The sequence below is a fragment of the Planococcus rifietoensis genome, assembly GCF_001465795.2.
Lineage (GTDB): Bacteria > Bacillota > Bacilli > Bacillales_A > Planococcaceae > Planococcus > Planococcus rifietoensis.
Genome location: NZ_CP013659.2, coordinates 3004219 through 3195000 on the forward strand (window position 1 = coordinate 3004219; position 190782 = coordinate 3195000).

Below are 190782 nucleotides of genomic sequence, written 5' to 3' on the forward strand. Positions count from 1 at the left end.
GCCTTTTCGCTTTTGGAAACAAACGCTTCAAATTGTCGAGGTTAACGGTTGGAAAGGGAATCAAGTAAGGGCGCAGCCCCGACAGAAACTCTTCCGCAGCGTTAGTGTCTTTCACCGCCGTCAGCGGACGCAATACATTCTTCTGCTCTTCCGTTAACGCCGGGAACATGGCGAATACTTTTTCATGGCTTAAATGGCGCAGCACGCTCAACACTTCTGCATCATTCGCCGTCGCATGTGCCGTCACGAGGGCCAAGGCCTGCTCTTTAATGAAATTATATTGATGGTTGCGGATAAACGCTTCGGGCTGCCCTGAAACATTCGTCCGATCCGTCGATTCTTTGATGATAGCCATCGCTAGCCTCCTTGAAAGGTATGACTTTCCTGTGATTTTACCATATTTTGTCCGTAATCGCAGAAAAGGCACCCTGAAGTCAGGATGCCTTCCATTAAGCTATGAAAATTCCCGTGACAGCGCCGTAAAGCAGCGCTAAACCGATGACCAAGGCGGGATGCAGTTTCCATTTCTCGAGCATCAGGTAACTGGCCACCATCAAGATTGCGGTCTGGATGCCGCCAAGTGACGCTTCTGAGGTCAGGATGAAGTCGAGTGTCATAACGCCGATCAACACGGCAATGACCGGCTTGACGACTTTCGAGATGTTTTTCACTTCGCGTGAGTCTTTGTATTTAAAGAGAATCGCCATCAGCGCAATCATCAAAATCAATGAAGGGGCGACGGCGCCGAACAGGCCAACCACTGCCCCGAGCACGCCTCCTTCGGCATAGCCGACATAGCCCGCCATTTTAGTCGCGATCGGTCCAGGCAAAGAGTTGCCGAGCGCCAACACTTCACTGAATTCCTGAGTGTTCATCCAGCCATAGCGGTCGACCACTTCCTTTTCGACGAGCGGAATCGATGCTGGCCCGCCCCCGTAGCCAAGGATGCCGGGAATGAAAAATGCCAGGAATATCTGCCAGTAAATCATGTTCTTTTCACCGTCCTTTTAATGAATGGCACGAGGACCAACAAAATCAGGCCGGCGATGAGAAAGGCCGGATGAATGCCAAGCACTTCGAGCAAAATGACAGAGGCCACAATCAATAAAATGGCCTTGCTCCAGCCGAGCGCCTTCTCGGATTGCTGGATGAAATTCCAGGTCAGGACCCCGAGCATGACGGCAACAACCGGAACGACCGCATTCGACATATTCGCAACCCACGGCACGTCTTTATAATTTTGCAGGATGCCGAGCAGGAGAATCATCAAGACGACGGTCGGAATGATGGAAGCGGCAAGTGCGATCAAACAGCCGCGGAGCCCCGCCACACGGTAGCCGATATAGCCTGCGAGCTTGGTCGCGATCGGCCCTGGCATCGTGTTCGATAAGGCGATCGTGTCGCCATATTCTTCATCTGTCATCCAACCGTAGCGCTCCACGACATCACGCTGCATGATCGGGATGACCGCCGGGCCGCCGCCGAAGCCAAGCATGCCTGCCCGGAAGAAAGCCATGGTGAGATCAATCGATTTGACGCCTTGTTCTTTTACCAAACAGCAATCGCTCCGTCCGTACGGGATTCCGTGCCGCCTGCAAGCACGCCTGTTTCCGGATTGCGCCAGATGATCTGGCCGCGCCCGAAGCTTCCCGGATCTGCCATCACTTCCACTTGATGCCCTTTACGCTGCAATTCCTGCGCCAAATAGTTCGGGAACTCCGCTTCTACGGTGACTTTCTTTCCGCCCATCCATTGCCAGCGCGGCATATCGAGTGCCGCTTGCGGATTCAGGAGATAATCGAGCGTATTTACGACCACTTGGAAATGACCCTGTGGCTGCATATAGCCGCCCATGACACCGAACGGCCCAACCGCTTCTCCCGCTTTCGTCAAAAATCCGGGAATGATCGTATGGAAAGTGCGCTTGCCGGGTTTCAAGGCATTCGGGTGGCTGTCATCGAGCGAAAAATCCGCACCGCGGTTCTGCAAGCCGATGCCTGTTCCTGGAATGACAATGCCTGAACCGAAGCCCATATAATTGCTTTGGATATATGAAATCATATTGCCTTCTTCATCGGCCGCTGCGAGATAGACGGTACCGCCTTTTGGCAGCTCGTACGCGACCGGGTCGATTGCTTGTGCGCCGATTTGTTTCGCGCGACTTGCTGCATAATCGTCTGACAATAAATGTTCAGCCGTCACCGGCATGTCCGTTTGTTCAGTAATGAATGCCTGGCCGTCCGTGTATGCCAGTTTCATCGATTCAATTTGCTGATGCAGCGTATTGGCTTGTTGCCAAACCGGTGCGTCCAGCTGCTTGAAGATATTGAGCGCCATTTGCGCGACCATGCCTTGGCCATTCGGCGGAATTTCCCATACTTCATGCCCTTTATAGCTGGTCGAGATCGGCTTGACCCATTCCGCTTTATACGCCGTTAGGTCTGATTTTTTCAGAAACCCGCCGTGTTCAGTCATGAAGCTGTCGATTTTGTCTGCCAGCTCGCCTTCATAAAAGGCTTTCGCATCGGTATCGCCGATTTTGCGGAGCGTATCGGCGTGTCCTGGTGATTTCCACATTTCGCCGATTTCCGGCGCACGGCCGTCCGGTGCGAAAGTTTCGAACCACGCTTCAAATTCCTTCGTGGTGAAATTCTTTTTGAAGGTCTCATAGGCTTTTTTCCAGTACTTGCCGAGAATCGGCGTCAATGGATAGCCTTCTTCTGCGTAGCGGATCGCCGGCTCCAATGTTTCCGCAAGCGATAATTTGCCGAACCGCTTCGACAGCTCGGCCCAGGCAGAAGGGACGCCTGGCACCGTAATCGGCACCAACCCGTGCGTCGGCATCTTGTCGTGCCCTTTCGCTTTCACCGCATCAATCGTCAGTTCTTGAGGGGAAGGTCCGGAAGCATTCAGCCCGTGCAGTTCGCCTTTGACCCATACGAGCGCGAACGCATCGCCACCGATGCCATTGGAAGTCGGTTCAACGACGGTCAAGGTCGCAGCGGTCGCAATCGCGGCATCAATGGCGTTGCCGCCTTTTTTCAAGATCTCAAGCCCTGTCTGTGCGGCAAGTGGCTGCGATGTCGCGACCATGCCTTTTTTGCCGAAGACCGTATGGCGTTTGCCTGGGAAAGGGTGATTCGTGTAATCCATTATGATTCCTCCTATTATGTATTACTCAAGCAATGGTACATTCTTGAGCGAAATGAACTTTTCATATTATTCAAATTTTACGGGAGCTATTCAAATAAGTAAAATTAAATATATTTAATAGTATAATGAAAAAAACTCATCGAGGTGGAGATATGGATCACAAACTGGAAATTTTCGTCACGACCGCTGAACAAAAAAGCTTTACGCGCGCAGCTGAACTATTGCATATGACACCTTCCGCGATCTCCTTAAGCATCAAAGCCTTGGAGAATAAATTAGGGGTCCGGCTGTTCGAGCGCAGCAATAAATACGTCCAATTAACTGAAGCCGGGCAAGTGATGTACGCTCAATCCAAAGAAATTCTTTTAAAATATGACCAATTAAAACTGGCGTTAACGGAACTCGAGCCATCAACGGCCATGCCTTTGTCGATCGGCGCCGCTTATACATTCGGCGAATACTTTTTGCCCGGCATCATCTACGCCTTCAGCAAGCGCCACCCGAATATCACGCCGAACATCACCATTCACAACTCGAAAACCATTATCGAGCAAATCCATAAGCAGGAACTCGATATCGGTTTTATTGTCGAGGGGGAAGCGAGCGGCAGCGATGTCGACACGAAATTGTTCACCGAAGAGGAGATGGTCATCATCGCACGCCCCAACCATCCGATCATCCGCCATTCCCAGGTCGACCGGCGTTTGCTTGAAGCGGAAACCTGGATCATCCGCGAACCCGGCTCCGGCACGCGCGATGTGACCGACAAGCTGTTCGCACAACTCGGCATTGCGCCGAAAAAAGTGATGAGCTTCGGCAGCTCCCAAACCATCAAAGAATCGGTCGCGCTCGGCCTCGGCATTTCCTATCTATCGGAATCCACCGTCAAAAGCGAAACAAAAACAGGATCGATCGGCGCCATTACGCTGGCCGATTTTCCGAACAAGAGCCGTTTCCATTACATCACTCATCGCGCGAGCTTCCATACACAAGCCGCCCAGCTGTTCTTGGACTTTCTCGACTCTTACGTTCTCGACGAAAAAGTATCGGTGCATACGAAAAAGGGAGTGGCAGACAAATAACCCTTCCCCGTCCCATAGAAAAAATGGCAAGAGGCTGAATGCCTCTTGCCATTTTCTTACGCAATATGTGTTTTATCGGCTTGCCCTGATTTCATGACTTGTCCCGGGAGCGTTCTGCCAAGCAATTTCTCCATATTGAGTGCAGCTTCAAGCAATTTCGGCAGCTCGCCGTCAACCGGCACGCCCATGAATTCGAACATATGAACCACATCTTCCAAAGAGACATTGCCGCTCGCACCTGGAGCAAACGGACAGCCCCCGATGCCCCCTAAAGCTGCGTCGAAATGGCGCATCCCCGCCTGATACGCCGCGTAGATATTCGCCAGGCCCATCCCTCTCGTATTGTGGAGATGCAGCCCGAAATAGTGTTGCGGATAATGTTTCTTAATCGTGGAGATGAATTCCGTCATCTGCACAGGATTCGCCATGCCGGTCGTATCGGCAATCGTGAATCGGCTGAGGCCGGCTGCTGTCAAAGTTTCGATATTGCCAAGGATTTTGTCGACTTCATACAAACCTTCGAACGGGCAGCCAAATGCTGTTGCTAGACTTACCGTTATCTTCGAAGAATCCATTAACTTCTGGATGTCTTTGACCCCTTCAATAGACTCACCGACCGTCTTCCTAACATTTTTCTGGTTGTGCGTTTCGCTGATGGACAATACGTAATTCACTTCATCCACGCCTGCTTCTAGTGCCAGCTCGGCACCTTTCACATTAGGCACGAGTGCAATCACTTCCACGCTTTCCCGGTTGATTCCTTTGATCACTTCACGTGCATCGCGCATTTGCGGAACGGCTTTCGGCGAAACAAATGAAGTCGCTTCGATGCGCGGAATCCCCGCTGCGATAATCTCGTTAATGACGTTGATTTTATCTTCGGTAGCGATCCAGTCCTTTTCCATTTGAAATCCGTCCCTGCCTGTCACATCGGTCATGATTACCTTATCGTCCATCACTTGATCCCTTCTTCCACTTTTACTCTGGGCAAAGTGAACAAATTATCGACTTCGCAATAATTTCCTGCCAGCCTGCCCAGCGGTTTGAGCTTTTCAAGGTCTACTTTATAATTGCCAAGATAATATTCATCCTGGATATGGTATTGAACAACTGTTCCCAAAATCAGATGATCGCTGCCAAGTTCGATGATTCGATCCAGCTCCAATTCGAAAGAAATCGGCGCTTCGCCTACACGCGGTGCTTGCACATTGATGCTCTCAAGCGGCGTTAGCCCTGCAGCTTCAAACTCATCCACCTCCGCAGGCAAATTATCCGAGCTAATGTGCATCTCGTCGCCCAGTGGGGAATTCACGATATTGACAACGAATTGCTTGGTGCTTCGGATATTCGACAAAGTGTCTTTAGTGGTTCCTTCCCTTTCGCCGACACCAGGACCAACTGAAATACATAATGTAGGCGGGTTTCGCGAGGCAACCGTAAAAAAGCTGAAAGGTGCTAAATTGCGGTTGCCGTCTTCGTCTATAGTAGAGACCCAAGCAATCGGCCGGGGCACAATCGATCCTGTCATCAATTTATAAGCTTTTTTCGTGTCTATGCTGCGCAAATCAATATTCATCCTTTTACACTCCCTTGTTATGCTGGGTTTCTTTATTTGCTAATCGCTTCGCCCATAAAAGCAGGACAATGACGAAAAGCAAAACGAAAGATAGAAAGAACCAGCCATAATTGAAATCTCCTGAGAGATCGACTATATAGCCGAATAGCGGCGGGCCGATGATCACGCCCCATGAACCGACCATTAAAGTGAAGCCGCTGGCAATTCCGGCCTGCTTGAAAGGCACAAGTTCCGTAGCCGCATTCATCCAGATTCCATTGAATCCTGAAATACAAAAGCCGAAAACGGCGACAACTGAAGCAATTGCCCAAAATGAAATCCCTTCAGGAAGCTGTGTGACCATTAAAGCAATGCCGATAGACAGCGCCGCGATGTAAACTAGCACAATCAAGCGTTGTCCCTTAAAAATCGTATCGCTGATGATTCCCCAGGCCACTCTCCCGAAAGAGCCGCTGACTTCTGAAATGACTAGCAGCATGCCCGCCAGCAGCAGGCTAAGCCCGAGTTGTTCATAAGCGAACAAGACGATATAGGTATTCAATATCAACTGGCTTCCGCTCAAGCCCATAGCGGCAATGCTGAGAAGAACGAGCGGTTTATGGCGAAACATGGCCCCGATCGATTCCTTTAAATAAGACCAGCTGATTTTTCTTTCCGGCTCATGTGGCTCGGCTGAGGGCGGATCCCGATAAAAACGATAAGCAAGCACGCCTGTCGCCATCAACAAAGCGCATGCTGCCAGTAATGCCATCCGCCATCCCCAAGCTGCTGCCAATGGCAATAGCAAAAGGGCCGAAAGAGCCGACCCTAATGTCACGCCCATTTGCTTGATGCCCATTGCCGTTCCACGCTTTTGTTGGAACCAGTGCAGAATCCCTTTATTGGACGTCGGATGCATCGTGCCGTAGCCTACTCCACCGATAGCGACCATCAACAGCACGAAAAAGTAATTACTGCTGATGGCCATCAGCATAAAAGCGCCGCCGAGGCCGAAAGACAAATACAGCAATAAGCGTTTGGAACCGATGCGGTCGACGATAAATCCTGCGGGTATGGATGCAATGGATTGGCCGAGGAACAAGGCAGCCGGCAGCATGCCGATCTGAGCCTTCGTCAGTGCCAGATCTTGCCCGATCAATACTCCGAGCGGCGCCAGGCTCCGGCCGATGAATGCGACCATCACCTGGGCAACAAGCAGCCATCCGAGCATGTGCCAGCGATTGATCGATTTAAATGGTTTCACAAGTGTAGAGTTGTCCATTTGATCGCCACATTCTTGTTCAGCATAAAGCAAAAGCGTTTATGCCAAATCGATTTTTTTGAGTTCCGCTTCTTTTTCGACCGTCAGCGGTACAAGGTACGAACCGACAACAGCGATAAAGAAGTTAGCAGCGAGTCCAATGACGCCGCCGTGGATGCCAAACACTGTCTTGTAGCCAGTCCATGTCAATACGCCTGCAATGATCGCTCCGGCCAACATGCCCCAGAATACAGGCTGTGCCGCCATGCGCTTCCAGTAAAGTCCCAAGACAAATGCCGGGAATACTTGGACGAGCAATTCAAATTTCAGCACGAAAATCTCATAAAGCGTTGCGGGCGGATTCCAAGCGATCCACAATAGCAAGCCAACCGCCACGACGCCGGTCACTTTCCCGACCATCACTTTTTTCTTCTCAGGAGCTTTTGGGTTGATGAAGCGGCCATAGATGTCATTGGAAACGATGGACGAGAAACTCAATAACACAGAGTCAGCCGTGGAGACAATCGCAGCTACGATCGCCCCGAAGAAAATGATCATGACCCAGTAAAAGAATCCGTTGATGCCGGCAATTTCATTCGCCATCAATCCGACCAATTGTTCAGAACCGGTTGTATCCAAGTTCGGAATGAGCGCGATGCCCAAAATCCCGATGACAAACACCAAGCCTGTCGTAATCGGCGGCATCCATGCCATACGCGAGAACGAGCGTTTCAATGTGCGTTCGCTGTCTGCTGCGAAGATCCGCTGCACGGCGTGAGGATAAATCGCCGCCCCGAGCCCGACCAACAGCAGCATGCTGAACCAATTAATTGACGTCATCATATCCGGAACCCCAAGTTTCGCGGGTTCATTCGTGGCGATGTACTGCGTTGCAGAAGAGATATCGCCCCCCACAAGATAGACTGCCCCGACCAGGAAAATGACAATCCCGACCATCAAAACCAAGCCTTGCATAACGTCAGTGAAGGCAACCGCTTTCATTCCGCCCAACCATTCGTAGATCAACATGACCAGCACAAAGGCGATCACTGCCACTTGATACGGAATCGTTCCTCCCGTCAAACTTGATGCCGCATGGCCAATCGCCACCAACTGTTCAAGCAGGTAGTTTCCAAGGCCCCAAAGCATGAGTACGACAGCCAGGATCGTCACCGATTTCGATTTGAAGCGATGCGCAATCCAGTCAGCCGGTGTAATGAAATTCATTTTCTTCGATACGACATACATGCGGGGAGCAAAGAGCAAATAGACCCCGATAATGATGGTCATGAAGGAAATCGACTGCAGCCAGGAAAAACCGGTGCGGTAAGCGGTCGGAGCATAGCCGATAATGGTATTCCCGCTGTACTGAGTGGCATAAAGCGTGAAGAACAGCGCCACAATCCCTAAGTTTTTCCCTGCCAGATAATAATTGCTCAAGCTGTCATGGAGCGTTTTGTCTCCACGGCCTGAGAAATAGCCGATCAATAGCATGACGATTGCATAAGCTGACAGAATCAATACGCCATCTAGGCCTGCAAACACCAAATCACTCATTTACTCTCCCCCTCTTCTCCGCTTCTTCTTCATCTTCCACAATATCCCATTCTTTCAGCGTCACCCAGCTTAAAAATCCGCATAAAATCAGCGAAAACGCCAAAATGATCAAGGCCCAATAAGGAACACCGAAAATCAAGGGTTCATAGGAGCCAACCGGCAAATACCAAGGGACGTTTCCGATCACAATCAACAATAAAGCGATCCAAATCCATTTTTTTCGAATCGGCTCTTTAATTTGTTTTTTCTCCATATCCGAAGCTCCTTTTAAATGCTGTATTTTGAACCTTCACCCTTATTGCAGGCTATAGTAAAGCCGGTGTTGTTGCTCGAATGCATCGATTTGCTCCTCATGCCGGATCGTTGCGGAAATTTCGTCCATCCCTTCAAGCAACATATGCTTTCGGTAGTCATCTACTTCAAAATGCTTTGTCATGCCGTTGGAATCTCGAATTTCCTGCGACTCCAAATCCACCGTCAAGGCATATTCGGGTTGTGCCGCAACTTTGCTAAACAGTTCTTCTATCTGTTCTTTAGGCAATTGGATTGGCAAAATGCCATTCTTGAAGCAGTTATTATAGAAGATATCCGCGAAAGAAGAAGCCAAAATAACGCGGAATCCATAGTCTTCAATTGCCCAGGGCGCATGCTCGCGCGACGAGCCGCAGCCGAAATTATCCCGCGTCAGCAAAACTGTCGCGTTGCGGTAGGGTTCGCGATTTAGAATAAACTCTTCATTTTCCGTGCCATCTTCATTGAAACGCCAATCGAAAAAGAGAAATTGCCCGTAGCCGCTTTTTTCGATACGTTTCAAAAATTGCTTTGGGATGATGGCATCTGTATCAATATTGGCACGGTCCAGCGGCATCAATGTACCCGTATGAGTTTTCAGCGCTTTCATCCTGTCACCCCTTCCCCGGTTCTAAGCGGCCAGTCCCGGACATCGGTAAAGCGGCCGGTAATTGCCGCGGCCGCAGCCATAGCTGGGCTGACCAAATGGCTTCTTGACTGGCGTCCTTGCCGGCCTTCAAAATTCCGGTTAGAAGTGGAAGCCACCCGTTCTCCAGGCTTAGCGATGTCTGGATTCATGCCGAGGCACATGGAGCATCCCGCATCCCGCCATTCGAATCCAGCATCTTTAAAGATGCGATCCAAGTTCTCGGTTTCAGCTTGTGCTTTCACTGCTTGGGAACCTGGAACGACCAGTGCCCGAATGCCGCCTTTTATGTGGTAGCCATTTACGACAGCCGCCGCTTCCCGCAAATCTTCAATGCGGCCATTGGTGCACGAGCCGATAAAGACCGTGTCGATCTCAATGTCTTTCATCCTTACTCCCGGTTCCAGCCCCATATACGCCAAAGCGCTTTCCGCGATTTTTCGCTGCTCTAAAGAAAGCTCTTCCAGCGAAGGCACTTGGCCATTCACTGAAACGACCATGCCGGGGTTGGTTCCCCATGTCACTTGGGGTTCTACTTTGCCACAATCAAATTCCACCACTTTATCGAATACCGCGTCTTCATCGCTGTACAATTTTTTCCATTCTGCTTGTGCTTGCTCCCACCGCTTACCTTCCGGGACATAGTGCTTGTCTGACAAATACGCAAATGTCGTGTCATCCGGCGCGATCATGCCTGCTCTTGCGCCAATTTCGATCGACATATTGCAGACAGTCATCCGCTCTTCCATCGACAGCTTGCGGATGGCTTCGCCGCGATATTCGATTGTGTAACCGGTTTCAAAATCATGCCCGTATCGCCCGATCAACGCCAAGATTAAGTCTTTCGCCGAAGTACCGGTCGGCAATTGCCCTTGGAATTCAATCGCCATCGTTTTGGATTTGCTTTGCTTCAAAGTTTGCGTGGCCAGCACATGTTCAACTTCGCTCGTGCCGATGCCAAATGCCAATGTGCCGAATGCCCCGTGCGTCGCCGTATGGCTGTCTCCGCAGACAATCGTCTGTCCTGGCTGCGTCAATCCGAGTTCGGGTGCAATGATATGGACGATGCCTTGCTGTTTATGGAAAAGATCGAAAAGTTTGATGCCAAAGTCTTCGCAGTTTTTACGCAACGCCTCTACCTGCTTTTGCGCAATTTCATCTTCAAAGGGCTGGTCGCGGTTAAGGGTCGGTATGCTATGGTCCATAGTCGCCAAAGTCCTGTCTGGCCTGCGCACGTTCCTGCCCGCTTGCCTTAAGCCGTCGAATGCTTGCGGGGAAGTTACTTCGTGCACTAGATGCAGATCGATGTAGAGAATATCCGGCTGCTCTGGCTGTTGGGCCACTACATGCCGGTCCCAAATTTTTTCATATAATGTCTTTCCCAAAACCCATCACTCCTTAAATGATTTCGCGCTCCTCCAGCTCTTTCAGTTTTTCTTCGCCATATTCCAAGATTTTTCCGTAAATGAGTGCATTGTCTTTTCCTGCCCGCTCCGCTCCAACGTGCTTCACTTCACCTGGCGTCCTGCTCAATTTCGGGACGACTCCAGGCATTGGGAATTCGCCGAGTGTCGGATGTTCCCGCTTGATGATCATTTCGCGTGCTTGATAATGGGGGTCTTCGACAATGTCTTTGGCGGTATAGATCAATCCGGAGGGTACGCCTTTTTCCGCTAAAATTTCGAGCGCCACTTGCGTATCTTGCTGCTTCGTCCAGGCTTCGATGAGTTCATCCAGCTCCGTCATGTTCTCGCTTCTGGCGTGATGGGTGTTGTACTTCGGATTGTCGAACAGCTCCGGCTCGCCCATCGCTTCGCATAGACGCTTAAAGACTCCGTTGGCATTGGCGCCGATGACGATATACGTATCGTCTTTTGTTTTATAGATATTTGATGGCGCGACACCCGGCAAAATATTGCCCATCCGCTCGCGCACATAGCCCGCCAGCAAATAATCCGGAATGGTGCTTTCCATTACAGAAAAGACCGATTCATAAATGGCCGTATCGACCACCTGCCCTTTTCCGGAATGATGACGCTCATGAAGTGCCGTCAGTGTTCCGATGGTGGCAAATAGCGCGGCCAGCGTGTCTCCAATAGAAATTCCGATGCGCGAAGGTGCACGATCGGGAAAGCCCGTAACGTTTCGGATGCCGCCCATCGCTTCGCCAACACTGCCGAATCCAGCTCTTTCTTTATAAGGGCCGGTTTGGCCATATCCAGACGTTCTCGTCATGATGATGCCCGGATTGATTTCAGCTAATTGCTCGTAGGAAAGGTTCCATTTCTCCATGGTTCCAGGACGGAAATTCTCAATGATGATGTCGGCATTTTTAACCAACTCTTTAAAAATCTCCTGTCCTTCCGCCGTCCGCAGGTTCAAGGTCACTGATTTTTTATTGCGCGACTGGATCGGCCACCACAAGCCTTCTCCATCTTTTTGCTGCCCCCATTCGCGCAGCGGATCCGCTTTATCAGGCGCTTCGATTTTAATGATTTCTGCTCCAAAATCCCCGAGCATCCTTCCCGTAAATGGGCCGGCAAGCAAGGTGCCCAATTCCAGGACGCGAACTCCCTGCAGCGGCAGCCTGTCTTCTTGTTGTGGTTCGCCTTGGATATCGATCGTTTCTTGTAGGTTTGTCATATGTGGCACCCCCATTTGTTTTTTGCATTGTATCCAATCTGTCCGTTTTCCACATCTGCTCCAGTAAGCAAAACACTCCCTGATGAACGAAAGGCATTGATGCGGCGTGATTCTATTAACACGGATAAATTTTCGGATAATTAGCAATTGATAAAAAAATAACACATTGTATACAATATGGTCAATGCTCTTTAACAATTAAATTTTAATTCTTTAGCTGATTCCTTTAAATCCAACAAACATACCTCTACTAAAACTGATACGTTTGTCTCTAAAACCGCTTTTGTATACAATAAAATAAGAGGTGTTGAAAATGAACGCATACGAAATGATAAAAAATGAAATCATCATCGGCAAATTGCCTCCTGGCCAGCGTTTGACGGAAGAGGCATTGGCTGAACGCTTTCAAGTCAGCAGGACCCCGGTAAGAGAAGCGATTAAACAGCTTGAATCAGACGGCCTTATCACCCCATTCCAACGCCGGGGCTACACAGTCCGTGAATTCACCATCCAAGACATTCGCCAAATCTATAATGTGCGGGCACTGCTAGAAAGTTACGGCACGAGCGAAGCCGCCCTTTACCGGACAGATGAAGATTTAGAAAAAATCCACAATAAAAATTTAGCCTATGAAAAAGCGATCAATGAATTGGACCGCGAGGACATATACTCAATCCGCAGCTTGCAGCAAGCGAACCAAGCGTTTCACGAAGAGATTTACAAAGCTACCAAGAACGAGTACCTGATGTCGCTTATCTCCAAAGTAGTAGTGGTGCCACTCATTTTCCGCTCCTTCTATTGGTATAACGAAAACCAATTGATGCGCTCATTGGATGTTCATAACACCATTTGGAAGGCGATCGAAAATCAAGAACCGGAGCGTGCGAAAATTGCCATGCAAGAACATATTTACCAAGGGCGGGATGATGTATTGAAGCAATTGAGCAATCCTGAATTGGAAATATGGAAAGAGAACGTTCAATAACGGTTGCCGAGAAGGCAATAATAATCAAAAACCCAAAAAGAGACAGCCCTGGGCTGTCTCTTTTTGGGTTTAATTGAAATCCCGCTCCGTTTCAAATTCACGGCAGGTATCATACACTTTTTCGTCGCCGTCAAACGCGGCCAACTCACTCGTCACGTAAAACTTCTTTTCATCAGCCCACATTGTACTGGTGGATTCTAGACGGGTCTGCCATTCCCCTCGGCCAAGCGTCAAGGTCCAGTCGCAAACCACTTTTGCAGACAACGGATCTCCTTCCACAATCCGATAGACATTACGGTTAGTGCTGCCGTATTCCAAGCCGTTCGATGGCAATCGACGGCATCCTTCGTCCGAGAAGTCTTCCAGCAGCCACTCATTGGTGACGGTGTCATGCCGGATGGCACGGGTACGCCCAGCTTCGCGCAGCACTTCACGGTCCAGCACTGCTGCTGTTTCCGGTTGCTCAAAAGGAGAATGTTCTCTTGAAGGAATCTCCTTGTGGTAAACCGGAAGCGTTAGTTTTGTCTCTGCGTCTTTGATTAATAAGACATTTGCTTCTTCTGCCGAAGGCCAAGCGTGCGGCCAATAATTCGGTGAAATCGAAACTTGCAGACGATGGCCTTTCGGTACTTTATAGCCGATTGCATCCAGTTCGATGGTAGCTGTAAAAGCTTCTCCGGCCGGTACGTCTTCCGGAAATTCATGGCTGTTTCGATGCGTCAGGTTCAATTGCCCCCAGCTGATCAGCTTGGAAGTCCCAAATGGTGAAAGTTCGCTCAATCGCACCGCCAAGTTACCGCGTGTCTGATCGCTCTTCAGCTTCACTGTCATAACCGGAAACCCAAGTATCGGCAAGTCTTGTCCCAGCTCCGCGCTGGTGAAAGTATTGGACAAGCCATTTTCGATGCCTTGGTCCGATGGCATATCTCCTTGTTGTCCGAACGGGCAAAAGACGCCCGCATACAAACCATGATGCTGGTGGTTTTTCAGCCACTCTTGACCTTCAGCCGGTGCTTCAGCCAAATCGAGATCTCCCAAATAAAAGTTTCGATCTTCTGTGTTGGGGGTCGGCCACGCTTGCTCTTCCACCCATTCTCCCGGCCGCACATCATAATCCGTTTTCGGCGGCACTGCATCCTGCATCCACAAACGGACCGGCGCTTCTTCCATAATGCCCGTGTCTTCCTGTTTCAACCACTGGTCCCACCAGCGGAGACATTCCTGAAGAAATCCGATTTGCGGCCCTGGCACAGCGACTTCCGGGTATTCATGCGCCCACGGGCCGATTAATGCTTTTTTCGGGCCTTTCAAGTTTTTCATCATGCGAAAGATCGCGTTTGTATAGCCATCCGCCCATCCTCCGACTGCGTAGACCGGAATTTGGACATCCTCGTAATTTTCACAGATCGAGCCATGTTTCCAATACGCGTCACGCCGCTGGTGGCGCATCCATTCTTCCACGAAAGGCGGCGTCTTCTCCAGACGTTCCAGCCATTTTTCACGCCACCCTTCCCCGACATGTGCCGGGTCTGCCGGGCGCGCATTGTAAGCAAGCATCGTCGAAGCCCACCACAGCATATCCGAAGCGAGCACTGCGCCTCCCTTATAATGGACATCGTCTGCATAGCGGTCATCAGTCGAGCACAAGGTGATGATGGCCTTTAATGCCGGATGCTGGCGAGTGGCCACTTGAAGGCCGTTGAAACCTCCCCAGGATTTCCCGATCATCCCGACCGCGCCGTTTGACCAGTCTTGAGCAGAGATCCAATCCAATATTTCAAGTGCATCGTCCTGTTCCTGCTTGGCATACTCATCGTACATGATGCCTTCCGAATCACCGCAGCCGCGCATATCCACACGGATGCTTGCATAGCCATGGCCGGCAAAATACGGATGCCGCAATGAATCGCGCAAAGCGGTGAATTCGTTTTTCCGATACGGCAAGTATTCAAGCACCGCGGGCACCTTAAGCTTGGTTGCCGCTTTTGGCATCCAAATTTTCGCAGACAGCCTGACACCATCAGACATCGGAATCCACAAGTGATCCGTCACTTCCACTTCATGTGGAAATTCTTCTTTCACTTTGCGCGTGCTTTCCCTTACGTTAAAGACCATTATTTTTCCGCTCCTTTACCCATCTGTTCGGGATAATCTTCTTTCAGCCATTTCAACAATGAAGCCGTCAATAAGCCATACAGCAAGATGACCGGTACCGAGACGATGACCGAGGAGGTTTGAATGACGTTCAACCCGCCGATCAATAACAGCGAGATGGCAAGTGCCGCCAGCACCATTCCCCAAAGCATGCGATTCCAGCGTGCAGGCTCTTGCCCTGCCGACAGCTCTTTTGTCGTGATCGATGCAAGGATATAAGTCGCTGAATCCAATGAAGTCGCCAAGAAGATAAAGCCAAGAACAGCAAAGAATGGCAGTACCAAAAAGCTCAGCGGCAAGCTCTTCAAAATTTCAACGATTGCCGCCGGGTCGCCGCTTTCACTCATCACGCCTAAGACATCAAGTGCTCCGCTCAATTGCAAATTCAAGCTATAGCCGCCAAATATCCCGAAGTACAGCCAGCTGCCGACCGAGCCCCATAAGAGAATGTGCGTAATCAATTCACGGATGGTGCGGCCGCGTGAAATCCGGGCGACAAATAATCCGATAAACGGTGCTGTTGCCGCAAACCATGCCCAATAGAAGACCGTCCAGCTTTGTGGGAATCCACCTTGATTGATTGGGTCTGTCGAGAAGCTCATGAAAGCGAAGTTTTGCAGCATCAGCCCGAAACTATTCGTAAAGTTCGATAAGATGAACAGTGTCGGCCCTGCCAATAAGACAAATATCGCCAAGCCAAGCGCTAAATAAACATTCCAGTCACTGAGCTTGCGTATGCCTTTATAAAGCCCGACGTACGCACTGGCACTGTAAATGACGACCCAAACCGCGATGATGATAATGCTCAAAGTGAGCGATTGGGCGACGCCGAAAATTTCACCGATGACTGCGGACACCATCGGCACACCAAGGCCTAGTGAAGTTCCAAGCCCTCCAACCAAACTCCAAATCACGAGAATATCAATGATTTTGCCAAGCCAGCCATCTGCATGTTTACCTAAAATGCCACGGCACGCCGAACTGATTTTCAACGAATGATTCTTCTTGACGAAAAACGAGTAGGCGATGGTCACTGTCGGCAAAGCATATAACGACCAAGCCGAAATACCCCAATGGAACAATCCGTAAGTAACGGCCCATTCCGCTGCCTGGCTGCTGTTCGGCTCATAGCCAAACGGCGGTCCCATATAGTAATACATCGGTTCCATCATCGACCAGAACATAATGCTTGTGCCCATCCCCGCACAAAACAGCATGGCTCCCCAACTAAAGGTCGAGAACTCAGGAGGTTCCTCCCCCAAACGCACTTTTCCATATTTACTGAAGACTAGATACATGAGCAATACAAATAAGCCAAATGTCAGAAATTGAAACGCCCAGTCCAAATTGTAAGTGATGCCAGTCAACATGGTGTTCAGCACAGGTTCTGCCGTATCCCTGAAAAGAACCAACGCCAAAGTTGCGACAACAATGACTCCCAACGAAGACCAAAACACCACCGGATCGATTTTTACTTTATTCATCCAATTCCCCCTTGAATTATTAATCAAGATTAATTTATAATCATGATTACTTTTTTTACTATGTTTAGGTTAGCATGGTAGTATAAAAGAAATCAACAGTCGTTTAGGCAGATCGCATATGACAGAAATGGTGGAGTTGGATATGGAGAAACGAAATTTAAAAAAACGGAGAATGTGGACTTATTTTATCGACGCAACAGAGGAATTGATCCAAGCTGAAGGATTTCGCCACGTTACGATAAGGAAAGTCGCCGATAAAGCAGGTTATAACAGCGCTACTATCTATAATTACTTTGATGATTTATCCCATTTGCTGTTTTTTGCTTCCTTGAAGTTCATGCGTCCCTATATCGAAACGGTGACTGCAGAAATGGAAAAAGCAGACGATCCCATCGAGAAATACCTCGCTGCATGGGATTGCTTCAGCCGCTACTCATTTTCAATGCCAGAAATTTTCAACGCCGTTTTCCTGATGGACCTTGGGGATCATCCCGAGAACATGCTGGCGCATTATTACGAATTGTATCCAATGGACTTGGTGACGGTTCCTGATGAACTGCTGCCAGGGTTGAAGAAACGCAGCTTAACGGACCGCGGCCGTTATGCCATCCACTTTATCGTAGAATCCGGTTTGCTCGATGAGCAGCAAGCCGAGGAATTGAATGAACTGACTAACCTGGTGTGGCAAGGGATGTTTTCAAACTACTTGAATCACCGAAATGACTACAGCCCGGAAGAAGCACAAGAACGGGTCATGGCCTATATCCGCGATATCGTCCAGATGAAAGTGAATTGACGAAGCAACTTTTAAAACCGGAAATCCCTCACGTACCGAGGTGTTTCCGGTTTTCTTATATCCCCATAATTATATTGCCTGAAATAGCATTTATCTGGCTAAAAGAGAGAAAATAACAGTTGAGACAGAATATTTCAGAATAGTTGAAATTCCTTTTCTGCAAAGCCTTAAAGCCGCATGAACACTGGATTACAAGCACCTCTACTCTCTCCCAAACATAGAATCTCTCCTTCAAACCAATAATTTTCTCCCTTAGTGAAAAATGAGCATATACTCCCAATCTAAGTTGTTGTTTTTTGAAAACGCTTACTTTGAAACACCTGTTTCATTCCTTTTTCATTAAAAACAAGCGATTTTTAGCTCCTTTAGAGCGTGAATCTACACTCGCCATTAATAGCGATATCATTTTCTTATTAGATTAGTTTTTCTATTCTGAAAATTAGTTTGTCGAAATAGTGAAAAGCATGTATTCTCGAAAGAACAGTTGCACTCACAAAGGAGGAATTTCACAATGAAGACTAACAAAAACAGATGGCTGATTGCTTTATCCGCCATCGCGATCCAATTGTCGATCGGAGCGGCTTATGCTTACAGCGTCTATACGAAACCCATCAGCGAAACGATGGGCTGGTCTCCAACAGAAATCACTTACGCCTTCACGATCATGATGGCACTCGGCGGGATTTCCGCTGCGTTCTTCGGCGGCTTCGTCGAAAAGAACGGGCCCCGGAAATCCGCCATGGTGGCGGCCTTCTTGTTCGGCCTCGGACAAGCTGGCGCTGGATTCGCGACTCAAATCGATTCACTCGTACTGTTCCTGCTTACATACGGATTCATGAGCGGGATGGGGCTCGGTGTCGGGTATATTGCGCCGATTTCGACACTCGTTAAATGGTTTCCTGACCGCCGCGGCCTCGCGACTGGCATGGCCGTCATGGGCTTTGGCGCCGGTGCACTCATCACCGCACCGGTTGCAGCGAGCTTGATTGCTTCTGTCGGCGTAACGACTACTTTCTATATTCTTGGGATCAGCTATTTCATCTTGATTTCACTCGGCGCTTCCTATATCGCACCGCCGCCTGAAGGGTTCATGCCTAAAGGAATGGAAGCGGACCTTGCTTCCGGCAAAAAAGTCATGAAAAAAGACTTGGCACAACTGACAGCCAGGCAAGCCGTGAAAACACGCCGCTTCTGGATGCTGTGGACGATGATGCTTATCAACGTGAGCGCCGGGATCATGATTATTTCGGTCGCTTCTCCAATGGCTCAGGAACTGGTCGGTTTGACGGCAGCAGGTGCCGCGACACTTGTCGGCATCATGGGGATTTTCAACGGCGGCGGACGCCTCGGTTGGGCCGCGATTTCCGATTATATCGGGCGCCCGACTGTGTTCATGATGTTCTTCATCATTCAGATCGTCGCTTTCGTCATGCTTCCGGGCATCACGAACGTCATCATTTTCCAAGTATTCATCTTGCTCATCGTTTCCTGCTACGGCGGCGGCTTTTCGAACTTGCCGGCGTTTATCGGCGACATGTTCGGCACAAGACAGCTTGGCGCCATCCACGGTTATTTACTGACGACTTGGTCTCTCGGTGGCATCATCGGGCCGGCAATCGTTTCACAAGTCTATGCTGCAACTAACAGCTATGTACCCGTCTTCTATATCTTCATCGGATTGATCTCCGTTGCGCTCGTCTTGTCCATCTTGATCCGCATGGACATCCGCCGCGTGGAACGCAATTACGAAAACGACGACAAGGTCCAAGCGACCCAGCAAGCCGTTTCTTCTTAAAACGAATGAAAGCCCTGGAAAAGGAATTCCTTTTCCAGGGCTTTTTGTGTTTCCTACTATAATAACATCATCCAATTCAGTTCTATTGAAAGAACGGGTTGCCGCGCTGGCCAACCCATAAGTCGCTTTGTTCGATCTGTTTCGCCAATTGGAGCAAGCGATGCTCTTCTCCTTTTTGCGCCATCACTTGGACGCCGATCGGCAAGTTCGCCTCGGTCACATGAAGCGGCAAAGACATCGCCGGCTGGCCGGTCAAATTCGCCAGCTGCGTAAACGGCGTGTAGCTGAGGCTCGGCAAGAACATTGCATAGATCAGTTCTTGCTGATCGGTGGTATCACGCGCCATGTCGAGTGCTTGCAATAAGCGCGTACGCGATTCTTTAGAATGGCTTAATTCGCCGATTTCTGGGGCAGGGTGCGCTGTCGCGGGAGTAATGTAGAAATCAAAACGCGCGTGCAATTCTGCCATTTTCGCGGCAGCTGCGTCCCATGCGGCAAGGCTCGCGGAATAATCGGCGGCTGAAACCCGTTTGCCGGCAGTCGCCAAAAGCCAGGACTCAATTTCCATATCGTCTTCTGACAAGCGCCGGCCGAATGTTTTCTCGAGGTTTTTCTGAAGCAGCGCCATTTCTCCGCTGTTCATCAAATAATACTCGCGCATCAATTGGATGCCGTCGATATCAGGAGCTTGTTCTTCGACTCTATGCCCTTGCCCTTCAAGCCAGCGCACCGTCTTCAGCACGGCTTGTTTCGCATCTTCTGACACCAGCGTTCCGACAGGCGATTCCAGCGAGAACGCGATCGTCAGCGGCTCGCTAAACTCCCGGTTCAGCTGCTCCGTATATTTCCCAGTGAATAGCGGTGTTTGAAACGCGGCTTCCGGCTGGACGACCTGCAATGCATCGAGCAGCGCAGCGCTGTCCCGCACCGTCCGGCTTAGCGCAAAGTCGATCGATGCCCCTTGCCATTGCCGTCCGGCTCCCGGTCCGACTGGCGTTCTGCCGCGTGTCGGCTTGAGCCCAAACAAACCCGTGAATGATGCAGGGATGCGAATCGAGCCGCCACCGTCGCTGGCCCCTGCGACGGGCACAATGCCAGATGCGACAGCGGCCGCCGCCCCACCGCTCGACCCGCCTGGTGAATGATCCGTATTCCACGGATTGTGCGTCGGGCCGAACAGCTCCGGTTCTGAAATATTCTTCAAGCCGAATTCCGGCGTATTCGTGTGCCCAATCGGGATAAGCCCGGCCGCTTTCAAGCGCGCGACGAAATGAGAATCGCGTTCCGGGCGGAAGTCTGCCAGCAATTTCGATCCTGCACTCAAGCGCTGTCCTGCGAGTGCCTGCGAGATATTCTTCAAGGCAACCGGCACACCACCGAAGATGCCGTTTCCTCCATTCTCCGCATCCAGCAAGGCCTGCTCGTGGCGCTCAGCTGTGAAAGCATGGAGTTTCGGCTCCACTTCATCCAAGCGCTGAAAGCTCAGTTCCACCAATTCTCTTGGGTTAACTTCCCCTTTTTTCACCAATCCCGCAAGCGCTGTCGCGTCTAGCGATAAGTATGTTTTCATATCCATTCCGTATGCCCCCGTTTCCGTTAGATCAGTCCCGTTGTTTCTCATTCTCAAGTGTAGCATTTCCTGAGACTGGCAAATAGCCAAGGGGTCGATGAGACTTTGGGAAGCTTTCGAACTAAGCGCTTCCATTTGTTATCTAAAATATAACGAAAATGGACACATTTAAAACAAGTTTCCCCCTAAAACCGTTGACTTTAATACATGGCTGGCTATACTAGTAAATGAGAATCGTTTTCATTTGAATAAGATTCATCAACCAATTCAAAGGAGAGACACCCATGAAGAAATTGCTTTCATTCTTATTAGTGCTCGGCACGCTTCTCGTGCTTGCTGCATGCGGCAGCTCGAACAGCTCAGAAGAACAACCGGCGGAAACGTCCGGCGAAGAAACTGCCAGCAACGAAGTGAACCTATATACTGCCCGCCACTACGATGTGGACGATGAGCTCTACAAGAAATTTGAAGAAGAAACCGGCATTAAAGTCAACTTGATCAAAGGCGAAGCCGATGAGTTGCTTGAGCGCATCAAGCGCGAAGGAGACGCTACACAAGCCGATTTGTTTTTGACAGCTGATGCAGGCCGCCTGCACCGCGCGAAAGAAGACGGCATTTTGCAGTCGGTTTCAAGCGATGTGCTGGACGAGCAGATTCCTGCCAACTTCCAGGATGAAGACCAAATGTGGTATGGCCTGACAAAACGCGCACGCGTCATCCTGTATGACAAAGAAACAGTCGACCCGTCTGAACTCTCCACGTACGAAGCATTGACGGAAGACGAGTGGGCTGGACGCGTATTGATCCGCAGCTCTGAAAACATCTACAATCAATCGTTGCTCGCTTCTTTCATTGAATTGAACGGCGAAGAAGAAGCGAAAGAATGGGCAGCCGGCATGGTCGAGAACTTTGCACGCGACCCTGAAGGCGGCGACCGCGACCAAGCGAAAGCAATCGCAGCAGGCGTTGGCGATGTAGCCATCATGAACACGTATTACTTCGGCCAAATGCTGAATTCTGAAGACCCTGAAGAAGTCAAAGTGGCTGAAGGCCTCGATGTGTTCTTCCCGAACCAGGATACGACAGGCACGCACGTGAACGTCAGCGGCGCGGGTGTGGTAAAATCAGCTAAGAACCAAGAAAATGCAATCAAATTGCTGGAGTTTCTCTCCGCACCGGAAGCACAAGAAACATTTGCTTCCGTCAATTATGAATACCCAGTAAACGAAGCAGTGGAACCATCCGAATTGCTGCAATCATGGGGTGACTTCAAAGAGCAGGACATCTCGATGTCTGCACTCGGCGAAAACAATGCCCAAGCGATTCTATTGTTCAACGAAGTCGGCTGGAAATAACCTAAATGATTTCCCCTTGCCGCTGGTTTAGTGCGGCAAGGGATTTCTTGCGAGTTGGAAAGAGGTGCCTGGATTTTGCAACGCAGATTGGCCAATTTCAATATCTGGACTGTAGGGGCAGTCGTCATCATCCTGATGCTGTTCCTGCCGAACTTGACCATTGTCACCGGGTTTTTCACGCCCTCGAATGACAATTGGGAACATATGAAAGAGTTCGTATTGCGGCAGTTTGTCATCAATTCACTGATTCTGACGCTCGCGACAGCGTTCTTCACGATTCTCATCGGGCTGAGCCTCGCTTGGCTGATCGCGCAATACGATTTTCCATTCCGGCGCTTTTTGAAGTGGGCGTTGATCCTCCCTCTTTCCATCCCGCCGTTTATCGGTGCTTACACGTACCACGGCATCTTGAATTTCACCGGCGCCATCCAGACGACGCTGCGCGAGGGATTCGGAATGGAATTGGACCCGGCATATTTCGATATCATGAACTTGCCCGGTGCGATTTTCATTTACACGATGTTTTTGTACCCTTATGTTTACACGATTACGCAAGTTTACTTGTCCGAACAATCGGCGTCATTGATCGAAAGCACGCGTTTGCTCGGCAAAGGCCCTTGGCGCACGTTTTTCCAAGTGGTGCTGCCGATTTCACGGATTTCCATCATCGCCGGCGCAAGTCTCGTTGTATTGGAAGTTCTGAATGATTACGGCGTCGTGAAATATTACGGCATCCAAACCTTTACGACCGCCATCTTCCAAAGCTGGTTCGGCCTTGGGGATTTGGATACGTCGATCAAACTGGCCGCTTCACTCATGGGCTTTGTCATCATCATCCTGCTCATCGAGAAATTGCTTCGCGGCAGGCGGCAATACAGCTATTTCTCAACGAAAGTCCGCCCGCTCCAGCTCATTCCGCTGAGCGGATGGAAAGGCTTTGCGGCGGCAGGCTACGGCATGCTCATCTTGAGCCTTGGATTCTTCATCCCTGTCATTCAACTGGTTGACTGGACGGTGTTGACCTTCGGGACAATCCCGATGGAAGAGTTCATGCGCTATGTGCAAAACTCGGTGTTTGTCGCCGGGCTCAGCGCCACCTTAATCGTCATCCTTGCGCTCATCGTCGGGAATTTCGCCCGCATGGTCCAAGGCAAATACACGAAGCTCTTGCCAAAACTGACGGTTCTCGGCTATTCGATTCCTGGGGCGGTTATCGCGGTTGCCGTCGTCACGGCTTTTGTCGCACTCGACGGCTACCTCGCTCCCCTTTATCTGGCGATCGGCCTTGAGACGACGCTGGTGCTGAGCGTCAGCATTGTTCTGCTGCTTGCAGCTTACATCATTCGGTTCTTCGCCATCGGCTACAATTCGATCGAGACAGGCTACGATAAGATCGGCACGAACTTCCGGGATGCTTCAAGACTGCTCGGCGCTGGCCCGACGAAGACCTTTTTCAAAGTCGATGTACCGATGATGAAAGGCGCGATTATCAGTGGATTTATCCTGGTCTTCATCGATGTACTCAAGGAGATTCCCTTGACATTGATCCTCAGACCGTTTAATTTTGATACATTGTCAACAAAAGCTTTCCAGTACGCAAGTGATGAAAAAATCATGGAGGCTTCACAAGCTTCCCTTTTGATTGTCGGTATTAGCGCCTTGGCCATTGTGATTTTCTATAAGATACTCGAGAAGGAGATGGATTGATATGTTTGTCGCCATTGAAGATGTGAGTTTTTCCTATCCGAATACACAGGCCCCTGCACTTGATCGGTTCACGCTGGACATTAAAAAAGGTGAGGTCATTTCGATCCTCGGGCGCAGCGGCAGCGGAAAAAGCACGATTTTGCGCTTGCTCGCCGGGCTTGAGCGGCCGAAAAATGGACGCCTGGTCATCCAGGACGAAACCTTGTTCGACGACAAGACATTTTTGCAGCCGGAAAAGCGCGGCATCGGCATGGTCTTCCAGGACTACGCCTTGTTCCCGCATATGACGGTTGCCGCGAATATCATGTTCGGCTTGTCAGGCATGAAAAAAGCCGACAAGAAGAGACGCATGCATGAAATGCTTGAACTCGTCGAATTGGAAGAATACGAAAAGCGCTATCCGCATCAATTGAGCGGCGGCCAGCAGCAGCGTGTGGCAATTGCCCGCGCGATTGCGCCGAACCCTCATTTGATCCTGCTGGATGAACCGTTCAGTAATTTGGACGCCGAGCTGCAAGGGAAAATTCGCAAAGATCTTCGAGAGATTTTGAAAAAGGCGAACATCACCTCCATCTTCGTAACACACGATGAAAAAGACGCGCATATCCTCGCTGACCGCATCGTGAAATTGAAAGACGGAAAAATGGATTTCGTCGGGCGCCCGTGCGATATGCTCGATACGTTCCGCCAAGAAGCCATTGCCGAATCCGAAGAAGTATTGAAATCCCAGCCCGTCGTCAATGTGTAATATAGAAAAGCCGGCCTTTCCGTCATGGAAGGCCGGCTTTTTTCAACTCCTATTTTCACACAGGATAATTATCAAGTTCCACTTTCATCCATCCACGAACGCTATTGATGAACCAGATGGCGTCGAATGTGTCGAGCTCATCTTTTTTCAGCACTTTCGTTTCGATGCGCCCTTCTTCAAGGAGCTGTTTGCGGTAGGTGCCGCCGAGCAGGCCGCTTGAGACAGGCGGCGTGTAGAAACGGCCGTCTTTTTCTGCGACCAGGTTGCCGATGGTGAACTCGGTCAATTCCTCGCGGTCATTCCATAACAGTACAGAAAAAGCGTCAGGCGCATGCTGTTGATGCTGTTCATAGATGCTGCGGTTGGTGGTTTTGTGATAGAGAAAGGCATTCCGGCTGTCGACTGGCGATTTGGCGAGTGCGCAGCGGATCGGCTGCTCGAGCGGGGTTGCCGGCTGTGCGGCCAACTCCATCTTGCCGCTGCGCTCAAGCGTCAGGCGGACTTTGAAAAGGCCTGTCGCATGGTTTGAAGCAAGTGATTCCAATTGTTTCGCCACAGCCTCTTCGTCCAATGCAAAACGGAAGTATGCCGCGCTTTTTTTCAGCCGCGTGAGGTGAAGCGCGACAAGCGGATAATTGCCGTCTTCTAGCTTAAGCGATTCGAGCAAGGCGAATTCGGGGCGCTGGTCGGTCAGCACGCGGGCTTTCGTCAATAATTCCTCGTATTCGCCTTCGGATGTGGAATCCCAGGTGATGCCCCCGCCTACGCCATAGCGCGCAGCCGATTTGTCCTGATCGATAACAACGGTGCGGATCGGCACATTGAAGATGGCGTTTTTTTCAGGCGTGATATAGCCGATTGCGCCGCAATAAACTTCCCGCGGTGTCTGTTCAAGTTCGGCGATATAGCGCATCGTGCTGACTTTCGGCGCGCCGGTGATCGAACCGCACGGAAACAAAGCCTGGAACCAGTCGAATACGCTAAGCCCTTCCGGCAATTCAGCTTCCACCGTTGACGTGAGCTGATGGACGGTCGGGTATTTCTCCGCTTGGAACAGCTTCGGCACTTGAACCGTCCCTTGTTTGGCAAGGCGGCTCATATCGTTTCGCAGCAGGTCGACAATCATCAAGTTCTCGGCGCGTTCTTTTTCCGAATCGAGCAGCACATCCAAAATAGCCTCATCTTCCCAGCTCGTCCTGCCACGCGGAGCAGTGCCTTTCATCGGTTTCGTGCGGATGCGTGATCCGTCGATGCGAAAAAACAATTCCGGCGATGCCGACAAAATCTGATGGCGGCCGATGTCTAAGTACGCACTGTAATCCGCTTGCTGATTGCGCGCAAGCTGCCGGTAAAATGCTTTTGCGTCGCCTTTAAACCCCGCGGTGAGGCGTTCGGTGTAATTCACTTGATACGTGTCGCCTTCTTCGATGGCTTGGCGGATTTTCTGGATGCCGTTTTTGTACTCAGCCACGGAGCCTTCAAGGGTCCATGCCGACACTTCATAATTTCCATCGCCTGAAGGTTTTGGCGATTGTGCTTCGCTATAGATGCCGAACCAGACTAGCGGCATTTCAGCACCGTCGCGAACGGCCATTTCCGGATGAAAAGCAGGCGATGCTTCGTAGGATACATAACCCGCCGCGTAATAGCCTTGCGATGTGTAACGGTCGACTTGTTCAAAAACGGCCGCTACTTCCTTAAGCGACTTCGCTTCAAGCACCGCGTGCGGTTCGGAAAAAGCGACCGTCTCCGGCGTTCCGTCGTCTTTCGCAAAATCAAACTGCAGATAAGGGGCCATCATGTGCGCCTCCTTTCTTTTCACGATTCCATAATTGGGCGTTCTGATAGGCGGTCGCGAGCATCTGAAACCCATCCTTCGTCAAAATCGATTCAGGATGGAACTGGATGCCTTCAACCGGTAATTCTTTATGGCGTACGCCCATGATGCTGCCATCTTCTGCCGTTGCTGTCACTTCGAGAATGCCTGGAAGCGTATCGATTTCCGCCACGAGCGAATGATAACGCACAACCGGCGTCGGTGAAATCAACCCCGCAAAAACTCCTTGCCCGCTATGTGTCACTTCCGATACTTTGCCGTGGACAGGCTGGACGCCTTTACGGACTTTGCCTCCGTAGAACTCGACGATGCTCTGGTGGCCCAGGCACACGCCGAGTATCGGAATGTTCCCGCTAAGCTGTTCGAGCGCTTTGGTCCCGACGCCCGGCTGCAAAGGCTTGCCCGGCCCTGGCGACAGCACGATCAGTTCCGGCGATAAGGCTTCGAGATCTTGCAGCACGGCACGGTCATTCTGTAAGACTTCCACACGCGCACCGAGCCGCTCGAAGTAATGGACCAGATTATATGTAAATGAATCGTAATGATCGATGATGACAATCACGGGAAAAACTCCTCTTCAAATGAAATGTCGCGTAGTTTCATTATAAAGGGAGTGGGGCGATTAAGCATAGCTTATGCAATGGCATGCAATCAGAAGAATGTCCGAATTAAGTTTACTTCACGGAACACAGGTTATAAATAGCGCAATCTTCAATGCATAAAGCTAGTTTATCCACATTCGCCTCTCCAGATAATTAAATATGCCAGCATGCCCACCATAACATGCCAACTTTCTTTTTCCAAATAAAGGATGCACGCTAAAAACCCGGATCGCCTGGCGATCCGGGTTTTGTCTATTTAATCGATCTGACGCAATGCAGCAGCGAGCCGTGCGGCGAAATTCTCCGGCGGTTCCTCTGTTGTAAGTCGCAGACACACAATATTCGGGTTCGAGTCGATGCTTTGTTCAAATTCTGTCGGCAAGGCGATTGGGTATTGCTGCAATGCTTGCGTAAATAACGGCACTTCTTCAGGGAGCAGGTAGATGTCTGCTTCGTTCATGGCAGAGCCATCGGATTTCAGGTTTCGAAACGATATATCGTGTTCCAGTGTGCAATCAAAACTTTTATCATGCAATTCAATGGTTACGGTGCGGTTTTTCTTGATCAGGCATTCCATGTCCGTGGTATCGGTTTCTGCCTCAAGCAAGTTACCGACCTGTTGTGCCAGGTCCATGATAGTGTGTTCGATTTTCATATCGTTCCCCTTTCTTAAAGCAAATTACGCCGAAAAGAAAACGCCGAAAAAAACCCAAGCAAGGGCTTTTTTCGGCGTTGGTTCCAGCGCTATAGTCTGTTCCATTTTACCAAATGGGAGTTGCATATTTTTAAGCAGTGATAATTGATGCCTGATCGGAAATACTATGGGTTCCCGTTCGTGAATAGTATAAGATAAATCGTCTAAAAAGGGAAACTATAGGCCTACACCCACTTATACAAAATCAATCTTCTTCATCTTCCTCGTCATCTTCATTGTCTTCATTGTCTTCAGAGTCGCCTTGTTCTTCACCTGGCATGACGTCTGTTTCTTGTTCCATTTCCGGCTCTTCTTCCCCGCCGCCGCATGCAGCAAGCATTCCGGCAGACAGCATTGCCGCCGCGCCGACTTTCAGCCACTTCTGTTGTGCCATTGTCCTTCCTCCTCTGCTTCAGTTCCTTATTAGCTCTATACCCGCTTGACCGACGGAGAAACTAAAGGAAGCCTCAGGAGTTGGTTGCCGGTAGCAGGCCTTTGTGATGGCTATATTTCGTCAACACACTTTCCGCGAACGCATCACAGCGCAGACAGTCATCCGCAGACGGCATTTGTTCGACTTTGAGCGTTGCGGCTAAGACCGTTGTCGCATGCAGCATGTCCCGGAACAGATCTACCGCGCCGCAATACGTCGCAAAGCAGCGGTCGCCTGTGCCGAATACGCCTGTGATGGGCGTCTTATCCTGGTGTTCCATCGCTTCGTACAGCCCATGCAGCTGCTTCGGGATTTCGCCGTTCATCCACGTATACGTACCAACCAAAACTATATCGTAACAGCATAGTTCGGCGAGATTGAATTCCTTCACGCGAAAAACATCCGGTTGAGCCCCTTGACGAACTAGCGCATCCGCAACCATTTGAGTGAGGCTTTCCGTGTGCCCCGTCGCAGAAGCATAGACAATTGCAATGGTCGGTTTATAATTCGTCAAAGCCGTTCGACTCCGATACTTTCGTATAGGCACGTGATTTCTGTTCGAAGAAATCCGACTTCGTGCTGTTCATCATGTCATCGCCGAAGACGCGGATCCATGGCATCGGATTATCGCGTGTTTCGTAGAGGTTGCCGAGGCCGATTTGGCGCAGCCGCTTGTTTGCCAAGTATTCGACGTACTCGTTGAACTCATCAAGATCCAGGCCGTCGATCTCCCCTAGGATATGCTGTGCCCATTCTTTTTCGAGTTCGACGGCGTGCGCTACTTCATCGCGGATCCAGTCGTTCATCTCATCTGTCGCGAGTTCCGGGTTTTCTGCGATCAGGATGCGGATAAACTGGGAAACGAAATAGGCGTGCTGCATTTCGTCACGCTGGATATAGCTGATCATCGTGCTCGTTTTGAGCATTTTCTGCTGACGCGCGAGGTGGTAGAAAAACGCAAAGCCCGCATAGAAATAAATGCCTTCCAAGTTAATCGAATTGACCGCAAGCTTCAATAAGTTTTCTAGATTGGGCTCAGTACGGAACGCTTCGTACGCAGACAAGATTCGTGCGTTGCGCTTTCTGACGAGCGGGTCGTTCTTCGCTTCGTCAAAGCGCCGGTTCTGTTCATCAAGTGGCACGAGTGAGCTGAGTACGTAGGAATACGACTCGGTGTGGACCGCTTCCTGCTGGGCGATGACGGCAAAAATCGACTTGAAGCTCGAATCGCTGACATAGTCCATTACTTGAGTCATCGTCGGCGTCTGCAGGCTGTCAAGAGACGCGAGCTGCGTGTTGATGCGCAAAAAGACGTCTTTTTCGGTATCTGATAGTGAGTCCCAATTTTTAATATCATCCTGCATATTGATTTCCTGCGCTTTCCAAAAGTTCGCGAGCAGCGCTTGGTACAGTTCATACATATGCGGATGGGCGATGTCGTTCCAATTGAGCAAACCAGAGCTCGCCCCGCCGACAATGGCGGTCGAGCGGTTCGGTGCATCCGGGTCCATCAATGGTTGTTTCGTTAAGGTTTGCATACTCCTCATCCTTTCTTAGCTTTCACATGCCTCGCATGCTTCGATTTCTTCCTGGGACGTGCTGCGCACATAATAGCTCGTCTTCAACCCGCAATTCCATGCTTCGAGGTGCAATTCGAGCAACTCCTTGGCGCGGATCGTGTGCGGCACATATAAATTAAAACTGATCGACTGGTCGATATGGCGCTGTCTCGCGGCATTTTGGCGGATGCTCCATTTTTGGTCGAGCACGTGGCGTGCGCGGCGGTAATAGTCATATGTCCGGTGGTTCAAATCCGGTGCCGTTACATTAAAGCGGAAATTCTTTTTCTCTTCTGCGTATTCGACGGCATACAGCGGATCGATGCCGTCTGTCGAACCGCCAATTTTAGCGGTCGACGAGTTCGGCGCAACAGCCATCATCCAGCCATTGCGAACGCCAGATGCTGCAACTTTGCGGCGCAGCGCGTCCCAGCGTTCACTGTTGTAGCCGCGGCGCTCGAAAAAGCTGCCTGTATGCCATTCGGAATTCTGGAATTCACTGAAAGCCCCTTTTTCCTCTGCCAATCCCGCAGATGCGCGGATGGTGTGCCAAGCGATTTCTTCGTACAAACTGTCTGCATACTCGACCGCTTCTTCTGTTTCCCAATGGATGCTGCGAAGCGCCAGCAGATGATGCCAACCGAATGTTCCTAACCCAACGGCGCGATACTTGCCATTCGTCACTTCTGCCTGGCCGACCGAAATCGTGTTCAAGTCGATGACATTATCGAGCATGCGCAATTGAATCGGGATCAAGCGCGACAAGACGTCTGCCTGCACCGCTCTTGGCAAGTTGATGGACGATAAATTGCAGACGACGAAATCGCCCGGTTTTTTCACAGTGACCAAATTGCCTTCTTCATCTTTGTATTCTTTGATAATTTCAGTCGGCGACATGTTCTGTGCGATTTCACTGCACAGATTACTGCAGTAGATAGATGTTTTGCCGATGCCGCGCAAGTGCTTGTTCGGGTTTTGGCGGTTCACTTCGTCGCGGTAGAACATATACGGCGTTCCGGTCTCGAGTTGCGACACCATGATGCGCGCCATAACATCCATCGCACGGAACGATTTTCTGGCCAATAAAGGATGGTTGACTGCTTCCTCGTATTTTTCCGTAAAGTATTTACGGTCCGTTTCATCGTAGAAATCTTCCAGGCCAAGCGGATTGCCCTGGTCGTCTTTCCAGCCCATCACTTGCTTGACTTCGTGCGGGCAGAACGTATGCCATTCGCCGACACTGCGGCCATTTTCATCGGTTTCCTGCAATTTTTGCATAAACAAATCCGGAATCGAAACGCCGGTGAAAATATCGTGTGCTTTGCGGCGCTCATCGCCATTATTCGTTTTCAAATCCAGGAAGCCGTTCATGATGTCTTTATGGAACACATCCAAATAGACCGCCACTGCGCCTTGACGCTGGCCAAGTTGGTCGACGCTGACTGCGGTGTCGTTGAGCAGGCGGATCCACGGGATAACGCCGGATGAATTGCCTTTGAATTTGCGGATGTCCGAGCCGAGTGCGCGCACTTTTCCGTAATAGACGCCGAGGCCGCCGCCGTCTTTGCTGAGGCGCGCGACATCCCAGTTGTTCTGGTAAATGCCATCCAGCGAATCCGCTACGGTGTCGATAAAGCACGAAGACATTTGCCCGAAGCTTTTCCCGGCATTCGATAAAGTCGGCGTCGCCACCGTCATATACAAATTGCTCATCGCCCAATACGCTTCTTTGACGAGTTCCAAGCGGCGCACTTTCGGTTCTTTTTGCATCAAAGTCATCGCGATGATGAGAAAGCGCTCCTGCGGCAATTCCCACACACGGCCGTCATAGTCTTTTGCCAAATAACGGTCCGCCAGCAAGAATAAACCTATGTAATTGAACAATTCATCGCGCTCTGGCGCAATTTCTTTTCCTAGTAGGCGAATTTCGTTCTCAGAATAAGCTTCGAGTAAGTCTTTAGAATAAATACCAAGGCGGCTCAGCCCGTAAATCAATCCGTAGAAATCATCGTATTTATTCGCTGCGCTGTAGCCGCGCGTTTGTGCCGCTTGCTCATATAATTTCTCCAAATATAACCCTGCCGCCTCAAATGTCCAATGCGGTTCGTCCATCGATACCCGGTCCAATGCATCCTGAATTTTTCTATCACGTTCTACTGCTCCTAAAGTCATCTCAACACAGCTCCTTTGCGTATTCGTTTGCTATCATTCGGCGTTCTTTTCGTTCCTGTGCGTTTTCAAATAATCGTTTTTCATTTTCCGTTTCCGGCACTACGCTCGCGACCGGCGTCGGACGGCCTTCTGCGTCCACTGCGACCATCGTCAAGATCGAAGTGGTCGTCAAACTGCGCGTGCCGCTTTCGATGTGCTGGCATTCCGCTTTGACGTATACTTCCATCGAAGTACGTCCTGTCGAAATGACGACGCCTTCCAAGATCAAGATATCGCCGACTTTTGCCGAGGACAGGAAATTGACGTTGTCGATCGATGCGGTCACGACTGCGCGGCGGCTATGTTTCATTGCCGAGATGGCGGCGATTTCGTCGATATACGCGAGGACGGTGCCCCCGAAAATCGTGCCCATATGATTGGTATCCGGCGGCAAGACGAGCCGGGACTGTATGGTCCTGGATACGCCAGCCGGAAGTTGTTCTCTATGCATAACGAATTCCTCCTTATAAAAACACAAAAGCCCCCACTCTCCGGAGAGAATGGGGGCATAAACGCAAGTTAATGAAGTGGGCACACTTGGGCCACACAAACCAAACCTTTGTCATCCTTCCCAATTCCCGGAGAAGTGCAAAACGACAACAGAGGCAGGTCTCCTGGCTCGCGCGTCACTCTCCCCATGCCCTTCCCGTCCATTGGACAGTGAGATTTCATGGTTCGTCTGCGCTTACAGTTGCGGGAACAGCTCCGGGATTTCACCGGATTCCCTATTCAGCCCGTAGTGGGCACCTTTGTTGCGGTATCACTATATATGGTGTTGAATTTTTACATCATCACCAAATCTTGTAGTTTTACTATAGACCAGTTCGAATTTCGCCGCAAGGATTTTCTCGTACTTCCTGTAGAAAGTGAAAAAGGGTCTAGTCGCTGGCTTGTTTTTCGTATAAAACTTTCAATTTGTAGTTATTTTTTGATACAAGGTTTTCAAATTTTCTGTTTCAGTGAAGACAGCGAGAACTTGCTTGTGAAATCGTTCCTGTGCTCTAGTTATGCATTATCTTTGTAGTCGCCAGCCTGCTTTGGGTTGGCCTTTAGCAATAAGCCAAGAAGGGCGCTTGTCTTATTGCGTCGGCTCACCCTTGTCGCTGGCTGGCTAAAACATTTCATAGATTCGTGTGTGTTTAATTAGATCTGCTTCTCTAAGGAGTTGCCGGCTAGTGGGGGAATCGCTTCCCGGGAAAGGGTTCAGTGAAGACAGCGTGAGCTTTCTTGTAGAACAGTTTCGGTGATTAGCTTGTTCATGTTGTTGGTAGCCGCGGCCGGGCTTTGGGTTGGCCTCTCGCAATAAGCCAATGAATTGGCGAGAAGGAGTTGAGCCGATTCATTTGCGACGCATCTGCGTAGCAGATGTGGGAGCAAGGTGTTTGACCTGATGCTTGAATAAAACATTTATCTAAGGCTTCGGCTAACCCTTTTGCGCTCGACGGCTTAGAGATTTCATTGTTCTGTGTGCGTTTAATCGGATCTGCTTCTTGAGATAGTTGCCGGCTAGTGAGGGAATCGCTTCTTGAGATAAGCATCAGCAAGATAGGCAAGATTTTCTTATGCAATCGTTCCGAAGTTCGGTTTGTTCTTTCAATGAGTTTTCGATGCCTCGCTTTAGAGTAGCTGCCGCAAAACTCCGCCGCTTTCCTCCGTCATTTCTATTTCCCGGGAAATAAAAAGGCCGCGCAACTTACTGCGCGGCTCTTGTTATCCATCGACCCATTCAGATTCAGCTTCTGGCTGCTTTCCTTTTTGGTTCGTGGCTTCTTTATTGTCTTTGCTTGTATACGGCTTAAAACTTTTGGCTTTGTTTTTGCCTTTTTCCCAACGGTTCCAGCCTTTTTTGCCGGTTCCTTGGCCTACGCCGCTTTTTGATTTTGCTTTCGCTTTGCCCATTTCTTTCACTCCCGTTCACTCATCGTGACGTTCAGCTTACCACATCCCGCCGCTTTCGTGAACAGTTGGTGTTTAGGCCTCGAGCACTTTCTGGATATCTTTGTGCATCGAATCAGGCGTATCTTTCGGCGCGAACCTCGCCACGACTTTGCCGTTCGAGTCGACAAGGAATTTTGTGAAATTCCATTTGATGCCGCTCGACAGGAAGCCTTTCGTGTTCGATGTCAAATGATCGAACAGCGGGTGCGCTTCTTTTCCGTTTACTTTGATGATGTCGTGCATCGGGAACGTGACGCCGTAAGTCATGCGGCACGACGATTCGGCATCTGCCGCTTCCCCGACTTCCTGGCCGAACTGATCGGACGGAAAGCCAAGTACGACTAGGCCTTCATCTTTGTAGCGCTGGTAAATCTTTTCGAGGCCGTCAAACTGGCCGCGCAGGCCGCATTTGGTCGCCGTGTTGACGATGACCATCGGTTGGCCTTTGTAGCGTTCGAGCTTGTACTCTTCCCCGCTGGCATCGGTGACCTTAATATCGTAGATTCCCATCATTCATCACTCCTGTTTCCATGAATTTTCACAGATCCATCTCGCCGAAAAATGCATTTAAGGCTTTCAGGTTGTTCATCAGTTCGATGGCATTGACATCAAGATAATTGCAGCTGGTGATCTTGTCGTGAATGGCCTGCTCAATCGGCTTTTCATCCGCACGCGACTTTTCCGTTAAAGAAATCCGGAAAGCGCGGCGGTCTTCAGCCGATTGTTCTTTCACGATGCGGCCATTTTGAATCATCCGGTTGATGATCGGGTTGAGCGTGCCGGTGCCGAGCCCGAGTTGCCCGCCGATTTCTTTCATCGTCAAGCCGTCTTCTTCCCATAACACGAGCAAGACCAAGTACTGCGTAAAGGTCAGGCCGAACGGTTCTAAGGTCTTCGCATAAAGTTTCGAGAAATTGCTCGACGCTTTATACACTTCAAAGCATAGTTGCTGTTCCAGTTTGGTTGGTTTGTCCATGTCATCACCTGTTTTTCTGCTTATCGAACGACAATCTCCACGTCCACTGAATCTTTGATCGCTTTGGAATATGGGCAATACGCATGGGCTTTGTCGACATATTCCTGTTTCTTGCCATCTTCCAGGCCGTCGATATCCACTTCAAGGCGCACTGCAAGTTTCACGCCGCCGTCCGTTTTATCGCCCAGCAAGGAAACTGTCGCTGTGACTTCGCTGTTCGTTACTTTCACTTTATCACGTTCCAACACGAAGTCCAATGCACTGTTGAAGCAAGAACTATAACCTGCCGCAAACAATTGCTCAGGGTTCGTCGCTGTATTCGGCTGACCGCCAAGCGCGACTGGTTTAGCCACATCGAGATTGAAAATATTATCCGGTGAATAAACCGTGCCTTCACGTCCACCGCTGTTGATCATTGTCGTTTCAAAAATTGGTTTCATTTTTATATCCCTCCAAAAATTATATCTTACACGATCTATATTAGAATAAATCGTACACGATGTAAAATGAAATGCTTTGGTTTTTTTTCAAAAGAAAAATCCCGGATGCAAGATCCGGGATTTCCACTTCTTTATTCGCGATAGCTGAGCTTCAATAAATATAAGGAATCAAGCGCGCGCGGTGCTTCATCCATTCCTTGTATTCGGGTCCGAACTTTTCAACGAGCAAGGCTTCTTCGTGCTGCATGCGTTTATTGAGTGCAAACGCGAGCAACAAGCCGCCGGCAACCGCCGCGATTAGGCTCGTAAAGAACAGCGCCATGCCGATGCCAATCAAGAACAAGCCGGTATAAAGCGGGTGGCGCAGCTTGCGGTAAGGGCCGCTGCTGACGATCGTATCGCCTTCCCTAACCGTCACGTGGCGTGTGAATTGTGATTTCAAGTGAATGATCCCCCAAAATCGCAAAAAGACGCCGATGATAAGCAACACGAGCCCGATCGGCCTGAGCACCGAGGCAATTTCTGTTTCCGCAAGCTCCTGAAGCCAATAACCAACCACGATGGTGGCAATCAGCGACAATAGGATCCCGAAGAATGTCCTTTTTTCGACCGGGTCGCCTTGCCCGGTCTCGCGATTTTTAAAAACGATGAATTCGACCAGCCAAATAATGCTCACAGCGGTGAAAACCCAGTCCATCCACCCCATCACATCCACCTCTTTCTTCTCCTTAAAATACTATAGAAGATGCCGCTCAAATACAATTTCCAACTGGTTGCGAATAGAAAAAGCTGTCCCGGCACCTTACCGGAACAGCTCTTCTTTAGTCTTCGTCCGTCACCGACAACTCAACGAGCATCGCGGTGAAAACGATGAAAATGGCCATTAATGCGATTACCATCGTGAACATTGTCCTCAACTCCTACCATGTAATAAATCCTTTCGAGCCAGGTGGTGCATGTTGGATCATGTGGGTCAGTGGAATCGCGTATGCAATGATGATCAACGCGGCGGCAATGCCGATCCAAATCCACCAGTTTTCCAGCCATTTCGGTGTATTCGACATATCGCTTTCCGCCAGCGGGAATTCCACCATCTGTTCAGGCGTTTCCGCTTTTGGCGAAACGAACATCGTCATGATGACCATATACATCAAGATCATGGCAGACAGGAACAAAATCGTGCCGCCGATCGCCATCGTCACATGGTTCGAGATGATGCCGTCAAACCATTCCATCGCCGACGGGTGGTCGTTATAGCCACTGTAAGCTGTGCGGCGCGGAGCCCCCATCAAGCCTAATACGTGCTGTGCAGTCGACATGAGCAGCATACCGATCGACCAAGTAATGATCTGGACAAAGCCGAGGCGCTGCATGCGCTTCGTAAAACGGCGCCCCGTCAAATATGGGATGAGCCAGAAGGTCAATCCCATAAACGTCATCGCGACAGGCGTTCCGACGGTAATATGGAAATGCCCGACAATCCATAAGGTATTGTGGACGACTTCATTCAATTGAAAACTGGCATTGATGATCCCGCCAGCGCCCCCAGGAATGAAGAACGCCATGGCGATGAAAATCGAAGTGAAACGGACATCTCGCCACGGCAATTTCTTGAACCAGCCAAAGAGGCCGGTGCCGCCTTTTTTACGCCCTGAAATTTCAAAGGTCGCAAACATCGAGAACGCCGTCATGAGTGATGGCACGATGACCATAAAGGTCAAGACGACCTGCAGGAACTTCCAGAAGTTCGAGATACCCGGCTCCGTCAATTGATGATGGAACCCGACCGGAATCGAGAACAGAATAAACAAGACGAAGGCGAGACGTGCCAAGGAATCACTGAACACTTTCACGCCAAGCAGTTTCGGCACGATCGTGTACCAAGCGATGTACGCTGGAAGCAGCCAGAAATACACAAGCGGGTGGCCGAAATACCAGAACAGCGAACGGCTCAATTCCACATTGATCGTATCCGTCCAACCGAATGCCCACGGAATGTATTGGAACAACACAGTCGCAACAACGCCAAGACAGGCGATGATCCATAACACGATGGTCGTGACCGTCATGAACGCAAACAAGGGACTCAATTGCCCTTTATTGTTGCGGCGCCAAACCATGTAATGGCCGACCAAGGCAAAACTCGAGATCCACGTGCCGACAATGACCAAAGCCAGGCCGACATAATAAAATCCGTTCGCTTTCAGCGGGGCGTAAAATGTATAAAGCACTGAAGCTTCACCGGCCACAATCATGACTGTAGCCATGACCGTTCCGAGCAGCGTCACCCACAGGCCGATCCATGAAAACAAGCGGACTTTAGGGCCGAAGCTGCCAAGGCTTTTGCTCATGCCGGTGATAAAGAAGGCGAAAATGAAAAAGGTCGTATAAATAAGTGCAAGCAAGACGCCGTGCGCAGTAAGGATTTGGTAATAATCAAGCCAAGCCGGGAGCTGAAGTGCGTCGTTGCGAATAAATACCTGCAAGACGCCCATGAGCGTACCGATCAAAAATGCGGTATAAGCGACACCTAAGTGCCATAAGGCGATTTTACGTTCTGGTTGGGCAATCATGTCAGTACACCTCAATTTCCGTAGACATCATATGGTGCCCGGTGCCACAGTATTCGTTGCACAGAATCAAATACTTGCCCGGTTCTTCAAATGTGTAGGATTTGGTCGTAATCCGTCCAGGAACGACCATCATATTGACTTTCGTGTTGTCGATCGTAAAGCTGTGCACTACATCCGTGCTGGTGACTTTAAAAATGATTTCTTTGCCGGCCGGCACCCGCAAGTCCGGTGCGTTGTAGCCGAAAGCCAGTGCGACGATCGCTACTTGATATGTATCTTCGTCCAATTGCGTGACTCCCGGGTTATCGAATGGCGCGGTTTCGTTCACTTTCTCCGGGTCGATGGTGTCCATCCCTCCGGACGGCGTGTGATTTTGCGAAAATGCGCTGACGCCGACGACGCTCAAAAAGACGATGAGCGAGACGATGCCGAAACTGAGCCAAATCTTCTCGTATTTATGAAAATGCATGATGAATCTCTCCTTTTTTTATCTCGCTACGTACATCAAATACACGGCAACCCACATGGCAACGATGACGATGCCGACGAAGAATACACTGACGAGTGTCCCCTTCAAATTCACCTCATGATCCGATTGCTTCTTATCCATTGCTTCCACCTCTTCGCTCGTTTGCTGTTTCCTTTAGCATAGGACCTAAGTTTCGGTTTAGCTGTGACATAAATCACACCTGGGTGCTTTTATTTTCAGTTGTCCATATTTTTGCCAAAAAAAGAAAGCCTGCGGATGGGCAGGCTTTTGGGTAGTTGTTATTTGTTGGAATGAATGGCGGAGATAGCCGGAGTTAGCATGTGGCATTATTTCGCTGTTCTGTTGAAGCTTCATATTAGTAGTCGCCGCCGGGCTTTGGGTTGGCCTCTTGCCATAAGCCAGGAAGAGCGCCTGTCTTACGGCATCGGCTCACCCCTTTACGCTCGGCGGCTGAGAGATTTCAATGAAAAGGTGTGATTAGTTGGTTCTACTTCTGTAACTAGTTGCCGGCTAGTGGGGGAATCGCTTCCTGAGTCGAACGTATGTGAGGATAGCGAGGGTTTTTGAGTGAAATTGTCCCGAGCTTCTAACTATTTTCCACATCAGTAGTCGCCGCCGGGCTTTGGGTTGGCCTCTTGCCATAAGCCAGGAAGAGCACCTGTCTTACGGCATTGGCTCACCCTTTTACGCTCGGCAGCTTGGAGATTTCGTTGATTCGGGTGCGTTTAATCAGATCTGCTTTTGTACAAGTTGCCGGCTAGTGAGGGAATCGCTTCCTAAGATGTTGCGTCTGATAAACCGGCGCTTGAATAGGTTATGCTTGCTTGTTGGGTTGCTTAGCGAATGGAGAGATGTGACACTTCATTCTTCGGCCTGTTTGAAGCAAGTAAAAGAAAAGGATGCGTTTTCACACGCTAATTTAAATGAACTGAAGAAACGTTCTTACGCTCTAAAACTAGAGACGGAGTGGAAGGGGGCTGACGCCTGTGGGACCGCGCGGGCTGGCGAGACAAACGTGGCGCGCTCTTCGCGGCACGTTGGCTCAACACCCGCCCACGGCAAGCAGCCCCCTGCAACGCAGTCGAAAAGCGAAAGCTTTTCCCCTCACTTCTTTTCCTTTCCTGGATCTTGTGGTTCAATTGCATAATTCATTTCTTACCCATCTGTACACCACACTCTTAAGGATTAAAAGCTAATATTTTCTAAACACAAATAAAGCCTGCCGTTACGGCAGGCTTTACAATCAGTCGATTTTGCAGAGGTAAATTGGGCATTCTTCACAATTGATGTCGAATTTCAGTTTGGGAATATTGTATAGAACGATTTTGCCGTCCTTCATGCCGACGGTTCCTTGTTTACGCAAGTCGCTGAGCATCCGGTTGACCATTTCCCGGCTCATGCCGCAGAAATTCGCCAACTCCTGGTTCGTCAGCACGACATCGATCAATAAACCGCCTTCCGCTTCTACGCCGTAGCTATTGCCGAGGCGGATCAAAGTCGAATACAAAGCCCCCTTTTTGCCGTGGAGCATCAAATCACGGAAACGGGTTTGCGTTTTCTGTTGGTCGATGCCCATCCATTTCATGAATGCCATCGCAAGCGAAGGGTCTTTTTCAAGCGATTGTTCCAGTTCTTCGACGGGAATTTTTAAGCAGACGGTCTTGGTCATCGCACGGGCGTCCAGTAAATAAGTGGCCCCTTTTGCGAACACGGTAATCTCGCCGACCATTTGACCGGTGCCGCAAATCTTCAATGATAGCTCACGGCCATCCGGTGTTACTTTTCCGATCTGCACTTTTCCGGAACGGAGAATGTAAAGGCCTTTTACCGCCTCCCCTTCACGGAAAAGATAATCGCCTTTTTGATATTCTTTGACTTGGTGGCTGATCGTCAGTAGCTTCTCGAGCTCGGGTGTCAAATTGCCGATTCCTGATTCCAAAGGGTTCCCCCTCCTTTCTCGTGCTCTTGCTTTTTTCAAGCGTACCATATCCCCCATAAAATTTGGATGCGTTTTCACAATTCAGCCAAAGCTTATGGGAAATTTTCTGAAAAAAGAAGGAAGTCCCCGACAATGTATCGAAAGGTAGCAGTATAGAAGGAGGAATGAACAATGACTTTGAAATATTCTCGAATTATGGTGGCAGTGGATGGTTCGAAAGAAGCGGAATGGGCTTTCAAGAAAGCAGCAGCCGCAGCTTCGCGAAATCACGCTGACCTCTACCTCGTGCATGTCATCGATAATCGCTCATTCGGCTCCATTGAAGCATACGACCGCACGATTGCAGACCGCGCACTGCAAAGCGGGGAAGAATTGCTTGCCCGCTACAAGGAAGAAGCGACTTCGCACGGTGCTACAAATGTCCATACGATGATCGAATACGGTTCACCGAAAACAGTCATTCCAAAAAAACTGGCGAATGAACTGAAAGTGGACGTCATCGTTTGTGGCGCTACCGGGCTGAACGCCGCGGAACGCCTGATTATGGGGAGCGTTTCCGAGCGCATCGTCCGCACAGCTAAATGCGACGTGCTCGTGGTCCGCAGAAACCAAGAAGACATCGACGCAGACGAATAACAAGCTCCAACATAAGAAAAGCCTTTCCCGGTTAAAGCGGGAAAGGCTTTTCTTCGTCTTACTCCGTTTCGCGGGTTTGCTGGAATGCCAGCGTATCCCAGAACGAAATATCTTGTGTATCGATCGAACCATCTGCAATGGCGCGGACTGTCGATTCCAATGTCGTAATGGTTTGCTTGATCAAATAGCCATTGCTCTTCTGGCCAAGGACATACGGCTCGTATTCGTGGTCGGACATGCCGCGCATCTCGAACAGCAATGTCGAAATACCGTATTCGACTGCAATGCCGTTGCGGCTGATGGTTTCAGCGTCACCGCCGCGGTATTTCCCAAGATGGCCCCATCCTGTGGAGTCGACGGCATTAAACACGACAGCCCCTAGCTTTTTCGATCCTTCCACGACATCAGGGTCAGCGTTCGGTGTGGTCGGATAAAGGATTGAGCCCGACACCAATTCGCCGTCGCGTTCGCTATTGACCCCTTGATGGTGCAGGTCGATCATATAATCGATGTCATATTTGCTCATGACATTGTCATGCAAAGCTTTTGTTTCAGGCTGTATTTTATCGACATGGTCGCGGTTCAAATCCACCCCAACTGCGTTATAGCGCGTTAAATTGCGGTCGCCTGACGCTACGTAATCGTCCAATGAGAAATCGACATCTCCCATGGCGCCGTCTGCATTGAGCATTGGCACGACCAGGATATTGACGTTATCCGTAACGCCTTTCATTTTGCCGGTGCCGAGATGCTTGATGAATTCAAGCGCTCCTTCTGTCGTCAGTTGCTCATTGCCGTGCTGCTGCGTCAAGAAAAGAATGGTCGGATTTTCCGGATTGGTCATGTATTTTGCCACGTATAAATCGCGCCCTTTAACGCTCTGCCCAATGACTTCGAGTTCCATATTTGCTTGTTTGGCATCCTGTTTCTTCAGAAAGTCAGCCATTTCCGAGTAGGTGGTCAAAATGGACGTGTTGATTGTTTCATTGCCGCCATATCCAGGCCCGTTGCCGACTGCTTCCACTACAGTAGAATTCATCGGTACTGCACTCAAAGCAAGAGCCCCCGCCAATGACAATGTTAATACCCCTTTTTTTAATGATTTCATCGATCCATCACTCCTTTTTGTATGTTGCCATCCCACCCTTTCCGTTTTTCCTCCTTCTTCTCCTGCTCGAAATATGAAAACGATTCCTTCGTAATACGAAACAAGAACCTTCTGCTGACCACAGCCCTACCAGAAATAATAGAAAACATTAATTATTCTGCAAAAACATTACTTTCTCCTTATAAAAGATTACATTTTCTCTGCTTATATGTCGCTTATGACAACATAGACCTGCATTTGATAAGAAACTGTAATAATAAATAGGTTTATGCGGTGGTACAATGGGTCTGCCGGAATTTTTGACGGCTTTTTTTCATGGCTTTAGCCATGCTTTATTACTGCAGAAAAGAATTCTTAAATAGAGAAACGATAAATAAGTAAGGGAACACGAAAGGAGCACAACACATTGAACACATGGTCCAAATGGTTCGTAGCAGCATTATCCGCTGTTCTGGCACTATCCATCTTCTTGCCGACAGCAAGTGCTGATAAATTGTCCGACCTCGAAAAAGAAAAACAACAGGTCGAGCAAGAAAAGAACAACTTGAATTCCGAAATCCAGTCAAAGAACAATGCAATCGTTGAAAATCAGACGAAACTTGAAAAAATCATGAACAAAATTCAGGAATTGAACGGCGAGATCGAAGAAACGCAAGGCAAAATCGACGGCGTTCAAGCACAGATTGACCAAACGAAAGTCGAAATCGACGAGTTGAAAGAATCGATCGAAGAACTGGAACGCAAAATCGCAGAACGCGAAGAACTTTTGAAAGAACGGGCACGCGCTATTCAATTGAGCGGCGGTTCCGTTGACTATATCGACGTATTGCTTGGGGCTAACAGCTTTGTCGACTTTATCGACCGTGCTTCTGCCGTTAACACCTTGATCGAAGCAGACCGCGAAATCATGCGTGAACAGGCAGAGGATAAAAAACTTTTGGCTGAACAAAAAGCAGAAGTTGAAGAAAAGCTCGCAAAACAAGAAAGCCAAAAAGCAGAACTTGTGGACTTGAAAGATTCATTGGACGCACAAAAGAAAAAACAAGACGATTTGCAGGATGATTTGAAAGCAGAACAGAAACGCCTAGCAAAAGAAAAATCAAAACTTGAAGAAGATCATGCAAAAGCCATGAACATCAGTTCTTCACTCGAAAAGAAAATCGGCAAAGAACAAAAACGCCTAGCGGAAATCGCACGTAAAGCGGAAGAAGAACGCAAAGCGAAAGAAGCCGCAGCCCGCAAAGCCGCAGCTAAAAAAGCAGCACAATCCAGTGCTCCTGCAGCCACTGTGACACAAGCGGCAGCGCCTAAATCAAGCGCTGGATTCATCCGCCCTGCAGCAGGCCGCCACACTTCAGGGTTCGGCGGGCGTGATATCGGCGCAGGAGCTGAAACACACCTTGGCTATGACATCGCCAACAGCCCAGGAACACCAATCCATGCAGCAGCAAGCGGTTATGTCTCACATGCTGGTTCAATGGGCGGTTACGGCAACGTCATCATCATTACACATGTCATTAACGGACAAAGTTACGCCACGACATATGCACATTTGAATTCCATCAATGTTTCTGTCGGCCAAGCTGTCTCACAAGGACAGAATATCGGCGGCATGGGCAACACCGGCCGTTCAACTGGCCCGCACTTGCACTTTGAAATCCACATCGGCAACTGGAACGGCGCTCGTTCAAACGCAGTTGACCCAGCATCTTATATTGGCGGCTAACCACTATCCGCTATAAATAAAAGGCAGTATCCGAGAATCTCGGGTACTGCCTTTTTTGCATCTATCGAATTCTTCCAAGGAGTTAAATTTTCCCTTTTGTATGTTAGACTGAAGAGAATAAACAGATTTCTTTCTATATAATAGTTATTTTCAAAGATAATAATTCAATTCGTAGAAATATGAAGATTAGAAAGGAAGATTGGGATGAAGACAATTCTCGAACTAATTCGCGTGTTTGCCATCTTAGCGATCCTGGGAATCGGCGGCGGATTGATTTTGACAGGTTTTTATTCAGGCAGCCCTGACACCGAACCGTATCGATGGCTCGGCGACTTCGCGGTGCTGGTGCTGATTTTTGTACTGTACCGCAACAAGCTGCAATTTTCGGGCTGGTATCAAGGAACAAAGCGCGACAAATTGCGCCGGCCGATTACGATTTTATTGGTCGGCACTTCGGTGTTACTAATAATTTCACCGTATATTTTAGCGACCTTATCAGCTTAGTCCGAGGGTTAAAGCAATTTCTAATAACGAGGTGGAGCAATGGATTCGAATCAATCAAGAAAAGAAAAGATACACAATCCATACTTTTCGTTAAGCATCGGCGCTATAGGGATGTTGCTTTTGACTTTTGGCATCTTTCAATTGGTTATCGGCAATATGGGTACGAATCCTGCCGAGTTTTTTCTGCCATGCGCTGGGCTGATCATCCTAGTTCACTACATATACTATTTGGAGAAAAAAGCTGGCATCAGTGATAAGTTGATCTGGATCCGTGCGTTGGCGATTATGATGGTCCTGGCGTTGGGAGTATATCTGGCTTATTGAGCGGTCTATCCCGATAAATGAGGTGTGCTATTTTGGAGACGAGGACGCAAGAAACTTTTACTGAAGCAAAACCGATTGTACTGACTTTGTCGTTGGTCCTTGCAGCTATCGTAGTGCTGGTGATGAGTTGGCAACTCCCGGAAATAAAATTCTGGGTTTATTTCTTCGTTTATGGCTTAATCGACTTCGGATTTATACTGGCCATGATTTTAGGGATACGCACCAAAAATAAACTGGTTATAGTTTTCAGCATCATTGCAAATAGCATCTTCTTTGTAGCACTCTCCAGCTTTATCTTCCTGCTGTTGCTGGGACATGGCATATCCGAACTGTAAATTAGGAGGCCTTCCATGAAACAGAAATTGCTATCCATCTTTTCGTTCCTGTTATTTCTCGCGCTTCTCATCCCCTTCGCCTATTCAAGTAGCCGGTTAGGGATACTGTTATTCGAAGGGCTATTTGCGCTCGGTTTCTACTCGCCACTCGTGCTGGCCGTCATCGGATTCGCTGCAGCTTGGTTGGGGGTCCGGACTGTTTACCGAATGCTCCTCACCAGCGGACATGCTGTTCTTTTCGTGCTGTATGCTCTCTTGCTTTTTGTCGCGAAGTTCGGTTTTCAGGAACCATGATCCATTAACTACAAATAGAATTGGGGGCTTTTTATGATTTTTGTATTGGCTGGGTATATTGCTTTGCTGGTTTTTTCGGTGAAAGCCTTCGCTGGCAAACAAGCTCATCGGTGGATCCATTCCGGATACATTACGGCTTTCCTGCTGCCCTTTCTGGTGATGGCGGTGTTCCTTCGAATCATCGGCCCATTCGTCGGCTCCGGAATCGGGGCGAGCGCTGTCGGCATGGCCTTCGCACTTGTGACTTTGATTACCGGCCTTGGCTTTTTGTATATTGGCTACACTTCCAAAAGCACCCATTAAAAAAGATTGCCCTCATCCGCCATGAAAATGGCTTAGAAGGCAATCTTTTTTTATTTCGACCCGTATAGCTGCTCGAGTTCTTCTTCTTTCATCGTGAAGCGATGTTGTTCTTTCGGGAACGCGCCACTTTTCACTTCTTCGACGTACTGGGCAAGACCTTGTTGCATGGTCTCGCCTGCTTCTGCGTAGGACTGGACGAATTTCGGCAAATGGTGCGAACCGTATTTAACGGTATCGTGGTAGACCAGTACTTGCCCGTCGGTTTCACTGCCGGCGCCGATGCCAATGACTGGAATGTTGAGTTCTTTTGTGACTTGGGCAGCCAATTGATGGGGGATGCATTCGAGTACGAGCATGCAGGATCCTGCCGCTTCGCACGCTTTGGCGTCTTCGATCAATTGCTTGGCGGCGCTGGCGGTTTTGCCTTGCACTTTATAGCCGCCGAGCACAGCCGCTGATTGCGGCAATAAACCGAGGTGGGCGACAATTGGAATGCCGGCTCCGACAAGCTTTCGCATCACTTCAAGTACTTCTCCTGCGCCTTCGAGTTTCAAGGCTTGAGCGCTCGTTTGCTGAAAGATGCGCATAGCATTTTCTAGCGTACGGTCCCAACTACTGTGGAACGAGCCGAACGGCATATCGACGACGAGGAAGGTGTCTTGTGCCCCTCTTCGTGCTGCTTTTCCGTGATGGACCATGTCGTCGACAGTCACTTTGACGGTTGAATCGTAGCCGAGCACGACCATGCCGAGCGAATCGCCGACAAGCAGCACATCCATCCCTGCCGCTTCTGCGATTTTAGCGGACGGGTAATCGTAGGCCGTCAGCATCGCGATCTTGTTCCCCTGCTGTTTCATCTTCATCAATGAAGCTGTATTTTCCATTGTTCTCTCCTTCCGGGAAGGAAACCTTTGAAAAAGCCCGCCGCAACAGAGCGGACGGACAGAATTTGATTGCGTCGGTTTCTCCGTCCCTGTCGTTTTTCAGATCAAGGCAGATCTATTGAGTTGTTAAGCTTTTTTACAGGTGCAGTTCCTGATGGATACCACCCTGTTTTTACTATAGCAGATGCTCAAGCCGGCTGAAAGTCACTCATCCTTCAGCATCACTTGGAACATGGCGTAGTCGTTTTTGAACTCAACCGTTTTCACGAATCCAACCCTTTCATACAAACGGACCGCGCGTGCATTGAACTGGGCGACCGTGAGGCGCAGTGCTTGTTCGGGATGGCGCTTGTTGATTTCACGGAGCAAAAAATCCAGGAACGCAGCACCTCGCCCCGCTCCGGTTTTTTCTGGTTTCATACCAAGCCCGATATCGACGGGGCCTTCCGGATAAGCGTTCGATGCGTGACCGGCCGGCACTTGCGCACCCTTACCCGTACAATAAAAACCGAACAACTCTCCTTGCTCCCACACTAACCGGTAACTGCCGTTCATCAGCTCTTGCAAACTTTCATCCGACGCTTCCCCGTTATAGAAATCGTAAGGATACGGATAGCGCCAGCTGAGGATGTCACGTGCGCTTTCTTCTGTCATTGCCTGTTCTTTAAATTTCACCGTGCATCCCCGCTTTTGCCAGGACGAAGGTTTTCAGGTTTTTTCAACCAATGGCGCAAGCCTTTTCCGGCATACGGTTCGTCATTGAAACGCGGGATGACATGGAGATGGCTATGGCCAATCGATTGATTGGACGCTTCGCCGACATTCCAGCCGAGCGTATAGCCATCGGGCGCTATCTTCTCGAGGAAAGGTTTCACAAGCCCAAGCAGTTCCTGTGTCTCCTGCCATTCTTGGGGCGTCAGTTCGAACGGCGACGCGCGATGCTGTTTCGGGACAATGACACCCGATCCTTCGAGCACGCCTTGCGCTTTCTCGTGCTGTAAGAACCAGCAATTGGCGGTTTCAAAAACGATACGCTGCTCCAGGTCGTAAACCGGATGGCAAAACGGGCACTCGGGGCGCAATTGAATCACGGCGCCGCAATGGGAATGCGCTTTAAATTCGCATTTTGCGATGTTGGACAAGGCCGCTTCGAGCTCGTCAAAAACGACATAAGCTTCGTCACCGTCCCAGATGTTTTCGTATTCATTCCGGCAAGCTTGACGATCTTCCGTTGTCCGAAAAGCGATATCGCCGACCCATAATGTGCCTCCCGGCGCCAGCCTTTTCAGCAATTGCTTGAGGAAACTCCATTTATCTTCGTCTTCCAAGTGATGAAGCGCATATGTACTGACGATGCAATCAAAAAACAGCCCGTCAAAAGCAGCCGGCAAGCCGTCCGCCATGTCCCATTCCACCAGCTGCGCTTCCGGCATTTTCTTTCTGGCACGCTCAATCATTTCAGATGAAAAATCAATTCCGAAAATACGATGCCCTTTGTCGTATAAAGCAGACGCCAATGCACCGGTCCCAAAGCCGATATCCAAAATCGACGACTGTTGTTTCTCGTCAACTGCCTCGAAAATCTCTGTCAGCACATTGCTATAACCCGCAAACGGATACGTCCCTTGGTCCTCGCTTTCCCGCACCGTGTCGTCGTATTCCGCTGCCCATTCATTGAATCCTTGTTTTCCTAACATCCTGCCGCTTCCCTTCTCGTCATCGATTGTCTCGTTGCTGCATTTGCCATTCAGGCGCCAGCAGCGAAAAGATCAGTGCATCGTGCGACTCTCCACGTTGATACAAATAGCCCCGGAGCCGCCCTTCTTCCGTAAAGCCCATTTTCGTCAATAGCCGGTTCGACCCGGTATTGGCCGGATAAGTCGTGGCGCCTACCCGGTAAAGCTTAAGCTCATCGAACGCATAAGCCAGCACGGCCGAAAGTGCTTCTTCCATCAGCCCTTTGCGCCAATAATCCGGATGCAATTCATAGCCGACTTCTGTCTTTTTCGAGCGCAGCTGAAGCTGGTTGAAACCGATCGTTCCGATCAATTCTTCCTGGCCGCGCAAGCGAATACCCCAGCGCATGCCGCGCATAAATTCGAACACGACACGAAAAGCCCGAATCATCTCGAGCGCTTCTTCTTTCTCCAATAGCCGGTCCATGCCGTAATAATAAGTTACGTCTTCACGCTGCAAGAGCGCGAAAAAACGGTCGGCGTCCTGCTCCGTAATTTCCGTCAGCAATAACCGGTCCGTCTCAAGTGTGGGAAATTGCATGCCATCGCTCCTTTTGTACCCGGTAAACGAGCACGTATTGTCCGTTGCGCAAAACCGGTTCTCCGCATTCCATGCCAAGTGCTTTGGCTACTTTCTGCGAAGCTTGGTTATCCGGTTGAATGAGTGAAATGAGTGCGTGTTGGCCTTGCTCCACGAAACCGCGCGCACAAAGCAACCGTGCAGCTTCACGGGCGTAGCCAAAGCCCCAGAATTCCGGTGCAAGCCAGTAGCCAACTTCAAGTTCCGCTTGCCCATCTACCGATTGCGGCACCAGCCCGGCATGGCCGATCCGCTTGCCGTCTTCTTTCCGCACCAGCAAAAACAAGCCGTGCTCAGGATGCTCCCTGTACATGCGGTAAATCCAGTAGAGGAATTCAAAAGCTTGCTGGCGGCTCTTCAATTTGCCGTCCCCGATATGCTGCATGACTTTCGGCTGTTTCAACAGCGAATACAAGAATTCAAAGTCCTCATCGCGGTAACGGCGCAGCAGCAAACGCTCACTCTTCAATTCCATGTCCACTTGCTCCTTTCGCTGTTTCACGTGAAACATTTTTCAGACTTCTTCTGCTAGCGAAGCCTATTGCTGCCAAGCTTTTCGATGGTTTGATAATCTTTGGACTTGCGGAGTTCCAGATCGTTGCGTTTGGCAAATTGCGATAAATCCTCGAATAATCCGTCGCCAAATAAAGCAAAGCGCATATCAATGCCTTTTTCCACACGGACCACCGCCACTTTCGACGCCCAATTGCTGCGCTTGAACTCAATGCGGCGAATCTCCTCGGTGTAAACCGTTTTATAATAAAGCGGCAGGCCCCACAATTCGACACGGTAAATGATATTGCTGTCCCGGACTTTAACGAGCGCTTGGATGAACAAAGCCAGTACGATCAATGCCGAAACAAATAATTGAAAATACAGCGCAAACCCATTCGGAAGCGAACTCAGGAGCAGCGGCGGCAAATTGACAGCCAATAACATGATGACGAGCAGCCAGCGCTGCACTTTTCCTTGATGAACCATACCGCACTCCTCCTTCTATTAAGAATCCCTCAATCAAATTCATAAAAAAACACGCCACCGCTTCCGGATAAAAATCCGTATGCGCACATAAAAGAATTATCCGTTTAACAGGCGGCACTACACCATACTTCCCTCATTTAATTCACGAGATCAGCCAGCAAACGGATATCATCCAATATGAATTCGGAAAAATCCGGGAAGAACGCAAACATAGACGTAACGACAATGACTGTGCCGGTCGCGAATTGAAGCAAGCTATATTTATAATCATTCGGATTGTCAGAATGGATTCTTTCCATATAAACAGTGTACGCCCCTTGCACCCCGTTAATGGCAAGCAGCGCAGCTAAAGGAAGAAACGATCGGGTTTCTTGAAAGACGAAGAGTGCCCCAATGGAAATCGCCGCCCCGCTCCAGCGGAAATAAGCATCCACTTTTTCGTGTCGCTTATTGACGAAATTCGATGAACTGGAAAAGAACTTCTTGCGCTCGACCCTTAAAATCTTGCGCAAGATCCAGTTCACGCCCATGATTGCCAGAACCGTGACCGCAATAAAACCGATCAGCGGCCATACCCAGTCGTATTGCGCTTCGTAATAACCCATTCCGTCTGTTTCACCGACTCCACCCATTTTATCGCCCCACCCTTTTGCTTAATACAGACTTACATTATGCTACTAGTCTTATCGTATCATGAGCTTTTGGGAAATTATAGAATATTTTTTAAGTTTTCTGATAACCAGCGATTTGTTTCTCTTTTTTTCGCCTTTTGCGCTTCGTTCTCCTGCCGAGTTCGCTTCTTTGACAAAACAAAGGGCATAGGCTATCGTAATTAAGTCAAATCCGACTAAGTTTATATGGTTTTTAAAAATAAATGAAAAATAAAGGAGGCGCTTATGAAAGCTCTTTGGAAATCTTATGCAAATGTATCGCTTATCTTAAAAATCACTGTGGCGCTCATCCTCGGCGTTATCGTCGGCTTGATCTTCGGGCCAGACACAGCCGTCTTGGCACCGCTTGGGGATCTGCTCTTGCGGCTCTTGACCTTCCTGATTGTGCCACTCATCTTTTTCACCTTGATCGTCGGGATCAATCAATCGAAAATCGGCGACCTAGGCCGAATGGGCGGAAAAGTCTTTCTGTTCTATACATTAAGTTCGGCATTCGCCATCGTGGTCGGCTTAACGGTTGCAAGTATTTTCCAGCCAGGTTCGGGCATGCAGCTCGATGGCTCGGAAACCTTTGATGTTCCGGACAACCCCGGCTTTACAAGTGTTCTGTTGAACATTGTACCGTCCAATATCATCTCGGCATTCAGTGAAATGAACTTGCTCGGGATCATTTTTACAGCGTTCGCGTTCGGCATCGCCATCTCCTATATGAGAAGCTCTGCGGAATTCGGCGAACTTGGCAACCATCTGATGAAAACGATCAACGCGTTGAACGAAGCGACTTTGATCGTCTTGAAAGCGATCCTTCAATACGTGCCGATCGGCATTTTCGCCATCATGGCGCAGACAGTCGGTTCGCAAGGATTGGATACACTGGGATCGCTGCTCGGCATGGTCGCCGTTCTTTACATCGCCATCGCGGTGCAGATTGCGCTCTATACGATCGCCATGCTGGTGTTCAAAGTCAATCCACTGCATTTCTTCAAACACGCGCGGACACCGATGCTAACGGCGTTCGTCACGCAAAGCAGCTCCGGCACCTTGCCATTGACGCTCGATGCGGCGCGCGGGCTCGGCATCCCAAAAAGTTTGTACGGCTTTAGCCTGCCGCTCGGCGCGACAATCAATATGGATGGTGCGGCCATCCGCATCGCCGTTTCAGCCATATTTGCTGCCAACATCATCGGGGACCCGCTCAGCTTGTCTGAAATGTTCATGGTCGTCTTGATCGGCACGCTCGCAACCATCGGAACCGCCGGCATTCCAGGCGCTGGCATCGTCATGATCGCCACTGTCTTCGTCCAGCTTGGATTGCCGATGGAAGCCGTCGCGCTCCTGACAGCAATCGATGCACTTGTCGGCATGGGCGCCACAATGCTCAATGTGACAGGCGATTTGGCTGGCTCGAAATTGATCGACCAAAGCGAGAAAAGACGCGGCACGGCCAAGGCTTAACACGACTCGCTGCGGACAAAACATGGAGCTCTGTGATACAGTGGGAGTATCTCGTATCCCATTGAAAAAGGAGACATGCAGTTATGTATATCGTAACCAACCGCATTAAAATGAAACCGGGATTTGCTGAAAAAATGGCACCCAACTTCACCCGTCCAGGCGCATTGCAGGAAATGGAAGGCTTCCATAAAGTCGAAGTGACCGTCACGCAGGACCTGGAAGAATACGATGAACTGAACGTCAATATGTACTGGGAAACACTCGACAATTACGAAGCATGGAAATCCAGCGATGTTTTCAAGCAAGCCCATAAACGTCCTGAACCAGCAGAAGGCGAAGAGAAAAAAGAATCGCCGATGCTCGGCAGCCAACTTGTCATCACAAAAATTGCTTCGGTCATCGAAGCAGCTAAATAATGGAAACAGGCAGCTTTTGCTGCCTGTTTCTTTTTGCCTTCTTTCCCCTTTTATGCAGGACTTTTGATATACTTAAAGTGTTCGTGAAAATTACCTATTCTGGAAGGGATACATATGAAATCATTATCGCTGAGAAATTACTGGGGCCTGATATTCGCGGTCTTCATCCTGCTTTTTGCTGCTGTACTCAGCGTCCTCGTCTCCGAAGTGAGCACGAAGCGGCTGGAAGCAGAACGGGGCAATGCCTTATCGAGTGCAGCGTTCCAGATGAAAGACCGACTGGATCAATACATGTGGGGACGCTATAGCGAAATCAAGACCTTCGGGGAAATCGAAGAACTTGCGCTGACTACGTCCATTGAAGAAAAGCGTGCCACGCTTGAAATGCTGCAAGACCAAGTGCCGGCTTTTTCCTGGATTGGCATCACCGATTCGGCCGGCGTCGTGACTGCTTCCACTAACGAATTGCTGGAAGGAATGGACTTGTCCGATAGACCCGTTTATTCCGAAGCACGCCAAGCGGATTACGTCGGCGATGTCCACGAAGCGCTGCTTTTGGCAGACTTATTGCCGAATCCCGGCGGCCATGAGCTCGAATTTGTCGATATCAGCGTCCCTGTATTTTACTCGGATGGTTCATTCGGCGGTGTAGTAGCCGCCCATTTGAGCTGGGATTGGGCACAAGAAGTGATGCAATTCGTGTTGCGACCGCTCAACCGCAGCGAAAATGAACTGGAGGTTTTCGTCTTAAGCCCTGGGGATAATCGCGTCATTCTCGGTCCTGAACAATTTCTCGGCAAGCTGCTTCCGATCGATTCCTACACCCTGTCACAAGGAAAACGAGCCGGTTGGGTACTGGAACAATGGCCAGATGGCAATTCGTATTTAACCGGCTTCACCGGCGGCCGAACCAATTGGGAGTATCCGGGGCTTGAATGGACTGTGCTGGTCCGCCAACCCGAAGAAACGGCCTTCGCCGCCGCCCGCGACTTGAGCCGCATCATCATGTTGAGCGGTTTGGCAAGCGCTGTTCTTTTTGCCTTAGCCGGCTGGTTAGTAGCCGGGCGCATCAGCCGCCCGCTCAATGAAATCTCTAACAAAGCGAAAGCCTTCCGCAAAGGCGAGCAATTAGTTTTGCCGAAAAATACGGGAGTTCGTGAAATTGAAGACTTGTCCAACTCGCTTGAAAGCTTGGTCAGTACACTTGGCACTACAGAATCCGATTTAGTGCGTATGCAAGATCTGGCACAGCGCGATCCACTGACGGGCTTGCCGAACCGTATCGCACTTGAAGAAGCCGCTGATCGAATGATGAAACGCGCACACACCGACGGGGAACAATTAGCCTTTTTTTATCTGGATCTGGATGGCTTCAAAAAAGCCAACGATACCTTAGGGCATTTAGCGGGCGACCATGTGCTGCAGAAAGTGGCCGAACGGCTAATGGCTGAACTGCCTGAAGAAGCGTTCATTTCCCGGATTGGCGGGGATGAGTTTGTGTTATTGTTCCCTTGCGAGGGAATGGGGGAGTTGCCAACAAGGCAATTGGCGCAGCGCCTGATCGACCGGCTAAGCAAGCCGATCACCGTAGAGGCTGGCCGTGTCCAACTCGGGTGCAGCATTGGCATCGCTATTTATCCGGACAACGCCGAAAATCTCTATACTTTATTATCTTATGCCGATGCGGCGCTTTATGTGTCGAAGGAAAACGGCAAAAGCCAGACGACGTTTTACAGGGATATCGCCTCGGAATGAACAAGCCGAGATGCCTGTTTGCTTCACCCATACCCGTAAGGATCTAAAAGCGCTGCCTCTTGAGGCGCGCTTTTTCAAGTGCCGCAGATTGGACGGCACGCCCGGGGTCTGCTACGGTTAATAATGGCAAAAGCCGAAGATGTATTATACATAGCACTGCTACTGTGCTTTCGAAGGAGTCTTTCAGTTGAGTAACAACAAACCTAAATTATGGACGCGGGACTTTATCGGCGTTTCCGTCGTCCATTTTCTGCTACTGCTCGTTTTTTATTTATTGATAGTCACGATCGCTTTATACGCCGTCGAAGAATACGGCGCTTCGACCAGTGAAGCCGGCCTCGTCACCGGGATCTTCATCCTGGGGGCGCTGGCGGGACGCTTGGTCATTGGCCGCACACTCGATATGATCGGCCGAAAACGCGCCTTGGTGCTTGGTTCCGCCTTGTTTGTCGGCATGACCGCGCTGTATTTCCTGCCGCTCGGTTTGCCATTCCTGATGCTGAACCGCTTCTTGCACGGCGTGACGCTCGGAGTCGCAAGTACCGCTGCGGGCACGATCGCCGCTCAAGTCATCCCTCATACGCGTAAAGGCGAAGGTATCGGCTATTTCAGCATGAGTGCTACGCTGGGTGCAGCTTTCGGGCCATTTATCGGCTTATTAATGAGCCAATGGACTGGCTATAATGTGATTTTTGCTGCCTGTGTCGCGATCGCCTTGTCCGCTCTGGCGCTCAGCACGTTCGTAAAAGTGCCGACGCTGGAGAAACCGCCTGCTGGAGAAGCAAAATCGGGCTTTCAGCTTTCCAATTATTTAGAAGCGAACGCTGTGCCAATCGCCATTGTCATGTTCCTGATAGCGCTCAGTTATTCGAGCGTTTTGTCGTTCATCAATTTTTATGCCAATGATAAAGGGCTGGTGGAAGCGGCAAGTTTCTTCTTCCTGGTCTACGCTGTCGTCATCTTGCTGACACGCCCATTCACTGGCCGCATCATGGATTTGTACGGCGCCAATTACATCATGTACCCCGCGCTTGTGTCGCTCGCGGCCGGCCTGTTGCTGCTGAGTGCCGCTGATTCGAGCCTGGGGCTGTTGTTTGCGGGCGCTTTGATCGGGCTCGGGTTCGGCAATATGCAATCGACGACGCAAGCGGTCGCTATCAAGCTGACCCCGCCCCACCGGATGGGGCTTGCCACATCGACGTTTTTTGTCGCGATGGACGGCGGGCTCGGCATGGGGCCTTATATCCTCGGCTTTATCATCCCGCTCACCGGCTACAGTGCACTTTACGGCTTATTGGGAATCGCCGTACTTGCGTTGATTGTGCCGTATTATTTCCTCCATGGAAAAAAAGAACGCAAACTCGCTTCAGCGCATTAAACAGATGCAAATAAAGAACGGCCGACAAGTTATGTCGGCCGTTCTTTATTTTCACTTATTCTTCCTCTTCTGCTGCGTCCGCTTCCGCTTTTGTTTCGTGCACTGTGCTGTGCGGATGTTCTGGCGGTGCGTAGATGGAATAGATCTTCAGCGGCTTATCACCTGTATTGGTGACGTTGTGCCATTTGCCTGCGGGGATGAGGATGGCGTAATCGTCTTCCGCTTTCTCTTCAAAGCTTAAGTTGTCTTCTCTGTCGCCCATCTGCACAAGGCCTTCCCCTTCTTCGATGCGAAGGAATTGGTCGCCGTGTTCGTGGACTTCTAGCCCGATGTCATCGCCCGCTGCGATGCTCATCAATGTGACCTGTAGGTTTTTCCCGGTCCAAAGAGCGGTCCGGAACGTTTCGTTTTGTTTTGTCGCATCTTCGATATTGACGACAAATGATTCAGCACCATAATCTTTTAATTCCATGTTTGGTTCCTCCTCCGGTTTGTTATTCTGTCCTGCTCTTCTCTACCCTGGGAAAAGCGGACATAAACAAACCACTCAGCGCAAGGCTTGTTTTTTCAGCGCCTGGTTGCGGGAGTTGAACACATCATTATGGGAAGACACCATGGCAATATTGGCAGCATCCGGCTCGATGAACTTCTTCGCTTTATTGACGGCATTGGCAGCGTCGGTGAACGTGCCGGCAATCAAATTGAGCTTGCCGTCATGCTGGAGAATGTCGCCTGCCGCAAACACTCCCGGTACGGAAGTTTCACTTGCCGGCGTGCCTTGCAAATAGAACTCGTCTTTTGTTTCCAGATCGAGCGGGCTGTTTTCCAATAAACTCGCATCGCGCTCATAGCCGTGGTTGATGACGAGCTGGTCGACCGGCAGCATGCGCCGCTCGCCCGTCACTTGGTTCATCACTTCCACCAGCTCGACGCGGTCGCCTTCATCCGATGCCACGAGCCGTGTGATGGCGGAATCCAGTAGGCATTCAGCGCGGCTTTCAAGCAATTGGCGCACTTGCGCTTCATGTCCGGCCATTTCGGATTTGCGGTGGATAACATAGACTTTTTCAGCGATCGGCTCGAGCTCGTTCGCCCAGTCGACTGCCGAATTGCCGCCTCCTGAAATGAGCACTGTGCTGCCACGGAAACGTTCGAGTGTTTTTACTGTATAATTGAGGTTGGCCACTTCAAAGCGTTCGGCTCCTTCAATTTGCAGCTTCTGCGGTTTCAAAATGCCTCCGCCGACTGCGACAATGACCGATTTCGAGTAATGGATTTCACCCGAAGCGCCCACCAGCACAAACAAACCGTCTTCGTTCTTATTCATGCTTTCCACTTTCTCATCCAGGCATACCGTTGGGTCGAAAGTGAGCCCTTGTTCGACCAATTGGGTGATCAGCTGCTCGCAGCGGATCGGCGTCTGCCCTCCGACGTCCCAGATCATTTTCTCGGGATAGACATGAAGCTTGCCGCCAAGACGCGGCTGGAACTCGATAATTTTTGTTTTCATGCCCCGAAGGCCGCTGTAGAAAGCTGAATACAAACCGGCGGGACCTCCCCCGATGATGGTTACGTCAAAGATGTCGTGATTGGCCATTTTTTCCATCCCCGTTCTCTAGTAAATTCCGATTGACAACGATTCTCAATAACTTTATAGTATACATTGTAATGAAAGTGAGAATCATTATCAACATATATCCCATTTTTATTTTTTTGCTCCAAAATTACGGTTTAATGAAAAGGAGGGCTGTCGATGGGACGCCTTTTTACAGAAAACCTGGAAGTCAGCTATGGCGAAAGGAAAATCGTCAAAGGCTTGTCCCTGTCGATTCCAGATAAAAAAATCACGGCGATTATCGGGCCGAACGGCTGCGGGAAATCGACTTTCTTGAAAGCGATGACACGCGTCATTCCGCACGAATCGGGCTCGGTCATTCTCGACGGCCAGCAAATCGCTGAAGAGAAAACCAAACAATTGGCGAAAAAGCTCGCCATTTTGCCGCAGTCGCCGGAAAACGCTGCCGGTTTGACCGTCGGTGAAATCGTCTCTTACGGCCGCTTTCCTTACCAAAAAGGATTCGGCAAGCTCAGCAAACGGGATTATGAAATGATCGACTGGGCGCTCAATGTGACCGGCACGCAATTTTTCAAATACCATCCCGTTGATGCCTTATCCGGCGGCCAGCGCCAGCGCGTCTGGATTGCCATGGCATTAGCGCAGGAAACCGAAATGATTTTCCTCGATGAACCGACGACTTACCTTGATATGGCGCATCAATTGGAAATCCTGGAACTTCTTCGCGAACTCAATGCCGAGGAAGAACGCACCATCGTCATGGTGCTGCACGATTTGAATCACGCCGCCCGCTTCGCCGATCATATCGTCGCGATGAAAGACGGCCAGATTATCAAAGCCGGATCACCCGAAGAAGTGATCGTTCCGGACGTACTCCGTGAAGTTTTCCGCATCGATGCGGAAATCGGCCTTGACCCACGAACACAAAAACCGATTTGCCTAACATATAACTTAATCAAAGGAGCTTAACCAGATCATGAAAAAATTACTTTTCTTGTCCATCGCTTTACTCGTTATGCTGGCACTTGCCGCTTGTGGATCTACAGAAGAAACGACAGAGGAAACGGGCGGTTCGGAAGGCGAAGCAAGCGGAGCCGAAACCATCCAATATGAATCAGAAAATGGCACAGTAGAAGTTCCGGCTGACCCGCAGCGCGTCGTAGCCTTGGCTTACGGCGGAAACGTCATGGCACTTGATGTGCCGCTTGCCGGCATCGACGCTTGGGCGATCGACAACCCGAACTACGAACCATACTTGGACGGCGTAGAAGAAGTGTCGGAAGAGAACTTGGAAAAAATCATTGAATTGGATCCGGATTTAATTATCGGTTACTCGACTCTTCAAAACGTCGACAAGTTGGAGCAAATCGCCCCGACTGTCACTTTTACTTACGGCAAAGTCGACTATTTGACACAACACCTGGAAATCGGGAAACTATTGAATAAAGAAGACGAAGCACAAGCATTCGTTGACGACTTTAAAAAACGCGCACAAGCTGCGGGTGAAGAGATCAAAGCGGAGATTGGCGAAGATGCAACCGTCTCTGTCATCGAGAACTTTGATAAGCAATTGTACGTATACGGCGACAACTGGGGCCGCGGCACCGAGATCCTCTATCAGGAAATGGGCTTGAACATGCCGGAAAAAGTTAAAGAAATGGCGCTTACTGATGGGTACTATGCCTTGTCTCAAGAAGTCCTTCCTGAATATATGGGCGATTACGTTATCTTCAGCAAAGACTCCGAACAGGATAATTCCTTCCAGGAAACGGATCTTTACCAAAACACGCCAGCTGTAAAGAACGACCAAGTATTCGAAGCGGATGCGAAAAAATTGTACTTCAACGATCCGATTTCACTCGATTACCAGCTTGAGTTGTTCCAGGAAAAATTCCTTGGCCAATAAACACAAAAGGGATTCTGCCAAGCGGAATCCCTTTATCCTTTCTATAGAAAAGATGATGATGCATGCGTTATAACGCCCGTTTTTCATACATATTTGGAATCAGCCTGCTGGCACTTGTGCTGGCTTTTGTTGTGTCGATGGTCTTTGGTGCTGCTGATGTCAGCCTGAAGAATCTTTGGCTGGCGCTATTTTCCGACAGCACCGGACAGCAAATATCGGTCATCCAGGAAATTCGCCTGCCGCGTGAAGTCGCCGCGATTTTCGTCGGGGCAGCACTCGCCGTCTCGGGCGCCATCATGCAAGGTATGACCCGCAACCCGCTGGCAGACCCCGGTTTGCTCGGTTTGACTGCCGGCGCCAATGCGGCACTGGCCGCGACTTTGGCGTTTATCCCAGGAGCCAATTACTTTGGCATCATGATCGCCTGCTTTATCGGGGCAGCCATCGGGGCCGGGCTCGTCTTCGGTATCGGGGCTTCGCGGCGCGGCGGCTTTTCGCCATTTCGCATCGTCCTTGCCGGTGCCGCGGTATCGGCTTTTTTGACCGCCATTGCAGAAGCGATCGGCTTGCTGTTTAAAATCTCTAAAGACGTCTCCATGTGGACCGCCGGCGGCTTGATCGGCACGTCTTGGGGACAGCTGCAGATTATCATTCCCTTTATCACCATTGCCTTGTTTGTCGCTTTATTGCTATCCCGTCAATTGGCGGTATTGAGCTTGAGCGAAGAAGCGGCGATCGGGCTTGGCCAAAAGACTGGCCAGATCAAAGCGATGCTGTTTGTCGTGGTCACCTTGCTTGCTGGCGCTGCAGTAGCTTTGGCCGGCAACTTGGCGTTCATTGGCTTGATGATTCCGCATATCGTCCGCGTGATTGTCGGCAGCGATTACCGCTTCATCATTCCGATGTCCGCTGTCACGGGCGCCATCTTTATGCTGCTCGCCGATTTGTTCGGACGCACGGTCAACGCACCATTTGAAACGCCGGTCGCAGCGGTGGTCGCCATGCTCGGCTTGCCATTCTTCCTGCTGATTGTCCGTAAAGGTGGAGGTGCGTTCACATGATCCAACAACATTTGATCCGCAAGCAGCGCATCACTTTGATTGTGCTCACCATTATTCTTTTGATCACCGCTGTCTTGAGTTTGGGGCTCGGCTATTCGACGCTCGGCTTTGGCCGGATTGTGCCCGTGCTGATGGGACAAGGTGATTTTAAAGAAGAGTTTGTGCTGTATTCCATCCGGATGCCAAGGCTGCTCATTACATTCCTGGCGGGGATGGCACTCGCGTTATCCGGCGCAGTGCTGCAGAGCATTACACGCAATGATTTGGCCGACCCTGGTATCATCGGCATCAATTCCGGCGCCGGTGTCGCCATTGCCGTTTTCTTTTTATTCATCCCTGTAGAGCCGGGTTCTTTTGCTTTCCTATTGCCGTTCGTTGCGTTTCTAGGCGCGTTTATCACGGCGATTCTGATTTACTTGTTCTCCCGCGATCCGCGCACAGGCCTTCAACCGGTCCGTCTCGTCCTGGTAGGGATCGGGTTTTCCATGGCGTTATCCGGCGTCATGATTGTGCTGATTTCATCTGCCGAGCGGGAAAAAGTGGATTTCATAGCCCAGTGGCTCGCAGGTTCCATTTGGGGCACCGACTGGCCATTTATCCTGGCGCTTTTGCCTTGGCTTGTCGTGTTGATTCCGTTTGTCCTGTATAAAGCGAACCGGCTGAACATCCTCGGGCTCGGCGAATCCGCCGCCATCGGGCTCGGCCTCAATATTGGCAAAGAACGCGCCGTGTTATTGCTTGCTGCCGTCGCGCTTGCTGCCGCTGCGGTTTCTGTCACCGGCAGCATCGCCTTTATCGGCTTGATGGCCCCGCATCTCGCAAAAGCGCTTGTCGGGCCGCGCCATCAATTGTTCCTGCCCGTCGCCATCCTGCTCGGCGGCTGGCTGCTGCTCGCGGCTGACACGATCGGCCGCAACTTGCTTGAACCGTCGGGCATTCCGGCTGGCGTCATGGCAGCATTGATCGGCGCACCGTATTTTGTTTATTTATTGATGAAGAAATAAAAAAAACGGCTCATCCCCTTTTGTCGGGGCATGAGCCGTTTTGCTGTTGTTTTATACCGGTTCTTCCTGCGCATCCATTTCCATGCGCGCTTCACGGTCTTTGAGCTTCTGCATTTCCTCATCGGTCATGAATTCGACTTTCCAGCCGAGGAACGCCATCAGGATGGCGATGATCGGCACTGAGTAATTCAATACCGCATACGGCGCATAGGCGAATGGATGGACCGCGAGCGTCGCCAGGATGAACACGCCGCATGTGTTCCACGGAACGAACGGCGAGGTGATCGTCCCGCCGTCTTCCAGTGCGCGCGACAGGTTTTTCGAATGCAAGCCCTGGTCTTGATAAGCCCTTGCATACATCCGGCCAGGCAATAGAATCGAAATATACTGTTCAGATGCCGTGACGTTCGTCAAGAACGCGGACGCAACAGTCGCAGCGATCAGGCTGCCGGCTGTTTTTGCCAGCATCAAGATCTTGGTGACGATCGATTTCAACATGCCCGTGTGCTCCAATACACCGCCGAAGGTCATGGCGAAAATCGTCAAGGAAATCACGAACATCATCGAATCGATGCCGCCTCGATTGAACAAGGAATCGACCACTTCGTTGCCGGACGTGATGACATAGCCATCATGCAGCGCATTGACCGCTTCTGCGACCGATCCGCCCTGCACCAAAATGTGGCACAGCCAGCCGAGCACGATGCCGATTCCGAGCGCCGGCAACGCTGGCACTTTCTTCATGACCAATACGATGACCGCCAAAGGCACGAGCAAGAGCCACGGCGAGATGACAAAATTGTCTTCAAGCGACGCCAGGATGGTATTGATGTTGGCGCTGTCGACCGAGTTTCCGGCAAACTGGCGGCCAAGGAAAAAGTAAGCGCCGAGGGCAATGATCATGCCGGGAATGGTCGTGTAGATCATGTGACGGATGTGGACGAACAAATTGGTGTTCGTGACCCCTGCCGCTAAGTTCGTCGTGTCCGACAGCGGCGACATCTTATCCCCGAAATAAGATCCCGAAATGACCGCTCCAGCGACCATTGCCGCTGGAATCCCCATGCTCGCGCCAATGCCCATTCCGGCGATGCCGACAGTGCCCATCGTTGACCAGGAACTGCCGATCGCTCCAGCAACCAGTGCGCAGATCAAACAGATGGTGACAAGGAATAATGACGGCGTAATGATTTTCAAGCCATAATAAATCATCGTCGCGACGATGCCTCCGCCAATCCATGAAGCGATGATCATGCCGACCATAATGATGATGACCAATGCCGGAAGCGCGAGGCGGATTCCTTTGTAAGCTCCTTCTTCGATCATATGCCAGCGGTACCCCAACCGCCAGGCGATAATGACCGCGATTGTCGTGCCAAGAAGCAAGGGAATATGCGGGCTGCCTTCAAAAATGATAATTGTCACAGCCATGGCCGCCACCATGAAAATCAGCGGCAATAAAGCTAGCCAAAAGGGCACTTCGATCTCCTGCTGTTTTGGACGTTTCTTCTCCTCTTTCATGTCTCTAACCCCTTTGTGAAAATGGAATGAATGCTTGTATTTATTTTGCCACTATACTGATTTCATTGCCACAGAAATTTTCAGATTACATCGATTTTTCGGAATTCGTAATAGTTCAAAGCAGGATTCTCACTTGCTTTTCCCGAATTGTAATCGTATTGCCTAAGCTTCCGGCATCCTGTTATGGAAAGGGGAAGATGACCGTGGGGAAACTGACTGTTTCGATGTATATCACACTCGATGGCGTCATGGAAGAGCCATCATGGACGGCAGCCTATTGGGATGATGAACTCGCCCAATTTCAACTGGGCCAGCTTTACAATAATGATGCTTTGCTGCTCGGGCGCGTCACGTATGAGGGATTCGCTGCTACTTGGCCGACTGCTGAAGATGAACATGGCTTTGCGGACCGGATGAACGAAATCCCCAAATACGTCGTGTCGCACACGCTGAAGCGGACCGAGTGGAATGCGCGCCTGATCAACCACGATTTCGTAGAAGAGATCAAAAGGCTGAAGAAAACCGGACAGCGCTTGCTCGTCTACGGCAGCGCGGAGCTCATCGATACTTTGATCGAACATGATTTGGTCGACGAATTGCATTTGATGACCTTTCCGCTGCTGTTGGGTGAAGGAAAAAAACTGTTTCGCGACGGCACATCGCCCAAAGCATTCAAATTGCTGACAAGCTTTTCGACCGACCAGGGCGTCTTGATCGCCAATTATGCACCCGAACGGTAATAAGATAGTTAAAATAAATAAGCATGACCCTCTCCCTTTTGGGGAAAAAAGAAATCAGGCCGCCTCTTACTCAAGGCCATCCCGGAAGGAGCTGCCGTCTTGCGATGACAGAAAATGAAATCACTTTAGCGTTGATCCAATCATTGAAAGACGGTCGGACGCAAGACTTCCAGCACATACTCGATGAGCTGCAGCCTTATGACATCGCCGTCCAATACCGCCATTTGCCAGAAAAGCACCGAGAACGCTTCCTGCTTCATCTGACGGTCCGCCAATTGACCGAGCTCATGCAAGAGCTTCACCGGAATGATCAGGTGCGTTTGCTTGAGCGGATGTCGGTCGACCAGTCGACCAAAGTGCTCGACTTGATGGACAATGACGATCTCGTTTCCCTCTTGTCCGATTTAGAACCGGCAATGATCGAAGAACTGCTGTCGCGCATGAACCGCGAGGAATCTTCCTATATCCAGAAGACCATGAATTATCCGCCGGAAACAGCGGGCCGCATCATGAACAACCGCTACGTCTGGATTCCGCGCCATTACAGCATCCGTGAAGCCATCGATAAAATCCGAGATTTTGCGGAAATTGCCGAGTACTTGAACTATTTATATGTCGTCGATGAAGACAAGAAACTGCTTGGGGTCGTTTCCTATAAAGATTTGATCCTCGGCGAGCTCGATGAACAAATTGATGATGTCATGTATACGCGCGTCGTCAAAGTCGATGCCTTGACCGACCAGGAAGAGGCAGCGGACATCATTAGCCGCTACGACTTTATCACCTTGCCCGTCGTCGATACGGAAAACCGGCTGCTCGGCATCATCACGGTCGATGATGTCATCGATGTCGTGTTGCAAGAAGCAAACGAAGACATTGAAAAGCTTTCCGCATCCGGTAAATCGATCGATTTCCAGACCCCGCCTTTTGTCGCGGCTTACCGCCGGTTGCCTTGGCTGATTTTGCTGTTGTTTATCGGGTTGATCTCCGGCGGCATCATCAGCCGCTTTGAAGATACCTTGCAGACAGTTGTCGCTTTGACGTTCTTCATGCCGATGATTGCTGGCATGACCGGCAATACTGGCACACAATCGCTCGCGGTTGTCGTACGCGGCCTGGTCGGCCAACAACTTGATAAGAAAGGCACGTTTAAGCTCATCCTGCGCGAGTTATGGGTCGGCATCATCATCGGCGTCACCTGCGCCGTGCTAATTTTGCTCATCGCCTATATCTGGCAGGGCAGCCTGGTGCTCGGGCTCGTTGTCGGGAGTTCATTGCTGTTGACCTTGATCATCGGAACGCTCGCCGGCACGATCATCCCGCTCGTCCTGTATCGGTTGAAAATAGATCCGGCTGTCGCATCGGGGCCTCTGATTACGACCATTAACGATATTCTCTCATTGCTTATTTATTTCGGGCTTGCTTCGCTGTTCATCTCTCGTTTGATGTGAACAGCGTTTTTTTGAGCTGTTTTCTTTATTCCGAGTAATCAACTATGTATAATAAGGGGAAACTTTATGCAACAACATTCTCCTGCTTATGACGGCTTGTTTCAGAGCCGATCGGCCATAAAAAAACTCGGAGGGATTCACTATGACCATTCCAAAACCGCTCGTCCAGCTCAATCAAGCCTTTCTTGTCGCCACGGCATTAGCCGGGCTCATCGTTCATCCGTTAATCCTGCTCGTCCCTTTTGCCATCGGAGTCGTCACTCTGATCACCAAGAAAAACCCACTGATTGCATTCGGCCGCCGCTTTTTGCCGAATCCTCCTAATAGTTACTTGCAAGAAGACCGCGATCAGCAATTGTTCAACCAATGGATCGCCACTGTCTGCCTCGGGCTCGCCCTGTTGTTTTTCGCAGCGGGCTTGCCGATTATTGCCACCGTTTTCGGCGCTATGGTCATTGTCGCTGCTGGTGTCGCGCTCATGGGCTATTGCATCGGCTGCACCGTGCGCTATCAGTTGATGATGTGGAAACACCGCCGCGCAAAAACGTATTATTAAGGTATTTATAAATGAACAAAAAAAGCGGAGACCGCAGTCTCCGCTTTTTTTATTTTGTTTGGCCGTTGCCTTTAATGAGGTATTTCGTAGATGTCAGTGCCGGCAATCCCATCGGCCCGCGTGCGTGGAGCTTTTGCGTACTGATGCCGATTTCGGCGCCAAAGCCGAATTCAAAGCCATCCGTAAAGCGCGTTGACGCGTTATGGTAGACCGCTGCTGCATCCACTTCCGTGAAGAATTGCTGGACGCTTTCCGCCTGTTCCGAAATGATTGCCTCGGAATGCTTCGTGCCGTACTGGTTGATATGCTTGACCACTTCATCCACGCTTCCTACCGTTTTCAGCGCGAGTTCGTAAGCCAAGTATTCCGTTCCCCAATCGGCTTCTTCCGCCGGGATGATGCCGCTGCCTGATTGCTGCGCCTTTTCATCGCCGTGGATCTTGACGTCTTTTGCCTGCAAGGCTTCAATCAGTTCCGGAAGATGCTGCTCAGCCCATTTCTCGTGGACGAGGATGGTTTCGCAAGAATTGCAGACCGATGGACGCTGGGTTTTCGCGTTCAATGCGATTTCGATTGCCATGTCCTTGTCCGCCGTCTCGTCGATATAGACGTGGCAATTGCCTGCGCCTGTCTCAAGTACCGGTACAGTTGAGTTTGCGACGACCGTCTTGATCAAATTGGCGCCGCCACGTGGAATCAACACATCCAAATAGTCGTTTAACTTGAACATGGCAGATGCCGCTTCTCGGCTCGTGTCTTCCAGCAATTGCACAGAATCCACCGGCAATTCGCTTTGTTCAAGCGCACGGTGAATAACGGCGACGATGGCGGTGTTCGAGTGGATTGCAGTCGAACTGCCGCGCAGGACGACGGCATTGCCGGTTTTCAGGCAAAGACTTGACGCATCCACCGTGACGTTCGGGCGGGCTTCGTAAATCATGCCCACCACGCCAAGCGGTACGCGTACTTTCGTCATATCGAGGCCATTCGGCTGCTGCCAATGTTCGAGCACTTCACCGACTGGATCGGTGAGTTTGGTCAATTGGATCAGCGCATCCGCCATATCCGCCAGACGCTCTTCATCGAGTTTAAGGCGGTCGACGAGCGATTCACTCATGCCGTTTGCGCGCCCCGCTTCAATGTCTTTCAAGTTTTCTTTTAAAATGAAAGCTTTTTCAGCCATTAGCTGCTGAGAGATGAGTTCTAATGCTTTATTTTTCAGGGTGGTGTCGGCTTTCGCGAGTTCCCCCGCTGCCGCTTTCGCTTTTTTCGCTTTTTGTACCAGTTCTGTCTCCAAAGCTGCTTCCTTTTGAAGAACTTCTGTCATCCAATCTTCTCCTTTCGAATTTCCGTACCTTACGCTAATTCTTTAACGGGTTTTGCGATATACGTCCCGTCGCCGTTTCCATCCATGATCTCAACCAATTTTTCACTGCCTTCTCCTGTGCCGATGAACACATCGACGCCGAAGTTATGGGCTGTTTTTGCGGCTTCCACTTTTGTCTTCATGCCGCCTGTCCCGACATCCGATCCAGCACCGGATGCGGCTTCCATCAATTCATCTGGAATATCCTTCAAATGGGTATATCTCTCAGCAGATGGGTTGGTCTTCGGATTATCGGCGTAAATGCCGTTGATGTCGGTCAAAATGATCAATTGATCAGCACGCACAAGCCCACTGACAAGAGCCGACAGCATATCGTTATCGCCGAAGGTCAATTCCTCGACCGCTACCGAATCGTTTTCGTTGATGACCGGCATCATGCCGCGCTCCAACAATTTCGAAATGGTATCGTCCGCTTTTTGGTACAAGTCCTTCGTCAATAATAATTGCGCAGAGACGATATCGAAATTCTTGAATTCCGTCGCATACGCCTGCGCAAGCAGGCTTTGCCCGACGGCTGCTGCCGATTGCTTGTCGACAATTGTATCCGGGCGGGATAAATAACCCATGCTCGTGCATCCGGCTGCAACTGCGCCAGATGAGATCAAGATGACGTCATGCCCTTCTTCTTTCAAGCGGGCCAACGCCCCGACGTGTTCGCGCAACTTCGTGATGGACAATTTACCGTGGCTGTCCGTCAATGAGCTGCTTCCTATTTTCACTACTATTCTTTTCTTTTCCATTGTTACAGTCACCACCCGATTTTGATTATTTAATGAGCTCTCCCATTACGATCAAAAGCGGAAGAACCCGGTCTCCGTAAAACGCTTTACAATGGCTGACTTGCGTTGTCTGATAATAAGAATTATTATGCAATTAAATGCATTTTAAGTCAACTATTAATTTCAAAAATACTTATAAAACGGTTATCTAAATAATAAAACCTGCATATTTATGAATATTTATTCAAAAAGCCCGTTTCATTATAAACCATTTCCAGTTCCGGAGATGGCGGCTGCGCATTCTTCGCCGGCCGTTAATTTCCAGCGGCAGCTGATCGCGGGCAGCACACCAATCATAAGTAGCAAGTGTAACATAACCAGAGGGTACTTCAAGTTCAGGGAGGGGATTTCGCCTTATGAAAGGGCTTTCATTATGGATATAAAGTAGGTAAAAAGACATATTTAAAGATCAACAAAAGCCCACACCGTAAGGGATGCAGGCAAAATGCGTACAAGTGTTGCTATTTCATTCTAAAGTACCACATTCAATGAAGCGCTGTTTTCGACAGCTCACGGCGTTTGGCCGCTCGCCGATAGCCTTGGATGATATCGCTCAACGCACCCACAATCATAATGATTAGGATGCCGCCAAAAATCCACGTCAGCGCATTGGTTCCGCCGAATGTAGCGGTGAGGAACTGGCGGAATTCGGGATTGAGCAATTCAGAATTGATGAAGATCAAGATAAACACGAGCACTGAAACCGTTTGGACCGCGGCATTGAATGTAGCCAGCCGGTAATTCCAATAGCCGGCGCGCCATTGCCAAATGCCAAGCGACAACTCCAGGACGATGACGAGTGCAATGAATGGCCAATACGACAACAGCACGTCCTGGTTGAATACTGCCATTTGAAAGCGCAAGCCTTCCCCATCGTCAGTGTAAATGCCGAGTACTTTATCGGCATTGAAATAGACCGTCGTCCAGATGACCATCCAAATTAAACTGCCGAAGATCTGACTTTTTGCCACTTTCGCTTCCACCGGCTCGAGCAGCGCCTCCTGCCCTCCCCACTCTTTCAAGTCATCCGGCGTCCACTCGCCCATCGTCAGCCCGAGCGGCGTCTCCACGCCCGATTTATCCGCCCAGTCCATCACGGCAACGACGAGTGTGATCCAGAACAAAGTCTGCATGATGGTATTGAAGATCGCGCTGATGATGTTGCCGATCAACGAGCCGAGCACCGTGATTAGCGTCTCGTCCTGGCCGATCCCTGAAACGATGCCGACGATGGTCACGACAATGAGCGTGATGAGAACTGCCAACGGAATGACCAGCCTTAGCAAGCGGACATATAAATCGAAATAGCGCGGGCCGATCAAGTAACGCCTCACTTTTCCGTAATGCTCCGCCATGAGTGCTGGATGGCCGAATTCCTGGAGGACAGCCCGCTCTTCGCTTTCGCTACTGTCTGCCGTGAGCCGTTCCGAAAGTTTGCTTCTCAGGTCTTTTTCCGCGTCCTGGCGTTTTTCTTGCGGCAGCCGTTCCAGCACTGCCCGAATATACCGTTCACTTAGCTTCATAACCCCATCTCCTTTTGAGGCGGCCTATTATTAGCTCTATCATGAAGGATTTTTCTGGAAAATTCAATATAATAATCGGATTATTCTAATATTAAAATCCACTTAGGTTCCCTCTTTCTACGACAAAACCCGGCTGTCTGGTCAACAGCCGGGTTTTGTTTCTTCTATTGAAAAAGATGCTTCATCAATCGAGCTTGATCGTGATGGTTTGTGCGGGTGCGAGCAGCTCTCCATCCGCAGCGAATAGCTTGCTGGTGGTCAACTTAATTTCTTGTGCCCCATCTTCCACGATGAAGCCAACATTTCCTGATTTTACTTCTCCGGGTTTCAGCCCTTCATTCAACGATTCCAAATACACGTCATCTTCCCAAGTCTTCACTTCGCCGCTTTCTGTCTCGATCAATGCGACTGGCGCAAAATTCACTTCTTCGCTCGCAGCATTGTTGATTTCAACAAAGAACTTTGCCAGCTCGAATTCCTGGTCATGCGTGTAGGAATGGTAAAAATCGATCAAGCTATAATCCGGCGTGTATTGCAGCAGCTTCGTTTCATGGATGGTCAGCTCGATATCGCCGATCTGCACCTTCTGAGGCTCCATATTGGCTGCCAATAGCTCCAAGCCGCCTTTTGCATCACGCGCTTTCTGGCCAGGTTCCTGCAAGCGCCGGTCGTCGCTCACTTGTGGGCTAAGGACATAGTGTTCCGTGTACGCGGGTGCTTCCGCTAAAGACGCCGCAGTCGCCGTCCCCTGTGCTGTCTCATTCTGGCAGCCCCATAACATTGCCAATGGGACGATCAGCCATGCTAATCTCGCTTTCATCCAATCCGCTCCCTGCTATCGTTTATTGTTTGTCGTCGATCGTTACGTCCGCGCCCATCAAGTCGAAGATGATGCCGGCATGATCCGTATTGTCCAGTTGCCCTGCAAATTTCTGGCTCGCTGGCCCGTAAGCATAAACCGGCACGTCTTCTCCGGTATGGCCGCCAGTTGTCCAGCCTGTGTGCGAACGTTTATCGAAAATGCGCTCGATGGCGTTATCGATGTCCAAATATTCACCTTCGTCGGCTGCTTTTTTGACAGAAGCGATTTCTTCTTCAGTCAAGTCCAAGTCGATATAGCGTTCCAAGGTTTCCTCTACGCCGGCACCTTCCGTAATCTCAGAAGCCATGAAATCCGGTGTGCGCTGTGCAGCGAGAATTGGCTCCGCGAACCAATTATAGACGCCGTCTGCGCCGATCGAGAAACCGCCTGTCGAGTGGTCAGCTGTCGCCACAACCAATGTATTTTCATCTTGCTTGGCGAATTCGATCGCTGCCTGGAATGCTCGGTCGTAATCCTCCATCTCGCTCATCGCCGCGACGATATCGTTGTCATGGCCTGCCCAGTCGACTTGGCTGCCTTCGATCATCAGGAAGAAGCCGTCCTCGTCCTGTTCCAAGCGGTCGATCGCAGAACGCGTCATGTCTTCAAGAGACGGCACACTGTCTTCGCGGTCGATCATCTTCGGCAAGCCGCCTTCTGCGAACAGCCCGAGCACTTGCCCGTCGTCATTGGCGAGCAGCTCTTCTTTCGATGTCACATAACCATAGCCGGATTCCTGGAATTCCTCCGTCAAATCGCGGTCCGTGCGGTCGAATAGCTTCGTGCCCCCGCCGAGCAAGACGTCGATTTTATGTTCGCCGTCGATGCGCTCGTCGAAATAATCATCAGCGATGGCGTTCATGTTGCGGCGGCTGATATCGTGCGCGCCGAATGATGCCGGCGTCGCGTGGGTGATTTCAGAACTTGCTACAAGTCCGGTCGCTTTGCCTTGTTCTTTCGCCGCTTCCAAGACGGTTTTCACTTCCGATTCATCGTTGTCGACCGCGATGGCGTTGTTATAGGTTTTGATGCCTGCTGCCATGGCAGTGGCGGCCGACGCTGAATCGGTGACATTTTGTTGCGCATCTTCCGGATAGGTCATTTGCTGCCCGACCAAATAAGAATCGAAAGACATTTCATCCGCGAAACGCGCAGAAGGATCATCCTGCAAATAACGATATGCGGATGTATAGGATGTGCCAACGCCGTCGCCGATCAGGAAGATGACGTTTTTCGGTGCATCTTTGTCTTTGCCTTTCTCTTTCCCTTTCCCTTTGCCAGGGTTTTTGTGTTCTTTATGTACTTCGGCTTTGCCATTCCCGTGCGCTTCAGCTGGCGCGGACGGGGTAAAGCTCGTCACGGCAACCGCTGCCACCACGGCGGCTGGAACAATTTTTTTCATTGATTTTCGGATCATCTGGCATTCCTCCTCGTGTTTGTTGACCATCGCCAGTGTATCGAAGGAATATTAAGGAATTGTTGAGGGCGTGTATGGAATTTGTTAAAGAAATTCTATTTCCCGGGAAATAATTTTGGGGGGATTTCCAAATTAAAAACCGGCCTCCATTAAGGAAGCCGGTTTTTGGCCGATCAATCTTCGCGATCGACGAGTGATTTGTTTTTCTGGAATTTACGGAGTATTTCATAGACGACCGGCACGACCACGAGTGTCAGCAAGGTCGAGGACAATAAGCCGCCGATGACGGTGATCGCCAAGTCTTGGGAGACGAGGCCACCGCCACCGCTTGAGAGTGCCATTGGAATCATGGCCCCAATCGTAGCGATGGCTGTCATCAGGATCGGCCGCAGACGCGTCGTTCCTGCTTCAAGCAAGGCGTTGCGCACCGTCATGCCTTCGCGTTCCATATGGATGACCCGGTCGACAAGGACGATGGCGTTCGTTACGACAATCCCGATGAGCATGAGCAGCCCCATCATGACCGATACGGAAATTGTCTGGCCTGTGACATATAGGCCGACAAATGCACCGATGACCGCAAACGGCAGCGAGAATAGGATGGCGAATGGCGCAAGCCCGCCGCCGAACGTCACGACCAGGATAAAGTAAACGATCGCGATTGCCGCTGCCATCGCCAGGCCAAGCTGTGTGAAGGTTTCATTGATATCCGCCGTCACGCCGCCGGTTTCTACCGTCACGCCTGTCGGAAGATCCAGTTGATCCACATTTTCCTGGACGGCCGCACTTGGCGCAGACACGTCATTGCCCGTCACCGTGCCGGAAACAGTCGCATAATAAGCGCCTTCCGAACGGCTCAAGGTATTCAAGGTGGTGCCTTCTTCGACTTCGACCAATTCGCCGACAGTCATCATGGTACCTGCAGCTGTTGGCACAGGCGTCTCCAGAAGCTCTTCAAAAGTCGCTGCGTCTTGCTGGGCATCACGCTGGACAATGACTTCAAGTTCGCCGCCGTCTGTATTGACGGTCGTCAGCACTTCATTTTGGCCCCCGCCGGACAAAGCCATCGCGACTTGTCCCGCCGTCAGGCCATATTGGAGAATTTCCTGCTGTTCGATGCGTAAAGTATGTTCGACATAAGGATCTTCCGCATCGGAGGTCACTTCTTCCAAGCCGTCGACTTCGCTCATCGCGCCTTCGACTTGTGCAACGGTATCCATCAAATCATCGAGGTCTTCGCTGTACAATGTGTAGGCGACTTCACTCGATGCCGCCATGCCGCCGCCCATCATATCCTGTTCGCCCCACTCGCCTGATTGGCCGAGTCCTGCAAGATAGTCCGCGACTTCAGTGCGGGCTTCTTCGAATTCATCGACAGAAATCGAATCATCAAAGATCAAATACAATAATGCACCGTCTCCGCCGCCCATCATCATCTGGGACATATCGGCATTGGCTGAATCGTTGATCGATAATTGAAGAACGTCGATGTCTTCGCGTTCAAGCAAGTCCTGCTCAACCGCTTCGATGTTCTCGACCGTCTCTTCCTGCAACTCCCCTGCGGAAGGAGAATACGTGATATACATCATTTTCTCGGTTTGCGAGCCGAGGAACGAGAAGCCGATCAACGGTGTCAGCGCCAAAGACCCCGCGAGCAACACGACTGCAATGATCGATGTGATCCACTTATGGTTCAAGGCCTTCTCAAGGAATGAACGGAACCAAAGCGCCAGCTTTCCGACTTCTTGATGCTTCGATGCTGTTTTCTTGCCATATAATTTCTTCTTGAAGAAACTATGCGACATCGCCGGCACGATGCTGACCGCCACTGCAAGCGACGCAAGCAAAGCAAACGACATTGTCAGTGCGAACGGCAAGAACAATTCGCCGACCATTCCACCGACAAAGACCAGTGGCGCAAAGACTGCGATCGTTACAAGCGTCGACGACAAGATCGGCTTGAACATTTCGATCGTCGCCGATTGGATCAATTTGCGGCCGGATAATTTCTCTTCTTTCAAATGCATGCGCCGGTAAATATTCTCGACGACGACAATCGAGTCATCGATGACCCGGCCGATCGACACGGTAATGGCACCGAGCGTCATGATGTTCAAGGTGATATCGAGCCAGTTCAACAGGAGCAATGCCACGAAAATAGATACTGGGATCGAGACGATTGCAATGAGCGTCGAACGGAAATCACGCAAGAATACCAAAATGATCAGCACGGCGATCAAGCCGCCAAACAAGGCTTTTTCCACCATTGCAAAGACCGATTCCTCGATCGGCTCGCCTTGATCAAGCGTAATGTCGACGATCAAGCCGTCCACTTCGCTTTCCAAATCCGCCATCAAGTCTTTTACTTCATTGACCACAGTGACCGTATTGGCTTCCTGGCCTTTGACGATTTGAATCGCTATCGCATCTTCGCCATTGGTCCGGGAAATCGACTGCACTTTCCCGACCAGTTCCACATTGGCCAGTTCAGACAAGGCAACAAATGGTTCCGGATTGTCTTCTGAAGGCGTCACCGGAATCAATAAGTCACCGAACTCTTCAATAGAAGCAACCGAACCGTCGATATAGACCGCTTCTTCGCCTTCTTCAAATTCACGAAGGCCGAGCGACAAGGCAATATTGCTCGCTTCGATCATCTGCTGGATGTCTTCTTCCGTCACTTCACGGGCAGCCATCGCTTCTTCATCGTATGTCAGATGAACTTCTTCGACATGCTGTCCAGTGACAGTCGCAGAGGCGACGCCATCAATTTTCTCGATTTCAGGCAAAATGGCTGTCTGGACACGGTCCGTCAATTCGACAATCGATTCCGTCTCACTGCTGACAGACAGTGCAACCACCGGGAACATATTGAGGCCGATTGACATGATCGACGGAGTCTCCACTTCCTCAGGCAAGTTTACGCCATCGACTGCGGATTCAAGTTCCCGCTTTTTCTCATCCATATCGACTCCGTAATCGTATTCGATCTGGATTTGGGAGACATTCGAAGAGGAATTTGAATAAACTGCTTTGACATCCTCCAGGCTTTCGACTGCCTGTTCCACAGGTATCGATACTTCTTCCATCACCTGTTCAGGTGCAGCCCCCGGGTAGACCCCCGAGACGATTAAGTAGGGAATCGAAATATCAGGGATCGACTCCATCTTCATTTGGGTTGTTGAATAAATGCCGGCAAAGGTTACAATTAAAGTCAACAGCCACACGGCAAATTTGTTTTTCAGCACAAAACGCACGAATCCTTGCACACAAATTCTTCCTTTCTTTGACGAAATCCATTTACTACTCTATAGTAATGACCGATTGGTCAAGCGTCAAACAAGTAAGGGGAAAAGAGGAATCAAATATGTCAAAAAAGCAACAGATCCTGGAATCAGCGCTTCAACTCTTTGCTGAAAACGGCATTGAAGCTACATCTGTCCAGCACATCACCCAAGAAGCAGGCATATCAAAAGGCGCGTTCTACTTGTCTTTCCCTTCAAAGGAGTCATTGATCAAAGAAATCATCGATTCATTCATGAAAGGCTTTGTCGCCGATATTGACCGAGTAGTCAATAGCTCGAAAAAACCTGACGAAAAACTGCGCCTCTATTTTCTTGCCCATCTGGCATTGCTCGAAAAGCATGCAGATTTCGCCAAGATCTACGCACAGGAGCCGATGCATGCCCTGAACGAGGAAATTTTGGAGAAACTTATCCATTACGATACGTGGATCGACCGTTCGCTGCTGTCGTTACTGGACGAGTTATATGGAGAGCAGCTTCAAGGCCGCCGCTATGACTTGCTCATTTCCATCAAAGGCTTCGTGCGCATTTATTCGCAGCTGGTGTTGTTCCATCCATATCCTCACGATATCGAAAAAATTGCAGAGCTTCTCGTGGAAAAGACCAACGTGCTGGCTGCTTACTCCCATACGGCTTACCTGACAGAAGAAATGGTCGAATTGCCGATGCCCGGCCCCGAAGAAGTGACGACCGAAGAAAAATTGCTGTCGGTGATCGCCGAGTTACTGGAAGACGGACAGCACCCGCCGCTCATGGCCGAGTCGTTCTCGCTGCTTGCCGAAGAGCTCCAGTCGGAAATGCCAAGACGCGCCATCCTCCACGGCTTGCAGGCCAATATCTACGACTACGCCCCTGCCAAATGGCTGTCGTACCTATTGAAAAAATACGAACAGAAAAAAAGCCCAGACAATTAATGTCCGGGCTTTTTTCATGCGCTGATTTAGTTGATTTCCACGGTCCAGTCGAGGGTGTCTTCGACTTTGCCCGTCTGGATACCAGTGATCGTGTCGTACAGCTTTTGCGACAACTCACCGATTTCGTGATTGTTGATGATCATTTTCTGCCCTTGCCAGTTGAGTTCGCCGACCGGGGAAATGACTGCGGCCGTTCCCGTCCCGAAGACTTCCTCGACTTTTCCGGCTTGGTACGCTTCGTAAAGTTCATCGATGGCCATGCGTTTTTCCGTCACCGGAATGCCCCATGAATTCAATAATTCGATGATCGACATGCGCGTGATGCCTTTCAGGATGCTGCCATTAAGCTCAGGGGTAAACACTTCCCCATCGATTTTAAAGAAGATGTTCATGCTGCCGACTTCTTCGATATAGCGCTTCTCGACACCATCAAGCCACAGCACGTCCGCGTTGCCTTCTTTCTTGGCATTCGCTTGCGCCTGATAGCCTGAAGAATAGTTCCCCGCTGTTTTCGCCATTCCCGTGCCGCCTTTGACTGCGCGCGTAAACTTGTCTTCGACATGGATGACAACCGGCTGCAGGCCGCCTGGGAAATAAGAGCCTACAGGCGACAGGATGACCATATACTTATATGTAGATGATGGCCCTACTGCCAAATTGGCATCCGTCGAGATAATGTACGGGCGGATATAAAGTGATGTGCCCGGTGTTTTCGGCACCCAGTCTTTTTCGAGCTTGATCAATTGCTTCAAGTGCTCAAGCGCCAAATCCTCGTCGATCGGGGGAATGCTGAGACGCTCGCTCGATAGGTTGAGGCGCTCAAAGTTCTTCTCCGGACGGAACAGCAATACGCGCCCGTCTTCTGTATGGTAGGCTTTCATTCCTTCAAAAACCGTCTGTCCGTAATGGAAAATCATAGCTGCCGGATCCAAGGAAATCGGACCATATGGCACGATCTTCGGTTCATGCCAGCCTTTATCCGTTTGGTATTCCATGATGTACATATGATCAGTGAAAGTTTGGCCGAATGGAATCTGGTCTTGTGCCGGCTTGTCTTTCTTCGCAGTATTCTCGATTACTTCCAATTGATAAGTCGTCATGGTCATATCCCCTTTTGCAGTATGTTTTTATTTTCATGATTTCGAATAATTATACACACATTTCCAAGTGCTGAAAAGGCTGTTGGCCAAATTCGCCAAATATCGGACAATCGGCTCAGCGGATCAATTCCATGAAATGCATGAGAATTTTTGCCGTTAATCCCCAAATGACGCGGTCTTCGTATAAATAGAAAAATTCATCCACTTGCCGTGCACGCCAGCTGTAGTTTTCGCCTCCGGCAATCAAGTCATATGGAAAACTTTCCTCCGGCTGAATATCGAAATCGATGCGGTACACGCGCGGCTCGTTTTCAAGGAAAAACTTCAGCGGCACCGTGAAGACGCTATCGACTTCTGGCGGGTTCGGCTTAAAATCCGTGTCAGGATCGATAAAGCCCGCAAATGAATAGACGATCATGCCAAACGGCGAGACGATGTAATCGAGCGGAAACACATTGCTGATCGCCTCTTTTTGGATGCCGAGCTCTTCCATCGTCTCACGCAAAGCTGTCTCTTCCTCGTCTTCATCTCCGCGGTCGATGCGGCCGCCTGGGAAGCATATTTCCCCCGGCTGACGTCTCATTTCAAACGAACGCACTTCAAATAGGATATGGACGCCGTCTTCTTTTTCAATCAATGGGAGAAGAATCGCATATTTCGAGAAATCCCGGTTGCCGAGTACTTCAGGCACCCGCCCTTTGACTTTTCCCAAAATCTTTTCCGGTTCCATGCCATCACCTCGACTTTCTTTTTTCCTATCTTACCAAATAATCGATGGGCCCGGCCTTTCAATCGCTCCGGAAAGATGAAAAATCCGAATTCCCTTGCCATCTATTGGCGAACGCACTGCGCCTTCGCTACAATGGGAGCGGAGGGGATAGACGTGAACCGAAAAATATATATCGACAACGATTCCTATATCGCGGGCATGACCGTAAAAGACCCGCAGGCAAAGGGCGGCAATAATTTGGCGCTGCACGCCGGAACCCATCGCGAGCATTCACTCGAAAACCGGGAAGCCTTGCTTGCTTCACTTGGCTACAGCATCGATGAACTCGTCTGCGCCAATCAAACCCACAGCAACCATTTCCGAAAAGTAACCCGTGCAGATGCAGGCAAAGGCGCCCGCATTCTAGACGATGCGATTGCGGATACTGATGCGCTTTATACGCGCGACACAGGCCTTGTTCTCTCAAGTTTTGCCGCTGATTGTGTACCCGTAACTTTCTATCACGTAACGGAAGAGTTGGTCGGTGCCGTACATTCCGGCTGGCAAGGCACCGTCAAAGAACTCGTGCCGCACTTGTTTGCCCATTTGATCGCTAATGAAAATTGCGCGCCGGAAGGATTCCATGTCCAGATCGGCATGGCGCTCAGCCAGGAGAAATTTGAAGTGGATGAAGACGTCTACGTGAAATTCAAAGCACTCGGCTATGCCGACCCGTTCATCGACTTTAACGAAAAAACCGGGAAATACCATATCGACAATCAACTCACGGTCAAAACCCAGCTGGAACGCGCAGGCATTCCCGCAGAGCACATCGACATCGACCGCAGCTGCACCTTTAAGAGCCTAGATGGCTTCTCCTACCGCGAAGACAGACAATGCGGCCGCCATATGGCTTATATCGTCAAGAAATAGCAAAAAGCTCTTCCGCATAGGGAGAGCTTTTAGTGTTTTGAGAGTAAGAGCTGTTGATAGCTAGACTTTTTTTGATTTCATGAGCAATCACTTTTCCTTTATCACATAAATAATCGCAGTCTCGCTTGGGGTTGAGCTTTCGTAATGAGCCAGAAACCCACTGTCTCATTACTTCGCTTCACCCGTATGCGCGAGGCTGCTTTTTGATTTCATTGATTTAAATATGCGCAAGAGTAGCCTTTGCTTTACTGTTCACATGCTGGAACTAAGCTTAGTAGAAAAAGTAAGAGGTAGTTATCTCTTTACTACTGTAATAACAGTTGTTGGATCTTCTATAAAATTCCTGAAGGCTAGACACTTTTTCACTAACTATAAAACAAAGGATTGAGAAAACGGCATTTAGGCAACAAGGAAGTTCGATTTCCGCCCGAAGCTCAATCCCACCCCTATATGAAGATTTACAGTTCATTTAAATCATCAAAATCTCCCGAATGTCTTCTTCGCTCATCAACTGCACGGCTTCTGAACCGGATTGGATCATCTCATCCACCAAATCCTGCTTGCGCAGCTGCAGGTCGTACATCTTCTCTTCAATCGTTCCCTTCGCCACTAAACGCAGCACTTGCACTTCCCGCTTCTGCCCCATCCGGTGCGCACGGTCCGCTGCCTGCTGTTCGACGGCCGGGTTCCACCATAGATCATACAAGATGACCGTATCGGCCCCCGTCAAATTGAGTCCGGTGCCCCCCGCTTTCAAGGAAATCAAAAACAGGTTCTCTTCGCCTTCGTTAAAGCGGTCGCATAATTCTACACGCTCTTTCGGCGGCGTCGAACCATCCAAATAGAAATACGACCTTCCTGAGCGCAACAGCGACTGGCCGATGATATTGAGCATGCCCGTGAACTGAGAAAACACCAGCACGCGGCGGCCGGTGAGGCGAGCCTCTTCCAAAATCTCCAGCAATTGTTCGAATTTCGCCGAGCCGCCTTTATAATCTTCTACAAACAACGACGGGTGGCAGCACAATTGCCGCAGGCGCGTGAGTCCCGCAAGGATGCGGATGCGGTTTTTGCGCATGCTATTGTCGCGCAGATGCTTTAAGGCTTCGTGACGCAATTCCGCAAGATACGCCGTGTACAGTTTCTTCTGTTCTTCGCGGAGCTCGGAATGTTCGATGCGCTCGATTTTTTGCGGCACTTCCCCGAGCACTTCCGCTTTTGTCCGGCGCAGCAGGAACGGCCGCACGCGCTTGGCGATATCGGCGTTGCGCAGTTCCGCAAACTGGCTGCGGTCCGGAAGCAGCGCCGGAAAGACGACGTGGAAAATCGACCACAACTCATCGAGCGAGTTTTCGATTGGTGTCCCGGTAAGCGCGAAACGATGCCGTGCGTTCAGCTCTTTCACGGCTTTGGCGGTTTGGGTCGCCGGATTTTTAAAGGCTTGTGCTTCATCGAAGAAAATCGTATGGAAGGCCCAATCCTTATACGCTCCCCTATCCATCCGCAGCGCCGGATAGGAAGTGATATAAACATCACCGATCTTGTTCAAGGCTTTGGTCCGCTGTGCTTTCGGGCCGTCGACGATGACTGTCCGGATCTCCGGTGCAAAGCGCTCGAATTCGGCTTGCCAATTGTACATGAGCGAAGAAGGCGCAACGATCAGCGCCGGTTCGTCGCTCTTGCGAATGTCTTCCAGCACCGATTGCACGAAAGCGATGCTTTGGACAGTTTTTCCGAGTCCCATCTCATCTGCCAATATGCCGCCGAACCCATATTTCGCGAGCAGGCGGAACCAGCTGAATCCGCGCTTTTGGTAATCCCTTAAAATGCCTTCAAAATGATCCGGCAATTGTTGTGCCTGCGTCCACGGATGGTGCAGCTCTTTTAACAAGCGCGCAAATTCCGTCCCGGTCTCCGATAATTCATGCTGCTCGAGGCTCCCGGCAAGCCGCATGCCTTCTAGCAGCGGCACGCGCTGGACGCGTTCAAAATTCTCTTCATCGATGTTCATGACAGCCAGATATTCCTCAAACGCCGCCATACCCGGAGTTTCAAGCGACATTAACGTACCGTTAGGGATTCGGAAATAGCGCTTTTTCTCACGAATGGCGCGAATAATCCCCCGCAATTCTTCTTCCGGTATGCCCCCGAGATCAAAGCGGAACTCCAGCCAATCGGTCCGGTCTTTCGGCAGATTGACACGGATTTTCGGCCCCGGCAAGGTTTTTTGGATGCGCATTTTCACCGAAGTCGTCGCATAGACCTCAAGCCATTGTTCCAGCATCGGCACCGTATCGTAAAGGAAATCGTATTCCGCTTCTTCGTCCTGCAGATAGAAACCGCCGTCCGTTTTCGTCAGCCGCCCCGACTCCATCAAGTCCATGATGGCCCGTTCTTTTTCGAGCTGGCGGAACACACCTGGATACTGACGATAAGTTCCGTCGGGCTCTTCGCACGGATTGATGATGAGCTGGCCATAATGAAATTCAAGGCCCGCAAGCAGTCGGCTGCGTACACGGTCGAGATAGAGCTTCGCGCGCAGCGGCGTTTCCCCGATTTTCTCAATCGCGTTTTCAGTCACGATGACCGGCCCGAGCTTTTCCAGCCCCGGCAAGACGGATTTCATCATATGGGCGACTTGGCTTTCGTCGACCGGCAGCTCCTCGCCTGCCCCTTGCATCAATTCCTGCAAGCCTGACAGGCGCTTCATATCGGCTGCGGCCGGCTGGACAATCGCATCTTCCGTCAAGGCGATGCCGTATTTCGGAAAGATTTGAAGACGCTCCAACCCCCGGACGATCAAGCGGTATCCGCTATCGCCGTGGTCCAGTCGAAATGACACCGGCAGTGTATCCGTTACGTGAAACGGCAGCACTTCTCCGAGCGGATTCTCGAATTTGGCATGCGTTACTTTGCGCAATAATGGCAATAGGCGCTCCCAATCACTTGCGGAAACGAGCAATTTCCCGTTTTCATACGCCTGGGGATTGGTTTTATCGAGCACTTGAAGCAGCTCCAGGACCGGTTGTTCAAGTGCATGGCGACTTGGGTCGTACGGAATCGCTGCGGTCTCCTCGTATTGGCCATTCGACAGGGCCGAGACGAAACGCAGGGGATCCCGGACATTTTTCAAGATGGCCGTGCCGCTTCTGAACGTCAGCGCCAATTGCTCTTTGCCTCCGCTGCGGATGGTTGCTTCGACGTGATACGGCACGCGCCGGTCGAAGCGATGAAGCCGTGCTGAAGGCTTATCGTCATCTTCAAACAAGCCGAACATCTGCTCAGCGAGCGGGCGCTCCCGCTGGCCAAGTTCTTCTGCTGCAATCATAACCGCTGCAATGTGATGGCAATATGTATGGATGAATCCAACGGGTGGGCAGCTGCATTCCGCCTGGATGGTACCGGCTTGTGAACGGGCCAGCTTGACGTGGAATGAGCTGCGCCCTTCAACGGTAGCTGTTATGGACTGGTCATTGGCTTCTGTGATGTTGACTTTTCCGGCCATTTGAAACGCTCGGCCTTTTTTGTAGGCAGCCTGGCCGCATAATTTGCGGATGTGTTTATCGCTGATCCAAAATTCCATAGCGGCCCCTTTCTTCTGCGTGATATTGTCATGCTCTCATTATCCGGCATGCCGCGTTTGTCTTCAAGCGGAGGCGCTTTACACAGCAGTGCTTTCGACTTATAATAGACTTAATTTTCAGATATTAATTGATAGCTTGATTTCAAGGGGGAGATCGCAATGGCCCGTGCCCATCAAAGCATATTCATTCAAGCGCCGATCGACGAAGTGTTCCAGTTCGCCAAGAAGCCCGGAAACTGGACGAGTTTCTACAATCATTTATCCAAACCGGAAAAAATCGAAGGCACCGGCGAAGCAGGCACTGAAGTCGAGACGGTATTTTCCATTGTCGGCTTGCGCTTCCCGGTGACAATCAATGTGGTGCGCTGTGAACGCAGCGGCGAGGAAGGATTTTGGGAAGGCATCATCACCGGCAGCTTTATCGCCCACCAAAAGAGCCATTACCGCTCGATGGACGGCGGAACGGAAGCGGTCTTCGAACTGGAAATTGATCTGCCCCACAGTGCATTTGACCGTTTCACTGAGCGGCTCGTCTATGACCGGCTGGAGCGCAACACCCTTCGCCACACGCTTGAAAATCTCAAGGCGGCCTGTGAATTGGAACGTTAAATCTATTTGCCGAAAGGATGAATCACATGAGGTTGGAAGGTAAAGTAGCGATCGTCACCGGGGCCGCTTCGGGCATGGGAAAATCCATCGCCGCCCTGTATGCGAAAGAAGGCGCGAAAGTCGTCGTCTCCGATATTAACCAGCACGGGGCCGATGCTGTCGTTGAAGAAATCAAATCCAGCGGCGGTGAAGCGATCGCCGTCGCCTGCAATGTCGCCAAAGAAGCAGATATCCAAACCTTGGTCGACAGCGCCGTCGCTGAATACGGCACGCTTGATGTCCTGGTCAATAACGCCGGCATCATGGACAATTTCGAAGCTGCCGCAGACATCGACGACGACAGCTGGGAGCGCATTTTCGCAATCAATACGACCGGCGTCATGCGCGCCACCCGAAAAGCGCTGAAAGTATTCCTTGAAAAAGGCTCTGGCAATATCATCAATATTGCATCTGCCGGCGGCTTGCAGGGAGCGCGTGCCGGGGCCACCTATACCGCATCGAAACATGCTGTCGTCGGCTTCACGAAAAATACCGGTTTTATGTATGCCAATAACGGTATCCGCTGCAACGCGATCGCACCCGGTGGCGTCGAGACCAACATCGGCTCTACCATGACCCATATCAGCGAATTCGGCATGGGCCGCACGCAACCCGGTATGGCGGTCAACCCGCGCATCGGCAAACCAGATGAAATTGCCTATGTCGCCTTGTTCCTTGCTTCCGATGAATCAAGCTTCGTCAACGGCACCGTCATCACCGCGGATTCCGGCTGGCTCGCTTATTGAACTAATGGAAAACCCGTATGCCGAATTCCGGCATACGGGTTTTTGGACATTAAAAAACACCCCGCATAAATGCGGGATGTATCGATAGCTGCGGCGTATCAGGCCACGCTCCACAACGTGTTCCATAAAGGAATGCCTGTCCGTCTTATGCAGCTTAGCTCATCGCGTAGTTAACAATAGCCTATGTGCCGCGCACTGTCAACTCCAAAAATCCGAAGCCTCTACCTTCCCTATTAAAACTGACCCCTAAAAATTATTCAGAATTGATACTTTTAACTAGGTCAATTACTTGCTACAGTAGTTCAAAACTACATGGCATAGCTGGAGGGCCTTGCGCCTGGCGGATGTCCAAGAAAGAAGGAATCGTTTCATGCAAAAAACTACGACTTATTCCAGTTCCAAAACCTATGATTTGATCATCACTTCGATGCTCATCGCACTTGTTTTTGTGGCGACGATGCTGCTCAATATCCGCCTGCCGATCGCGGCAAATGGCGGGCTGGTCCACCTCGGCACGACGATGCTGTTCACGGCAGCGCTATTATTCGGCCCGAAAAAAGGCGCCATCGCCGGTGCTGTCGGAATGGGGCTCTTCGATTTAGTATCAGGCTGGACACTGTGGGCGCCGATCACCATCATCGCACGCGGCTTGCAAGGCTATTTGGTCGGTAAAATCGCTTGGTCGGGCGGACGCGGCGGCGAAAGCCTCGGCTTCAACATCCTGGCTGCAGCGCTGTCCATTCCGGTCATGGTCGCCATCTACTATATCGGTGAAGCGATCATTTTCAGCAGCTGGATCATTCCGGCAGCCTCTATTCCAGGAAACCTCGTACAAAATGCAGTTGGCTTGGCACTCGCCATCCCTGTCGTAGCGGCGTTGAAGAAAACGCCTTACTTCAGAAATTAAGCACCTACTCCCCCTCCGAAAAATCGGCAGGGGGGGTTCTTTGGTCTCTTTTGGAACTGGCCACCCAATTAATACAAAAAACCGCTGAGAAACTCAGCGGTTTTTTAAACGATTAAATTTGCGGTGTCAAATCTTCCGGCGCGTGATCGGCCGGTTTCACTTCATTCAAGTCCAGCGTTTCGGCTGTATATTTATGAACATGTTTTAATAGTTCCTCATTGTCCATCAAGGATTTTCCATAAGACGGAATCATTTCCTTGATTTGCGGCTCCCATTTTTCCTGTTCCTGAGGGAAGCAGTTGGCAAGCAGCTTCAGCATGACATGTACCGCAGTGGATGCTCCTGGCGATGCGCCAAGCAGCGCGGAAATCGTGCCGTCCGCTGATGTGACGAGTTCGGTACCGAATTGCAGTGTACCTTTCCCGCCTGCATCGGTATCTTTAATGACCTGAACGCGTTGTCCTGCGACGACGAGTTCCCAGTCATCACTTTTCGCATTCGGGACGAATTCGCGCAATTCTTCCATGCGCTGTTCTTTCGACTGGATGACTTGCTGAATCAAGTATTGCGTCAAGGACAAGTTTTTCGCTCCGCCTGACAGCATCGTCAATACATTATTCGGCTTGACGGATGCTACCAAGTCCATATAAGAACCGGTTTTCAGGAACTTCGGCGTAAAGCCTGCGAATGGCCCGAACAACAAGGATTTCTTGTCGTCGATAAAGCGGGTATCCAAGTGAGGCACGGACATCGGCGGTGCGCCGACTTTCGCTTTTCCGTAAACTTTCGCGTGATGCTGTTCGATAACTTCCGGGTTTTTGCAGACCATAAATAGGCCGCTGACCGGGAATCCACCGATATGCTTCGATTCCGGAATGCCTGATTTTTGGAGCAAGTGGATGCTCGCCCCACCGCCGCCAATAAAGACGAACTTCGCTGTGTGTACGTCGAGTTTGCCGGTCTCCAAGTTTTTAACTTTCAGCAACCAACGGCCATCTTTCATTTGTTTCAAATCCTGCACCGCATGGCGGTAGTGGACGTTAACGTCTTCTTTTACGAGACGGTCAAACAGCATGCGCGTCAAAGCGCCGAAGTTGACGTCCGTGCCCGTATCGATTTTCGTCGCCGCGATCGGCTCGTTGTCTTGGCGGTTCGCCATGATCAACGGCATCCATTCTTTCAGTACTTCCGGGTCGTCGGAAAATTCCATACCCGTAAAGAGCGGATTTTCAATCATTGCGTCAAAACGTTTTTTCAGGAAACGGATATTGTCTTCGCCTTGCACCATGCTGATGTGCGGAAGCGGGCGAATGAAGTCCTCAGGGTTTTTCAACAATCCGGTTTTCACGAGATGGGACCAGAACTGGGCTGACACCTGGAATTGTTCGTTGACGTCAATGGCTTTGCTGATATCCATCGTGCCGTCCGGTTTTTCTTTCGTATAGTTCAATTCACAAAGGGCTGCGTGGCCAGTACCGGCGTTGTTCCATTCGTTTGAACTTTCTTCGCCTGGGCTCGACAATTTCTCGAACACATTGATTTTCATGTCTGGAGATAATTCTTTTAAGAGAATCCCCAGCGTCGCACTCATAATACCAGCACCGATTAAGATTACATCTGTATCAGTTTCTCTATTGCTCATGTATACCTTCCTTTTCTACGCAAGTATTAGCGGCTTTTCGAGTCCACCGCTTCCGTGTTAAATCCATCATCTATTGTATGCCTGTGTGACACAAAATTTCTACTACTAACGGACAATTATAAACCATTTTGCGTAAGGATTAAAGAAAATAAGCCTTTTGTGCAAAGCCATAAGATGAAAAAGCAGATTCCTGCACTGAAGGCGCGCAATCCCCCTTCGAACGAGCAGCTTGGTTTATTCCCTAATCTGTATCCATGCAAAAAGAGACCGTCATTTCGACGGTCTCTCCAGAGTCTTCATTGCCATTGAGTTTCACCAGCTTGGCTTGGAAGCGAATTTCTTGTAAAGGGCAAGCAGACACCAGAACAGCAGGGCTGTGGCGAGAAAACTGGCCAGGTACTCGATCGGGGACGGGGAAACGGCATAACCGAATGATACTTCCGACTGCAGCACATGCTCATTCGCCCATAACGCTTCGATATTCGGCTGGTACAGCATCGTTTTCGCATATCCGACCGTAAATGTAATAACCCAATACAAAAGATGGACCATTATGGCCCCGGCTGCCGCCTGGCATATCAGCTTCATCCCGCTCACCCCTTTTTCCATATTTTAGCATAAAAATAGAAGTGCGCCTATATAGAATTCCAACTGTTCCCAATTTTTTAATTTATGTTCGGTTCGCGCTGTGGAATGGGCAGCTGATTATATGATCGTCGACCATTCCTACTGCCTGAAGAAACGAATAGCTCGTGACGGGGCCGACGAATTTAAAGCCGCGTTTTTTCAAATCTTTGCTGAGCTTTACCGACAATTCCGATTGGGCGGGAATCTGCCCGTCTGATTGCCATTCATTGATCACCGCTTTGCCGTCCGTGAAACTCCATAGATACTCGGCGAAACTGGTGAATTCGGATTGAATCTCCTTCACCGCCTGTGCATTCGTGCGCACGGATTGGAGCTTGGCACCGTGTTTGATCACGCCGTATTGCTCCTTGATCTCAGCAAGTGCTTCATCCGTTAATGCGGCGCAATAATCTATATCGAAATTGTGAAAAGCGTCTTTGTAGCTATCGCGTTTTGACAGCACGATCTGCCAGGACAAGCCTGCTTGGGCGCCTTCCAAGCTCAGCATTTCAAATAAATAACGTTCATCGCGGCTCGGCCGGCACCATTCCTCGTCATGGTAGGCTTGCATCCGTTCGTCGTCTTTTGGCCATTCGCATTGCGCCATTGGAGCACCTCTTCCTGTTTTTTTATGATGAAAAAAAGAAGCGGCAATCCTTCCCGCTTCTTTACCGATGATCGTCTTCCGGCGTTTCCCGGTCCTCTACTTTGACGCTTTTTACAGGCGTTTGTTGATTCGGCACATCATCCACTTTATTGGACTTGCTCTTTTTCAGCATCACAAGGATACTGCCGACCAAAAGCCCGGTAATGAGCAGAAAAAGGCCAAAGATGATGAGCGCCACCGTAATCCCACCAGGCATTTCCATTTTTATTTCCCCCTTTCGCTATCGTTCCTTAGGTTCTTTTCATTGTTCATTCTCCAGTTTTTTAACGCGCAATTCCAGTGCCTTGATGCGCTTTTGCAAATCCGTTTCATCCGACTGCAGCTTTTTGTTCTTGTTGGCCGCTGATTTTACGGCAGCTATTACCAGCACGATCGCCAAAATGAAAAAGCCCAGAAGGAAGAACGTTGCAATGATATCGCCTATATTGAACATCATCATATTATCCACAATTCATATCCCCTTCCAATCATGGTGTAAACTTCTACAAACTTTACAGAAAACCCTTTTATCGCGGCATGCAGTCAATATTAAAAGCCGCTTTCATAAATCCCCTTGAAATTAAAATTCATTCAACTCACTAAAAAGCCGAAACCTTCTTTTTGAAGGCTTCGGCTTTTTATATATTCAGCAATGTGTCTACTGCAGCAGTTCATTTACTATACGGCTCGGAAACTTATTGAAATGAAAACCAGCTCAAGCCGAAAAATGCCGGTTCAACTTCGGAATATACATGGAGAGGAAAATCGAACGGCCCGCACTAAATGCTATGAAAGCAAGCCATAAGCCGTGGTTGCCGAACAGGGGGACGGCGAGAAAATAGACGGCCAAAAACAGCAGCAACGCCATCATCATCGACTTCCGGACAGGCGCTGTTTCCGTGGCTCCCGTGAAGATGCCATAAAAAATGATGCCGATGCTTGTGGAAATCGGAAACAGCAATAGCCACAGGCTGTAATCAGACGCAATGGTGATAACTTCGGGGATTCCAGTAAACAGCCGGATGACCGGGCCACTGAACAGCCAATACACAGCAGTCAAAAACAGCGCCGTGATAAGCGCCCATTGGCTGGCTAAAGCGAGCGTCCGTTTATACAAGCCTTCGTCCCTTGATCCGACTGCTTTACCGGATAAAATACTCGAGGCATTCGAGAAGCCATCGAAAAAATACGCCATCAAATAATGAATTTGAATCAGCACGGCATTGGCAGCCAATGTCTCGGTGCCAAACGACGCACTTTTGTATGTAAAGATATTGAATACTGCGAGCAGGCAGACGGTCCGGATAAACAGATCCTGATTGACAGCGATCATTTTTTTCAAGGCCGCGCCTTCGAAAATCTGCTGGAGCGGCAAAAGCTTCAGCGTGAATTGTGTCCGTTTCATGAGGAAGTAAATGCCCAAAACCATGGCACTCACTTCGGCGATCAAGGTGGCCGATGCGACCCCGGTGACGCCCCAGGCGAATCCCGTCACGAACAGCAAATCGAGCGCGATGTTCAATAAGTTCATGGCGATTTGGATCGTCACCGCAAGCCGGATGCGCGACATGCCCATCAGCCAGCCGAGAATGACGTAATTGATGAACGTCACCGGCACACCCCAGACACGGATATGGAAATAATCCAGCGCCAATGCTTCTACGTCCTGAGCCGGATTGAGCAAAGCCATCGCCGCTGTCGCGATCGGGTTTTGGAGGATCAGGAAAACGAGCCCGATTAACAGCGCGATGAAAAACGGCCGGATAAACGACAGCGTCTCCTGCAGCTCATCCCGCGCGCCGAGTGCTTGTGCGGCAAAGCCGGACGTGCTGACGCGCAAAAAGCCGAACAGCCAGTACATCGTATTGAAGATTACGGTGCCGATCGCGACGCCCCCCAGATAAGCGGGGTCCGGCAACTGCCCGACGACCGCGGTATCCACGGCCCCGAGCAAAGGCGTCGTCACGGTTGAAAAGGTTAAAGGCAAGGCCAACGCCAAGTATTTTTTATGATTCATGGTGCACTCCTGTTCAGTCGAATAAAGAAACCAATTGTTTTGTATAAGGATGGCGTTCATCTGCGAACAAATCGTCTTTCTCGAAACGATCGACGATCTGCCCTTCTTTCATGACCAGTATTTTTTGGCTCAATGCCTGAATGGCCAGCAGATCATGGGAAATGAATAAATAAGATAAATCCAATGCATCGCGGAGATGATCCAGCAGCTTCAAGATCGACATTTGCGTCAAGACATCCAAGCTCGAAGTCGGTTCATCCAGCACCACAAGCGCGGGCTCCAGGCTGATGGCCCGCGCAATCGAAATGCGCTGCTTCTGGCCTCCGCTCAGTTCATGTGGGTAGCGCGATAACAAATCCGGCGAGAGTTCCACCGCTTCCATCAATTGGCGCGCCAGCTGTTCTTCACTGCCATGCTGGAAGTGGGTCAAAGAGACTTGCGCGCCGTACTGGCGAAACGGTTCCATCAATGAATGGCGGATCTTCAACTTCGGGTTCAGCGAAGAAGCCGGATTTTGCATGACGGTTTGCAGTTGGCGACGGTACGGGCGGATTTCCCGTTCGGTTTTATTATGCAATGGCGCGCCTTCAAACAAAATCTCCCCTTGGTCAAGACGCTCCAATTGCAAAATGCAGCGGGCGAGGGTGCTTTTGCCGCATCCGCTTTCGCCGACAATTCCGACGCATTCCTGTCGGTCGAGCGAGAAGTTGATGTCTTTTAGCACCGGGATGCCCGGTTGATAAGACTTTTGAACATCGTTCAATTGCAATAAAGGCACGCGGTGTCATCTCCCTTCAATAGCTGGGAAGCTGCGGACAGGCTAGGAGACGCTGCCATCAACGCTCGGGTATAGGGATGCTGCGGTTGGTTCAGGACGCTTTGTTTATCGCCTATTTCGACGACTGCCCCTTCTTTCATCACAATGATTTGGTCGGCGTGTTTTCGCACATGCCGCAGATCGTGGGTGATAAAGAGCATCGCACATCCGGTTTCCTGCCGCAAATCCGCAAGCAAACGAAGCACTTTAAAGGCCGAAATGCTATCGAGTGCCGCTGTCGGTTCGTCTGCAATGACGAGGTCCGGCTTTGTCAAAAGCGCCAAGGCAATCGAACTACGCTGAAGCTGCCCGCCGCTCAATTGAAACGGGTAGCGCGTATACATCTCGGGCTTCAAGCCGACCGACTCGAGCGCTTGTTCCGCCATTTCCCGGCGCTGCGTTTTCGACAGCTTGAAATGGGCTTTTAAAAATTCATCAAAATGGCGGCCGATTGTATGAAACGGCGTAAAAGAACCTTGATAGTCTTGAAATATATAGGAAATGGAAGTTCCCCGCAAGCGGCGCATTTCTTTTGCACCAAACTGCAGGATATCTTTTCCATTATAAAGCGCTTTGCCCCGGGCTTTCAAATTCGGTGCGAGCAAACGGCCGATTGCGGAGGCGGTGACGCTTTTGCCACTGCCGCTTTGCCCGATGATGGCGAGCCATTCGCCTTTTTGGATATCAAAGGAAATGCCCTTAACAAGTGGGACCTCTCCGGCCTGGACCGTTAAATTTTGTACAGAGAGCAACGTCATTCTGCCACTTCCTTTTTCACGTCAAATTTATCGCGTAAATAATCGCCAAGCAAATTAGAGAACAAGACGACCGTCACAATGGCGAGTCCGGGATAAATCATCAAGGCCGGAACCGTCTGGAAATACGGGCGTGCTTCATTGAGCATCGCGCCCCATTCCGGAGCCGGCGGCTGTGCGCCGAGCCCGATGTAAGACAAGGAAGAAATCAATAAAATGATTTTCCCCAAGTCCAGGCTGGCGAGCACCAAAATATGGCCGATCAGATGGGGAAACAAATGCTTCCACATGATGCGCCATTCACTCAAGCCGTTGATCTTGGCCATAGTGATGTAATCTTTCTGCCGTTCCGTGACCACTGTGCTGCGGGCAAGGCGTGCGTAATTCACCCATTTGACCAAAATGATCGCTAGCAGCAGGTTCTCGATGCCCGCTCCGAGCAAACCGCTCAGCACGATGGCAACGACTGTGTCCGGAAACGCCAAAAACGCATCCGCCACCCTCATCAGCAAGCGATCGACAAGGCCGCCCTTGAATCCAGCAATGACGCCAATCGGAACGCCGATAGCGACCGCCAACAACAGCGCCAAAAAGCCATAGCCGACCGTCAATTGGAACCCGAGCAGGATGCGCGTCAGCATATCACGCCCCAAATGATCGGTGCCAAACGGATGCTGCCAGCTCATCGGGAGCAAGCGCTCATTCAAATCAACAAACGACGGATCATGCTTCAATATCAGAAACGCGTAAACCGCAACCGAAGCGATCAGGATCAGGATAGCCGATAAAAAGACCTTGGTGGCACGCGTTTTATTTACAGTAAGCCGGTTTTTCATCACACTCTCCCCTTTCCTTTTAAGCGCAGTTCCGGATTTAAATAGCGATACGACAGATCAACGATGCTGTTGATCACAAATACCAGGATCGCCATGACAAAAATATAGCCTTGGATCATCGGGTAATCCCTGCTGCGAATCGCATCGACCACCATCTTGCCAATGCCGGGATAGGCGAAAATCACTTCAATGACAACGACTCCGCCGATCAAGCTGCCTAGGCTGACGCCAAATACCGTGATGACCGGCGGCAAGCTCGCTCGCAGCACATGGCTGAAGAAAATCCGCGGCTCTGAAATTCCGCGGGCGCGCGCAGCTCGGATATTTTCCTGGTTCAAAGAATCAATCAAGCTCGAGCGCAATAGCCGAACATAGACGCTTGAAATCGCGAGACCCAACGTAATAGAAGGAAGGACGGCAGAATGCAAGCCGTCCCTCCCCATTGTCGGCAGCCATCCTAGGCGGACGCCGAGCAGATCGATCAATATAAGGCCCAGCCAGAAACTTGGAACGGCTGCACCGAGCAACGACAAGCCGCGGCTCACTTGGTCGATCCAGCTGCCTCTGTAAAGCGCAGCAAGTGACCCGAGCGGCAAGGCGACCAGTACCATGACGAACAGACCGCCGAGCGTCAATTCCAAAGTTGCCGGAACGCCGCTCCACAACATGTCCATGACGGGCTGGTTGGAAATATAGGAATTCCCGAAATCCAAGCGGGCAAAATCCACCAGCCACTCGCCGTACTGGACGAGCAACGGCTCGTTAAACCCCATGTCCTCTCGCAATTGCTCCACTTGTTCAGCCGATACCGATAAATCATCGACGCGCAGGATCGACAGCACCGGGTCTCCCGGAGCCATGCGCGCGAACAGGAAACTAACGAACGTGATCAATAATAGAAAAACCGCAACTTCGGCTAAGCGGCGTGTAATGATGCGAATCACTTACTCCACATCCAATTCGTTCGTCAGCATATAGTATTCGCTTCTCGTCGTCGTCCAATTTTTCACTTTGTCGGAATTATAGGCAACAAGCGTATTTGGATGCAGCACAAACGAGTTGTACATCTGCTCATCGACGTAGCTGGCGATTTCTTCCGCGATATCCGAACGCTGTTCCTGTCCGACGACCTGGTTCAATTCATCAATCATCGCCGTCAGTTTGTTATCGTCTGCACCGCTGAAATTGAGTGCACCATCCGGATGATAAGTCGCGTTCAAATAATACCCCGCATCCCCGCGCGGCGCCGTTAAGTTGCTGTAAGTCGTCAAATCCCAGTCTCGGTTGGCGGCCATATGCTCTTCAGGGATTTCGATTTGTTCAATCACCACTTCAATGCCCAGCTGGCCGGCATCTGATTGGAACACTTGTGCAATCAAGGGCAGATCGGCGCGTGCGCTATAGGTCAATAGCGTCCAGGTCAGAGGTTCCCCGTCTTTTTGCATCACGCCGTCCTGCTCTGTATAACCTGCCTGTTCCAAAAGTTTGCGTGCTTCATCGATTCCACGCTTTTTTTCAGGATAATCCGGTGCAAAAGAGAAAGAAGACGGGAACGGCCCTGTTGCCACTTCCGCATGGCCGCTCAAAATCGTCTCAGCAATCATGTCCCGGTCGATCAATGCATCGATCGCTTGGCGGACATGAACATCTTTCAAGGACTCGCGCTGCAAGTTCATGGTCATCTGATGGACGCGGAATGTCGAAGTCGATTCGACCGTTACGCCGTCGATCGCCTCCAATTGTTCGACCGTTTCCACTTCAGGACGGAACACGATGTCCGCGCCTTTTGATTCAAGTGCAAGCGAACGGGCATTGGCATCTTCGTTAAATGAAAATCTCGCTTTCTCCAGTTTGGCAGCACCGTCCCAATAGCCTTCAAAGCGCACCAAGTCTACTGCAGTACCCGGTGTAAACGAAGCGACCGCAAACGGCCCAGTCCCGATCGGCTTGTTAATGAAGTCGGTTTCGCTGACATCGATGATCGAGGTATTCGGATGCACCAGTTCAGAAGGGAATTCCGGGAACGGCATCGTCGTTGTAATGGTCAATTCCGGCCCTTCGACAGCAATCGACTCGATGCGCAACGCATTCTTAATGGCGATATTATCGGTCATGGCGCGTTCCAAGGAAGCTTTTACCGCTTCACCGTCCATCGGCTTGCCGTTTTGAAACGTCACGTCTTCACGCAGCTTGAATGTCCAATTCTGGCCATCTTCGCTCGACCAGCTCTCGGCCAGCCACGGTTCGATCTCCAAAGTTTCATCGTTCAAATAAACCAAAGTCTCGGCAATCCCAGCACGTAATGGCACATAGCTCGTGTCGACGTGGGGATCGAGTGAATTGGTCGCGAAATTAAATAATAAATTCACTTCTTTGGCGGCATCTTCCCCGCCCTCCGCTGATGACTCCGAACAGGCGGACAATATTAGCGCCATAGTGGCCAATGCTGCGAGCAGAACCAATAGTTTCTTCATAAAATCTTCTCCTTTTGAATAATGTCGGTAAAACCAGCAAACTTTTCTTACGCAAGTCGAGCATAGTGAATTCCTAAAAAGTAATTATTACGATTTATAAAATCGAAAAAAATTTTAGCCTCTGGTCCAGATGGCTAAAGATGTTCTATGTATTGAAAAGCTCCTGATAAAGGCTTTCGGCAATACGAATCGAATGCAAAGAGTAAATGTTACGATTTACATCATATACCTTAGTTTTTCATTGCGCAAGCACAATTTGGAATGGATACTATTTTTCATAAAAAAAAGAACCTGGCTTCTATTTCAGCCTGCTCTTCTCTTTCTTACTTCATCTGGCTCCGGACATGGGGAGCAATCATGACCGCTTCGACCGATAAATCGACGGCTTCAAAATCAGGATCGATGCATTCCCGCCAGTACGCCATGTGTTTTTCGTCGATCCAATGCGTTGAAGATTCCACCGCCTCCCCGCCTGTTCCCTGAACCGAATACCAATATAAATACTCAGCCCCGTCAAGCGTTTCCCTGAAAATGGTCTCGACGTACATTTTCTCTCCTTCTAAGGTCACGAGAACTTCTTCCATGTGATCGTTCAAGAACGTCAGCCATTCGTCCACCACTTCTGATTTTCCTTTTTTCACGCGAAACCGTGTCAACTCAACATCCATTCGAATCACTTCCTTGAAGTTTTTTATAATTGACGAAGATGGCAGAAAACAACAAGCCTGTCGAAATTATCTTCCACAAGTTTGTTGACAATACATAAGCAGAGAAGTAGGATGAAATAAGAATCTAATTGAAAATGATTATCATTACTGATTGGTCATTTTTCAACAAAGGAGAAGAAGAACTTGAAAAAATCAGGATTATTGTTCGTGCTTTTATTGTTACTGGCCGTACTCGCCGCTTGTGGCTCTGCTGAATCGTCAGAAGATACGGGCGCTGCAGAACCGGAACAAGATGAAGCAGCGGAGACATTTACATACGAATCGGAAACAGGCGCAGTTGAAGTGCCGTCAGACCCACAGCGCATCATCGCTTTGACGAACGGGCCAAATGTCTTGGCGCTTGAAGGCAATATCGTCGGGATCGACGAATGGACCAATGCCAACCCGCTTTTTGAAGATATGCTGTCCGATGTGGAAATTGTCACGGAAGACAATCTGGAAAAAATCATCGAATTGGATCCGGACCTTATCATCGCAGGCACACACATGAAAAATCTCGACAAGATGAGCGAAATTGCACCGACCGTTGCCTTCACATGGGGCAAACTCGATTATTTGGATCAGCAAGTCGAAATCGGCAAATTGCTCAATAAAGAACAGGAAGCGACTGATTGGGTCGCTGATTTCCAAAGCCGCGCACAAGCTGCCGGTGAAGAAATCCGTGCCAAAATCGGTGAAGATGCCACTGTTTCGGTCATCGAAAGCGGCAATAAGGAATTCTATGTATTCGGTGATAATTACGCACGCGGCACCGAAATCCTCTATCAGGAAATGGGCTTGAACATGCCGGAAAAAGTAGAGGAACTGGCACTTGAAGCGGGCGTCCATACCTTCTCGCTCGAAGTATTGCCTGATTTCGCAGGGGATTACGTCGTCCTCAGCAAAAACCCGGATGTCGACAACTCATTCATGGAAACCGATGTCTGGAACAACATCCCTGCCGTCAGCGAAGAGCGCGTCATTGAAATCAATACGAAAGCTTCGACGTACAGCGACCCGATCACCCTGGACCATCTGCTTGGCATCTTTGAAGAAGGATTCCTTGCCGAGAACTAAGCCATTTGAAAGCCCCCGTCCGAACGGCCTTCCACCCCCCCGGAAGCCGTTCGGACGGGGGCTTTCGTTATTTTTTCGAGCATGCATCGCAGGTAAACTTGGCCTCCAGTTTTAAGTACGCTTTGACCTCCGCGAACCCTTTGCGCTTCGGATAGCGCATCTGGAGCTCCACTAATTCACCGCCTTCGATTTCCCTGCCGCACACTTGGCATTTCGGTGGTTCATTGAACATCGTCATCCCTCCCACTCGATCGTTATTGTTTTAAGCGTTCCGATAAGCCTTGGTCGTCCGTGTAAGTGAACTTGCCGATTTTGCCTTCTTGGACAGTTGAAAACAACACGACACCTCCCACTTCAGCACGCTGCTCTTTTCCGCCCTTTTTCTGAAACGCCACTTCTGCCGTGAACAGGTAGCGGTTCGCCACCGTATCGCTCAACTCAATGTCCACGTCTTCCAAGCGCAGCTCATAGCCATAGATATCAGCCAATCCCGGAAAATAGGTGCCGAATACCCGCATGAATTGATCCAATTCACTATCGGTGAAATAGGCTCCGTATTTATCATCCACTTGCTGCTCAAATGCCTCATTCACTTCGACGCCGTCCACGATTTGTTTATTGGCAGGATTCCACATCGCCTCCAAAAACTCCTCGTCCGGCCCGTTGAATTGCAGCTCCAATACACGCTCGATCGTCTCCATTTTCGGGTCGTCCGCTTTCGCCGCCATGCACCCCCCTATGGTGAACACTGCCGCGAGCACAGTCAATACTGCCAGCGCCAGCTTCAATTTACTTGCTCCTTTCTGCATCCCGATCAGCTCCTTTGTTTATACTACGAAATAACTAAGCTTAAGTTTCAATTTTCTGGAATTTGAAGAAACTCATTTATTAATCATATATTTTCACAAAGAAAAACGCCTTTCCCCTCGCTCCCCCGAAGGTTCGCAAGTAAAAAGGCGTTTGTGGAATGCTGTTAGGTATCCAGGAAACTTTTTCCGTTCAATTCATTCGACGATAAAATAAAGTGTTTCACCAAATCCACGGTGTGATCCAAATCTTTCAGGTCCACGATCTCAATCGGTGTATGCGTATAACGGGAAGGAATGGAGACAACGCCGGACGAGACGCCTTTATGCGTCATATGGATCGCCCCGGCATCTGTGCCGATGCCCATAAAGATTTCCTGTTGATACGGAATCGCTTGCTCATTGGCCACTTTCTCCAATAGTCCCGTCACCAACGGATGCGAAATCAAGGATTTATCCGTAATCTTGATGCATGGCCCAGCGCCCAGTTTTCGGGTACCGGTCATGAGCACATCATCGGTGTCGCTCGTCGGCGTCGTATCGATCGCTAAGGCAAAATCCGGCTGCAGGTTCGCGCTCAACACGGAAGCGCCGCGAAGCCCGACTTCTTCTTGTACAGTGAACGCAAAATGGATATCGCCATGCACCAAATCGGCTTGTTGATGGAACTGTTCGATCAATTCCAGCAAGACGGCACAGCCCGCCCGGTCATCCAGGGCTTTCCCGACGACGCGGTTTTGCTTGGCATCGCCTATCAGCTTCAATTCGCTGCCGTAACTCACCGGCTGGCCGACTCTGACGCCCATTTGCGCCACTTCTTCAGGCGAAGCCGCTCCGATATCGATATACAGCTCCCTGTGCGAAGCGATGCGCTTCGGGTCGTCCCATTTCACGTAATGGACAGCGAGCGTTCCGATAACGCCTTGAATATAACCGTCATCCCCTTTGATCGTCACTGGCTGGGCCAGCAAGGTGCGGTTGTCGAAGCCGCCGAGCTGTTCGAAGCGCAGCGTGCCATTCGCTTCGATTTTTTTGACGATAAAGCCGATTTCATCTGAATGCGCGGCGAGCAAGATCGATGGCAAAGAAGCATCCGTCGCCGGAATCGTCGCGATAATATTGCCGAGCGGGTCTACTTCGCAAGACGCCACTTTCTCTTCTACTTCACTTTTAATATAACGTTGGACGTCTTGCTCGAAGCCGCTTGGCCCCACCAATCCACATAAATCCTTCAATACTTTATACAAAATTGCTCAACTCCAGGCTTAGTTTGATAGGTACACATCGGTCATTAAATCGTTGCTCATCGGATGCGGGTTGTAATCTTCCACATAATCACTTTGTGCCAAAGGCGGTGTCGTATACGCGAGCATCACCCACGGCGCGTCTTCCTGGAACAATTGCTGGGCTTCCTGATACAGCTCCGTCCGTTTGTCTTGGTCGATTGTTTCACGCGCTTCCGTAATCAACGACGTGAATTCGTCGCTCTTATAAAACGCGATGTTTTGTGCAGGCACTTCAGCGTTCGTTTTGCTGAGGTTCGGATAGAGGAAGTTGTCCGGATCGGCCATAACGCCTGTCCAGCCGTACATGGCCATGCTGTGCTTGCCGTTCTTCGTATCTTCCAAATAAGTGGCCCATTCCGAGGACACGATTTCTGCCGTAATCCCAATCTCAGCCAAATCCGATTGAATCGCTTCCGCAATTTTCATCGGTTCCGGCAAATAAGGGCGCGGATTGCTCATCGTGTGTAACTCCGTTGTAAAGCCGTCCTCCAAGCCTGCTTCCGCCAATAGTTTTTTCGCTTCTTCTACGTTGTAATCGTATTTCTCCAGTGATTCGTCATGGCTCCAAAGAGACGGCGGCAAAGGGCTTGTCGCTGGATCTGCCAATCCGTTGTAAAAGGCATCGACAATTTCTTCTTTGTCGATGGCCATATTGATGGCTTTGCGCACCAAGGGATCGTCAAATGGCTCTTTTTCCATATTGAATGCCATATAGCCGATATTAAAGCTTGGGCGTTTGATCAGCTCAATGCCTTCTGTGTCTTCCACAATCGTTGTATCGCTTGCATTCATCCCGTCGACAATATCGATTTCCCCAGTCTGCAAAGCATTCAAGCGAGCAGAGTTCTCGGGAATGACTTGGTAGATAACTTGATCGAGGTAAGGCTTTCCTTCCATCCAATAATCTTCATTCTTGGACAAGGTGATGGTGTTATTGCGGTTCCATTCCTCAAACTTGAACGGTCCTGTGCCGACCGGGTTCTCGCCGATGCCGGCGCCGTACTGCTCAATCGCTGCAGGGCTTGCAATCCCGAACATGGAAATCGCCAAATAGCTAAGGAACGGCGCGGTTTTTCGCTTCAATACGATTTCCAGTTCGTGTTCACCCGTCGCTGTCACGGACTCGATCAGGTGGTTTTCGTCTCCTTTAAATCCGCCGTAGAGAAACGGATAATAAGGGAAATCCCCTTCATGGTACGGGTTTTCAGGATCCATCCAACGCTCGAAATTAAAGACCACGGCGTCCGCATTAAAGTCGGTGCCGTCATGGAATTTCACGCCTTCGCGCAGCTGGAATGTCCAAGTCAAACCATCCTCACTTGAGCTGTATTCCGTTGCCAGTTTCGGCTGGAGCTCCAAATTATGGTCGTATTCCAAGAGTGTTTCGTATATATTGTGCGTGACCCGAATCGATTCGCCGTCTGTCACATTGATCGGGTCCAGACTGACCGAATCAGCGCCTCGTCCATAAACCAAGGTCCCGCCGCTTTTTTCGTCTTCAGGGGCAGCGCCGCCATCACTTTCCGCGTTGTCACTGGAACATCCAGCCAACACAACGAGTCCAAATGCGATGAAAAAATAAAATAATTGACGAACTTTCTTTTCCAACCGGCTTCCGCCTCCTTTTTCGCTCTCTTTCTCTAGCGCAGTGAAGTTTTAGAGAAAGGAAGATAGCTCCAAGTATAAAGTTATTGGAATTAATTTTCAAATCTATTTTTTCAGAATTTTGTTTATAGCTATTAAAAAAACACCCACTTATGACGTGAGTGTATCTAGAGTGTTGAATAAGTCTATAAGCTTTTATATGAATGATTGCGTTTTGACATTTAGTAAATCAATGACCTAGCTTTTTATTTGGAGCAGCGTAAGCGACGAGACGACCGAGACCCCACAGTGAACATAGTGAGCGAGGAGGCTTGGGCGCGAGCCCACGGCAAGCGAGCGATAAGCTTCGGAAATTATGGCTTTTTGCCTCTCTAGCCAACACTATTTCCTATTAGCCCGAAGCGGCCGCAGCTTGGTCGGCTTTTACGCAATCAATCGCAACGACGAGCGAAATGATGAGATGCTCCATCGTTTCATCCAGGATGTCTACTTGATACGTGTCTCCCCAGCTGAGCCATTGCTTGCTCACCGAACCGATGACTTGCCCGTGCCGAAGGATATCGAAGGTCATTTCCCACCAATTCCCCTGGACATCGATGCCTTCCGCTTCAATGGCATAACGCGGCTTCAGGAAAGTGAATTCTTTTTTGATCATGACAGCTTCCTGTCCGTCCACTTCCACGAAGAAAGTCGGCAAGAAACTAAAGGTCTTTTTTGTTATAAGCCCGATCTCTTGGTTTTCAGCATCCAAGATCGAAAAGGTCTTCGGGATTTTCAAAAAACTGCCTTCGACGAAATACCGATCCCGCTCTTGTTCGTCTTTCACCGTGAACTTCTCGCTCAAGCTGAACACTTTTTGTTTAATATAGAGATGCTTCATAATAACTTCCTTTCTGGTTTCTGTTAATATGGGCTTTCGTTTCGTTCCACGTGAAACATCCTTATCGCCTATACTTTCAAAATGCCCCTGAATCCTCTTGCAGCATAATAGGAATCCGCTCCGTTATGGTAAACAAAAACCTGTCCGTACCTGAAATCGCCAAAAATCGCCCCGCCGCGCTCCCGGATTTCCTGTGGCGTCTCGAGCCAGCTCGACGTCTTCAAATCGAACTCACCCAAAGTCTGAAGCAGCCTGTACTGCTCTTCTGTCAATAATTCAATGCCGATCTCAGCCGCCCTGTCGACTGCTGAACTTTCGGGTTTATTCTTTTTGCGCGAGTCAAGCGCCTCCCGGTCATAGCAAAGGCTTCTGCGTCCTGCCGGGCTTTCTTTTGAACAATCGCAAAACAAGAACATCCCGGTCTCTGCTTCATAGCCGATGACGTCCGGTTCGCCGCCGGTTTCCTCCATTCGATGCAACACCAACAGTTTCTCGGGGGTTTCATCCAGTTTCAGCAGGACATTGTCCCAGCCCATCTTCTCGTGGCGTTGCTCGTTTTGTTCAAAGCGCTGTTTCAAGATGTCAAGCAAATTTTGGCGTTGGTCTTCGGTCATCTGCTTTTTAACGGCACACATTTAAAAGCCTCCTATTCAAACTGATCGTTTTTGAAAATCCGTGCTACTGCCTGCTTCCTTACTTTTGACATCCTGCATGATTTCTCCTGCTTATGGCTCTTTGGATAAGCAAGAGTTTTCGGGACAGTAAAAGGCATCTTTGATGAATTTGCTTCATCAAAGATGCCTTTTATTAATTTCACTTAATTGATTCCACTATCTGCTTGTACACAGCCACCCGATCTCGCCCATTCTGCTTCGCTTCATACAGAGCGAGATCAGCTTCCTTCAAAAGCTGCTGCAAACTTCCGGTCGTACTCTGGGAAACCCCCATGCTCACTGTAGCTGGAATTACTCTTTCGCCTGTCACGAGTGGATGTAACTGCAAGTAGCTCCTTAGTTCATTGCCGACTTGCTCCGCTTGCTCTACTGTAGTTCCTTTCAATGCCAGCACAAACTCCTCGCCGCCGTAACGGGCAAAAATCTGCCCTTGCTGCAATTTGTTTCGGCAAATTCGTGCGATGTGGACTAGGACCTCGTCGCCTATATCGTGTCCATATGTGTCATTGATCGCTTTAAAATGATCGATGTCCATGAGAATGACTGAGAAAGGAATGGACTTCTTTTTAGCGTCTGCAAAATCCTTTTCGCATTGCCGCAAGAAAGCGCGCCTGTTGTAAACCTGGGTCAATTCGTCGTAAAAGGCTTGATGCTCCAGTTGCTTCTGCAGTTTTTTCAATTCGGTCACGTCCGTGAAAATAAGCAGCAAGCCTTGACTGCTTTCCCCGTGCTTCATGGTCGATGCGCTGATTTGGTAGATGCGCTCCGACTCGCCCATAACGGCTTGAACTTCCTGAAGGTCCATGCTCTCCAGTTCGACAGGGAACCGATTCCCTGTGAGGCGCAGCCAGATTTCCTGAAATTCCATGCCGTACATGGGCTTATCCAAAAGCGGGAAATTGTTTTTCGCGGCTCGGTTAAACTCTATCAATCGGTGAGACTTATCGAGCACGATGACGCCATCTTTAATGTGATTGAAAATAATGTCTTTTGCCACCGGCATAATGGCAAACAAGGTCGATGAGCTGATCGCCCAAAAGTATAAAAGAGACGATAGCCAAAGCACCATCGGCACCGGATCCAACCCGCTCGGCGTCACACCAATCAAATACAAAAAGGACGTCAGCATCGGCAACAATTGACCGAACAGCAAAGCCGCTAGCTGGGGGCGGTAAGCGCGGGCAGTTTCTTTCCACTTGGACAGCAAGAGTACAAAAGCCACGAACATACAGGAAAAGATGTAAAGGCCATGGACCGCATACCAGGTCCCGATTTCCTGATAGATGAACGGCATGCCCATCACCGGGTCTGCTTCAAATACCCGATAATGCAACCCATGCCAATCGTTGGTGATGACCATCAGCAAGGTAATGAACGGCACGATCATTAGGGACCAAAATCCCGTCCTCGTCACGTTAATTCCCAAGTAGCGCATGATGAACAGCAAACCGAGAGGCGCAGAAAACGGCATGCCGATGTATTGAATGACCGTCCAAAACTTCATTTGCCCAAGCGTGTCCGCTGTCAACGCCATCCCGGCGCCAAAGCAATAAATGCCGATTGCCGCGGTATAGAGCAGGAAATAACGGGCAATTTCCGAATAATTATGGCGCTTCCGGAAAACGTATATGAGTAAAAACAAGATAAATACTGTCGACATACAAATCAAGGTAAGGTAAATCATCAGCGGGGAATTCACGGAAGACACCCCCTCTTTCACTGTTTTTATTCATAATGTAGCATAGTCCGATTGAAAAATATTGAAATATATCATTAAATAAAAAGAAATTTTTTACTGCAAATAGAAGAGTTGCAAAGGCATATGCCCATTTCATTGTTTTTCCATTTTCGTTGGATGGATCCGCTGATTTCGGGAATCGATTCCGGTGAATTTTTTGCACCATATAAAAATGACTTCGGCCATGGCCGAAGTCATTTTTATCATTTACTCCTTACGACAACTATATTCACAATCGGGCCATCTTCTGTCTCAGCCGAATACGTGATTCGGTAATTCTCGACATAATGGACGTTGAGATAATACTGCGTTTCGGCCCGGTCGTAGCCTACTTCCCCTTCTGCCCCAAGAATCTCATCGACTTCTTCAAACGTCATGCCGACGCGGGTATCAAAAACAGTGATCTCCGAATTGGCGATATAAAAACCTTTTGCAATATCTTCGTCATCAAAGAAATAACCCTCTCCCTCGTTGAAAATGACGAGTTGGCTCCCGAGGAAGAAATCGTCGTAAGTGGGTTGTCCGTAATATTTAATTAAATCATCCAGCGATGTGCCAAGCGGCATCGGCATGGTGATGCCTTGCTGGTCTTCAGGCACTGCTTGTTCTTCTGCATCAGTCGCAGCAGTTTCAGCTTCCGCCCCTTCTGTATCTTCTTCAGGCTCTTGCGTTTCCTCTTCTGTTACTTCTTCAGCTTCTTCCTCCGGTTGTTCCGTTCCTCCGGATCCATCCGATGCGGTTGTTGTCTGCACTTCGGCTTGTTCACTTTCTGCCGGCTGTTCGGCGATATCTGTCGTTCCACACCCCGCCATGAACAAGACCGAACCGAGAACCCCGACACTCACACTCTGTTTGTAGAAACTTTTCCTGTTGGGCACTATAACCCTCTCCTTACGTTTTTGAACTGAATCCAGTGGCTGCGACGCATCTGGTGTTAAAAAACGTTCTCTTGGTTGATGGCTCTTGTTTCCAGTTTATCATTAAACCCAACAAGAAATTACATTTTTCTGAAATCTCCTCTTCCTCCCCGGTTTAAGCCTATAAAAAAAACCGGCCAGCAAAATGCTGGCCAGTCAGTGTTTGATTTAGTTCTGCAAATCGTAGCGATCGGCATTCATCACTTTGTTCCATGCTTTGATGAAGTCGCGGACGAATTTTTCTTTGTTGTCGTCTTGTGCATAGACTTCAGCAACCGCACGCAGGATAGAGTTCGAGCCGAATACGAGGTCAATGCGCGTTGCAGTGCCAGCGGATTCGCCAGTTGCACGGTTTGTGCCTTCGTATTTATTGAACTCGACCGGAGCCCACTCGATGTCCATATCCAACAGCTTCGTGAAGAAGTCGTTAGTCAAGACGCCGACGTTGTCAGTCAAGATGCCTGCTGTAGAGCCTTCGTGGTTTGCGCCAAGTGCGCGCATGCCGCCGACCAATACAGTCATTTCCGGAGCTGTCAGGCCAAGCAATTGAGCTTTATCCAGCAGCATTTCTTCCGGGCTTGTTGCATATTCTTTCTTATGGTAGTTTCTGAAACCGTCAGATAGCGGCTCAAGCACTTTGAAGCTTTCGGCATCGGTTTGCTCTTCAAGAGCGTCTCCGCGGCCTTGCGTGAATGGCACTTCGATATCGAAACCGGCTGCTTTGACCGCTTGTTCGATCGCTGCGTTACCGCCGAGGACGATCAAGTCGGCGATGCTTACTTTGTCACCTGTTTCTGCTTTCAAATGCTCATAGAAGTAAAGCACTTTTTCCAACTCTTCCGGTTCGTTGGCATCCCAGCTGCGCTGAGGTGCAAAGCGGATGCGTGCACCGTTTGCGCCGCCGCGCTTGTCGGAACCGCGGAATGTGCTGGCAGAAGCCCAAGCTGCTTTGACCAGCTGCTGCGGGTTGATGCCGCTTTCCAGGATTTTCGCTTTCAGTTCAGTCAATTCCTTGTCTTTCAACGTTCCTGGCGCTGCCGGTACCGGATCTTGCCAGATCAACTCTTCGTCTGGAACTTCTGGTCCCCAGTAGCGGACTTTCGGGCCCATGTCGCGGTGAAGAAGTTTGAACCATGCACGCGCAAACGCATCTTGGAACTCTTCCATGTTTTCGTAGAAACGGCGGGAAATTTTTTCATATTCCGGATCTACACGAAGCGCCATATCGGCAGTCGTCATCATCGTTTTCACTTTGATGGAAGAATCTTCTGCATCCGGTGCCATCTGCTCTTCAGATAGGTCTACTGCTGTCCATTGATAAGCGCCGGCAGGAGATTTCGTCAATTCCCACTCATAGCCTAGCAATTGCTCGTAATAGCCGTTATCCCATTGGATCGGGTTGGCAGTCCAAGCGCCTTCAATGCCGCTTGAAATCGTGTCGCGGCCTTTACCAGAGCCGTATGAACTCTTCCAGCCAAGCCCCATGTTTTCCATGACTGCCGCTTCCGGATCATCGCTTACGTTGGAAGGATCTCCAGCGCCGTGCGCTTTACCGAATGTGTGGCCGCCTGCGATCAAGGCAACAGTTTCTTCGTCGTTCATTCCCATGCGCGCAAAAGTCTCACGGATGTCCACTGCACTTGCAAGCGGATCCGGTTTGCCATTCGGGCCTTCTGGGTTTACGTAGATCAAGCCCATTTGAACGGCTGCGAGCGGGTTTTCCAGTTCGCGGTCGCCGGAATAGCGGTTATCCGCGAGCCATTCTTTTTCATTGCCCCAATAGACGTCTTCTTCAGGCGCCCAGATATCTTCACGGCCTGCACCGAATCCGAAAGTTTTGAAGCCCATCGATTCAAGTGCCACGTTGCCTGTCAAGACGAGCAAGTCAGCCCAAGAGATTTTGTTTCCGTATTTTTTCTTGATCGGCCAAAGCAAACGGCGCGCTTTGTCCAAGTTGACGTTATCCGGCCAGCTGTTAAGCGGCGCGAAACGCTGGTTGCCGGTAGAACCGCCTCCGCGGCCATCCGTTGTACGGTAAGTACCCGCAGCGTGCCAAGACATACGGATGAACAATCCGCCGTAATGGCCATAATCCGCTGGCCACCATTCTTGGCTATTGGTCATTAAGTCGCGAAGATCTTGTTTCAATGCATCGTAATCCAATTTCTCGAATTCCGCTTGGTAATCAAATTCTATCCCTAGAGGGTTCGTTTTCGTGTCATGCTGGTGCAGAATATTCAAATTCAGCATATTCGGCCACCAGTCTTTATTTTGCGTTTTGCCTGGCTTGTTCGAAGTCGTGATGGCGCTGTCCTGGTGTCCGCCCGTTTGGCTCGTCGGCTGTTGTCCGCCGGCGCCTGTTATTGGGCATTGTGCATCTGATGCAGCTGTGTGGCGCTTTTGTTCGTTGTTATCCATCTTGTAAAAACCTCCCAATTGATAATGAAAAAAGGTGAACTTCTATCCAACACGCATGTGGTTGGGTATTGCCAATTGCATATAATAATTCTTACATTAGAATTATACTAAACTAGAGATCCGCTGAACAGCAATATGGATAAAAATTCGGGCAATTCTTTTTCTGCTTCGTTTAAAACAGTAAGAGTTGCCCAAATTTCTTCCTATAATATATTTTCATTTCCAGCCTCAAGAAAACTCCCTGAAGAATGAAGCGAACAGCACGAAGACGATAATCAAAACGATGATCGTGATGATGATCCCCGGAAGCACGACGATGAAAAAGCCTTTCCAGGACGACACGCGGTGTGCTTCGCCTACCGCTTTGCAGACGATAACGAATGTCCAGATAGAGACGACTGCCATGACGATGGACATGATGACCACAATTGGGTCGCCTTCGACATTTGTCCGGTCAGCCAGGAAGGTTTCGGGTGAGGCCAGCACCCAGATGATCAGCAGCGGCAGCAGCCAAATTTGCGGGATTTGGGCAGTGACCAGCGCCTTGAACATTTCCTGATACGTCGCCGTCCCTTTAAACAACCGGCCGACAAGCACCAGGATTGCGGCTCCAAGGAAATAGCCGAACGCGCTGCCGATCGGCCCGGTCACCAATGCCTGCAGAATCGCTGCCCACGGCGCCATATCGGAGCTTCGTTCATTCATCATCCCGATCAAACCGGAAGCAAAGCCCGTGAGGACAATGAGCAGTATAATGAACTTGAATGATTTTCGTTCAATGACGAAACGGACGGTTTCGCGCGTGCGCAGCCAGATATCGGTGAATGGATTCACCCCGCGCTCATTTCTGATTCGCTCTTCCCTTACCATGGTTTCTTCCTCCTTTCTTGTCAAAGATCGCAGTGGCACAAAAGACTATCCCCTATGTTTCTTCATAACTCCCCAATACCCTTTTTTGACGAAGGGCGTGAAATCGACGTGGAAATGATAAGCGAACAGCCAATTGAGAAAGGAGTCATGCCGAATGGAAATCGACAATATGCTTGGCGCGCGTTCCAGGCAAGAATTAAGGGAATGGATGGAGGAACATTCGGCTTCGGCGAAATGTTGCTGGGTGCTGATTGGGACCAAAGAACGGCCAGAAGGAATCTCTTATTTGGATGCTGTGGAAGAAGCTTTGTGCTTTGGCTGGATTGACGGCATCACGAAAAAGACCGACAGCCATGAATTGGCACAGCGGTTTTCACCGCGCCGGAAAAACAGCAATTGGACCGAATTGAACAAAGAACGTGTCAGAAGGTTGGAGAAATTGGGCTTGATGACTGAACAAGGGCGCCGCGTGCTCCCTGATATGCGGCCCGAATCTTTTGCGATCGACGAAGAAATCGAATCCGCTTTGAAACAAGATCCGCAAGTATATGAAAACTTCTTGAATTTCCCTGACCTGTACCGCCGGGTTCGAATCGATAATATCCAAGGCTATAAAAGTTATGACCGCGAAATATTCGATAAACGGCTGGAGAAATTCATTGAGAATACACGCGCCAATAAAATGTACGGGCAATGGAACGATAATGGGCGCTTACTGAACGACTGAAAAGCTTGTCGCATGTTTCTACCTTTGTTAGGTAGATATTTCTACATGTGTTAGGTAGAACTTTGCGAGGAACGCTGTCATCTCCATCGAAAAAAGGCATCTTTCCCGCGCATTTGCGCTGGGAAAGATGCCTTTTCTTCTATACAAGTAGCGGATCTTTCGCCGCATCAGCCGGCTGTTTTTCAACAAGTGGATAAAAACACGCGACTTCCTGGCCCGAAAGCCCTCTCGGTTCGAGCGCCGGCACTTCGTTTTTACAGCGTTCGGTGGCCATTGGGCATCTTGTGTGGAATACGCAGCCGCTTGGCGGGTTCGCCGGCGACGGCAGCTCTCCTTTTAAGACGATGCGTTCCCGGCCGCGCTCGAGCAACGGATCGGGTACCGGCACTGCCGACAGCAAGGATTGCGTGTACGGATGCTGGACTTTTGTATGGAATGCGCCCCGTTCCGATTTCTCCATCACTTTTCCTAAATACATAACCGCCACGCGGTCGGCCAAATGATTGATGACGGATAAATCATGCGCGATGAAAACATAGGTCAAGCCCAATTGCTTCTGCAGATCTTGAAGCAAATTGATAACTTGCGCCTGCACCGAAACATCGAGTGCACTGACCGGCTCATCGCAGATCAGCAATTCGGGCTCCAGGGCAAGGGCGCGAGCAATGCCGACACGTTGCCGCTGGCCGCCAGAAAACTCATGCGGCAGTTTATTGTAATGGGTGTCCGGGTTCAAGCCGACGAGTTCAAGCAATTCCTTGACTCTCGATTCCAGCCGCTCGGTCTTTTTATAGGCTTTCAACGGCGCCGCTACGCTGTCCCCGATCTTCATGCGCGGATTCAAACTGGTATAGGGATCCTGAAAAATCATCTGGACATTGCGCCGCATGTCATGAAGTTCTTTGGCGCTTGCTTCTGCGTAATCTTTTCCGTGGAACAGGATTTCGCCCGCTGTCGGTTGCTGCAGGCCGACGATGCTTCTCGCGAGTGTGCTTTTCCCGCAGCCCGATTCGCCGACGATGCCGAGTGTCTCGCCTTTTTGGACTTGGAGGTCGATGCCGTTAAGCGCTTTGACGTAGCTTTTGTCGCGCTGCAACAAGCCTTTTTTTACGGGGAAATGGACATGCAGCCCTTTAATATCCAATAATGCGCTCATGTTGTCAGCACCCCTTCCAATTGCTTTTTCTGTTCTTCGAATTCATTGCTTGGGAGAATGCACGCTGCCGAATGATTGTCTTCGCGATGCTCCAGCGGCGGATCAACTTGCCGGCATGCGTCCCGTGCGAACGGGCATCTCGGTTCGAACGCGCATCCTGCCGGCCGGTCGATCAAACTCGGCGGCTGCCCGTCGATCGGGATGAGCCGCTCTGGGCCGCCTTCCAGAATGACCGGGACCGAACGCAAGAGCGACCACGTATACGGCATCGACGTTCTATAGAAGATATCTTCAGCACTTCCCGATTCAACGATTTTCCCGGCATACATGACCAGGATGCGGTCAGCCAAATGGGCCACGACGCCGAGGTCGTGGGTGATGACGAGAATGGCTGTGCCGTATTTTTCCTGGATGCCCTTCAGTAAATCCAAAACTTGCGCCTGTATCGTGACATCCAGCGCCGTCGTCGGCTCATCCGCAATCAATAGTTTCGGATTGGAAGCAAGCGCCATGGCGATCAACACACGCTGACGCATCCCACCCGAGAATTGATGCGGGTAGCTGTTCATGCGCGCTTTGGCATCGGCAATGCCGACGTCTTCCAATAACTCGATCGCTTTTTCGCGCGCTTGCTGTTTCGGACGTTTTTGATGCGCTTGTATGGCTTCGATCAATTGCTTGCCGATTTTGGAGACGGGATTCAAGCTCGACATCGGATCCTGAAAAATCATGGCGATGTCGTTGCCCCGCAGTTTTCTCAGTTCCGTTTTGCACATTTTCAATACCGGCTGGCCTTCAAAATGAATCGTGCCTTGTGGATACAGTGCAGGCGGTTCCGGATTGAGCTTCATCAAGGAATGGGCAAGCACGCTTTTGCCGCTCCCCGACTCCCCAACGATGCCGATGGTCTCTCCTTTTTGGATGGAGAAGGACACGCCGTCGACCGCTTTCACGAGGCCGCCCGGTGTATCGAGATGGACATGAAGATTATCTACTTGCAGCATTCGAATACCCCTTTCAGGCAAGCTTCGTTTTGCGCTTGCGTTTCGCTTGATGTGGATTAAAACTGTCTCTTAGCCCATCGCCGAGCAAGTTCAAAGCCAGAACGGTGATGACAATCGCAAGGCCCGGGAAAATGGAATACCAAGGCGCGATGGTCACGTAAATCTGTGCTTCCTGCAGCATATTGCCCCAGGTCGGCGTTGACGGGTTAACCCCCACGCCGAGAAAGCTGAGCGCCGCTTCCGCTAAAATCGCTTTCGCAAAAATAAAGGTGCTTTGGACAATGACTGGGGACAAGATATTCGGCAATATGTATTTGGTGATAATCACCGCATGGCTCGACCCGGTCGTCTGGGCGGCTTCGATATAGGATTGGTTTTTCACTTGCAGCGTCGCCGAACGGACGACTCTCGCCATGACCGGGAAAAACGCCAGCGTCAAAGCGATGATGATATTGGTGATGCTGCCGCCAAGTGCCGCGACCAGCGCCAGCGCAAGGATCAGTGCCGGAAACGCCAGAAAGCCATCGATGATTCGCATCAGCACGAAATCCACTTTACGGAAGTAACCGGAAATCAAGCCGATCACGGTGCCGATTACCGTCGACAGCACCGCAACGATGACGCCGACAGACAAGGACACCCGGGCGGCGACGATGGTCCGCGAGAAAATGTCGCGACCGAAATCATCGGTGCCGAACCAATGCGCCGCCGAAGGGCCGGTCAAGCGCTGTTCCGGGGAAATCGCGGCCGGCGAGAAAGGCAGCCAGGAACTGGCGGTGATCGCCGCAAGCGCGACAAGTACCAGCATGGCCATCGCCAATAGATTCGTTTTCTTAGTAAACATCGGTTTCGTCTCCTTCCAAATAGTCAATCATAGCGGATGCGCGGATCGAGGAACGTGTAGAGCAAATCCACCAATAAATTGACGAATACATAAATACCGGCAATGAACAGCACAATTCCCTGGACGACTGGGTAATCGCGCCGGTGGATGGAATCGACCAAGAGCTGGCCGATGCCCGGAATCGTGAACAAAGTCTCGATGATGACCGTGCCGCCAAGCAAGCCGGCCACGGTAGCGCCGAGTACCGTCGTCGTCGGGATCAAGGCATTGACGAAGACATGGCGCATCAATACTTCACGTTCCTTTACGCCTTTCGCGCGCGCCGTTTTGATGTAATCCTGATTGACCGAATCGAGCATGCTGTCGCGCAGCATCCGCGCGATGATGCCCACTTCGACGATCGCTAGTACAAACGACGGCAGCAAAATATGGTGAAGCCATGCATCCGCCCCTTCCGCAAACGGCACATAGCCGGCCACCGGAAAGATCGGCAGCGCAACGCCGAAGCCAAGCACCAATAGCGTCGCGAGCCAGAATTCCGGGACGGATACGCCGAACAAGGAAACCGATGTGAAGATCGGATCCAAGACGGTCTTGCGCAGCGCGACGATGAGGATCGCCACTGGAATGGCAATGGCGAGCAAAATCACCGTCGACAGCGCCATCAAGCTGAAGGTCGGCCCGAAATTCTCAGCGATCAGCGAGGTCACCGATTGCGAAGAGTAAACGGAAGTTCCGAGATCCCCCGTGATGACTTGTGAAAACCAATTGAAGAATTGGACATAAAGCGCTTGGTCCAAGCCCAGTTCACGCTCCAAATCAGCAATCGCTTCCGGTGAACTGTCTTCTCCTAAAATGAGAAACGCCGGGTTACCGGGAGTCAAATGCACGATCATAAAGACGATGACACTGACGACCAGCATGACGGGAATCACCGACAACAACCGGCGAATCGTGTAGTTCAGCATTGCGTGTTCCCCCTTCTCCATAAAAGGAAGAAAATCGCCAGCATCGTTCCTGACGATTTTCTTCTCTTAGTTATCCTGTTTGATGGCTCGTTTTTAATTGGTTTTATACGTATTCCAGAAGCGCGGGCCGTACCATTCGCTATAGTCGTGGATATCGGTTGTGCGCGCATTCAAGTTCGAGATGTTCGTCACTTTTTCAAACGGCAATTCTTCGTAGAGCGTTTCGTTCAAGCCGGCGAGGATCTGCTGTCGCTCTTCCTCGGATTCCGCTTGTGCCCACTGGGCGATTTGCTCCTGCCATTTCTCGCTGTTGTACCAGCCGCTGCTGTTCGAATCCTGGCTCAACATGCCTGCCTGGTTCGGCGAGAAGAACGGGGACCATCCGACGACAACGAGATCCCAATTGGTAGCCTCTCCCCATTTCTCAAGGTATGTTGCCCATTCATAGGATTCCAGCTCGACCGCAAAGCCGGCTGCTTCAAGCTGCTGTTCAGCGATCTCGGCAATTTTCTTATAGTCGTTGGAATCGCTTGAGAAGATAATTTTGATCGGCTCACCGTCGTAGCTGCTTTCTTCCAATAAGCGTTTCGCTTCATCCACATCGTAGGATAGGAAGCCGTCTGTGTTTTCTTCCGAATACAGGGCAGTTTGGTTCGGCGTAAACAACGCGCCGTCCAATTCGTAAAATTCCTCGTTGCCGTATGTTGCTTTGGCAATCGCTTCTTTATCGAGTGCAGCGTTCAATGCCTGGCGCACTTGCAAGTCATCGAAAGGCGCTTCCGATTTATCCGGCGTCAACACCGTATAGCCGTTAGTGGCGGTGCCTGCTTCGATATTCGGCGTGCTTTCAATCACTTCGTACAAATCGAGCGGCACTTCATCGCCGAAATCGTAAAGCCCGGTTTTCAAGCCATTAACCACCACTTGAGGGTCTTTGACGATCTTGAAATGGACCGAATCCACATACGCTTTTTTCTCTCCCGTCAAACCGCTTGTCTCATCGGTTCTGGATGCATAGTCGTCGTATTTGGAAAGTACGATTTCATCGCCGCGCTTCCACGAATCAAACTGGAAAGGCCCGGTGCCGATATACTGGTCATGGTCGAGCGGCTTTTCGCCGGCCGCTTCAGCGATTGCTTTCGGCAAGACGACTGCAGCCGATTTCGGGGCAGCCAAATCGGAAAGCAAGGAGCTATAGGCTTTGTTCAATTGAATGGTCAATTGCGAGCCGTCTGCTTCTACGGACTCCACGTGGTCGTTGGTGATCTTGCCGACAGATGACACTTTCAGCCAACGTTCGATGGACGCTTTGGCATCTTCTGCCGTTACTGGTTCCCCGTTATGGAAAGTTACGCCTTCACGCAAATTAATCGTGTAGGTTTTTCCGTCTTCGCTCACTTCATAATCTTCCGCGAGCAGCGGTGCCGCTTCAAAATCCTGGTTCAAGGCAAACAAGCCTTCATAAATATGCCAGCCGATTTTGCGAGCGGCACTTTCCCCTGTATACATCCAATCGAGCGTGTTCGGATCTGCGCCGATCGCCACATTCAATTCTCCGCCTTCTACAGGTTCTGAAGCTGCGCCTGAATCTGATGGGCTTGCTTCACTGCCGGAACAACCGGCCAATCCGATAAGTGCAATTAACGTGATAACTAAAAAGATGATATTCTTCACGATGTTCCTCCTTATGATTTAAAAAATAATGATGCCTCGAGTATGTATGCAACTGCTTAAAAGCCTATCCAAGTTCCCAGATTTTCAATGAAGCGTCGAAGTGTTGATGCGCCAATCTGCCGCTCAAGCTCCGACGGTATTTCGAAAACCATTTGTCCACTGAAGGCACCTCCTTCGCCAAAAATAATTTATCTTACCTGTTTACTTGGTTTTAACGTAATAAAAAAACCCCTTCTTCTTTTCGACAAGAAGAGGAGTGGTTTCATACGTTCGATCGCCTCTCTTATCTCTGTACGCGCGGTACAAGGAATTAGCACAGTGCCGCATTGCGGTCTGCTGCTTTGACGTCTCAGGGCCAGTCCCTCAGTCAATCTCGATAAGATGATTAAATTGTAAAGTTCATGTTACGGCCCTTGATCCAGCTTGTCAACATTATTTTGAAGAAATTGAATTTATTTACATGACGCTGAAATTCGATTTGGTTTACGCTTGCCGTCCTGCCGGCAAAACACTCGACTGTTCGATCCATTCAATAGATTTGGCGACGATAAAATCCAATTCATGGTCCATGGAAGCGATGTGATAGGAATTATGGAGTTCGTGCTTGAACGCGTGTTCTGAACCGACCTTGCCGAGAATATAATCGGTGTTGGCTGGCGGTACGACATGATCTTCAAGCGACTGGAAACACACGACCGGGCAGTGGACTTCGCCGAGCTTTGCGCGGACAGCATCCATATAGCCGAGCAATTGCTGATACGCTTTGACCGGCGCTTGCCCGTAAGTGATTTCCACCGCATCCGCTTTTTTAATATCGGGCGCATCTTCTGTGACGTAAGCATGGGCCGGGCGGCTGCGGTAAGTTTCAAACTGCGGGATGTCGATCGCCGGATTGATCAACGCGATGCCACGGATTTCAGAATGGCGGCTGGCCAGATCCAAGCTCAAGGTGCCGCCCATCGATTGCCCAATGACAAAGACCGATGTGCATGTTTGCTTGAGTTCTAAATAGGCCTGCTCGACACTCTGGAACCAGTCCTCATTAGAGAATGGTTGCAGGTCCTTGAAATGGGTGCCATGGCCTGGCAGCCGCGGACAGGAAACCGTATAGCCTTGCTTGCCGAGCGCTTCGCCTAACTCCCTAACGCTTTGCGGCGTGCCGAGAAACCCGTGGCACAGTAGGATGCCGGTGCCGCCGCCTTTCAGAAAGAAGGCTTCCGCCCCTTGGATGACAGGATATTGTTCGTTCATGCAATCCCTCCTTCAGCTGTTTAAAAATCAGGAGGCCCACTAGCTGCCTTTAATGTGAAGTAATGCGAAAAAAGCTTATTCACATTAGACTATATTTAAAACCTACTTGTCAACTAGGTTTTATAAAATGAACGATCACCCGCATCAGGAGCTGCCTTAAACTTCCGAAGCCTTCCCTTGGCGCGCCCACGAGGCGATCGCTGCAATATCATCGGGAGTCGTGCTGCAACAGCCGCCGATGATATCTGCTCCTGCTTTATGCCAGGCTTTCGAATTAGCTGAAAACGCACCAGCTGACGGTTCTTCGCTCCAGGTTTTGCTTATCGGGTCGTAAGTGGCGCCGGAATTCGGATAAACGATGACCGGTTTGGAAGACGCGCTTTTCACTTCCTGGATCAAGGATTCGATAAACTGCGGAGCTGTGCAATTAATGCCGATTGCCGCCACTTGCGGTTGTTGCTCGAGCCATTTTGCACAATCCGCGATCCGCTCCCCGTCGCTGATATGGAACTCATCTTTCGCACTGAATGTGAACCAGGCAGACACTTGCGGGAATTCTTCCAGCACGCTCACGATCGCTTTCGCTTCCGCAAGGCACGGCAAAGTTTCGCACGCTAAAATATCCGCTCCTGCTTCCACCAGCACCCGGATGCGCTCTCTATGAAATGCGGCCAATTGCTCTTCGCCAATCGCATAGCCGCCGCGGTATTCAGACCCGTCCGATAAAAATGCGCCGTACGGGCCGACTGATGCCGCCACTAAAGGCTTGGGCCTGTCCGAGCGATCCGCTGCAGCGCCCCAAAACTCGTCGCGCGCTTGTGTTGCCAACTCGACAGACTTCGTGATCAATGCGATCGCTTGTGATTCTGTCAGCCCTCTCTCCTGATAGCCTTCAATAGTCGCCTGGTAACTGGCCGTAATGGCACAATCCGCCCCAGCCTGGAAATAATCCACATGCACTTTCTTGATTAACTCCGGATTTTCCATCAATATTTTCGCTGACCATAAAGAATCATTTAAATTGCATCCATAGTTTTCAAGTTCTGTCGCCATAGCCCCGTCCACGATGAGGACCGGGAACTCGTTCAATATCTGTTCAATCGGGTTCATTCCAAACCATCCTTCCGCTCTCAGTCGTTTCACTTTATTCCCTCAGCCTTGGACGGCTTTCCCTAAAAATTGTCTCGTTCTTTCAACGGCGGGCTCAGTGAAAATTTGCTCAGCCGTGCCTTGCTCAATAATGACGCCGTCTTCCATAAAGATGACGCGGTCCGAAATTTCCCGCGCAAAACTCAATTCATGGGTCACGATGAACATCGTTTTTCCGGTGTCCGCGACGCGGCGGATGGTGGCCAATACTTCATCGACCAGTTCAGGGTCCAATGAAGAAGTCGGTTCGTCGAATAACAGCACTTCCGGGTCCAAAGCCAGCGCACGGGCGATGCCGACACGCTGCTGCTGGCCTCCGGACAATTGCGCAGGGTAATGGCTCAGTTTAGACGACAAGCCGACCTGCTCGAGCATCTCGATGCCTTTCTTGTCAGCAGCGTCTTTTTTCATCCGCTTGACGCTCGTCAAACCGACGGAGACATTTTGCAGCACAGTCAGATTCTTGAACAGGTTGTATTGCTGGAACACCATGCCCGTTGCAGTCCTGAGCGCGAAGATTTCCTTTTTCTTGGCGGTGGCCGCATCCACCCGCTTTCCGCCGATTTCCACGATGCCGCTCGTCGGATCTTCGAGAAAATTGATGCAGCGCAACAACGTCGACTTCCCGGAACCACTTGGCCCGAGGACCGCCACCACTTCGCCTTTTTCGACGGTTAAATCGATGCCTTTCAACACATGCTGGCGATCGTAATATTTATGCAGCTTCTCCAATTTGATCATCAGGCAATCCCTCTTTCATATCTGCGTGCACGCTTCTCGATCTTCACCAATAATCGCTCGACGGCAATGCATAAGATCCAATAGACGATCGAGACGGCGATATACACCTCAAAGAACGCCAAGCCGCGGGAGCCGAGGATTTTTGCCTGCCCCATGATATCGATGACGCCGATGATGAACACGAGCGAGGTGTCTTTGATGGTGCTGATGAACATATTGCCGAGGTTCGGGATCGCTACCGTCAAGGCCTGTGGAAAGACGATCTTCAGCATCATCTGCACAGGCGTCATGCCGATTGCTTTGGCGGCTTCGAACTGGCCGCGGTCGACCGATTCGATCGCCGAACGGATCGTCTCGGATAAATACGCGCCCAAATTGATGGAAAAGGCCATCAAGGCATAGAATTCCGGCGCGATGCTATTGACGTCCGCCGACTGAAGCCAGCCGTATTCGCTCTGAAGAAAATAAATGATTTTCGGAATCCCGTAAAACACCAGGTAAATCTGCACCAATAACGGCGTCCCCCGGATAAAGGAAATATAGATCGACGTGATGACGCTGAGCACGGGCACTTTGTAGATTTTGATCAATGCCGCAGCCACGCCGATGACCAGACTCAAAAGCAGCGAGCCGACTGCTATGCCGATCGTAACCGGCAGCCTGGAAATAATGGCAGGAAAGCTCTCGATCAAGAAATTCAAGTCCAGTAAATTTTCCATTGTCTCTGTCCTTCCGCTAGCTTATTCAGGGATGTAGTCGCCGCCGGTCCATTTCTCGGACAGTTCGGACAAGGTGCCGTCTTCTTTCAGCTGTTTCAAAATCGGGTCGATTAAGGCTTTCAGCTCTTTGCCTTTTTCTTCGTCTTTCAAGACGATGCCCATATCGTCATTGACCAAAGGCTGGCCGACAATCTCCACGCCGAGGTCATTCTTTTCCAGCACCGCGTTCATCATGATCGGGTCATTGACGTAAGCGTCGACGCGTCCGTTCTGCACATCCTGCAGAATTTCCGACGGGTTGCCGCTTTCGCTGTATTTCAGTTCGATCGGCTCGGCGGCAGTTTCGTTATATTCCTCAAGCAATAAAGTATAGGAGTCACCCGCCAACGCCCCGACCGCTTTGCCTTCCAAATCTTCAATCGTCTGAATGTCTTCTCGGCCTTCCTTCACTGCGATGACCGTTTCCGCTGCGAAATACGATTCATCGGTGAACAAATACTTTTCTTGGCGTTCCGGCGTTTTCGCTACTTGGTCGGCGATGGCCTGAATTTTATTTGACTCGAGCGCAAGGAACATGCTGTCCCACGGTACGGCGACGTATTCAAACGTATAGCCGTCCAATTGTTCATCGACGGCTTTCATCATGTCCACGTCGTAGCCCGTCAGCTGGTTGGCATCATCCGCAAAAGCGAAAGGCGGATAGTCGTTTTGCGTCCCGACGCGGATCACTTGCTCTCCGTCAGCGTTCGCCGTCTCTTCCGATGAACAGCCGGCGAGTGCCCCGGCAAGCCCCACTAAACAGGCAGTTGCGAATACATAAGCGTTTCTTTTCATAATTCAAGCTCCTTTTGGTGTGTAGTTTTTTATGATAGGGCTGGACTTTCCGCCTTGTGTAGAGTGCCTGCCCTCCTTTTGGATGCAAAAAAGCCTCTTTCAATAGGAAAGAGGCTTCGACCAATTTCTTATCTCTCAGAATGAATACATCCTGCAGGAATTAGCACCTCTCATGAATATGATGGTTGCTGGACGTCATAGGGCCTGTCCCTCAGTCTCTCTGGATAAGTTATTTAATTTTTTTAACATATTAACGATAGTATTTGAGATAGCCCCTGCTGTCAAACCCTTTTTGAAAATAAATCGAAATTTCGCATAAAAATTCAGGAGGAAATTGACAAAGCCTGCCGTATTGCATACCATCAATTTAATATTCCATTGCTGCCGGGTTCCACTGGGCGGCATGCATCCAATACAAGAGCGGAGTGAACACAAGATGAGCGAGGAGACTGTTTTTGATGTCGCCATCGTCGGTGCCGGCACGATGGGCATGGCCGCCGGCGCCTTTTTGGCACAGCAAGGCAAGAAGACATTGGTGATCGATACATTCGACCCGCCCCATGCGAACGGCAGCCATCACGGCGATACCCGGTTGATCCGCCACGCCTACGGGGAAGGTAGGCATTACGTTAGGTTAGTGTTGCGCGCGCAGCAATTATGGGAAGACTTGGAGAAGCAGACCGGCTATAAGGTGTTCGACAAGACAGGCGTCATCGGGCTCGGCCCGGAAGACTCGCCTTTTCTATTGGAAAGCATTGCCGCCGCCAATAGCTACGGCTTGCCGCTCGAAATATTAAGCAGCGGCGCCATCCAGGACAGATGGCCGGGCTTCACTGTGCCCGAGCATTTCATCGGCTGCTTCGAAGCACAGGCAGGCGTGTTATACAGTGAGAATGCCATCCGTGCCTATAAGAAACTGGCGCTTGAAAATGGCATCCATTACGTGCCGAATACACCCGTCCAGCACATTAATATACAGGATGGCAAGCGTGTGAAAATTTCCACCGCACAAGGTGTTTTCTATGCTGAAAAAGTGATCGTCACAGCCGGTGCTTGGGCGAAGAAGCTGCTGCCAGACCTGCAATTGCCGATCCAACCGACGCGCAAAGCGGTCGGCTGGTTTGAAGCACCGGAGATGTACAATGCCGATCAATTTCCCGGTTTTTTTGTGGAAGGCCCCGAGATGATGTTCTACGGCTTCCCGAGTATCGACGGCGCTGGCGTAAAAGTCGGACGCTCGGACGGCGGGCAGCCAATCGACCCGGACGAACAAACCCAGAACTTCGGGCAATACGAATTTGATGAGGGCGACTTAAGAAGATTCCTGGACCTTTATATGCCGGAAGCGAGCGGAGAATTGAAACAAGGTAAAACTTGTTTATACACCGTCTCGGACGACCATAACTTCATCATCGACCACCATCCGGACAACGAGCGCGTTATTTTCGCCTGCGGTTTTACCGGCCACGGCTTTAAATTCGGCAGCGTCATGGGCGAAGTGTTGAGCCAATTGGCAATAGACGGCCACACCGAATTCGATATCGCGCCCTTCTCACTCAACCGTTTCAAACTATGAGCGAAATGAAAGAAGAGTGTTGAAGAAATTAGTGATTCACTATGGATAAAAAGAAAATCACTTATTCTACATTTTAAGATCAATGTTCTACCTAAGTATTTGGAGAAGCGTTTGCTCGACTCCAGTGGTAAAGCGAGACGACCGAGACCCCGCAAGACGCGTAGCGGCTGAGGAGGCTTGGGCGCGAGCCCACGGAAAGCGAGCGATAAGCTTCGGAAAATACGGCTTCTTAACTTTTCTCGACAAACCAAAGAGTCTCTCCTTATTGATAAAGGAGAGACTCTTTTTCGATGGTGACCACTTGCTTGGTGTCGGCTGCTTCCATGATGCCCAAAATGACTTTCAGTGATTTCAAGGCATCTTCTCCCGTAACGATCGGCTCCTGGTCCAGGCGGATGGAATCGACGAACGCATCAATGACGCCGCTCGGAGTCTGGTTGTCATTCGTTTGGATCGCTTCCAGCTGATAGTTCACTTTCTCGCCGGATTCCATGATGAGTTCCAGCTGATACTCGTCATCGTGATAGATTTTCATGATTCCTTTCTCGCAATAAACAACGGTGCTATTGTCCTCTTCCCCGTAATAGGTCCAGGAGAAGGCAGCGTTTCCGAGACGCCCTTTTTCGGTCGCCAGGCTGCATACGAGATTGTCGCACACTTCAATCGGCTCGCCGTTTTCATCCGTTTTGTGTAAAGCTCCCTGAAAGGCGCTCACTTGAACGATTTCATCATCGAGCAGGTAATGCAGCAAATCGATTTTATGGATGCCGAGGTCGCCGCCGACACCGAAGCCCGAGCGCTCCTTTTTGAAGAACCATGTCGACTTGGTTTTATTGATGCCCCAGGATTCCGGGCCCGAATGCCCAAAAGCGGTGCGGAAGGTCAAGACTTTCCCGAGCTCTCCGCTGCCCAGGATTTCGCGTGCTTTTTGATGGGCGCGCGTAAAGCGCTGATTGTGGTCGACCATCAGTTTCTTGCCGGATTTTTTCTGTGCCGCCAAAATTTCCTTGGCATGTTCAATCGTTAAGGAAATCGGTTTTTCGCACAGCACGTGCTTGCCGCTCAATAATGCTTGTGTCGAGAATAAATGATGGTGTTCATTCGACGAACAATCACTGATGGCTGTGATGTCGGGATCGTTGAACAATTCCTCGACGCTTTCCACATTCCGGCCGCCGAACAACTCGACCATCGCTTCGGAACGGTGGAGATTGCGGTCGTAAAAGACGATTTCATCTACATATGGATTCGCTGTATATTCCGGCGCGTGGCGCATTTTCGTAATGGCCCCGCAGCCAATGATGCCTACCTTGATGCCCATGCGATCTCCTCCTATTCTCTTTTTTGGAACACGACGGCAATGATGATGATCAAGCCTTTGACAAAGCCTTGCAGGTGGGGCGAAACATTCATCAAGTTCATCATATTGTTGAGGATGCCCAAGATCAAGATACCGAAAATCGTGCCGATGATTTTGCCGCGCCCGCCTGTCATGCGCGTGCCGCCGATGATAACGGCCGCAATGGCGTCAAGTTCATATTGCGCGCCTGAACTTGAAGATGAAATCGAGTTCAACCGTGACGTTTCAATGACCGCCGCAACGCCGACCAGCGTCCCGATCAGCGTATAGACGCCGATCTTGATGCGGTCCACACGGATAGCGGACAGCATCGCCGCTTTTTCATTCGACCCGAGCGCATAGACGTACCTGCCGAACCGTGTTTTGTGCATGACGATATAAATCAGCACCGCCATGGCGAAGAAAATGAGCACCGGCAAATCAAAAATCCATACATTGTTGTTGGCGATCGCGGTGAATCCGCTCACTTCGCCCGACACGCTGCCGCCTTCTGCAATATACAGTGCGATCGAACGGGCTGCGGCCATCATGCCGAGCGTGGCGATAAACGACGCGATCCTGCCTTTCGCGACCATTAGCCCATTCAGGAATCCGGCGAAAGCCCCGACCAATAAGGCCGTGAACACGCCGATTAAAATGCTGCCGGATGCGTTCAATGCCAAGACGGAAATGACGCCGGCGAGCGCCAGGACAGAGCCGACCGATAAATCAATGCCGCCTGACAGCATAACGACCGTCATCCCCAGCGCAATGATGCCGATGATCGACACTTGCATGAGAATGTTCAACTGGTTATTGATATCGAGAAACCTCGGATTCATCACGGAAGCCGCGATAAAAATGATGATGAACGCAATGATGACGCTGTATTCCGACCATAGCCAGGACAGCCTGCTTTTCATGCTTGGAGATTCAGGGCTGTATTCCTTTGTATTGATATTATCCAATGTGCTCTCCCTCCCTTTTCGCGCCTGTGGCATAATGCATGATTTCTTCTTCGTTTGTCTCATCGCCCATAAACCTGGCCGTGATTTCCCCGTGGTACATAACGTTGATGACATGGCAGATCCTCAACACTTCAGGGGCTTCCGATGACAGGATGATAATCGCTTTGCCCAGTTTTGCGAGTTCTAGGATTTCCTGATAGATTTCCTGTTTGGCGCCGACGTCGATGCCTTGTGTCGGGTTGTCGAAAATCAGGATATCGGTATCCGCTTCAAGCCATTTGGCGATGATCACTTTCTGCTGGTTGCCGCCGCTCAATTTGTCGATGGTGATGCGCGGATTGGCCACTTTGATGTTCAAGGCTTTTTTATAGCTGCTAAACTTTTCCAGCTCCCGCTTGTCTTGGATGAAGCCCCATCGCTCAAAATTGCCCATCGATGACAAGCTCATATTGTGGACGACGCTCAAATCTTTGATGATGGCATTTTCTTTGCGGTCTTTTGGCACATAGCCCATGCCCGCTTGCAATGCCGTTCGCGGATGGGTGATTTTCATCACTTTGCCTTTCACTTTGATGGTACCGGTGTATTTTTTGCGGTAGCCGAATAAACTCTCAAACAGCTCCGTCCGGCCATCTCCCGCAAGCCCGGTAAATCCGACAATCTGGCCTTTTCGGACGGTAAAGTCGATGTCCTGGAATAAGCCAGGGCTGCTTAAGCGCTCGACTTCCAGTGCCATTTCGCCAAATTCGTGCTCATGGACAAAGCGCTCCTGTGAAATCGCTTTGCCGACCATCAGCTTGGTGATTTCCTCTAAATTCCCGCTCTGCATGTTATCCGTCTTCACCAGTTGGCCATCGCGCAGCACGGTATAGCGGTCGCATACCGCTTGAATTTCCTTTAATTTATGGGAAATATAAATGATCGACACGCCTGACTTCTTCAAGTTGCGCATCAATTCGAACAGCCGGCCCACTTCATGTTCCGCGAGCGATGTCGTCGGCTCATCCATGATAATGAGCTGTGATTTATGCAGCAGCGCTTTGGAAATCTCGATCAATTGCTTATAGGACGTGGCGAGATTGCGCACATATTCTTTCGGATTGAGAAACACGCCCAGTTCCGCCAAGATCTCACGCGTTTGGCGGCACATTTCTTCCACGTTCAAAAATCCGGCCTTGTTGCGAATTTCTGAACCTAGAAACATGTTTTCATACACTTTCAAATCGCCGACCATATTCAATTCCTGATGGATAAAGCTGATGCCATGCGTCTGGGAAATATGCGGGTTCGCCATAGTTACTTGTTTGCCTTCAATGAAGATCTGCCCGCTGTCCGGTTGGTGGACGCCACCTAAAATATTCATCAGCGTCGATTTGCCGGCGCCGTTTTCCCCAAGCAAGGCATGAATCTCCCCTTTTTCCACTTCCAGCGTCACTTTCTTTAAAACCGGGACGCCGTTAAATGATTTGTCGATTTGGTTCATCGCCACGAAAGGCTGCGAAGTCATGTCTTAACCTCCTTATAGGAAAAGAGGAAATGCAATGGCTCCACTGCATTTCCCGGCTATTGGCTTAGAATTTCGATTCCGGATCGTAATACTCATCCACGTTTTCTTTGGTCACTTGCGTCGCTTCCTTGACGACCATCGATTCAGCCGGTTCCTCGCCTTGCGCCAAATCGCCAGCGATCGTCACCGCATCTTCGACCATCGTCGGTGAATACAGGAACGTCGCTTTCATCAGCCCGTCGTTTTGGATGTCTTCGAATACGCCTTTCGCGCCGCCTGCCCCTGTGACGAATTGGATATCCGTGCGGCCTGCTTCTTTAATGGCCTGCATGACGCCTAATGCCATGCCATCGTCTTGAGTGAAAACGGCATCGATTTCAGGGTTGGCCTGCAAAATGTTCTGCATGACTTCCAATGATTTTTCAGTGGAAAAGTCGCCGCTTTGTGAAGCGATGATTTCCATGCCTTCCTGTCCTTCAACTGCTTCTTTAAATCCGGCTCCACGCTGTTCCGTTACTGAACTTGGCGGCCCCGTGATTTCGACGATTTTCCCTTCGCCATTCAATTGCTCGACGAAGTATTTGCCGGCATTGACGCCGATTCCTTCGTTATCCCCTTTGACGACCACTGTCGCTGCATCGTTTTCCAGTTCGCGGTCAACGATGACGAGCGGGATGCCTGCATCTTTGATCTTCTGGCCGACTGGGGTCAATGCTGCGGATTCAATCGGCAGCATGACGATGACGTCCACGCCTTGTGCGATCAAATCATCCACGTCATTTGCTTGTTTGTTCGGATCTGCTGCGTTGGTCATGACGTAGTCAATGCCTTCTGATTCCTTCAACTCCATCGCCTGTTTCTCGGCGCTATCGATCAAAGCCCCCATCCAGCCGTGCGTTGCCGAAGGAAGCGAAATGCCGATCGTCATATCTCCATCGCCTGAACCTTCATCCGTTGAACCCGAACTTTCGTTTTCTGTGCTGCCACATGCCGCAAGTCCAAAAATCGTTACGAAAGACAATAAAATGAGCAATAGTTTTTTCACTTTATTCACCCCTTAGTTTTGTATGGATCCGTTAAATGTAATCGATTACATTAATGTTCGGGACCAGCGTTCTTTCTCCCATCCCCATGATAAGCAAGCGCCGGTTTGAGCCCGTTAGCCGGTGGTCGATTCCCGGATGACCAGTTCATGGCCCAGTACTACGCTGTCGACGGTTTTCCCTTGGATCTTCTCGATCAGCATACGCGCCGCGACCGTTCCCATTTTGTACATCGGCTGGGCGACGGTGGTCAATGCCGGATTGGTCATATTGGAGAAATCAATCTTGTCGAACCCGACAACCGCGACATCGTTCGGCACGTGCAAACCGGCGGCGGTGATTTCTTTCAAGGCGCCGATCGCCAGTAAATCCGATACCGCAAAGACGGCAGTCGGCCGGTCTTCGAGGCGCAGTATTTTCTTCATCGCCATCTGTCCCTGCTCGAACCCGAGCTCATGCGTGTAGAAAATATAATCGCCATTCACCGGAATGTCGTGTTCACGCAATGCCCGTTCATAGCCCATCCGCCGCTCCCTGGCATACAGGAATTTTTCATCGGAATTCATCAATGCGATTTTTTTGTGGCCGATCTGGATCAAATGCTTCACGGCGCGGTAAGACGCTTCCTCGCTGTCGATCGTGACATACGGGATGCCGATGCCGCCCCCGTATTCGCTGCACTGGATGATGGCGTAGTGTTCTGCGAGTTCTTTCAAGGTCTCGACATTCACTGCCGGGTCCATTGAAATGATGCCATCCGCCATTTTTTTGCGCACCAAATCGAAATAAATCTCCTCCTTTTCAGGCTTGGAATCCGTTTCGCATAGCAGGATGCTGTAATTCTGGCTGAGCGCCATATTCTCGATGCCTTTGATGATTTCAAAATAAAACGGGTTGGAGATCGTCGGGATCAAGATCAGCACAATGCGGCTTTCCGAATTTCGTAAATTCCTGCCGAGCATGCTCGGCTCGTAATTCAAGTACTGGATCGCCTCCTCCACTTTCAGTTTCGTTTTGGCCGTTACTTTGTCGTGGCCGTTCAATACCCGGGATACCGTGGCGACTGAAACCCCTGCATGCTTCGCTACTTGTTGTATGTTTGCCATATGCTTTTCCTTCTTTCTGACGCGACACTTCTGCTGTGAAATGAAATCGTTTACATTTTCATCATAATTTGTTCAGAATTATCTGTCAATAACTATTTTTATTGCGTAAAATATATTGATTTACGCCGTTTTATTCTATATGTTAAGAATGTAACGGTTTACATGTCAGTATAATCTGAAAACTTGAATGGAGGGATTTTCATGAAATTGGGGGTTTTTACCGTCTTATTTTCTGATCGAAACTTTGAAGATATGCTGGCTTATGTGGCCTCAAAAGGCATTGAAGCGATCGAACTGGGCACCGGCGGATATCCGGGCGATGCCCATTGCAAATTGGACGAGCTGCTTGAAGACGGAGAAAAGCAGCAAGCTTTCCTGAAGCAAATCGACGACGCCGGCCTCTTCATCAGCGCGCTCAGCTGCCACGCCAATCCGCTGCATCCCCAAAAAGACATTTCCGGGGCGGCTGATGAGCTGCTCGTCAAGACGATGCAGCTCGCTTCGAAGCTCAAGGTGCCGGTCGTCAATACCTTCTCGGGCTGCCCGGGCGACCACGAGAACGCGTTGTACCCGAACTGGCCGGTCGCTGCCTGGCCGAACGATTTCCAGGAAGTGCTCGCCTGGCAATGGGAACAGAAATTGATTCCTTATTGGAAAGAAAAAAACGCCTTGGCCGAATCGCTTGGCGTCAAGATCGGCTTGGAGCTGCACGGCGGCTTTTCCGTCCATACGCCCGCGACCATGCTGCGCCTGCGTGAAGCATGCGGCCCGTATATCGGCGCGAACCTCGACCCGAGCCATATGTGGTGGCAAGGCATCGACCCGGTTGAAGCAATCAAGATTCTCGGGCGGGAAAACGCCATCCATCATTTCCACGCGAAAGACACCATCATCGACCAGGAAAACACCAACCGCAACGGCTTGACCGATATGACCGACTACTCTGAGATGAAAGACCGCGCTTGGTATTTCCGCACCGTCGGATTCGGCCATGGGCAAAAAACTTGGGCTGACATCGTCAGCACCTTGCGCCTCTACGGCTATGATTACGTCGTCAGCATCGAGCATGAAGACGGCTTGATGTCGATCAACGAAGGCTTCACCAAAGCAGTGGAGAATTTGAAGCCGGTCATGGTCAAGGAATCGGTCGATGAGATGTGGTGGGTGTAGCTTTAGGATGCATCCTGGCTTATCGTGCAATAGAAAGCGGGTCTCTTAAACGGAGCCCGCTTTTTTTTGCGTCTTTCTTAATCAAATTCCCTTTTTCAACTCTCCTATTCTTCTATCAGTTGGGGCTGGGCATTGAGAAATCACTCCCGCCATTTCTTATTAAAACTATTCTGAAATATTTAATAATTATTAATTTCACAATCTTTTCCGTTCTTTCTATTTATTTATTTCCCGGGAAAACTGCTTGTTCATGAGATTTTCATGAGTATTTACTAGAAAGCGTTTACACCTCAGGGTTCTCTTTGACAAAATCTCCGTTTCATATGACAATGGAAATAGAATTAGAATTATTATAATCAGATAACGATATTAATTGAAGCCACCACTTCGATTATTTTTTTTTTGGCGTTATCGGTTATGGTCATTCTAAAAAACATTCAGGAGGTAATTATTCTATGTCTTTGATCGGAAAAGAAATCCAACCATTTAACGCGTCAGCTTACCAGGCGGCGAGCGGCGAATTTATCGAGGTCACGGAACAAAACATGAAAGGCCAATGGAGCGTCGTATGCTTCTACCCAGCAGATTTCACGTTCGTTTGCCCAACTGAACTTGAGGACCTCCAAAGCCAATACGCAACATTGAAAGAGCTTGGCGTGGAAGTATACTCTGTTTCTACAGACACTCACTTCACCCACAAAGCTTGGCACGACCACTCAGATGCAATCGGCAAAATCGAATACACCATGATCGGCGATCCGTCGCAGCGCATTTCACGCGGATTCGATGTTCTTAATGAAGAAGAAGGCCTTGCACAGCGCGGCACATTCATCGTTGACCCAGAAGGCATTGTCCAAGCTGCAGAAATCAACGCAGACGGCATCGGCCGTGACGCAAGCACGCTTGTCGGCAAAATCAAAGCAGCACAATACGTGCGCAACAACCCAGGCGAAGTATGCCCGGCTAAATGGGAAGAAGGCGGCGACACATTGAAGCCAAGCCTTGACCTCGTAGGCAAAATTTAAGGGAGTTTTGACAATGATACTAGATGCGCAAATCAAATCTCAATTAGAGCAATACTTGCAGCTATTGGAAGGCGACGTGCTGCTCCAAGTGAGCGCCGGATCCGATAAGGTATCAACAGATATGATCGACTTGGTAGAAGAACTGTCTGCCATGTCTCCGCGCATTCAAATGGAGCGCACGAAGCTTGAGAGAACCCCAAGCTTCAGCGTCACCCGTCCTGGAGAAGAAATCGGCATCACATTCGCTGGCATCCCGCTCGGCCATGAGTTTACGTCGCTCGTCCTTGCCCTATTGCAAGTGAGCGGACGCACGCCCAAAGCCGACGCGAAAACAATGGATCAGATCAAAGCGCTCGAAGGCACTTACCATTTCGAATCCTATATCAGCCTGAGCTGCCAGAACTGCCCGGAAGTCGTGCAATCCCTTAATTTGATGAGCGTCCTTAACCCGAACATCACGCACACGATGATCGACGGCGCTGCCTTCAAAGAAGAAGTCGAACGCAAAGACATCATGGCTGTTCCGACGGTATTTCTAAACGGCGAATCGTTCGCAAGCGGACGCATGTCGCTTGAAGAATTGCTCGCGAAACTCGGCAGCGCGCCGGATGCATCCGAATTCGAAGGCAAAGAGCCATTTGACGTGCTCGTTGTCGGCGGCGGCCCGGCCGGTGCCAGCGCAGCGATCTATGCGGCGCGTAAAGGCATCCGCACAGGCATTGTCGCGGAGCGCTTCGGCGGCCAGGTGATGGATACCTTAAGCATCGAGAACTTCGTTAGCGTCAAGCACACAGAAGGCCCGAAATTTGCGGCAAGCCTCGAAGAGCATGTGAAGGAATACGATATCGAGCTGATGAACTTGCAGCGTGCGAAACGCTTGGAGAAAAAAGAGCTGTTCGAGCTTGAACTCGAAAACGGCGCTGTCGTCAAAGGCAAGACCGTCATTCTTTCAACAGGTGCCCGCTGGCGCAATATCGGCGTTCCTGGCGAAGAGGAATTCAAGAACAAAGGCGTGGCGTATTGCCCGCATTGCGACGGTCCGTTATTTGCCGGCAAAGACGTCGCGGTGATCGGCGGCGGCAATTCCGGCGTCGAAGCGGCGATCGACCTTGCAGGCATCACGAATCACGTGACGGTGCTGGAATACAACGCAGAGCTTAAAGCGGATTCCGTTTTGCAGGACCGCCTGAAGAGCCTGCCAAACGTCACGGTGCTGACGAATGCACGCACACAGGAAATTACCGGCACCGATAAAGTGAACGGCCTTTCCTATATCGACCTTCAAACCGGCGAAGAAAAGCATGTCGAACTATCCGGCGTCTTCGTCCAAATCGGCCTCGTGCCAAACACCGACTGGCTCGGTGACTTCGTCGAGCGCACAGCGCACGGCGAGATCGTCATCGACCAGCGCGGCGCAACGAATATGCCGGGCGTGTTTGCGGCAGGCGACTGCACGAACATCCCGTACAAACAGATCATCATTTCGATGGGCTCTGGCGCAACGGCTTCACTGAGCGCGTTCGACCACCTTATCCGAAGCGATATCCCTGTTTTAGTGTAATAAAGACAAAAGGACTGCGAAGAGACTTTTCTCTTCGCAGTCCTTTTATATGTGCTTATTGTTTCGCTTCATGCAAGCGCCGGTGAAGCTGGTGCACTTGTTCCGCGAGATCCGGTACTGGCCCGTCGACGTTCGGGGCTTTCAGTATTTCCGGGATGGACAAGTTGCGGACAGGTGAAGGCTCAGCACCGAGCTCTTGCATCCATTCGCCCAATTGCTTCGACGAACTCGCGTAGACGATGCGGCCGAGCCCAACCCAGCCATGCGCCGCCGCGCACATCGGGCAATGCTCGCCTGACGTATAGACAGTCGCTGCCGCACGTTGATCCAGTGCCATGTGTTCCGCCGCCCAGCGCGCAATCGCAAATTCGGGATGCTGCGTATGGTCGCCTGATGCTACGTGGTTATGGTCTTCGAACAGCACCTCTCCCTGTGCCGATACGAGAACTGAACCAAACGGCTCGTCGCCTTTTTCAAGTGCCTGTTCAGCGAGTTCGACACAACGCTTCAAATGTTTTAAATCGGTTTCAGTGATCATAGTGGCCCTCCTTTAAATGCTTCTCATCCAGTATATCCCACCTGCATAAAAATTCCGATTTACCCGGCTCTTGCTTAAACATGCGCTTCATTTTCAAATTATAAAATGAAAGCTCCAGACCACATAAACAAGCCCCTTATGAAAAAATCCATAAGGGGCTTAAAATCAGTAATTCATATCGAACCAGCCGTTGCTGATCGTTTGCTTGTACCAGTAATAACTGTCTTTTTTCGTTCTTTCCAATGTGTTGAAATCGACGTGGATGATGCCGAAGCGCTTGTCGTAGCCTTCTGCCCATTCGAAATTATCCATGAGCGACCATGTCAGATAGCCTTTGATGTTGACGCCGTAATCCATGCTTCTCTTTAGAGACGTCAAATGCTGCTTCAAGTACTCGATTCTTCTTTGGTCGCGCACACGGCCGTTTTCCGGCTCGTCGTTATAGCAAGCTCCATTTTCCGTTATGTAAATCGGAATCGCGCCGTATTGGTCTTTGATTTTTGCCAATACGCGGTAGAAGCCTTCAGGGAAGATGGCCCAGCCGAAATCGGTTTTCTCGAAACCGATGTCCACGCGCTCTAGATCGAATAGATCGGCGTCTTTTTTATACCTGCCGACACTGCCGGTGTAATAATTGATGCCGACAAAGTCGATCGGCTGATTGATGATTTCCATATCGCCTTCTTCAACTTGAAGCGTCACGCCTTTTTTCTCGAACCACTCGACCATGAAGGCCGGGTAGCTCCCTTTGAAGACCGGGTCGAAAAACCATTCCATCAAGAAGCCCATGCTGCGGTTGCACGCGTCGATGTCTTCTTGCTTATTGCTGAACGGTTCGAGCCATTCAACGTTCGGCGCATAGCCAATTTCGCCATCCACACCCAACTCTCTAAAGCGGCTGACCGCTTTCCCGTGAGCCAGCAAAACGTGGTGGGAAATATTTGTGGCCAGCTGGAGGTCCTGGTTGCCTGGTGCATGGATGCCGATAAAGTTTGATAAGAACGACACACACCAAGGTTCATTGATCGTCACCCACTTGCTAATCTTGCCGCCAAATTCCTTGAACATCAACTCGGCATAATCCGCAAAGGCGTCGACTGTCTTGCGATTGGCCCAGCCACCTTCGTCCTGCAAAGCTTGCGGCAAGTCCCAGTGATACAGCGTACACATCGGTTCGATGCCGTTCGCGAGCAAGGCGTCGACAAAGTCGTGATAGAATTTCAAGCCTTTGTCGTTCACTTCGCCGGTTCCTGAAGGGAAAATTCTCGGCCACGACACAGAGAAACGGTACGTATCGATGCCCAATTCCTTCATGAGCTTGATGTCTTCCTCGTAGCGGTGGTAGCTGTCGGCTGCAACATCCCCATTGTCCCCGTTTAGTACTTTCCCGGGAGTATGCGAGAACGTATCCCAGATCGATAGCCCTTTGCCGTCTTTAAAAGCCGCGCCTTCTATTTGATAAGCGGCCGTCGCCGCTCCCCATTTCATGTCTTTTGGAAATTCCATAATCGCCATTCCTACTACCTCCAATTGCCGCATCATGCGGCTCCACTCACTTTTTTTTCAGTGTCATGCCTTTGATTTTAAAATTGCGTTGCCACAGGATTCCCGGGCGATCAGTTCGGAATCGATAAACACCGGTTTTAATTTCGATTGGCCGTTGATCAAGTCATTCAACATATACGCGGCCAGTTTGCCTAGTCTTTCCTTGTCCTGCCGAACCGTCGACAATAGCGGAGCGCTGTAGCGGCAAGCATCGATATCATCACAGCCGACCAGCCGGATATCTTCCGGCACTCTAAGCCCAGCTTCCTTGATCGCCCTTAAGGCGCCGAATGCCATTAAATCAGATGCCGCAAACACCGCTTCCGGACGCTCGGGAGCCTGCAAGATTTTTTTCATGGCTGTATATCCACTGTCTTCGTAATAATCGCCGTACTGCATCCATTCGTCTTTTATTTCAAGGCCGAATTGGTTCATCGCTTGCAAATAGCCCCGGCCTCTCAGCTTGGTGACTTCCGAATTTTGCTGGCCGCCGATAAAGCCGATTGTTCTCACCGAGTTTAAGTAAAGATGCTGGATCACTTTGGCGCCCAGATTAATGTTATCGGTCATGACGTAGCTCGAACGCGGGCCGTCAAGTACCAAGTCGATGCCCATGCACGGGATTTCGCTGTTGACGAGGTCATGGATGGAATCTTCAATTTCCTCACCTGTGATGATCAAGCAGCCATCCACGTGGAAATGTTTGCAGCGAGCCAAATAGCTGCCATTGTCTTGGGAAAAGTTCTCGTTGGAGAACATCAGGATATCGTAACCCAATAAGCCCATATTCTTTTTGAACGCGGTCACGACTTCATTGAAGAAAGGATGGGTAAATTCGACATTCACTTTCCCGGCATAAATCAAGCCGATCAAATTGGATTTTTTGGTCGCCAAGGATTTCGCTGAAAAATTCGGCTGGTATCCGGTCTCCTTGATGACATCCAGTATCTTTTTCTTGGTAGCTTCGTTAATGCCATGATAATTATTGATCGTTTTGGACACAGTGGCCGGCGAGACACCGGCCATTTTTGCGATATCTTTTATGGTTAGGCTCATGCGTACCCCTCTTTACTGTCTTTAATTTAAGATTATTGTAACTAAGATAGTGAGCCAATGGTTACAATGAGGCCTTTATTTTACTGAACCTTCTGCAATGCTTGAGATAAACAAGCGGTTGAACAAGAGGAAAATGATGATCAATGGCATCGTTGCCCAAAATACGCCAGATAAGATCATGCCGAAATCGACGTTGACCGTGTTGCGCAACGAAGCCAAAGCGACTTGGATCGTGTAATTATCCGGGTCTCTGAGAATCGTGAACTGCCATAAAAACTCGCCCCATACCGCGGTAAACACGATGATCCCGAGCGTCGCAAAAGCCGGTAAGATGATTGGCAGCACGATGCTGCGGTAGATTTTGAAGTTCGAACAGCCATCCAATTTGGCGGCTTCAATCAATTCATCCGGCACCGAGTCACCAATATATTGGCGCATCAGGAAAATGCCCAATGGGTTCAAAAAGAACAAAATCATGACGCCAGCTAAGGTATCTAGCAGACCCGCATTGGCGATTAAAAAATACTGCGGGATCAACCCAAGCTGCGGCGGGATGATCATCGTCAACAAGATGGTGATGAACAGGAAATTTTTTGCCGGAAAATAGAACTTGGCAAAAGCAAACCCTGCCAGCGAACTGATGAATAACACGACCAAGGTGACGATGGAACACAAGACGAACGACGTCCAGAGGGCGCCGAAAAAGTCGATTTGCAGCAATACTTTCTGAAAATTTTCCACCAATAAATTCCCTGGCGTGATTGTCGGAGGAATGGAGTTATACGCTGAACTGGTTTGCGTCGCCATCACGAACATCCAATAGAACGGGAACAATGACAGCAAAGAAGCAAGGGACAAGAACAAATAGACGAATAACTTATTCATGGAAAACTTTCGTTTGCTTTCAGCTTGATTCATCAGTTCATCCCCTCCCTTTCTTTTTGCCGAGTCGACCGGATGCTACATACGTATTGATGGCCGCGAAAATGACGATGATGACCAATAAAATAATCGCTGTGGCAGAAGCGGTTCCAAACGACTGCAGCCTGAAAGCATCCCGGTACAGATACATGACCACGGTCATCGCTTCGTCTCGTGTAAATGCCGCAGCCCCTAAGAACACCGTCGGCTCGGAAAACAGCTGCAAGGCGCCGACTGTCGAGAAGAACACCGTCAAAATAATGAACGGCTTGAGCAATGGCAAGGTAATGTGAATAACCTGTTGGAATTTATTGGCACCATCGATAGTGGCTGCCTCGTACACATCATTCGGAATGCTCTGGATGCCGGCTAGATAGATAATCGTGTTATATCCAACCCATCGCCAGAACACCATGATCGAGATCGCGATTTTGGTCCCCCATTCAGAAGTTGCCCAACTAACAGGTTCCATCCCAAAAAGCCCCAGTACATAATTGGCCAATGATGATTCATGATTGCTGAAAATGACACTGAAAATCAAAGCCACGGCTACCATCGACGTGATATATGGCATGAAAATCGTTACCCGGAAAAAACTTCTTAAGCGGAGAAAGGCCACATTCAGCAAAATCGCCAAGATAATGCCGATGACGATTTGAGGGGCTGTCCCGATCAAGCCGATAATGATGGTATTGTACAAAGACTTCCAGAACAGCGGATCTTCCAAGACGATCCGAAAGTTATTCAAGCCGACAAAACTCATATCTCCCAGGCCATTCCAGCTTTGAAAAGCTAAGTAGAAACTAAAAAGTGCTGGGTAGAGGCCAATGACGGCAAAAATAATAAAGAACGGCGCTATGTATAAATAAGAGGAGATCATGTTCTTGCGTTTTTCGGACGATCGTTTTTTCCCGCCTTTGTTTCCTTTTCGGTAAACAGAGTCCATTTCACTCACCCGCTTTAATTTAAAATAGGGGCATGGATTCCGTGAAGTCACCATACCCCTTGAACTGTTGGCTGTGCCAATTGTTATTGACGGTCGATCAAATCTTGTGCGCGTTTGACGGCTGCATCCCATTCTTCTTCAGGGTCTGCCCCATTCTGCACATTTTTCAACGCGTTCAGCACTTCATTATTTACCGGGAAATATTTCACGCCTTTGAAGACGGCTGTATCGATATCTTGCGCCGCTTCCGCGAATACAGATGACGTGACTTGGCCGCCGAAGAACTCATCTTCGTTGCCTGTGAACTCGTCCATTTCATACACAGCAGGAGCTGAAGGGAACAAGCCTTTTTCCTGGAATGATCCAAGCTGGTTGTCAGCTGACACTAGCCATTCCGTAAAGTCGTAAGCTTCCTGTGCATTTTCCGTTTCGCTTGGGATAGCTAGATAAGACCCGCCCCAGTTAGCCGCGAATTCTGTCGGCAATGTTGCCACTCTCCACTTCCCTGCTGCATCCGGCGCGTTTCCTTCCATCCAGCCTTTCAGCCAGCCTGCACCTAGTTCGACTGCAAATTCGCCCGTGTTGACGGCGTTGGCCCATTCAGGTGTCCACATTTCAAATTTGCCGACGACGCCCGCTTCGTTCAGTTCAACTGCGTAATCATAGGCTTTTTTCACATCGTTGCCTTCTTGTGCAATCAATAGTTCGCCTTCAGGATTCAAATAAGTTTCTTCTGAAGCGTCGAGATATGCTCTAAACGCCATTTCGATGCTGTCGACAAATGGCTTTCCGGTCTCTTCAAGAACTTGCAAGCCCGCTTCTTTGAAGGCTTCCGGTGAATCGATCATAGCTGATACTTCTGCAGGATCTGTTGGCAGCCCGGCTTCTTCAAAGACATCAGAACGGTAATACAAAGCCTTTGGCCCGATGTCAGTTGGCAGGCCGAAGAGGAAATCGCCTTCTTGGTTCGCTCCGGCATTCCATTTCCATTCCAAATACTCCCCTTGAACATCTTCTGCCCCTAAATCATATAAGTTTTCAAAGCTGCCTTGCGCTTCTTTGAATCGATCGAACTGGTCGACTTCGAGCATCGCGATATCAGGCGCGCCGCTTCCTGCAGACAATGAGGTAAATAGCGCATCATGGTGTTCGGCTGTTTCTGAAACTTTCACATTGATGGTAACGTTCGGGTTTTCCGCTTCGTACGCTTCAGCTAACTCTTCATAGTTTGTGGCTCCAAACGACCAAAAATCCAGTGTCACTTCGCCGCCTTCTCCGGAACCAGCTGCCTCTTCTTCATTGCATGCTGCCAGTGTTGCGGAAAGTGCCAATGTCATTCCAAGCACAGGCCATTTTTTCATGTTCTTCATTTCATTTCCCCCCTATATGGTGATCGACGTGCCTCAACTAAAATGATGAGTGCTGATTCATGTTGAGCGAAAATAGTGTCCGTTTCAGTTAACGAAACCGGTTTCCATAATCGCTAAAAAAAATGAGTTAAACCGCTTACATTTACAATAATAACTCAATTTTTTCATTAATCAATCTTTTATTTTAGAAAATATGTAAACCGGTTTCGTTAATTCCCCGTCATTTCTAGTAAATAAGCGATAAAAATTTTTTTCTTGTCCATACGACATTAATCGCTCGATATACAAAAAGAGCAATGGCTTGAAGGGAATTCAAATTCCCCAAGCCATCGCTCCTGTACTTCCTACTCCAATTCTTCCTCCGCCAACAACTTAAACCCTTCCACGACCGTATCCTCTTCGACTTCGATCAGGATGCAGCGCCGGCCGTTGTAATTGACTTGTTTGACGTAACGTAAGTCTTCGGGGCCGATCTTGATTTCCGCGATTTTCGTGTTGATCTTGATCGATTTGGCCCCGTATTTCGGCACGATGTGGCTCGCTTTCATTTCGTACTGGCGGTCATCGGTCACTTGCTGGAAAGCCTGTTCCACTTTCTCGGTGCTGATGTCTTTGATGCCGCTTGCCTTCAAGACGCGTTCGACTTCCTTGGAATCGAGCATCGGCGCCGGCTCGTCCTCATCTTCCGCTTCCACTTCGAGCATGCTGTTGATCTCATCGTAGACGCCCGCCAGCGTTCTCGAATTGACCTCATCACCGATCACCTGCTTGACGATTTCTTCAAACACCACTTTATCGTCTTCAGCGGTGGTGATTTCGTCGCCGTTCAGCACGTTTTCGATAAACTGGAAATCCGGCTTATTGGCCTTCGCCGCCGAATACAGGATGCGGTTGACGTCTGCGGCATTGTTCGTGAAGCTCGGGAACAAGAAACCGCCGACTGGGGATGACAGTTTGATGACCGGGTCCGCCATGATGTTCGACTTGAATTCCTTTTCGACAAAATCAAACACCAGTGACGATTTCGGCAGCTCGGTCTGGTTCATGCTGCTGAGGACAAATGGCGTCGTGTATACCTCGTCGCGCATGGCGGCTTCCGTCTCGTCAGGTTCGCGTTTCGTCGTCTTGAAATACGTGCCGCGGATGAAAGTGATGACCATGTCTTTCTCGTATGGCGTTTCCTCGACCATCTTCAAGGCGACGCGCTGCATATTGTCTTTCCAGCCCTCTGCATCGTCCGCGTGAAGCCCTTCGTATAGTAAATGCTGCGTATGGTCCGCTTGCCCTTCTTCCGGGCGCTGAAACTTCACTTCGAACAGCTTAATGTCGAGCTTGCCCGCGAGCACTTTCTTGAAATTGGCCAAAAACAGCTCTTGCTGCTCCCGATCGAGCAAGGAAAACGAACGGCTTTCCTCGTGGAAGATCTCGCTTGTGTCCTGTTTGATATATACGTTGTAAATCTCGGCGATTTTCAGTAAATCCGTCTCCAGCTTGAACTGCTTGCGGATTTCGGCAATGTCTTTTTTGTTCATCTCTATTTCCAACTCCCAGCTAGTAAAATCCATATGGTGCAAAAAAAGAGCATCCAAGCCAATTCGCTTTGGACACTCTTTCATTATAACAAGATTTCATCAGGAAACCGGGATTGCCCCTAGATGATTTCCAAATCATTGGTGTTCACAAGACCAGCAGTAATGCCGGAATGGTAACGATGCTTGCCAAGGTGCTGACGAACATCGCACTCGACACCATATCCGGATTCATATTGAATTTCATGGCCAACAGCGTCGTCGTGGCAGCAGCCGGAGTCGCCGCAGAAATCAGCAGCACCTTCGCTTCCAACGACCCTGCCGGATACAGCCAGGCCAGCAGCACGAACGCGATTGCCGGGAACGCGGCCAATTTCAGCACAGCCGCGGTCCCAATAAACTTCAGTACGGTTTTGATCTGAATCGATGCCAAGGTGATTCCGAGCAGTGTCAACAGCACCGGCACCGCCGCCTGCCCAAGCAAGCCCGTCGCATTGCCGAGCGCCTCAGGAACTCCTATGCCCGCTATTTTCAGAACCAGCCCGATCGTGATGGCAATAAACCCAGGCATGCGGATGATGGTAATGAAAATCGCTTTCTTCGACACATCGGCATGATTCGAAGCGTAGAAAATGCCAGCCGAATTCATCAGCAAAGATTGCATGACGACGTAAATAATGGCAATCGCCATCCCCTCGTCCCCGAAGGCGAACAACACGATCGGCAAGCCGTAATTCCCGGTGTTCGGAAACGCGCTCGCGAGCATCATCGTGTTGCGGTACGACAGATTCCATCCAAACACGATGCCAAGAAGCTGAATCAGCACCGCAAACAAGACGAACAACAACACCGCAAACAGCACGATCCGCCCTAAATCTCCCAAATCCAACGAGGAGGTCGTGACGGAATGGAAAAATAACGCCGGGCTGAACACGTAGATGCACAAATCCGACACCGGTTTTGTCTGGATGTCCATGAACCGGCCGACGAAAAACCCGATGCCGAGCAAAATAAAGACCGGCAAAATGACATTGATGATTTCACTGACAATCACGGCGTTCACTCTCCATCAGAAAGAGGGAAAGGATTTCTCCCCTCCCCCAAAGTTTAATTTATTAAATGAAAAACGGGATAAACACACTGGCGAGTAATAAGATCAACGCGCCGCCGAGACGGGACGAAATTTGCGCAAATGGCATCAATTCCATGCGTCTTGCCGCAGACAGCACCGCGACATCGCCCGTTCCGCCCATATTCGCCATACACAACCCTGCTGTGATAGCCGCTTCGATCGGGTAGAAGCCCATGAATTTCCCGACGACGCCGGCACCGATGACAGCACCGATGACAACGGCTAAGACGATGAGCACGTATTGGATGCTCAAGGCATTCAGCACGGCTTCAAGATCCGTATACGCGACCCCAATGCCTACTAGCAAAGCGTTGGTCCAGTTGCGCGCCACGAATTCATACCACTGGCTTGCGCCTTCTACGATAATTTCCGGCATGACGTTCGCGACTTTGAGCAATGCCACCAAAACGATCATGATCGCGTACGGATGAAGCGGGATAAAATCGCCCAATAAATTCCCTAAAATATAGAACGACACCGCAGCCAAGACGCCGATTCCCATTTTGGCCAAATCGTAGCTCGGCGTTTCTTTTTTCTCGTAATGGAAATTGCGGATCAGCTGGCCATTCCCCGTCAAGCTCGGGTATTTATCACCGATCAAATTCAATACACTCGCCAAGATGATGGCGAAGACATTCCCAAGTGCCAAAGCCGGCACTAAAATCGACAGGTAATACCCGGGTTCATTGCCCAGCATTTCCGAATAAACTTGAGACATCGGCACAGCGCCTGCACCCATGCCGCCGCCCATGATTGGCATGGCGATGACGAGCACCGCTTCCTGGACGCTAAAGCCCAATACCATCCCGACCAACGCAGCCAGGCCAACCGCTCCTGCCACCGCAGCGAGCAATGGCAAGGCATAGCGGACGCCCGCTTTCACCAGGATCTTCGATTCCATCCCCAAAATACTGCCGGTAATTAAAGCCGCAATATAGAAGTTGAGGAAATCGCCGTCTTTCATGAATTCCGTAATGCCTGCCGTTGTGCTTTCAGGCATAAGTCCACTATAGACCATATAAGCGGATCCGAAAATAGCGACAATCGCGCCGCCTCCGAGGAACGTGCGGACGATTGGCATATGATTGCCGAACCAGCCCAATAATTCACCAAGCACCATGGTAATGAGCAAGGCGCCGATCATGCCGGCCGGCAAGTTTTCGGTGTACATCGCATAGATCGCAATCGCTGCGAAAACCCCGAACCATAGAATCGGCATATTGAAAATCGTGAATTTGTCTTTCAAATTTCTCGCCGGCAACTGCGGCGGAACCTTATTTGTTTCCTTCATCGTTGGACACCTCGTTTTCTTGAGCTTGCGCCATTCAGGTAAGCGCTTTCAATGTATTTCATATTTTAGACAAATTTCAGACAACTTCTAGCTTATGAAAGTATTGGTTTTATTGTAATTAAAAAAAGCAGCCGCATTGGCTGCTTTTTTTGAGTGTCGCGAAACCGTATTTTCCGAAGCTTATTGCTCGCTTTCCACGGGCTCGCGCCCAAGCCTCCTCAGCCGCTTCACTGCTTGCGGGGTCTCGGTCGTCTCGCTATTCCGTTGGAGTCGAGCAAACGCTTCTCCAAACACTCAGACATCTCACTGAACTATTAGATGACGCAATGTTTTCCAAAGCCCCACCTTAACCCTCAAAGATAAGGATCGAGACGATGTGCGTTTTCCGGCGCCACACGGTATTGATAGATAGGCCGGCCGACGCCGTAGGTCAAATCTTCCTGCAAATAGCCGATGGCGCTGAGGAATTTCAGGTATTTCCGGACGGAGACCCTGGAAATGTGGGCTGACTGCGCCAGTTCATCTGTTGAAAACACCGCAGCTTCGTTCGCCAGGATCACTTGCTGGATGGTCTGCAGCGTTCCTTTTGTCAGCCCTTTCGGCAATGATTGCACCGTGGCTGATGTAGAAGTGGCTGGCTGTTTTCTGCCGAGCAGGCTGTCGATTTCCTGCTGGCTGATTTGTTTATTATCGTTCAGTTTATGGAAATGTTTTTGGTATTGCAGCAGCGCTTCCTGGAAACGGCTGAACTCGAAGGGCTTGATCAAATAATCGGAAGCCCCGAGCCTCAAGGCGTGCTGGATTTGCTGGATTTCAGAGGCTGCCGTGATCAAGATGACGTCAAGGTCCTGCTGTTGTTCGCGGAGCATCTGCAAAAATTCGATGCCGGTGAGTCCCGGCATGTGGATGTCGAGCAATACCAAATCGATGTCCGACTCCGCGAGGATCGCGATGGCCTGCTGGGCGTTTTCGGCGGCGCCGATCACCTCAAAGCCTTCCATGCGCCCGACAAATTGTCGGTTCAAGGCAGCCACCATTGGGTCATCTTCTACTATCATTACCTTAATCATCTGTTTCACCCCTTGCTTCATACGGCAGCACCAACTCGAACGTCGTACCTTCGTTTTTCTCGGAGGCCACTTCAATCGAACCTTCGAGTTGGTCTACGCTATTTTTCACCAAATGCAATCCGAATCCGCGGTGGTAGCCTTCCTTACTGGAGACGCCTTTTTCGAACATTGTTTCCTGCAATTCCTCGTCGATCCCCGTTCCTGTATCGCTGATCGTGATCGTCAGCAATTCATCGATATAGGAAAACGCGGCATGCACCTGCTTGTGTTCGGTCGCTTGGACATTGTCGATCGCGTTGTCGACCACATTGCCAATGATCGTGATCAACTCGTGCGTGACCGCCGGATCGTCCGGTTTTGGGATATCGGTCTCGCAGCTGATCGAAAGATTCACTTGCGCTTCTCTCGCGAAACTGATTTTCCCGAGAATAAAGCCTGCTAGCACCGGGTCCTTAATGGAGCGCGTCACATTGCCGACTTCCACGGCCTGGTGGTCGACCAACTTCGCGATAAACTGCGACACTTGCTCGTATTGCTCCATTTTAATCAAGCCGAGCAAGACATGCAGTTGATTCATGAATTCATGCGACTGCGCCCGTAAAGTCTCTGCGTACATCTCGACGCCGGTCAATTGTTCGGCAAGCAAGTCGATTTCCGTCTTGTCCCGGAATGTCACCATTGCGCCGATCACTTGGTCATTCACCAATAAAGGCACTTGGTTCGACAAGATCGACAGGCCATTAAGCTCCTGCTCTTCATCCAAAACGGTATGTTTTTCAAGCAATACACGTTGCGTGTTGAGGCCTGGCAAAAAGTCATGGATCTCCTTGCCGATCGGCTCACGGCCCGTGAAGCCCGCTTTTTCGAACAGCTCTCTCGCCGACCGGTTGGCGAGCATGATACGCGAATTTTGATCGATCGCGATAACGCCTTCGTAAACGGAATGAAGCATCTGGTTGCGTTCTTCATGGATGCGCGCAATTTCGGGAGGCTCCAGCCCGAACAGGCTCTTTTTGATATATCGCGCTAAAAACAATGCGCCGATGATGCCGAACAACAAGCCTGTCAGCGAACCGATCCAGATGGTCTGCCGGTTTTGCCCGACCGCCGCTTCTACTTCCTCCAAGGAAATACCGACCGAGACTGCACCGATTTGATTATCGTCTTCATCAAACACCGGCGTGAACGCACGGACCGATTGCCCGAGCGTCCCTTCCGCCCGCGAGGTGTATTCTTCGCCTGCTAGCACACGGAGTTCATCGCCACCGGCAAACGCCTTGCCGATATTGTCCGGATTCGGATGCGATTTGCGGATGCCGTCCATATCCATGACGACGACAAATGACACGTCAGCGGCTTGTTGCACGGCCAGCGCATAATCCTGTATATTCGCTTCCGCCGCTTCCCTCTCCAAGCCCTGATGAATGACTTGCGATTCCGCAGCGGTCCGTGAAATGCTGACGGCTTTATCTTCCAGCTGCTGCTCGATCCGGTCGCCCGATGTATCGGCCACCAACAGATTGGTGATCACGAGCGACACCAACACCACCAAAAGCACAAACGAGATAATGATCGTACTTAATTTAAATCGTGACAAAAACGCCATGATGCACCTCATTCTTTACTGCGAAAAAATTCTTGTAAACAGATGTTTCTACTATAAGCCAAATCCGCCCTAAAGAAAATCGTGGGAATGAATCAAAAAAAGCAACTGCATGAAAAATGCAGCTGCTTGGCGTGTCAGTGATTCACGTCGCAATCCCGATCGACTCGTTTTCGTACGTTGCATCTCCAAGCGCTTTCAAAATAAAATGCGCCACGTCTGCGCGCGGAATGGTCTTCGATTTGCTCGGCACGCTTTCTTCAGACTCACGGTACTGTCCGCTAAAGGAATCATTGGTCAAGCCCATTGGCCGGACGATCGTATAGGTCAGTCCAGCTTGTTGAATGGCATCGACAGCGGCGCGGTGATCGATCAGCACCTGCTTCAGCACACCCATCATCAACTTTCCTCCAATGCCTGGAAGTTCATCGTTAATTCCTGCAGATGCCGTGTAAACGATGCGCTTGATGCCATGCTGTTGCATGCCCGCCACGATATTTTTCGCCATTGTTTGCAGATCCGCTGACTTTTTCATCCCTTGATTCGAACCCAAGCACGACACAACTGCTTCATGGCCGGCAATTGCTGCAGCTACTTGTTCCACGTGGAACGCATCTCCTTGCACTACCGTTAACTTTTCACCGGTCACTTTCAATTTGTCCGGAGTTCTCACAAACGCCGTCACTTCATAGCCTTGCTCCAATGCTTGCTCGACGACCGATCGGCCAACGCCGCCCGTCGCCCCGAATACGATGATTTTCATCACGCTTCACCTTGCTTTCTTATGAGTTGTCGAGCTGTCGAATCAACGAAATTCCACGCGGTCCGAAATGACTTTTACGGCTTTCACGAATTCCGCAACGAACGCTTCCCGGTCCACACTATGCAAAACATGGACGTTCGGCTTCTCCCCTGTCCGGTTCGTGAAATCCACTACCGTCGCTCCGGCAGTGATGCCTTCGAGCGATGCTTCCACAAAGCAGTCCTGTCCTTCGAACAACTCCGGTTTCAATAAATACATAACCGCACAGACGTCGTGGAAATGCAGCACCTGGTCGTAATTCTCCTCATGAAAAGGAGTTCTCTTGATAACATCCAAATAATGCGTAACGAGGCTATACGCCTTCTCCGCAAATTCAGTGCCGATAGCCAAAATGCCCTGAGCTTCTTCCAGTGTCACAAATGCTTTATGCGTCACATCTAAGCCGCTCATGACAACCGGAACGTTCGAGCGGAAGACGATTTCCACCGCATGCGGGTCGACATAGGCATTGAATTCAGCGGACGGCGACATATTACCGCCGACTGCCGCTCCGCCCATCCACGAAATGCGCTCGATTTTCGGCTTCACTTCCGGATGCGCCAATAATAAGGCCGCCACATTCGTCAAAGGGCCCGTTGCGACTAGGGTCATTTTCTCCTCGCTCGCAAGCAAAGTCTCACGCATCGCAGCAATAGCCGGCCGTTCGCTCACTGGCAAAGTCGGCGGCGGAAACTCAACATTCCCAAACCCGCTTTCCCCGTGGATCTCTTCCGCCATCTCGAGCTCGCGGAACATCGGCTGTTCCAAACCACGCGCCACTTCTACCTGTGCCCCGATATAACTGAGAAACGTGCGTGCATTATAATTCGTCTTGTCCTGCGAAATATTCCCCGAACACGTCGTCACCAAGCGCACGTCCAACGCGTCATCATGCGCGAACGCCAACGTCAGCATCATCGCATCATCAATCCCCGGATCCGTATCGATCATTATCGGCAATCTGGCCATCCCTGAAAACCACCTTTTCTCATCTATTGGTTTTGATTTTACGCTAGTCGGGGCTTGGAGTGAAATGATAGCAAGTGTCTCTATTGATTACTCAAAACTCAATCCATACAAAAGCCATCAAAGTCAGGGACCTTGATGGCTTGTTGGTTATATGTATTAATAAAATTCGATAATTACTTCGTTGTATGCAGGAGTTTCAAGAAGCGCAGTTAAAATCTCTTCTGTGTTTTTGTCTGCTTCTTCCAAGAATCCTTGTTCGACTTTCTCTTTTTCCAGCTTTTCTTTTTCAAGGTTTATATCCTCTACAATTTTCTGAGAAGGATAGTCCGAGAATAACTCATCTTTGATATCTCTGATTTCCATATTTTCAGTATCCGCCACGTTCTCAAGTATTTCTGCTTTCGGTACTCTAACGACCAATTGCTTTGTGCTCTCGTCGTAGGAAGTTTCAATTTCCGAAGCTTTGGACCCCGCTTTTATATACCCATCGTATTCAATTAATCTGATCGCTTCTGCAAATTTAATATCTGATATCCCAGGCAAGGAAATGTTCTTATCTGTCTCACTGACTATGACATTGCTATACTCGTACTCTAATGAGGCCAATTCCGCAATCTTTACGATCTGATCCTTCACCAAGGAGGCGTCGGAACTGCTATTGGTAGTGACGCCAAATAAACTTGTTTGTGAAAATGCATATCCAGCAGCTGCCCCTACAATTAATACAAAAAATAAAATTCCGACCAATTTTTTCATCGTTTAGTTCCCCCACATGTTTAATTTATTGCCCTCTCTATGGTAGACCATAAAATGATTTATTACGCATATTGAAAAACAAGTTCGCCCTCTTCCATTCCAGCTGGTGTAAACTCCAGCTTTTTAAGCAACTGGATGGAAGCCAGATTTTCAGGAGATGTACCGGCTTTAATTTTGACCCCGGGATATGCCTGTCGAATCCACTGAACCATGGCTCTAATCGTTTCATAAGCATAGCCTTGTCTTTTAAAAACCGGGTTGATGGTATAGCCGATCCAACAAGCTTCGGCTTCCTTTTTAATAAACACATCCCCCATTAGGGACTCGTCGGCTTTACGGATAATTGCTAATTGAGCACCTTTTTCCACAGATGGTTCTCTTATTAAAATTTCTTCATATTCTTCTCGGGCCAGACCTTTAAAATATTGAAATTCCATCCATTCAGGATTATTGCGGTATGTAATAAAAGCATCCAAATCACTTTCAATAAAAGGCCTGATGTAGCACCTTTTCGACTCAAAGACAGCTTGCATCCTATTGTCTCTCTTCATTTCATGCGCTCCTCCCCATGAACATGCATCTGTCACCCTGGTCGTATCTCTTGGATGCTTTTCCCGTCCAAGAACGCTTGGCCCATCTGTACGAGTGATGCTTCCTCCTGTATATATTCTAACAAGGCAGCGATGAGACCTTTTTCTTCGAATACTTCGAATGTCACGAACCCAAATTTCCTACAGTGATCCGAATGCTATATACTGATTACAAATTCTTTATGACTTTACTATGACGTTTGGAGGAGATCAGATGATGTTCGAAAACAAAGTAGTGGTTGTTAATGGTGGAACGGATGGAATTGGCAAGGAAGTGGTTCGTTTCTTTTGTAAGGAAGGAGCTACTGTTCATTTTACGGGCAGAAACAGCGACAAAGGCTCTCAGGTGGAGAAGGAATGCGACGGGAAAGCTCATTTTCACCAAGTTCATAACGAAAACCCGGAAGAAATTGAAAGCTTTTTTAAAGCACTTGAAACTGATGGGCATACTATCGATATTCTCTTCAACAGTGCCGGTGTTCTGTCTATCGGAATGGGACCCTTGTCTCGCGTAAAATTGGATGACTGGAATCAGTTGATTGCCGTCAATCAAACGGCGATTTTCCTCTACATGAAATATGCGTTGGCCGTGATGGGCAAGCAAAAACATGGCGTCGTGATTAATAATGCGGCGATCCTTGGAAACGACAAGGTCAATCCGATGCTGCCAGCTTATAGCGGAACCAAAGCAGCCGTTGTCGCGATGACCCAAAGCACGGCTCTGCGCTTTGCCAACCAAGGCATCCGCGTCAACTGCATCTCCCCTGGCCCAACAGAAACCGACCTAGCCATTAAAGCATACGGCGGAAAAGAGAATTATGACAAACAATCTCAGGGACACCCGAGAGGAAGCTACGGGAAGCCAAGTGAGATCGCAGAAGTCGTGCTGTTCTTGGCTTCAGACAAGGCGTCTTATATAAATGGGGCGGAAATCGTTGTGGATGGTGGTTATTCGTTGAAATAAATAGATTTAGGAAACAAGATAGGATTAGTTTAATCATTTAACATAGAGAAGTTTATTTTCCTGTCGGGTGAAGTAAAGTTGTTTTTTTACAGTCTTTCACAAGGAGCGCTTGATCGATTCAATAAAGTAAAAAGGTTCATTCTTCTCATTAAAAGAAGAATGAACCTTTTCAGTAAACGCTATAAATGAAAATAAATCTGTCTCAGGCTTATATGGAAGGAGAAAAAGGCAGGTGTTTTCTAAAATCTAATTGTAATATAGGTTCTCAGTTGGATATACCGGATCATTGGTGATGTCGATTCCAAGCTTCTTAAAGGTCTGTTCGTTTTCTCTATTCAATATAACCGTCGAATGTGCTTGGGTGTCTTTTAAATGTGGCAATTGCTTATAAGCCAGCTCAGAAGTAGGATTGGTGACCGCACTGATTGCCAGTGCAATGAGCACTTCATTGGCGCTTAATGTCGGGACGCGGCTATTCAAATCATCGGTTTTCAACCGTTGAATCGTTTGTAAAATCATCGGCGACAGCAAATCAATTTCATCGGAAATATTGGTCAATTTCTTCAACCCATTCAGAATCGCGGCTGCCGAAGCATCCATCAAAGTGGTCGTTCGACCGGTGATCATCTCGCCATTCGGCAATTCTATCGCAATGACGGCTTGTAAATTCGTGCTGTCAATTTGCGCTTGGACTTCTTTCGCATAATTACGGGCCGGCAATACAGGTGCCCGATCCTCTTTCTTTAAACCGGTTTCTTCTAAAATCACTTGCATGTGGCGTACACTGTCTTCATCGGCAAGCCCTTTTTTATAATCGTTCTCTACGACGAAACTGCGCCGAATGATTTCCTGCTTGGCAGCTTCCTGGACAACTCGATCGTCCGTGATGCCCGATTTCAGGCGATTAACCCCCATATCAGTCGGTGAGCTGTAAACAGACTCTTTGCCGGTAATCCTTTCAATGATCCGTTTGATGACAGGAAATGTCTCAATATCACGATTGTAATTGACCGCTACTTTCTCATAGGCTTCATAATGATAATTATCAATCATGTTTACGTCTTTTAAATCGACGGTAGCTGCTTCATAAGCGATGTTTACTGGGTGCTTTAACGGCAAGTTCCAAACTGGAAAAGTCTCAAACTTGGCATAGCCGGCTTCATTTCCCAGTTTGTTCTCGTGGTACATTTGGTTAAGGCAGGTGGCAAGCTTTCCGCTGCCCGGGCCAGGGCCCGTTACTACCACGATTGGCTTTGTCGTTTTAATATAAGGATTCGTCGCAAATCCTTCTTCCCCAAGGACCGCCTCCACATTTGCCGGATAACCTTCGATTTCGCGGTGAATACAGACGTTAATTCCGCTTCTCTCCAGCTTTGTCATAAATACTTTGACTGTTGGCTGCCCCTGGTAACGTGTGATCAAGACACTGTTGACAGAAATGCCGTATGCCCGATATTCATCAATTAAGCGCAAGACATCTTGGTCATAAGTGATGCCGTAATCTTCACGGACTTTGTTTCGTTCGATGTCTCCAGCGTAGACACAGATGATGATTTCTGCCTTTTCTTTCAGTGTATGCAATAGTTTGATTTTGGCATCTTCATCAAATCCAGGCAACACACGCTTGGCATGTTTGTCCCCTATCAATTTTCCGCCAAATTCCAAGTAAAGTTTATCGTACTGCTGCACCCGCTCCAGGATGTAGGCTGATTGTTCTTGCAAATATTTCTCCGAATCAAATCCAATTTTTTCATTAAGTTCAGTCCCACCTTTTATACTTCAAACTCTCTTAACTCAAGGGATAAAAACGCCTTAAGAGATACTCCTAAATAAAAATCTACTCTTTATGATTATAAACTTTTGAAAAAAAGTAAATCGGTCCAATTGCTTCATTTACTTATGATACGGCTCACCCTTCATAATCCGGAAAGCCCGATATACCTGCTCCAGCAAGATCAACTTCATCAATTGGTGGGGAAACGTCATCTTCGAAAACGACAATTTCTCATCCGCGCGCTTCAACACTTCGTCGTGGAGGCCCAGAGATCCCCCGATAACGAAAACGACTTTGCTGCGGCCGTAAGTCATGAGTGATTCCATGTCTTTGGCGAGCTGCTCGGAGGTCTTCATCTTGCCGTCGATCGCCAGGGCGATGACGTAGGCGTCTTGTGGGATTTTTGCGAGTATGCGCTCGCCTTCTTTCTTTTTGACGATTTCCATATCCGCTTCGCTTAATTGCTCCGGCGCTTTTTCGTCCGCGACTTCAATCTCCGTAATTTTTGCATAAGCCCCTAAACGTTTTGCATATTCTGCAATGCCCGCTTTCAAGTATTTCTCTTTCAGTTTTCCGACCGTCACAATGGAAATGTTCACAACTTATCCCCCTTTACACGAAATTTACAAACAAGTTGCCCACAGACTTTATGCACATATCCACAGGCGATTCTACATCTTGTAGAATTTTATTTACTCGCCACAAGATACAATGCCTGTTGTTCACAGTAGTTGCACTTTGTGGATAACTTTTCGCTATCTGATAATTCAGTCAGTATAGGATAGCTTTCCGTTTTGGCAACAAATTCGTCAAGCCCTTGTCCCACATGCGTTTGGCAGCAATGTAGCTCCATTTTTACGCCTCCTTTCGATTTCCGAATATTCAACACAGTTATACACATTTCGTTCCCTTTTATCCACAATCCATTTTAACAGATATAAAACACTACGGATAGCGAAGCTTTTGCCGCCTGTGGATTGTTAACAATCGATTTTTAACAAAAAAGTTATCCACATGCCATTTTCCCGAACAATTGCCCTTTTTCAGCTAAAAATTCGAGCTCCGAAGTGTATAATATTCAGCTGATTTTTGTTTCTTCCTTTCATTTTCGGAAATGAAAAAAACAGTTCCAATTGGTGCATAAAACACCAATTGGAACTGTTCAGGTATTACTGTGTGGAATTGTCAGTGAGTTCAAGCTCGAATTCGAGCAATTCTCCGTTTCGGTATGCTTTTACCTGCAGCATATCCCCAATTTGTTTTTCGTTGTAAAGATGCTGGCGCAACTCGATAATATCGCCAATTTCTTCACCATCCAGCTCGACGATGACATCGTATTGGCGCATGCCCGCTTCATCCGCCGCAGAAGACGGGACAACCGAGCTGACGACGACACCTGCCGTGACGTCTTCCGTCAAATTCAATGTATCGTCACGGTATGTGCTCGGCACTTGCGCCAAATCAATCAGCGTGATGCCCATTGCCGGACGCACCATTTCACCCGTTGCTTCGAGTTGATTGATGACCGGCAGCGCCGAATTGATCGGAATCGAGAAGCCGATTCCCTCGACTTGAGAAGTGGCGATTTTCATGGAGTTGATGCCAATCAATTGCCCTGCCAAATTGACGAGCGCACCGCCGCTGTTTCCGGGGTTGATCGCTGCATCTGTCTGCAAGACTTCCGCTTGCCAGTCTTCTGTGCCGTCGCCGTCCAGGTCGACCGGCACTGCCCGGTCAGTGCCTGACACGACGCCGCTCGTCACAGAACCTGAGAATTCAAGACCAAGCGGATTGCCGATCGCGATGACCGCTTCGCCGCGCTTCAATGCATCCGAATCACCCAGCTCCACAACACCCTGCACTTTCTCGTTGCTCATTTCAAGAACAGCGAGATCGGTCCAAATATCGCTGCCGACCACTTGTGCGTCGACTTTCGTCCCATCGGCCAACGTCACTTCGATGCCGCTCGCGCCGTCAACGACGTGATGGTTCGTTACAACATACGCGGTATCGCCTTCACTTTTATAAATGACGCCAGAGCCCGTGCCGACTGCCTGTTCCTGGCTTTGCGAGAAGAAATCCCCGCCTGTCTGGAGATTCGACACGCCGACTACCGCATCCGACGCCTCGTCGACTGCTTTCGTCACGTCAGTCGTGATATCAAGCGACGCGCCTTGCTGCTCACGGTTTTGCTGCTGGATCTGGGTGCCGGAATTTGTTGATTCGGTGCCTGGCAATAAGCCCGGTGCTTGCGAAAACAACAGCCACATTAATAACGCTCCGACCAGTACGCCGAATATCCCCGCAAAGAAACTGCCCGCACGGCTCGGCTTCGGCTGCCTGCCATTCGGCGTTTGATTGTAATAACCCATAGCCTCCATCCTCTCTTATGCCTCTCTTTTTATCATAAGATGTACCCGCCAAAATGCAAGCAATCCTCCCTGTATGAGCAGGCTAGAAGGTTGTCATTCAACTTACTTTGTACACTTTTAAACTGGATGATTGGTCGTAGGGCAGTAAGATGATGCTTCCCACAACTATTACTTCGACTTCTATATTCATCCCACACGAGCTGATGTAGATCGAAGCGGCGAATAAACGGACGAAGTCACGCTAAGTCCATTTATTTGCGACGTATCTGATTGGGAAATGCGGGAGCAACGTAGAGTTACCCGATGCGCTTCAGCAACTTTTCCCCAATCACTATGCTTTTTCGGCATAAAGATCTTTTTAAGCAAGCTTATAGAACTAGTCTATAGTATTTTTCCCCTCACTCTAGCTGATGAGAATGGAGGCGGCGACTCCTGCGGGAACAGCGCGAGCTGAAGACCCTGGACTGAGCGCAGCGAGGGAAGCGGCTGAAGCCGTGCCCGCGGAAAGCGTCCGCCGCAGTGAGCATCAGCGGCTCTAAAAACAAAAAAGACTGCCCCACAGGCCGCATCTAAGGCTTCTGGGACAGTCTCTCCTATCTATTCACACCACAACCAAAGGCGTCGCTTCGGTCGGCGAGGTATCAAACAAATCGACGTAATCGCCGACGATGATGCCTTTTGTCTGCAATGTCTGCTCGACGCTCATGCGCGCGAGGTCTTTCATGTTATTGTCTTTGCTCAAATGCGACAAGTAGATGCGCGTCGGCTTCTCCGCGAGCACTTCCGACATCGCCACCGCCGCATCTTCATTCGACACGTGCCCGACGTCGCTCAGGATGCGTCGTTTGACCGACCATGGGTAGCGCCCCATCTGCAACATTCCGATGTCGTGGTTGCTCTCAAACACATAAGCATCGGATGCGCCGATGATGCCTTTCATGCGATCGCTGACATAGCCCGTATCGGTGATCAGCGCAAGTTTGCGCCCATGTTCATGGAATACATAGAACATCGGGTCCGCCGCATCATGCGACACGCCGAACGATTCGATGTCGAGGCCGCCAAACGATTTCGTCGTCTCCATATCGAAATGGAAACGCTGGTCGACCGGAATCTCGCCGACCAGCCCGTCCATCGCCGTCCACGTTTTGGCGTTGGCGTAAATCGGCACTTTATGCCGGCGGGCGGCGATGCCGAGCCCTTTAATATGATCGCTATGCTCATGGGTGACAAGAATGCCGTCTAGCTTGCCCATATCGCGGCCGATGGAGGCGAATAACGACTCCAATTTCTTGCCGCTAAGCCCTGCGTCCACTAAAAACGCATGCTCGTCGTTTTCTATATAAATGGCATTGCCAGTCGAACCGCTGGCCAATACACTGAAGCGCATAGTTAAAATCTCCTTACTCTGCTGTTTCCTCGTTCTTTTTATTCAATTCAATGACACCGTCTTTGATGGCATTGACGAAATGATCTGTTTCGACACCTTCAGAATCCTTCACACGGACGCGCCAGGTCGGAACGAACATCTGCCGGTTTTCTGACACTTGCACATGCGTCGAATAGCCAAGTTCGACTTCCGTGATGCGGCTATTGGTCTGAAGCAGACTCTTTTGATAGAGCGTATGGATCGCTTCTAGCGGTTTGATCAATCTCTTTTGCTCTTCATTTTCGATAATATTGTTAAATAAAGTTTGCTCGAAGCCAATCACGGCATCGTTTTCATTCCAGAACACCGTCAACTGGCCGCCCGTGCTATAGAATAGCGGGACGTCTGTGATCTGCTGGAAAAATACCGCGTGGTTCTGGTCTTCATCGATTTTCCATAAGGTGTATTCTGAGCTTTCCGGAACTTCCTCTTCAATGAATGCCTGCAGTGCGTCTTCTTTATCGCCTTCTAGATCGACTGGCTTATCGTAAGTGATTTGCAGCAGCCGTTCATCTAAAACATTGACGATCCCGTCAATGTCCACTTCGTTTTCAGTGAACGATTTTGATTCGCCGCGCACATAGGGCTTGTCTTCAGATGAATCCGGCAATGCCGAATAGGTGATATTGTCTCCGTGGAGCTTCTCATCGATAGACGATTCCGGAAGTGGTTGGATCTGTTCGGCTTCCGTATAACGGTCGATATACAGTGAATACAAGAAAACATTGAGAATCGAAAAAACAACGATGAAAATGGTCTTTGTTTTACTCCAATCCAAGCTTCACGCCTCCTACTGATTCGTCAGATAGCCGTGTCCAGTTGCCATTTGCTTTATAATACCAAGCCGGTTGGAACATAATCAATTGACCGTCTTCACTGCGTGTCAGCTCATAGCCAATCGTCACTGCTTCAATCGTCGATAGATCTGTATCAAGGCGCGACAAAGCTTTCAGAACGACTTCGCCTGACGTCATTTCGACGTCACGGGTTTCAGCGACTGAATCGCGGAAATAAGTCGGACGGCTATAACGGAATGCCTGCTCGATGCCGTCACTGATGCCCCATTCGACGTCTAGACTCACGGCCATCGTATTGCTAAAGACCGGCAAGCCATCAAAAAACAATTGATAACTGATCTGCTGGTTGACCGATTTCATGCCAAAATACACATATTGGTCGGTCCAGCCGCCGTGTTCATTGACGAAACTAATCGAGTTGAACACCAGGTCGGACGGGATCGCCGGGTCGGAGGTTTCGGCTTTCGGCTGTACATAATTGATGCTTTTCTGGCCGTCCAATTCGCGCATGATGGCCCCTGACTCATCGGTGAATTCCTCACTCTGCAGGTCCCCTGCAAACTGTGAGCTCGGGCTGTCCATGATGGCATCTGCAAATGTAGATGCTGGAGTTTCGCCCAGCAAATAATTAAAAGCTGTCTTCTCTATCGGGCCTTCCGGCACATAGACCGGCAATGTGCCGATGTCAGGATCCGTGACGTAGCGGTCGTACTCTTCTGATGGCTGCACATAGTCGCCGCGGAACTCAATCAACTCAGCGTCCGATACTTGTGCTTCGTAAACCCGGCCGGATCCGGTGTTGATAAAGTAAATGACAGAATCGGGATTTTCCTCTGTGCCCCATTCGACTACGACCCTGTTAAAGGTCGATTCCGGCAAATTATTATCGGAAATGTCCATGATGATGTCAAACACAGGAAACGGCACAGCCCCTGGATAATACAGCACGGTGCGCCCCGGTTCTTGTAAATACTGCTTGAGTACTTCGGTCCCCGCTTCTTCTTCAAATAGCTGGACGTCGGAAATCTCCCATTGCTGGATCGTGTCCAACATCGTTTCAATTTTCGGTTTGTGAGAAAGTGCCGGTCACTTCGTTTTCGTGGTGATACAACACTTTCACGGGCCTCACGACTTCCTCTGCGCTGCGCTTGTCGCCGATTGAGACATCATCCACTTGCGTGGGCGTTTCGAGCTCCTCAAGCTTTGGGGTGAATGTCCAAATAGTGAAAGTCAGTGCCAGGCTTAGAAAAATCAAAATAAACAAGGCAACGGATTTTACATGCTCCAAGTATTTCAATCCCATTCACCTCCATCATCAATTTCATATGGCAAGGTGAAATAAATCGAGGTCCCTTTGCCGTAACGGCTTTGCGCCCAAATCCTACCGCCGTGGGCATTGATCATTTCCTTTGAAATCGCAAGGCCAAGCCCCGTTCCGCCCATGGCACGCGAACGCGCTCGGTCGACGCGGTAGAAGCGGTCGAAAATGCGCTCGACATTTTCTTTCGGGATGCCCATTCCTTCATCGCTGATTGAAACGAGCAATTCGCCTTCTTTCTCGCGGACAGAAAAGCGAACTTTGCCGCCTTCCGGAGAATACTTCAAGGCATTGGAAATGATGTTATCAATGACTTGCGTCAATTTATCGGTATCGATTTCCACGAAGTACTGCGATTTCGGTACTTTCCGCTCGAACGATACATTTTGGGATTTCGACATTTCAAAGCGGTCGATGATGCGGTTGAAAAACACACCGAACTCGACCATTTCGCGGCTTAAATCCGCTTCGCTCGAATCCATCTTCGACAATTTCAGCAAATCGTTGACGAGGCGGATCATCCGCTCGGTCTCGGTCTGCGTGACATTGAGGAAATTCGGCGCGAGATCCGGATCTTGCCAAGCACCGTCAGCGAGCGCCTCCAAATAGCTGCGCATCGTCGTGAGCGGTGTCCGTAGTTCATGCGATACGTTCGCCACAAACTCACGGCGTTCCATATCAATCTTCTCCTGCTCGGTATTATCGTGCAGGACGGCGATCAAGCCGTTGACAAAACCGGTCTCTTTTTGGATGACCGAGAAAGTCGTGCGCAGAAGCGTCGCTTGATCTTGTGAACTGATATCAAGCGTAATCGCATCGCGCATATCGATTAAATCTTCGAATGTATAGGATTCATCCAAGCCAAGAACCGTCGTGACAGGCCGGTTGATGACTGTTTCACGTGAAACATTCAATAATTGCAAAGCCGGTTCATTGATCAAGATGATGCGCCCTCTGCGGTCTGTCGAAAGAACGCCATCCGTCATATTGGCAAGCACCGAGGCGAGTTTACGCCGCTCACTTTCCGTTGACTGCTGGGATTCCTGCAGCCGATTTGTTAAGTGGTTGAACGCCCGGGCAAGCTGGCCGATTTCATCTTCACTGTAAACGCGGACTTTGCGTGAGAAATTGCCTTTTGCCATCGCCTGCGCTTGCCTGCGCATATCAGCAATCGGCCGCGAAATCGTCTGGGCGACCAATACGCCAAGCACAGCCGTGATGACCAAAGCAATGGCGGTACCGCCGGCCAAAATGGAGTTGATGGTGTCCATTTGATCATAGACATTCTCGACTTCCGCTTTCACATACAGTGTGCCAAGCATCTCGCCCCCGACCGCCGTGATTGGCAAGGTTCGGACCCATACCCGCTCTTCTAGGGTTCTGTCTATATATGTTTGCGTGAGCAGCGTCTCCCCGACGATGGAGCGACGGATTTGGTCATCTGTCGAACGCTGGCCGACGAGCGACTGGTTCTCGCCCAAGGACGTTGCCAAAATCCGGTAACGATTATCGACGACGCGGATTTCAATGATATCCTGCGAATTAAAATTAGAAAGGACCGACCGAAGGCTCTGCTCGACTGTCAGGTCCTCGTCTGTCCGGTTGCGGATCATCTCTTCGCGGACGCTGAACTCGATGATTTCCATGCGGTCTACAATCGAATCCTCGAAGTTTCCGCGCAGCGTTTGTTCGAGCTGCTCGGAAAAATAAAGGCCGATGATCTGCATCGCCAACAAGATCAGCAAAATATAGATCAATACAAATTTCACATGGATCGACTTAAAAAAACTGGTTTTCAGCATTCAGCCTACTCCTGTTCAGGGTTCCGCAGGTAGTAGCCGACGCCGCGACGCGTCACGATCCACGCTGGGTGACTCGGATTGTCTTCAATTTTTTCACGCAAGCGGCGAATCGTGACGTCCACTGTCCGCACATCGCCGAAATAATCATAGCCCCATACCGTTTGCAGCAAATGCTCACGCGTCATGACTTGCCCGATATGTTTCGCTAAATAATGCAAAAGCTCAAACTCCCGGTGCGTCAATTCGATCGTCTCTTCGCGCTTCAACACCAAATACGCATCCGGCTGAATCGTCAACGACCCGACCTGAATATCATTCGAGCCTACGCCTTCCTCTTCTGCCGGCACAACATTCTGGCGCCGCAGATTCGCTTTGACACGCGCAATCAATTCACGCGTCGAGAATGGCTTCGTCACGTAATCATCCGCTCCGAGCTCAAGCCCCAGCACTTTGTCGATCTCTGAGTCCTTCGCCGTCAGCATAATGATCGGAAAATCGAATTTCTTGCGCACTTCCCGGCACACTTCCATGCCGTCGCGGTTTGGCAGCATGATGTCGAGCAGCATCAAGTCCGGCTGAATCTCTTCCGCCACTTTGATCGCCTCGTCGCCGTCATAAGCCACGACCACATTAAAGCCTTCTTTTTTCAAATTAAATTGCAAAATATCCGCAATGGGCTTCTCATCATCCACAACTAATATTGTTTTATTCATCTATCTTCTCCCCCTCTGATTCCCATTTGTTCCACCTGTACACAGCCGTTTTGACATTCTTTGCTATCCTTTACTTTATCATTATTTCAAGCATTTCGCACCTTTGGATGGTCACAGCGGGGCTCAGCGGCTTACGGGTTCTAGAGGCGTAAACGCCTGGCGATGATAGCGAGGGATTTTGTGTAGACGTATTTCTTTGTGCTAATTAAGCATCTTATTGGTCTTCGCCGCCCTGCTTGGGGTTGGCCTCTTGCCATAAGCCAAGAAGAACACTTGGCTTACGGCTTCGGCTCACCCCTTTACGCTGTGCGGCTGAGAGATTTCGTTGATTCAGGTGCGTTTAAATAGATATGCTTCTGTACGAGTTGCCGGCTAGCGGGGGAATCGCTTCCCAGGGAATATGAGAAGATAGCGGGAGTTTGCGTGTTGACCTATTTCTGCATTCTACTTTTTCTTCCTCTTATTATTCGCCGCTCTGCTTTGGGTTGGCCTCTTGCCATAAGCCAGAAAGAACACCTGTCTTACGGCTTCGGCTCGCCCCTTTACGCTGTGCGACTTGAAGATTTCGTTGAGTCGAGTGCGTTCAGGTGGATCTGCTTCTATAACTAGTTGCCGGCTAGTGGGGGAATCACTTCCCGAGATGCGGCATCTGACAAATAAGTGTTTGAACTGAAAATCATACTCTCTTCGATCCAAATGATATGAACTGCAAAATATGATGTATTTCCACACTTCCTATCGATTGGACAGAAGAAGTTTTCTTCCCCTCTAAAACTTGAGACGGAGTGGAAGGGGCCGACGCCTGGGGGACCGAGCGGGCTGGCGAGACAATTGTGCCGCGCTCTTTGGCACATTGGCTCAACACCCGCCCCCCGGCAAGCGTGCCCCTGGAACGCAGTCTAATAGCGCAAGCTATTTTACTCACTTGATCGAATGTTCTACAACACTCCAGATGCACTATCCCACAATCTATCTATATTGAAATACATAAAAAAAGCTCCCAGCACGCTGGCAGCTTCTTATTAGTTTATTTCTTCACATAATCCAACGGGTCGCGGTCCTGGCCATCATAGGAAAGCTCGAAATGCAGGTGGATGCCCGTAGAGCGCCCTGTCGTCCCCATATCGCCGAGTTTCGTGTGCGGGGATACTTTGTCTCCCACCTTGACGTCAATCGACGACAGGTGCGCATAGATCGTCTCATAGCCGTTCTTATGGTCGACGACGACGCGGTTGCCGAATGTGCCAGCTTTACCTGCTTTTGTCACCGTCCCATGGTCTGCAGAGACGATATCAAGCGTATCAGGCTGCGCGATGTCGATGCCTTTATGGGCACGGCCCCAGCGCTGGCCTTTCTTGCTTGAGACGTAGCCGCCATCTGCCGGCCACGTGAATTCGCCTGTGCCGATGCCCGGCAATTCTTTCTCGCCTTCAAGGACGATTTTGTCGACCGGCTCTTTCAGGATTTTCTCGCGTGTTTCGGAACGGCCGACGCGTTCGCCGTTGACTTCGCGTACAGCGTAGCTCACCGCTTTTTCGCCGCGCTTGCCTTTTTGGCCGACTTCCGTTTCGCCGATATAGACATCTTTGCTGTCTTTTTCGACCGTTTCGTATGGCATTTTCTTCAAAGCTTTTTCGGCTTTATTGACGAGCACGTCCACGCCGAGCTCATCTGTTACGTGTTCTGCAGCTTGTTTCGGCTCCATCACCTGTTTCGGGTCAATTTGCTTCGACAAGCCGTTGATCGGTTCCGAAAAGGAAATATCGGTGATGCGCGACTCGCCCGCTTTTAGCTCGGGCAGTTCCGCTGCGTCTTGCTGCTCTTCGAATTGCTCGAGCTCTTCTTCCGTTAAGGCGCTTTGTTTCATGAGCTGGACGGTCTCTTCATAAGCTTTCCGGTCTTTTACATAGACCGCCGCTTCACCGTCGACTTGCAGGGCGAATGCTTCCGCCTTGACCTTTAATTGCTCGTCCAGCTGGCTGATGACCGTGTCATCGTCTTTCGAGCTCGATGCCACAGCTTGTTCGGTGACAATGTTCAGTTCTTCACTCGGCGCGAGGCGCAGATTGTCGTAGTCGCTTGAGGCCGTTTCCAGTTTTTCATCAATCAATTCGTCGATTGGCGCATCGTCCGAGACGGCTCCGAGGTAGCTGGTGTTGTGATATATATGATAAACCGGCTCCAGGTTTTGCGGCTCATTCGGTTCGGCAAAAATCGTGTTGGCGCCGAATGCACTGGCAGCTAAAACGAGGGCGGTTCCGATTTTCCATTTGCGCAGTTTCAACTTGTCTTCGTTCTGGTGTTTCGCGTTCATGTTGCGGGTCTGGCTCCTTTCGTACTCCCGTAGAGGGGTCTTCCGTTTTTTTAACTTCCCCACTCTACCACATCCGTTTTCGCAAGCTCACCCGATAAACTCATTGTTACAGAAGCGTTATGAAACAGACAGTATTATCCAGTTATTGTCATGATTTTCTTTAATTCTGCAAATAGAGGCAAAAAACTTATGATTTCCGCCCTTTTTTTCCATTTCGCATCCAGTTTCTGTGACCTTATTGTCATAAACATCATATAAGCGCATGAGACGGCTTTTTTATTTATGGCGAATTTGTAGCAAACGCAAAAAAACCACTGCCCTCTTGAAAAAAGAGGCAGTGGCTTGTAGGGATTCGATTAACGCCAAACGCTTTTGACGATGTTTGTTTGGTTGCGGTCCGGTCCGACAGAGAAAATCGAGATCTGGACACCGGTCAATTGAGAGATGCGCTCCAAATAATGGCGCGCGTTGTCCGGCAATTCATCCAATGATTTGCACGATGTCACGTCTTCAGACCAGCCTGGCATTTCTTCGTAGACTGGTTCGCAGTCTGCGAGCATGCGCAAGTTCGCTGGGTATTCTGTGATCAACTCGCCTTGGTAACGGTAAGCTGTACAGATTTTCACTGTATCGAGGCCCGTCAAGACGTCGATCGAGTTGACGGTCAAATCCGTCAATCCACTGACACGGCGTGCGTGGCGCACGACGACGCTGTCGAACCAGCCGATGCGGCGCGGGCGTCCTGTTGTCGTGCCGTACTCTTTGCCGACTGTGCGGATCTGGTCGCCCACTTCATCGAACAATTCTGTCGGGAATGGGCCGTCGCCGACACGGGATGTGTAGGCTTTGCAGACGCCGATGACGTGTGAAATATTCGTTGGGCCCACTCCTGCGCCGATTGTGACGCCGCCCGCTACTGGGTTGGATGACGTGACGAACGGGTAAGTGCCTTGGTCGATATCGAGCATGACGCCTTGTGCGCCTTCAAACAACACGCGGCGGCCGGCATCAAATGCATCGTTCAGCACTTTCGATGTATCGGTCACGTATTTCGCGATTTCCTGTCCGTATTGATAATACTCTTCCATGATCTCTTCGACTGTGAAGCCTTCTGTTTCATAGAATTTCTCGAACATGCGGTTTTTCTCTTTCAAGTTCATGCGCAATTTCTCTTCGAACACAACGTGGTCCAGCAGGTCCGCCATGCGGATGCCGACGCGCGCTGCTTTGTCCATGTACGCAGGCCCGATGCCTTTGCCGGTCGTGCCGATCTTGTTCGCACCGCGGCGCGTTTCTTCCACTTCGTCTTGCTTGATGTGGTAAGGCAAAATGATGTGCGCGCGGTTTGAGATGCGCAAGTTCTCCGTTGTCACTCCGCGGTCGTGAAGGCCTTTCAGCTCTTGCACAAGCGCTTTCGGGTCGACAACCATGCCGTTGCCGATAACTGATGTTTTATCTTTATAAAAAATCCCCGATGGAATCAAATGCAATTTATACGTTTCGCCGCCGAAAATGATTGTGTGGCCAGCATTGTTCCCGCCTTGGTAACGCGCGATTACTTCTGCGTGTTCCGACAGAAAATCCGTGATTTTCCCTTTTCCTTCGTCTCCCCATTGCGTTCCTACTACTACGACTGATGTCATCGTCCGCACCTCCGTTAGGCTTGTCGCCCTGTTTCAAACAGTCTTTATTGTATCAATAGAGCGCCTTGGCGTCAATATGAAATCAAAGAAAACACGAACATCGAAATGCATGTGCGCATTTAATGTTCGTGTTTAATAGATGCTTTAGAAATCGCCGCCGCCTTCTTGGTCAGCCCAATCGATGGTGACGAACTTATTGTATTCCTTCACAAACGCCAGCTTGACGGTGCCGGTCGGGCCGTTCCGCTGCTTGGCGATGATGATTTCAATCATGTTCTGGTCTTCGGTTTCTTTGTCGTAATAATCTTCACGGTATAAAAACGATACGATATCGGCATCTTGCTCAATCGATCCGGATTCACGTAAATCGGACATCATCGGCCGTTTGTCTTGCCGCTGCTCAACCCCACGGGACAGCTGCGACAAGGCGATGACCGGGACTTCGAGTTCACGCGCCAGGCCTTTCAATGAACGGGAAATATCGGATACTTCCTGCTGGCGGTTTTCGCCGGCCTTGCCGGGTCCTTGAATGAGCTGCAAATAATCGATCATGATCATGCCAAGGCCGTATTCCTGTTTCAAACGGCGGCATTTCGCGCGGATATCGTTGACGCGGATACCCGGCGTGTCGTCGATGAAAATGCCAGCATTGGATAAACTGCCCATCGCCATCGTCAGCTTGCGCCAGTCTTCATTCTGGAGCGCACCGGTCCGCATGACTTGAGCATCGATATTGCCTTCTGCGCAGAGCATCCGCATGACGAGCTGCTCTGCCCCCATCTCCAAACTGAAGATCGCGACATTCTCTTCGGTTTTCGTCGCGACGTTTTGCGCGACGTTAAGTGCGAAGGCTGTCTTACCGACGGACGGGCGGGCAGCAACGATGATCAGATCGTTGCGCTGAAAGCCCGCTGTCACTTTGTCCAAATCGCGGAAACCGGTCGGGATGCCGGTGACATCACCTTTACGCGTATGCAATAGCTCGATATTGTCGTAAGTTTTCACCAAGACATCTTTAATGTGGATAAAGTCGCCAGCGTTTTTGCGGCTCGACACTTCCATCATTTTCTTCTCCGCTTCGGCAAGCAACGCCTCCACTTCGTCTTCGCGCGTAAAGCCGTCTTCGACGATCGTGGTGGCCACTCGGATGAGGCGGCGCAATAAGGCTTTCTCTTCCACGATATGGGCGTAATGCCCAACGTTTGCGGCTGTCGGCACCGCATTGGCGATCTCGGTCAAATACGATAAGCCGCCGACATCTTCCAGCTCTTTCTTGACCGATAGCTCTTCTGTCACCGTGACCAAGTCCACCGCTTTGCCGCGGTCCGTCAAATCGATCATCGTCTGGAAAATCTTCTGATGGGCGACGCGGTAGAAATCCTCCGGCATGACAATTTCCGCTACGGAAACAAGTGCCTGTGGCTCCAGGAAAATGGCCCCGATGACGGATTGCTCGGCTTCCTGGTTATGCGGCGGGACGCGGTCGATCGATTCGTTCATATCTATTCCCCTTACGCTTCTTCAGTAACGTGCACACGCAATGTCGCGGTTACATCGTGATGCAATTTCACCGGCACATTCGTATAGCCAAGCGTGCGGATGGCGTCGTCGAGCTCCATTTTGCGCTTGTCGATTTTATGGCCATGGGTCTTTTCAAGTTCTTTCGCTATTTGCTTGGTCGTGATCGAGCCGAACAAGCGCCCGTCATCACCGGATTTCGCTGTCAGTTCAATCGTTAAAGCTTCAAGTTTTTCTTTCAGCTCTTTCGCTTCGTTCAATTCCTGCTCGACTTCCTTTTCCTGCTTTTTCTGCTGTCCGGCAAGTTTGCTCATCGCCGCCTGGTCCGCTTCTACGGCCAAGTTGTTTTTCAACAGGAAGTTGTTCGCGTAGCCGTCCGCCACGTTTTTGATATCACCTTTTTTACCTACATTTTTTACGTCTTTCAAGAAAATCACTTTCATTCTTCAGATCCCCCTCTATCGTTTTCGGTTAATACGGTCTTTAATTGCCCGACCGCTTCTTCAAGGCTAGCATCCGGCATTTGCGTGGCCGCATTCGTTAAATGGCCGCCGCCGCCGAGATTTTCCATCACGACCTGTACATTGACTTCGCCGAGCGAACGGGCGCTGATGCCCACGCCGCCTTCTGTGCGTTCTGCGATGACAAACGACGCGTTGACGTCTTTCATCGTCAGCAGGATATCTGCCGTCTGGGCGATCAGCACAGGGCTGTAGATGCGCCCAGGCTCGCCTTTTGCGATGGCAATGCCGTCGCCGACAAATTCCACGCTCTGGACGATTTTCGCCCGCTCGATGTACGTCTCCAGGTCTTCTTTCAATAATCGCTGCACAAGTACCGTATCGGCACCGTTCGAGCGCAAGTACGATGCCGCTTCAAAGGTCCGGGCGCCGGTGCGCAGCGTAAAGCTTTTCGTGTCGACGATGATCCCGGCGAGCATCGCTGTCGCTTCGAGCATCGTCAATTTTTCGTGTTTCGGCTGGTATTCGATCAATTCGGTCACGAGCTCCGCCGTAGACGATGCGTACGGCTCCATATAGACGAGCATCGTATTGGTGATGAATTCCTCGCCTCTTCTGTGATGATCGATCAAGACGACGCGCTCCATGCGCTGAAGCAGGCGTTCATCGATGACCATCGACGGTTTGTGCGTATCGACCACGACCAGCAAGGAATGTTCGGTCATTTCCGATAATGCCTCTTCCGGGGTAATGAAACGCTCGAACAAATCCGGATCGCTCTCGATTTCTTCCATCAAGCGCATGACGCTGCGGTCGTATTCGTCGAAATCGATGACGATGCGGCCTTTGACGCGGTTCATTTCCGCCATTTTGGCAACGCCGACCGCTGCGCCGATCGAATCCATATCGGGCATTTTATGGCCCATGACAAAGACTTGGTCGCTTTCTTGAATCAAGTCACGCAGCGCGTGCGAAATGACGCGTGCACGCACCCTCGTGCGTTTTTCGACCGGATTGGTTTTGCCCCCGTAGAACTTGACCTTGCCGCTCGGATGCTTGATCGCCACTTGGTCGCCGCCGCGCCCAAGCACCAAATCGAGCCCCGACTGCGCCATGGCGCCCAGTTCGATCAAGGAAGCGGAACCCGCCCCGACCCCGATGCTCAGTGTCAGCGCCATATTGTCTTTCGCTGTCACTTCACGGATGTCATCGAGCACTGTAAACTTGGTTTCTTCCAATTGCTTCAAGATGGATTCATTGAACACTGCCATAAAGCGGTCCGATGAAATCCGTTTCACAAAAATGCCGTTATCGGTCCCCCATCGATTGATCAAGGACGTCACCAGGCTATTTAAATTACTGCGTACCTGATCGTCCATCCCTTGTGACAATTCATCGTAGTTATCGATGAACAGGATGCCGATGACGGTCCGGTCCGCATGATACAAAGTTTCAATCTCTACTTGCTCGGTAATATCGAACAAATAGAACAAACGGTCATCTGCACGGTAGTAGACGCGGTATTTACGGCCGCCGAGTGACATGACCATTTCATTCGATTCGGCAGATTTGACCAATTGGTTAAATTCTTCCGTTAAGCTATAAACCGATTCACCGATCAGCGTCTCGTAATCGAGCGCCGAGGTGATATAGGGATTGGCCCATTCGATCTGCTGGTTTTCATTGACCAGCAGAATCCCGATCGGCATCTCGAGCAATGCTTCCTCACCGACTTTTTTCATTCGGTAAGACAGCGTTTCGATATGCTTTTCGGTTTCTTCATAGTTGCGCTTCTCCAGTACCCACGCCGAGGTGATCGCCGCCCCGTAAAGGATGGCGAAAATGCCCGCGCCCCATTCAGACCAAAGGGAGATGAGGATGACAGCGGCCATTCCAAGAGCCAGCAATGCCAGCAATGGGTATCTTAGATTACGTTTCCTGAAAAAAGCCGACATTTCTCTTCAGCTCCTTACTTTCCTTTAGACTCGTGCGCCCGCTTGATCCAGCCCCGGACATCGAAGCCAAGATCCAAAATTCCGATGATGCTCGTAAACGACTGCAAAGGAAATGCAAGAACCGTCACAACGACCACCACCCAGCGGGGCCAGCCCTCTTGGTGGATATAGAAATGATAGAACGATACCCCCTGCAAGAACAGCAGGAACTGCAACAGCATCGAGGCATTGACGAAAATCAAATAAGCCATGGTCCCCTGCTCGAAATCCGACAGCAAGGACACCAAAATGACGATCAAATAATACCACAGTACGCTTTTCGGCAAGCGCATCTCGCGGAACGGCGGGAATTTCGGCACTTCGATGCCAAGCCGTTTCAAAATCGGCAACAGGATCAACAACAAGATCCACACCGTCGTAAATACCGACAAAATCAATAGCGTCGGCAACAAGGTCTCGAAGGTCAGCATGAACTGCGCCACAAGCTCCTCATATTCCTGCGTCGATTCCGACCCAAGCCGCTCCAGCCACGTACCGGCCTGTTCATACGAACTGCGCATCGTCGCCATGAATTCTTCCAGGAAATTAATCCCTAAAAAGGCGATAGCTGCCACGTACTGCACCATCAATGACACCAATAGCACGATACTTGAACCCATAAACATGAACAATTTGCTTTTTTTATAATGGATCGACAGCCCAATCATGAGCCCCAGCGGAATGTGGATCAATGCCAAAGGCAAAGACAGCAATCCGCCGATCAGAAAGCTTAACACGACCCCGACCACTGCGACCAGCGCCGACGCCTTCACCGGATACTTGGCGCTATACCAAGCAATCGGCAATGCCAAAAACAAGGTACTGATCAAACTCAGCACCGGTACATATACAGAAATAGCCAATAGGACGGCAAACAGCGCCGTCATCATGGCTCCATTCGTCAACTGACGTGTCTTTTGGTTAGGCATATCTGCGTTTTTCATCTTCTTTCGGGTTTATTTCATCCGTATAATTGTACCATGATTCAATCTCCCGAACAAAAAAGGGAGGTTGCCTCACTGTACATCTATCGACCCGTTTCGAGAAGAAAAAAGTTCCTGCCCTCTGGCAATAGCCGTCTATAGAAAATCATTATCGCTGATTCGACAGAGGATGGAAATAGTAGATGGAAATTAAAATGTGGGAATCGCTTCCTGGATATGCTTGAAGAAAATAGTGAGAGTTTACGTGTTGAAGTGTTTCAGCATTCTATTTGTGCTTCATCTTACGCTTCACCGCCCGGCTTTGGGTTGGCCTCTGGCAGTAAGCCAAGAAGAACACTTGTCTTACTGCTTCGGCTCACCCCTTTACGCTGGGCGGCTTGAAGATTTCATTGATGAGGGTGCGTTTAAATAGATCTGCTTCTGTAGGTGGTTGCCGGCTAGTGGGGGAATCGCTTCCCGGGACAAGGTTGAAGAAGAAAGTGAGAGTTTGCGTGTCGAAGCATTTCAGTATTCTACTTGTGCTTTAGCTTATTATTCGCCGCCCTGCTTTGGGTTGGCCTCTTGCCATAAGCCAATGAACTAGCGAAAGGAAGTTGAGTCATTTCATTGGCGACGCATCTGCGTAGCAGATGTGGGAGCAAGGTGTTTGAGGTGATGCTTGAATAAACTTTTTATCTTCGGCATCGGCTCACCCTTGGCGCTCGGGGACTTAGTGATTTCATTGATTTGGGGCGAGGTTAATCTGAGCTACTTCTGTAAAAGTTGCCGGCTAGTGGGAGAATCGCTTCCCGGGATAAGTTTGGAGCAGCTAATGAGAGTTTAGGTGTTGAAGTGCTTCAGCATGCTGTTCATATTTTATCTTACTATTCGCCGCTCTGCTTTGGGTCGGCCTCTGGCAGTAAGCCAAGAAGGACACTTGTCTTACTGCTTCGGCTCACCCCTTTGCGCTGGGCGGCTTGAAGATTTCATTGAATGGGGGGCGTTTAAGTAGATTTGCTTCTGTACGAGTTGCCGGCTAGTGGGGAAATCGCTTCCCGGGATAAGTTTGAAGTAGATAGTGAGAGTTTAGGTGTTGAAGTGCTTCAGCATGCTATTCATATTTCATCTTATTATTCGCCGCCCTGCTTTGGGTTGACCTCTTGCCATAAGCCAGGAAGAACGCCTGTCTTACGGCATCGGCTCACCCTTGGCGCTGGGCGGCTTGGTGATTTCATTGATTGAAGTGTGTTTAAGTAGATTTGCCTCTTTATTTAGTTGCCGGCTAGCAGAGAATCGCCTCCCGGGATAAGGTTGAAGTAGATAGTGAGAGTTTAGGTGTTGAAGTGCTTCAACATGCTATTCATATTTTCATCTTGTTATTCGCCGCCCTGCTTTGGGTTGACCTCCTGCCATAAGCCAGGAAGAACGCCTGTCTTACGGCATCGGCTCACCCTTGGCGCTGGGCGGCTTGGTGATTTCATTGATTGAAGTGTGTTTAAGTAGATTTGCCTCTTTATTTAGTTGCCGGCTAGCAGAGAATCGCCTCCCGGGATAAGGTTGAAGTAGATAGTGAGAGTTTAGGTGTTGAAGTGCTTCAGCATGCTATTCATATTTCATCTTATTATTCGCCACCCTGCTTTGGGTTGGCCTCTGGCAGTAAGCCAAGAAGGACACTTGTCTTACTGCTTCGGCTCACCCCTTTGCGCTGGGCGGCTTGAAGATTTCATTGAATGGGGGGCGTTTAAGTAGATTTGCTTCTGTACGAGTTGCCGGCTAGTGGGGAAATCGCTTCCCTGGATGCAGTGTCTGGCACGTTGGTGGATTAGAACTAACTAGCCTCTCTAAATCAAAGATGACTTCAGCTGAAAAACAGGAAGCATTTCCACATTTTCTGTCGAGTGAACAGAAAAAAATTCCTTCCCCTCTAAAACTGGAGACGGAGTGAAAGGGGGCTGACGCCTGTGGGACCGTGCGGGCTGGCGAGACAAACGTGGCGCGCACTTTGCGGCACGTTGGCTCAACACCCGCCCCACGGCAAGCAGCCCCCTGAAACGAAGTCGAAAAGCGGAAGCTTTTCCAATCACTTCTTTCTCCATTCCCTCCCTCCAGTTACAATCTTTACGATGTAATCTTAACTTTTCCAATACAGTCAACTTCCCAAAGCATATAAAAAAGAGGCCGGTTTCCCGGCCTCTTTGGACAATCTTATTTTTCTTCCGCTACGAACGGTAGAAGTGCCATGATACGAGCGCGTTTAACTGCAATTGTCAAACGACGTTGCCATTTAGCGCTTGTGCCCGTAACACGACGTGGCAAAATTTTGCCTCGCTCAGAAATGAATTTCTTAAGCAAATCAGTGTCTTTGTAGTCGATGCGTGTAATGTTGTTTGAAGTGAAATAACAAACCTTTTTACGCTTCTTGCCTCCGCGACGTGGTGCCATATCGAATTACCTCCCTCATTTTCAGATTTTCTATTCGCTGATGGGCGCCTGGTTTAGAACGGCAGATCGTCGTCCGAAACTTCGATCTTCCCGCTTCCGCTTGAAAACGGATCGTCATCTACACGAGTATTGTTTTGCTGACTTGGACTAGACGGTTGGTTCTGTTGATAAGACGGCTGCTGTCCATACGAGCGATCGTTTGAACGATCCCCAGATCCGGAGTTGGCGCTTTTCGGTTCAAGGAATTGAACGCTGTCCGCCACCACTTCCGTCGTATAAACGCGCTTGCCATCTTGACCCTCGTAGCTGCCAGTCTGAATGCGGCCTTCGACACCGGCGAGACTTCCTTTTTTGAGGAAATTCGCTGTGTTTTCAGCCTGCTTGCGCCAAACGGTACAATTGATAAAATCTGCTTCGCGTTCACCTTGCGCATTGGAGAATGTCCGGTTTACAGCAAGTGTAAAACGAGCCACCGCCGCTCCGCTTGGCGTGTAACGAAGATCAGGATCTTTTGTCAGTCTTCCGACCAATACAACCCGGTTGATCATCAGAATTCAACCTCCTTTTTCAAGTCGTGTATTATCTGTATTCCGCTTATCTTATACGTCTAGGCGTACAGCGATGTGGCGGATAATGTCTTCATTGATGTTCGCAAGACGTGTAAACTCGTTGATAGCTTCAGTTCCAGCGTTCGCTTTCACGATCTGGTAGAAACCTTCTTTGAAATCATTGATTTCATAAGCCAAACGGCGTTTACCCCATTCTTTCGACTCGATGATTTCCGCACCGTTTGAAGTTAGGATTTCGCTGAAACGCTCAACTAGCGCTTTCTTAGCGTCCTCTTCAATGTTCGGGCGTACAATGTACATTACTTCATATTCTCTCATCGTATTGTCACCTCCTTATGGACTTGGGCCCTGCTGTTTCCAGCGGGCAAGGAGCAAGCAATCATAAATATTACTCACATCAATATATTGTAGCATACGCTGAGGCTTCCGGCAAGCTGTAATTTAGGCTATACTGGGAGCATCAAAATTCGGGATGTGTTGCCAATGGAACCGCATAAAGTCATCGATTTGAATCTGGAAGAAATTGCACCAAAAGCGCTATGGTTCAATATCGTGCTCGTCGTCGCCTTTGCGCTCGCCTATCAGCTGTTCCGCGAGCCGCTATCTTTCGGCTTTTCGCTGTTCGGCATTCTTTATTTCTTCGGCGGCTACGCACTATTGATCGTACTGCACGAACTATTCCATTTGATCGGCTTTGTCGTCTTCGGCAAAGTGTCAATTTCGTCGCTTCAATACGGCCTCAATTTAAAATTGGGCATCGCTTATGCGACCAGCGACCGGCCTGTGAAAAATCGGGCCACGCGGGCTGTCTTATTGCTTCCGTTTTGGATGACCGCTGTGCTGCCGACCGTCATCGGCTTTTGGATCGGCGATCAAGTGCTCGTCCTGCTCGGCGCCATGCTGACTGCCGGCGCGTTCGGCGACTTCCTCATGTACCGTGAATTGCGCAAAGAACCGAACGAAGCGTGGATACTGGATGATCCAAAACTCCCCCGCCTCCACGTCTATTCCAGCTATCCGCCACTTGATGAATAAACGGCAGGATTCGTGCAAATAAAAAAAGACACAGCAGTGTTAAAGAAGTGTATTAATTTAGTTATGAATCAAAATGACGGCATCTTTTCGACACTCAAAAATCAATGACCTATCTAAGTATTTGGAGAAGCGTTCGCTCGTAAAACCTTCTGCTCAATAATGCTGCGCATTACTTCGCAAAGATAAAGTCTCACGTAGTTCGACTTTATCTTTCCTGCGGGAGCAGCGAAGCGACGGGTTTGAGAGACCTCGCAGGCAATGGATATGTGAAGCTTTGGCTGAGCATATTCATTTGCGACGCATCTGCTATGCAGATGTGAGAGCACACGGTTTTCGTAGCGGCTGAGGAAGCTCGATTCCCGCCCGCGGAAAGCGAGCGATAAGCTTCGGAAAATACCACTTCTTAACTTTTTCGACAAGCAAAAAGAAGGTGCAGCAGATTTCCTGCCACACCTTCTTTTTACTTGTTATTTCACAAACGACCGTTCCACATCCCAGACGCCTTCCGGGATATATTCCTTCAACAATCGCTCCGCTTTCGCCGTATAGACAATCGCTTGTTTCGTGCCGCGTTCGGTTTCAACTTCGATCGTCAAGCGGTCGTACATATCGGTTTTCGCATTTCCCGAATAATCTTCCAAATCGTTGATCGCCGGCCATAAGACATCCGGGATATCGTAAAGCTCTCCTTGGATGACATCGTCTCCCGCCAGTGCCAGCGCCGGATAGCCGAGCCCTGTATCGTACAAGCTTCCTGAAATCGTCACGTGTTCGGCCACCAATTCCGCTTCTTCCAGATAGAAATGGTATTTGCCGCCTCTTTTCAAAGTTCCATATGCGAATAAATACATTCGTTTCCCTCCTCATAAAAAACCGGATGCTCAAAAAAGCACCCGGTTCGGTATTCTTTTCCAGCCGCCAATCCGTTGTTAACTTGTTTCCATGGCAATGACTGACAATAAACTATTAGGCGTATGCCTTATACATTAAATCTGAAGAGCATGACATCGCCGTCTTTGACGATGTACTCCTTGCCTTCTTGGCGCACTTTTCCAGCTTCTTTCGCCGCTGCCATCGAACCGGCTTCCACCAATTCGTCGTAAGCGACGGTTTCTGCGCGGATAAAGCCGCGTTCGAAGTCCGAGTGGATGACGCCGGCACATTGAGGGGCTTTCATGCCTTTTTTAAATGTCCATGCCCGTACTTCTTGCACGCCGGCAGTGAAATAAGTCGCCAGCCCGAGCAAGCTGTATGAAGCTTTGACCAATTGGTCCAATCCAGACTCAGTGATGCCCAATTCTTCAAGGAACATTTCTTTTTCCTCATCATCCAGTTCAGCCATTTCTTCTTCGATCTTCGCGCAAATGACGATAACATCAGCTTTGTCTCCAGCAGCAAACTCACGAACTTTTTGGACATATTCGTTGTTGTCGGCATCCGCGATTTCATCTTCTGAAACGTTCGCTACGTAGAGCATCGGTTTCAGCGTCAAAAGATTCAAGCCTTTAGCGATGCGCAGCTCATCATCTGTGAAATCGATCGAACGTGCCAATTTGCCGTCCTCGAAAGCTTCACGCAGTTTTAACAAGACCGGCTCTTCTGCAATTGCGTCCTTGTCTCGTTGCTTTTTCAATTTCGCTGCACGTGCAATGCGTTTCTCGATGCTTTCCATATCCGCCAGTATCAATTCTAGGTTGATGACTTCAATATCGGAAATTGGATCCACTTTTCCCGTAACGTGCGTGATGTTGTCGTCAGCAAAGCAGCGGACCACTTGGCAAATCGCGTCTACTTCACGGATGTGGGACAGGAATTTATTCCCAAGCCCTTCCCCTTTGCTGGCACCTTCAACAATTCCGGCGATATCGGTGAATTCAAAAGCCGTTGGGACGGTTTTTTTCGGATCCACTAATTCCGTCAATTTATTGAGACGCTCATCAGGCACTTCGACGATGCCGACGTTTGGATCTATCGTACAGAACGGGTAGTTCGCCGCTTCGGCGCCCGCTTTCGTAATAGCGTTGAATAATGTGGATTTCCCCACGTTTGGTAATCCTACAATCCCTGCAGTTAATGCCAAAGGATTCACGACCTTTCTTTTTCGCTCACAAATTTTGCAACCATTCCATTATAGAAAGACGAGGCGGAAATGTCCATTCCTCATTCCGCCTCGGCCTTCACCAACACTTTTTTCATTTTTTTATTGAACTCGGCGCGCGGCAGCATGACGCTGTGCTGGCAGCCTTCACATTTGATGCGGATATCGGCGCCCATGCGGATAATTTTCCAGGCATTCGCCCCGCATGGATGCCCTTTTTTCATTTCGACAATATCATGTAACCCGAATTCTTTCATTTCCATGGCTGCGTCCCTCCATCATTTAGTCGCATTCATTGCGGCTGCATCGCCCGGCTCGCGGTGCATGACCACCATGCGAGGATATGGCAATTCGACGCCGCGCTGATCGAGAAACTCCTTCAAATCACGGCGCATTCTGCGGGATACCGCAAAATGCTGCATCGGCAAAGTTTCCGCCGTCAAACGCATGACTACTTCCGTCGCCGTCATATTCTGCACGCCAAGCAATTCGGCTGGGCTGATGACTTCTTCGTAAGTGGGCTGTACCGTTTCCAAAAACTCCAAAATCAACCGTTCCACTTTTGCCAGGTCGGAATCATGCGAAACGCTCAGATCCACGACTGCGATTGAATTATGAAGCGAGAAGTTGACGACTTCCGTAACCATGCCGTTCGGGAAGATGAACAGCTCGCCGGTCCACGCCTGCACTTTCGTCGTACGCAAACCGATTTCCTGCACCGTTCCTTCGGCTTGGTTGATGCGGACATAATCACCGACTGAAAATTGGTCTTCAAAAATGATGAAGAAGCCGGTGATGACATCGCGCACCAAGTTCTGTGCGCCAAAACCGACAGCGAGGCCGACCACCCCGGCACCGGCGATAATCCCGCTGATGTTAACCGAGAACGCCGACAATATGGCGACTAGCGCCATGAATCCAATGACATAGGTAACGATATTCTCCAACAGTTTCGACAAAGTCTGATGACGGCGGCCATTCGTTTTGATCGGCCCTCTTAAACGGACTGAAAACGATTTGCGGATGATGATCCGCATGACACGCGTCAATATATAGGCACCGACAGCAATTAAAATGACACGCAGGGCTGTTCCGGAAATGGCTAACCACATTTCCTCATCCATCAGCTTTGCTATCATCCGATTTACAAATCCTTCAACAACGCTTCTTTCGTAAAACACGTCTACACCTTCTTTAATTACTTACATCAGATTGAATTTAAACACGGCCGTGACAAGAAACGCAACTACAATGATCCCCGGCAATAAGTTTGCTACACGGATCTTCACAATGCCCATCAAATTAAGTCCAATTGCCACAATCATGACCCCGCCGGTCGCCGTCATTTCGGTGATGAACAAGTCGAGCGCCGCTTCCGGGATGAGCAGGCTGATCTGTGTCGCGAACAAAGCGATTAATCCCTGGTACACGAATACCGGAATCGCTGACAGCATCACCCCGATGCCGAGTGTCGAAGCGAGGATGATCGATGTAAAGCCGTCAATGATGCCTTTCGAGACGAGAACGCCGTGTTCGTTGCTGAGACCGCTCTCCAATGCGCCGATAATGCCCATCGCGCCGATGACGAAAATCAGCGTCGCAGTGACAAATCCTTGCGCCAGGCTCCCCTGGCTTTCTTTCGTGCCGAGCATCCGTTCAATCCAACGGCCGAATGCATTCAATTTGTCTTCGAGCCGCGCCCACTCGCCGATCACCGCACCGAGCACCAAACTGATGATGACGATGACGAAATTCTGGCTCTCAAAGCCCATCTGCAAACCCAACACTACGACCACAAGCCCAATGACATACATGACCGTCTCTTTCATCCTGTCGGGAATATTGCGCAATGCCCGCCCGATCAGTGTTCCTATGACAATTAACAGCGCGTTGACCAATGTTCCCCAAAGAACCATATTCGAGCTCCTTCCTCTCCGTGCCTCGGAATGTGCAAAGCGCCCGGCTCTTCTCCCTCTTTTTTATCGAGTTTTAAAAACCGTCCACTGAGCTGCCATTACGTAAGTGCATGTTTGTTTCGACGGCTTTCTCCCGCTTCAAAGAAACGCCTATTTCCCGTCTCCGGAAAATAGGCCGTTTTCATACCGATGTCACAGTTCATTTAGATAAACCCGCCATTAGCGTCAAATACGCCATATGCCGGTTGAAATATTATTTCAGCAAATCCAAGATCCGTTCCAAGTCATCTTCTGAGAAAAACTCGATTTCGATCTTGCCTTTGTTCTTCTGTTTTTTGATCTGGACATTCGTGCCGAAACGGTCACGCAGCTCAGATTGTTTTTCTTCTATAAAGATATCCTTTTTCTTTTCCGGTGTTTCACGTGGAACATTGTCGTTTAAACGCTGCACCAAGCTCTCCAGCTGGCGGACATTCAATCCTTCTTTGACCGCCTTTTGCGCCGTCTCGGAAATATCCTTTTTGCTGCGCAATCCGAGCAAGGTACGGCCATGCCCCATCGATAGCTTTTTATCCGAAATGAGCTCGCGAACGTCTTTCGGCAAGGTCAACAAACGGATATGGTTGGTGATATGCGGGCGGCTTTTGCCAAGCCGGAACGCCAATTGCTCTTGCGTCAAATTCAATGTATCCATCAGTTTCTGGTAGGCTTCCGCTTCTTCGATCGGCGTCAAATCCTCGCGCTGCAAGTTTTCGAGAATCGCCAATTCCATCATCTGCTGTTCATTGAAATCTTTGACGATGGCTGGAACTTCTTTCAATTTACACAGTTTTGCCGCACGGAAGCGGCGTTCTCCGACGACCAGTTCGAATTTTGCGCCTTTTTTCCGCACGACGACTGGCTGCAGGATGCCGTGCTCGCGAATCGATTCGGCAAGTTCTTCAAGGGCTTGCTGGTCGAACACTTTGCGCGGCTGATGCGGGTTTTCTTTAATATCGGTCAACTTGATCTGCATCACTTTATCCGTTTCGTTGACTGTTTCTCCTGGAAACAATGCGTTGATGCCTTTTCCCAATCCTTTAGCCATTACGAATCACTTCCTTCGCCAATTCTAGATAAACTTCTGCGCCTCTGGACTTCGGATCATAGATGATGATTGGCTCTCCGTGACTCGGGGCCTCGCTCAAGCGGACATTACGTGGAACCACTGTGTCGTACACTTTGTCCTGGAAGTATTTCTTCACTTCTTCGATAACTTGCATGCCCAGATTGGTCCGTGCATCGTACATCGTCAACAGCACGCCGTCGATCATCAGATCGTGGTTTAAGTGTTTTTGGACCAAGCGGACGGTACTCAATAACTGGCTTAAACCTTCTAGAGCATAATATTCACATTGTACTGGAATAATAATTCCGTCTGAAGCGGTTAACGAATTCAAGGTCAATAAGCCAAGTGACGGCGGACAGTCGATGATGATGTAATCGTATAAGTCCTTTACTTCTGCCAAGGCATTTTTCAGTCGTGCTTCGCGCGAAATGGTCGAAACCAATTCAATTTCCGCACCGGCCAATGAAATTGTCGCCGGCACCACATGAAGATTTTCGACTTTCGTCTCCATGATTGTGTCTTTAACATCGACATCATCGATGAGAATTTCGTAGATGCATTGATCGACATCGCCTTTATTGATGCCGACGCCGCTCGTCGCATTTCCTTGTGGATCGATATCTATTAACAGCACTTTCTTGCCTAAATATGCAAGGCATGCGCTTAAATTAACTGATGAAGTTGTTTTTCCTACACCGCCCTTTTGATTGGCGATGGCAATCGTTCTACCCACACGTGCACCAACTTTCTTCGATACTGTCTTTATTTTACTGCGGAAACACCATTATGGCTATCCGCGACAGCTTCCATTTCTATATTGTATCAAATTTCCTGTTTCATAGAGATAAATCTGCCAAAAAAAGCCCTTTCCTCAACGGAAAGAGCGATTATGGGCGTTTTTTCGGAATTTTCACGGTAATTTGGTAATAATCCTCGTGTTCTTCCTCTTTTGTATCCAGCTTAATGCCGCTTTTTTTGACCATCGACAACGACTCTTTGATGGTATTCATCGCAATACGCATATCCCGGCTGACAGCTTTTCGGCGTTTCTTCGGCTTTTTCGGAACTTCTTCCGTCAAGTTTCTGATGCGTTCTTCCAGCTCTTTAACGTTAAGCCCTTCCTCCAATAGTTGTTCAAGCAAGTGCTGTTGGAGTTCAAGGTCTTTTACCGGCAATAAAGCACGGGCATGGCGTTCAGTGATGCTTCGTGTAAGAAGCGCTTGCTGGACGGCTTCCGGTAGCTTTAACAGCCGCAGTTTATTGGCGACAGCTGACTGGCTTTTACCGAGCCGCTGCGCCAATGCCTCCTGAGTGATCTCCTGGATTTGCAGCAGATTGGAATAGGCATGCGCCTCTTCAATTGCCGTCAATTCCTCGCGCTGGAGGTTTTCAATCAACGCGATCGATGCCGTTTCTTTATCGCTTAATTGGCGGACGATTGCCGGAACTTCCTTCCAGCCAAGAGAGGTCATCGCACGGAAGCGCCGTTCCCCTGCAATGATTTCATAAAAACCTTCCTGCTGCGAATCCCTGACGACGATCGGCTGAATGACGCCGTGGACATGGATCGTCCGGGCCAATTCTTCGATTTTCTCCTCGTCAAAAACGGTCCGCGGCTGGAATTGGTTGGCATGGATCTTAGCCAGCGGTATTTTCACCACTTCTTCAGAAGCATTATTTGAAGCTTCTGCTATTGTTGCATCGTTTGCTTTATCTCCGCCTCCGAAAAGACGGGCAAAAGGACTTTTCATGCTCAGGCACCACCTTATTAAAAACTTGCTCTTGTTGTTTCATTCCAAAGACGCATTTGCAATTCCATATGTTCCACGTGAAACATTAGCTGATCGGGGATTTGTTCGGCATGCCCGCTTTTCTCGGATATTTCTTCGGCGTTGCCTTGAATTTCCGGAACACTTGGATATGGCGTTCACTTTCTTCTACTGGCAAGAGGAAGGAATGCACAGCTTCCTGCTTCACTCCGAGCACTTGGAGCGCTTTGTCCGCGTCTTTCAGTTCATCGGTTGCGGATGCTGCTTTCATTGCGGCAAACACCCCTCCCTGTTTGACGAGCGGCACACAGAGTTCAGCGAGCACTGAGAGTCTTGCTACAGCGCGAGCGGTTACGATATCGTAGCTTTCGCGGTGCTGTGACTGGCCAAAATCTTCTGCGCGCGAGTGGACGAAAGAAACTTTGTCCAACCCTAAAGCTTCACTCAAATGATTCAAGAATTGGATTCGTTTGTTCAATGAATCGACGATCGTCACTTCGATATGCGGGAAGCAGATTTTTAGCGGGATGCTCGGAAAGCCAGCCCCTGCCCCGACGTCACATAATGACAGCGGCTTGGTGAAATCCATGTAAAAGGCGGCACTGATGGAGTCGTAGAAATGCTTTAAATAGACATCTGCCTGATCCGTGATGGCTGTCAAATTCATTTTTTCGTTCCATTCGACGAGTTCCTTGTAATAGATGCGGAATTGCTCCAACTGGCGCTCGGAAAGTTCGATGCCTTGTTGTTTCAATGCTTGCGCGAATTGCTGTTCGTTCACTTTATGTCCCCCTCTCACCTGTCTCACCGCACATTTGCGGGAGCGGGATTAGCGTTTTTATGTAAAAGCAAATGGGCTGGCGGATACCAGCCCATTTCGAGTTCTGTTATGTGCTGGCGGCCATGCCGCCCAGTGAGCTCAAATCCCAACTAGACTTTTGCGATTCTTCCTTGTTCAATATACACCAATAAAATCGAAATGTCAGCAGGGTTGACGCCAGAAATGCGCGTGGCTTGCGCAATCGACAGCGGCTGTACTTCTTTCAGTTTGCCGCGTGCTTCCGTCGCAAGCCCTGAAATGGCATCGTAATCGATGTTTTCAGGAATCTTTTTATTCTCCATCTTCTTCAGCTTATCGACTTGCTGAAGGGATTTCTCGATATAGCCTTCGTATTTCACATGGATCTCGACTTGCTCTTTCACTTCGTCGCTGAGCGCGATGTCGGATTCAGTTAAGGACGCGATCATGTCGTAATTCATTTCCGGGCGCTTCAACAGGTCGGCTGCGCGGATGCCGTCTTTCAGCTCGCTGCCTCCTGCGTTGCGTATCGCTTCCTGCGTTTGTTCGTTCGGCTTGATGATGATGCCGCGCAGGCGCTTGATTTCTTCTTCGATATGATCTTTCTTCTCAAGAAAGCGTGCATAACGCTCTTCTGTGATCATGCCGAGCTGATAGCCGAGTTCTGTCAAACGCAAGTCAGCGTTATCGTGGCGCAGCAATAAGCGGTATTCGGCACGTGATGTCAACAAGCGGTAAGGCTCGCTTGTGCCTTTGGTGACCAAATCGTCGATCAAAACGCCGATATACGCATCCGAACGGCTGAGGATGACTTCTTCTTTGCCGAGCACTTTCGCTGCGGCATTGATGCCTGCCATAAGCCCCTGTCCCGCTGCTTCTTCGTAGCCGGACGTGCCGTTGATTTGTCCTGCTGTATAAAGATTGGTGATTTGTTTGGATTCAAGCGTCGGCCATAATTGCGTCGGCACGATGGCATCGTATTCGATCGCATAGCCTGAACGCATCATATCGGCCTTCTCAAGCCCTGGAATCGATTCGAGTAGCTTGCGCTGAACGTGTTCCGGCAAACTCGTAGAAAGGCCTTGTACGTAAACCTCGCGCGTTGAGCGCCCTTCCGGCTCCAGGAAGATCTGGTGGCGGGGCTTGTCGCTGAAGCGGACGATTTTGTCTTCGATCGATGGGCAATAACGCGGCCCTGTGCCTTTTGCCATGCCCGAATACATCGGCGACAAATGCAAATTCTCATCGATGATCTGATGGGTTTCGCTCGTCGTATACGTCAGCCAGCACGGCATTTGGTCCATGATGAATTCCGTCGTTTCAAAGCTGAACGCGCGCGGCACATCGTCTCCCGGCTGGATTTCCGTTTTCGAGTAGTCGATGCTGTTGCTGTTGATGCGCGGCGGTGTACCGGTCTTGAAACGCACCGTCTCAAAACCGAGCTGCTCCAGATTTTCCGCCAGTTTAATGGACGGCTGCTGGTGGTTCGGGCCGCTTGAGTAGCGCAAGTCGCCGATGATGATTTCGCCGCGCAGGAAGGTTCCAGTCGTGATGACCACCGTTTCCGCGCGGTAAATGCCGCCTACTTGTGTAATGAGGCCCTTGACTTCCCCATCTTCAACAATCAATTCTTCTGCGATGCCTTGGTGCAAGCTCAGGTTTTCCTGTTCTTCCATCAAGCGCTTCATTTCCTGCTGGTAAAGCACTTTATCGGCTTGTGCGCGCAATGCGCGAACGGCCGGCCCTTTGGCGGTATTGAGCATTCTCATTTGAATATGCGTTTTATCGATGACGCGGCCCATAGCCCCGCCCATTGCATCTATTTCACGTACTACGATGCCTTTTGCCGGCCCGCCGATGGACGGGTTGCATGGCATAAAGGCAATCATATCGAGATTCATCGTCAACACAAGCGTTTTAGCGCCCATGCGTGCAGAAGCGAGTGCTGCTTCTGCTCCGGCATGGCCTGCGCCTACGACGATGACATCGAACGTGCCTGCTTCGTATTGTGGCATGTTCGTTCAGTCCCTTCAAAAATTTATTTTCCTAGGCAAAATTGCGAGAATAATTGATTCAATAAACCGTCATCTGCCGTATCGCCGATGATCTCACCGAGAATTTCCCAAGTACGGGTCACATCGATTTGGATCATATCGACCGGCACGTCCATTTCGGCGGCTGAAATCGCATCCGAAATCGTTTGATGCGCTTGGTGCAAGAGTGAAATATGGCGCACGTTGGAAACATAGGTCATGTCCCCTGCCTCGATTTCTCCTTCAAAGAACAATTCGGCGATCGCTTCTTCGAGCTGGTCGATGCCTTCTTCTTCAATTAAAGAAGTCGTCACGAGGCGTTTGTCGCTGGTCAGTTCCTTCACTTGATCCAAGTCGATCTGTTGCGGCAAATCGGTCTTGTTGATGACGACGATGTAATTCATGTCGCGGACCGCTTCGAATAACAGCAGATCTTCTTCTGTCAGAGCTTCCGCGTAATTCAATACATAAAGGATCAAATCGGCTTCCTTCAGCACTTTGCGCGAGCGTTCGACGCCGATTCGTTCGACAATGTCCTCTGTTTCCCGGATGCCTGCTGTATCGACAAGACGCAGCGGCACGCCGCGGACATTGACATATTCTTCGATGATGTCGCGCGTCGTTCCGGCGATTTCTGTGACAATGGCTTTGTTTTCCTGGACCAAGCTGTTCAATAGCGATGATTTCCCGACATTCGGGCGACCGATGATGACGGTTGATAAGCCTTCCCGCAAAATCTTGCCTTGCTGGGAAGTTTGGAGCAATTTGGCGATTTCCGATTGCACCCATTGCGCTTTTTCAAGCATCATCGGACGCGTCATTTCTTCCACATCGTCATATTCGGGATAATCGATGTTCACTTCCATCTGTGCGATCGATTCCAATAGCGCCTGGCGCAGCGAACTGATGAGACGCGACAAGCGCCCTTCCATCTGCGTCAGGGCGACGTCCATGGCACGGTCCGTTTTCGCGCGGATCAAGTCCATCACGGCCTCTGCCTGTGACAAGTCGATGCGCCCATTAAGGAATGCACGCTTGGTGAATTCACCTGGCTCTGCAAGCCGTGCACCCGCTCTTAAGGCGAGTGACAGTACACGATTGACTGATACGATGCCGCCGTGGCAATTAATCTCCACGACATCTTCACGGGTAAATGTTTTTGGTGCTCTCATCAATGCGACCATTACTTCCTCCGCCGTTTCTTTCGTCGCGGGGTCTTCGATATGGCCGTAATGGATGGTATGGCTCGCCTGTTCAGCGAGCGCTTTAGCAGACGGCGCACGGAACAAACGGTCTGCGATGGCTACCGCTTCCGGCCCGCTCAAACGGACAATGGCGATAGCCCCTTCACCGCTTGGCGTGGAAATCGCGGCGATCGTATCGAATTCCATCATGATGCTGTTTCCTCCTCTTGCAATAAAATACTAAAGGCAAACAAATTAAGTTTGCCCACAGCATGCTTTTATGGGTTAAAACAGTTGTCCACATGTGGACAACTGTCAAAATACGCGTGGCTGTACAACGTACAACAATAACACAAAATGCATGAAATCAAAAGATACAGCGCTCGATTTTGGTATTTTTTTCAGGTTCACTCGCAAATATGATATGCATAAATATACAATCGTAGAATTGCTGCTTCTCTGTTCTTTCCATAAAAAATGCCCGCTGGCGTCATATAAATGACGCCAGCGGGCATTTGCTTCCATTATTTATGCGGTTCGATGACCAAATAGCGGTTCGGGTCTTTTCCTTCCGAATACGTGTCGATATCCAGCCGACGCGACAGCGCCTGATGGATCACTTTCCGCTCGTAAGACGGCATCGGTTCGAACTGGACACGGTTTCCGGTGCGGATCGCTTTGTCCGCCATCCGGTCCGCCAATTGTTCCAAGGTTTCCTGGCGGCGTTCCCGGTAATTTTCGGCATCCAACTCGACAATCATGAATTGTTCAGCGTGGCGATTCGCCACCAATTGCGCCAATTGCTGAAGCGAATTCAAGGTCTGCCCTCTTTTGCCGATGAGCATCGCCACTTTTTCGCTTTCCAATTTAAAACGCACCGTTTTGCCTTGTTTTTCATGCGCAACAGTCAAATCGTCGATCTTCATGCCTTTTGCAACATCTCTTAGATAGGTTTTCGTTTCTTCGATCGCTTTGTCATTCGATGGTTTCATTGCAGGTTCTGCAGCAGATCCACCGAAATCCGGTTCTTCTCCCTCTTCTACTGGAGCTGACGGCATCTCTGCCGCAATCTCTTGTTCAGAAGGTTTGGCGTTATCCGCTTCCGGCGTTTTTTCCGTCTGTTGCGGCACCTTTTCAGTTTCTGGCTGCCCCGATTCCATCACTGTGACTTCAACTTCCGCATCTTTAGCACCGAATCCGAAAAACCCCTTTTTTCCTTCTTCGATAACGCGGACCGTCACTTCATCGCGTGATTTCTTCAGTTTTTCCAACGCATTTTCAATCGCTTGTTCAACCGTTTTCCCCGTTTGTGTAAGATGCTTCACTTTTTAGCCCCTCCTGTTTTCGTTTTAACAGGCTGTTGCACTTCTTTCTTTTCCCATGGACGGTAAATGAACATGTTTTGGATTAGCGAGATGATGTTCCCGATTACCCAGTAAAGCGTCAATGCGGATGGCAAGATGATCCCGAACCCGGCAATCATGACCGGCATGAAATACATCATCGCTTTCATTTGCGGGTTGTCCATCGCAGGGCCCGTGCGCAGAACGATCAATTGCATGACACCGGCTGTAACGGCCAGGATAATGCTTGGTTCTGCCAGCGGGAAGATCAAAAATGTGCCAAGATCGATTTCCGGCGTTGCATTCATGCGGCTGATCGCGTGATAGAAACCGATCAGAATCGGCATCTGGATGACGATCGGCAAACAGCCGGCCATCGGGTTGACGCCTTTTTCCTGGAACATTGCCATCATTTCCTGCTGGTATTTCTGCTGGGTGACGGCGTCTTTCGATTTATACTTCTCTTTTAACTTAGCCAGCTCAGGCTGGATTTCCTGCATGCGTTTCGAACTTTTCGTCTGCTTGATCATCAATGGCAATAAAGCCAAACGGATGAGAATCGTTACTGCGATAATCCCGAATCCATAAGTACCTAAGAAATCCTTAAAGAATACGATGATCGATACTAACGGCCAAACGACAAACTCGTTCCAAAACCCTTCGCTTTGGTCGCTGATCGGCTGGTCAAACTCCATACAGCCCGACAATAAGAGGGCAACAGCCACCAAGGCGAAGAGCAATCCTGTTCTCTTCTTCACTTTGCTTCCTCCAAACTCTATTCAATTACTTCCTATAGTAACATCCGGATCGACCCGGCATCTACTTCTTCGGCAAAGCGCGTGCAATCTTCAGCACATGCTCCAGGCTTTTCTTGCTTTCGTGAAAATCTAAATTGGCCGCCTGTGGTCGGGCGATGATAATGTAATCCGCGTTTGGCAGGAGATCATCCTTCAATTCCAAGAAGGCTTGGCGGATATAGCGCTTGACGCGGTTTCTAGCGACCGCATTGCCGACTTTCTTGCTGACAGACAGGCCCAGGCGAAACTCGTCCTGCTCGCCTTTCAGCAAATAGACGATGAATTGCCGATTCGCAAATGATTTTCCTTTTTTGAAAACGCGCTGAAACTCCGTATTCTTCTTGATCCGCTGCTGCTTATTCATTCTTTCACCTGCTACTTGCTTATTTTGACGCATTTTCGCTCAAATTCGGCGAAAAAGAAAAAAAAGACCACTGATGCGGTCAGTGGACTTTAAGCTGATAGTACTTTTCTTCCTTTACGGCGACGGGCAGCGATAACGCGACGTCCGTTCTTTGTGCTCATGCGTGCTCTGAAGCCGTGCACTTTGCTGTGTTTGCGTTTATTTGGTTGGTATGTGCGCAATGTCATGACCTTACACCTCCTATATAAAAGTTAACTATTTTCTAAAGACAGTCTCGACTATTATAAGGGCGCTAGCTTGTCCGTGTCAATCATTTCTTTTAAATGCAAGAGATCCGCCAGGCAATCCAAAAAGAAAAGTTATACACAATCGGGGAGGATCTACAGTTAACTTCCTGTGACCTCATTTTTTGCGAATTTGATTTATCCACATGCCTTATCGACAGGTTTTTCACATAGGAACTGCCTGTGGATATCAAAAATGTGCACAAACACCGCCATGTGGATAAGTGAAAGAAATGCTTGTAATGTCTATCGTTTTTTGATAACATTGTTTTGTTTTCACTTGTTAACAATTTCTATCCCGAAATAGTTATCCACATATTGTGGGTAAGGTGTGGATAGTTTTCCCCAAGCCTGTTTATAGATCTTATCCACAGGCTGTGGTTTTGTGTATGGTATACTGTAAAAAATCTTTACATATAAAGGAGATACGCTATTGGAACACTTAGACGAAATTTGGTCGAGTGTCTTAGCCCAAGTCGAGAAAAGAATCTCCAAGCCCAGTTTTGAAACTTGGCTCAAATCTACCAAGCTCTTGTCCTATAAAGAAGATACTGTAACCATTTCAGCCCCAAATTCATTTGCGCGCGACTGGCTTGAAAACCATTATGTGCACTTGATCACCGGCATTTTGACAGATCTGACAGGGGACGAAGCGCTTATTAAATTTGTGGTGCCAAAAGATCAGGATATGGATGATTTCCAGCTTCCCGCTCCCCGTGTCAAACCGGGGCAGGCGGAGCAGCAAGAGTTTTTGCCGGGCATGCTGAACCCGAAATATACCTTTGACACATTCGTCATCGGTTCCGGCAACCGCTTTGCGCACGCTGCATCGCTGGCTGTCGCCGAAGCACCGGCAAAAGCTTATAACCCGCTTTTCATCTATGGAGGCGTAGGACTTGGCAAGACCCACCTTATGCACGCAATCGGACATTATGTCATTGAACACAACCCAGACGCCAAAGTGGTTTATTTGTCGTCGGAAAAATTCACCAACGAGTTCATCAACTCGATCCGTGACAACCAGACCGTCGATTTCCGCAATAAATACCGCAATGTCGATATTTTGCTTATTGACGATATTCAATTTTTAGCCGGAAAAGAGCAGACACAGGAAGAATTCTTCCATACATTCAATACGCTGCACGAAGAATCCAAGCAGATCATCATCTCGAGCGACCGGCCGCCAAAAGAGATCCCGACACTCGAAGACCGCTTAAGATCGCGCTTTGAATGGGGATTGATCACCGATATCACGCCGCCGGACTTGGAAACGCGGATTGCCATTTTGCGCAAAAAAGCCAAAGCGGACGGCCTGGACATCCCGAACGATGTTATGACCTATATCGCCAATTCAATCGATTCCAACATCCGCGAGCTCGAAGGCGCCTTGATCCGCGTCGTCGCTTATTCCTCCCTGATCAACCGGGACATGAGCGCAGAGCTTGCCGCAGAAGCGTTGAAAGACATTATGCCGAACTCCAAGCCAAAAGTGATCACCATCTTGGACATCCAAAACGCAGTCGGCGAACAGTTCAACGTCAAATTGGATGATTTCAAAACGAAGCGCCGCACGAAGGATATTGCGTATCCACGTCAAATCGCGATGTATTTATCGCGCGAAATGACAGATTTCTCGTTGCCGAAAATCGGCGAGGAATTCGGCGGCCGCGATCACACGACGGTCATCCATGCACATGAAAAAATCAACACGATGCTGAAAGAGAACCAGCAGCTTCAGCAGGATATTAAAGAAATTCGATCTGCACTCGGGAAATAAGGCTGTGGATAACCCCCGATTTTCTTAAGCAGTTTATGCACAGTTTGTCTACATGTGGATAAGCTGCTTTTATTGCTCATATCGGGCTTATCCACATATTCACAGCCCCTACTACTATTACTGTCTTTAAGTACTAATAACTAAAATATATATATAAGCGAGGTTCGAGAATGAAATTCGAGATAAAACGTGAGCGATTAGTTGAAGGTTTAAACGATGTAATGAAAGCAGTCAGTTCAAAAACAACGATTCCGATTTTGACTGGGATCAAGATGGATGTTTCTACAGAAGGCATGCGCTTAACAGGAAGTGACTCAGATATCACGATCCAAACTTTCATCCCAGCAGAAGAGGATGGAAAACAATTGATCGATGTCACTGAAGGCGGAAGCATCGTTCTTCAAGCAAAAGTATTCGGGGAAATCGTCCGCAAATTGCCGACTAATGAAGTCGAAATCGAAATCAACGGCAATTTCCAGACCCATATCCGTTCAGGAAAATCCGAATTCCACTTGATCGGGCTTGACGCAATGGATTATCCACAATTGCCGGATATCCAAGACGACCGCATTTTCACGATTCCAGCGGATCTGTTGAAAACCATCAATAGAGAAACGGTATTTGCCGTGTCCAGTTCTGAAACGCGCCCGGTACTTACTGGCGTTCATTGGGAGGTAAAAGATGGGGAGCTGGTTTGTGTTGCAACCGACAGTCACCGTTTGGCACGCCGCAAAACGAAACTCGAAACTTTGCCGGAAGGGGAGTACAGCGTCGTCATTCCAGGGAAAAGCTTGAATGAGTTGAACAAAATCCTCGATGACACGTCCGATCCGGTTGAAATCGTCATGACCAACCAGCAAGTGTTGTTCAAATCGAAGCACATCTTGTTCTTCTCCCGTCTATTGGAAGGGAACTACCCGGATACATCCCGCCTCATTCCGTCTGAATACAAAACGACGGTAACGGTAAACGGCCGTTCATTGCTTCAGGCAATCGACCGTGCATCATTACTTGCGCGCGAAGAACGCAATAACGTCGTGCGCTTCTCCACAAACGAAGGCAGCGAAGTAGAAGTCTCTTCGAATTCCCCGGAAGTCGGGAAAGTCGAAGAGCAATTGCAGGCACAAAGCGTCGACGGCGAAGAGCTGAAGATTTCCTTCAGTGCGAAGTTCATGATGGATGCTTTGAAAGCGATCGATGGCCAAGACGTCGTTATCCAGTTCACTGGAGCGATGCGCCCATTCATTTTGAAATCGGCCTTGGATGACTCAATTCTTCAATTGATTCTTCCTGTCCGGACATATTAATTAGAACCAAAACCCTCAGGATAGCCCATAAAGGCTATCCTTTTTACTTATGGGGGCAAATAGGGTAAAATAAAGGGATAGACTACGAATCGAAGGATGAGTGCATTTTGAAGGAAATCGGTATTGAGACAGAATTTATTACACTTGGACAGCTGCTTAAAATGACAGACACAATCAGTTCAGGCGGCATGGCCAAATGGTTTTTGAGTGAACACGAAGTATTCGTGAACGGAGAAGCGGAAGACCGCAGAGGGCGCAAATTGCGTCCAGAAGATACTGTGAACATACCGGGGACGGGGGAATTCCGCATCGTTGTCGCCGAAGGCATGAGCTTCGATGCGGATTGACAACCTCGAGTTAGTCAATTACCGCAACTATGAAACGCTCAAGCTCGATTTCTCGCCGGAGATCAACGTCTTTATCGGCGAGAACGCGCAAGGGAAAACCAATATCATGGAATCGCTCTATGTTTTATCGATGGCGAAATCCCACCGGACGAGCAATGACAAAGAATTGATACGCTGGGACGCGGAATATGGTAAAATTAAAGCTGATGTGCTCCGGAAATATGGCAAACTGCCGCTTGAAATCAGCTTTTCTAAAAAAGGCAAAAAAGCGAAAGTGAACCACCTGGAGCAGAGGCGGCTGAGCGATTATATCGGTCAATTGAACGTCGTCATGTTCGCTCCTGAAGACTTGCATTTAGTCAAAGGCAGCCCGCAAGTCAGGCGCCGCTTCATCGATATGGAAATCGGCCAGATTTCACCGGTCTATCTCCACGATCTCGTTAATTATCAGAAGCTGTTGAAACAGCGCAACCATATATTGAAGCAGCATTACGGCAAACAGGCGATCAATGACGTCATGTTCGAGGTATACACCGAACAATTCATTGAAGCTGCTGTAAAAATTATACAAAAAAGATTCCAGTTCATGGAATTGCTGCAAAAATGGGCAGAGCCGATTCATCATGGCATTTCCCGTGGGCTTGAAAAACTGGAAATCCGCTACCAGCCAATTAGTGGGTTGAAGCCCGAATGGACGCCTGCTGAAATGGCGTCCTTTTTAGAGCAGAAGCTTCAGGAAGTGAAAAAGCGTGAGCTCGACCGCGGCGTAACGCTGGTCGGACCGCACCGCGATGATCTGCAGTTCATGGTCAACGGCTATGACGTCCAGACATATGGCTCCCAAGGGCAGCAGCGCACGACAGCCCTGTCTTTGAAGTTGGCGGAAATCGAGCTGATCAAGCAGGAAGTCGGCGAAGCGCCGGTTCTTTTGCTGGATGACGTGCTTTCCGAACTGGACGATTACCGCCAGTCGCATTTACTCAACACCATCCGCGGATCCGTGCAGACCTTTGTCACCACTACCAGTGTCGAAGGCATCCAACACGAGACCATTCAAAGCGCCCGCCTTTTCGAAGTATCGAAAGGAACGGTCAAGGAGTGAACATGCATGTATGTCCAGATCGGAGCCTCCCAACTGATTGCCGTCACGGAAATCCTTGCGGTCGTCCATCATGAACATTATGTCCACTCCGCTTTTACGCGGCTTTTAGTCCCGCCTGAAGCGGTGAAATCCTATGTCGTTACCGATGATTTCGTCTATGGGTCACCTTATCGGCCCCAGGCACTGCTGAATAAAATTCAGCAAAACAGGTTATAACCGGTCAATGGAAATAATGAGTTGTCAAGAAAGAGCAGGTGAACGGAATGGCTATGGAAGATACGAATCTTGAGCAATCTTATGGCGCCAATCAGATTCAAGTATTGGAAGGCTTAGAAGCGGTACGGAAACGGCCGGGCATGTATATCGGTTCTACGGGATCGAGAGGACTGCACCATTTGGTTTGGGAAATTGTGGATAACAGCATCGATGAAGCCCTTGCCGGCTATTGCGATGAAATCCGCGTCACAATCGAAAAAGACAATTGGATCCGCGTGGAAGATAACGGCCGCGGGATTCCAGTCGATATGCAAGAAAAAATGGGCCGTCCGGCTGTTGAAGTCATCATGACGGTTCTTCACGCCGGCGGTAAATTCGGCGGCGGCGGTTACAAAGTATCCGGCGGCCTCCACGGTGTTGGTGCGTCAGTCGTCAATGCGTTGTCCGAGACAACGGAAGTTTATGTGCACCGTGACGGCAAGCGCCACTTCATTCAATTTGAGCGCGGTGCAGTCAAAAAAGAACTTGGCGTCATCGGCGAAGCCGACAAGACCGGCACAACGATCCGTTTTAAAGCGGACGGGGAAATCTTCAAAGAAACAACAGTTTACGAGTTCGATATTCTGGATCACCGCCTCCGCGAGCTCGCCTATTTGAACCGCGGCTTGAAAATCGTGGTCGCTGATGAACGTGAAGGCTTGGAGCAGGAAAAGAAATACCACTATGAAGGCGGTATCAAATCCTACGTCGAGCATTTGAATAAATCGAAAGATCCTCTTCATGAAGAAGCGATTTTCGTCGAGTCGGAGCGGGACGGCATCAATGTTGAAGTCGCGATGCAATACAACGGCGGATTTGCGGCAAATATCTTTTCATTCGCGAACAATATCAGCACTCATGAAGGCGGAACGCACGAATCCGGCTTTAAAACGGCGTTGACGCGCGTCATCAACGATTACGGCCGCAAGAATGGCTTGTTAAAAGATGCTGAAGCAAACTTGACTGGTGAAGACGTAAGGGAAGGGTTGACGGCGATCATTTCCGTTAAGCATCCAGACCCTCAATTCGAAGGCCAGACCAAGACAAAGCTCGGCAATACTGAAGTATCAACAATCGTCAATAATTTATTCTCTAACGGATTTGAACGCTTCTTGCTGGAAAATCCATCAACCGCCAAGAAAATCATCGAAAAGGGCATCATGGCTTCCCATGCCCGTATGGCTGCCAAAAAAGCACGTGAATTCACGCGCCGCAAATCGGTCCTGGAAGTCTCAAGTTTGCCAGGGAAACTCGCAGACTGTTCTTCGCGCGACCCGAAAATCAGCGAAATTTATATCGTAGAGGGCGATTCAGCAGGCGGATCCGCAAAATCCGGCCGCGACCGCCATTTCCAGGCGATTCTGCCCTTGCGCGGAAAAATTCTCAACGTAGAAAAAGCGCGCCTGGATAAGATTCTGGTCAACGCAGAGATCCGCAACATCATCACGGCGCTCGGCACAGGAATCGGCGAAGAGTTCAACCTCGATAAAGCGCGTTACCATAAAGTCGTTATCATGACCGATGCCGATGTCGACGGCGCCCATATCCGTACCTTGCTGTTGACGTTCCTATTCCGCTATATGCGCCCATTGATTGAAGCGGGCTATATTTACATCGCACAGCCGCCATTGTTCCAGATCAAACAAGGCAAGCATGTCGATTATGTTTACTCGGATGCGCAGCTGAAAGAAGCATTAGCAAAACTTCCGGGATCCCCTAAGCCGCATGTCCAGCGCTATAAAGGACTCGGCGAGATGAATGCCACTCAATTATGGGATACCACGATGGATCCTGATTTCCGTACCTTGCTGCAAGTCACGCTCGAAGATGCGATGACAGCGGATGAGACTTTCCATATGTTGATGGGAGACGACGTCGAACCGCGCCGCAATTTCATTGAAGAAAACGCCAGTTATGTGAAGAACTTGGATGTATAACGCAACAAGAGTTGAGAGGAGGCTGCGGATATGGCGGAACGGCCAGGCAGCGGAGTAGAAGAAATAAATATCAGCACGGAGATGCGCACATCATTCCTTGACTATGCAATGAGTGTCATCGTTTCACGTGCGTTGCCGGATGTCCGGGACGGCTTGAAGCCGGTGCATCGGCGCATTTTATATGCCATGCATGACCTCGGAATCACAGCGGATAAAGGCTATAAAAAGTCAGCACGTATTGTCGGTGACGTAATCGGTAAATATCACCCGCACGGCGATAGCGCGGTTTATGAAACGATGGTACGGATGGCTCAGGATTTCAGCTATCGCTATATGCTCGTCGACGGCCACGGGAACTTCGGTTCTGTCGATGGTGACGCAGCAGCAGCAATGCGCTACACAGAATCCAAAATGTCGAAAATTTCCATGGAGCTTTTGCGTGATTTAAATAAAAATACGGTTGATTACAAGGAAAACTATGACGGTCAGGAAAAAGAACCGGTTGTCCTCCCGAGTAGATTCCCGAACTTGCTTGTCAACGGGACTTCCGGAATCGCAGTCGGGATGGCTACGAATATCCCGCCCCATAATCTCGGAGAAACCATCGATGCAGTTCTCGCATTAGCCGAAAACCCGGCCATTACGACAGAAGAATTGCTCGACTTCCTTCCAGGCCCTGATTTCCCGACCGGAGGCATCATCCTCGGACGGAGCGGCATCCGCCGTGCTTACGAAACCGGAAAAGGTTCGGTGTTGATCCGTGCGGTCGTTGAAATCGAAACAAAACCGAACGGCAAGGAAGTAATCCTCATCCATGAACTTCCTTATCAAGTC

General features: G+C 49.8%; 183 protein-coding genes, 3 pseudogenes and 3 riboswitches (2 of these 189 cut by a window edge). Of the genes and pseudogenes, 45 read left to right on the forward strand and 141 right to left on the reverse strand.

The genetic code is table 11. The features are described from left to right. From AUC31_RS14930 to AUC31_RS14945, 4 genes are all read right to left on the reverse strand, one after another. Positions 1–355, reverse strand: the 5' portion of a protein-coding gene (locus AUC31_RS14930) for a FusB/FusC family EF-G-binding protein (RefSeq protein WP_058382427.1). It extends 326 nt beyond the left edge of the window; only the first 355 of its 681 coding nucleotides appear in the window; it begins with the start codon at positions 353–355; its stop codon lies beyond the left edge, outside the window. A 94-nt stretch (positions 356–449) separates the two neighbouring features. Then, positions 450–989 (reverse strand): chromate transporter, encoded by a 540-nt coding sequence (locus AUC31_RS14935; protein ID WP_058382426.1) that lies wholly within the window; start codon positions 987–989, stop codon positions 450–452. Next, positions 986–1555, reverse strand: a complete 570-nt coding sequence (locus AUC31_RS14940) for a chromate transporter (protein ID WP_335339105.1) — start codon at positions 1553–1555, stop codon at positions 986–988. The genes AUC31_RS14935 and AUC31_RS14940 overlap by 4 nt, the downstream gene beginning before the upstream one ends. Next, positions 1549–3153 carry a gamma-glutamyltransferase family protein gene (locus AUC31_RS14945; RefSeq protein WP_058382425.1) on the reverse strand — a complete coding sequence of 535 codons (1605 nt, stop codon included), beginning with the start codon at positions 3151–3153 and terminating at the stop codon, positions 1549–1551. Before AUC31_RS14945 ends, AUC31_RS14940 begins: the two co-directional genes overlap by 7 nt. A gap of 152 nt (positions 3154–3305) precedes the next feature. Between AUC31_RS14945 and AUC31_RS14950 the strand changes: the two genes are divergently transcribed. Beyond that, positions 3306–4235: a LysR family transcriptional regulator gene (locus AUC31_RS14950; protein ID WP_058382424.1), complete on the forward strand. Its 930-nt coding sequence runs from the start codon at positions 3306–3308 to the stop codon at positions 4233–4235. Positions 4236–4291: 56 nt separating this feature from the next. On the opposite strand, the gene AUC31_RS14955 is transcribed toward AUC31_RS14950, so the two are convergent. The 8 genes from AUC31_RS14955 to AUC31_RS14990 are packed head-to-tail and all read right to left on the reverse strand — an operon-like array spanning position 4292 to position 12188. Next, on the reverse strand, positions 4292–5191 hold the full coding sequence (locus AUC31_RS14955; protein ID WP_058382423.1) for a hydroxymethylglutaryl-CoA lyase: 900 nt from the start codon (positions 5189–5191) through the stop codon (positions 4292–4294). Beyond that, a complete protein-coding gene (locus tag AUC31_RS14960) occupies positions 5191–5811 on the reverse strand; it encodes a flavin reductase family protein (RefSeq protein ID WP_058382422.1) in 621 nt (206 codons plus the stop codon). Before AUC31_RS14960 ends, AUC31_RS14955 begins: the two co-directional genes overlap by 1 nt. 4 nt (positions 5812–5815) lie before the next feature. Then, positions 5816–7072, reverse strand: a complete 1257-nt coding sequence (locus AUC31_RS14965) for an MFS transporter (protein ID WP_058382421.1) — start codon at positions 7070–7072, stop codon at positions 5816–5818. A gap of 39 nt (positions 7073–7111) precedes the next feature. Continuing rightward, on the reverse strand, positions 7112–8608 hold the full coding sequence (locus tag AUC31_RS14970) for a sodium:solute symporter family protein (RefSeq protein WP_058382420.1): 1497 nt from the start codon (positions 8606–8608) through the stop codon (positions 7112–7114). After that, positions 8601–8861 (reverse strand): hypothetical protein, encoded by a 261-nt coding sequence (locus tag AUC31_RS14975; protein WP_058382419.1) that lies wholly within the window; start codon positions 8859–8861, stop codon positions 8601–8603. Before AUC31_RS14975 ends, AUC31_RS14970 begins: the two co-directional genes overlap by 8 nt. A gap of 42 nt (positions 8862–8903) precedes the next feature. After that, positions 8904–9509: a 3-isopropylmalate dehydratase small subunit gene (leuD, locus tag AUC31_RS14980; RefSeq protein WP_058382418.1), complete on the reverse strand. Its 606-nt coding sequence runs from the start codon at positions 9507–9509 to the stop codon at positions 8904–8906. Further along, entirely contained in the window at positions 9506–10930 is a 1425-nt protein-coding gene (leuC, locus tag AUC31_RS14985; RefSeq protein ID WP_058382417.1) for a 3-isopropylmalate dehydratase large subunit, read from the reverse strand. Before leuC ends, leuD begins: the two co-directional genes overlap by 4 nt. A 13-nt stretch (positions 10931–10943) precedes the next feature. Next, complete coding sequence (locus tag AUC31_RS14990; RefSeq protein ID WP_058382416.1) at positions 10944–12188, reverse strand: CaiB/BaiF CoA transferase family protein; 1245 nt, start codon at positions 12186–12188, stop codon at positions 10944–10946. 313 nt (positions 12189–12501) lie between these two features. Here AUC31_RS14990 and AUC31_RS14995 point away from each other — a divergent pair, with 313 nt between their 5' ends. Further along, positions 12502–13173 carry a GntR family transcriptional regulator gene (locus tag AUC31_RS14995; protein ID WP_058382415.1) on the forward strand — a complete coding sequence of 224 codons (672 nt, stop codon included), beginning with the start codon at positions 12502–12504 and terminating at the stop codon, positions 13171–13173. 69 nt (positions 13174–13242) lie between these two features. Here the strand turns inward: AUC31_RS14995 and AUC31_RS15000 are convergent, their stop codons facing one another. Further along, positions 13243–15288 carry a CocE/NonD family hydrolase gene (locus tag AUC31_RS15000; RefSeq protein ID WP_058382414.1) on the reverse strand — a complete coding sequence of 682 codons (2046 nt, stop codon included), beginning with the start codon at positions 15286–15288 and terminating at the stop codon, positions 13243–13245. After that, entirely contained in the window at positions 15288–16811 is a 1524-nt protein-coding gene (locus AUC31_RS15005; RefSeq protein WP_058382413.1) for a BCCT family transporter, read from the reverse strand. The genes AUC31_RS15000 and AUC31_RS15005 overlap by 1 nt, the downstream gene beginning before the upstream one ends. 118 nt (positions 16812–16929) lie before the next feature. Here AUC31_RS15005 and AUC31_RS15010 point away from each other — a divergent pair, with 118 nt between their 5' ends. Together AUC31_RS15010 and AUC31_RS15015 are read left to right on the forward strand one after the other, a co-directional pair. Continuing rightward, entirely contained in the window at positions 16930–17607 is a 678-nt protein-coding gene (locus AUC31_RS15010) for a TetR/AcrR family transcriptional regulator (RefSeq protein ID WP_237150641.1), read from the forward strand. Positions 17608–18118: 511 nt separating this feature from the next. Then, a complete protein-coding gene (locus AUC31_RS15015) occupies positions 18119–19402 on the forward strand; it encodes an L-lactate MFS transporter (protein ID WP_058382412.1) in 1284 nt (427 codons plus the stop codon). A gap of 82 nt (positions 19403–19484) precedes the next feature. Here AUC31_RS15015 and AUC31_RS15020 read toward each other — a convergent pair whose 3' ends face one another. Next, positions 19485–20978, reverse strand: a complete 1494-nt coding sequence (locus tag AUC31_RS15020) for an amidase (RefSeq protein ID WP_058382411.1) — start codon at positions 20976–20978, stop codon at positions 19485–19487. A 278-nt stretch (positions 20979–21256) separates the two neighbouring features. Between AUC31_RS15020 and AUC31_RS15025 the strand changes: the two genes are divergently transcribed. The 3 genes from AUC31_RS15025 (at position 21257) to AUC31_RS15035 (ending at position 24782) form a co-directional block, all read left to right on the forward strand. After that, positions 21257–22327 (forward strand): Fe(3+) ABC transporter substrate-binding protein, encoded by a 1071-nt coding sequence (locus AUC31_RS15025; RefSeq protein WP_058382410.1) that lies wholly within the window; start codon positions 21257–21259, stop codon positions 22325–22327. Between the two features lie 75 nt (positions 22328–22402). Next, a complete protein-coding gene (locus AUC31_RS15030) occupies positions 22403–24034 on the forward strand; it encodes an ABC transporter permease (RefSeq protein WP_058382409.1) in 1632 nt (543 codons plus the stop codon). A gap of 1 nt (position 24035) precedes the next feature. After that, a complete protein-coding gene (locus AUC31_RS15035) occupies positions 24036–24782 on the forward strand; it encodes an ABC transporter ATP-binding protein (protein WP_058382408.1) in 747 nt (248 codons plus the stop codon). A gap of 55 nt (positions 24783–24837) precedes the next feature. Here AUC31_RS15035 and pabB read toward each other — a convergent pair whose 3' ends face one another. The 17 genes from pabB to AUC31_RS15120 all read right to left on the reverse strand — a co-directional run bounded on the left by pabB (position 24838) and on the right by AUC31_RS15120 (position 40474). Next, positions 24838–26583 carry an aminodeoxychorismate synthase component I gene (gene pabB / locus AUC31_RS15040; RefSeq protein WP_058382407.1) on the reverse strand — a complete coding sequence of 582 codons (1746 nt, stop codon included), beginning with the start codon at positions 26581–26583 and terminating at the stop codon, positions 24838–24840. After that, the gene (locus tag AUC31_RS15045) at positions 26558–27181 is read right to left on the reverse strand and encodes an anthranilate synthase component II (protein WP_058382406.1); all 624 of its coding nucleotides are present in this window, start codon (positions 27179–27181) and stop codon (positions 26558–26560) included. Before AUC31_RS15045 ends, pabB begins: the two co-directional genes overlap by 26 nt. A gap of 296 nt (positions 27182–27477) precedes the next feature. After that, on the reverse strand, positions 27478–27876 hold the full coding sequence (locus AUC31_RS15050; RefSeq protein ID WP_058382405.1) for a DUF1259 domain-containing protein: 399 nt from the start codon (positions 27874–27876) through the stop codon (positions 27478–27480). 244 nt (positions 27877–28120) lie between these two features. Then, on the reverse strand, positions 28121–28309 hold the full coding sequence (locus AUC31_RS15055; protein WP_058382404.1) for a hypothetical protein: 189 nt from the start codon (positions 28307–28309) through the stop codon (positions 28121–28123). A 73-nt stretch (positions 28310–28382) separates the two neighbouring features. Next, positions 28383–28862 (reverse strand): flavodoxin domain-containing protein, encoded by a 480-nt coding sequence (locus tag AUC31_RS15060; protein WP_237150643.1) that lies wholly within the window; start codon positions 28860–28862, stop codon positions 28383–28385. Continuing rightward, complete coding sequence (locus tag AUC31_RS15065) at positions 28849–29895, reverse strand: ribonucleotide-diphosphate reductase subunit beta (protein ID WP_058382403.1); 1047 nt, start codon at positions 29893–29895, stop codon at positions 28849–28851. The genes AUC31_RS15060 and AUC31_RS15065 overlap by 14 nt, the downstream gene beginning before the upstream one ends. A 6-nt stretch (positions 29896–29901) precedes the next feature. Then, entirely contained in the window at positions 29902–32079 is a 2178-nt protein-coding gene (locus AUC31_RS15070; RefSeq protein ID WP_058382402.1) for a ribonucleoside-diphosphate reductase subunit alpha, read from the reverse strand. A gap of 1 nt (position 32080) precedes the next feature. Continuing rightward, entirely contained in the window at positions 32081–32569 is a 489-nt protein-coding gene (locus tag AUC31_RS15075) for an acyl-CoA thioesterase (RefSeq protein ID WP_058382401.1), read from the reverse strand. A 136-nt stretch (positions 32570–32705) separates the two neighbouring features. After that, positions 32706–32884, reverse strand: a riboswitch (cobalamin riboswitch). Between the two features lie 944 nt (positions 32885–33828). Further along, positions 33829–34017, reverse strand: a complete 189-nt coding sequence (locus tag AUC31_RS15080) for a DUF3934 domain-containing protein (RefSeq protein WP_058382400.1) — start codon at positions 34015–34017, stop codon at positions 33829–33831. Positions 34018–34089: 72 nt separating this feature from the next. Then, the gene (locus tag AUC31_RS15085) at positions 34090–34566 is read right to left on the reverse strand and encodes a glutathione peroxidase (protein WP_058382399.1); all 477 of its coding nucleotides are present in this window, start codon (positions 34564–34566) and stop codon (positions 34090–34092) included. A gap of 28 nt (positions 34567–34594) precedes the next feature. Next, entirely contained in the window at positions 34595–35032 is a 438-nt protein-coding gene (locus AUC31_RS15090; RefSeq protein WP_058382398.1) for a transcriptional regulator, SarA/Rot family, read from the reverse strand. A 20-nt stretch (positions 35033–35052) separates the two neighbouring features. Continuing rightward, complete coding sequence (locus AUC31_RS15095) at positions 35053–35472, reverse strand: organic hydroperoxide resistance protein (protein ID WP_058382397.1); 420 nt, start codon at positions 35470–35472, stop codon at positions 35053–35055. Positions 35473–35623: 151 nt separating this feature from the next. Continuing rightward, positions 35624–36178: a methyltransferase family protein gene (locus AUC31_RS15100; protein WP_058382396.1), complete on the reverse strand. Its 555-nt coding sequence runs from the start codon at positions 36176–36178 to the stop codon at positions 35624–35626. A 214-nt stretch (positions 36179–36392) separates the two neighbouring features. Beyond that, positions 36393–38045, reverse strand: a complete 1653-nt coding sequence (locus tag AUC31_RS15105) for a b(o/a)3-type cytochrome-c oxidase subunit 1 (RefSeq protein ID WP_058382395.1) — start codon at positions 38043–38045, stop codon at positions 36393–36395. Between the two features lies 1 nt (position 38046). Beyond that, a complete protein-coding gene (locus tag AUC31_RS15110) occupies positions 38047–38514 on the reverse strand; it encodes a cytochrome c oxidase subunit II (RefSeq protein WP_058382394.1) in 468 nt (155 codons plus the stop codon). A gap of 18 nt (positions 38515–38532) precedes the next feature. Continuing rightward, entirely contained in the window at positions 38533–38655 is a 123-nt protein-coding gene (locus AUC31_RS15115; protein ID WP_058382393.1) for a hypothetical protein, read from the reverse strand. Positions 38656–39778: 1123 nt separating this feature from the next. Further along, positions 39779–40474: a Crp/Fnr family transcriptional regulator gene (locus AUC31_RS15120; RefSeq protein ID WP_237150645.1), complete on the reverse strand. Its 696-nt coding sequence runs from the start codon at positions 40472–40474 to the stop codon at positions 39779–39781. A 171-nt stretch (positions 40475–40645) separates the two neighbouring features. Here AUC31_RS15120 and AUC31_RS15125 point away from each other — a divergent pair, with 171 nt between their 5' ends. Continuing rightward, the gene (locus AUC31_RS15125; RefSeq protein ID WP_058382392.1) at positions 40646–41110 is read left to right on the forward strand and encodes a universal stress protein; all 465 of its coding nucleotides are present in this window, start codon (positions 40646–40648) and stop codon (positions 41108–41110) included. Positions 41111–41168: 58 nt separating this feature from the next. Here AUC31_RS15125 and AUC31_RS15130 read toward each other — a convergent pair whose 3' ends face one another. After that, on the reverse strand, positions 41169–42218 hold the full coding sequence (locus tag AUC31_RS15130; protein WP_058382391.1) for a M14 family zinc carboxypeptidase: 1050 nt from the start codon (positions 42216–42218) through the stop codon (positions 41169–41171). A 406-nt stretch (positions 42219–42624) separates the two neighbouring features. Here AUC31_RS15130 and AUC31_RS15135 point away from each other — a divergent pair, with 406 nt between their 5' ends. The 6 genes from AUC31_RS15135 (at position 42625) to AUC31_RS15160 (ending at position 45704) form a co-directional block, all read left to right on the forward strand. Beyond that, the gene (locus tag AUC31_RS15135; protein ID WP_058382390.1) at positions 42625–43944 is read left to right on the forward strand and encodes a murein hydrolase activator EnvC family protein; all 1320 of its coding nucleotides are present in this window, start codon (positions 42625–42627) and stop codon (positions 43942–43944) included. 204 nt (positions 43945–44148) lie between these two features. After that, a complete protein-coding gene (locus tag AUC31_RS15140) occupies positions 44149–44448 on the forward strand; it encodes a hypothetical protein (RefSeq protein ID WP_058382389.1) in 300 nt (99 codons plus the stop codon). 39 nt (positions 44449–44487) lie between these two features. Continuing rightward, positions 44488–44772 (forward strand): hypothetical protein, encoded by a 285-nt coding sequence (locus AUC31_RS15145; protein ID WP_058382388.1) that lies wholly within the window; start codon positions 44488–44490, stop codon positions 44770–44772. A gap of 32 nt (positions 44773–44804) precedes the next feature. Then, entirely contained in the window at positions 44805–45107 is a 303-nt protein-coding gene (locus AUC31_RS15150; RefSeq protein ID WP_058382387.1) for a hypothetical protein, read from the forward strand. Between the two features lie 15 nt (positions 45108–45122). Next, a complete protein-coding gene (locus AUC31_RS15155; RefSeq protein WP_058382386.1) occupies positions 45123–45401 on the forward strand; it encodes a hypothetical protein in 279 nt (92 codons plus the stop codon). Between the two features lie 33 nt (positions 45402–45434). Beyond that, positions 45435–45704, forward strand: a complete 270-nt coding sequence (locus tag AUC31_RS15160; RefSeq protein ID WP_058382385.1) for a hypothetical protein — start codon at positions 45435–45437, stop codon at positions 45702–45704. Between the two features lie 50 nt (positions 45705–45754). Here AUC31_RS15160 and panB read toward each other — a convergent pair whose 3' ends face one another. From panB to AUC31_RS15200, 8 genes and pseudogenes are all read right to left on the reverse strand, one after another. Continuing rightward, a complete protein-coding gene (gene panB / locus AUC31_RS15165; protein ID WP_058382384.1) occupies positions 45755–46588 on the reverse strand; it encodes a 3-methyl-2-oxobutanoate hydroxymethyltransferase in 834 nt (277 codons plus the stop codon). 204 nt (positions 46589–46792) lie between these two features. Next, positions 46793–47263 (reverse strand): GNAT family N-acetyltransferase, encoded by a 471-nt coding sequence (locus tag AUC31_RS15170; protein ID WP_237150647.1) that lies wholly within the window; start codon positions 47261–47263, stop codon positions 46793–46795. After that, entirely contained in the window at positions 47260–47676 is a 417-nt protein-coding gene (locus AUC31_RS17910) for an HIT family protein (RefSeq protein WP_058383745.1), read from the reverse strand. The genes AUC31_RS15170 and AUC31_RS17910 overlap by 4 nt, the downstream gene beginning before the upstream one ends. 174 nt (positions 47677–47850) lie before the next feature. Next, positions 47851–48285 (reverse strand): annotated as a pseudogene (locus AUC31_RS15180) (class I SAM-dependent methyltransferase); the annotation flags it as partial. 19 nt (positions 48286–48304) lie between these two features. Beyond that, complete coding sequence (locus AUC31_RS15185; RefSeq protein ID WP_058382383.1) at positions 48305–48865, reverse strand: GNAT family N-acetyltransferase; 561 nt, start codon at positions 48863–48865, stop codon at positions 48305–48307. Then, complete coding sequence (locus tag AUC31_RS15190) at positions 48846–49379, reverse strand: GNAT family N-acetyltransferase (RefSeq protein ID WP_058382382.1); 534 nt, start codon at positions 49377–49379, stop codon at positions 48846–48848. The genes AUC31_RS15185 and AUC31_RS15190 overlap by 20 nt, the downstream gene beginning before the upstream one ends. Positions 49380–49432: 53 nt before the next feature. Continuing rightward, positions 49433–49885 (reverse strand): hypothetical protein, encoded by a 453-nt coding sequence (locus AUC31_RS15195; RefSeq protein ID WP_058382381.1) that lies wholly within the window; start codon positions 49883–49885, stop codon positions 49433–49435. Between the two features lie 137 nt (positions 49886–50022). Next, positions 50023–50517, reverse strand: coding sequence for a DUF4181 domain-containing protein (locus tag AUC31_RS15200; RefSeq protein WP_058382380.1), 495 nt, complete (start codon positions 50515–50517; stop codon positions 50023–50025). A 264-nt stretch (positions 50518–50781) separates the two neighbouring features. Between AUC31_RS15200 and AUC31_RS15205 the strand changes: the two genes are divergently transcribed. The 4 genes from AUC31_RS15205 to AUC31_RS15220 all read left to right on the forward strand — a co-directional run bounded on the left by AUC31_RS15205 (position 50782) and on the right by AUC31_RS15220 (position 55560). After that, on the forward strand, positions 50782–52011 hold the full coding sequence (locus AUC31_RS15205) for a dicarboxylate/amino acid:cation symporter (protein ID WP_058382379.1): 1230 nt from the start codon (positions 50782–50784) through the stop codon (positions 52009–52011). 83 nt (positions 52012–52094) lie between these two features. Continuing rightward, a complete protein-coding gene (locus tag AUC31_RS15210; RefSeq protein WP_058382378.1) occupies positions 52095–52427 on the forward strand; it encodes a heme oxygenase in 333 nt (110 codons plus the stop codon). A gap of 114 nt (positions 52428–52541) precedes the next feature. Next, complete coding sequence (locus AUC31_RS15215) at positions 52542–54182, forward strand: diguanylate cyclase domain-containing protein (protein ID WP_058382377.1); 1641 nt, start codon at positions 52542–52544, stop codon at positions 54180–54182. A gap of 187 nt (positions 54183–54369) precedes the next feature. Next, positions 54370–55560 carry an MFS transporter gene (locus AUC31_RS15220; protein WP_058382376.1) on the forward strand — a complete coding sequence of 397 codons (1191 nt, stop codon included), beginning with the start codon at positions 54370–54372 and terminating at the stop codon, positions 55558–55560. 55 nt (positions 55561–55615) lie between these two features. Here the strand turns inward: AUC31_RS15220 and AUC31_RS15225 are convergent. Beyond that, positions 55616–56035: pseudogene (locus AUC31_RS15225) on the reverse strand (cupin domain-containing protein); the annotation flags it as partial. 72 nt (positions 56036–56107) lie between these two features. After that, entirely contained in the window at positions 56108–57157 is a 1050-nt protein-coding gene (locus AUC31_RS15230) for an NAD(P)/FAD-dependent oxidoreductase (RefSeq protein ID WP_058383744.1), read from the reverse strand. 156 nt (positions 57158–57313) lie between these two features. Here AUC31_RS15230 and AUC31_RS15235 point away from each other — a divergent pair, with 156 nt between their 5' ends. The 4 genes from AUC31_RS15235 (at position 57314) to AUC31_RS15250 (ending at position 61107) form a co-directional block, all read left to right on the forward strand. Next, positions 57314–58105, forward strand: a complete 792-nt coding sequence (locus AUC31_RS15235) for an ABC transporter ATP-binding protein (RefSeq protein WP_058382374.1) — start codon at positions 57314–57316, stop codon at positions 58103–58105. A gap of 7 nt (positions 58106–58112) precedes the next feature. Next, positions 58113–59042 carry an iron-hydroxamate ABC transporter substrate-binding protein gene (locus AUC31_RS15240; protein WP_058382373.1) on the forward strand — a complete coding sequence of 310 codons (930 nt, stop codon included), beginning with the start codon at positions 58113–58115 and terminating at the stop codon, positions 59040–59042. A gap of 62 nt (positions 59043–59104) precedes the next feature. Beyond that, on the forward strand, positions 59105–60103 hold the full coding sequence (locus tag AUC31_RS15245; RefSeq protein ID WP_083509202.1) for a FecCD family ABC transporter permease: 999 nt from the start codon (positions 59105–59107) through the stop codon (positions 60101–60103). Beyond that, positions 60100–61107: a FecCD family ABC transporter permease gene (locus AUC31_RS15250; protein ID WP_058382372.1), complete on the forward strand. Its 1008-nt coding sequence runs from the start codon at positions 60100–60102 to the stop codon at positions 61105–61107. The genes AUC31_RS15245 and AUC31_RS15250 overlap by 4 nt, the downstream gene beginning before the upstream one ends. Positions 61108–61158: 51 nt before the next feature. Here the strand turns inward: AUC31_RS15250 and nhaC are convergent, their stop codons facing one another. Further along, positions 61159–62628 carry a Na+/H+ antiporter NhaC gene (gene nhaC / locus AUC31_RS15255; RefSeq protein ID WP_058382371.1) on the reverse strand — a complete coding sequence of 490 codons (1470 nt, stop codon included), beginning with the start codon at positions 62626–62628 and terminating at the stop codon, positions 61159–61161. A gap of 203 nt (positions 62629–62831) precedes the next feature. On the opposite strand from nhaC, the gene AUC31_RS15260 reads away from it, so the two are divergent. From AUC31_RS15260 to AUC31_RS15270, 3 genes are all read left to right on the forward strand, one after another. Continuing rightward, positions 62832–63368, forward strand: a complete 537-nt coding sequence (locus AUC31_RS15260) for a dihydrofolate reductase family protein (RefSeq protein ID WP_058382370.1) — start codon at positions 62832–62834, stop codon at positions 63366–63368. Between the two features lie 104 nt (positions 63369–63472). Beyond that, entirely contained in the window at positions 63473–64819 is a 1347-nt protein-coding gene (gene mgtE / locus AUC31_RS15265) for a magnesium transporter (protein ID WP_058382369.1), read from the forward strand. Positions 64820–64961: 142 nt separating this feature from the next. Continuing rightward, positions 64962–65375 carry a DUF4395 domain-containing protein gene (locus AUC31_RS15270; RefSeq protein WP_058382368.1) on the forward strand — a complete coding sequence of 138 codons (414 nt, stop codon included), beginning with the start codon at positions 64962–64964 and terminating at the stop codon, positions 65373–65375. 49 nt (positions 65376–65424) lie between these two features. Here the strand turns inward: AUC31_RS15270 and AUC31_RS15275 are convergent, their stop codons facing one another. The 6 genes and pseudogenes from AUC31_RS15275 to AUC31_RS15300 form a co-directional block, all read right to left on the reverse strand. Beyond that, positions 65425–66702 (reverse strand): glutamate-5-semialdehyde dehydrogenase, encoded by a 1278-nt coding sequence (locus AUC31_RS15275; protein WP_058382367.1) that lies wholly within the window; start codon positions 66700–66702, stop codon positions 65425–65427. A 35-nt stretch (positions 66703–66737) separates the two neighbouring features. Continuing rightward, positions 66738–67502, reverse strand: a pseudogene (gene proB / locus AUC31_RS15280) (glutamate 5-kinase); the annotation flags it as partial. A gap of 524 nt (positions 67503–68026) precedes the next feature. Beyond that, positions 68027–69064: a DUF1700 domain-containing protein gene (locus tag AUC31_RS15285; RefSeq protein WP_058382365.1), complete on the reverse strand. Its 1038-nt coding sequence runs from the start codon at positions 69062–69064 to the stop codon at positions 68027–68029. 184 nt (positions 69065–69248) lie between these two features. Continuing rightward, positions 69249–69884, reverse strand: a complete 636-nt coding sequence (locus AUC31_RS15290) for a DUF4352 domain-containing protein (RefSeq protein ID WP_058382364.1) — start codon at positions 69882–69884, stop codon at positions 69249–69251. Positions 69885–69906: 22 nt separating this feature from the next. Beyond that, complete coding sequence (locus AUC31_RS15295) at positions 69907–71343, reverse strand: alkaline phosphatase (RefSeq protein ID WP_058382363.1); 1437 nt, start codon at positions 71341–71343, stop codon at positions 69907–69909. Positions 71344–71516: 173 nt separating this feature from the next. Further along, on the reverse strand, positions 71517–74612 hold the full coding sequence (locus AUC31_RS15300) for an efflux RND transporter permease subunit (protein WP_058382362.1): 3096 nt from the start codon (positions 74610–74612) through the stop codon (positions 71517–71519). 98 nt (positions 74613–74710) lie between these two features. Here AUC31_RS15300 and AUC31_RS15305 point away from each other — a divergent pair, with 98 nt between their 5' ends. Then, entirely contained in the window at positions 74711–75562 is an 852-nt protein-coding gene (locus tag AUC31_RS15305) for a TetR/AcrR family transcriptional regulator (protein ID WP_058382361.1), read from the forward strand. Positions 75563–75588: 26 nt separating this feature from the next. Here AUC31_RS15305 and AUC31_RS15310 read toward each other — a convergent pair whose 3' ends face one another. Further along, positions 75589–76662, reverse strand: coding sequence for a branched-chain amino acid aminotransferase (locus tag AUC31_RS15310; RefSeq protein WP_058382360.1), 1074 nt, complete (start codon positions 76660–76662; stop codon positions 75589–75591). A 115-nt stretch (positions 76663–76777) separates the two neighbouring features. Further along, positions 76778–77392, reverse strand: a complete 615-nt coding sequence (locus AUC31_RS15315) for an NUDIX hydrolase (RefSeq protein ID WP_058382359.1) — start codon at positions 77390–77392, stop codon at positions 76778–76780. 153 nt (positions 77393–77545) lie between these two features. On the opposite strand from AUC31_RS15315, the gene AUC31_RS15320 reads away from it, so the two are divergent. Beyond that, positions 77546–78304, forward strand: a complete 759-nt coding sequence (locus tag AUC31_RS15320) for a purine nucleoside phosphorylase YfiH/LACC1 family protein (protein ID WP_157073513.1) — start codon at positions 77546–77548, stop codon at positions 78302–78304. Between the two features lie 469 nt (positions 78305–78773). Here the strand turns inward: AUC31_RS15320 and AUC31_RS15325 are convergent, their stop codons facing one another. After that, positions 78774–81887 (reverse strand): DEAD/DEAH box helicase, encoded by a 3114-nt coding sequence (locus tag AUC31_RS15325; protein WP_058382357.1) that lies wholly within the window; start codon positions 81885–81887, stop codon positions 78774–78776. A 159-nt stretch (positions 81888–82046) separates the two neighbouring features. Here AUC31_RS15325 and AUC31_RS15330 point away from each other — a divergent pair, with 159 nt between their 5' ends. The 3 genes from AUC31_RS15330 to AUC31_RS15340 all read left to right on the forward strand — a co-directional run bounded on the left by AUC31_RS15330 (position 82047) and on the right by AUC31_RS15340 (position 84188). Continuing rightward, positions 82047–82496 (forward strand): SRPBCC family protein, encoded by a 450-nt coding sequence (locus tag AUC31_RS15330; protein WP_058382356.1) that lies wholly within the window; start codon positions 82047–82049, stop codon positions 82494–82496. 26 nt (positions 82497–82522) lie between these two features. Beyond that, entirely contained in the window at positions 82523–83281 is a 759-nt protein-coding gene (locus tag AUC31_RS15335) for an SDR family oxidoreductase (RefSeq protein ID WP_058382355.1), read from the forward strand. 370 nt (positions 83282–83651) lie between these two features. Beyond that, entirely contained in the window at positions 83652–84188 is a 537-nt protein-coding gene (locus AUC31_RS15340; protein WP_058382354.1) for an ECF transporter S component, read from the forward strand. A gap of 112 nt (positions 84189–84300) precedes the next feature. On the opposite strand, the gene mqo is transcribed toward AUC31_RS15340, so the two are convergent. The 12 genes from mqo to AUC31_RS15400 all read right to left on the reverse strand — a co-directional run bounded on the left by mqo (position 84301) and on the right by AUC31_RS15400 (position 94670). Next, entirely contained in the window at positions 84301–85830 is a 1530-nt protein-coding gene (gene mqo / locus AUC31_RS15345; RefSeq protein ID WP_058382353.1) for a malate dehydrogenase (quinone), read from the reverse strand. A gap of 312 nt (positions 85831–86142) precedes the next feature. Further along, a complete protein-coding gene (locus AUC31_RS15350; protein WP_058382352.1) occupies positions 86143–86418 on the reverse strand; it encodes a hypothetical protein in 276 nt (91 codons plus the stop codon). Positions 86419–86500: 82 nt separating this feature from the next. Further along, positions 86501–87064 (reverse strand): DNA-3-methyladenine glycosylase I, encoded by a 564-nt coding sequence (locus AUC31_RS15355; protein ID WP_058382351.1) that lies wholly within the window; start codon positions 87062–87064, stop codon positions 86501–86503. Between the two features lie 61 nt (positions 87065–87125). Then, positions 87126–87326, reverse strand: a complete 201-nt coding sequence (locus AUC31_RS15360) for a hypothetical protein (protein WP_058382350.1) — start codon at positions 87324–87326, stop codon at positions 87126–87128. 39 nt (positions 87327–87365) lie between these two features. Further along, positions 87366–87572, reverse strand: coding sequence for a hypothetical protein (locus tag AUC31_RS15365; RefSeq protein ID WP_058382349.1), 207 nt, complete (start codon positions 87570–87572; stop codon positions 87366–87368). 246 nt (positions 87573–87818) lie between these two features. After that, positions 87819–89120 carry an MATE family efflux transporter gene (locus AUC31_RS15370; RefSeq protein ID WP_058382348.1) on the reverse strand — a complete coding sequence of 434 codons (1302 nt, stop codon included), beginning with the start codon at positions 89118–89120 and terminating at the stop codon, positions 87819–87821. 13 nt (positions 89121–89133) lie between these two features. After that, complete coding sequence (locus AUC31_RS15375; RefSeq protein WP_058382347.1) at positions 89134–89898, reverse strand: ABC transporter ATP-binding protein; 765 nt, start codon at positions 89896–89898, stop codon at positions 89134–89136. After that, positions 89880–90695 (reverse strand): ABC transporter ATP-binding protein, encoded by an 816-nt coding sequence (locus tag AUC31_RS15380; RefSeq protein ID WP_058382346.1) that lies wholly within the window; start codon positions 90693–90695, stop codon positions 89880–89882. Before AUC31_RS15380 ends, AUC31_RS15375 begins: the two co-directional genes overlap by 19 nt. Continuing rightward, on the reverse strand, positions 90692–91528 hold the full coding sequence (gene nikC / locus AUC31_RS15385; RefSeq protein WP_058382345.1) for a nickel transporter permease: 837 nt from the start codon (positions 91526–91528) through the stop codon (positions 90692–90694). The genes AUC31_RS15380 and nikC overlap by 4 nt, the downstream gene beginning before the upstream one ends. Beyond that, entirely contained in the window at positions 91528–92472 is a 945-nt protein-coding gene (gene nikB / locus AUC31_RS15390; protein WP_058382344.1) for a nickel ABC transporter permease, read from the reverse strand. The genes nikC and nikB overlap by 1 nt, the downstream gene beginning before the upstream one ends. Next, entirely contained in the window at positions 92473–94002 is a 1530-nt protein-coding gene (gene nikA, locus AUC31_RS15395) for a nickel ABC transporter substrate-binding protein (protein ID WP_058382343.1), read from the reverse strand. Positions 94003–94325: 323 nt separating this feature from the next. Continuing rightward, positions 94326–94670 carry a DUF6176 family protein gene (locus AUC31_RS15400; RefSeq protein WP_058382342.1) on the reverse strand — a complete coding sequence of 115 codons (345 nt, stop codon included), beginning with the start codon at positions 94668–94670 and terminating at the stop codon, positions 94326–94328. A 183-nt stretch (positions 94671–94853) separates the two neighbouring features. Between AUC31_RS15400 and AUC31_RS15405 the strand changes: the two genes are divergently transcribed. Further along, positions 94854–95786: an iron-hydroxamate ABC transporter substrate-binding protein gene (locus AUC31_RS15405; protein WP_058382341.1), complete on the forward strand. Its 933-nt coding sequence runs from the start codon at positions 94854–94856 to the stop codon at positions 95784–95786. Between the two features lie 67 nt (positions 95787–95853). Here the strand turns inward: AUC31_RS15405 and AUC31_RS15410 are convergent, their stop codons facing one another. From AUC31_RS15410 to AUC31_RS15455, 10 genes are all read right to left on the reverse strand, one after another. Then, on the reverse strand, positions 95854–96018 hold the full coding sequence (locus AUC31_RS15410) for a hypothetical protein (RefSeq protein ID WP_058382340.1): 165 nt from the start codon (positions 96016–96018) through the stop codon (positions 95854–95856). Positions 96019–96040: 22 nt separating this feature from the next. Continuing rightward, entirely contained in the window at positions 96041–96595 is a 555-nt protein-coding gene (locus tag AUC31_RS15415) for a hypothetical protein (RefSeq protein WP_058382339.1), read from the reverse strand. A gap of 164 nt (positions 96596–96759) precedes the next feature. Then, positions 96760–97839, reverse strand: a complete 1080-nt coding sequence (locus AUC31_RS15420; RefSeq protein WP_058382338.1) for a M42 family metallopeptidase — start codon at positions 97837–97839, stop codon at positions 96760–96762. A gap of 18 nt (positions 97840–97857) precedes the next feature. Then, on the reverse strand, positions 97858–99486 hold the full coding sequence (locus AUC31_RS15425; protein ID WP_058382337.1) for an ABC transporter substrate-binding protein: 1629 nt from the start codon (positions 99484–99486) through the stop codon (positions 97858–97860). A gap of 388 nt (positions 99487–99874) precedes the next feature. Beyond that, complete coding sequence (locus AUC31_RS15430; protein WP_058382336.1) at positions 99875–100363, reverse strand: LURP-one-related/scramblase family protein; 489 nt, start codon at positions 100361–100363, stop codon at positions 99875–99877. 68 nt (positions 100364–100431) lie between these two features. Continuing rightward, positions 100432–100998, reverse strand: coding sequence for a DUF4256 domain-containing protein (locus AUC31_RS15435; RefSeq protein ID WP_058382335.1), 567 nt, complete (start codon positions 100996–100998; stop codon positions 100432–100434). Between the two features lie 178 nt (positions 100999–101176). Then, positions 101177–102736: a histidine kinase N-terminal 7TM domain-containing diguanylate cyclase gene (locus tag AUC31_RS15440; RefSeq protein WP_058382334.1), complete on the reverse strand. Its 1560-nt coding sequence runs from the start codon at positions 102734–102736 to the stop codon at positions 101177–101179. Positions 102737–102978: 242 nt separating this feature from the next. Next, a complete protein-coding gene (locus AUC31_RS15445; RefSeq protein ID WP_058382333.1) occupies positions 102979–103653 on the reverse strand; it encodes a hypothetical protein in 675 nt (224 codons plus the stop codon). 207 nt (positions 103654–103860) lie between these two features. Continuing rightward, positions 103861–106110: a catalase/peroxidase HPI gene (katG, locus tag AUC31_RS15450; protein WP_058382332.1), complete on the reverse strand. Its 2250-nt coding sequence runs from the start codon at positions 106108–106110 to the stop codon at positions 103861–103863. 228 nt (positions 106111–106338) lie between these two features. Continuing rightward, positions 106339–106980: a Yip1 family protein gene (locus tag AUC31_RS15455; protein ID WP_058382331.1), complete on the reverse strand. Its 642-nt coding sequence runs from the start codon at positions 106978–106980 to the stop codon at positions 106339–106341. A 154-nt stretch (positions 106981–107134) separates the two neighbouring features. Between AUC31_RS15455 and AUC31_RS15460 the strand changes: the two genes are divergently transcribed. Next, positions 107135–107707, forward strand: a complete 573-nt coding sequence (locus AUC31_RS15460; RefSeq protein ID WP_058382330.1) for a YdeI/OmpD-associated family protein — start codon at positions 107135–107137, stop codon at positions 107705–107707. Positions 107708–107846: 139 nt separating this feature from the next. Here AUC31_RS15460 and AUC31_RS15465 read toward each other — a convergent pair whose 3' ends face one another. The 10 genes from AUC31_RS15465 to AUC31_RS15510 form a co-directional block, all read right to left on the reverse strand. Continuing rightward, complete coding sequence (locus AUC31_RS15465; protein ID WP_058382329.1) at positions 107847–108863, reverse strand: ABC transporter ATP-binding protein; 1017 nt, start codon at positions 108861–108863, stop codon at positions 107847–107849. Further along, positions 108860–109867: an ABC transporter ATP-binding protein gene (locus AUC31_RS15470; protein ID WP_058382328.1), complete on the reverse strand. Its 1008-nt coding sequence runs from the start codon at positions 109865–109867 to the stop codon at positions 108860–108862. The genes AUC31_RS15465 and AUC31_RS15470 overlap by 4 nt, the downstream gene beginning before the upstream one ends. Positions 109868–109880: 13 nt before the next feature. Continuing rightward, positions 109881–110711, reverse strand: coding sequence for an ABC transporter permease (locus AUC31_RS15475; protein WP_058382327.1), 831 nt, complete (start codon positions 110709–110711; stop codon positions 109881–109883). A gap of 23 nt (positions 110712–110734) precedes the next feature. Beyond that, the gene (locus AUC31_RS15480; RefSeq protein ID WP_058382326.1) at positions 110735–111679 is read right to left on the reverse strand and encodes an ABC transporter permease; all 945 of its coding nucleotides are present in this window, start codon (positions 111677–111679) and stop codon (positions 110735–110737) included. Positions 111680–111772: 93 nt separating this feature from the next. Then, positions 111773–113353, reverse strand: a complete 1581-nt coding sequence (locus AUC31_RS15485) for an ABC transporter substrate-binding protein (RefSeq protein WP_058382325.1) — start codon at positions 113351–113353, stop codon at positions 111773–111775. A gap of 280 nt (positions 113354–113633) precedes the next feature. Continuing rightward, positions 113634–113736, reverse strand: a riboswitch (SAM riboswitch). Positions 113737–113836: 100 nt separating this feature from the next. Further along, positions 113837–114604, reverse strand: coding sequence for an alpha/beta hydrolase (locus AUC31_RS15490; RefSeq protein WP_058382324.1), 768 nt, complete (start codon positions 114602–114604; stop codon positions 113837–113839). 156 nt (positions 114605–114760) lie between these two features. Continuing rightward, the gene (mmuM, locus tag AUC31_RS15495) at positions 114761–115714 is read right to left on the reverse strand and encodes a homocysteine S-methyltransferase (protein WP_058382323.1); all 954 of its coding nucleotides are present in this window, start codon (positions 115712–115714) and stop codon (positions 114761–114763) included. A gap of 42 nt (positions 115715–115756) precedes the next feature. Further along, entirely contained in the window at positions 115757–116494 is a 738-nt protein-coding gene (locus tag AUC31_RS15500) for an amino acid ABC transporter ATP-binding protein (protein ID WP_058382322.1), read from the reverse strand. Next, a complete protein-coding gene (locus AUC31_RS15505; protein ID WP_058382321.1) occupies positions 116494–117213 on the reverse strand; it encodes an amino acid ABC transporter permease in 720 nt (239 codons plus the stop codon). The genes AUC31_RS15500 and AUC31_RS15505 overlap by 1 nt, the downstream gene beginning before the upstream one ends. Positions 117214–117234: 21 nt before the next feature. Further along, on the reverse strand, positions 117235–118047 hold the full coding sequence (locus tag AUC31_RS15510) for a transporter substrate-binding domain-containing protein (RefSeq protein ID WP_058382320.1): 813 nt from the start codon (positions 118045–118047) through the stop codon (positions 117235–117237). Positions 118048–118172: 125 nt separating this feature from the next. Next, a riboswitch (SAM riboswitch) is annotated at positions 118173–118278 on the reverse strand. Between the two features lie 205 nt (positions 118279–118483). On the opposite strand from AUC31_RS15510, the gene solA reads away from it, so the two are divergent. Beyond that, positions 118484–119623: an N-methyl-L-tryptophan oxidase gene (solA, locus tag AUC31_RS15515; protein ID WP_058382319.1), complete on the forward strand. Its 1140-nt coding sequence runs from the start codon at positions 118484–118486 to the stop codon at positions 119621–119623. 262 nt (positions 119624–119885) lie between these two features. Here solA and AUC31_RS15520 read toward each other — a convergent pair whose 3' ends face one another. The 5 genes from AUC31_RS15520 to AUC31_RS15540 form a co-directional block, all read right to left on the reverse strand. Further along, entirely contained in the window at positions 119886–120944 is a 1059-nt protein-coding gene (locus AUC31_RS15520; RefSeq protein ID WP_058382318.1) for a Gfo/Idh/MocA family protein, read from the reverse strand. Between the two features lie 11 nt (positions 120945–120955). Then, positions 120956–121930: an ABC transporter permease gene (locus AUC31_RS15525; protein ID WP_237150650.1), complete on the reverse strand. Its 975-nt coding sequence runs from the start codon at positions 121928–121930 to the stop codon at positions 120956–120958. After that, the gene (locus AUC31_RS15530; protein WP_058382317.1) at positions 121923–123437 is read right to left on the reverse strand and encodes a sugar ABC transporter ATP-binding protein; all 1515 of its coding nucleotides are present in this window, start codon (positions 123435–123437) and stop codon (positions 121923–121925) included. Before AUC31_RS15530 ends, AUC31_RS15525 begins: the two co-directional genes overlap by 8 nt. Positions 123438–123501: 64 nt before the next feature. Next, positions 123502–124482, reverse strand: a complete 981-nt coding sequence (locus AUC31_RS15535) for a substrate-binding domain-containing protein (RefSeq protein ID WP_058382316.1) — start codon at positions 124480–124482, stop codon at positions 123502–123504. 114 nt (positions 124483–124596) lie between these two features. Next, a complete protein-coding gene (locus tag AUC31_RS15540; RefSeq protein WP_058382315.1) occupies positions 124597–125586 on the reverse strand; it encodes a LacI family DNA-binding transcriptional regulator in 990 nt (329 codons plus the stop codon). 201 nt (positions 125587–125787) lie between these two features. Here AUC31_RS15540 and AUC31_RS15545 point away from each other — a divergent pair, with 201 nt between their 5' ends. The 3 genes from AUC31_RS15545 to ahpF all read left to right on the forward strand — a co-directional run bounded on the left by AUC31_RS15545 (position 125788) and on the right by ahpF (position 129342). Then, positions 125788–126756: a sugar phosphate isomerase/epimerase family protein gene (locus AUC31_RS15545; protein WP_058382314.1), complete on the forward strand. Its 969-nt coding sequence runs from the start codon at positions 125788–125790 to the stop codon at positions 126754–126756. Between the two features lie 455 nt (positions 126757–127211). Next, on the forward strand, positions 127212–127781 hold the full coding sequence (ahpC, locus tag AUC31_RS15550; protein WP_058382313.1) for an alkyl hydroperoxide reductase subunit C: 570 nt from the start codon (positions 127212–127214) through the stop codon (positions 127779–127781). A 13-nt stretch (positions 127782–127794) separates the two neighbouring features. Next, positions 127795–129342: an alkyl hydroperoxide reductase subunit F gene (gene ahpF / locus AUC31_RS15555; protein ID WP_058382312.1), complete on the forward strand. Its 1548-nt coding sequence runs from the start codon at positions 127795–127797 to the stop codon at positions 129340–129342. A gap of 55 nt (positions 129343–129397) precedes the next feature. Here ahpF and AUC31_RS15560 read toward each other — a convergent pair whose 3' ends face one another. The 16 genes from AUC31_RS15560 to AUC31_RS18000 all read right to left on the reverse strand — a co-directional run bounded on the left by AUC31_RS15560 (position 129398) and on the right by AUC31_RS18000 (position 145588). Next, a complete protein-coding gene (locus AUC31_RS15560) occupies positions 129398–129880 on the reverse strand; it encodes a nucleoside deaminase (RefSeq protein ID WP_058382311.1) in 483 nt (160 codons plus the stop codon). Positions 129881–130045: 165 nt separating this feature from the next. Next, positions 130046–131395 (reverse strand): GH1 family beta-glucosidase, encoded by a 1350-nt coding sequence (locus AUC31_RS15565; protein ID WP_058382310.1) that lies wholly within the window; start codon positions 131393–131395, stop codon positions 130046–130048. A 54-nt stretch (positions 131396–131449) separates the two neighbouring features. Next, positions 131450–132481: a LacI family DNA-binding transcriptional regulator gene (locus tag AUC31_RS15570; protein ID WP_058382309.1), complete on the reverse strand. Its 1032-nt coding sequence runs from the start codon at positions 132479–132481 to the stop codon at positions 131450–131452. A 75-nt stretch (positions 132482–132556) separates the two neighbouring features. Further along, on the reverse strand, positions 132557–133399 hold the full coding sequence (locus AUC31_RS15575) for a carbohydrate ABC transporter permease (RefSeq protein WP_058382308.1): 843 nt from the start codon (positions 133397–133399) through the stop codon (positions 132557–132559). A 4-nt stretch (positions 133400–133403) separates the two neighbouring features. Beyond that, positions 133404–134348 (reverse strand): carbohydrate ABC transporter permease, encoded by a 945-nt coding sequence (locus AUC31_RS15580; protein ID WP_058382307.1) that lies wholly within the window; start codon positions 134346–134348, stop codon positions 133404–133406. 83 nt (positions 134349–134431) lie between these two features. Then, positions 134432–135718, reverse strand: a complete 1287-nt coding sequence (locus tag AUC31_RS15585; RefSeq protein WP_058382306.1) for an ABC transporter substrate-binding protein — start codon at positions 135716–135718, stop codon at positions 134432–134434. A gap of 344 nt (positions 135719–136062) precedes the next feature. Beyond that, complete coding sequence (locus AUC31_RS15590; protein ID WP_058382305.1) at positions 136063–137250, reverse strand: DUF4317 domain-containing protein; 1188 nt, start codon at positions 137248–137250, stop codon at positions 136063–136065. A 145-nt stretch (positions 137251–137395) separates the two neighbouring features. Continuing rightward, the gene (locus tag AUC31_RS15595; protein WP_058382304.1) at positions 137396–138301 is read right to left on the reverse strand and encodes an AEC family transporter; all 906 of its coding nucleotides are present in this window, start codon (positions 138299–138301) and stop codon (positions 137396–137398) included. A gap of 61 nt (positions 138302–138362) precedes the next feature. Continuing rightward, positions 138363–139670 carry a 2-hydroxycarboxylate transporter family protein gene (locus AUC31_RS15600; protein WP_058382303.1) on the reverse strand — a complete coding sequence of 436 codons (1308 nt, stop codon included), beginning with the start codon at positions 139668–139670 and terminating at the stop codon, positions 138363–138365. A gap of 353 nt (positions 139671–140023) precedes the next feature. Beyond that, positions 140024–140740: a response regulator gene (locus tag AUC31_RS15605; RefSeq protein WP_058382302.1), complete on the reverse strand. Its 717-nt coding sequence runs from the start codon at positions 140738–140740 to the stop codon at positions 140024–140026. Further along, positions 140733–142346: a DcuS/MalK family sensor histidine kinase gene (gene dcuS / locus AUC31_RS15610; RefSeq protein ID WP_058382301.1), complete on the reverse strand. Its 1614-nt coding sequence runs from the start codon at positions 142344–142346 to the stop codon at positions 140733–140735. The genes AUC31_RS15605 and dcuS overlap by 8 nt, the downstream gene beginning before the upstream one ends. Before the next feature lie 142 nt (positions 142347–142488). Next, positions 142489–143106 carry an NAD(P)-dependent oxidoreductase gene (locus AUC31_RS15615; RefSeq protein ID WP_058382300.1) on the reverse strand — a complete coding sequence of 206 codons (618 nt, stop codon included), beginning with the start codon at positions 143104–143106 and terminating at the stop codon, positions 142489–142491. Positions 143107–143148: 42 nt separating this feature from the next. Then, entirely contained in the window at positions 143149–144114 is a 966-nt protein-coding gene (locus AUC31_RS15620) for a nucleoside hydrolase (RefSeq protein WP_058382299.1), read from the reverse strand. 156 nt (positions 144115–144270) lie between these two features. Then, positions 144271–144870 carry a DUF4230 domain-containing protein gene (locus AUC31_RS15625; RefSeq protein ID WP_058382298.1) on the reverse strand — a complete coding sequence of 200 codons (600 nt, stop codon included), beginning with the start codon at positions 144868–144870 and terminating at the stop codon, positions 144271–144273. Between the two features lie 62 nt (positions 144871–144932). Further along, positions 144933–145421 (reverse strand): GNAT family N-acetyltransferase, encoded by a 489-nt coding sequence (locus AUC31_RS15630; RefSeq protein ID WP_058382297.1) that lies wholly within the window; start codon positions 145419–145421, stop codon positions 144933–144935. 32 nt (positions 145422–145453) lie between these two features. Beyond that, complete coding sequence (locus tag AUC31_RS18000) at positions 145454–145588, reverse strand: hypothetical protein (protein WP_257721098.1); 135 nt, start codon at positions 145586–145588, stop codon at positions 145454–145456. An 86-nt stretch (positions 145589–145674) separates the two neighbouring features. Between AUC31_RS18000 and AUC31_RS15635 the strand changes: the two genes are divergently transcribed. Beyond that, positions 145675–146424, forward strand: a complete 750-nt coding sequence (locus tag AUC31_RS15635; protein ID WP_058382296.1) for an SDR family NAD(P)-dependent oxidoreductase — start codon at positions 145675–145677, stop codon at positions 146422–146424. Positions 146425–146670: 246 nt separating this feature from the next. On the opposite strand, the gene AUC31_RS15640 is transcribed toward AUC31_RS15635, so the two are convergent. The 20 genes from AUC31_RS15640 to rpsF form a co-directional block, all read right to left on the reverse strand. Further along, the gene (locus AUC31_RS15640; RefSeq protein WP_241270781.1) at positions 146671–148146 is read right to left on the reverse strand and encodes a DUF1846 domain-containing protein; all 1476 of its coding nucleotides are present in this window, start codon (positions 148144–148146) and stop codon (positions 146671–146673) included. A gap of 171 nt (positions 148147–148317) precedes the next feature. Beyond that, on the reverse strand, positions 148318–148797 hold the full coding sequence (rlmH, locus tag AUC31_RS15645) for a 23S rRNA (pseudouridine(1915)-N(3))-methyltransferase RlmH (protein WP_058382294.1): 480 nt from the start codon (positions 148795–148797) through the stop codon (positions 148318–148320). 89 nt (positions 148798–148886) lie between these two features. Then, positions 148887–149099: a CxxH/CxxC protein gene (locus tag AUC31_RS17585; protein WP_335339109.1), complete on the reverse strand. Its 213-nt coding sequence runs from the start codon at positions 149097–149099 to the stop codon at positions 148887–148889. 268 nt (positions 149100–149367) lie between these two features. After that, complete coding sequence (locus AUC31_RS15650; protein ID WP_058382293.1) at positions 149368–150570, reverse strand: S1C family serine protease; 1203 nt, start codon at positions 150568–150570, stop codon at positions 149368–149370. Between the two features lie 601 nt (positions 150571–151171). Next, positions 151172–151960 carry an MBL fold metallo-hydrolase gene (locus tag AUC31_RS15655; protein ID WP_058382292.1) on the reverse strand — a complete coding sequence of 263 codons (789 nt, stop codon included), beginning with the start codon at positions 151958–151960 and terminating at the stop codon, positions 151172–151174. A 13-nt stretch (positions 151961–151973) separates the two neighbouring features. Next, complete coding sequence (locus AUC31_RS15660; protein WP_058382291.1) at positions 151974–152777, reverse strand: two-component system regulatory protein YycI; 804 nt, start codon at positions 152775–152777, stop codon at positions 151974–151976. After that, positions 152764–153849 (reverse strand): YycH family regulatory protein, encoded by a 1086-nt coding sequence (locus tag AUC31_RS15665; protein ID WP_250636865.1) that lies wholly within the window; start codon positions 153847–153849, stop codon positions 152764–152766. Before AUC31_RS15665 ends, AUC31_RS15660 begins: the two co-directional genes overlap by 14 nt. A gap of 4 nt (positions 153850–153853) precedes the next feature. Beyond that, positions 153854–154093, reverse strand: a complete 240-nt coding sequence (yycH, locus tag AUC31_RS17975; RefSeq protein ID WP_250636866.1) for a two-component system activity regulator YycH — start codon at positions 154091–154093, stop codon at positions 153854–153856. After that, positions 154090–155916, reverse strand: a complete 1827-nt coding sequence (gene walK, locus AUC31_RS15670) for a cell wall metabolism sensor histidine kinase WalK (RefSeq protein ID WP_058382290.1) — start codon at positions 155914–155916, stop codon at positions 154090–154092. The genes yycH and walK overlap by 4 nt, the downstream gene beginning before the upstream one ends. A gap of 5 nt (positions 155917–155921) precedes the next feature. Next, positions 155922–156629, reverse strand: a complete 708-nt coding sequence (gene yycF / locus AUC31_RS15675; protein WP_058382289.1) for a response regulator YycF — start codon at positions 156627–156629, stop codon at positions 155922–155924. Positions 156630–157656: 1027 nt separating this feature from the next. Beyond that, on the reverse strand, positions 157657–158943 hold the full coding sequence (locus AUC31_RS15680) for a M23 family metallopeptidase (protein WP_058382288.1): 1287 nt from the start codon (positions 158941–158943) through the stop codon (positions 157657–157659). Between the two features lie 356 nt (positions 158944–159299). Further along, positions 159300–160586, reverse strand: a complete 1287-nt coding sequence (locus AUC31_RS15685) for an adenylosuccinate synthase (RefSeq protein ID WP_058382287.1) — start codon at positions 160584–160586, stop codon at positions 159300–159302. Positions 160587–160730: 144 nt separating this feature from the next. Next, complete coding sequence (gene dnaB, locus AUC31_RS15690) at positions 160731–162086, reverse strand: replicative DNA helicase (RefSeq protein WP_058382286.1); 1356 nt, start codon at positions 162084–162086, stop codon at positions 160731–160733. An 11-nt stretch (positions 162087–162097) separates the two neighbouring features. Beyond that, complete coding sequence (rplI, locus tag AUC31_RS15695; RefSeq protein WP_058382285.1) at positions 162098–162547, reverse strand: 50S ribosomal protein L9; 450 nt, start codon at positions 162545–162547, stop codon at positions 162098–162100. Continuing rightward, the gene (locus AUC31_RS15700; RefSeq protein ID WP_058382284.1) at positions 162544–164520 is read right to left on the reverse strand and encodes a DHH family phosphoesterase; all 1977 of its coding nucleotides are present in this window, start codon (positions 164518–164520) and stop codon (positions 162544–162546) included. The genes rplI and AUC31_RS15700 overlap by 4 nt, the downstream gene beginning before the upstream one ends. A 14-nt stretch (positions 164521–164534) precedes the next feature. Further along, positions 164535–165488, reverse strand: coding sequence for a YybS family protein (locus AUC31_RS15705; RefSeq protein WP_058383741.1), 954 nt, complete (start codon positions 165486–165488; stop codon positions 164535–164537). A 1835-nt stretch (positions 165489–167323) separates the two neighbouring features. Continuing rightward, positions 167324–167578 carry a hypothetical protein gene (locus AUC31_RS15710; RefSeq protein WP_058382283.1) on the reverse strand — a complete coding sequence of 85 codons (255 nt, stop codon included), beginning with the start codon at positions 167576–167578 and terminating at the stop codon, positions 167324–167326. Between the two features lie 109 nt (positions 167579–167687). Continuing rightward, positions 167688–167924, reverse strand: coding sequence for a 30S ribosomal protein S18 (gene rpsR / locus AUC31_RS15715; RefSeq protein ID WP_058382282.1), 237 nt, complete (start codon positions 167922–167924; stop codon positions 167688–167690). A gap of 53 nt (positions 167925–167977) precedes the next feature. After that, positions 167978–168472: a single-stranded DNA-binding protein gene (gene ssb / locus AUC31_RS15720; protein WP_058382281.1), complete on the reverse strand. Its 495-nt coding sequence runs from the start codon at positions 168470–168472 to the stop codon at positions 167978–167980. A gap of 51 nt (positions 168473–168523) precedes the next feature. After that, complete coding sequence (rpsF, locus tag AUC31_RS15725; RefSeq protein WP_058382280.1) at positions 168524–168811, reverse strand: 30S ribosomal protein S6; 288 nt, start codon at positions 168809–168811, stop codon at positions 168524–168526. A 165-nt stretch (positions 168812–168976) separates the two neighbouring features. Here rpsF and AUC31_RS15730 point away from each other — a divergent pair, with 165 nt between their 5' ends. Then, a complete protein-coding gene (locus AUC31_RS15730) occupies positions 168977–169528 on the forward strand; it encodes a DUF3267 domain-containing protein (RefSeq protein WP_058382279.1) in 552 nt (183 codons plus the stop codon). Between the two features lie 467 nt (positions 169529–169995). Here the strand turns inward: AUC31_RS15730 and AUC31_RS15735 are convergent, their stop codons facing one another. The 15 genes from AUC31_RS15735 to rpmH all read right to left on the reverse strand — a co-directional run bounded on the left by AUC31_RS15735 (position 169996) and on the right by rpmH (position 183166). Continuing rightward, a complete protein-coding gene (locus AUC31_RS15735; protein ID WP_058382278.1) occupies positions 169996–170379 on the reverse strand; it encodes a gamma-glutamylcyclotransferase family protein in 384 nt (127 codons plus the stop codon). Positions 170380–170507: 128 nt separating this feature from the next. Continuing rightward, entirely contained in the window at positions 170508–171608 is a 1101-nt protein-coding gene (gene ychF, locus AUC31_RS15740) for a redox-regulated ATPase YchF (RefSeq protein ID WP_058383740.1), read from the reverse strand. Between the two features lie 80 nt (positions 171609–171688). Beyond that, a complete protein-coding gene (locus tag AUC31_RS15745; protein WP_058382277.1) occupies positions 171689–171889 on the reverse strand; it encodes a DUF951 domain-containing protein in 201 nt (66 codons plus the stop codon). 15 nt (positions 171890–171904) lie between these two features. Next, complete coding sequence (locus tag AUC31_RS15750) at positions 171905–172765, reverse strand: mechanosensitive ion channel family protein (RefSeq protein WP_058383739.1); 861 nt, start codon at positions 172763–172765, stop codon at positions 171905–171907. A gap of 63 nt (positions 172766–172828) precedes the next feature. Beyond that, positions 172829–173542 carry a DUF554 domain-containing protein gene (locus AUC31_RS15755; RefSeq protein WP_058382276.1) on the reverse strand — a complete coding sequence of 238 codons (714 nt, stop codon included), beginning with the start codon at positions 173540–173542 and terminating at the stop codon, positions 172829–172831. 253 nt (positions 173543–173795) lie between these two features. After that, the gene (locus AUC31_RS15760) at positions 173796–174629 is read right to left on the reverse strand and encodes a ParB/RepB/Spo0J family partition protein (protein WP_058382275.1); all 834 of its coding nucleotides are present in this window, start codon (positions 174627–174629) and stop codon (positions 173796–173798) included. After that, positions 174622–175383, reverse strand: coding sequence for a ParA family protein (locus AUC31_RS15765; RefSeq protein ID WP_058382274.1), 762 nt, complete (start codon positions 175381–175383; stop codon positions 174622–174624). The genes AUC31_RS15760 and AUC31_RS15765 overlap by 8 nt, the downstream gene beginning before the upstream one ends. 154 nt (positions 175384–175537) lie before the next feature. Continuing rightward, the gene (gene noc, locus AUC31_RS15770) at positions 175538–176401 is read right to left on the reverse strand and encodes a nucleoid occlusion protein (protein WP_058382273.1); all 864 of its coding nucleotides are present in this window, start codon (positions 176399–176401) and stop codon (positions 175538–175540) included. An 85-nt stretch (positions 176402–176486) separates the two neighbouring features. Further along, positions 176487–177200, reverse strand: coding sequence for a 16S rRNA (guanine(527)-N(7))-methyltransferase RsmG (rsmG, locus tag AUC31_RS15775; protein WP_058382272.1), 714 nt, complete (start codon positions 177198–177200; stop codon positions 176487–176489). 149 nt (positions 177201–177349) lie between these two features. After that, positions 177350–179233, reverse strand: coding sequence for a tRNA uridine-5-carboxymethylaminomethyl(34) synthesis enzyme MnmG (gene mnmG, locus AUC31_RS15780; RefSeq protein WP_058382271.1), 1884 nt, complete (start codon positions 179231–179233; stop codon positions 177350–177352). 23 nt (positions 179234–179256) lie between these two features. Next, positions 179257–180642, reverse strand: coding sequence for a tRNA uridine-5-carboxymethylaminomethyl(34) synthesis GTPase MnmE (mnmE, locus tag AUC31_RS15785; protein WP_058383738.1), 1386 nt, complete (start codon positions 180640–180642; stop codon positions 179257–179259). 317 nt (positions 180643–180959) lie between these two features. After that, positions 180960–181760 carry an RNA-binding cell elongation regulator Jag/EloR gene (jag, locus tag AUC31_RS15790; RefSeq protein ID WP_058382270.1) on the reverse strand — a complete coding sequence of 267 codons (801 nt, stop codon included), beginning with the start codon at positions 181758–181760 and terminating at the stop codon, positions 180960–180962. Continuing rightward, positions 181757–182536, reverse strand: a complete 780-nt coding sequence (gene yidC / locus AUC31_RS15795; protein ID WP_058382269.1) for a membrane protein insertase YidC — start codon at positions 182534–182536, stop codon at positions 181757–181759. The genes jag and yidC overlap by 4 nt, the downstream gene beginning before the upstream one ends. A 61-nt stretch (positions 182537–182597) precedes the next feature. Next, the gene (rnpA, locus tag AUC31_RS15800; protein WP_058382268.1) at positions 182598–182939 is read right to left on the reverse strand and encodes a ribonuclease P protein component; all 342 of its coding nucleotides are present in this window, start codon (positions 182937–182939) and stop codon (positions 182598–182600) included. An 89-nt stretch (positions 182940–183028) separates the two neighbouring features. Next, entirely contained in the window at positions 183029–183166 is a 138-nt protein-coding gene (gene rpmH / locus AUC31_RS15805; RefSeq protein ID WP_033544046.1) for a 50S ribosomal protein L34, read from the reverse strand. 490 nt (positions 183167–183656) lie between these two features. Between rpmH and dnaA the strand changes: the two genes are divergently transcribed. The 7 genes from dnaA to gyrA all read left to right on the forward strand — a co-directional run. Next, positions 183657–185000, forward strand: a complete 1344-nt coding sequence (gene dnaA, locus AUC31_RS15810; protein ID WP_058382267.1) for a chromosomal replication initiator protein DnaA — start codon at positions 183657–183659, stop codon at positions 184998–185000. 170 nt (positions 185001–185170) lie between these two features. Beyond that, on the forward strand, positions 185171–186307 hold the full coding sequence (gene dnaN / locus AUC31_RS15815) for a DNA polymerase III subunit beta (protein WP_058382266.1): 1137 nt from the start codon (positions 185171–185173) through the stop codon (positions 186305–186307). A 107-nt stretch (positions 186308–186414) separates the two neighbouring features. After that, entirely contained in the window at positions 186415–186654 is a 240-nt protein-coding gene (yaaA, locus tag AUC31_RS15820) for a S4 domain-containing protein YaaA (RefSeq protein ID WP_058382265.1), read from the forward strand. Further along, positions 186644–187756 (forward strand): DNA replication/repair protein RecF, encoded by a 1113-nt coding sequence (gene recF, locus AUC31_RS15825; protein ID WP_058382264.1) that lies wholly within the window; start codon positions 186644–186646, stop codon positions 187754–187756. The genes yaaA and recF overlap by 11 nt, the downstream gene beginning before the upstream one ends. A 6-nt stretch (positions 187757–187762) precedes the next feature. Next, the gene (locus tag AUC31_RS15830) at positions 187763–187972 is read left to right on the forward strand and encodes a hypothetical protein (RefSeq protein ID WP_058382263.1); all 210 of its coding nucleotides are present in this window, start codon (positions 187763–187765) and stop codon (positions 187970–187972) included. A gap of 47 nt (positions 187973–188019) precedes the next feature. Next, a complete protein-coding gene (gene gyrB, locus AUC31_RS15835; protein WP_058382262.1) occupies positions 188020–189948 on the forward strand; it encodes a DNA topoisomerase (ATP-hydrolyzing) subunit B in 1929 nt (642 codons plus the stop codon). A 30-nt stretch (positions 189949–189978) separates the two neighbouring features. After that, positions 189979–190782, forward strand: the beginning of a protein-coding gene (gene gyrA, locus AUC31_RS15840; protein WP_058382261.1) for a DNA gyrase subunit A. The gene runs 1791 nt beyond the window's last position; 804 of the gene's 2595 nt are visible here — the first part of the coding sequence; it begins with the start codon at positions 189979–189981; its stop codon lies beyond the right edge, outside the window.

What these genes read in the sequence shown, in the direction of transcription:
- AUC31_RS15315 (WP_058382359.1), bottom strand. Translation starts at nt 77,392, where the DNA reads ATGGAACCGGAAAAGATTTTGGGAAAAGTCAAAGGGCGGGTGCCTGAA.
- AUC31_RS15510 (WP_058382320.1), bottom strand. Translation starts at nt 118,047, where the DNA reads ATGAAAAGAAACGCTTATGTATTCGCAACTGCCTGTTTAGTGGGGCTT.
- AUC31_RS15245 (WP_083509202.1), top strand. Translation starts at nt 59,105, where the DNA reads ATGCGTTATAACGCCCGTTTTTCATACATATTTGGAATCAGCCTGCTG.
- AUC31_RS15100 (WP_058382396.1), bottom strand. Translation starts at nt 36,178, where the DNA reads ATGGGGTGGATGGACTGGGTTTTCACCGCTGTGAGCATTATTTGGCTG.
- AUC31_RS15195 (WP_058382381.1), bottom strand. Translation starts at nt 49,885, where the DNA reads ATGGTTCATCAAGGAAAAGTGCAGCGCTGGCTGCTCGTCATCATGTTA.
- AUC31_RS15605 (WP_058382302.1), bottom strand. Translation starts at nt 140,740, where the DNA reads ATGATTAAGGTAATGATAGTAGAAGATGACCCAATGGTGGCTGCCTTG.
- AUC31_RS15635 (WP_058382296.1), top strand. Translation starts at nt 145,675, where the DNA reads ATGATGTTCGAAAACAAAGTAGTGGTTGTTAATGGTGGAACGGATGGA.
- AUC31_RS14975 (WP_058382419.1), bottom strand. Translation starts at nt 8,861, where the DNA reads ATGGAGAAAAAACAAATTAAAGAGCCGATTCGAAAAAAATGGATTTGG.
- yycF (WP_058382289.1), bottom strand. Translation starts at nt 156,629, where the DNA reads ATGAATAAAACAATATTAGTTGTGGATGATGAGAAGCCCATTGCGGAT.
- AUC31_RS14945 (WP_058382425.1), bottom strand. Translation starts at nt 3,153, where the DNA reads ATGGATTACACGAATCACCCTTTCCCAGGCAAACGCCATACGGTCTTC.
- AUC31_RS15085 (WP_058382399.1), bottom strand. Translation starts at nt 34,566, where the DNA reads ATGGGAATCTACGATATTAAGGTCACCGATGCCAGCGGGGAAGAGTAC.
- AUC31_RS14935 (WP_058382426.1), bottom strand. Translation starts at nt 989, where the DNA reads ATGATTTACTGGCAGATATTCCTGGCATTTTTCATTCCCGGCATCCTT.
- AUC31_RS15050 (WP_058382405.1), bottom strand. Translation starts at nt 27,876, where the DNA reads ATGAAAATCGAACACACTATCATGGACCTGGCACAACAGGTCGGTAAC.
- AUC31_RS15470 (WP_058382328.1), bottom strand. Translation starts at nt 109,867, where the DNA reads ATGCTGCAAGTAGATAATCTTCATGTCCATCTCGATACACCGGGCGGC.
- AUC31_RS15370 (WP_058382348.1), bottom strand. Translation starts at nt 89,120, where the DNA reads ATGAATCATAAAAAATACTTGGCGTTGGCCTTGCCTTTAACCTTTTCA.
- AUC31_RS15125 (WP_058382392.1), top strand. Translation starts at nt 40,646, where the DNA reads ATGACTTTGAAATATTCTCGAATTATGGTGGCAGTGGATGGTTCGAAA.
- AUC31_RS15600 (WP_058382303.1), bottom strand. Translation starts at nt 139,670, where the DNA reads ATGAAGGAAACAAATAAGGTTCCGCCGCAGTTGCCGGCGAGAAATTTG.
- AUC31_RS15240 (WP_058382373.1), top strand. Translation starts at nt 58,113, where the DNA reads ATGAAAAAATTACTTTTCTTGTCCATCGCTTTACTCGTTATGCTGGCA.
- AUC31_RS15490 (WP_058382324.1), bottom strand. Translation starts at nt 114,604, where the DNA reads ATGAACGAACAATATCCTGTCATCCAAGGGGCGGAAGCCTTCTTTCTG.
- AUC31_RS15200 (WP_058382380.1), bottom strand. Translation starts at nt 50,517, where the DNA reads ATGGGTGGAGTCGGTGAAACAGACGGAATGGGTTATTACGAAGCGCAA.
- AUC31_RS15355 (WP_058382351.1), bottom strand. Translation starts at nt 87,064, where the DNA reads ATGGCGCAATGCGAATGGCCAAAAGACGACGAACGGATGCAAGCCTAC.
- AUC31_RS14995 (WP_058382415.1), top strand. Translation starts at nt 12,502, where the DNA reads ATGAACGCATACGAAATGATAAAAAATGAAATCATCATCGGCAAATTG.
- AUC31_RS15650 (WP_058382293.1), bottom strand. Translation starts at nt 150,570, where the DNA reads ATGGGTTATTACAATCAAACGCCGAATGGCAGGCAGCCGAAGCCGAGC.
- AUC31_RS15760 (WP_058382275.1), bottom strand. Translation starts at nt 174,629, where the DNA reads ATGGCTAAAGGATTGGGAAAAGGCATCAACGCATTGTTTCCAGGAGAA.
- recF (WP_058382264.1), top strand. Translation starts at nt 186,644, where the DNA reads ATGCGGATTGACAACCTCGAGTTAGTCAATTACCGCAACTATGAAACG.
- AUC31_RS15210 (WP_058382378.1), top strand. Translation starts at nt 52,095, where the DNA reads ATGTATATCGTAACCAACCGCATTAAAATGAAACCGGGATTTGCTGAA.
- AUC31_RS15500 (WP_058382322.1), bottom strand. Translation starts at nt 116,494, where the DNA reads ATGATCAAATTGGAGAAGCTGCATAAATATTACGATCGCCAGCATGTG.
- nhaC (WP_058382371.1), bottom strand. Translation starts at nt 62,628, where the DNA reads ATGAAAGAGGAGAAGAAACGTCCAAAACAGCAGGAGATCGAAGTGCCC.
- AUC31_RS15215 (WP_058382377.1), top strand. Translation starts at nt 52,542, where the DNA reads ATGAAATCATTATCGCTGAGAAATTACTGGGGCCTGATATTCGCGGTC.
- AUC31_RS15685 (WP_058382287.1), bottom strand. Translation starts at nt 160,586, where the DNA reads ATGACATCAGTCGTAGTAGTAGGAACGCAATGGGGAGACGAAGGAAAA.
- pabB (WP_058382407.1), bottom strand. Translation starts at nt 26,583, where the DNA reads ATGATGGCCCCTTATCTGCAGTTTGATTTTGCGAAAGACGACGGAACG.
- AUC31_RS15250 (WP_058382372.1), top strand. Translation starts at nt 60,100, where the DNA reads ATGATCCAACAACATTTGATCCGCAAGCAGCGCATCACTTTGATTGTG.
- AUC31_RS15015 (WP_058382412.1), top strand. Translation starts at nt 18,119, where the DNA reads ATGAAGACTAACAAAAACAGATGGCTGATTGCTTTATCCGCCATCGCG.
- mmuM (WP_058382323.1), bottom strand. Translation starts at nt 115,714, where the DNA reads ATGAACCCGATTGAACAGATATTGAACGAGTTCCCGGTCCTCATCGTG.
- walK (WP_058382290.1), bottom strand. Translation starts at nt 155,916, where the DNA reads ATGCTGAAAACCAGTTTTTTTAAGTCGATCCATGTGAAATTTGTATTG.
- panB (WP_058382384.1), bottom strand. Translation starts at nt 46,588, where the DNA reads ATGGAAAATACAGCTTCATTGATGAAGATGAAACAGCAGGGGAACAAG.
- rnpA (WP_058382268.1), bottom strand. Translation starts at nt 182,939, where the DNA reads ATGAATAAGCAGCAGCGGATCAAGAAGAATACGGAGTTTCAGCGCGTT.
- AUC31_RS15025 (WP_058382410.1), top strand. Translation starts at nt 21,257, where the DNA reads ATGAAGAAATTGCTTTCATTCTTATTAGTGCTCGGCACGCTTCTCGTG.
- AUC31_RS15070 (WP_058382402.1), bottom strand. Translation starts at nt 32,079, where the DNA reads ATGACTTTAGGAGCAGTAGAACGTGATAGAAAAATTCAGGATGCATTG.
- AUC31_RS14965 (WP_058382421.1), bottom strand. Translation starts at nt 7,072, where the DNA reads ATGGACAACTCTACACTTGTGAAACCATTTAAATCGATCAATCGCTGG.
- AUC31_RS15155 (WP_058382386.1), top strand. Translation starts at nt 45,123, where the DNA reads ATGAAACAGAAATTGCTATCCATCTTTTCGTTCCTGTTATTTCTCGCG.
- AUC31_RS15545 (WP_058382314.1), top strand. Translation starts at nt 125,788, where the DNA reads ATGAAATTGGGGGTTTTTACCGTCTTATTTTCTGATCGAAACTTTGAA.
- AUC31_RS15090 (WP_058382398.1), bottom strand. Translation starts at nt 35,032, where the DNA reads ATGGACAAACCAACCAAACTGGAACAGCAACTATGCTTTGAAGTGTAT.
- AUC31_RS15340 (WP_058382354.1), top strand. Translation starts at nt 83,652, where the DNA reads ATGCAAAAAACTACGACTTATTCCAGTTCCAAAACCTATGATTTGATC.
- AUC31_RS15530 (WP_058382317.1), bottom strand. Translation starts at nt 123,437, where the DNA reads ATGACTTCGCAGCCTTTCGTGGCGATGAACCAAATCGACAAATCATTT.
- AUC31_RS15065 (WP_058382403.1), bottom strand. Translation starts at nt 29,895, where the DNA reads ATGAGGAGTATGCAAACCTTAACGAAACAACCATTGATGGACCCGGAT.
- AUC31_RS15615 (WP_058382300.1), bottom strand. Translation starts at nt 143,106, where the DNA reads ATGAAAATCATCGTATTCGGGGCGACGGGCGGCGTTGGCCGATCGGTC.
- AUC31_RS15360 (WP_058382350.1), bottom strand. Translation starts at nt 87,326, where the DNA reads ATGGAAATGCCTGGTGGGATTACGGTGGCGCTCATCATCTTTGGCCTT.
- AUC31_RS15310 (WP_058382360.1), bottom strand. Translation starts at nt 76,662, where the DNA reads ATGACGACTTATCAATTGGAAGTAATCGAGAATACTGCGAAGAAAGAC.
- AUC31_RS15505 (WP_058382321.1), bottom strand. Translation starts at nt 117,213, where the DNA reads ATGGAAAATTTACTGGACTTGAATTTCTTGATCGAGAGCTTTCCTGCC.
- rpsR (WP_058382282.1), bottom strand. Translation starts at nt 167,924, where the DNA reads ATGGCACCACGTCGCGGAGGCAAGAAGCGTAAAAAGGTTTGTTATTTC.
- AUC31_RS15665 (WP_250636865.1), bottom strand. Translation starts at nt 153,849, where the DNA reads ATGTTGGACACGATCCAGCAATGGGAGATTTCCGACGTCCAGCTATTT.
- AUC31_RS15705 (WP_058383741.1), bottom strand. Translation starts at nt 165,488, where the DNA reads ATGCCTAACCAAAAGACACGTCAGTTGACGAATGGAGCCATGATGACG.
- AUC31_RS15575 (WP_058382308.1), bottom strand. Translation starts at nt 133,399, where the DNA reads ATGAATCAAGCTGAAAGCAAACGAAAGTTTTCCATGAATAAGTTATTC.
- AUC31_RS15205 (WP_058382379.1), top strand. Translation starts at nt 50,782, where the DNA reads ATGAAAGCTCTTTGGAAATCTTATGCAAATGTATCGCTTATCTTAAAA.
- AUC31_RS15335 (WP_058382355.1), top strand. Translation starts at nt 82,523, where the DNA reads ATGAGGTTGGAAGGTAAAGTAGCGATCGTCACCGGGGCCGCTTCGGGC.
- AUC31_RS15115 (WP_058382393.1), bottom strand. Translation starts at nt 38,655, where the DNA reads ATGGATAAGAAGCAATCGGATCATGAGGTGAATTTGAAGGGGACACTC.
- AUC31_RS15095 (WP_058382397.1), bottom strand. Translation starts at nt 35,472, where the DNA reads ATGAAACCAATTTTTGAAACGACAATGATCAACAGCGGTGGACGTGAA.
- AUC31_RS15020 (WP_058382411.1), bottom strand. Translation starts at nt 20,978, where the DNA reads ATGGATATGAAAACATACTTATCGCTAGACGCGACAGCGCTTGCGGGA.
- AUC31_RS15560 (WP_058382311.1), bottom strand. Translation starts at nt 129,880, where the DNA reads ATGATCACTGAAACCGATTTAAAACATTTGAAGCGTTGTGTCGAACTC.
- AUC31_RS15410 (WP_058382340.1), bottom strand. Translation starts at nt 96,018, where the DNA reads ATGTTCAATGAACCACCGAAATGCCAAGTGTGCGGCAGGGAAATCGAA.
- AUC31_RS15680 (WP_058382288.1), bottom strand. Translation starts at nt 158,943, where the DNA reads ATGAACGCGAAACACCAGAACGAAGACAAGTTGAAACTGCGCAAATGG.
- AUC31_RS15455 (WP_058382331.1), bottom strand. Translation starts at nt 106,980, where the DNA reads ATGGTAAGGGAAGAGCGAATCAGAAATGAGCGCGGGGTGAATCCATTC.
- AUC31_RS15075 (WP_058382401.1), bottom strand. Translation starts at nt 32,569, where the DNA reads ATGCATAGAGAACAACTTCCGGCTGGCGTATCCAGGACCATACAGTCC.
- gyrB (WP_058382262.1), top strand. Translation starts at nt 188,020, where the DNA reads ATGGCTATGGAAGATACGAATCTTGAGCAATCTTATGGCGCCAATCAG.
- AUC31_RS15570 (WP_058382309.1), bottom strand. Translation starts at nt 132,481, where the DNA reads ATGAGCCTAACCATAAAAGATATCGCAAAAATGGCCGGTGTCTCGCCG.
- AUC31_RS15295 (WP_058382363.1), bottom strand. Translation starts at nt 71,343, where the DNA reads ATGATCCGAAAATCAATGAAAAAAATTGTTCCAGCCGCCGTGGTGGCA.
- solA (WP_058382319.1), top strand. Translation starts at nt 118,484, where the DNA reads ATGAGCGAGGAGACTGTTTTTGATGTCGCCATCGTCGGTGCCGGCACG.
- nikA (WP_058382343.1), bottom strand. Translation starts at nt 94,002, where the DNA reads ATGAAGAAACTATTGGTTCTGCTCGCAGCATTGGCCACTATGGCGCTA.
- AUC31_RS15710 (WP_058382283.1), bottom strand. Translation starts at nt 167,578, where the DNA reads ATGGAGAAAGAAGTGATTGGAAAAGCTTCCGCTTTTCGACTTCGTTTC.
- AUC31_RS15590 (WP_058382305.1), bottom strand. Translation starts at nt 137,250, where the DNA reads ATGAACAAAAAAGACATTGCCGAAATCCGCAAGCAGTTCAAGCTGGAG.
- AUC31_RS15145 (WP_058382388.1), top strand. Translation starts at nt 44,488, where the DNA reads ATGGATTCGAATCAATCAAGAAAAGAAAAGATACACAATCCATACTTT.
- AUC31_RS15080 (WP_058382400.1), bottom strand. Translation starts at nt 34,017, where the DNA reads ATGGGCAAAGCGAAAGCAAAATCAAAAAGCGGCGTAGGCCAAGGAACC.
- AUC31_RS15565 (WP_058382310.1), bottom strand. Translation starts at nt 131,395, where the DNA reads ATGGCGATTATGGAATTTCCAAAAGACATGAAATGGGGAGCGGCGACG.
- AUC31_RS15380 (WP_058382346.1), bottom strand. Translation starts at nt 90,695, where the DNA reads ATGACGTTGCTCTCTGTACAAAATTTAACGGTCCAGGCCGGAGAGGTC.
- AUC31_RS15580 (WP_058382307.1), bottom strand. Translation starts at nt 134,348, where the DNA reads ATGGACTCTGTTTACCGAAAAGGAAACAAAGGCGGGAAAAAACGATCG.
- AUC31_RS15655 (WP_058382292.1), bottom strand. Translation starts at nt 151,960, where the DNA reads ATGCGCTTCAGTGTATTGGCCAGCGGTTCGACTGGCAATGCCATTTAT.
- AUC31_RS15400 (WP_058382342.1), bottom strand. Translation starts at nt 94,670, where the DNA reads ATGGATGTTGAGTTGACACGGTTTCGCGTGAAAAAAGGAAAATCAGAA.
- AUC31_RS14950 (WP_058382424.1), top strand. Translation starts at nt 3,306, where the DNA reads ATGGATCACAAACTGGAAATTTTCGTCACGACCGCTGAACAAAAAAGC.
- AUC31_RS15430 (WP_058382336.1), bottom strand. Translation starts at nt 100,363, where the DNA reads ATGAAGCATCTCTATATTAAACAAAAAGTGTTCAGCTTGAGCGAGAAG.
- AUC31_RS15480 (WP_058382326.1), bottom strand. Translation starts at nt 111,679, where the DNA reads ATGCTGAACTACACGATTCGCCGGTTGTTGTCGGTGATTCCCGTCATG.
- AUC31_RS15285 (WP_058382365.1), bottom strand. Translation starts at nt 69,064, where the DNA reads ATGAAGCTAAGTGAACGGTATATTCGGGCAGTGCTGGAACGGCTGCCG.
- AUC31_RS15270 (WP_058382368.1), top strand. Translation starts at nt 64,962, where the DNA reads ATGACCATTCCAAAACCGCTCGTCCAGCTCAATCAAGCCTTTCTTGTC.
- AUC31_RS15160 (WP_058382385.1), top strand. Translation starts at nt 45,435, where the DNA reads ATGATTTTTGTATTGGCTGGGTATATTGCTTTGCTGGTTTTTTCGGTG.
- AUC31_RS15190 (WP_058382382.1), bottom strand. Translation starts at nt 49,379, where the DNA reads ATGGAATTGAAGAGTGAGCGTTTGCTGCTGCGCCGTTACCGCGATGAG.
- AUC31_RS15540 (WP_058382315.1), bottom strand. Translation starts at nt 125,586, where the DNA reads ATGGCAAACATACAACAAGTAGCGAAGCATGCAGGGGTTTCAGTCGCC.
- AUC31_RS15630 (WP_058382297.1), bottom strand. Translation starts at nt 145,421, where the DNA reads ATGAAGAGAGACAATAGGATGCAAGCTGTCTTTGAGTCGAAAAGGTGC.
- AUC31_RS15140 (WP_058382389.1), top strand. Translation starts at nt 44,149, where the DNA reads ATGAAGACAATTCTCGAACTAATTCGCGTGTTTGCCATCTTAGCGATC.
- AUC31_RS15755 (WP_058382276.1), bottom strand. Translation starts at nt 173,542, where the DNA reads ATGGTTCTTTGGGGAACATTGGTCAACGCGCTGTTAATTGTCATAGGA.
- AUC31_RS15010 (WP_237150641.1), top strand. Translation starts at nt 16,930, where the DNA reads ATGACAGAAATGGTGGAGTTGGATATGGAGAAACGAAATTTAAAAAAA.
- rplI (WP_058382285.1), bottom strand. Translation starts at nt 162,547, where the DNA reads ATGAAAGTGATTTTCTTGAAAGACGTAAAAAATGTAGGTAAAAAAGGT.
- AUC31_RS15055 (WP_058382404.1), bottom strand. Translation starts at nt 28,309, where the DNA reads ATGGCACAACAGAAGTGGCTGAAAGTCGGCGCGGCGGCAATGCTGTCT.
- AUC31_RS15275 (WP_058382367.1), bottom strand. Translation starts at nt 66,702, where the DNA reads ATGACAGAAGTTCTTCAAAAGGAAGCAGCTTTGGAGACAGAACTGGTA.
- rpsF (WP_058382280.1), bottom strand. Translation starts at nt 168,811, where the DNA reads ATGAGAGAATATGAAGTAATGTACATTGTACGCCCGAACATTGAAGAG.
- mqo (WP_058382353.1), bottom strand. Translation starts at nt 85,830, where the DNA reads ATGAGCAATAGAGAAACTGATACAGATGTAATCTTAATCGGTGCTGGT.
- ahpF (WP_058382312.1), top strand. Translation starts at nt 127,795, where the DNA reads ATGATACTAGATGCGCAAATCAAATCTCAATTAGAGCAATACTTGCAG.
- AUC31_RS17585 (WP_335339109.1), bottom strand. Translation starts at nt 149,099, where the DNA reads ATGTGTATAACTGTGTTGAATATTCGGAAATCGAAAGGAGGCGTAAAA.
- AUC31_RS15460 (WP_058382330.1), top strand. Translation starts at nt 107,135, where the DNA reads ATGGAAATCGACAATATGCTTGGCGCGCGTTCCAGGCAAGAATTAAGG.
- AUC31_RS15620 (WP_058382299.1), bottom strand. Translation starts at nt 144,114, where the DNA reads ATGGCCAGATTGCCGATAATGATCGATACGGATCCGGGGATTGATGAT.
- AUC31_RS15325 (WP_058382357.1), bottom strand. Translation starts at nt 81,887, where the DNA reads ATGGAATTTTGGATCAGCGATAAACACATCCGCAAATTATGCGGCCAG.
- dcuS (WP_058382301.1), bottom strand. Translation starts at nt 142,346, where the DNA reads ATGGCGTTTTTGTCACGATTTAAATTAAGTACGATCATTATCTCGTTT.
- AUC31_RS14960 (WP_058382422.1), bottom strand. Translation starts at nt 5,811, where the DNA reads ATGAATATTGATTTGCGCAGCATAGACACGAAAAAAGCTTATAAATTG.
- AUC31_RS15235 (WP_058382374.1), top strand. Translation starts at nt 57,314, where the DNA reads ATGGGACGCCTTTTTACAGAAAACCTGGAAGTCAGCTATGGCGAAAGG.
- AUC31_RS15730 (WP_058382279.1), top strand. Translation starts at nt 168,977, where the DNA reads ATGGAACCGCATAAAGTCATCGATTTGAATCTGGAAGAAATTGCACCA.
- AUC31_RS15185 (WP_058382383.1), bottom strand. Translation starts at nt 48,865, where the DNA reads ATGCAATTTCCCACACTTGAGACGGACCGGTTATTGCTGACGGAAATT.
- AUC31_RS15750 (WP_058383739.1), bottom strand. Translation starts at nt 172,765, where the DNA reads ATGATAGCAAAGCTGATGGATGAGGAAATGTGGTTAGCCATTTCCGGA.
- AUC31_RS15005 (WP_058382413.1), bottom strand. Translation starts at nt 16,811, where the DNA reads ATGAATAAAGTAAAAATCGATCCGGTGGTGTTTTGGTCTTCGTTGGGA.
- katG (WP_058382332.1), bottom strand. Translation starts at nt 106,110, where the DNA reads ATGGATAACAACGAACAAAAGCGCCACACAGCTGCATCAGATGCACAA.
- AUC31_RS15110 (WP_058382394.1), bottom strand. Translation starts at nt 38,514, where the DNA reads ATGCATTTTCATAAATACGAGAAGATTTGGCTCAGTTTCGGCATCGTC.
- mnmE (WP_058383738.1), bottom strand. Translation starts at nt 180,642, where the DNA reads ATGGAATTCGATACGATCGCCGCGATTTCCACGCCAAGCGGTGAAGGG.
- AUC31_RS15830 (WP_058382263.1), top strand. Translation starts at nt 187,763, where the DNA reads ATGTATGTCCAGATCGGAGCCTCCCAACTGATTGCCGTCACGGAAATC.
- AUC31_RS15035 (WP_058382408.1), top strand. Translation starts at nt 24,036, where the DNA reads ATGTTTGTCGCCATTGAAGATGTGAGTTTTTCCTATCCGAATACACAG.
- AUC31_RS14970 (WP_058382420.1), bottom strand. Translation starts at nt 8,608, where the DNA reads ATGAGTGATTTGGTGTTTGCAGGCCTAGATGGCGTATTGATTCTGTCA.
- AUC31_RS15585 (WP_058382306.1), bottom strand. Translation starts at nt 135,718, where the DNA reads ATGAAGAACATGAAAAAATGGCCTGTGCTTGGAATGACATTGGCACTT.
- noc (WP_058382273.1), bottom strand. Translation starts at nt 176,401, where the DNA reads ATGAAAAGTCCTTTTGCCCGTCTTTTCGGAGGCGGAGATAAAGCAAAC.
- dnaB (WP_058382286.1), bottom strand. Translation starts at nt 162,086, where the DNA reads ATGAACGAATCGATCGACCGCGTCCCGCCGCATAACCAGGAAGCCGAG.
- mnmG (WP_058382271.1), bottom strand. Translation starts at nt 179,233, where the DNA reads ATGCCACAATACGAAGCAGGCACGTTCGATGTCATCGTCGTAGGCGCA.
- AUC31_RS15520 (WP_058382318.1), bottom strand. Translation starts at nt 120,944, where the DNA reads ATGGGCATCAAGGTAGGCATCATTGGCTGCGGGGCCATTACGAAAATG.
- leuD (WP_058382418.1), bottom strand. Translation starts at nt 9,509, where the DNA reads ATGAAAGCGCTGAAAACTCATACGGGTACATTGATGCCGCTGGACCGT.
- AUC31_RS14955 (WP_058382423.1), bottom strand. Translation starts at nt 5,191, where the DNA reads ATGGACGATAAGGTAATCATGACCGATGTGACAGGCAGGGACGGATTT.
- ahpC (WP_058382313.1), top strand. Translation starts at nt 127,212, where the DNA reads ATGTCTTTGATCGGAAAAGAAATCCAACCATTTAACGCGTCAGCTTAC.
- AUC31_RS15330 (WP_058382356.1), top strand. Translation starts at nt 82,047, where the DNA reads ATGGCCCGTGCCCATCAAAGCATATTCATTCAAGCGCCGATCGACGAA.
- AUC31_RS15465 (WP_058382329.1), bottom strand. Translation starts at nt 108,863, where the DNA reads ATGAGCGCATTATTGGATATTAAAGGGCTGCATGTCCATTTCCCCGTA.
- AUC31_RS15105 (WP_058382395.1), bottom strand. Translation starts at nt 38,045, where the DNA reads ATGATTGCCCAACCAGAACGTAAAATCGCCTTATGGCACTTAGGTGTC.
- AUC31_RS15415 (WP_058382339.1), bottom strand. Translation starts at nt 96,595, where the DNA reads ATGCAGAAAGGAGCAAGTAAATTGAAGCTGGCGCTGGCAGTATTGACT.
- AUC31_RS15290 (WP_058382364.1), bottom strand. Translation starts at nt 69,884, where the DNA reads ATGAAAGCGAGATTAGCATGGCTGATCGTCCCATTGGCAATGTTATGG.
- AUC31_RS15435 (WP_058382335.1), bottom strand. Translation starts at nt 100,998, where the DNA reads ATGTGTGCCGTTAAAAAGCAGATGACCGAAGACCAACGCCAAAATTTG.
- AUC31_RS15625 (WP_058382298.1), bottom strand. Translation starts at nt 144,870, where the DNA reads ATGAAAAAATTGGTCGGAATTTTATTTTTTGTATTAATTGTAGGGGCA.
- AUC31_RS15700 (WP_058382284.1), bottom strand. Translation starts at nt 164,520, where the DNA reads ATGTCGGCTTTTTTCAGGAAACGTAATCTAAGATACCCATTGCTGGCA.
- AUC31_RS15230 (WP_058383744.1), bottom strand. Translation starts at nt 57,157, where the DNA reads ATGGCCAATCACGACATCTTTGACGTAACCATCATCGGGGGAGGTCCC.
- AUC31_RS15350 (WP_058382352.1), bottom strand. Translation starts at nt 86,418, where the DNA reads ATGAAGCTGATATGCCAGGCGGCAGCCGGGGCCATAATGGTCCATCTT.
- rpmH (WP_033544046.1), bottom strand. Translation starts at nt 183,166, where the DNA reads ATGACATTGCGCACATACCAACCAAATAAACGCAAACACAGCAAAGTG.
- mgtE (WP_058382369.1), top strand. Translation starts at nt 63,473, where the DNA reads ATGACAGAAAATGAAATCACTTTAGCGTTGATCCAATCATTGAAAGAC.
- AUC31_RS15475 (WP_058382327.1), bottom strand. Translation starts at nt 110,711, where the DNA reads ATGTTTACTAAGAAAACGAATCTATTGGCGATGGCCATGCTGGTACTT.
- AUC31_RS14990 (WP_058382416.1), bottom strand. Translation starts at nt 12,188, where the DNA reads ATGACAAACCTACAAGAAACGATCGATATCCAAGGCGAACCACAACAA.
- AUC31_RS15130 (WP_058382391.1), bottom strand. Translation starts at nt 42,218, where the DNA reads ATGAAATCATTAAAAAAAGGGGTATTAACATTGTCATTGGCGGGGGCT.
- AUC31_RS15305 (WP_058382361.1), top strand. Translation starts at nt 74,711, where the DNA reads ATGTCAAAAAAGCAACAGATCCTGGAATCAGCGCTTCAACTCTTTGCT.
- AUC31_RS15735 (WP_058382278.1), bottom strand. Translation starts at nt 170,379, where the DNA reads ATGTATTTATTCGCATATGGAACTTTGAAAAGAGGCGGCAAATACCAT.
- dnaN (WP_058382266.1), top strand. Translation starts at nt 185,171, where the DNA reads ATGAAATTCGAGATAAAACGTGAGCGATTAGTTGAAGGTTTAAACGAT.
- ssb (WP_058382281.1), bottom strand. Translation starts at nt 168,472, where the DNA reads ATGATCAACCGGGTTGTATTGGTCGGAAGACTGACAAAAGATCCTGAT.
- AUC31_RS15745 (WP_058382277.1), bottom strand. Translation starts at nt 171,889, where the DNA reads ATGGAAATGAAAGAATTCGGGTTACATGATATTGTCGAAATGAAAAAA.
- nikC (WP_058382345.1), bottom strand. Translation starts at nt 91,528, where the DNA reads ATGAAAAACCGGCTTACTGTAAATAAAACGCGTGCCACCAAGGTCTTT.
- AUC31_RS15000 (WP_058382414.1), bottom strand. Translation starts at nt 15,288, where the DNA reads ATGGTCTTTAACGTAAGGGAAAGCACGCGCAAAGTGAAAGAAGAATTT.